The 230,686-nt window shown below is 61.8% G+C and carries 173 protein-coding genes and 1 pseudogene (2 of these 174 only partly in view); 82 read left to right on the top strand and 92 right to left on the bottom strand.

Annotation, left to right across the window (positions count from 1 at the left end; all coding sequences use genetic code 11):
- On the top strand, window positions 1-1,495 hold the 3' portion of the coding sequence (locus tag ACZ9EJ_RS01135; RefSeq protein WP_046639577.1) for a phospholipase D-like domain-containing protein. Its footprint begins 11 nt before the window's first position; only the last 1,495 of its 1,506 coding nucleotides appear in the window; its start codon lies beyond the left edge, outside the window; it ends in the stop codon at window positions 1,493-1,495.
- Here the strand turns inward: ACZ9EJ_RS01135 and ACZ9EJ_RS01130 are convergent.
- Entirely contained in the window at window positions 1,475-2,416 is a 942-nt protein-coding gene (locus ACZ9EJ_RS01130; protein ID WP_046639421.1) for a putative bifunctional lysylphosphatidylglycerol flippase/synthetase, read from the bottom strand. The two genes, ACZ9EJ_RS01135 and ACZ9EJ_RS01130, sit on opposite strands and share 21 nt — an antisense overlap.
- A gap of 65 nt (window positions 2,417-2,481) precedes the next feature.
- Here ACZ9EJ_RS01130 and ACZ9EJ_RS01125 point away from each other — a divergent pair, with 65 nt between their 5' ends.
- Window positions 2,482-3,261, top strand: a complete 780-nt coding sequence (locus ACZ9EJ_RS01125) for an endonuclease/exonuclease/phosphatase family protein (protein WP_046639420.1) — start codon at window positions 2,482-2,484, stop codon at window positions 3,259-3,261.
- A gap of 3 nt (window positions 3,262-3,264) precedes the next feature.
- Here the strand turns inward: ACZ9EJ_RS01125 and ACZ9EJ_RS01120 are convergent, their stop codons facing one another.
- On the bottom strand, window positions 3,265-3,948 hold the full coding sequence (locus tag ACZ9EJ_RS01120) for a phosphoribosyltransferase (protein WP_046628803.1): 684 nt from the start codon (window positions 3,946-3,948) through the stop codon (window positions 3,265-3,267).
- A 430-nt stretch (window positions 3,949-4,378) separates the two neighbouring features.
- On the opposite strand from ACZ9EJ_RS01120, the gene ACZ9EJ_RS01115 reads away from it, so the two are divergent.
- A complete protein-coding gene (locus ACZ9EJ_RS01115; protein ID WP_046639419.1) occupies window positions 4,379-5,797 on the top strand; it encodes a cytochrome ubiquinol oxidase subunit I in 1,419 nt (472 codons plus the stop codon).
- Window positions 5,787-6,791: a cytochrome d ubiquinol oxidase subunit II gene (gene cydB / locus ACZ9EJ_RS01110; protein ID WP_046639418.1), complete on the top strand. Its 1,005-nt coding sequence runs from the start codon at window positions 5,787-5,789 to the stop codon at window positions 6,789-6,791. The genes ACZ9EJ_RS01115 and cydB overlap by 11 nt, the downstream gene beginning before the upstream one ends.
- Window positions 6,792-6,900: 109 nt before the next feature.
- On the opposite strand, the gene ACZ9EJ_RS01105 is transcribed toward cydB, so the two are convergent.
- Window positions 6,901-7,464: a helix-turn-helix domain-containing protein gene (locus tag ACZ9EJ_RS01105; protein ID WP_370649701.1), complete on the bottom strand. Its 564-nt coding sequence runs from the start codon at window positions 7,462-7,464 to the stop codon at window positions 6,901-6,903.
- 94 nt (window positions 7,465-7,558) lie between these two features.
- Here ACZ9EJ_RS01105 and ACZ9EJ_RS01100 point away from each other — a divergent pair, with 94 nt between their 5' ends.
- From ACZ9EJ_RS01100 to ACZ9EJ_RS01080, 5 genes are all read left to right on the top strand, one after another.
- Window positions 7,559-8,920 carry an LLM class flavin-dependent oxidoreductase gene (locus ACZ9EJ_RS01100; protein ID WP_046639415.1) on the top strand — a complete coding sequence of 454 codons (1,362 nt, stop codon included), beginning with the start codon at window positions 7,559-7,561 and terminating at the stop codon, window positions 8,918-8,920.
- A 76-nt stretch (window positions 8,921-8,996) separates the two neighbouring features.
- Entirely contained in the window at window positions 8,997-10,214 is a 1,218-nt protein-coding gene (locus tag ACZ9EJ_RS01095; RefSeq protein ID WP_046639414.1) for an MFS transporter, read from the top strand.
- A gap of 110 nt (window positions 10,215-10,324) precedes the next feature.
- Window positions 10,325-10,966: a TetR family transcriptional regulator C-terminal domain-containing protein gene (locus tag ACZ9EJ_RS01090; protein ID WP_046639413.1), complete on the top strand. Its 642-nt coding sequence runs from the start codon at window positions 10,325-10,327 to the stop codon at window positions 10,964-10,966.
- 15 nt (window positions 10,967-10,981) lie between these two features.
- Window positions 10,982-12,190: a pyridoxal phosphate-dependent aminotransferase gene (locus ACZ9EJ_RS01085; protein WP_046639412.1), complete on the top strand. Its 1,209-nt coding sequence runs from the start codon at window positions 10,982-10,984 to the stop codon at window positions 12,188-12,190.
- 86 nt (window positions 12,191-12,276) lie between these two features.
- The gene (locus ACZ9EJ_RS01080) at window positions 12,277-12,510 is read left to right on the top strand and encodes a tautomerase family protein (protein WP_038590168.1); all 234 of its coding nucleotides are present in this window, start codon (window positions 12,277-12,279) and stop codon (window positions 12,508-12,510) included.
- On the opposite strand, the gene ACZ9EJ_RS01075 is transcribed toward ACZ9EJ_RS01080, so the two are convergent.
- Both ACZ9EJ_RS01075 and ACZ9EJ_RS01070 read right to left on the bottom strand, forming a co-directional pair.
- Complete coding sequence (locus ACZ9EJ_RS01075; RefSeq protein WP_046639411.1) at window positions 12,492-13,772, bottom strand: DUF763 domain-containing protein; 1,281 nt, start codon at window positions 13,770-13,772, stop codon at window positions 12,492-12,494. The two genes, ACZ9EJ_RS01080 and ACZ9EJ_RS01075, sit on opposite strands and share 19 nt — an antisense overlap.
- 27 nt (window positions 13,773-13,799) lie before the next feature.
- A complete protein-coding gene (locus ACZ9EJ_RS01070) occupies window positions 13,800-14,972 on the bottom strand; it encodes an aminotransferase (protein ID WP_046639410.1) in 1,173 nt (390 codons plus the stop codon).
- A gap of 87 nt (window positions 14,973-15,059) precedes the next feature.
- Between ACZ9EJ_RS01070 and ACZ9EJ_RS01065 the strand changes: the two genes are divergently transcribed.
- Window positions 15,060-15,722: a sulfite oxidase-like oxidoreductase gene (locus ACZ9EJ_RS01065; RefSeq protein WP_046639409.1), complete on the top strand. Its 663-nt coding sequence runs from the start codon at window positions 15,060-15,062 to the stop codon at window positions 15,720-15,722.
- 3 nt (window positions 15,723-15,725) lie between these two features.
- Here ACZ9EJ_RS01065 and ACZ9EJ_RS01060 read toward each other — a convergent pair whose 3' ends face one another.
- Window positions 15,726-16,439, bottom strand: coding sequence for an NADPH-dependent F420 reductase (locus tag ACZ9EJ_RS01060; RefSeq protein WP_255737125.1), 714 nt, complete (start codon window positions 16,437-16,439; stop codon window positions 15,726-15,728).
- Here ACZ9EJ_RS01060 and ACZ9EJ_RS01055 point away from each other — a divergent pair.
- Entirely contained in the window at window positions 16,438-17,391 is a 954-nt protein-coding gene (locus tag ACZ9EJ_RS01055) for a LysR family transcriptional regulator (RefSeq protein ID WP_046639407.1), read from the top strand. The two genes, ACZ9EJ_RS01060 and ACZ9EJ_RS01055, sit on opposite strands and share 2 nt — an antisense overlap.
- Window positions 17,392-17,424: 33 nt before the next feature.
- Here the strand turns inward: ACZ9EJ_RS01055 and ACZ9EJ_RS01050 are convergent, their stop codons facing one another.
- The 3 genes from ACZ9EJ_RS01050 to ACZ9EJ_RS01040 are packed head-to-tail and all read right to left on the bottom strand — an operon-like array spanning window position 17,425 to window position 21,166.
- The gene (locus ACZ9EJ_RS01050) at window positions 17,425-19,713 is read right to left on the bottom strand and encodes a xanthine dehydrogenase family protein molybdopterin-binding subunit (protein ID WP_046639406.1); all 2,289 of its coding nucleotides are present in this window, start codon (window positions 19,711-19,713) and stop codon (window positions 17,425-17,427) included.
- Window positions 19,710-20,693, bottom strand: a complete 984-nt coding sequence (locus ACZ9EJ_RS01045) for an FAD binding domain-containing protein (RefSeq protein ID WP_046639405.1) — start codon at window positions 20,691-20,693, stop codon at window positions 19,710-19,712. The genes ACZ9EJ_RS01050 and ACZ9EJ_RS01045 overlap by 4 nt, the downstream gene beginning before the upstream one ends.
- Entirely contained in the window at window positions 20,693-21,166 is a 474-nt protein-coding gene (locus tag ACZ9EJ_RS01040; protein ID WP_046639404.1) for a (2Fe-2S)-binding protein, read from the bottom strand. The genes ACZ9EJ_RS01045 and ACZ9EJ_RS01040 overlap by 1 nt, the downstream gene beginning before the upstream one ends.
- A gap of 238 nt (window positions 21,167-21,404) precedes the next feature.
- Between ACZ9EJ_RS01040 and ACZ9EJ_RS01035 the strand changes: the two genes are divergently transcribed.
- Window positions 21,405-21,998, top strand: a complete 594-nt coding sequence (locus tag ACZ9EJ_RS01035; RefSeq protein ID WP_046639403.1) for a TetR/AcrR family transcriptional regulator — start codon at window positions 21,405-21,407, stop codon at window positions 21,996-21,998.
- Window positions 21,999-22,383: 385 nt separating this feature from the next.
- A complete protein-coding gene (locus tag ACZ9EJ_RS01030; protein ID WP_080955676.1) occupies window positions 22,384-24,339 on the top strand; it encodes a methyl-accepting chemotaxis protein in 1,956 nt (651 codons plus the stop codon).
- Between the two features lie 21 nt (window positions 24,340-24,360).
- Here the strand turns inward: ACZ9EJ_RS01030 and ACZ9EJ_RS01025 are convergent, their stop codons facing one another.
- The 3 genes from ACZ9EJ_RS01025 to ACZ9EJ_RS01015 form a co-directional block, all read right to left on the bottom strand.
- Entirely contained in the window at window positions 24,361-25,188 is an 828-nt protein-coding gene (locus ACZ9EJ_RS01025; protein ID WP_046639402.1) for a helix-turn-helix domain-containing protein, read from the bottom strand.
- Window positions 25,185-25,550 carry a nuclear transport factor 2 family protein gene (locus tag ACZ9EJ_RS01020; protein WP_046639401.1) on the bottom strand — a complete coding sequence of 122 codons (366 nt, stop codon included), beginning with the start codon at window positions 25,548-25,550 and terminating at the stop codon, window positions 25,185-25,187. The genes ACZ9EJ_RS01025 and ACZ9EJ_RS01020 overlap by 4 nt, the downstream gene beginning before the upstream one ends.
- 90 nt (window positions 25,551-25,640) lie before the next feature.
- Entirely contained in the window at window positions 25,641-26,252 is a 612-nt protein-coding gene (locus ACZ9EJ_RS01015; RefSeq protein WP_046639400.1) for a LysE family translocator, read from the bottom strand.
- Between the two features lie 134 nt (window positions 26,253-26,386).
- Between ACZ9EJ_RS01015 and ACZ9EJ_RS01010 the strand changes: the two genes are divergently transcribed.
- Complete coding sequence (locus tag ACZ9EJ_RS01010; protein ID WP_046639399.1) at window positions 26,387-27,538, top strand: DSD1 family PLP-dependent enzyme; 1,152 nt, start codon at window positions 26,387-26,389, stop codon at window positions 27,536-27,538.
- On the opposite strand, the gene ACZ9EJ_RS01005 is transcribed toward ACZ9EJ_RS01010, so the two are convergent.
- From ACZ9EJ_RS01005 to ACZ9EJ_RS00985, 5 genes are all read right to left on the bottom strand, one after another.
- Window positions 27,535-28,335 (bottom strand): ABC transporter permease, encoded by an 801-nt coding sequence (locus tag ACZ9EJ_RS01005; protein ID WP_370649700.1) that lies wholly within the window; start codon window positions 28,333-28,335, stop codon window positions 27,535-27,537. The two genes, ACZ9EJ_RS01010 and ACZ9EJ_RS01005, sit on opposite strands and share 4 nt — an antisense overlap.
- Window positions 28,323-29,180, bottom strand: a complete 858-nt coding sequence (locus ACZ9EJ_RS01000) for an ABC transporter permease (protein ID WP_046639398.1) — start codon at window positions 29,178-29,180, stop codon at window positions 28,323-28,325. Before ACZ9EJ_RS01000 ends, ACZ9EJ_RS01005 begins: the two co-directional genes overlap by 13 nt.
- The gene (locus ACZ9EJ_RS00995) at window positions 29,177-30,220 is read right to left on the bottom strand and encodes an ABC transporter ATP-binding protein (RefSeq protein ID WP_046639397.1); all 1,044 of its coding nucleotides are present in this window, start codon (window positions 30,218-30,220) and stop codon (window positions 29,177-29,179) included. Before ACZ9EJ_RS00995 ends, ACZ9EJ_RS01000 begins: the two co-directional genes overlap by 4 nt.
- A gap of 92 nt (window positions 30,221-30,312) precedes the next feature.
- Window positions 30,313-31,350, bottom strand: a complete 1,038-nt coding sequence (locus ACZ9EJ_RS00990) for an ABC transporter substrate-binding protein (RefSeq protein WP_046639396.1) — start codon at window positions 31,348-31,350, stop codon at window positions 30,313-30,315.
- An 87-nt stretch (window positions 31,351-31,437) separates the two neighbouring features.
- Complete coding sequence (locus ACZ9EJ_RS00985; protein ID WP_046639395.1) at window positions 31,438-32,412, bottom strand: isopenicillin N synthase family dioxygenase; 975 nt, start codon at window positions 32,410-32,412, stop codon at window positions 31,438-31,440.
- Between the two features lie 115 nt (window positions 32,413-32,527).
- Here ACZ9EJ_RS00985 and ACZ9EJ_RS00980 point away from each other — a divergent pair, with 115 nt between their 5' ends.
- Genes ACZ9EJ_RS00980 through ACZ9EJ_RS00965 form a run of 4 tightly spaced genes read left to right on the top strand, consistent with a single transcriptional unit; the run spans window position 32,528 to window position 37,567 of the window.
- Window positions 32,528-33,637: a carbohydrate kinase gene (locus ACZ9EJ_RS00980; RefSeq protein WP_007758158.1), complete on the top strand. Its 1,110-nt coding sequence runs from the start codon at window positions 32,528-32,530 to the stop codon at window positions 33,635-33,637.
- Window positions 33,638-33,673: 36 nt separating this feature from the next.
- Complete coding sequence (locus tag ACZ9EJ_RS00975; RefSeq protein WP_046639394.1) at window positions 33,674-34,603, top strand: pseudouridine-5'-phosphate glycosidase; 930 nt, start codon at window positions 33,674-33,676, stop codon at window positions 34,601-34,603.
- A gap of 23 nt (window positions 34,604-34,626) precedes the next feature.
- Window positions 34,627-35,451 carry an enoyl-CoA hydratase/isomerase family protein gene (locus tag ACZ9EJ_RS00970; protein ID WP_046628755.1) on the top strand — a complete coding sequence of 275 codons (825 nt, stop codon included), beginning with the start codon at window positions 34,627-34,629 and terminating at the stop codon, window positions 35,449-35,451.
- A 10-nt stretch (window positions 35,452-35,461) separates the two neighbouring features.
- On the top strand, window positions 35,462-37,567 hold the full coding sequence (locus tag ACZ9EJ_RS00965) for an acetate--CoA ligase family protein (protein ID WP_046639393.1): 2,106 nt from the start codon (window positions 35,462-35,464) through the stop codon (window positions 37,565-37,567).
- 171 nt (window positions 37,568-37,738) lie between these two features.
- Here ACZ9EJ_RS00965 and ACZ9EJ_RS00960 read toward each other — a convergent pair whose 3' ends face one another.
- From ACZ9EJ_RS00960 to ACZ9EJ_RS00950, 3 genes are read right to left on the bottom strand one after another with little or no spacing between them, the layout of a single operon-like run.
- Entirely contained in the window at window positions 37,739-38,713 is a 975-nt protein-coding gene (locus tag ACZ9EJ_RS00960; RefSeq protein WP_046639392.1) for a nucleoside hydrolase, read from the bottom strand.
- Between the two features lie 27 nt (window positions 38,714-38,740).
- Window positions 38,741-42,217, bottom strand: a complete 3,477-nt coding sequence (locus tag ACZ9EJ_RS00955; protein ID WP_046639391.1) for an indolepyruvate ferredoxin oxidoreductase family protein — start codon at window positions 42,215-42,217, stop codon at window positions 38,741-38,743.
- Complete coding sequence (locus ACZ9EJ_RS00950; protein WP_046639390.1) at window positions 42,218-43,630, bottom strand: FAD-binding oxidoreductase; 1,413 nt, start codon at window positions 43,628-43,630, stop codon at window positions 42,218-42,220.
- Between the two features lie 202 nt (window positions 43,631-43,832).
- On the opposite strand from ACZ9EJ_RS00950, the gene ACZ9EJ_RS00945 reads away from it, so the two are divergent.
- The 4 genes from ACZ9EJ_RS00945 to ACZ9EJ_RS00930 all read left to right on the top strand — a co-directional run bounded on the left by ACZ9EJ_RS00945 (window position 43,833) and on the right by ACZ9EJ_RS00930 (window position 48,873).
- The gene (locus ACZ9EJ_RS00945) at window positions 43,833-44,591 is read left to right on the top strand and encodes a FadR/GntR family transcriptional regulator (protein WP_046639389.1); all 759 of its coding nucleotides are present in this window, start codon (window positions 43,833-43,835) and stop codon (window positions 44,589-44,591) included.
- A 49-nt stretch (window positions 44,592-44,640) separates the two neighbouring features.
- On the top strand, window positions 44,641-45,636 hold the full coding sequence (locus ACZ9EJ_RS00940; protein ID WP_046639388.1) for an MDR family oxidoreductase: 996 nt from the start codon (window positions 44,641-44,643) through the stop codon (window positions 45,634-45,636).
- A 201-nt stretch (window positions 45,637-45,837) separates the two neighbouring features.
- Complete coding sequence (locus ACZ9EJ_RS00935; RefSeq protein WP_251089643.1) at window positions 45,838-48,150, top strand: xanthine dehydrogenase family protein molybdopterin-binding subunit; 2,313 nt, start codon at window positions 45,838-45,840, stop codon at window positions 48,148-48,150.
- A 102-nt stretch (window positions 48,151-48,252) separates the two neighbouring features.
- The gene (locus tag ACZ9EJ_RS00930; protein WP_046639386.1) at window positions 48,253-48,873 is read left to right on the top strand and encodes a nucleoside triphosphate hydrolase; all 621 of its coding nucleotides are present in this window, start codon (window positions 48,253-48,255) and stop codon (window positions 48,871-48,873) included.
- Between the two features lie 23 nt (window positions 48,874-48,896).
- On the opposite strand, the gene ACZ9EJ_RS00925 is transcribed toward ACZ9EJ_RS00930, so the two are convergent.
- From ACZ9EJ_RS00925 to ACZ9EJ_RS00910, 4 genes are all read right to left on the bottom strand, one after another.
- The gene (locus tag ACZ9EJ_RS00925; protein WP_046639385.1) at window positions 48,897-49,967 is read right to left on the bottom strand and encodes an ABC transporter ATP-binding protein; all 1,071 of its coding nucleotides are present in this window, start codon (window positions 49,965-49,967) and stop codon (window positions 48,897-48,899) included.
- Window positions 49,968-49,989: 22 nt separating this feature from the next.
- A complete protein-coding gene (locus ACZ9EJ_RS00920; protein WP_046628735.1) occupies window positions 49,990-50,874 on the bottom strand; it encodes a carbohydrate ABC transporter permease in 885 nt (294 codons plus the stop codon).
- The gene (locus ACZ9EJ_RS00915; RefSeq protein WP_251089667.1) at window positions 50,867-51,799 is read right to left on the bottom strand and encodes a carbohydrate ABC transporter permease; all 933 of its coding nucleotides are present in this window, start codon (window positions 51,797-51,799) and stop codon (window positions 50,867-50,869) included. Before ACZ9EJ_RS00915 ends, ACZ9EJ_RS00920 begins: the two co-directional genes overlap by 8 nt.
- 104 nt (window positions 51,800-51,903) lie before the next feature.
- A complete protein-coding gene (locus ACZ9EJ_RS00910; protein WP_052764540.1) occupies window positions 51,904-53,199 on the bottom strand; it encodes an extracellular solute-binding protein in 1,296 nt (431 codons plus the stop codon).
- A gap of 231 nt (window positions 53,200-53,430) precedes the next feature.
- Here ACZ9EJ_RS00910 and ACZ9EJ_RS00905 point away from each other — a divergent pair, with 231 nt between their 5' ends.
- From ACZ9EJ_RS00905 to ACZ9EJ_RS00895, 3 genes are read left to right on the top strand one after another with little or no spacing between them, the layout of a single operon-like run.
- Window positions 53,431-54,630 carry an ROK family transcriptional regulator gene (locus tag ACZ9EJ_RS00905; protein ID WP_046639383.1) on the top strand — a complete coding sequence of 400 codons (1,200 nt, stop codon included), beginning with the start codon at window positions 53,431-53,433 and terminating at the stop codon, window positions 54,628-54,630.
- A gap of 47 nt (window positions 54,631-54,677) precedes the next feature.
- Window positions 54,678-55,781, top strand: coding sequence for a Gfo/Idh/MocA family protein (locus tag ACZ9EJ_RS00900; protein WP_046639382.1), 1,104 nt, complete (start codon window positions 54,678-54,680; stop codon window positions 55,779-55,781).
- An 18-nt stretch (window positions 55,782-55,799) separates the two neighbouring features.
- Window positions 55,800-56,441 carry a ThuA domain-containing protein gene (locus tag ACZ9EJ_RS00895; RefSeq protein ID WP_046628727.1) on the top strand — a complete coding sequence of 214 codons (642 nt, stop codon included), beginning with the start codon at window positions 55,800-55,802 and terminating at the stop codon, window positions 56,439-56,441.
- 190 nt (window positions 56,442-56,631) lie between these two features.
- On the opposite strand, the gene ACZ9EJ_RS00890 is transcribed toward ACZ9EJ_RS00895, so the two are convergent.
- Together ACZ9EJ_RS00890 and ACZ9EJ_RS00885 are read right to left on the bottom strand one after the other, a co-directional pair.
- Entirely contained in the window at window positions 56,632-58,623 is a 1,992-nt protein-coding gene (locus ACZ9EJ_RS00890) for an alpha-glucosidase (protein WP_046639381.1), read from the bottom strand.
- Window positions 58,624-58,645: 22 nt separating this feature from the next.
- Complete coding sequence (locus ACZ9EJ_RS00885; protein WP_046639380.1) at window positions 58,646-59,350, bottom strand: GntR family transcriptional regulator; 705 nt, start codon at window positions 59,348-59,350, stop codon at window positions 58,646-58,648.
- Window positions 59,351-59,451: 101 nt separating this feature from the next.
- Between ACZ9EJ_RS00885 and ACZ9EJ_RS00880 the strand changes: the two genes are divergently transcribed.
- The 5 genes from ACZ9EJ_RS00880 (at window position 59,452) to ACZ9EJ_RS00860 (ending at window position 63,667) form a co-directional block, all read left to right on the top strand.
- Window positions 59,452-60,609, top strand: a complete 1,158-nt coding sequence (locus ACZ9EJ_RS00880; protein WP_046639379.1) for an LLM class flavin-dependent oxidoreductase — start codon at window positions 59,452-59,454, stop codon at window positions 60,607-60,609.
- A 14-nt stretch (window positions 60,610-60,623) separates the two neighbouring features.
- Complete coding sequence (locus ACZ9EJ_RS00875; RefSeq protein WP_046639575.1) at window positions 60,624-61,511, top strand: aldo/keto reductase; 888 nt, start codon at window positions 60,624-60,626, stop codon at window positions 61,509-61,511.
- Window positions 61,508-62,044, top strand: a complete 537-nt coding sequence (gene smoA / locus ACZ9EJ_RS00870) for an NADH-dependent FMN reductase SmoA (RefSeq protein WP_251089642.1) — start codon at window positions 61,508-61,510, stop codon at window positions 62,042-62,044. Before ACZ9EJ_RS00875 ends, smoA begins: the two co-directional genes overlap by 4 nt.
- 93 nt (window positions 62,045-62,137) lie before the next feature.
- Window positions 62,138-63,307 (top strand): pyridoxal phosphate-dependent aminotransferase, encoded by a 1,170-nt coding sequence (locus tag ACZ9EJ_RS00865; RefSeq protein WP_046639378.1) that lies wholly within the window; start codon window positions 62,138-62,140, stop codon window positions 63,305-63,307.
- A gap of 30 nt (window positions 63,308-63,337) precedes the next feature.
- Window positions 63,338-63,667 (top strand): hypothetical protein, encoded by a 330-nt coding sequence (locus ACZ9EJ_RS00860; protein ID WP_046639377.1) that lies wholly within the window; start codon window positions 63,338-63,340, stop codon window positions 63,665-63,667.
- 171 nt (window positions 63,668-63,838) lie between these two features.
- Here ACZ9EJ_RS00860 and ACZ9EJ_RS00855 read toward each other — a convergent pair whose 3' ends face one another.
- The gene (locus ACZ9EJ_RS00855) at window positions 63,839-66,298 is read right to left on the bottom strand and encodes a DNA translocase FtsK (protein ID WP_052764539.1); all 2,460 of its coding nucleotides are present in this window, start codon (window positions 66,296-66,298) and stop codon (window positions 63,839-63,841) included.
- Between the two features lie 152 nt (window positions 66,299-66,450).
- Here ACZ9EJ_RS00855 and ACZ9EJ_RS00850 point away from each other — a divergent pair, with 152 nt between their 5' ends.
- From ACZ9EJ_RS00850 to cysG, 9 genes are all read left to right on the top strand, one after another.
- On the top strand, window positions 66,451-67,038 hold the full coding sequence (locus tag ACZ9EJ_RS00850; protein ID WP_046628715.1) for an ANTAR domain-containing response regulator: 588 nt from the start codon (window positions 66,451-66,453) through the stop codon (window positions 67,036-67,038).
- Window positions 67,039-67,075: 37 nt separating this feature from the next.
- The gene (locus tag ACZ9EJ_RS00845; protein WP_251089641.1) at window positions 67,076-68,353 is read left to right on the top strand and encodes a CmpA/NrtA family ABC transporter substrate-binding protein; all 1,278 of its coding nucleotides are present in this window, start codon (window positions 67,076-67,078) and stop codon (window positions 68,351-68,353) included.
- Between the two features lie 344 nt (window positions 68,354-68,697).
- A complete protein-coding gene (locus ACZ9EJ_RS00840) occupies window positions 68,698-69,996 on the top strand; it encodes a CmpA/NrtA family ABC transporter substrate-binding protein (protein WP_046639375.1) in 1,299 nt (432 codons plus the stop codon).
- 63 nt (window positions 69,997-70,059) lie between these two features.
- Complete coding sequence (gene ntrB, locus ACZ9EJ_RS00835) at window positions 70,060-70,953, top strand: nitrate ABC transporter permease (protein ID WP_046628708.1); 894 nt, start codon at window positions 70,060-70,062, stop codon at window positions 70,951-70,953.
- A gap of 10 nt (window positions 70,954-70,963) precedes the next feature.
- Window positions 70,964-71,761: an ABC transporter ATP-binding protein gene (locus ACZ9EJ_RS00830; RefSeq protein WP_046628707.1), complete on the top strand. Its 798-nt coding sequence runs from the start codon at window positions 70,964-70,966 to the stop codon at window positions 71,759-71,761.
- Window positions 71,762-71,766: 5 nt separating this feature from the next.
- On the top strand, window positions 71,767-74,217 hold the full coding sequence (nirB, locus tag ACZ9EJ_RS00825; protein WP_046639374.1) for a nitrite reductase large subunit NirB: 2,451 nt from the start codon (window positions 71,767-71,769) through the stop codon (window positions 74,215-74,217).
- A 4-nt stretch (window positions 74,218-74,221) separates the two neighbouring features.
- The gene (gene nirD / locus ACZ9EJ_RS00820) at window positions 74,222-74,560 is read left to right on the top strand and encodes a nitrite reductase small subunit NirD (protein ID WP_251089639.1); all 339 of its coding nucleotides are present in this window, start codon (window positions 74,222-74,224) and stop codon (window positions 74,558-74,560) included.
- A 233-nt stretch (window positions 74,561-74,793) separates the two neighbouring features.
- Window positions 74,794-77,460: a nitrate reductase gene (locus ACZ9EJ_RS00815; protein WP_046639373.1), complete on the top strand. Its 2,667-nt coding sequence runs from the start codon at window positions 74,794-74,796 to the stop codon at window positions 77,458-77,460.
- Entirely contained in the window at window positions 77,432-78,913 is a 1,482-nt protein-coding gene (gene cysG, locus ACZ9EJ_RS00810; protein WP_046639372.1) for a siroheme synthase CysG, read from the top strand. Before ACZ9EJ_RS00815 ends, cysG begins: the two co-directional genes overlap by 29 nt.
- 37 nt (window positions 78,914-78,950) lie before the next feature.
- Here cysG and ACZ9EJ_RS00805 read toward each other — a convergent pair whose 3' ends face one another.
- The 8 genes from ACZ9EJ_RS00805 to ACZ9EJ_RS00770 form a co-directional block, all read right to left on the bottom strand.
- Window positions 78,951-81,287, bottom strand: a complete 2,337-nt coding sequence (locus ACZ9EJ_RS00805) for a polysaccharide biosynthesis tyrosine autokinase (RefSeq protein WP_046628699.1) — start codon at window positions 81,285-81,287, stop codon at window positions 78,951-78,953.
- A 74-nt stretch (window positions 81,288-81,361) separates the two neighbouring features.
- A complete protein-coding gene (locus ACZ9EJ_RS00800; protein WP_046628697.1) occupies window positions 81,362-82,267 on the bottom strand; it encodes a UTP--glucose-1-phosphate uridylyltransferase in 906 nt (301 codons plus the stop codon).
- Window positions 82,258-83,283, bottom strand: coding sequence for a glycosyltransferase family 2 protein (locus ACZ9EJ_RS00795; RefSeq protein ID WP_046639371.1), 1,026 nt, complete (start codon window positions 83,281-83,283; stop codon window positions 82,258-82,260). The genes ACZ9EJ_RS00800 and ACZ9EJ_RS00795 overlap by 10 nt, the downstream gene beginning before the upstream one ends.
- Complete coding sequence (locus ACZ9EJ_RS00790) at window positions 83,280-84,209, bottom strand: glycosyltransferase family 2 protein (protein WP_046639370.1); 930 nt, start codon at window positions 84,207-84,209, stop codon at window positions 83,280-83,282. Before ACZ9EJ_RS00790 ends, ACZ9EJ_RS00795 begins: the two co-directional genes overlap by 4 nt.
- On the bottom strand, window positions 84,209-85,219 hold the full coding sequence (locus ACZ9EJ_RS00785) for a glycosyltransferase family 2 protein (protein ID WP_046628691.1): 1,011 nt from the start codon (window positions 85,217-85,219) through the stop codon (window positions 84,209-84,211). The genes ACZ9EJ_RS00790 and ACZ9EJ_RS00785 overlap by 1 nt, the downstream gene beginning before the upstream one ends.
- 8 nt (window positions 85,220-85,227) lie before the next feature.
- Window positions 85,228-86,436 carry a glycosyltransferase gene (locus ACZ9EJ_RS00780; protein ID WP_046639369.1) on the bottom strand — a complete coding sequence of 403 codons (1,209 nt, stop codon included), beginning with the start codon at window positions 86,434-86,436 and terminating at the stop codon, window positions 85,228-85,230.
- Window positions 86,437-86,456: 20 nt separating this feature from the next.
- Window positions 86,457-87,254, bottom strand: coding sequence for an endo-1,3-1,4-beta-glycanase ExoK (exoK, locus tag ACZ9EJ_RS00775; RefSeq protein ID WP_046639368.1), 798 nt, complete (start codon window positions 87,252-87,254; stop codon window positions 86,457-86,459).
- A gap of 3 nt (window positions 87,255-87,257) precedes the next feature.
- Window positions 87,258-88,406, bottom strand: a complete 1,149-nt coding sequence (locus ACZ9EJ_RS00770; RefSeq protein ID WP_046639367.1) for an acyltransferase family protein — start codon at window positions 88,404-88,406, stop codon at window positions 87,258-87,260.
- 836 nt (window positions 88,407-89,242) lie between these two features.
- Here ACZ9EJ_RS00770 and ACZ9EJ_RS00765 point away from each other — a divergent pair.
- On the top strand, window positions 89,243-90,211 hold the full coding sequence (locus tag ACZ9EJ_RS00765) for a glycosyltransferase family 2 protein (RefSeq protein ID WP_046639366.1): 969 nt from the start codon (window positions 89,243-89,245) through the stop codon (window positions 90,209-90,211).
- A 44-nt stretch (window positions 90,212-90,255) separates the two neighbouring features.
- Complete coding sequence (locus ACZ9EJ_RS00760) at window positions 90,256-91,200, top strand: polysaccharide pyruvyl transferase family protein (protein WP_046639365.1); 945 nt, start codon at window positions 90,256-90,258, stop codon at window positions 91,198-91,200.
- Here ACZ9EJ_RS00760 and ACZ9EJ_RS00755 read toward each other — a convergent pair.
- On the bottom strand, window positions 91,191-92,195 hold the full coding sequence (locus tag ACZ9EJ_RS00755; RefSeq protein WP_046639364.1) for a glycosyltransferase family 2 protein: 1,005 nt from the start codon (window positions 92,193-92,195) through the stop codon (window positions 91,191-91,193). The genes ACZ9EJ_RS00760 and ACZ9EJ_RS00755 overlap by 10 nt on opposite strands.
- An 87-nt stretch (window positions 92,196-92,282) precedes the next feature.
- Window positions 92,283-92,579 (bottom strand): exopolysaccharide production repressor protein, encoded by a 297-nt coding sequence (locus ACZ9EJ_RS00750; RefSeq protein ID WP_046639363.1) that lies wholly within the window; start codon window positions 92,577-92,579, stop codon window positions 92,283-92,285.
- Window positions 92,580-93,307: 728 nt separating this feature from the next.
- On the opposite strand from ACZ9EJ_RS00750, the gene ACZ9EJ_RS00745 reads away from it, so the two are divergent.
- The 3 genes from ACZ9EJ_RS00745 to ACZ9EJ_RS00735 all read left to right on the top strand — a co-directional run bounded on the left by ACZ9EJ_RS00745 (window position 93,308) and on the right by ACZ9EJ_RS00735 (window position 96,614).
- The gene (locus tag ACZ9EJ_RS00745) at window positions 93,308-93,988 is read left to right on the top strand and encodes a sugar transferase (RefSeq protein ID WP_046639362.1); all 681 of its coding nucleotides are present in this window, start codon (window positions 93,308-93,310) and stop codon (window positions 93,986-93,988) included.
- A 102-nt stretch (window positions 93,989-94,090) separates the two neighbouring features.
- Window positions 94,091-95,347, top strand: a complete 1,257-nt coding sequence (locus ACZ9EJ_RS00740) for a polysaccharide biosynthesis/export family protein (protein ID WP_046639361.1) — start codon at window positions 94,091-94,093, stop codon at window positions 95,345-95,347.
- A gap of 7 nt (window positions 95,348-95,354) precedes the next feature.
- Window positions 95,355-96,614, top strand: a complete 1,260-nt coding sequence (locus ACZ9EJ_RS00735; RefSeq protein WP_046639360.1) for an O-antigen ligase family protein — start codon at window positions 95,355-95,357, stop codon at window positions 96,612-96,614.
- Here the strand turns inward: ACZ9EJ_RS00735 and ACZ9EJ_RS00730 are convergent.
- The 3 genes from ACZ9EJ_RS00730 to ACZ9EJ_RS00720 all read right to left on the bottom strand — a co-directional run bounded on the left by ACZ9EJ_RS00730 (window position 96,604) and on the right by ACZ9EJ_RS00720 (window position 100,876).
- A complete protein-coding gene (locus ACZ9EJ_RS00730; RefSeq protein ID WP_046639359.1) occupies window positions 96,604-98,214 on the bottom strand; it encodes a GMC oxidoreductase in 1,611 nt (536 codons plus the stop codon). The genes ACZ9EJ_RS00735 and ACZ9EJ_RS00730 overlap by 11 nt on opposite strands.
- A gap of 165 nt (window positions 98,215-98,379) precedes the next feature.
- Window positions 98,380-99,441, bottom strand: a complete 1,062-nt coding sequence (locus ACZ9EJ_RS00725; protein ID WP_046639358.1) for an aldo/keto reductase — start codon at window positions 99,439-99,441, stop codon at window positions 98,380-98,382.
- Between the two features lie 280 nt (window positions 99,442-99,721).
- Complete coding sequence (locus ACZ9EJ_RS00720) at window positions 99,722-100,876, bottom strand: type 1 periplasmic-binding domain-containing protein (protein ID WP_046639357.1); 1,155 nt, start codon at window positions 100,874-100,876, stop codon at window positions 99,722-99,724.
- Between the two features lie 442 nt (window positions 100,877-101,318).
- Between ACZ9EJ_RS00720 and ACZ9EJ_RS00715 the strand changes: the two genes are divergently transcribed.
- Window positions 101,319-102,116 carry a transglutaminase-like cysteine peptidase gene (locus tag ACZ9EJ_RS00715; protein ID WP_080955672.1) on the top strand — a complete coding sequence of 266 codons (798 nt, stop codon included), beginning with the start codon at window positions 101,319-101,321 and terminating at the stop codon, window positions 102,114-102,116.
- 40 nt (window positions 102,117-102,156) lie between these two features.
- On the opposite strand, the gene ACZ9EJ_RS00710 is transcribed toward ACZ9EJ_RS00715, so the two are convergent.
- The 6 genes from ACZ9EJ_RS00710 to ACZ9EJ_RS00685 form a co-directional block, all read right to left on the bottom strand.
- Window positions 102,157-102,786: a ribbon-helix-helix domain-containing protein gene (locus ACZ9EJ_RS00710; protein ID WP_233954151.1), complete on the bottom strand. Its 630-nt coding sequence runs from the start codon at window positions 102,784-102,786 to the stop codon at window positions 102,157-102,159.
- Between the two features lie 30 nt (window positions 102,787-102,816).
- Window positions 102,817-104,109, bottom strand: coding sequence for an HlyD family type I secretion periplasmic adaptor subunit (locus tag ACZ9EJ_RS00705; protein WP_046628661.1), 1,293 nt, complete (start codon window positions 104,107-104,109; stop codon window positions 102,817-102,819).
- Window positions 104,106-106,262, bottom strand: coding sequence for a type I secretion system permease/ATPase (locus tag ACZ9EJ_RS00700; RefSeq protein WP_046628659.1), 2,157 nt, complete (start codon window positions 106,260-106,262; stop codon window positions 104,106-104,108). Before ACZ9EJ_RS00700 ends, ACZ9EJ_RS00705 begins: the two co-directional genes overlap by 4 nt.
- 18 nt (window positions 106,263-106,280) lie before the next feature.
- Window positions 106,281-107,720 (bottom strand): TolC family outer membrane protein, encoded by a 1,440-nt coding sequence (locus ACZ9EJ_RS00695; RefSeq protein WP_251089636.1) that lies wholly within the window; start codon window positions 107,718-107,720, stop codon window positions 106,281-106,283.
- A gap of 431 nt (window positions 107,721-108,151) precedes the next feature.
- Window positions 108,152-111,853 carry a putative Ig domain-containing protein gene (locus ACZ9EJ_RS00690; RefSeq protein WP_476098532.1) on the bottom strand — a complete coding sequence of 1,234 codons (3,702 nt, stop codon included), beginning with the start codon at window positions 111,851-111,853 and terminating at the stop codon, window positions 108,152-108,154.
- Between the two features lie 52 nt (window positions 111,854-111,905).
- Window positions 111,906-122,324 (bottom strand): T1SS-143 repeat domain-containing protein, encoded by a 10,419-nt coding sequence (locus ACZ9EJ_RS00685; RefSeq protein WP_476098530.1) that lies wholly within the window; start codon window positions 122,322-122,324, stop codon window positions 111,906-111,908.
- A 744-nt stretch (window positions 122,325-123,068) separates the two neighbouring features.
- On the opposite strand from ACZ9EJ_RS00685, the gene ACZ9EJ_RS00680 reads away from it, so the two are divergent.
- A complete protein-coding gene (locus tag ACZ9EJ_RS00680; protein WP_052764721.1) occupies window positions 123,069-124,181 on the top strand; it encodes a hypothetical protein in 1,113 nt (370 codons plus the stop codon).
- 401 nt (window positions 124,182-124,582) lie between these two features.
- Here ACZ9EJ_RS00680 and ACZ9EJ_RS00675 read toward each other — a convergent pair whose 3' ends face one another.
- From ACZ9EJ_RS00675 to ACZ9EJ_RS00665, 3 genes are all read right to left on the bottom strand, one after another.
- Entirely contained in the window at window positions 124,583-125,368 is a 786-nt protein-coding gene (locus tag ACZ9EJ_RS00675; RefSeq protein WP_052754039.1) for a helix-turn-helix transcriptional regulator, read from the bottom strand.
- A 428-nt stretch (window positions 125,369-125,796) separates the two neighbouring features.
- A complete protein-coding gene (locus ACZ9EJ_RS00670; protein WP_251090952.1) occupies window positions 125,797-127,260 on the bottom strand; it encodes an oligosaccharide flippase family protein in 1,464 nt (487 codons plus the stop codon).
- Window positions 127,261-127,384: 124 nt separating this feature from the next.
- Entirely contained in the window at window positions 127,385-133,933 is a 6,549-nt protein-coding gene (locus tag ACZ9EJ_RS00665; RefSeq protein WP_046642368.1) for a type I polyketide synthase, read from the bottom strand.
- A 455-nt stretch (window positions 133,934-134,388) separates the two neighbouring features.
- Between ACZ9EJ_RS00665 and ACZ9EJ_RS00660 the strand changes: the two genes are divergently transcribed.
- The 3 genes from ACZ9EJ_RS00660 to ACZ9EJ_RS00650 all read left to right on the top strand — a co-directional run bounded on the left by ACZ9EJ_RS00660 (window position 134,389) and on the right by ACZ9EJ_RS00650 (window position 141,038).
- The gene (locus ACZ9EJ_RS00660) at window positions 134,389-138,858 is read left to right on the top strand and encodes a MupA/Atu3671 family FMN-dependent luciferase-like monooxygenase (RefSeq protein WP_080955860.1); all 4,470 of its coding nucleotides are present in this window, start codon (window positions 134,389-134,391) and stop codon (window positions 138,856-138,858) included.
- A gap of 2 nt (window positions 138,859-138,860) precedes the next feature.
- A complete protein-coding gene (locus ACZ9EJ_RS00655) occupies window positions 138,861-139,511 on the top strand; it encodes a 4'-phosphopantetheinyl transferase family protein (protein WP_046628647.1) in 651 nt (216 codons plus the stop codon).
- 330 nt (window positions 139,512-139,841) lie between these two features.
- Window positions 139,842-141,038 (top strand): glycosyltransferase family 2 protein, encoded by a 1,197-nt coding sequence (locus ACZ9EJ_RS00650; RefSeq protein ID WP_046642366.1) that lies wholly within the window; start codon window positions 139,842-139,844, stop codon window positions 141,036-141,038.
- A gap of 42 nt (window positions 141,039-141,080) precedes the next feature.
- Here the strand turns inward: ACZ9EJ_RS00650 and ACZ9EJ_RS00645 are convergent, their stop codons facing one another.
- Window positions 141,081-142,670 (bottom strand): GMC oxidoreductase, encoded by a 1,590-nt coding sequence (locus tag ACZ9EJ_RS00645; protein ID WP_046642371.1) that lies wholly within the window; start codon window positions 142,668-142,670, stop codon window positions 141,081-141,083.
- A 426-nt stretch (window positions 142,671-143,096) separates the two neighbouring features.
- Between ACZ9EJ_RS00645 and ACZ9EJ_RS00640 the strand changes: the two genes are divergently transcribed.
- Window positions 143,097-144,464 (top strand): exopolysaccharide biosynthesis polyprenyl glycosylphosphotransferase, encoded by a 1,368-nt coding sequence (locus tag ACZ9EJ_RS00640; RefSeq protein ID WP_046628640.1) that lies wholly within the window; start codon window positions 143,097-143,099, stop codon window positions 144,462-144,464.
- 29 nt (window positions 144,465-144,493) lie between these two features.
- Here ACZ9EJ_RS00640 and ACZ9EJ_RS00635 read toward each other — a convergent pair whose 3' ends face one another.
- The 6 genes from ACZ9EJ_RS00635 to ACZ9EJ_RS00610 all read right to left on the bottom strand — a co-directional run bounded on the left by ACZ9EJ_RS00635 (window position 144,494) and on the right by ACZ9EJ_RS00610 (window position 150,494).
- The gene (locus tag ACZ9EJ_RS00635; protein WP_046642365.1) at window positions 144,494-145,732 is read right to left on the bottom strand and encodes a type III PLP-dependent enzyme domain-containing protein; all 1,239 of its coding nucleotides are present in this window, start codon (window positions 145,730-145,732) and stop codon (window positions 144,494-144,496) included.
- Window positions 145,732-145,887: a hypothetical protein gene (locus tag ACZ9EJ_RS00630; protein ID WP_476098525.1), complete on the bottom strand. Its 156-nt coding sequence runs from the start codon at window positions 145,885-145,887 to the stop codon at window positions 145,732-145,734. Before ACZ9EJ_RS00630 ends, ACZ9EJ_RS00635 begins: the two co-directional genes overlap by 1 nt.
- Window positions 145,888-145,962: 75 nt before the next feature.
- Window positions 145,963-147,600 carry an AMP-binding protein gene (locus tag ACZ9EJ_RS00625; protein WP_052764712.1) on the bottom strand — a complete coding sequence of 546 codons (1,638 nt, stop codon included), beginning with the start codon at window positions 147,598-147,600 and terminating at the stop codon, window positions 145,963-145,965.
- A gap of 27 nt (window positions 147,601-147,627) precedes the next feature.
- On the bottom strand, window positions 147,628-148,254 hold the full coding sequence (locus tag ACZ9EJ_RS00620; protein WP_080954032.1) for a serine acetyltransferase: 627 nt from the start codon (window positions 148,252-148,254) through the stop codon (window positions 147,628-147,630).
- Entirely contained in the window at window positions 148,251-149,297 is a 1,047-nt protein-coding gene (locus ACZ9EJ_RS00615) for a glycosyltransferase family 61 protein (RefSeq protein WP_046642369.1), read from the bottom strand. Before ACZ9EJ_RS00615 ends, ACZ9EJ_RS00620 begins: the two co-directional genes overlap by 4 nt.
- Before the next feature lie 219 nt (window positions 149,298-149,516).
- A complete protein-coding gene (locus tag ACZ9EJ_RS00610) occupies window positions 149,517-150,494 on the bottom strand; it encodes a hypothetical protein (protein ID WP_251090955.1) in 978 nt (325 codons plus the stop codon).
- 446 nt (window positions 150,495-150,940) lie between these two features.
- On the opposite strand from ACZ9EJ_RS00610, the gene ACZ9EJ_RS00605 reads away from it, so the two are divergent.
- The 4 genes from ACZ9EJ_RS00605 (at window position 150,941) to ACZ9EJ_RS00590 (ending at window position 155,591) form a co-directional block, all read left to right on the top strand.
- Window positions 150,941-152,194, top strand: coding sequence for a polysaccharide biosynthesis/export family protein (locus tag ACZ9EJ_RS00605; protein WP_046628632.1), 1,254 nt, complete (start codon window positions 150,941-150,943; stop codon window positions 152,192-152,194).
- Window positions 152,195-152,248: 54 nt separating this feature from the next.
- Entirely contained in the window at window positions 152,249-153,739 is a 1,491-nt protein-coding gene (locus tag ACZ9EJ_RS00600; RefSeq protein WP_046642363.1) for a GumC family protein, read from the top strand.
- Between the two features lie 68 nt (window positions 153,740-153,807).
- Window positions 153,808-154,602 (top strand): P-loop NTPase family protein, encoded by a 795-nt coding sequence (locus ACZ9EJ_RS00595; RefSeq protein ID WP_046642362.1) that lies wholly within the window; start codon window positions 153,808-153,810, stop codon window positions 154,600-154,602.
- Window positions 154,602-155,591: a glycosyltransferase family 2 protein gene (locus ACZ9EJ_RS00590; RefSeq protein ID WP_046642361.1), complete on the top strand. Its 990-nt coding sequence runs from the start codon at window positions 154,602-154,604 to the stop codon at window positions 155,589-155,591. The genes ACZ9EJ_RS00595 and ACZ9EJ_RS00590 overlap by 1 nt, the downstream gene beginning before the upstream one ends.
- A gap of 25 nt (window positions 155,592-155,616) precedes the next feature.
- Here ACZ9EJ_RS00590 and ACZ9EJ_RS00585 read toward each other — a convergent pair whose 3' ends face one another.
- Window positions 155,617-156,819: a glycosyltransferase gene (locus ACZ9EJ_RS00585; RefSeq protein WP_046642360.1), complete on the bottom strand. Its 1,203-nt coding sequence runs from the start codon at window positions 156,817-156,819 to the stop codon at window positions 155,617-155,619.
- A gap of 239 nt (window positions 156,820-157,058) precedes the next feature.
- Here ACZ9EJ_RS00585 and ACZ9EJ_RS00580 point away from each other — a divergent pair, with 239 nt between their 5' ends.
- On the top strand, window positions 157,059-158,072 hold the full coding sequence (locus ACZ9EJ_RS00580) for a glycosyltransferase family 2 protein (protein ID WP_251090957.1): 1,014 nt from the start codon (window positions 157,059-157,061) through the stop codon (window positions 158,070-158,072).
- Between the two features lie 41 nt (window positions 158,073-158,113).
- On the opposite strand, the gene ACZ9EJ_RS00575 is transcribed toward ACZ9EJ_RS00580, so the two are convergent.
- Window positions 158,114-159,688 carry an O-antigen ligase family protein gene (locus ACZ9EJ_RS00575; RefSeq protein ID WP_251090958.1) on the bottom strand — a complete coding sequence of 525 codons (1,575 nt, stop codon included), beginning with the start codon at window positions 159,686-159,688 and terminating at the stop codon, window positions 158,114-158,116.
- Between the two features lie 291 nt (window positions 159,689-159,979).
- Here ACZ9EJ_RS00575 and ACZ9EJ_RS00570 point away from each other — a divergent pair, with 291 nt between their 5' ends.
- The gene (locus ACZ9EJ_RS00570; RefSeq protein ID WP_255743077.1) at window positions 159,980-161,554 is read left to right on the top strand and encodes a hypothetical protein; all 1,575 of its coding nucleotides are present in this window, start codon (window positions 159,980-159,982) and stop codon (window positions 161,552-161,554) included.
- A gap of 295 nt (window positions 161,555-161,849) precedes the next feature.
- Here the strand turns inward: ACZ9EJ_RS00570 and ACZ9EJ_RS00565 are convergent, their stop codons facing one another.
- The 5 genes from ACZ9EJ_RS00565 to ACZ9EJ_RS00545 form a co-directional block, all read right to left on the bottom strand.
- Window positions 161,850-162,368, bottom strand: a complete 519-nt coding sequence (locus tag ACZ9EJ_RS00565) for a hypothetical protein (protein ID WP_251090960.1) — start codon at window positions 162,366-162,368, stop codon at window positions 161,850-161,852.
- Window positions 162,369-163,403: 1,035 nt separating this feature from the next.
- A complete protein-coding gene (locus ACZ9EJ_RS00560) occupies window positions 163,404-164,744 on the bottom strand; it encodes an HlyD family type I secretion periplasmic adaptor subunit (RefSeq protein ID WP_046628618.1) in 1,341 nt (446 codons plus the stop codon).
- A 9-nt stretch (window positions 164,745-164,753) separates the two neighbouring features.
- The gene (locus ACZ9EJ_RS00555) at window positions 164,754-166,907 is read right to left on the bottom strand and encodes a type I secretion system permease/ATPase (protein ID WP_080955885.1); all 2,154 of its coding nucleotides are present in this window, start codon (window positions 166,905-166,907) and stop codon (window positions 164,754-164,756) included.
- Between the two features lie 11 nt (window positions 166,908-166,918).
- A complete protein-coding gene (locus ACZ9EJ_RS00550; RefSeq protein WP_046642581.1) occupies window positions 166,919-168,952 on the bottom strand; it encodes a hypothetical protein in 2,034 nt (677 codons plus the stop codon).
- Window positions 168,953-169,070: 118 nt separating this feature from the next.
- Window positions 169,071-170,723 (bottom strand): hypothetical protein, encoded by a 1,653-nt coding sequence (locus ACZ9EJ_RS00545; protein ID WP_251090961.1) that lies wholly within the window; start codon window positions 170,721-170,723, stop codon window positions 169,071-169,073.
- A 760-nt stretch (window positions 170,724-171,483) separates the two neighbouring features.
- Between ACZ9EJ_RS00545 and ACZ9EJ_RS00540 the strand changes: the two genes are divergently transcribed.
- The gene (locus tag ACZ9EJ_RS00540; protein ID WP_052754191.1) at window positions 171,484-172,173 is read left to right on the top strand and encodes a response regulator transcription factor; all 690 of its coding nucleotides are present in this window, start codon (window positions 171,484-171,486) and stop codon (window positions 172,171-172,173) included.
- Window positions 172,115-172,648, top strand: a complete 534-nt coding sequence (locus ACZ9EJ_RS00535) for a hypothetical protein (RefSeq protein WP_046634828.1) — start codon at window positions 172,115-172,117, stop codon at window positions 172,646-172,648. Before ACZ9EJ_RS00540 ends, ACZ9EJ_RS00535 begins: the two co-directional genes overlap by 59 nt.
- Before the next feature lie 14 nt (window positions 172,649-172,662).
- On the opposite strand, the gene ACZ9EJ_RS00530 is transcribed toward ACZ9EJ_RS00535, so the two are convergent.
- The 3 genes from ACZ9EJ_RS00530 to ACZ9EJ_RS00520 form a co-directional block, all read right to left on the bottom strand.
- On the bottom strand, window positions 172,663-172,929 hold the full coding sequence (locus tag ACZ9EJ_RS00530; protein WP_046641643.1) for a DUF6894 family protein: 267 nt from the start codon (window positions 172,927-172,929) through the stop codon (window positions 172,663-172,665).
- Between the two features lie 216 nt (window positions 172,930-173,145).
- Window positions 173,146-173,439, bottom strand: a complete 294-nt coding sequence (locus ACZ9EJ_RS00525; protein WP_046641644.1) for a hypothetical protein — start codon at window positions 173,437-173,439, stop codon at window positions 173,146-173,148.
- A gap of 127 nt (window positions 173,440-173,566) precedes the next feature.
- Window positions 173,567-173,689: a hypothetical protein gene (locus tag ACZ9EJ_RS00520; protein WP_255743079.1), complete on the bottom strand. Its 123-nt coding sequence runs from the start codon at window positions 173,687-173,689 to the stop codon at window positions 173,567-173,569.
- Window positions 173,690-173,860: 171 nt separating this feature from the next.
- Here ACZ9EJ_RS00520 and ACZ9EJ_RS00515 point away from each other — a divergent pair, with 171 nt between their 5' ends.
- From ACZ9EJ_RS00515 to ACZ9EJ_RS00500, 4 genes and pseudogenes are all read left to right on the top strand, one after another.
- Complete coding sequence (locus tag ACZ9EJ_RS00515; protein WP_046641645.1) at window positions 173,861-174,082, top strand: hypothetical protein; 222 nt, start codon at window positions 173,861-173,863, stop codon at window positions 174,080-174,082.
- Between the two features lies 1 nt (window position 174,083).
- On the top strand, window positions 174,084-174,668 hold the full coding sequence (locus ACZ9EJ_RS00510; protein WP_046641646.1) for a cupin domain-containing protein: 585 nt from the start codon (window positions 174,084-174,086) through the stop codon (window positions 174,666-174,668).
- A 72-nt stretch (window positions 174,669-174,740) separates the two neighbouring features.
- A pseudogene (gabT, locus tag ACZ9EJ_RS00505) lies at window positions 174,741-176,049 on the top strand (4-aminobutyrate--2-oxoglutarate transaminase).
- Window positions 176,050-176,143: 94 nt separating this feature from the next.
- The gene (locus ACZ9EJ_RS00500; RefSeq protein WP_046641648.1) at window positions 176,144-177,697 is read left to right on the top strand and encodes an acetolactate synthase large subunit; all 1,554 of its coding nucleotides are present in this window, start codon (window positions 176,144-176,146) and stop codon (window positions 177,695-177,697) included.
- Between the two features lie 25 nt (window positions 177,698-177,722).
- Here the strand turns inward: ACZ9EJ_RS00500 and ACZ9EJ_RS00495 are convergent, their stop codons facing one another.
- Together ACZ9EJ_RS00495 and ACZ9EJ_RS00490 are read right to left on the bottom strand one after the other, a co-directional pair.
- Complete coding sequence (locus tag ACZ9EJ_RS00495) at window positions 177,723-179,558, bottom strand: ABC transporter ATP-binding protein (RefSeq protein WP_046641649.1); 1,836 nt, start codon at window positions 179,556-179,558, stop codon at window positions 177,723-177,725.
- 67 nt (window positions 179,559-179,625) lie between these two features.
- Entirely contained in the window at window positions 179,626-180,822 is a 1,197-nt protein-coding gene (locus ACZ9EJ_RS00490; RefSeq protein ID WP_046641650.1) for an aminotransferase class V-fold PLP-dependent enzyme, read from the bottom strand.
- A gap of 96 nt (window positions 180,823-180,918) precedes the next feature.
- Between ACZ9EJ_RS00490 and ACZ9EJ_RS00485 the strand changes: the two genes are divergently transcribed.
- Window positions 180,919-181,752 carry an IclR family transcriptional regulator gene (locus tag ACZ9EJ_RS00485; protein ID WP_046634846.1) on the top strand — a complete coding sequence of 278 codons (834 nt, stop codon included), beginning with the start codon at window positions 180,919-180,921 and terminating at the stop codon, window positions 181,750-181,752.
- Window positions 181,753-181,761: 9 nt separating this feature from the next.
- Here ACZ9EJ_RS00485 and ACZ9EJ_RS00480 read toward each other — a convergent pair whose 3' ends face one another.
- The 5 genes from ACZ9EJ_RS00480 to ACZ9EJ_RS00460 form a co-directional block, all read right to left on the bottom strand.
- Window positions 181,762-182,274, bottom strand: coding sequence for a RidA family protein (locus ACZ9EJ_RS00480; RefSeq protein ID WP_046634848.1), 513 nt, complete (start codon window positions 182,272-182,274; stop codon window positions 181,762-181,764).
- Window positions 182,275-182,292: 18 nt separating this feature from the next.
- A complete protein-coding gene (locus ACZ9EJ_RS00475; protein ID WP_046641651.1) occupies window positions 182,293-183,501 on the bottom strand; it encodes an amidohydrolase/deacetylase family metallohydrolase in 1,209 nt (402 codons plus the stop codon).
- Window positions 183,502-184,374: an ABC transporter permease gene (locus ACZ9EJ_RS00470; protein WP_046641652.1), complete on the bottom strand. Its 873-nt coding sequence runs from the start codon at window positions 184,372-184,374 to the stop codon at window positions 183,502-183,504.
- Window positions 184,374-185,315 carry an ABC transporter permease gene (locus ACZ9EJ_RS00465; protein WP_046634854.1) on the bottom strand — a complete coding sequence of 314 codons (942 nt, stop codon included), beginning with the start codon at window positions 185,313-185,315 and terminating at the stop codon, window positions 184,374-184,376. The genes ACZ9EJ_RS00470 and ACZ9EJ_RS00465 overlap by 1 nt, the downstream gene beginning before the upstream one ends.
- 237 nt (window positions 185,316-185,552) lie before the next feature.
- Window positions 185,553-187,079, bottom strand: coding sequence for an ABC transporter substrate-binding protein (locus ACZ9EJ_RS00460; protein ID WP_046641654.1), 1,527 nt, complete (start codon window positions 187,077-187,079; stop codon window positions 185,553-185,555).
- Between the two features lie 367 nt (window positions 187,080-187,446).
- On the opposite strand from ACZ9EJ_RS00460, the gene ACZ9EJ_RS00455 reads away from it, so the two are divergent.
- The 3 genes from ACZ9EJ_RS00455 (at window position 187,447) to ACZ9EJ_RS00445 (ending at window position 190,337) form a co-directional block, all read left to right on the top strand.
- Window positions 187,447-188,604: a fumarylacetoacetate hydrolase family protein gene (locus tag ACZ9EJ_RS00455; RefSeq protein ID WP_046641655.1), complete on the top strand. Its 1,158-nt coding sequence runs from the start codon at window positions 187,447-187,449 to the stop codon at window positions 188,602-188,604.
- A 104-nt stretch (window positions 188,605-188,708) separates the two neighbouring features.
- Window positions 188,709-188,954 (top strand): DUF982 domain-containing protein, encoded by a 246-nt coding sequence (locus ACZ9EJ_RS00450; RefSeq protein ID WP_046641656.1) that lies wholly within the window; start codon window positions 188,709-188,711, stop codon window positions 188,952-188,954.
- Between the two features lie 234 nt (window positions 188,955-189,188).
- Entirely contained in the window at window positions 189,189-190,337 is a 1,149-nt protein-coding gene (locus tag ACZ9EJ_RS00445) for a MalY/PatB family protein (RefSeq protein ID WP_046641657.1), read from the top strand.
- A gap of 76 nt (window positions 190,338-190,413) precedes the next feature.
- Here the strand turns inward: ACZ9EJ_RS00445 and rhaI are convergent, their stop codons facing one another.
- Window positions 190,414-191,706 carry an L-rhamnose catabolism isomerase gene (gene rhaI / locus ACZ9EJ_RS00440; protein WP_046641658.1) on the bottom strand — a complete coding sequence of 431 codons (1,293 nt, stop codon included), beginning with the start codon at window positions 191,704-191,706 and terminating at the stop codon, window positions 190,414-190,416.
- A 181-nt stretch (window positions 191,707-191,887) separates the two neighbouring features.
- Window positions 191,888-193,984, bottom strand: a complete 2,097-nt coding sequence (locus tag ACZ9EJ_RS00435) for a bifunctional rhamnulose-1-phosphate aldolase/short-chain dehydrogenase (protein ID WP_046641659.1) — start codon at window positions 193,982-193,984, stop codon at window positions 191,888-191,890.
- A 200-nt stretch (window positions 193,985-194,184) separates the two neighbouring features.
- Here ACZ9EJ_RS00435 and ACZ9EJ_RS00430 point away from each other — a divergent pair, with 200 nt between their 5' ends.
- From ACZ9EJ_RS00430 to ACZ9EJ_RS00400, 7 genes are all read left to right on the top strand, one after another.
- The gene (locus tag ACZ9EJ_RS00430) at window positions 194,185-195,003 is read left to right on the top strand and encodes a DeoR/GlpR family DNA-binding transcription regulator (protein ID WP_046634869.1); all 819 of its coding nucleotides are present in this window, start codon (window positions 194,185-194,187) and stop codon (window positions 195,001-195,003) included.
- Between the two features lie 49 nt (window positions 195,004-195,052).
- Entirely contained in the window at window positions 195,053-196,048 is a 996-nt protein-coding gene (rhaS, locus tag ACZ9EJ_RS00425; RefSeq protein ID WP_046634870.1) for a rhamnose ABC transporter substrate-binding protein, read from the top strand.
- 139 nt (window positions 196,049-196,187) lie between these two features.
- The gene (locus ACZ9EJ_RS00420; RefSeq protein WP_046641660.1) at window positions 196,188-197,732 is read left to right on the top strand and encodes a sugar ABC transporter ATP-binding protein; all 1,545 of its coding nucleotides are present in this window, start codon (window positions 196,188-196,190) and stop codon (window positions 197,730-197,732) included.
- Between the two features lie 10 nt (window positions 197,733-197,742).
- Window positions 197,743-198,732 (top strand): ABC transporter permease, encoded by a 990-nt coding sequence (locus ACZ9EJ_RS00415; protein ID WP_046641661.1) that lies wholly within the window; start codon window positions 197,743-197,745, stop codon window positions 198,730-198,732.
- Window positions 198,729-199,727, top strand: a complete 999-nt coding sequence (locus tag ACZ9EJ_RS00410; RefSeq protein ID WP_046641662.1) for an ABC transporter permease — start codon at window positions 198,729-198,731, stop codon at window positions 199,725-199,727. Before ACZ9EJ_RS00415 ends, ACZ9EJ_RS00410 begins: the two co-directional genes overlap by 4 nt.
- Window positions 199,727-200,047 (top strand): L-rhamnose mutarotase, encoded by a 321-nt coding sequence (gene rhaM, locus ACZ9EJ_RS00405; protein WP_046641663.1) that lies wholly within the window; start codon window positions 199,727-199,729, stop codon window positions 200,045-200,047. The genes ACZ9EJ_RS00410 and rhaM overlap by 1 nt, the downstream gene beginning before the upstream one ends.
- Window positions 200,044-201,417 (top strand): FGGY-family carbohydrate kinase, encoded by a 1,374-nt coding sequence (locus ACZ9EJ_RS00400; RefSeq protein ID WP_046641664.1) that lies wholly within the window; start codon window positions 200,044-200,046, stop codon window positions 201,415-201,417. Before rhaM ends, ACZ9EJ_RS00400 begins: the two co-directional genes overlap by 4 nt.
- Here ACZ9EJ_RS00400 and ACZ9EJ_RS00395 read toward each other — a convergent pair whose 3' ends face one another.
- From ACZ9EJ_RS00395 to ACZ9EJ_RS00380, 4 genes are all read right to left on the bottom strand, one after another.
- Window positions 201,418-202,188 carry a FadR/GntR family transcriptional regulator gene (locus ACZ9EJ_RS00395; RefSeq protein WP_251090971.1) on the bottom strand — a complete coding sequence of 257 codons (771 nt, stop codon included), beginning with the start codon at window positions 202,186-202,188 and terminating at the stop codon, window positions 201,418-201,420.
- Between the two features lie 17 nt (window positions 202,189-202,205).
- Complete coding sequence (locus tag ACZ9EJ_RS00390; protein WP_046641666.1) at window positions 202,206-203,597, bottom strand: FAD-binding oxidoreductase; 1,392 nt, start codon at window positions 203,595-203,597, stop codon at window positions 202,206-202,208.
- Window positions 203,598-203,812: 215 nt separating this feature from the next.
- The gene (locus tag ACZ9EJ_RS00385; protein ID WP_046641667.1) at window positions 203,813-205,387 is read right to left on the bottom strand and encodes a hydantoinase/oxoprolinase N-terminal domain-containing protein; all 1,575 of its coding nucleotides are present in this window, start codon (window positions 205,385-205,387) and stop codon (window positions 203,813-203,815) included.
- On the bottom strand, window positions 205,384-206,463 hold the full coding sequence (locus ACZ9EJ_RS00380; RefSeq protein WP_046611245.1) for a DUF917 domain-containing protein: 1,080 nt from the start codon (window positions 206,461-206,463) through the stop codon (window positions 205,384-205,386). Before ACZ9EJ_RS00380 ends, ACZ9EJ_RS00385 begins: the two co-directional genes overlap by 4 nt.
- 145 nt (window positions 206,464-206,608) lie before the next feature.
- Here ACZ9EJ_RS00380 and ACZ9EJ_RS00375 point away from each other — a divergent pair, with 145 nt between their 5' ends.
- The 7 genes from ACZ9EJ_RS00375 (at window position 206,609) to ACZ9EJ_RS00345 (ending at window position 214,921) form a co-directional block, all read left to right on the top strand.
- Window positions 206,609-207,565 (top strand): AroM family protein, encoded by a 957-nt coding sequence (locus tag ACZ9EJ_RS00375; RefSeq protein WP_080952335.1) that lies wholly within the window; start codon window positions 206,609-206,611, stop codon window positions 207,563-207,565.
- 175 nt (window positions 207,566-207,740) lie between these two features.
- Window positions 207,741-208,421 (top strand): AroM family protein, encoded by a 681-nt coding sequence (locus ACZ9EJ_RS00370; RefSeq protein ID WP_046641668.1) that lies wholly within the window; start codon window positions 207,741-207,743, stop codon window positions 208,419-208,421.
- A 33-nt stretch (window positions 208,422-208,454) separates the two neighbouring features.
- On the top strand, window positions 208,455-210,047 hold the full coding sequence (locus ACZ9EJ_RS00365; RefSeq protein ID WP_046641669.1) for an ABC transporter substrate-binding protein: 1,593 nt from the start codon (window positions 208,455-208,457) through the stop codon (window positions 210,045-210,047).
- A gap of 107 nt (window positions 210,048-210,154) precedes the next feature.
- Window positions 210,155-211,162 (top strand): ABC transporter permease, encoded by a 1,008-nt coding sequence (locus tag ACZ9EJ_RS00360; RefSeq protein ID WP_046624522.1) that lies wholly within the window; start codon window positions 210,155-210,157, stop codon window positions 211,160-211,162.
- On the top strand, window positions 211,162-212,073 hold the full coding sequence (locus ACZ9EJ_RS00355) for an ABC transporter permease (protein ID WP_046641670.1): 912 nt from the start codon (window positions 211,162-211,164) through the stop codon (window positions 212,071-212,073). Before ACZ9EJ_RS00360 ends, ACZ9EJ_RS00355 begins: the two co-directional genes overlap by 1 nt.
- The gene (locus tag ACZ9EJ_RS00350) at window positions 212,070-213,734 is read left to right on the top strand and encodes an ABC transporter ATP-binding protein (protein WP_046641671.1); all 1,665 of its coding nucleotides are present in this window, start codon (window positions 212,070-212,072) and stop codon (window positions 213,732-213,734) included. Before ACZ9EJ_RS00355 ends, ACZ9EJ_RS00350 begins: the two co-directional genes overlap by 4 nt.
- A gap of 104 nt (window positions 213,735-213,838) precedes the next feature.
- Window positions 213,839-214,921 (top strand): extracellular catalytic domain type 1 short-chain-length polyhydroxyalkanoate depolymerase, encoded by a 1,083-nt coding sequence (locus tag ACZ9EJ_RS00345; protein WP_046641672.1) that lies wholly within the window; start codon window positions 213,839-213,841, stop codon window positions 214,919-214,921.
- Between the two features lie 68 nt (window positions 214,922-214,989).
- On the opposite strand, the gene ACZ9EJ_RS00340 is transcribed toward ACZ9EJ_RS00345, so the two are convergent.
- From ACZ9EJ_RS00340 to ACZ9EJ_RS00320, 5 genes are all read right to left on the bottom strand, one after another.
- Entirely contained in the window at window positions 214,990-215,436 is a 447-nt protein-coding gene (locus tag ACZ9EJ_RS00340; protein WP_046634899.1) for a pseudoazurin, read from the bottom strand.
- A 148-nt stretch (window positions 215,437-215,584) separates the two neighbouring features.
- On the bottom strand, window positions 215,585-216,490 hold the full coding sequence (locus ACZ9EJ_RS00335; protein WP_046641673.1) for an SUMF1/EgtB/PvdO family nonheme iron enzyme: 906 nt from the start codon (window positions 216,488-216,490) through the stop codon (window positions 215,585-215,587).
- 85 nt (window positions 216,491-216,575) lie between these two features.
- On the bottom strand, window positions 216,576-217,709 hold the full coding sequence (nirK, locus tag ACZ9EJ_RS00330) for a copper-containing nitrite reductase (RefSeq protein WP_046641674.1): 1,134 nt from the start codon (window positions 217,707-217,709) through the stop codon (window positions 216,576-216,578).
- A gap of 237 nt (window positions 217,710-217,946) precedes the next feature.
- Window positions 217,947-219,026 carry a mandelate racemase/muconate lactonizing enzyme family protein gene (locus tag ACZ9EJ_RS00325; RefSeq protein WP_046641675.1) on the bottom strand — a complete coding sequence of 360 codons (1,080 nt, stop codon included), beginning with the start codon at window positions 219,024-219,026 and terminating at the stop codon, window positions 217,947-217,949.
- Between the two features lie 6 nt (window positions 219,027-219,032).
- Window positions 219,033-219,848 (bottom strand): NAD-dependent epimerase/dehydratase family protein, encoded by an 816-nt coding sequence (locus tag ACZ9EJ_RS00320; protein WP_046641676.1) that lies wholly within the window; start codon window positions 219,846-219,848, stop codon window positions 219,033-219,035.
- A gap of 263 nt (window positions 219,849-220,111) precedes the next feature.
- Between ACZ9EJ_RS00320 and ACZ9EJ_RS00315 the strand changes: the two genes are divergently transcribed.
- Window positions 220,112-221,695: an ABC transporter substrate-binding protein gene (locus tag ACZ9EJ_RS00315; RefSeq protein WP_046641715.1), complete on the top strand. Its 1,584-nt coding sequence runs from the start codon at window positions 220,112-220,114 to the stop codon at window positions 221,693-221,695.
- Window positions 221,696-221,837: 142 nt separating this feature from the next.
- On the opposite strand, the gene kdgD is transcribed toward ACZ9EJ_RS00315, so the two are convergent.
- Window positions 221,838-222,770, bottom strand: a complete 933-nt coding sequence (kdgD, locus tag ACZ9EJ_RS00310; protein ID WP_046634910.1) for a 5-dehydro-4-deoxyglucarate dehydratase — start codon at window positions 222,768-222,770, stop codon at window positions 221,838-221,840.
- A gap of 88 nt (window positions 222,771-222,858) precedes the next feature.
- Window positions 222,859-223,596, bottom strand: a complete 738-nt coding sequence (locus tag ACZ9EJ_RS00305) for a FadR/GntR family transcriptional regulator (RefSeq protein ID WP_046634912.1) — start codon at window positions 223,594-223,596, stop codon at window positions 222,859-222,861.
- A gap of 240 nt (window positions 223,597-223,836) precedes the next feature.
- On the opposite strand from ACZ9EJ_RS00305, the gene ACZ9EJ_RS00300 reads away from it, so the two are divergent.
- The gene (locus tag ACZ9EJ_RS00300) at window positions 223,837-224,985 is read left to right on the top strand and encodes a mandelate racemase family protein (RefSeq protein WP_046641677.1); all 1,149 of its coding nucleotides are present in this window, start codon (window positions 223,837-223,839) and stop codon (window positions 224,983-224,985) included.
- 1,086 nt (window positions 224,986-226,071) lie between these two features.
- Here the strand turns inward: ACZ9EJ_RS00300 and ACZ9EJ_RS00295 are convergent.
- The 6 genes in view from ACZ9EJ_RS00295 to ACZ9EJ_RS00270 are tightly spaced (at most 28 nt apart) and all read right to left on the bottom strand, a layout consistent with a single transcriptional unit that may run on beyond the window.
- Window positions 226,072-227,130 carry a dienelactone hydrolase family protein gene (locus ACZ9EJ_RS00295; protein WP_046641678.1) on the bottom strand — a complete coding sequence of 353 codons (1,059 nt, stop codon included), beginning with the start codon at window positions 227,128-227,130 and terminating at the stop codon, window positions 226,072-226,074.
- Window positions 227,127-227,861, bottom strand: a complete 735-nt coding sequence (locus tag ACZ9EJ_RS00290; protein ID WP_046641679.1) for a FadR/GntR family transcriptional regulator — start codon at window positions 227,859-227,861, stop codon at window positions 227,127-227,129. Before ACZ9EJ_RS00290 ends, ACZ9EJ_RS00295 begins: the two co-directional genes overlap by 4 nt.
- A gap of 28 nt (window positions 227,862-227,889) precedes the next feature.
- Entirely contained in the window at window positions 227,890-228,648 is a 759-nt protein-coding gene (locus ACZ9EJ_RS00285; protein WP_046634921.1) for an ABC transporter ATP-binding protein, read from the bottom strand.
- Window positions 228,645-229,502, bottom strand: coding sequence for an ABC transporter ATP-binding protein (locus ACZ9EJ_RS00280; protein WP_046634923.1), 858 nt, complete (start codon window positions 229,500-229,502; stop codon window positions 228,645-228,647). The genes ACZ9EJ_RS00285 and ACZ9EJ_RS00280 overlap by 4 nt, the downstream gene beginning before the upstream one ends.
- A 10-nt stretch (window positions 229,503-229,512) precedes the next feature.
- Window positions 229,513-230,397 (bottom strand): ABC transporter permease, encoded by an 885-nt coding sequence (locus ACZ9EJ_RS00275; RefSeq protein WP_370649752.1) that lies wholly within the window; start codon window positions 230,395-230,397, stop codon window positions 229,513-229,515.
- A gap of 22 nt (window positions 230,398-230,419) precedes the next feature.
- Window positions 230,420-230,686 carry the 3' portion of an ABC transporter permease gene (locus ACZ9EJ_RS00270; protein WP_046634926.1) on the bottom strand. Its footprint extends 750 nt past the window's final position, so the window shows 267 of its 1,017 coding nt (coding positions 751-1,017); its start codon lies beyond the right edge, outside the window; its stop codon occupies window positions 230,420-230,422.

Here is a 230,686-nt window from a genome sequence, read left to right as displayed (position 1 = left end):
AACGCAATCGATCCCGACCGGGGAAACAGCATTTCCATTCGAACCGATCATCCGGCCCGGCCGCAATGCCTGGCGCAGCGCGAAGGCGGAAAAGCTTGCGTTCCTGATCGACGGCGAGGACTATTATTCCCGGCTCGATCAGGTCCTGAGGCAAGCGGAACGTTCGGTCTTCATCATCGGCTGGGACTTCAACCCCGAGATCCTGCTCCGCCCCCGCGATCCCGATGGCGAGACACTCGGCGCCCTGCTGCGCCGGATGGTGGAGGAAAAACCTTCGCTGGAAGTCCGCATCCTGGTCTGGGGCATGGGGCCGGTTTATTCCGGCAAGAGCTTCAAGATGTTCGGCAAGATGGACTGGAACGACCATCCGCGCATCTTCCTGCATTTCGATTTCGATCATCCGCTGCGCGCTAGCCATCACCAGAAGATCGTTGCGATCGACGACAAGACGGCCTTCCTCGGCGGCATCGACCTGACCGCCCGCCGCTGGGACGACCGCAGCCACTCGATCGTCAATCCGCTGCGCCGGTCTCCGGACGGAACCGCCTACGGCCCGGTCCACGACATGCAGACAATCGTGACCGGCGATACCGCAAAGCTGATCGGCGATGTCGCCCGCCGCCGCTGGAAAAAGGCGACACGCGAGGCTCTTGCGCCGCTTGAAACACCCGGCGAAAACCCCTGGCCCGGCGACTTGGAACCGGCGTTGACCGATTGCAACACCGGCCTGGCGCTGACCGAGGCGTGGAAATGGAAGGGCCATCGCGGCCATCGCGAGGCGATCCGGTTGACCCACGACGCGCTGAAGGCCGCCAAGCGTCATCTTTATATCGAAACGCAGTATCTCGCCTCCTTCGGCGTGGCGCGCACGCTCGCCAAGCGCCTCAGAAAGGCCGACGGACCGGAGATCGTCGTGATCGTCACCCGCGAGTCCCACGGTTTCCTGGAAAAGCTGATGATGGGCAACAACCGCAACCGGCTGATCCGTCGCCTGAAGCGTGCCGATCGTTATGGCCGGCTGCGGGTTTTCTACGCCACGGCTTCGGACGGCAATGGTGGGGAGCAGGAGATCATCGTTCATTCCAAGCTGATCATCGTCGACGACCGGTTCGTAAGGGTCGGCTCTTCCAATCTCAACAACCGCTCCGAGGGGCTGGACACGGAGGCGGACCTTGCGATCGAGACTTCGGATCCGGCTGGCAGGCAGGCGATCGCCGCGCTCCGCAACGAGCTGATCGCCGAACATCTCGACGCCCAACCGGCGGAAGTTGCGCGGATCATCGCGGAAACCGGCTCAATGCTCGCGGCCATCGATCGGTTGAACGTCAAGCCGCGCGGCCTGCGGAGCTACGACGTCGATACGGACAAAGGCGAAACGGAATCTCTGGTCGGCACGGGGATCATCGATCCGAAACAGCCCTTCTGGCCGATTCCGGAAATCAAGGCGGGTATCAGGCGGCTTTTCGCCCGCCTGTCACATCACCGTCTGCTCTAGGAACTTTCCGCCCCGATGACGATAATAAGCCTCTGTGACGAGAAAGGTCGGCACACCGATCGTGAGCGGCACGAAAAAATAAAGCACGCGAAAGGCGATCAGCGCGCCGATCGACGCGGATGTCGGCAGGATCCCGAGCATGGTCGCCTCCAGCACCCCAAGCCCGCCCGGCACATGGCTGATCAGCGCGGCTATGTTGGCGGTGACGTAGGCGCTGGCCACCGTCAGGTAGCCGGCATCGGTAAAGCTCGCCAGCAGCTGCTGGATGGAAGCCGTGACGCAGGCGAAGTTCAGCGTCCCGACGACGATCTGGCCGAGCGCGAGCTGTACCGCCGGCGGTTCGAAACGCCAGTTGCGCACGACAAGCGGACGGCGCACGAAGGCGCAGATCAGCAGATAGGCGGCAGGGCCGGCCAGGCAGAGAAGACCGGCTGCCAGCCGTGCCCTTCGGTCGAGGCCGAGCAGATCCGCCGCGTCACCGGTCTGGAGCAGCAGCGCCAGCCCGGCCAGCGTTCCGAGACCGAGGCCTACAGTCACTCCGCAGAAGATGATGACCTTGGCGACGTCCTCGCCGGTCAGACCCCAGCGCGTGTAGAACCGGTAGCGCACGGCACCGCTGCTGAGCGCGGAAAGCCCGACATTGTGACCGATCGACAGAGCCGTGAAGGACGCGAGCGAGGTCTGGCGCAAGGGAAGCGGCTTGCCGGCATAGCGCACGGCAAGCGCGTCGAAGCCGCCCAGGCAGAGATAGGAAAGGATGACGAAGAAAAATGCGGTCGCGAGCCGGAAGGCGGCGATCGACCGGACCGATTCCTCGATCTCGTCGATCGTGTAGCGGCCGAGACTGCGATAGACGAGGAAGGCCGCCAGGCAGATCGCAACGCCGATCAGGAGTTTGAACAAATGGCGTCTGGCAGTCATGGTCCCTCTCGCAAACGGCTGTATAAGAATGGGAACGAAACCGGGACCAAGGTGTTCCCAGCTCCATGACTGATCAAACATCGCCAGCCGAGGCCGGCCCCTCTCCGGCCCAGTCTCTGAAGACAAGGCATCGCCTGAAAATCCTCAGCTACAATGTGCATAGCTGCATCGGTACCGACCGCCGGCTCGACCCAGCCCGGGTAGCCGAGGTCATCGCGGCCCTGGAACCGGATATCATCGGCTTGCAGGAATTGGATGTCGGCCGCAGCCGCACCGGCGGCATCGACCAGGCCCATACGATCGCCTCGCTGCTTCAGATGGAATTCCACTTCCACGCGGCGCTCAACGTCGCCGAAGAGCGCTACGGCGATGCGATCCTGACGGCCCTGCCGGCACGGATGATCAAGGGCGCGGGCCTGCCCTCGCATGGCGAGCAGCGCGGCGCGGTCTGGGTGGAGATCGACGTCGGCGAGCACAAGTTGCAGGTCTTCAACACCCATCTCGGCCTGCTGGGCGGCGACCGGATGCGCCAGATCGGCGAGATTCTCGGGACCTCCTGGATGGGGAGCCCGGAATGCCAGGGCAAGCCGAAGATCCTGATCGGCGATTTCAACGCCATTCCCATCACCAAAACCTACAAGACCGTCGCCGGTCAGATGGCCGACGCGCCGCTCCTGAGCGGGACGAAGCCCAGGGCGACCTTCCCTTCACGGTTTCCGCTTCTGAGGATCGACCACGTCTTCGTCTCCAGCGAAGTCACGCCGATCGCCTCGCAGGTCGTATCGACGCCGCTTTCCCGGCGGGCCTCCGATCATCTGCCGCTTTTGGTCACTGTCGAGCTCTGATCATCAATGGCTGAGGGTGCGGCTGAGCCGGTGAGCCTCCTTCAGAAGGCGCACCACGTCCTGGTCGGTCGTCTCCCTGAAGTCGCCGTAGTGCAGGCTGACCGCCTCCAGGCGGTCCGGAGCCGACAGGCAGACGATATCGTCCACCTCTTCCTTCAGGGATTCCAGCAATTGCCGCGGCGCGACCGGCACCGCGATCCGGATCGACGCGACGCCCATGTCTTTCAGCGCATGGATACCGGCGCGGATCGAGACGCCGTTGGCGATGCCGTCGTCGACGAGAATGACGTCGCGGCCCGTATGGTCGTGTTCGCTCGGCTCGTCCTCGCCGAAATACATTCGGTGGCGCCGTTCGATTTCGGCGAGCTGATGTTCGCGCTCAGCCGCAAGATAGCCGGGCGGTACATGGAAATGGCGCGCAGCCTCCTCGTTGACGACGATGTGCGGTTCCCGGCCATCGACGACAGCGCCGATCCCATATTCCGGATGACCGGGCGCGCCGATCTTGCGGACGATGAGAAGATCGAGCGGCAGCCCCAGACGTTGCGCCACCTCGAAGGCGACGGGAACGCCGCCACGCGGCAAGGCCAGAATCACGGCATCAGGAAGCGGCGCCGCCCGCATGGCTTCCGCCAATTGCCTTCCGGCATCTTCGCGATCGATAAAGGTTGGGCTTAGACCGGACATATCATCCTCCCGAGACGGTGCTACGGCATCTGCCGTTGCCCTTGGTTCGTTATGCCAGCCCGAAGCGGATCATATCACCGCCGGGCCACCGGACAACCTTGGGGCATGGTTTAGGTTCCATTCCCCCGCCCGGCTGTCTCGTTTCGAAGAACGAGAATGAAAACGAGAGGGGGAACAAAACTCATGATCATGGGTTCACCGCGGGTCGGACGCATGACCTCCACGCGGCCGACATTGTCACAAGTACCCTCCCCAACTAGGCGCTTCCCTCGCGGGAAGCGCCTTTTTACCATCTGCGGCGGTTCAACGCAGGGCTGCGGCATTCGGGCACGCGGCGTTCGTGCATATTGATCTCTTGACGACCTCCACCGATTGTCATCCCATCAGCAACGGACGGACTTTTGGCCGCCGCCGGAAAAGGGATAACGCCATGTTCGAGGCCTTCGACGCGACGCTGCTGGCGCGCATCCAGTTCGCCTTCACGGTTTCGTTCCACATCATTTTCCCCGCCTTTTCGATCGGGCTGGCGAGTTATCTCGCCGTGCTGGAAGGTCTTTGGCTGTGGACGAAAAAACCCGTCTACCTGGAACTGTTCGACTTCTGGAAGACGATTTTTGCGCTAGCCTTCGGCATGGGCGTCGTCTCCGGCATCGTCATGTCCTACCAGTTCGGCACCAACTGGAGTGTGTTCTCCGACAAGGTCGGCCCGATCATCGGCCCGCTGATGGGTTACGAAGTGCTGTCTGCATTCTTCCTGGAGGCGGGCTTCCTCGGCATCATGCTGTTCGGCCGCAACCGTGTCGGTCCCGGTCTGCATTTCTTTGCGACCCTGATGGTCGCGGTCGGCACCCTGATCTCGGCCACCTGGATCCTCTCCGCAAACTCCTGGATGCAGACGCCGCAGGGTTTTGCGATGAACGACAAGGGCCAGTTCATCCCTGCCGACTGGTGGGCTGTCATCTTCAACCCCTCCTTCCCCTATCGCCTCGTCCACATGGTGCTCGCCGCCTATCTGACGACCGCGCTGGTGGTCGGCGCCGTCGGCGGGCTGCATCTTCTGCGCCGCACCGCACCGCTGCGGGCCGGCACGATGTTCTCGATGGCGATGTGGATGCTGACACTGGTCGCGCCGATCCAGATCTTCGCCGGCGACCTGCACGGTCTCAACACGCTGGAGCACCAGCCGGTCAAGGTCATGGCGATGGAAGGTCACTACCAGAGCCATCCGGACGGCGCGCCGCTGATCCTCTTCGGGCTGCCGAACGAGGCGGAGCAACGGATCGACTACCCGATCGAGATCCCCAAGCTTTCGAGCCTCATCCTCAAGCACAGCCTCGATGCGCCGCTCAACGGTCTCGATACCGTGCCGCGCGAATTGCAGCCGCCGGTCCCGATCGTGTTCTGGTCCTTCCGCATCATGGTCGGCCTCGGCTTTGCCATGCTCGGCCTCGGCCTCTGGAGCCTGTACTGTCGATGGAAGGGCAGCCTCTACACGACCGAGTGGCTCCACCGCGCGGCCATGGTCATGGGACCTGCCGGTTTCGTCGCCGTGCTCGCCGGCTGGGTGACCACCGAGGTCGGCCGCCAGCCCTACACGGTCTACGGCCACCTGCTGACCGCCGATTCCGTGTCGCCGATCGCGGCGGCAGCCGTGGGCTCCTCGCTGATCGCCTTCATCATCGTCTATTTCCTCGTCTTCGGCGCCGGCACCTTCTACATCCTGCGGCTGATGTCCCGCTTGCCGCGCGACCCGAGCGACGATCTCCACGGCGGCCCGATCCGCACCGCCGGCATCACACCCGGCCCGCAAACCCCGGCACTTCAGGCAGGAGCCCGTCATGGTCATTGACCTTCCCTTCATCTGGGCGGCCATCATCGCCTTTGCGGTGCTTGCCTATGTCATCCTCGACGGCTTCGACCTCGGCGTCGGCATTCTCTTTCCGCTGTTTCCGGAAAAGCGCCATCGCGACGTGATGATGAACAGCGTCGCACCGGTCTGGGACGGCAACGAGACCTGGCTGGTGCTCGGCGGCGGCGGGTTGATGGCGGTCTTTCCGCTTGCCTACGCGACGATCCTGCCGGCACTCTACGCACCTATCATCGCCATGCTGATCGGGCTGATCTTTCGGGGCGTCGCCTTCGAATACCGCTGGCGCACAGGCCGGGCGCAATATCTCTGGAACTGGGCCTTTTGCGGCGGTTCCGTCGTGGCGGCGCTGGCGCAGGGAATCGCGCTCGGCGCGCTGGTGCAGGGCATTCCGGTCGAAAACCGCGCCTATGCCGGCGGCTGGTGGGACTGGCTGACGCCCTTTTCGATCGCCACCGGCATCGCCGTGGTGATCGGCTATGCGCTGCTCGGCTCGACCTGGCTGGTGATGAAGACGACGGGCGACCTCCGCGACAAGGCCCGCAGCCTCTCCTATATCGCCGCCCTCGCGACGCTCGCCGCGATGGGCGTCTTCAGCCTCTGGACGCCGTTCCTCGAACCGCTCTATCTGCAGCGCTGGTTCTCCTGGCCGACCGCGATCTTCAGCGTCATCGTGCCCCTGCTGGTCCTCGGCTGCTTCTGGCTTCTGCTCACGGGCCTCAAGAACAACCGCGACAGCCGGCCGTTCCTCGCAGCCCTCGGGCTTTTCGTGCTCGGTTACGCCGGCATCGGCATCAGCTTCTATCCCTATATCGTGCCCACATCCGTAACGATCTGGGACGCCGGAGCACCCGACGAGAGCCTGAGCTTTTTGCTGGTCGGCGCGCTGATCCTGGTGCCGCTGATCCTTGCGTATACGAGCTATGCTTACTGGGTGTTCCGCGGCAAGGTCGATCCGGAAGAAGGTTATCACTGATGGCCAGTGGCGAAACCTTCAGGCGTCTCGCCTGGTTCGTGGGTCTCTGGGTGGCCGGCGTCGCCACTGTCGGCACAGTTGGCATGATCATCAAATTCTGGCTCGGCGCCTAGCGCCGGGTCAGTGCCACCACATAACGCGTCGGTTCCTTGCCAGGGTTGAAGAAGACGCAATCGGCTGGCGGGCCAAGCAGAAGGCAATCGCCTTCGGTAAGATGGTGCATCACCGTCCCCTCCTGGAAATCGAGCCGGCCGGACAGGACCCAGATCTGCTGATGCTGGAAGGCAAAGGCCGAAGCCGGATAGGGCACGCGAACGCCTGACGGCAGCGACACGTCCAGAAGCTCCAATGGGGAATTCGCCGGAGAGACGGCGCGGCGGGTATAACCCGTCTCCGGATCGGTCCAGACCGGCTGTTCCCCCTGTATTGCCACACGCTCCTGCGCCCGCTCGGCAAGCGCCAGCAGAACGGAAAGCGGCAGGCCGAAGGCGCCCGAGAGACGGCCGAGCACTGTTGCCGTCGGGCTCGCCTCGCTGCGCTCGATCTTGCTGATCATCGCCTTGGAGACGCCCGAGCGCTCGGCAAGCTCGGCAAGCGACCAGCCGCGCGCTTCCCGCTCGATCTTCAGCCGCATGGCGATCGCCTGGACCGGGTCATTCTCCATCTGCTGCAAGCGGCTTGCCTTTCACCGATCGTCTTCTATAGTGGACAAACTCATCCTATAAGAGACAACCCTTGTCGGCAACAAGGAATTCGAGGGGAAGATCGTGACGCGCGAAATCCGTTTCAACGCCTTTGATATGAACTGCGTCGGCCACATCCAGCAGGGGCTCTGGGCGCATCCGCGCGACCAGTCGCACCGCTATGCGCAGCTCCGTTACTGGACGGACTATGCGAAGAGGCTGGAGGCCGGCCTGTTCGACGGCATATTCCTCGCCGACGTACTCGGCGTCAACGACGTCTTCGGCGGCAGCAACGCGGCTGCGCTGCGAGGTGCCGTTCAGGTGCCGGTGAACGACCCCATGCTGCTGGTGCCGGCCATGGCCGCCGTCACCGAACACCTGTCTTTCGGCATCACCGCTAACCTCACCTACGAACCACCTTTCGTCTTCGCCCGCCGCATGTCCACCCTCGATCACCTGACGGGCGGCCGGATCGGCTGGAACATCGTCACCGGTTACCTCGACAGCGCGGCCAAGGCGATCGGACTGGAAGGTGTCGCCGCCCATGACGACCGCTACGACCTCGCCGACGAATACATGGAGATCATGTACCGGCTTTGGGAAGGAAGCTGGGAGGACGACGCGGTGGTCTTCGACCGGGCGAACCACGTCTATGCCGACCCGGCCAAGGTCCACAAGGTCCACCACCGCGGCAAGCAATATGGCATCGAGGCGATCCATCTCTGCGAACCCTCGCCGCAGCGCACCCCGGTTCTCTACCAGGCCGGCTCCTCGACCCGCGGCCGACAGTTCGCCGCCACCCATGCCGAATGCGTCTTCGTCAACGGCCAGAAGATCGAAGGCGTCAAGGGCATCGTCGACGACATCAGAGCCCGTGCCGTCGAATACGGCCGCAACGCCGAAGACGTCAAAGTTTTCGTCGGCGCCACGATCGTCACCGGCCGCAACGAAAAGGAAGCGCGCGAAAAGTTCGAGGATTATCGCGCCTATACGAGCTCCGAGGGTGCGCTCGTGCATGCCGCCGGTTCGCTCGGCATTGACTTCGCAAAATACGATCTCGACGAGCCGATCGAGACCGGCAAGAGCTCGGCGATCGTCTCCAATGTCGAGGCGATGACCCGCACCGCCGGGCCGCAATGGACCAAGCGCAAGCTGCTCGAACAGATGGTGCTCGGCAGCCGCCAGGCGCCGATGGTCGGTTCCGCCGAACAGATCGCCGACAATCTCGTCGCCTGGATGGATCAGGCAGGCGTCGACGGCTTCAACCTGTCACGCACCGTCGTGCCGGAATGTTTTGACGATATCATCGATCTGGTGATCCCGATCCTGCAGGAACGTGGGCTGTACAAGACCGGGTATAGTCAGGGTCCCTACCGTGAAAAGCTGTTCGGGACGCCGCGCCTGCCGGAACGGCATATCGGCGCGAGGTATCGGATCGTAAGATGATTATTATAGACGCCGCAACGAGGAATACCCCCTCTGCCCGGCAGGGCAGAGGGGGTGCACCGGGGTGACGACGACAATGGATACTCCCACCGAAGGCCGCTGGCCGATGCTCGGCATCCTCTGCCTCGCCGTCGTGCTCTCCTTCTCCTGCTGGTTTTCGGCAAACGCCATCGCGCCGGAGCTGAAACGCGCCTGGTCGCTGTCCGAAAGTGCGGCCGCCTGGCTCACCAACGGCGTGCAGATCGGCTTCGTGATCGGCGCGCTGGCAGCAAGCCTGTTCAACCTGCCGGACCTCATCCGCATGAACCGGCTGATGGCGGCCTCCGCCCTGCTTGCTGCGCTCTCCAATGCCGCTTTGGCTCTGGAACCCGGCCCGGCCGGCGCCATCCTCTGCCGCATGGTCACGGGCTTCGCGCTCGCCGGCGTCTATCCGCCAGCGCTGAAACTCGTCTCCACTTGGTTCATTTCCGGTCGCGGCCTGGCACTTGCCGGCGTCATCGGCGCGATTACCGCCGGCTCGTCGCTGCCCCACCTCTTCCGCGGCATGTCGTCGGCGGTCGACTGGCGCAGTGTCGTGCTGTTTTCGAGCGGTGCCACGCTGGTCGGCGCCGTCGTTCTCCTCCTTTTCACCCGCGAAGGCCCCTACCCGTTCGGTAAGGCGCTGTTCGATCCGCGCCAGATCGGCAGGGTGCTGAAGGACCGCAACCTGCTGCTCGTCAATGGCGGTTATCTCGGCCATATGTGGGAACTCTACGCCATGTGGGCCTGGCTGCTGGCCTACCTGACCGCCGCACTCGACAAGGGCGGCACCGGCATCAGCAGCGAGGCCTCGCTGCTTACCTTCATCGCGGTTGCCTCGGGCGTGTTCGGCTGCTTCGCCGGCGGCGTGCTCTCGGACCGTTTCGGCCGCACCGCCACGACCGCGGGCCTGATGATCGTCTCCGGAACTTGCGCGCTGACCATCGGCTTCGTCTTCGACGGCCCCTTCTGGCTGCTGGCGCTGGTGGTGATCGTCTGGGGGATTTCGATCATTGGGGATTCTGCGCAATTCTCCGCCGCGGTGACCGAACTTGCCGACCGCAATTACATCGGCACGGCCCTGTCGCTGCAGATGGGCATGGGTTTCGCGCTGACCATTGTCATGATCTGGCTGATGCCGCATCTGGCCGCATTGCTCGGCGGATGGCGCTGGACGTTCTCGGTTCTGGCGGTGGGACCGATTTTCGGTGCCGCCTCGATGCTGATCCTGCGCCGCAGGCCGGAAGCCGTCCGGCTGGCCGGCGGAAGGCGCTGATCGGGCGACGACACCCGGTCGAAGGAATTTACTTGCGCGAATTATTCGAGCGTATAATAAGCCTTGACGCCGTGAGAAGAACGGCCTGCCCGTTCCTCAGGAGATGACCCGTGAACCGCCGCACCTACTACAGGGCAAGCGAGGCCGAGCGGCGCGAGGACCTGATTGCCGCGACGCTCGATTGCATTGCCGAATTCGGCATCCAGGGCGCGACGGTCCGCCAGATCGCCATGCGCGCCGGCGTCACCGGCGGGCTGATCCGGCATTATTTCAGCAGCAAGGACCAGATGCTGCAGGCAGCCTATCGCAAGGTGATGGCCGGCATGACCGAGGCGGCGGTTGCTGCCGCGATCGAGGGCGAGACGGCCCGCTCGCGCCTGCGCCGCTTCATCGTCGCCAATGTGACGCCTCCTGTGACCGACCCGCGCATGCTGTCGCTCTGGGCCGCATTCATCAGCCATATCCAGATCGACCAGAGCTTCGCAGCCATTCACCGCGAAAACTATCTGTCCTTCCTGGAGGCGTTGGAAACGCTGCTGTCCGCCTTCTTCGTCGAGGAGAAGCGAGCCCTGAGCCCGGCCCAATGCCGCACCTATGCGATCGGGGTCAACGCGCTCGTCGACGGCCTCTGGCTGGAGGGTACGCTTGCGGCCGATACGTTTGCGGAACACGAACTTGCAGAAAATGCCCTGATCTCCGTGGAAGCACTGCTGCGCCTGCAGCCCGGCGAGCTTTCGGCCGAACAACGATAAGAAAAGGAACCACCGATGCGTTATGCCTCGATCACCGACCGTCTCGCCCATCTCGGCTCCGGCCGCTGGGCACTCCATCTGACAGCCCGCCGCATGCAGGCATCGGGCGAGGACGTCATCGAACTCACCATCGGCGAGCCGGACGTCAAGCCGGACAAGGCTCTGCTCGACGAGGCGGCGCGCGCCATGTATGCCGGCCGCACCCGTTACTCCAACGGCCGCGGCGAGCCGCCGGTGCTGAAGGCGCTGGTGGAAAAGTACTCAAAACGCCGGCCTGGCGTCACGGAACGCAATTTCCTCTGCTTCCCCGGCACCCAGACCGCTCTCTACGGCGTCATGACCGGTCTCGTCGAAGCCGGCGACGGCGTGCTCGTCGGCGATCCCCTCTATGCCACCTATGAAGGCGTCATCGCCTCCACCGGCGCGCATATGATCCCCGTGCCGCTGCGTCCGGAAAAGAAATTCCACCTGCAGGCCGAGGATCTCGAACGGGCGATCACACCGGAAGCCCGCGTCCTCCTTCTCAACACGCCGCACAACCCGACCGGCGCGGTGCTGACCGCCGCCGAGATCGCCGCGATCGGTGAGATCTGCCGCAAGCATGACCTCTGGATCGTTTCGGACGAGGTCTATGAGCAGTTGATCTTCGAAGGCACGCCCTTCGCCTCCCCCTTCGATATTCCGGCGCTGGCCGAACGTACCATCGCGGTCTCGTCGATCTCGAAATCTCACGCTGCCCCAGGCTTCCGCAGTGGCTGGGCCGCCGGGCCGGAAGAATTCTGCGAACGACTGCTGCCGGTATCCGAGACCATGCTGTTCGGCGTCCAGCCCTTCATCTCCGACATGACCGCCATGGCGCTGTCGCAGCATTTCGACACGGCCGATGTGATGCGGGAAAACTATCGCCGCCGCGCCACGATCGTCGAAAAGGCCTTTGCCGGCAGCAATCTCGTCAAGCCGATGCCGCCGGAAGGGGGCATGTTTGTCCTGCTCGACGTAACCGCCACCGGCCTCAACGGCGAGGAATTCGCCTGGGAACTGCTGCGCGAGGAAAAGGTGGCCGTGATGCCCGGCACCTCCTTCGGCGACCAGGCCGCGGGCTTCCTGCGCATCTCGCTGACAGTCCCGGACGATGTGGTTGCAACCGCCATGGACCGTATCGCCGACCTCGCCGGCCGCATCGCATCCACGGTCCGTGACCGCGCGACGACCCCGATGGCGTGAGCGGAGTTCACGATTGAAATCCACGAACGAGACAGGCTATGCTCGCTTCCAGCGAATTTCAAAACTGCCCATCGGAGGAGCGCAACGTGCCCCATGTTATCGTCAAAATGATCGAGGGCCGCTCCGAAGAGCAGAAGCAGGCGTTGACGGCTGAGGTGACCAAGGCGGTCATGACCGCCCTCGGCTCTGCCGAAAGTTCCGTGTCGGTCGCAATCCAGGACTTTCCCAGGGACGCCTGGACCGACAAGGTCTACGTGCCGGATATCCAGGGGCAGCCGGAACTCGTCTACAAAAAGCCCGGTTACGATCCCTTCAAGTAATCGGCTGATCCCGGAAAATTGGCGGTCGCCTCCGCCGGCGGCTCCCAACCGAAGACGCTGCGGCCGCCCCATTCGTGCGACTGGCGGAATTCGCCGGCGACGATTTCCTTCAAGTCCGGGCCTGTCACGTACCGTTCCATCTGACGGGCCTGGTCGTCGAGCCGCTTGAGCGCCTGCATCTCCTCCTCGCGGCCGAGCCGGGCCTTGCCGACGGCGGACTTCATCACCTTGATCGTCTCGTCATAGACTTTCAGCGGCACCGGAAACGGATGCCGGTCCTTGCCGCCATGGGCGAGCGAGAACCGCGCCGGATCGGAGAACCGGCAGGGCGCGCCATGCACCACCTCGGCGACCATGGCGAGCGCCTTGACCGTCCGCGCGCCGACGCCCGGCATCAGCAGCAGGTTCTCGAAATCCTCCGGGCCGCGATCGGCAGCAGCAGCGAGCGTCCCGTGCAGCCGCCTCATGTTGACGTCTTCCTCGCGGACATCGTGATGCCCCGGCATGATCAGATGCGGCAGCATCGGCTGCGCCAGTTCCTTCACCTTACGCGCAGGCTCGATGGCGATCACCTCGCGGACGATCCGGTCCGGCCCGAGTGTCGCGAGCAGATCGAGCTGGCCTTTGCGCGAGGCCTCCGCGCGGTGGTCGGCGAGGTTGACGATCTCGCCCTGCCCGCGGCCTTCGATCGCCGCATGCGGGGAATCGACGAAGCTTTTCAGGCCCTCGGAAATCCAGTGGTATCGCCGCGCCTGGCGCTTGTCGCCGTTCATGCCCTGCTGCACCACGACCCATTTGCCGTCATCGGTGACGATGAAACCGTGCAGGTAGAGATCGAAACCGTCCTGCACCGCCGCACTATCCACCTTGGCGACCAGCCGGCTGGTCGTCGCGAGACCGCTGCCGTCGATGCCGACGCGGTTGCCGACGGCGATCAATTCGTCCGGGGTCTTGCGGGAGCTCTGACCGCGCCCACCGCAGACATGGATGCCGAGTTCGCCGGCCATCGGCGTCAGCCCGCGTTTCAGCGCGCCGAGAACGCTGGTGGTGATGCCGGAAGAATGCCAGTCCATGCCCATGACGCAGCCGAAGGACTGGAACCAGAAGGGATGCGCCAGCCGCCGCAGCAGCTCATCGCGGCCGTATTCGATGACGATCGCCTCGGTAATCACAGCGCCTAGCCTGGTCATGCGCTCGCCGAGCCACCGGGGAACCCGGCCGCCGTGAAGCGGGAGATCGGCGCTGCCTGCTCTTTGAACCATGCTCCGCTTATATACGGACGCTCAGGCTCACGATAGGGTAAAGTTCTGCAAACGTTCCCGCAACAGGCCGATCGTCGGTACGTCGGCATTGGCAAAGGCGAAGCGCAGATAATCCTGCTGGCTCTCGCCGAAATAGGCGCCTGGAATGCAGATGATGCCGGCCTGCCTGGCAAGCTTTTCCGCCACTTCCGCCGAACTCTTGCCTGGAAAAGGATGCCGCACGAAGGCGAAATAGGCGCCGATCGCATCGAGCTTCCAGTCGTTGACGGAGCGCATCACCGCCTTCAGGGCATCGGCACGACGGCCGATCTCCTGGCGGTTCTCCTCGCGCCAGTCGGCAAGCAGCGGCAGCGCCTTGGCGACGGCGGCCTGGGCCGCGCGGGGCGCGCAGATCTGCAGATTGTCCATGATCTTGGCGATCTGCTCGACCGCGACCGGCCCGGCGGTGATCGCCCCGAGCCGGTGGCCGGGGATGCAGAAGGATTTTGAAAAACTGTAGAGGCTGATCAGCGTGTCCTCCCAGCCGTCGAGGCTGAAAAGCGCATGCGGCGCCTGGTCCGCGGTCGGCAGAAAGTCGCGATAGGTCTCGTCGAGGATCAGCCAGATGCTCTTGGTCCGGCAAAGCTTGAAGATCGCTTCGAGCAGCGACGGCGGATAGATCGCTCCCGTCGGATTGTTCGGCGAGACCAGCGCCAGCGCCCGCACCTCGCCGGTGATCGCGGCTTCGAGCCCTAAGAGATCCGGCAGGAAACCGTTGGCGGCTTCGCAAGCCACGAAAGCGGTCTTGACGCCCATCATCGCCAGCGTCGTTTCGTGGTTGAAATAGAAGGGCTCGGTCATCAGCACCGTGTTGCCCGGACCAGCAACCGTCATCGCCGCGCAGACGAAAGCCTGGTTGCAGCCGGACGTGATGTGGATGTTCTTCAGCCCAATGTTTGCGCCATAAACCTCGGAGACATGCGCCGCATAGGCGGTCCGAAGCTCCGCCTCGCCCTCGATCGGGCCGTAGCCGGTAAAGGCCTTGGAGGAGCCGGCCTCGCCGAGCAGCTTCAGCATGTCCGGATGGGCCGGATAACCGGGCACCGCCTGAGAGAGGTCGATCAGCGGACCTTTGGACCCGTCATAGGCACGCCCCCAGGCGGCGACGGAGGGAACGGGCGGAGGGCTGAGCTTTTCGATAAGGGGATTGAAGGCAGGCATGATCTTCCGAGAACAGGATTTTCCGAACAGGCGATTGATTGCCTTTCTTGTTTATCAGATTATCCGGCGACGCAAGGAGAACCGGATATGGCCGACGAGATTGAGCCCGAGGATTCGAAGCTCACCATCACCAAGCGGAAATGGGCGGAACAAGGCAAGTTCCTGACCGGCCGTATCACCAGGCCGGAAACCGACCGCCTGCCGCCCGGCCAGCACCTGGTCAAGAACTGGCCGGTGCTCGATCTAGGCCAGCAGCCACAGGTCTCGACCGAGCGCTGGAAACTCGACGTGCGCGGCCTGGTCAACAACCGGAAAACCTTGGACTGGGCGGCTTTCCAGGCTTTGCCGCAGACGGAGATGCGCTCCGACATCCATTGCGTGACCACCTGGTCTCGCTACGACAACAACTGGAAGGGTGTCTCGACGCACGACTTCCTCGATCTCGTCGACCCGCAGGAGGAGGCGGTCGCCGTCATGCTGACCAGCTATGACGGCTATACCACCAACCTGCTTCTCTCGGATTTCGCCTCGCCGGACGCCATCATCGTCACGGAGTGGGAAGGCAAGCCGCTGAGCGAGGAACACGGCGGGCCGGTGCGGCTGGTGGTGCCGCACCTCTATTTCTGGAAGAGCGCCAAATGGCTCAACCGGATCGAATTCCTCGGCAAGGACCAGGCCGGCTTCTGGGAGAAGAACGGCTACCATATGCGCGGTGACCCGTGGGCCGAGGAGCGGTATTCGGACGACTGAGCGTCAGCCGAAATTGACGAGGTTCAATCCCGGCAGCGGGCCGCCCGGGAATTGCGCCAGTTTGGCCCCGACCGATAGCGGGCCGAGATCGATACCGAAGAAGCCGAGCTTGTCGATCAGGGCTGCGACCTCCGTCTTTGCCGCCGCGTCGTTACCCGAATAGAACAGCACGCGCTTGCCGCCTTCGGATGCGGGATCTGCGTCGACCAGCTTCGCGAACAGATGATTGAACGCCTTCACCACCCGGGCGCCCGGCACAAGGTCGGCGACGATCTCGCTGGAAAGGCGGCCGTTGAGTTCAGCCGGTTTGTAGAGCGGCGACTCGATCGGATTGTTCGCATCGATGACGATCCGGCCGTTCCAGGCCGGCAGGCCGGCAAGGGCAGCCGGCAATTTCGACCATGGAACCGCGATCAGCACCATGTCTGCGCTTGCTGCCTCCTCGATCGTGCCGGCGGAAATCCAGGGCGACAGTTCAGCGCTCAGTGTTTCGAGCGAGGCCGGGCCGCGGCTGTTGGCGATGGTGGCACGCACGCCGTTTCTTGCAAGAGTGCGGGCGAAGGCTGCGCCGATATTGCCGGCGCCGATGATACCGATGGTCATGTGCGATACTCCTGTGGTTTCAATGACAGGAATATCGCCTCTGGATTGGCGCTTGATTAGCCTGTAATAATGCCAATCATCTTCAAGCAATCGTTGAGAATATATCCATCGCATGGAAAGTCTCGCCAATCTCGAATCCTTCATGCGCAGCGCGGAACTCGGCAGTTTCTCGGCTGCGGCCAGGCGGCTGGCGCTGACACCCGCGGCCGTCAGCCGCAATGTCGCGATGCTCGAGAGGAACCTCGGCACCCGCCTCTTCCAGCGCAGCACGCGAAGGCTGACGTTGACGGAAGCGGGCGAGCGCTTTCTGTCGGAGATCCGGGACCACGTCGAGGCGCTGCAGGCGGCAATAGAAGGGGTTTCATCGGAAGCCGCGGAGCCGGCCGGCGTGCTGAAGGTCAGCATGAGCCCGCATTTCGGAACAGACTATATCCTGCCCCTACTGCCGGAATTCACCACTCGTTATCCGCTCATCCGACCGGAATGGACGTTCGAGAACCGCCAGGTGGACTTGATCGCGGAAGGTTATGACGCGGCGATCGGCGGTGGCTTCGAACTGGCGCCCGGCACGGTCGCCCGGGTGCTCGCGCCGGCACATATCGTTTCGGTCGCATCACCCGGTTACATGAAGGACAGACCCATCCCCGCCAATCCGGCGGATCTTGCAAACCTGGACGGCATCCAGATGCGCTCTTCCAATACCGGCCGTATCCGCCAATGGGTGATGCGCAATGCCGCCGTCGACGAGATGCCTGCGGCGCTGACGGAAAAGATCGTGCTCAACGACCCGGCGGCGATCGCCCGCGCCGCAAGCCTCGGCCTCGGCGTCGCGATGATCGCCATGCCCGATAGCCTGTCCTTTTTCGAGCGCGGCGAACTCGTCCGGTTGCTACCCGACTGGTACGCCGATATCGGGCCGATCTCGATCTATTACGCCAGCAAGACGCTGCTGCCGGCAAAGACCCGCGTCTTCGTCGACTTCGTTGTCGAGCATTTTCGCCGGGAGCGCCTGGCCGAACGTTTTGCCGGCAGCCTCGGCGCATCGAACCTGCCGAAGCGGAAATAGGCGCACACGGCCGAAACCGGGTGCGCCTAATCGTCAGATCAGTTTTTCGAGTGTGATCGGCAAATCACGCACCCGTTTGCCGGTCGCGTGGAAGACCGCGTTGGCGATTGCCGGCGCGACGCCGACGATGCCGACTTCGCCAACGCCTTTGCCGCCCAGCGCCGAGGCGCCGTAGTCGGGAATACCGACGGAGATCACCTCGATATGCGGCACGTCGGCATTGGTCGGCACGAGATAGTCGCCCATGTTGTTGTTGACCGTCCGGCCGTTGCGCTGGTCGACGAGACCTTCCTCAAGCAGCGCCTGGCCGATGCCCATGATGATGCCGCCCCGCCACTGGCTTTCGACCAGCCGCGGATTGTAGAGCCGGCCGCAATCGAAGGCCGAGACGATCCGGGACACCCGCACCGTTCCAAAATCCTCGTCCACCCGCACTTCGGCGAAATGAGCGCACCAGCTATGCATGGAATATTCGCCCATGGTCGGCCCCTGGACCTTTGCCATGCTCGTCCAGGCCTGATGTCGCTCCTGGGCGGTCGCACCATCCGGCAGCGTATTCCTGAGAATCTCGATCTCGTCGCGGCCGAGCGCCGCCATCAGCTCCGAAAGCGTGAGCGACGGCCCCTGGTCGCGAGGAACGGCAATGCGGCCGCCGCTGAAGGTCAGCGTATTGGCCCCGGTATCGCGCAGCGGCGACTTCTCGTCGTTGAGCGCCAGTCCGATCAGTTCGTCGCGGGCCGCCGTCGCCGCCTTGTGTACGGCACCGAGGATCGAGCCCGCCAGCATCGAGCCGCCGGCAATCGCCGAACCCGGCAACCGGGAATCGCCGAGATGAACCTCGACCTGGTCGACGGGAATGCCAAACACTTCGGCAGCCGTCTGGGCAAGGATCGTGTAGGTCCCCTGCCCCATGTCGATCGCACCGCTGACGACCTCGACACGGCCATTGCCGAGGATGCGGATCATCGCCTCGCTCGGCGCCTGGATGACCGGGAACGTGCCGCAGCCAATGCCCCAGCCGATAAGGGTTTTGCCATCGCGCATCGAACGTGGTTCATGGCTGCGCTTCGACCAGCCGAAGGCTTCGGCACCTTCGGTCAGCGCTTCGCGCAGCCGGCGCGTCGACCAGGGTTTTCCCGACTGGTAGTCGTGGTCGGCATAGTTTTTCAGCCGCAGTTCGAGCGGGTCCATGCCGAGCTTGTAGGCCAGTTCCTCCATCGCACTTTCGATGCCGAAGGCGCTTGGGTTCTTGCCCGGGCCGCGCAACGCACCCGGTGTGACCGTGTTGACCGGCACGACCCGATGCTGCGACGAGAAATTCTCTATCCTGTAGAGGATCGGCGTCGCGGAGCCCGTCTGCTCCGGCCAGTCCGCATAGACGGAGGTCTCGCTGGCGCCGCGGTGGACGATGGCCTGCAGGATGCCGTCTTTTGTCGCGCCGATCCTGATCCTCTGGCGCGTCGCGGCGCGACCCCCATAGTTGGTGAAATTCTGCGGTCGCGTGAGCGCAAGCTTTACCGGCCGGCCGAGTTTCCTTGCCGCGAAAGCCGCCACCGCGCCATGGGCGAGCGCCGCCCCCTTCGAACCGAACCCGCCGCCGATGAACGGTGAGACCAGGCGGACGTTTTCGTAAGGGATGCCGAACCATTCGGAATAGCTCCGCGCCATGCCATGCGACCACTGGCTCGGTTCCCAGACCGTGATCTGGTCGCCATCCCACTTCACGGTCAGCCCATGCGGTTCCATGGCGACGTGATATTCGCGCGGCGTCGAATATTCACCTTCGATCTGAACCGGTGCGGCCGCTAGTGCGGCCTCGGCATCTCCCCATCCGGAAGTGAGATTGTCCATCACCTTGCCTTCGCCGGCCGCCGCGTCATTGAAGGTCGCGACATGCGGCGCCTTCTCATAGGTGATGCAGATCAGCTTTGCCGCCTCGACCGCCTGTTCGCGGCTTTCCGCAACGACGGCGGCGATCGACTGGCCATTGTACTGAACCTGCCGCGGCAGCGGATAATAAGGCTGGTTATCCGGGCGATTGCCACCCCAGTCGGAGGCAACCAGGAGACCCATGTCGTCATCCGGCGTCAGCACCATCAGCACGCCCGGGGCAGCAAGCGCCTTTTCCGTATCGACCTTGACGACACGCCCCGATGCAACGGTGCTCTGCACGAGGATGGCATATGCAAGGCCTTCGACCGGATATTCCAGTGCATAGGTCGCGCCGCCGGTGACCTTCAGATTGCCTTCGAAACGCGTCTGGCGGCCGCCGACTGTCCCGTCGGAAGCATCGCCGTGTTTGCGGGGTTCCATGATGGTCATGCGAGACCTCCAACTTTCAGGATGGCGCGGGCGACGACGCCCGGCGCAAGTTCGATCTTGTAGCGGTTGGCGCCATGCGAAACGGCGCCCTCCATGGCAAGCCGGCTGGCCGCCTCGACGGTTTCGAGGCTGAGAACCTTGCCGACCAGCGCCTGTTCGACGTTGCGAGCCCGCCACGGCTTGGTGGCGACGCCGCCGAGAGCGACGCGGATATCGCGCACCGTCCTGCCGTCCGTTTCGAATTCCAGGCCGACGGCGGCACTCGCCGCCGCGAATTCATAGGACTGGCGGTCGCGGACTTTGAGATAGGTCGAGTTCTTCGCCGCCGCCGAAGCCGGCACGGTGATCGCGGTGATCATCTCGCCGCGCTGCAACGAGGTTTCCCGCTCCGGCGTATTGCCGGGCAGAAGGAAGAAGTCCTCGACCGATACTGTCCGCCCGCCGAGTTCGACCACCGCGTCGAAGGCAACGAGCGCGATGGCGAGGTCACCGGGATAGCTGGCGATGCAGGTGTCGCTGGTACCGAGCACGGCATGGTTACGGGTAACGCCGCCGATCGCCGAACAACCGGCGCCGGGATTGCGCTTGTGGCATGCCGGAAACACGTCCGGCGCCCGAAAATACGAACAGCGCGTCCGCTGCAGGAGGTTGCCGCCGATCGTCGCCATGTTGCGGATCTGGGCGGACGCCGCCAGCGACAGCGATTCCGAAACCGCCGGGAAAGCAGAGCGGATGCCTGCGTGATCGGCAACCTCCCCCATCTTGGCAAGCGTGCCGATCCGGGCGCCGCCGGCATCGACGGTGATTTCGCCGAGGCCTGAGAGGTGGGTGATGTCGATAACCGTTTCCGGCTCCATCACGCCGCATTTTGCGAGATCCAGCAGCGTCGTGCCGCCGGCAAGCAGCACCGAACCAGCTTGGAGCGACGCCTGGCGGGCTTCATCGGAAGACGAGGCCCGGATATAGGAAAAGTCTCTCATCACGCCATCTCCGCCGCTTCGCGCACCGCCGCGACGATGCTGTTATAGGCTCCGCACCGACAGAGATTGCCGGACATGTATTCGCGGATTTCCTCGTCGGATCCCGCATGGCCCTCGCGGATGCAGGCGACCGCCGACATGATCTGGCCGGGCGTGCAATAGCCGCACTGGAAGGCGTCATGCTCGACGAAGGCTGCCTGGACCGGGTGCAACTCGCCGTTTTCGGCGGCGATCCCCTCGATCGTGGTGATCTGCCGGCCTTCGACCTGGGCTGCGAGCGTCAGACAGGAGAGCACGCGGTTGCCGTCGACATGACAGGTGCAGGCGCCGCAATGGCCCTGGTCGCAACCCTTCTTGGTGCCGGTCAGAGCCAGATGTTCGCGCAGGGCGTCGAGCAGGGTGACGCGCGGTTCGACATCGAGGTCGTACCGCTTCCCGTTGATATCGAGCGAAAGATGGATGGTTCGTGTCATGGATCAAGCTCCTGCCATTGTCACGAGAATGAGAACTTTAAAGCCGGAGACGGGCTGGCCGACTGGCTGCGATGCCCTAGATGATGCCAGACCGAGAGAAGCACCCGCACATTTCGGCATGACATCCGTCCCCCTCTGGAATAAGAAGTGGAAGGCACTCCATATAAACGGAGGCGCCTCCGTTTAAACTAGTGGCTTACGGATTTTCGTCAAGCCCCCATTTGCCTGGAGCAGTATTTTGGCCTCGGCCGAGCCGAAGACGACATCCCTCGCATCGACCAAGCTTCGCGCTGATGCCCGCCGCAACCGCGAAAAGCTGGTCGAGGTGGCGGCCGCAGCCTTTGCGGAAAAGGGCGTCGAGACTTCGCTGGAAGATATAGCACGGCAGGCCGGCGTCGGCATCGGCACGCTTTACCGCCATTTTCCCAGCCGCGAGCATCTCGTCGAGGTGGTCTATCGCCGTGAGCTTGAGGCCCTGGCGAGCGCCGCTACCGAACTTGCCAGGCTCCATTCGCCGGACATGGCGCTCGAGGAATGGATGCGTCGCTTCGTCGGCTATATCGCCACCAAGCGCGGCATGGCCAACAGCCTGCGCATTCTCATGACCTCCAACTCCTCCCTTTTTTCCGAGGGCTCGGGCCTCATCCGTGGCGCGCTGGAAAGTCTTTTGAAGACTGCGGGCGATGAAGGATATATCCGCCGCGACATCGAAACGACCGATCTCATGCACGCTCTGTCGAGCATTTATTCCATTCCGGAATCGCCCGAATGGCGCGAGCGGGCGCATCGCCTGATCGGCCTGCTGATGGACGGCCTGCGGACCCGCAGATAACCCGTCGTATCCGTACCGTATCGGCCGGTCGGATAGGCTAGATTTCGCATGTCACTTGAACGGAATATCAAGCAATCTCCGATTGACAGGTAACCTGTTACTCAGATGATCGGGCTTCAATATTATTGTTATAAAATAAACGGATAGCCCAGACGAAATTTCGAATTTTCGCCCCGATAATTCGTCAAAAGTCATTATATACTATCAAAATTCAATCTGTCGTTAAAGAGTTTGACCCTAAGCTCCCGGCTACCGCGCGACCGCCATCCGGTGTAGCGCAGGAGCCGGTATGAGACCGGTTCTCTTCCCACACCGCCAGATATCAGATCTGCGCGTGAAAACGCGTTGCCTCATTCGAGGCTTCACCATTCCGGAGCCGAATCTCATGTCCCGTCTCTCCATTCGCAGCTCGCTCATCGCCGTCTTCGGCGCGATCGCGACGCTCGTCGCCGTTCTCGCCTGGGCGGCCATTTCCTCGCTCTCCAATGTCGCCGGAAATCTCACCACGATCTCGCAAAACTCGATGCCGAGCGTCCAGGCCTCGAAGAATATAGAGACGGCCATTCTCGGAATGACGGTCGCCTATATGGGGCATCTGACGACGACCTCGGATTTCGGCATGGACACCGCGGAAAAGCTGATCGCCCAGCAGTCCGACGCGCTCAAGGCCGCACTCCAAACCTACAGGCCGCTGATCTCCAGCGACCAGGAAAAGCAGATCATCGACCAGATCCAGGCGGGCATCGACAAATACGTCCTCAACGGCCAGAAGATGCTGGACTTCTCCCGCAAGGCCTCCGACGCCCGCGCCCGCGTCGAGATGGAAAAGATGCGGGTCACGATCCAGCCGGTCATGGAAGCCGTTACCAAGCTGGTCAAGTCGAACACGGACGAGGCGGCCCTCGAAACCGCCAAGGCGGAGTCGACCTATTCCACCGCGCTCGCCACGATGGAAAGCATCCTTGGTGTTGTCTTCCTGCTGATCGTCGGTGCCGCCGTCTACGTGCTGTCCGGTATCGCCCGACCCATCCAGCGCATCACGGCGTCGATGAGCGGCCTTGCCGCAGGCGACACCGCGACCGAAATCCCCTTTGCAGGACGCAAGGACGAAGTCGGGGCAATGGCTGGTGCCGTGGAAGTCTTCCGTCAGGCGGCGATCTCCAACAGGCAGCTTCAGGAACAGGCGGAAGAGGCCCGCGCCCAAGCCGAAGCCGACCGTATCCACCTGCAGGAAGAGGCGGAAGCCTCCGCCCAGGCCCGTCTCCAGCAAGCGACCTCAGGCCTCGCCGCCGGCCTGCGCCGCCTTGCCTCGGGAGATCTCGCTTTCCAGCTCAACGAACCCTTCGCTCCGGATTTCGAAGCGCTGCGCGAAGACCTGAACTCGGCCGTGTCCCGCCTCGGCGAAGCCCTTTCGGAAGTCGCCGGCTCCGCCCAGTCGATCGATAGCGGTTCGCGTGAAGTCAGCCAGAGCGCCGACGACCTGTCCAAGCGGACCGAACAGCAGGCAGCCTCGCTCGAAGAGACCGCAGCCGCCCTTGACGAGATCACCGCCAATGTCTCGAACTCTTCCAAGCGTGCGGACGAGGCAAAGGCGATCGCCCTGCAGGCAAATTCCAGCGCCGCCCAGTCGGGCGCCGTCGTCGCCAACGCCGTCGATGCAATGCAGCGCATCGAACAGTCGTCCAGCCAGATTTCCAACATCATCGGGGTGATCGACGAGATCGCCTTCCAGACCAACCTGCTGGCGCTGAATGCAGGCGTCGAAGCGGCCCGCGCCGGTGAAGCCGGCAAGGGTTTCGCGGTCGTCGCCCAGGAAGTCCGCGAACTCGCCCAGCGTTCGGCGAATGCGGCCAAGGAGATCAAGGATCTCATCCGCAAGTCGGGCTCCGAAGTCCAGAACGGCGTGAAGCTGGTGCGCGAGACCGGCGACGCGCTGAAGACGATCGAAAGCCACGTCGTCACCATCAACGAGCATATCAATGCGATCGCCACCGCCGCCCGCGAACAGTCGGTCGGCCTCGCAGAGGTCAACTCGGCCGTCAACCAGATGGACCAGGTGACGCAGCAGAACGCCGCGATGGTCGAGGAAACCAATGCTGCCGGCGCCAACCTTGCATCGGAAAGCACCAAGCTGCGTGATCTGCTGACCCGCTTCAAGCTCTCCGAAGGCGGCCAGCGTTCCGGCATGCAGCAGCGGCCCGCCTACGGCTCTGCTCCGGCCCCGGTTGGCCGCAATGCGGCTCCACAGGAATCGCCGGCCCGCCGCCTTGCACAGCGCGTCAGCAAGTCCTTCGGCGGTGCGGCAGTTGCAACCGCCGAATCCCAGTGGACCGATTTCTGATCTGCACGCGATACTAACTCTCTAACTGTCGCTCTTCGACGGCCCGGCCTCTGCCATCTGGCGCAGAAGCCGGGCCGTTTCGTCATTGGCGGGAAAGAAGGATTCGACCGCCAGTTCCGACAGCGTCACATCCACCGGGGTTCCGAAGACGGTCGTCGTCGAGATGAACGACAAAAGCCCCGCCTCCGTGCGCAATTCCATCGGCACGGCGATACCCGCATAGTCGTGTTTCGGCGCCGATTTCGACGCGTCTTCCCACACCGGGTAACCGGACAGTTCTTCCAGCAATCTCTGAAGAACGCGATCACCGGTCGCCGAGATCTGCTGGCGCAGCCGTTCGAGCAGGTGACTACGCCATTCCGCCAGATTGGCGATGTAAGGCGCAAGGCCCTGCGGATGCAGGCTGAGCCGCAGGACGTTGACCGGCCCTTCGATCAACGACCGGTCGGCGACATCAGCAAGCAGCGGCGCCACCGCGGCATTTGCGGCCACCAATGTCCAGTGCCGGTCGACGGCAAGCGCCGGGAACGGCTCATGGCCTTTCAATACCATATCAATCGCCCGCCGCGCCGGCTGGAGCGCCGGATCGTCGAGTTTGCGCTCGGCAAACACCGGCGCGAAACCGGCGGCGAGCAGCATCGGGTTGCGCTCGCGGAGCGGCACGTCAAGCCGCTCCGCCAAATGCAGGAGCATGTCGCGGCTCGGGGCCGACCGTCCGCTTTCGATGAAGCTCAGATGGCGTTGCGAGATATCGGCCTCGAGCGCCAGATCGAGCTGGCTCATGCGCCGGCGACGGCGCCATTCGCGCAGGAAATCACCGAGAGGGCGGGCGGGCGCAATCGTCGTCATGCGGCAGCCGGAACCTGGTCGAGGAAACCGCAGACCGACTTCAGGCGGCCGTTTTCCAGGACGGCGAAATCCGTATCCTTGATCAGCGCCTCGCCATCTTCCGGGCCAAGGCTCCAGGAGAAGCGCAGATTGTCGTCATAACCGTCGGGCGTGCCGATCAGCGTGAAACGGAAGCCCGGAAACCGCGCCTGGACGCCTTCGACCAGGCGATCGACGCCCTCATGGCCTTCGCCGCGCATCAGCGGATCGACGTAAAGCCCGTCTTCCGCCCAGGTCTCGGCGATCAGCGCCTTGCGGCGGGCGGCATCCGTTTCGTTCCAGATGGCGAGATAACGTTCGGCTTTGGTGTTCGCATCGGTCATGTCTTTTCTCCTTTGGATCGCCTGACTTGTTGCAGACAGGGCGAACATGCCGGAGCGGCTGCATCGTCTCAATTACGCGGCAGGTAATAACTATCGCGCCGAAAGCGCAAGCCGCGCGCCGAGCACCACGAAGGCGCCGGCGAAGATACGGCGCATCCAGGCGAGGATGTTCGGCCGCGAGATCACGTGGCTCCGCACCGAGGCGGCAAACAGGCCGTAGACGACGAAGATGCCGAAGGTCATCAGCATGAAGACGAGGCTGAGCTCGGTCATGCGCAGAACGGGTGCTGTCTCCTCCTGGCTGACGAACTGCGGCAGGAAGGCGAAGAAGAAAATCGACAATTTCGGGTTGAGCGCATTGGCAAGGATTGCCGAAACGATGACTTGGCCAACGGATTTCGGCGTCCGGTCCGTCTCCGCCGTCAGCGCGCCTTTTTCCTTAAGCACCTGCCAGGCCATGAACAGGAGATAGGCGACACCGAGATATTTGATGATTTCGAAGGCCAGGGCGCTGGTATGCAGCAGAGCTGCAAGGCCCGAGACTGCCGCAATCATGTGCGGCAGGATGCCGAGCGTACAGCCGAAGGCGGCGATGACGCTCGCCCGCACGCCACGCGACAGGCCCGCGGCGAGCGTGATCAGCACACCGGTACCCGGCGACGCCACGACGACGAGGGAAGTGATCAGGAATTCCGCGCTCATGAGAGATCCTTTCGAGAGGTTTTCCCATGGCTACCGAAGAACCCCACGCCGATCTTGAACGAAATTGCAGGCCGGCGATTGCCTGGAGGGACCCGGGAACCTATCGTCACGCCATCTCAGTGCGGACCCATCTCATGACCTCTTCTCCGAAAGACCTCGACATCGGCTATGACGTCCCGGCCTCTGTCGGCGACACGATTAACGACATCCAGACGCCGGCGCTGATCATCGATCTCGACGCCTTCGAGCGAAATGTCGAACGGATGAGAACTTATGCCGAGGCGGCGGGAGTGCGGCTTCGCCCGCATGCCAAGACCCACAAGTCGGCCGATGTCGCGCTTTACCAGATGCAGAACGGCGGCGCCGTCGGCATCTGCTGCCAGAAAGTGTCCGAGGCGGAAGCGCTGGTGCGCGGCGGCGTTACCGACGTGCTCGTCGCCAACGAGGTTGCCGATCCGAAAAAGATCGACCGGCTGGCGCGGCTCGCGAAAAACGCACATGTCTCCGTTTGCGTCGACGATCCGGCCGTCGTCGCCACGCTTTCCGAAGCAGCCGGCCGGCATGGCGTGACGCTCGACGTGCTGGTGGAGATCGATTGCGGCGCCCGCCGCTGCGGCGTGCTGCCCGGCGCGCCGGCCGTCGAGCTGGCAAAGATGGTCGCCGCCGCGCCGAACCTCGCCTTTGCCGGTATCCAGGCCTATCACGGCAGCGCCCAGCATATCTATGATCCGGCCGAGCGCCGTACCGCCATCGACAAGGCGATCGGCATGGCGCGGGAAACGGCCGTGCTGCTGCGCGACGCGGGACTGGAGCCGAAGATCATCACCGGCGCAGGCACCGGCACCCACAATCTCGAAGGCGCATCCGGTCTGTACAACGAGGTCCAGCCGGGCTCCTACATCTTCATGGATGCGGATTACGCCCGCGTCCGCGCGACGGAGGGTAACGGCACGGTCGGCAGCTTCGAGCGTGCGCTCTTCGTGCTGACCTCGATCATGAGCAAGCCGGCCTCCGGTCGCGCCATCTGCGATGCGGGCCTCAAGGCGCACTCGATCGACAGTGGCCTGCCGACAGTATTCGAACGCCCCGACCTCACATTCGTCAGCGCTTCGGACGAACACGGCAAGATCGAGGACCTGCAGGATACGCTGAAACTCAACGACCGCCTGGCGCTCGTGCCGGGTCACTGCGACCCGACCTGCAATCTCTACGACTGGTATGTCTGCGTTCGCAACGGCCGCGTCGAGGCGCTCTGGCCCGTCACCGCCCGCGGCAAGCTCTACTAGAACCGGTGAATACGCAGGCCGAGCACCTTTTCCGAAATGACCACCACCGCCATCGTCAGCACGATCGAGCAGGTCGAGACGGCCGCCGCTTCCGGCGTGAAATTGGTGCGCAGGTAGTCGAACAGCTGGATCGGCAGCGTCGACATGCCGACACCCTTCAGCATGAAGGAAATGGTGAAGACGTCGAACGAGATGATGAAGGCGAACAGGCAGCCGCCGATGACGCCGGGCTTGATCAGCGGCAGCATGATCCTCCGGAAGCGGGTGAAGCGTCCCGCCCCCAGGCTCTGCGCAGCAAGGCTCCAGGCAGGATCGTAGCTCTCCATCGAGGCCGAGACGTTGATGAACACGAAGGGCAGCGTGATCAGCACATGGCCGACGATCATGCCGACCAGGTTCTGCGTGCCGAGGCCGACCGAATAGACGAAGAAGAGGAGCGAGATCGCCGTCAGCACTTCCGGCAACAGCAGCGGCGCCAGCATGGCGACCCGCACCGTTTCCTTCAGCTTGCCGGCATGCGTCACATAGAACATCGCCGCCATCGTGCCGATGATCCCGGAGATCACCGTGGTCAGCGCCGCGATCCACAGCGAGGTGCGGATCGCGCGCATGAACACCTCGTTGTTGAAGAAAACGAGATACCAGCGGAACGAAAGCCCCTGCGGCGGGAAGGTGAGGAAGGCACCGGCATTGAAGGAAGCGATGACGACCACCGCGATCGGTGCCAGCAGGAAAGCGTAGATGATCAGGCAATAGACGGTGAAGAACGGTTTCGACATGCGTCTCAAGCCTTCCATTTCATGACAGTCAGCCGCCCGAAGATGACGACGAAGATCGCGCCGGTCACCGACAGCATCAGCGCCAGCGCCGAACCGAACGGCCACTGGAACGTATCGATCAGCGCATCCACCACCGTCACCGCCATGGTCTTGACCCTCAACCCACCGATCAGCGACGGCGTCACATAGGCGCTGAGCGACAGAACAAAGACGAGGATGCAGCCGGCCTGGATGCCCGGCAGCGACAGCGGCAGGGTGATGCGCCGGAACGACGTGACCTTCGACGCCCCGAGCGAACGAGCCGCCGCTTCGAGCGATGGATCGATACCCTGGATGGCGCTCATGATCGGCAGGATCATGAAGGGCAGGAAGACATGCACCAGCGCGATGATGATACCGAGCGCATTATACATCAGCGGCAGCGGCCCATCGATAAGCCCCCAGCCGGTCAGCGTGCGGTTGATGATGCCGTTATTGCCGAGCAGGATCGTCCAGCCATAGCTGCGGATGACGATGCCGACGAGCAGCGGCGAGAGCACCAGCGCGTAACCCAGAGCGCGGAAGGTCGAGGCCCCGCGCGCCAGCTGCCAGGCGACGGGATAACCAAGGATCAGGCAGAGGAAGGTCGTCAGAAAGCCGATCCACAGCGTGTTGATCACCTGTTGGACATAGAAGAAGTCCGAAAAGAACTTGCCGTAATTGCCAAGCGTGAAGCCCGGCCCATAGGGCGTGCCCTGTCCGGGCATCCGGAAACTCATGACGACGATATTGAGATAGGGCAGTACGAGGAAGACGCAGAGCAGGATCGCGGCGGGTGCGATCAGCAGCAGCGGTCCGAGCCTTTTTCTGGGCGGAACAATCATGCCGCACTTCCAAGCGGCCAGAAGCGATCGGCCGGCGCGTGCACGAGCACCTGCTCGCCGTCCGCAAACCGCGTGCGCGGAAAAGTCTGGACGTTGACGACGGCGCCGCCCGCAAGCTCCAGGCGGTAATCGACGAGACTGCCGGAATAGTAGCTGGAGAGAACCTTAGCGGACGCACCCGTCGCGCCCGAGTTGATCGGCAGCAGCTCGACCGCTTCCGGCCGCAGAGCCAGCATCAGCTCGACGCCTTCGGCAAAATCTCCACTGACCGGCACGTCGCCGAAGGCGGTCGAAACGACGCGATTGCCGACCTTGCCGCGGATGATGTTCACCTGTCCGACGAACTCGGCCACTTCCAGATTGGCCGGCCGCTCGTAAATGTCGGAGGGCGTGCCGATCTGGGCGATGCGGCCGCCGAACATCACCACCACCCGGTCGGACATGGTCATCGCCTCGGCCTGATCGTGCGTGACGTAGACCGTGGTGATGCCGACGCGGCGCTGCAGGTCGCGGATGAAGACCCGCATCTCCTCACGCAGCTTGGCGTCGAGATTGGCGAGCGGCTCGTCGAGCAGCAGGATCTTCGGTTCGATGACCAGAGCGCGGGCAAGCGCCACGCGCTGCTGCTGGCCGCCGGAGAGCTGGCGCGGATAACGCTCGGAATAACCCGTGAGCTGCACCATATCCAGCACCTTGGCGATGCGGGTGCGGATCTCGTCCTTGGGCGTTTTGCGCATCTCCAGCCCGAAGGCGAGGTTCTTTTCGACCGTCATATGCGGAAACAGCGCATAGTTCTGGAAGACCATGCCGATATCGCGCTTTTCGACCGGCACGTGCACGACGTCGCGGCCGTCGAAGCGGATCGCCCCTTGCGTCGCATCCTCGAAACCCGCGATCATCTTCAGCGTCGTCGTCTTGCCGCACCCTGACGGCCCGAGCAGCGAGATGAACTCGCCCTCGGCGATCCGGATCGAAATGCTGTCGACCGCGGGACCCTGCCCGTAGTCCTTGGTCAGCTTTTCGATGCTAACCTCTGTCATGAAATTCCACTTTCCAATTAAAGAACCTGACCCGGAAAAAGCCGATCATGGTCTGCTTTCAAAGGCAGACCATGATCGCAGGGGGGGGGAAATCACTTGATTGTCTTCGCCCAGCGTTCGGCGAGTTCGCCCTGCTTTTCGTTGACGAAGTTCCAGTCCCAGGTGAGGATCTTGTCCATGTCCGCGCCGGAAACCGGCACGTCGACCTTGAGATCGGCCGGCACGATGACCTTGGAATTGGTCGGCGAGATGAAGAACTCCTTCATCATCATCCCCTGCACTTCCGGCGACAGCAGGAAGTTGGCGTACTGGTAGGCCAGTTCCTTTTCCGGCGCGTTGGCGAGGATGTTGATGGTCTGGTCGAACATGAACATCCCTTCTTCCGGGATGATACAGTCGACCGGCAGGCCCTGGCGGCGCAGGCGGGCGATTTCGCCGAAGTCGAAGGGCGCGACGACGATTTCGCCCGAAGCAAGACCGGTCGACATGTTGAAGTCCACCTGGATCACCGAGCCGAGCTTCTGGAGTGCCGCGAAACCGGCATCGACGTCATACTGATCCTTGCCGAAGATCTTCGAAAACAGCAGCAGCTCCATCTTGCCGGCGCTGTTGGCGAAGTTGTAGAGGCCGATCTTGCCCTTGAATTCCGGGTTGTTCCAGAGATCCTTCCAGGACTTCGGCTTGGTCTTCACAAGGTCCGTGCGGTAGCCGATGCCGATCGGCGAAACGGCGCCGATCGCGCCCCAGCCGTCGGTCTTCTTGGCGAGCGGATAGAGATCGTTGTAGTTCGAGAGCTTGGTGAGATCGAGCTTCTCGAAAAAGCCCTCCTTGCGCAGACCGGACGCGAAAACCTCGTTGGTCATCACGATCGAATAGGGCGGCTTGGCGGTGCCTGCCGCCCGCAGGTTGGCGCCCCAGACTCGGCCGTTGCCGACGTCGAGCGTCACGGCCGCACCGGTCTTTTTGGTGAAGGCGGGTCCGACGGTCGAGCGCCAGTACTGTTCCCACACGCCGCCGAGCGTCGGCACGACCAGCGTTTTCGATTGAGCCCGCGCCGGAAGGCCGAAAAGGCCGGCCGCAGCGAGTGCACTCATTCCGGCAAGCGTTTGCCGCCTTGTCAAATCCATCATGTCCAGTTCCCCTTGTTGCGATCTTTGATCGATATGTGCCGGCGGTTCTCCGCTTCTGCGCACGGGTTCAGTCGAGTTAGTCGGTCATCAGCCTTTCGAAAAAGCCTGCCTGGTCTTCAGGTCGATATATTCGCCATAGGTGATAGGCTCATATTTCGCCCCGCCCTTTACGAATGGGGCCAGGCACTCGATCACCGTATCCTTGGCCGGATTGAGGAAGAACGGGATCGACTGGCGGCGAGCGGTGCCCTTGAACCCGGTCGGCGGATTGGCGACGCGGTGCGGCGTCGAGACCCATTCATCGTTCGTCCAGCGCATGAAGGCGTCGGCGATGTTGATCACGTAGGCGCCTTCGATCGACGGCGCGTCCAGCCATTCGCCGTTGCGATTGCGCACCTGCAGCCCGCCGGCCGAAGCCTCCGAACGCAGGATGGTCATGAAGCCGTAGTCCGTATGGACGCCGGCGCGCATCTGGCCCGGCAGCGGCGATTCGTCCTGCTCCGGATAATTGATGACGCGCAGCGCCGAGAGATGGTTTTCGAAAGAGGGCTCGAAATAGTCCTGATCGAGCCCGATCGCCTGGCAGAAGATGCGGCGCATATGCTTGGCAAGGATTTCCATTTCCTTGAAATAATCGCGGAATGCCTGTTCCAGACCATCCGGTCTGTCCGGCCAGGTATCGCCGGGAAGGTTCTGGCCGAAGTTGAGACTTTCCTTGTAATCGCCTGGGGTCTTGATCCCGAGCGTGGCAGCAAGCGCCTCTTCGGCAATCGGCGAAAAGGCGACGCCGCCCACGACGCCGGCACCGCGGCCCTGGGTTTTCTTCCAGTCCTGCGGGTAATCGAAGAAGGCGCGGGCGAGATTGTAGAGCCTGGACGTCACCTCGGGCGAAACGCCATGGCCGGTGACGAGAAAGAAACCGGTATCGCGGCAGGCCGTCTCGATGGTTTTGACGACGGCCGCAGCGCCTGACTCGTTGCGGATGAAGGGGCCGACATCGATCACCGGAATGCCGGAAACGGCACCATGGGATGACGCAGGATTGGCGTTCGTTAAGGACATGCCTTCCTCCATTTCACATCTGACAAACAGATGTTGACAAAAACATCTGTTGTTGTCCATATCAAAATTAACGAAGTTGCAACGTGGTTCTCGCCTCAAGGACGATCGACTGAACATGGATGACCTTGCGCCACAGGAAGCGGCCGTCCTGGCAATCATCAAGGACAACCCGTTCGCGGGTCAGCAGGAGATCGCCACCATGCTCGGGCTGGCGCGCTCGACGGTCGCCGCCCATATCGTGCAGTTGATGCAGAAGGGCTACATCCTCGGCCGCGGTTACGTGATGCCCGCCGAGACCCGCGCCGTCTGCATCGGCGGCGCCGTGCTCGACCGCAAGTACCGCGCCAAGCAGGAGTTCGTCTTCGAGACATCCAACCCGGTAGACGGTGTGCGCAGCCTTGGCGGCGTCGCCCGCAACGTCGCGGAAAACCTGGCGCTTCTCGGCACCACGACCAGTTTCGTCTCGATCGTCGGCGACGACGAAGGCGGGCGGGCGGTGCTGAAACACATGCGCGACCGCGGCATCGATGTCAGCCAGATCATCACCACCACCGAGCGCCCGACGGCGGAATATGCGGCCATCCTCGACACCAAGGGCGACCTCGTGCTCGGCATTGCCGACATGAGCATTTTCGACCTGCTGCTGCCGAACCATATCGAGCGCATCTGGCCGCATCTCGCCGCCGCAAGCTGGGTATTTTCCGACTGCAACCTGCCGGCCGAAACGCTGGCCGCGCTCATCGCCAAGCGCCAGGGCGCCCGTTTCCGGCTGGCTATCGACGCGGTCTCGACGCCCAAGGCGGCTCGGCTGCCAAGGGATCTCACCGGCGTGGACCTGCTGTTCATGAATATCGACGAGGCAAACGCGGTCCTCGGACGCAAGGCGCACGAGACGATCGACGATGCAAAGGAAGCGGCACTTGCCCTGCAGGCGGCCGGTGCGCGCGAGGCGGTCGTGACTATGGGCCCGCGCGGCATCGCGGTTGCCGGCACCGAAGGCGCCCGCACCTTCCCGGCGGTGCATGCCCGGCCGATCGACATCACGGGCGCGGGCGACGCGATGATCGCCGGCACGCTGCACCGCATCCTGCATGGCGAGGATACCTACACTGCGGCCCGCACCGGCGCGCTGCTCGGCACGCTGACCACCGAAAGCACCGCAAGCGTCCATACGGAATTGTCCGAACGCTTCCTGGAAGCCAATATGCACCGACTGGCCGGCTGAGCCTCAGTCGCCGAAAACGATCCAAGGAATACAAAAATGGCCCTCATCAAACCGAAGCTGAGCCGTGAAGTGGCCGAGGCGCTCGCATCCGGCGGCCCAGTCGTGGCGCTGGAATCGACCATCATCACCCACGGCATGCCGTACCCGGCGAACCTCGAAACCGCGCTCGGCGTCGAGGCGGTGATCCGCGAAAACGGCGCGATCCCGGCCACCATCGCCGTCGTCAATGGCGAGCTGCGCGTCGGCCTCGAACACAGCGAACTGGAAGCGCTGGCCCAGGCGAAGGGCGTCGTAAAAGCCTCCGGCCGCGACCTCGCCGTCGCCATGGTGCGCGGCCAGTCGGCCGGCACCACGGTTTCCGCCACCATGCTGATGGCCGATCTCGCCGGCATCGACATTTTCGCCACCGGCGGCGTCGGCGGCGTGCATCGCGGCGCCGAACAGACCTTCGACATCTCCGCCGACCTGACGGAGCTCGGCCGCACCAAGACCGCCGTCGTCTGCGCCGGTGTGAAGTCGATCCTCGATATCGCCAAGACGCTGGAATATCTCGAAACCCAGCGCGTGCCCGTCATCGCCTACGGCACCGACGACTTCCCGGCCTTCTTCACCCGAAAGAGCGGCTTCAAGGCCGACCACCGGCTCGATACGCCGGAAGAGATCGCCAGGGCCATGTATCTCCACCACCAGCTCGGCACCGGCGCCGGCCTGATGATCGCCAACCCGATCCCGGAAGCGGCAGCCCTGACGCCGGAATTCATCGACGGCACCATCAACGACGCCGTGCGCGAGGCGGACGAGCGCGGCATCGGCCGCAAGGAGCTGACGCCCTTCCTGCTCGCCCGCATCAACGAACTGTCCAAGGGCGAGAGCCTCAAGGCCAATATCGAGCTGGTGAAGAACAATGCGCGGCTCGCCGCGAAAATGGCCGTCGCCTACGCGGCGCTGAAGAAGGCCGGCAAATAGTTCAAGAACAAGGGGAACTGCCCATGAACCAGCAAATGAACGGCTACGAGACGATCCTTTACGAGAAGGATTTGACTGACAAGTTCGCGACGATCACCATCAATCGCCCCGACAAAATGAATGCGATGAACAAGACCGTGATCCGCGAGATCGACGCGGCTGTCGCCGCAGCCGTCGCCGATCCGGACGTCAACGCACTGGTCATCACCGGCACCGGGCGCGCCTTCTCCTCCGGTTACGACCTGCAGGGCGGCGATTTCGATGTCGACATCGATTTCTGGCGCGAGGACATGTCGGAAAACGCCGAGGCGCTGCTCAACATCTGGCGCGCCCCGATCCCGGTCATCGCCTCGGTCAACGGATACGCGCTTGCCGGCGCGCTCGAACTGATGATGTGCTGCGATCTGGCGATTGCCGCCGACAACGCCAAGTTCGGCGAACCGGAAGTGCGCCACAATTCCGGCCCGCCGGCGCTGATGATGCCCTGGCTGCTCGCCACCCGCGACGTGCGCTGGCTGATGTTCACCGGCGACATGGTGGATGCAGAGGAGGCGCTGCGCATGCACCTGATCAACAAGGTGGTGCCAGCCGACCAGCTCAAGGAAAAGACCGAGAACCTGGCTCGCAAGCTTGCCCGCATGCCGGTTCCGGCGCTCAGATACACCAAGGCCTCGATCAACAACCAGCAGATGGTCGCCGGCCTCCTGCCGTCCTTCCAGTACAATATCGAGGCGATTGCCGCTCTTCACGTTACCAGACAGGGCCGCGAGTGGATGGCGAACCTCGCCAAGATGTCGCTGAAGGAATACCTCGCCTTCCGCGACGATCCTTTTAAGGGCCTCGACTGAGGCCCCGGCCATGACGGCCAACACGCCTGAGGCGATGCAGGCCCTCATGGCGCCGCGCTCCATTGCAGTCGTCGGCGCCACCGAGCGCGCCGACGCCTCCTCCAGTTATGTGATGAAAAACCTGATGCGCTTCGGCTATCAGGGGCAGATCATTCCGGTTCATCCAAAGGCCGGGACAATCTTCGGGCTTCCCGCCTCGCACTCCCTCTCCGCATTGGAGAGCGCACCCGATGTCGCGGTGATCGGCATCGCCGCCGACAAGGTGATTGCGGCCCTCGAAGAAGCGGGAAGCACCGGCGTCAAGGCGGCGGTCGTGCTGGCCTCCGGTTTTGCCGAACTGGACGAAGCCGGCCGTGAGCGGCAGCGACAACTGGTCGAGATCGCCGAGCGCTACGGCATGGCGATCTGTGGCCCGAACTGCCTCGGCCTCTTCAATCTCGGCTCGGGCGCCGCACTCTATTCCTCCAGCCTCTCGACCAATCTCCAGAAGGGCCGCTTCGCGATCCTCTCCCATTCCGGCGCCAGCGCCATCGCGCTCGGCAATACGGGGAGATTCGGGCTGAGCCACGTCGTCTCCTCCGGCAACAGCGCCGCGACCGACATTCCCGACTACCTCGATTTCCTCGCAACCGATGATCAGACCAGCGCCGTCGGCATCGTCATCGAGGCCATCCGCGACCCGGAAAAACTGGCGGCCGCGATGGAGAAGATGCACGCGGCCAACAAGCCGGTGATCGCCCTCCGCGCCGGCCGCTCTGAGCGTGGTGCCCAGGCGACCGCCGCCCATACAGGCTCGCTCGCCGGCAGCAACGACGCCTACCGCGCCTTCTTCCGCCGGGTGGGCATCATCGAAGTGCCGGACATGGACAATTTCATGGAAACGGCGACTCTCTGCCTGAGCCTGAAACAACGGCCTGCCAAACCGGGCGTCGCAATCGTCGGCGTCTCCGGCGGCGGCGTGGCGCATGTTTCCGATATCGCCGACGAGGTTGGTCTCTCGTTACCCGATCTGCAGCCGGAAACGGCAGTCCGAGTGAAAACGCTGCTGCCACCCTTCGCCACGCCCCAGAACCCTCTCGATACGACCGGCGTCGTCTTCGCCGACGGGGGGATCTATCGCGATGTCCTGCACGCGCTCGCGGACGATCCGTCGATCGGCCTGATCGTGGCAACGCAGGATGCACCCGCTGGCCTGGACGATTTCTGCGCCTCCGAATATCTCGGCATTGCCGAAGCGGTGTCCGACTATGCCGGAATGGGCAAGGTGCCGGTCGTGTTCATGAGCAACCTCTCCTCGGGCCATCACTCCGATGTCGAGGCGAGGCTTTCAAACGTACCTGTGCTGCGCGGCACGAAAAGCGCGCTGACGGCGGTTCGCAGCCTGATCACCCAGAGCGGGGTCGTTTCCTGGCCAGACAAGGTAGCGGCGACAAAGAAAACCCTCCCCCCTGGCGCTTTGACTGAACGCGAGGCCAAGCAACTGCTCGCCGCCGAAGGACTGCCGGTCCCCAGGGAACAGCTCGTCACCAGCGCCGATGCGGCCGCCGACGCTGCAAAGCAGCTCGGCTTCCCGGTGGTCATGAAGATCGAGTCGCCGGATATCCTGCACAAGACCGAAGCGGGCGGCGTGAAGCTCGGTATTGCCTCGGAGACGGAAGCCCGCGCCGCCTTCGACGTAATCATGGCAAACGCCCGCGCCTATGCTCCCGACGCCGCACTGCGCGGCGTCTCGGTGCAGGAAATGGTGACGGGTGGCATCGAGGCACTGGTCGGCCTTGTCCGCCACGAACCCTTCGGTTTCGGCCTCGTCGTCGGCATCGGCGGCGTGCTGGTGGAATTGGTAAAGGACAGCGCCTTCGATCTCCTGCCGATCGACCTCGCCCGCGCCGACGCGATGATCGGCGAAACGAAACTGGCATCGCTGCTGGAAGGCTATCGCGGTGCGCCAAAGGCGGATCGTCAGGCGCTTGCCGAACTGCTGGTCAGGCTCTCCGAATTCGCCGCGCACTACGGCGACGATATCGAGGCCATCGATCTGAATCCGGTAGCGGTCTTGCCCGATGGCAAGGGTGTGCGCATCCTCGACGCGCTGATCATTCCTCGGAAGATGCCGTGAAATGGTATTGCGGTCTCTGTTAGAAACCGGAGGACGGCCCCACATACCCTCATTCCTGTGCTTGTCACAGGAATCCAGCAACCGCGCATCGGCGCGGTGAAAGACTTTTTTCAGCCCAAGGACTTGGGCTGGCTGGATCCCTGTGACAAGCACAGGGATGAGGGTGGAGAATCAAACCAGCCGCAGCTTTGGCGCCGCCGCCTCCGCCCGGCCGAACCATGACAACCGCTGGGTCAGCAGCGCATAAAAGCCGTCCGCATCGACATCGCGCATGAACATCGCGTTCTTCGGCCGGCCGGAAACACCCCACCAGTCGGCGACCGTCATGCCCTTGGTGAGCTCCGACTCCGTCTCGATCTCGACGTTGCAGAGCCGGCCGGAATAAAGCTCCGGCTTCAGGAGGTAGGCGATCACGTTCGGATCGTGCAGCGGCCCGCCGTCGCTGCCGTATTTGGCCACGTCGAAGCGCTCGAAATAATCAAGCCAGCCGACCACCGCATCCGAAAGCGGCGTGCCGATCGCCTGGACTGCGGCGACGCGCGCACGGGTCGTCAGCGTCTTGTGGGTGACGTCGAGCGGCATCATCACGATCGGCACGCCCGAGCCGAACACGACGGCTGCGGCCTGCGGATCGACATAGATGTTGAATTCCGCGGCCGGCGTGATGTTGCCGCCCTCGAACAGCCCGCCGCCCATCAGCACGATCTTCTTGATGCGGCTTGCGATCTCCGGAGCCCGCGTCAGCGCCTTGCCGAGATCGGTGAGCGGCCCGAGCGTGCAGACGGTCACGGTGCCGGCCGCTTCGCTCGAGAGCGTCTCGATGATGAAATCGACGCCATGCTGTTCCTGGAGCGGCATGGTCGGCTCGGGAAGAGCGGCACCGTCGAGACCGGTCGCGCCATGCACATGTTCGGCGGTGACGAGCGGTCCGGTCATCGGCTGACTGCAGCCGGCAAATACCTTAATGTCGGGGCGGCCGGCCAGTTCGCAGATCTTGCGGATGTTCTTGGTCGTCAGCGACAACGGCACGTTGCCGGCGGCGGCGACGATCCCCAGCACCTCGATTTCCGGACTGGCGAGCGCCAGAAGAATGGCCAGCGCGTCGTCCTGGCCGGGGTCGGTATCGATGATGATCTTCTCTGCCATTGGGCTCACTCTCGGATACGGAAACGGTTACGCGACATGGGTGAGCGGCTCCTTCGCCCGCCATTTCGCCAGAAGATCGGCCTTGCGCTTCTCGAAACGCTCGACGGAGGCATGTTTTACATGGCCGAAACCGCGGACCATGTCCGGCAGGCCAGCGATCTCAATGGCAAGCGCATGGTTGGAGGCATCGAGCCGGGTCGAAAGCTCGGTCACCAGATCGAAATAATCGGCGATCAGCTTCCGCTCCATCCGCCGCTCCGCGGTGCGGCCGAACGGGTCGAAGGGCGTGCCGCGCAGGAATTTCAGCTTTTCCAGCACCCCGAATGCGGGGCGGATCCAAGCGCCGAACGCGATCTTGGCGGGATGGCCGGTGCGCTGGTCGATCTTGGTAATCATCGGCGGCGCGAGGTGATGCCTGATCTTGAAATCGCCTTCGAACTGCTCGGCGAGCTTCTTTTCAAAACCCCGGTCGCGATGCAGGCGGGCGACCTCGTATTCGTCCTTGTAGGCCATCAGCTTGAAGGCGTTTTTCGCCACCGCTTCGGCAAATCCGGTCACGCCGCGCAAACGCATCTCGGCCGATTTGGCGATATCCACGAGACCGGTATAGCGCGCCGCATAGGCGGCGTTCTGGTAAGCGGTCAGGAAGCCGACACGGCGGGCGACGATCTCGTCCAGCGTCTCGGCCTTCGGTTCGCTCTTGGTAAGCCCTGCCTCACGGGTTACGGAGACCAAGTCCACGGCAGCACGACGGCCCCAACCGAAGGCGGCGCGGTTCATGGCGATGCCCGTACCGTTGAGCTCGATCGCCTTGTCGATGGCAGCGAGGCTGATCGGCACCAGCCCGCGCTGCCAGGCATGGCCGAGCAGGAACATGTTGGCGGCGATCGCATCTCCCAGAAGCGCCGTCGCCAGGTCGGTCGCGGCAACGGTCTCGACCGCATCGTCTCCGGCGGCGCGGCGCAGCGATTTCAGCGTCGCCTCCTGCCGGAAATCGATCGTCGTATCCTTCACGAAGGAAGCGGTCGGCGCAAAATGGTCGTCGATGACGGCCCGCGTCTTGTTCTTCGCAAACGAGGCAAGCGAATTCTTCTGGGCGGCGACGACGATATCGAAGCCGAGCACGAGGTCGCTCTCGCCGGGACCGACGCGTACCGCATTAATCTGCGCAGGGTCCTTCGCCAGCCGTATATGCGAAACGACAGAGCCGTTCTTCTGGGCAAGCCCGGTCTGGTCGAGGGTGACCAAAGCCAGCCCGTCGAGAAGCGCCGCCTGGGCGAGAATGGCGCTGACGGTGATGACGCCCGTGCCGCCGATGCCGGCGAGCAGCATACTGCAGGGCGTCTCGAAGGTCGCGGTGAACACGGGCAGCGGCAGATCGTCGATCTTCACCACCTTGGACTTTACCGCCGGCTTGCGGATGCTGCCGCCCTCGACGGTCACGAAGCTCGGACAGAAGCCCTTGATGCAGGATAGATCGGTATTGCAGCTCGACTGGTTGATGCGGCGCTTGCGGCCGAATTCAGTTTCCTGCGGCTCGATCGAGATGCAGTTGGAGACGGCGGAACAGTCGCCGCAGCCTTCGCAGACCAGTTCGTTGATGAAGGCCCGTTTGTCCGAGACCGGATAGGCGCCGCGCTTGCGCCGGCGGCGCTTTTCCGCGGCGCAGACCTGATCGTAGACCAGCACCGTCACACCCAGAATTTCGCGCAATTCCCGCTGGACGGCGTCAAGCTCGTCACGGTGATGGATGGACACTTCGCGCGGCAGATTGCCCTGCCAGACCTCCGGCCGCTCCGCGACCACGACGACGCGCGCCGCACCTTCCGCCAGCATCTGCCCGACAATGCCAGGCACGGTGACATCGCCATCATGCTTCTGGCCGCCGGTCATCGCGACGGCGTCGTTATAGAGGATCTTGTAGGTGGCGTTGACCTTGGCCGCGATCCCGGCGCGGATGGCGAGCAGGCCGGAATGGAAATAGGTGCCGTCGCCCATGTTGACGAAGATGTGCTTCTCGTCTGTGAAGGGCGACAGGCCGATCCAGGCACCGCCCTCGCCGCCCATCTGGGTGAAGGTCGAGGTGTTGCGGTCCTCGTTGCCGATGATCATCATGTGGCAGCCGATGCCGGTCGAGGCACGGCTTCCTTCCGGCAGGCGGGTCGAGACGCTGTGCGGACAGCCGGAGCAGAAATAGGCCTCGCGTTTCAGCGCGGTCGCTTCCACTCCGAGAGCAAGCGACATCTCCTCGACGAAACGCGCTCTCGCCTGCAGCGCCTCGTCGAGCATGCCGAGCCGCAAGAGGATGGCCTTGGCGACGGAGAGTGTGCTGATCTCGCCGATCGCCTGCAGCAGTGTTGAACCACTCTCGCCTGTCTTGCCGAACACGCGCGGACGCCGCTCAGTGGGCAGGTTGAAAAGCTGCGCCTTGATCTGGTCTTCGAGGATCGAGCGTTTTTCCTCGACCACGAGCAGTTCGTCGACACGGGTAGCGAACTCCGCGATCCCCTGCGGCTCCAGCGGCCAGACCATCCCGACCTTGTAGAGCGCGATGCCGAGCTCTGCGGCACGCGCTTCGTCGATGCCGAGCAGCGCCAGGGCGCCGAGAAGATCGAGCCAGGATTTGCCGGTCGAGACGATACCGAGCCGGGCGCGGCCGGTGGTTCCCCAGATGGGGCGGTCCAGCCGGTTGGCGCGGGCAAAAGCCTGCACGGCGAGCATCTTGCGCTCCAGCCGCAGTTCCATAGCGTGCGGCCCGTCCGGCCAGCGCAGCGACAGGCCATCCGGCGCGAAGGTCTCGTCGGGGATGACGATCTGCGGCTTGTCCGGATCGAGATCGACGGTCGCCGAACATTCGACGATCTCGGTCTGGCACTTGAAGCCGATCCACGCGCCGGAATAGCGGCTCATCGCATAACCGAGCAGGCCGTATTCGATATATTCGCCGACGCCGGCCGGCGACAGCAGCGGCACCATGGCCGAGATCAGGTTGTACTCGCTCTGGTGCGGCAGGGTGGAGGAAACCGCGCCATGATCGTCGCCGACCAGCAGCAGCACGCCGCCGTTCGGGTTGGTGCCGATCGCATTGGCGTGGCGGATCACGTCCATGCTGCGGTCGACGCCCGGCCCCTTGCCGTACCACATGCCGAACACGCCGTCGTAACGCACGCCCTGGAACATGCCGGTCTGCTGCGTGCCCCACACGGCCGTCGCCGCCATGTCCTCGTTGAGACCCGGATGGAATTTCACATGCGCCGCATCGAGAAACTTCTTCGCACGTCCCATCTCCCGGTCGAAACCGGCAAGCGGCGAACCGCGGTAGCCGGAAACGTAACCAGCGGTATTCAGGCCTCGCGCCAGATCCCGCTGGCGCTGGATCATCGGCAGGCGCACCAGCGCCTGTGTGCCCGACACCAGGATACGGCCCTTTTCCAGCGTGTAACGATCGTCAAGGCTGACCTTGCTGTCCGAAAGGTTCGTTTCCGGTGCGGTATGGATCGACATCTACGCGCGCTCCGCCTGCAGCACCGAGGCCGGCGGTTCGAAGACCCGGCCACGATTGAGAATGTAGTTCGGATCGAATGCCGTTTTCAGCCGGCGCATGGTGGCGATCTCGGCCTCGCTGCGGGCATATTTCAGATACTTCACCTTGTCGGTGCCGATGCCGTGTTCGGCGGAAACGCCACCGCCGACCGCTTCGATGCCCAAAAAGATCGCCTCGGCGACCTTTTTCTCGTGATGGCTGAACATGCAGTAATGCAGGTTGCCGTCACCCAGATGGCCGAAGAGATAGGTGCGCGCCTCCGGATCGATCTCGTCGACGGCAAGCGCAGCCTTGTCGAGGAATTCCTGCATGCGGGAAAGCGGCACGGAAATATCGAAGCCGATCATCACCCCGGTACCGAACAGATAGTCGTTGATGCCGTCGCGAATGCCCCAGAGCCCGTTGAACTCGCGCAGCGAATTGGAGAGCACCACGTCGGTCGCAAGCCCGTCTTCCAATGCGGCGGCAAGGGCCGCCTCGAACCGCTCGTTGTCCTGATCCGGCGCCTGGCCCTGGATCTCGACCATGGCATACATGCCAGCCCCTTTTTCGACCGGAGGGCGGATGCCCGTATAGTCGACCGTGCCTTCATAGACATTCGGGAAGATCGCCTCGAAGGCGGAGAGCAGGCCGGAGAGTTCCACCCGCAGCCGCGCCAGAAGCTCCTGCGCCGCCTTCAGCGACGGCAGCGCTATGAACGCATTGCGCTCGACCCGCGGCTTCGGATGCAGTTTCAGGCAGGCGCGGGTCACGATCCCGATCGTGCCCTCGGTGCCGATGAACAGCGGATTGAGGTCGTAGCCGGAATTGTCCTTCGGCAGCCCCTTGAGGGAGGACAGTATGGTCCCGTCCGCCAGCACCGCTTCCAGACCCATGACCTGCGCCCGGTACATGCCGTAGCGCAGAACCCGGATGCCGCCGGCATTGGTGGCGATATTGCCGCCGACCGTGGCCGTGCCGCGCGCGCCGATATCGACGCCGAAGAACAGGTCCGCATCGCCAGCTGCCTGCTGCACCACCTGCAGCGGCGTGCCCGCCTTGACGATCATCGTCTGGGCCGCAATGTCGATCGACTCGACGCCGTTCATCCGTTCGAGCGAGATGGAGACCTCCCCCTCGATGGGCCGGGCGGAACCGGAAAGCCCGGTGCGTCCGCCCTGCACGACAATCGGCTGGCGCAGTTCATTGGCGGCGGAAAGAATGGTGGAAACGTCTTCGGTGTTGCGCGGGCGCAGCACGGCGGCAGGTCGGGTACCCGGAGCGGTCGCATCCGCGGCATAGCCATCCGAAATCGCATCGCCGACGAGGATCGCAGCGGCGTCCAGCCGGTTTTCGAGACTGGAAACAAGGCGGTTCACGCGGTCAGAGGACAAAGGCTGCCTCCCCCGCACAAACCTGCGTCACCGCCTGCGCTCCGGCTCGGCCGAATGCGATTGCGCCCATTCTCTGGTTCCCCTTGTTTATTGGGGGCGAGGTTATTCCCATTCCCCTATTTGTCAAACCTATATTTAAAAAGCAGTAGCCTTTTTGCCTTGCCCGTGGCATCACTATGCCAGGAACCATGGGAAGGGTGACATGATCCTCAAATACGACGAGGTCGTCCGCACTGGCATCGCAAGACAGGTATCGGACAATATCCGTTCCGCGATCATGGATGGCCGGCTGAAGATCGACGAGCGCCTCCCCACCGAGGAGGAGCTCGCCCGAAGCTTCGGCATTTCCCGCCCGACCGTGCGCGAAGCCCTGAAGCGCCTCGCCGCCCAGAACCTCATTCATTCCAAACGCGGCCCGACCGGCGGCAATTTCGTCAAGCGGCCGGATCCGGAAGGTCTTTCCAAGGCAATCACCGGCGCAGCCACCCTGCTTGTCGGGATCGGCGCCTTCGACATCGAAGAGATCATCACCGCCAGGCTGGAAACAGAAGCCGTCTGCTGCCGGCTGTCTGCCGCAAACCGTTGCGAAGCCGATCTCGCCGCGATGGAAGCGGAGATCGCCGTGCAGCTTGACGAGACGATCAGCGACGAGGATTTCTGTGCTTCGGACGTCCGCTTTCACCGCGCACTGGTGGACTCGACCGGCAACGGTCCCTTGAAGCTGATGATGTACACCGTCATCGAGGCCTTCATTCCGATCACCAACATGATCGTCTTCCGGGTGCGCGAGCGCCGCCACGTCGCCTCGCTGCACCAGGAAATCGTCGATGCGGTGCGCGCCCGCGAGGATGCCAAGGCTGCCGATGCGCTCGCCCGCCTGCTCGCCTATGTGCGCGAAAGCTATTCCGCCGTGCTCGACGCGCGCGCCAAACGCGATGTGCCCTCGCAGGCCTCCGCCTAAATTCAATCACACCAGACTATCGGGCCCACCAGAATATCGGGAGAGAGACATGACCGAGACCTTCACCGCCATGGTGATCGACGCCGTCGACGGCAAGCCGAAAGGCGCCTTCAGGGAGATCTCGATCGCCGATCTTCCCGACAATGACGTGCTGGTCGAGATCGCATATTCGACGTTGAACTACAAGGACGGGCTGGCGATATCCGGCAAGGGCCGCATCGCCCGGCGCATGCCGATGATCGGCGGCATCGACCTCTCCGGCACCGTGGTCGAATCCCGCTCGCCGGAATGGAAGGCGGGCGACAAGGTCGTGCTGAACGGCTGGGGACTTTCGGAAACCGAATGGGGCGCCTTCGGCCGCTACCAGCGGGTAAAGCCGGAATGGCTGATCCGCCTGCCCGACGCCTTTTCGATGGAACAGGCGATGGCGATCGGCACGGCGGGTTATACAGCCGCACTCTGCGTCGATGCGCTGGAAAAATGGGGTTCGATCAAGCCGGGTGAAGGCGAAGTGCTGGTCACCGGTGCGGCCGGCGGCGTCGGCTCGGTGGCAATCGCGCTGCTGGCGGCGCGCGGCTACAATGTCACCGCCTCCACCGGGCGGCCGGAAACCCACGACTACCTCGCCTCGCTCGGCGCCAGCAATTTCATCGACCGCGCCGTGCTTGCCGAAAAGGGCGGCCCGCTGCAGAAGGAACGCTGGACCGGCGGCATTGACTCGGTCGGTTCGACCACACTGGTCAACGCGCTCTCCCAGACCATGCGCGGCTGCGCCATCGCCGCCTGCGGCCTCGCCGGTGGCGCCGACCTTCCGGGAACGGTGCTGCCCCACATCCTGCGCGCCGTGACCTTGATCGGCGTCGACAGCGTCATCGCCACCCGCGAACAGCGGCTGTCGGCATGGGCGCGGCTTGCCCGCGATCTCGATCCGGCCAAGCTGGCGGAGATCACAACGACCGAACCAATGTCCAACCTGCCGCAGCTTGCCGAGGATATTGTTGCCGGCAAGATCCGCGGCCGAGTGGTGATCGACGTGACGAAGTAGAAAAAGGTACTCTGCCTGGCGGCTGAAGCGATCGGACGCCAGGCAAGACTGCCCCTCCGCCCTACGCACTTCCCTAGCTTTGTACCGCATCGCCTCATGGTCACCACGTCCCCGCAGATCGATCAGGGCGGCTTTCCATTCACGGCATTGAGGCGCTAGAGATAGCTCCGGCAGAAAACCGCCTGACGTGGGAGAATGTTCTTGAGCAATGATCATACGGCCTTCACCGGTCGTCGCGAGGATGTGAGGCTTCTTACCGGCCAGGGCGCATATACAGCAGACAAGGTGCTGGATAACCAGCTCCACGCCGCATTCTTGAGAGCCGATCAACCGCACGCACGCATTGTTTCGATCGATGTCGAGGCAGCCCTCGCAGCACCGGGCGTCCATATCGTGCTGACCGGCAAGGATGCGCTTGAAGCGAGCCTGATCGCCCCCGGCCCGCTTGTTTCTTTCCCCGGTGTCGACGGGATGAAGATCAAGGCACCACAACGCTATGCTCTGTCGACCGACCGCGTCCGCTTCGTCGGTGAACCGGTCGCCGTTGTGGTCGCCGATAGCGCCGAGGCGGCTGCCGATGCGGTCGAGCTGATCGCAGTGGATTACGAAGACTTACCCGCGATCATCGATCCGGAGGCTGCGCTGGAAGACGGCGCGCCGCAGCTTTTCGACGAGGTGCCCGGCAACCTGGTTTTCCTGCATGGTTTCGGCGACAAGGCGGCGACCGATGAAGCCTTCGCCAAGGCCACCCATATCTCGACGCTGGCGGTCGAGTCGCAACGCGTCGCCGCCAATCCGCTCGAGCTCAAATCCTTCATGGCGGCATACGACGCCGGGACGGAGATATTCGACGTCTATTCCGCCAGCCAAGGCACCGGCCTTGCCGACGGCCTCGCCCGCTTCACAGGCCATCCGCCGGAAAAGGTGCGGCATCACATGGGCGATGTCGGCGGCAGTTTCGGCATCCGTGGCGCACCCTACCCGGAATATGCGGCGATCATGCTTGCCGCCAAAAAGCTCTGCCGGCCGGTCCGCTGGACCGCCAGCCGCACCGAAAGCTTCCTCGCCGATTATCACGGTCGCGCCATCCGGTTCACCGGCGAGATGGCCCTCGGCGAGGCCGGCGAATTCCTCGGCATAAGGATGAATGTCGTCTGCGATCTCGGCGCCTACCATTCGCCGGCCGGTGCCTTGATCAACGTGCTGAATCCGATGCTGACCAGCACGGGCTGCTACCGCATTCCCTCCGTCTTCGGGCTCAATCGCCTCGCCTTCACCAATACCTCGCCGATCGCCGCCTATCGTGGTGCCGGCCGCCCGGATATCAACTATTTCGTCGAGCGGCTCGTGGATCAGGCCGCCACCGATCTCGGCATGGACCGGATCGAAATTCGCCGGAAGAACCTCATCCCCGACGACGCCTACCCCTACACGACACCGACTGCGGTCTACGACAGCGGCGGCTATGTCGCGATGCTCGAAGAGGCCGTATCGGTTTCCGATTGGAAAGGTTTCGAGGCCCGCCGGAAAGAGTCCGAGAAACGCGGCAATCTGCGCGGCATCGGCATGGGCGTCTTCATCGAGCCGTCCGGTGGCGGCCATATGCCGGAGGAAACCGAGATCCGCTTCGAGGCGGACGGCACGCTGACGCTCTATACGCTTTCCGGTTCCGCGGGACAGGGGCACGAAACGGTGCTGCCGCGGCTGGTCGCCAGGCAACTCGGCATCGACGAGAACCTGATCAACCTGCGCGCCAACAGTGTCCATGCGCCCCACAGGCTCAAGGGCGCCGGCACGATGGGGTCGCGAACCATGGCCTCGCACGGCGCCTCCCTGACCATCACTTCCCGCGAAGTGGTGAAGAAAGGCCTGAAGCTCGCCGCCGAGGCGCTGGAAGCCGCGGAAACCGACATCGAATTCGATGACGGCCACTACAAGGTGGCCGGCACCAACATGTCGATCTCGCTTCTGGAACTCGCCGCCCGCAACGTCACGCCGGATGGCAACGCACTGGATACGCTCGCCTCGATCCAGCCGGAGCGAAACTTCCCCGGCGGCGTGCATGTGGCCGAAGTGGAGATCGACCCGAATACCGGCGAGACCAGGGTCACCTCCTATATAGGAGTCGACGATGCCGGCCACGTCGTCAACCACACGCTGCTCGAAGGCCAGATGCATGGCGGTCTTGCCCAGGGCGCGGGCCAGGTGTTCGGCGAACACATCGTCTACGACAAGGACAGCGGCCAGATGCTGACCGCCAGCTTCATGGATTATTTCATGCCCCGCGCCGACTTCATGCCGACGCCGCGTTTCGTCGACCTGCCGACGCCCTCGCCCACCAATGTGCTCGGCGTCAAGGGCGGCGGTGAGGCCGGCACGACCGGGGCGCTGCCGACGCTGATGAACGCCATCCTGGATGCGCTCCGGTCTGCAGGTGTTAAGGATTTCGACATGCCCGCGACGCCTTATAGGGTTTGGAACGCCCTGAAGGAGGCCAGGGAGAGCGCTCGATAAGACCTCACCGCGCGCCGCATCCATCCCTTCGTGGATTGCCTGAACGCATTGCGGGACGCTAGAAGTTCATTTCGACAAAATGAAACGCAAGGCGTCGATGCAATGACACTGGACGACATCACCGACACCGTCATCGACCGGGCTAAAAACAGCCGGCGCTTCATCGTTGCGGTCGCTGGCCCGCCGGGCGGCGGAAAATCCACGCTCGCCGACGCCCTCCACGAAGCCCTGCTGGCGCGCGGCGAATTGGCAGAAGTCCTGCCGATGGATGGCTTCCATATGGACAACGGCATCTTGGAAGCCCGCGGCCTGTTGCCCCGCAAGGGCGCGCCGCAGACTTTCGACGTGCGCGGTTTTGCGGATGTCCTGAAAGCGGTCCGGCAAGGAGACGAGGAAGTGCTGGTGCCGGTCTTCGACCGATCGCGCGAAATTGCCATCGCCTCGGCCCGCGCCATCTCCCCCGACACCCGTATCGTTCTGGCGGAAGGCAATTATCTCCTGATAGACGAAGCGCCCTGGTCGCGGCTTGCGGATATGTTCGACTTCACGATCTTCGTCGGCCCTTCGGAAGAGGTGCTGCGCGAACGGCTCAAGGCACGCTGGGTGCATTACGGGCTCGACGAGGCGGCGATCGCCTGGAAACTCGACGGCAACGACCTGCCGAACGGCCGCTACATCCTCGCACACTCGCGGCCGGCCGACATCAGGCTCGAAAGCTTCTGAGGTCTGTTGCCGGCAAGGCAGGACTAGAGGGCGACGCCGGTTTCGCGGTCGAAGACATGCACCTGTTCGGCCGGGATGTTGGCTTCGAACCGCGCGCCGTAGCGGGCGGGATATTCGCCGTCGACGATGGCGACCACCGGGTGGCCGGCGAGATCGAAGACGATGTGGGTCTGCGCGCCGGTCGGCTCGACCAGCAGGGTCTGGCCGGCAAGCGCCGTCCCGCCCGCCCCGGGGCTGAGGTGTTCCGGACGCAGCCCCACCTTGATCGCCTGGCCGCGCTTCACCTTGCGGTCCGGCGCGATGCGGATCGCGGTTCCGTCGCCGAGGCGCGCGGAGGGTTCGCCGCCATCTCCGTCCACGGTACCGTCGAGAAGGTTCATCGCCGGAGAACCGATGAAGGCGGCGACGAAGAGGTTGGCCGGCTTGCGATAAAGCTCCATCGGCGTGCCCTCCTGCTCCACCCGGCCCTGGTTGAGCACGACGATCCGGTCGGCGAGCGTCATCGCCTCGATCTGGTCGTGGGTGACGTAGATCGAGGTCGTCCCGACCTTCTGGTGCAACTGCTTGATCTCCGAGCGCATCTGCACCCGGAGTTTCGCGTCGAGGTTGGAAAGTGGCTCGTCGAACAGGAAGACGGCCGGGTTGCGGACGATCGCCCGGCCCATGGCGACGCGCTGGCGCTGGCCGCCGGAAAGCTGCGCCGGCTTGCGGTCGAGAAGCGGCATCAGGTCGAGCATGCGCGCCGCTTCGGCGACGCGTTCGGCAATCACCGGCTTCGGAGTGCCGGAAAGGCGCAGGTTGAAGCCCATGTTCTCGGCGACCGTCATGTGCGGATAAAGAGCATAGGACTGGAACACCATGGCGATGTTGCGCTCGCGCGGCGTCAACTCGTTGACGACAGCATTGTCGATGATGACGTCGCCGCCGGTGATTTCCTCAAGCCCCGCAATCATCCGCAGCAGGGTGGACTTGCCGCAGCCGGAAGGCCCTACCAGCGCGACGAACTCGCCGTCTTCGATCGCCAGCGACACCCCGTGGATGACCGGGAGCGCCCCATAGGCCTTGCGGATTTGTCTGAGTTCGACGGATGCCATGCGAGTTACTCCGGGTCGGGGCTCAGGACTTCACCGCACCGGCGGTCAGACCGGCGATGATGTGCTTCTGGGCCAGGAAGAAGGCGATGATGGTGGGCAGGATGGTGAGCGTGATGAAGGCCAGCACCAGCTGCCATTCGGTGCTGAATTCGCCCCGATAGATCATGATGCCGAGCGGCCAGGGATAGCGGCTCTCGGAGTTCAACATGATCAGCGGCACGATATAGCTGTTCCAGCTGCCGACGAAGGAGATGATGCCGACGGTGGCGATGATCGGCCGCGACAGCGGCAGCGTGATATGCCAGAAGAAGCGCATGTAGCCGCAACCGTCCACGAAGGCCGCGTCGAAGAGTTCGGACGGCAGATTGCGGAAGTAGTTGCGGAACAGCATGATGCTCATGCCCATGCCGAACGCGACCTGCGGCAGCACCACACCCCAGTATGTGTCGATCAATCCCAGATCGCGGATGCGGATGTAGAGGGGCAGGATGGCGGTCGCTGCCGGAAACATCAGCCCGATCAGGAAATAGTTGACCAGATAGTCGGCGCCGAAGAAGCGGATATGCGCGAAGCAGAAGGCGGCCATGGCGCCGAAGGTCAACGTCAGAAACACCGTCAGCAGGGCGATGATCAGCGAATTGCTCATCTGCAGCCAGTAGCGCTTGCTGACGATGATATCCGTGTAGTTGGACCACTGCCATTCCGTCGGCAGGCCGAAAGGGTTGCCGCGCAGTTCGCCCAGCGTCTTGAAGCCGCCGAGTGCCGTGCTGATGAGCGGCACCACCACGATTGCCGCCACGATGATCAGCGACACGTACATGTAGACCTGCGTGCCGGCGCGGATGCGCTGGCCGGAGGTCGGCGCGCTGGCGGCATCGATGGGCTGTGCTGTCGAGATCTCAGTCATTGCGCATGAACACCCGCTTGTAGCTGAAGGCGAGCGTCACGCAGATCACGAACAGCACCACGCCGACGGCGCTGCCGAACCCGACCTGCATACGGGTCACCCCGAAATTGTAGAGGAACGTCACCATCGTCTGCGTCGAGTTCGACGGACCGCCGCCGGTCAGCGGCATGATCATGTCGAAAAGCTGCAGCGACCCCACGACCGCAAAGAAGACGGAGAGACGCACGGTGGAACCGAGCAGCGGCAACGTCACGAGCCGGAACTTCTGGAAACCGGTCGCACCGTCGATGTCAGCCGCTTCCAGCACGCTCTTGTCGATCGCCTGCAGGCCGGCGATGAAGAGCATCATGTGAAAGCCGAAATACTTCCACACGACGACGCCCAATATCGCGTACATCGCCAGATCCCGGTCGGCCAGCCAGAAAGGCGGTTCGACGCCGATGAACTGCGAAATGCCGGCGACGAGACCGAAATCCCCGTCATAGACGAAACGCCAGATCATGCCGGCCGCGACATCCGCGAGCACGTAGGGCAGGAAGAAGATCAGCCGGAAGAACAGCGCGCCCTTGATCCGGCTGGAGATCATTGTCGCCAGCCAGAGCGCCAGCGGAACCTGCACGCAAAGCGAGGCAAGCACGATCAGGCCGTTGTTGATCAAAGCCTGGGTGAAGGCGCTGTTGCGGAAAATGAGCTGGTAGTTGCGCCAGCCCACCCACTGCGTCGGACTGCCATAGCCGTTCCAGTTGTAGAAGGAATACCAGGCGGCCTCGCCCATGGGCAGAATGACCAGCACCGTGAACAGAAGAAGCGCCGGCGGCAGGAACAGGATCAGCACCGGCCACTTGCTGTTGGCGAGCGACCGCTTGCTGCGCCGGGAGACGGCAAGCGTATTCCCGGAAGACACGGCCTTGGCAGACATAAGCATATCGCTCATCGATTTTTCGAGCCTTTCGGGCTGCAAAACGGCGTCAGGCGAAAACAGGAACCGGCGCTCCCGGGGTCAGGGCCTCGGGAGCGCCGCGACTGCGCTTACTTTCGCTCGAGAGAGTAGGCGTCCTCGATCTGTTGCGCCGCGTCAGCCGGTTTCATGCTGCCGGAGACCACTTCGACGCTGATGTCGTTGACGATCGCACCGACATTGGGGCCGAGGTCCTGGTCGAGGAAGTTCTGGTGCCAGGTTTCCTTGGCAAGAGCTTCGGCAACTTCCTTCAGCAGCGGCTTGGAGATCGCTTCGCTGGCGCCCTTGGCGACCGGCATGATCTGCGTATCCCGGGCAAGCACCTTCTGCACGTCGATGCTCGCCATGTAGCGCAGGAATTCCTCGGTTTCAGGCGGTGCGTTCTTGGTGACCGCCCATCCGTTGAGACCGCCGAAACTGTCGGTGGTCACACCGGCCCCTCCGCTGACGACGGGGAACGGGAAGCGGCCGATATTGTCGTCGGCAAGCCCCTTGCGGCTTGTCGAATTCGACGCCTGGGTCGAGGGCGTATTCTCGAAGCTCAGGATGAGCGCGGCACGGCCATCGCCGAACGTGGCAAGTGCGTCGTTCCAGGTCGCACCCAGATAGCCATTCTGGAACGGCTCGAGCTTGCCGAGCTCGGCCAGGCGCTCGCCGGCCTTGACGAAAGGCTTGCCTGCGAAGCCGTCGTTCTTGCCTGCCTTGGCATCGGCAAAGCCCTTCTGCCCGGCTTCGCGCATCGAGAGATAGCTCCAGTAGAAATGCAGGGGCCACTTGTCCCGCCCGCCGCCGGCAATGGGCGTCACGCCGGCCTGCTTCAGCGTTTTGACGGCACCGAGGAAATCGTCCCAGGTCGCGATCTTCGAGGCATCGACCCCAGCCTTCTTGAACAGTTCCTTGTTGTAATAGAAGGAAACGAGGCCGGTCCTGGCGGGCGACGCCCAGACCTTGCCGTCGAAGGTCAGGCCGTCGACGGCGGAGGCGTTGATCGACTTGCGCCATTCCCCTCCGTTCGCATCGATCGCAGCATTGATCGGCCGCAACGTGCCGGTCTCCGACTGCGCCTTGAGGACGCCGCCGCCCCAGCTATAGAAGATGCTCGGCGCGTCGTTCGATTGCAGAAGTGTCGGCAGCTTGGCCTTGAAAGCCTGGTTTTCCAGAAATTGCAGCTCGACCTTGACGCCCGGGCGCTTGGCCTCGAAATCCCTGGCAATCTGGTTCCAGACCGCTATGTTTCCCGGCACCTGCTCGACATGCATCCAGCGAATGACGCTGTCCGCTGCAGCAGAGCCGGCCGTAAACATGCCACCCGCAAGCGCAACGGCGGTCGCGGAAATCAGACGCATCCTGTGATATCTGCTGGACATTGAAGCGCTCCTCCCAAAGCTTTATTCCTGTATCCGAATTAAATAATCGGCAAGGCCAACGCTTCTGTCAATAGGGCGGCGTGAGATTGCCGGATTTTGGCAAAAATTGCGGCATTTGCTGCTTTTATCTATTGCGCACTGCCTAAAATCAGATTTAGAACAAGCCGAATTTAATTTGCACCTCGTATTAAATAGCGGTTGGGTGCAAAAGCCGACGAGTGCGCAGAAGAGATGAAAACCGCCGATCCAGAACTCATGCGTGCGATGAACCGTCTCAGCGTCCTGGACACGATCCGGCGGCGGGGCCCTATCTCCCGCGTGGAAATCTCCGAGCGCACCGAACTTTCGACGACCACCGTTTCGGCCATTACCGGCTCGCTGCTCGACGACGGGCTGATCCTGACCCGCCACGAGGGCGATATCCGCAACGAGGCGGTGCGCGGCCGGCCACGCGTCATGCTCGAGGTCAATCCGGATGCCGCCCGCGTCGTCGGCGCCAAGATCGCCGCAAGCCGCATGGTCTTCGTCGTCACCAATTTCCGCGGCGACGTGCTCTCCACGCTCACCCTGCCGATCCGCATCGACCGCCAGCCGATCGCGGTGATCGCCGATCTCGTTGAGGATGGCGTGCGCCGCTGCGTCGTCGATGCCGGCCTGTCGCTGGAGGATGTAGACAGCGTCTGCCTCGGGCTTCCGGGCGTCATCGAACACCGCACCGGACACATCCGCTCAAGCCCGATTTTTCGTGAGATCAACATCGATTTTGCGGCCGAAATGTCCACGCGCCTGTCGACGCCGACCATCGTGGAGAGTGACGCTCATGCCATCACGCTCGGTCATCACTGGTTCGGAAAGGCGCGCGATCTTGAGGATATGGTCCTGATTTCGCTCGAACAGACGCTCGGTCTTGGCGTGCTGCACGGCAACCGGCTCTTCCGCGGTGCCGGGGGCCTTAGCCACAACCTGGGAGATCTCGTGCTGGGCATGGGACCTCAGGGCATCGTCCGCCTGTCGAGCCAGGCGGGCGAGAGCGCCATCCTCGGCGAGCAGCAGACGGACGGGCGTTTTGCGGAAGCGGTGCGGCTCGGCCGCGGCATGACCCATGTCCAGGCGCTCATCCAGGCAGACGACGACCGGCTGATCAGCGCGGCCGTTCGCGCCGGCGAGGCCGTCGGGCTGACGATCGCCAACATCGTCACGCTTTTTGCGCCGCCGCGCGTCATCCTCGTCGGCTCGTCGCTGGCGCTCGGCGAACCGTTCCTGAACAGCCTGCGCGATGCCTATGCGCTCGCCATTCCGCCGTCTCTAAAGGGCGTCAGCGAACTCGTATTCGACGATTCGACGGATGATTTCTGGGCGCAGGGAGCGGCGGCCGTCGCGCTTTACGAACTTTACGAATCGCCCTGGAGTACCACCGGGCCGGCGCTCTGACGCGCGCCAAGGCGCCAGAATTCATCAGCATTCATCGGGAGGAAACAATGGATAAAGTCGGTATCGGCATCATCGGATGCGGCAATATTTCGGGTGCCTATCTGAAGGCGATGACATCCGCTTTTCCGATCCTCGATATCCGCGGCCTGGGCGATCTCAACCGCGACCTGGCCGAGGCGAAAGCTTCCGAATTCAATCTCCAGGCCCGCACGGTCGATGAGCTGCTCGCCGATCCGAAGATCGAGATCATCGTCAACCTGACGATCCCCAAGGCGCATGTCACTGTTGCCCTGCAGGCGCTCGACGCGGGCAAGCACACCTATTCGGAAAAGCCGCTCGGGATTAATTTCGCGGAAGGGAAAAAATTGGCGGAGGCCGCCAGGGCCAAGGGCCTGCGCATCGGCGCCGCTCCCGACACCTTCCTCGGCGGCGGCCACCAGACCGCCCGCGAACTGATCGACCAGGGCGTCATCGGCCTGCCCGTCGGCGGCACCGCGACCTTCATGTGCCCGGGCCATGAGCGCTGGCACCCGAACCCCGCCTTCTATTACGAGGTCGGCGGCGGCCCGATGCTCGACATGGGTCCCTATTACATCACCGATCTCGTCAACCTGCTCGGCCCGGTCTCGCAAGTTGCGGGCTTTGCGATCACGCCCCGCAAGGAGCGCATCATCACCAGCGAGCCGCGCAACGGCGAGCGCATTCCGGTACATGTGCCGACCCATGTGGCCGGCGTCATGGCGTTTGCCAACGGCGCGGTCGTGCAGATCGGCATGAGCTTCGACGTCGCCGGCCACAAGCATGTGCCGCTCGAAGTCTACGGCACCGAGGGCACTCTGATCGTGCCGGACCCGAACCGGTTCGAGGGACCCGTCGGTTATCTGAAGAAGGGCGGCCAGTTCGAGGACCAGCCCACCACCCTGCCCTATGCGGACGGCAACTACCGCTCGATCGGCGTCGCCGACCTCGCTTATGCGATCCGCTCCAACCGCCCGCACCGGGCGAACGGCGATCTGGCGCTGCATGTGCTGGAGGTCATGGAAGCTTTTCATACGGCCTCCGCCGAAGGGCGCACGATCAAGATCACCACGGCCACGGAGCGGCCCGCTCCGCTGTCGGAATCGCTCGTTGACGGCCGGCTGGCGAAATAATTCTGGAGGAAGAATAAAATGCGTGAAGCACTCATCGTATGGGGCGGCTGGAGCGGCCACGAACCGCAGGAATGCGCCGAGATCATCAAGGACATGCTGGAGGAAGACGGTTTCAAGGTCTATCTCGAACATTCCACCGAGGCCTTCGCCGACCCTTCGATCCATGATCTGAGCCTCATCGTGCCGATCATGACCATGTCGAAAATCGAGAAGGAAGAGGTGAAGAACCTCGCGGCAGCCGTTCAGAGCGGTGTCGGCATTGCCGGTTATCACGGCGGTGCGGGCGACGCCTTTCGCGAGTCGGTCGACTACCAGTTCATCATCGGCGGCCAGTGGGTCGCCCATCCCGGCAACATCATCGACTACACGGTGAATATCACCAGGCCGGACGACCCGTTAATGGCGGGGATTACCGATTTCCCCTACACGTCCGAGCAATATTACATGCATGTCGACCCCTCGAACGAGGTGCTGGCGACGACGACATTTACCGGCGCCCACGCCTACTGGATCGACGGCGTCGTCATGCCGGTGGTCTGGAAGCGGAAATACGGAGAGGGCCGCGTCTTCTATTCCTCGCTCGGCCACCAGGCGAAGGAATTCGACGTGCCGCAGATGAAGACCATTTTTCGGCGCGGAGCGAACTGGGCGGCGCGGTGAGATTGCACTGAGACGGCGCCGCATCCGATCTCCCCCCTTGAGGGGGAGATGCCCGGCAGGGCAGAGGGGGGTAACCTCTCGGCATATTCTTCTGCCAATCCGTTTGCCGCACCGTCGCTACCCCCCTCTGTCACCTTCGGTGACATCTCCCCCTCAAGGGGGGAGATTAGTGGGAGCCTGCCGCAGCGCCTCACATCCCCTTCAGCGCTGCAAACATCTCAGCAAAAGCCGCATCCGTCCGATAAAACACCGGCGGGCAACCAATCGGCGACGCCACCGTCACCTCTTCCCCGCCCGCATATTCGATGCCGCTCCACACATGCACCCAGGTCGCCCCCTCCGGCAGATAGACGCTCCGCACCTCCTGCGCCGCATGCCACACGGGCGCCACCAGCAGTTCCGAACCGTAGAGATAGGCATCCTGGATGGCGTAAGTCTTCCGGTCATGCTCATGATGCAGGAAGAGCGGCCGTTGCACCGGCAGGCCTCGCGCGGCAGCTTCCCTGGATAGCGTCTTCAGGTAAGGCGCCAGATGCACGTAGATCCGTGTCATCCGTGCGAAGTGCTCCAGCACCTCCGGATCCTGGTCGATCTGGATATTGTCGCGCGGACGGTTGCCCTCGTGGCTGCGCATGACCGGCGTGAAGGCCGCCATCTCCGCCCAGCGCATCAAGAGTTCCGGTGTGCGGACATTGCCGAACAGGCTCGTGTAGCCGCCAATATCGGAATGGTGATAGGCATTGCCGAGCAGGCCTGACGAGAGGGCAGCGCACATCACGGTGACGAGCCCGTCATGGCGCGAAAAATCGACCGACTGGTCGCCACCCCAGAGCAGCGGGCAATGTTTCTGCACGCCGGTAAAGCCGGCGCGCATGAAGAACAGCGCCTCGCCAGTCTTGCCGCGGCTGGCGATCGCCTTGGCGTTGACTTCGGCCCAGAGGGTCGGCCAGGCATTGTGCATCAGCTTGGCGTCGATGCCGTTGGCAAGCTCCACATCGATCGGCAGGTATTCGCCAAAATCGGCCATCCAGCCGGTCAGCCCGAAATCGAGCATGCGGCGGCCGATGACTTCCTCGGCGAACCAGTCCGCTGCATCCGGATTGGTGAAATCGACGACGCCGCAATCGAACTCGCCGAAATCGACGATCGCCGTGCGGCCGAGTTGATCCTTGGCGAAATAACCTGCCGCTTCCGCTTCGGGAAACAGCGAGCCATCGACGCAGAGATAGGGATTGACGTAACCGAGGAACCGGATGCCCTCGCCGTTCAACTCCGCGATGCGCTGGCGCAGATCCGGATAACGCTCGTCATTCGCCTGCCAATCCCAGAACAACCGCGATCCGAACGAGGTCTGGCGAAGGCCGACCCAGTCCTCGCACCACAGGCCGGAGACCTGCACGCCGGCACTGCGCATCTTTTCCATCCGCCCGAAGGAATTGACGCCATCCTTGAGGCCGATGATCGCGCCCTTGTAGACCCAGTCCGGCAATTCCGGCTGCCGCCCGAACCGCAATGACAACGCTTCGACCAGCTCGACGAAGCTTGGTGCGGCAAACAGCTCGATCCGTTCCGGCACCGCCCAGGCTTCGATCTCGTGAAACGTCTTGCGGCGGAAATCGAAGACGGAATAGGCGGTCGTCTCCACATGCAACGCATAACGCGCCGAGGAGACGTAAGTCGGTTGCGGGTAGTTTGTGTTGTAATAGTCGCCGCCGGCCTTGTCCTTCAGGTCTGACTTGAAGGTGATCTCGCTCGTCTTGTCGCGGCCGACGCCGGGCTCCGAGGTCCAGAGTGGAAAGCGGCGGCCCCGCATGTCGAAATAGGACATCTGCTCGCCGCCGCCCCAGACATGCTCGTCATTGTCCGCATGGATGCGGATCCAGAAGCGGTTGATCGTCTCGTCCAGCGACCGGAAATGCACGGCGGTTTCGGAGATCGTCAGCTCCAGCCGCGGCGCCCGGCCCTCCGCCTCCGAAAGGCTGATCGTGTTGCCGTCGACATTCGCATGGCGCAGCGCGCTGCGCTCGACGATATAGTCCTCGACCTCGAAATTGCCGCGGTACATGTCCATCCGCTCCTGTCCCTGGCCGACGAATAGGCATGGCGAGGCGGCGCTGTGCCGCAGGATGATGCGGCCGTTCAGCGAAATGGAAAAACCGTCTTGTGTCGTCTCGAATTTCATCTTGTCGCTACTCGATTGTTGTCTATCGCAGCCGCGATACGTATCGGGCCACGGAATGGTCGAACCATGTGCGGGAAACCTCGGCCAGGGCGCCGTCCTGTGCCTGGCTCATGCGCAGGACATGGGGGATCGGGGCGCCCGGCTTCTGGCCGAAAGCCGGCGGCGCCCAGTCGGGCACGGTGTCGAGATCGATCTTGTCTTCCGCCCGGACGATCCAGAGACCCAGCCGGGTGCGGTAGTAGAGATAAAGCGATTCCGACAGATCTTCCGGCGTGATCGCTGCCACATAGGAGCCGTCGAGCCAGATCTCCTCGAGCGCCGCGACCTTGCCCGACAGCCGGCGGATGCGGCGGATGCGATGCCCTTCCGGCGAAAAGCCGAACTTCGGCAAGTCCTTGGGCTTGTCGAGCCGCATCACGTCGAGCAATTCCGCGGTCGGCAGGCCGCCGCCCTGGATCAGTTCCAACCGGAACATCGCATAAACGCTCTTCGGATCGCTGATCGCCCGGATGTAATTGCCTGATCCCTGCACCCGCTCCAGGAGGCCGCGGTTCTGCAGTTCCGCCAGCGCCTTGCGCAACGTGCCGACGGCAATTCCGAGCTGCACCGCCATGTCGCGCTCGGGCGCCAGCTTCTCGCCGTCAACCAGCCGGCCGGCCGCGATGTCGCGAACCAGCAGTTCGGCGATTTGCAGATAGATCGGCAGGCTGCCCGGATAACTGTCCATAAGCCGTTCCCCCTCCCTGGGAATGACGCACTCAAATTGATACACTATTGATTTACACAAACGCGGATGATATTCAAGTGCCAGGAGTTGAGGAGAAGCTGATGACTGTCGTGCCCATAACATCGCCGGATCTCGATGCCGCCGAGGTATCCTGGTTCGCCGCCCTGTGCTCAGACGACTACGCCTATCTCGGCGTCCCCGACGATTCACTGAAATCGAGCTGGGAACATTGTTCCGACATCGTCAAGCGCGCCGAGACGCTCGGCTTCCGCAACATCCTGTGCCCGTCGTCCTACCAGGTCGGGCAGGACACGCTGAGCTTCGCCGCAGCCGCCTCGCAAATCACGAACAGGATCAATCTGCTGGCCGCCATCCGCTGCGGCGAGATGCAGCCGATCATGCTCGCCCGCACGGTCGCCACGCTCGACCATATGCTGAAGGGCCGGCTGACGCTCAACGTCATCAGCTCCGATTTCCCTGGCGAAGTCGCCGACAGCGCCTTCCGTTATCGCCGCAGCCACGAGGTCGTGCAGATCCTCCGCCAGGCCTGGACCCGCGACACGATCGACCACGAGGGCGAGGTCTACAATTTCAAGGGTGTCACCACCGAGCCTGCCCGCCCCTACCAGCAGAACGGCGGCCCGCTTCTCTATTTTGGCGGTTATTCGCCGGATGCGCTGGAGCTCTGCGGCGCCCAATGCGACGTCTACCTGATGTGGCCGGAAACCAGGGACCAGTTGGCCGAGCGCATGAAGGCCGTCCACGCCCGCGCCGCAGCCCATGGCCGGACGCTCGATTACGGCCTGCGTGTCCACATGATCGTTCGCGACACCGAGAAGGAGGCCCGCGACTATGCGGAACACCTCGTCTCCAGGCTGGATGACGAATACGGCCAGCTGATCCGTAGCCGCGCCCATGACAGCACCTCGCTCGGCGTCTCGCACCAGGCGAAGGCCCGCGAACTCGCCGACAAGTTCGGCTACGTGGAACCTCACCTCTGGACCGGCATCGGCCGGGCTCGCTCCGGCTGCGGCGCGGCACTTGTCGGTTCCGCCGACCAGGTGCTTTCGGAAATCGAGGCCTACCAGAAGATGGGCATCCGGGCCTTCATCTTTTCGGGCTATCCGCATCTCGACGAGGCGGAACATTTCGGTCAGAAGGTCTTGCCCGAGCTCAAGACCTGTTCGCTGCCGCATGCCTATGGTCGCGTGCCGGCCGAGACACCCGCAACGCCGCTCGGCAACGGGAGACGACACTGATGACCACTCATCACCTGGATCGCATTCAACTTTCGCCCGATCTCCAGCTCAGCCGCCTCGTTTACGGCATGTGGCGGATCGGCGATGATGCCGACACCTCGCCGAAACATGTCCAGGCGAAGATCGAAGCCTGCCTGGCGCAGGGCATCACCACCATGGACCAGGCCGACATCTATGGCGGCTACACGGCGGAAGCGATTTTCGGCGCAGCGCTGAAGGCCTCGCCTTCGCTGCGTGACAAAATCGAAATCGTCACCAAATGCGGCATAGTCGCGCCGGCCGCCCGCCATTCCGCCGTCCGCGGCAAGCATTACGATACCAGCGCCGCCCATATCAACGCGTCGGTCGAAGCCTCGCTGCGCGACATGGCGACGGACTATATCGACCTGCTGCTGATCCACCGGCCGGACCCGTTCATGGATCCGGACGAGACCGGCCCGGCGCTCGATGCGCTGGTCGTATCGGGCAAGGTGCGCGCCGTCGGCGTTTCCAATTTCCGCCCCTGGGATTTCTCCCTGCTGCAATCCTCCATGGAGGCCGAACTCGTCACCAACCAGATCGAGGTCAGCCTTGTGGCGACAAGCGCCTTTACCAATGGCGACCTCGCCTATCTGCAGGAACGCGCTATCGCGCCGATGGCCTGGTCGCCGCTCGGCGGCGGTTCGCTGTTCAGGAACGAGAGCCTGATGTCGGTGCTGGAACGGATCGCCGCGGAACAGGACGTCGAAGCCACGGCCGTCGCGGTCGCCTGGCTGCTGGCCCATCCCGCCGCAATCCTGCCGGTGCTCGGCACCAACAATCTTGCCCGTATAGCCACGATCGCCGATGCCGCGAAGGTGACGATCGATCGCCAGACCTGGTTCGAACTCTACACCGCAGCAATCGGAAAGCAGGTGCCATGATGATCACTGCCGACACCACAAGCATATCCAGCGAACAGATCTTCACCCCGGACGCATCGACCGCGCGGCATTATCGCAACGCGCTCGGGGCCTTCACGACCGGTGTGACCGTGGTGACGGCAACGACTCCGGATGGCCCGATCGGCATGACGGTCAACAGCTTCACCTCGGTGTCGCTCGATCCGCCGCTGGTACTCTGGTCGCCGGCCAAAAGCTCGTCGCGCCATGCCGCCTTCACGGCGGCAGGACATTTCGCCATCCATGTGCTCAGCGCCGACCAGGATCTGCTGAGCGCCCGGTTCACGCGCGGCGGCCTGGGATTCGAAGAGCTGTTCTGGAACCAGAACCATGAAGGCGTGCCGGTCATTCCCGGCACGCTCGCTCGCTTCGAATGCGAACTCTCCTCGATGCACGATGCCGGCGACCATACGCTGATCCTCGGCCGCGTGCTCCGCGCCGCCCACCGAGAAGGCGATCCGCTGTGTTTTTCGCGCGGCACCTTCGGCCGTTTTGCCAGCACCACCAGCCAGTAAACAACAAAATCCGGCACGGGAAATATTGACCCGCGGGCGCGGTTGGGCCAAGTCAGTTTTGCGACAAACCAGCCAGGACCGACAGGGCAATCCATGACAATCATCAGACCGGACATCAGCGCCCGCGCCGCGGCAGCGCCCCGCAGCGGCATTGGCGAAATCGTCACCTATGCCCGAGGCCGCGAAAACCTGATGCCGCTCTGGATCGGCGAAGGCGACCTGCCGACGCCCGATTTCATCACCCGCGCCGCCAGCGAAGCCCTGCTCGCCGGCGAAACCTTCTACACCTGGACACAAGGCATTCCGGCGCTGCGCGAGTCGATAGTGCGTTATTACCAGCGGCACTATGGGCGGGACCTGTCGGTCGACAATATCTATGTCACCGGTTCCGGCATGCAGTCGATCGTGCTCGCCATCCAGACGGTGGCCTCCGCCGGCAACGAGATCGTCTATCTCTCTCCCGCCTGGCCGAATGTCGTCAACGCCATCGGCGTTTCGGAAGCCAAGCCGGTCACGGTCGAACTCGGCTTTGCCGACGGCCGCTGGGTGCTCGACATCGAACGCCTCGAGGCGGCGATCACGCCGAAGACCAGCGCGATTTTTATCAACTCGCCGTCCAACCCGACCGGCTGGACCGCGACGCATGACGATCTCAAGGCGATCCTCGATCTTGCCCGCAAACATGGCCTGTGGATCATCGCCGACGAGATCTACGGCCTCTATTATTTCGAAGGCGCTCGCGCGCCGTCTTTCATGGACGTCATGGAGCAGGAAGACCGGATCATCTTCGCCAATTCCTTCTCGAAGAACTGGTGCATGACCGGCTGGCGGGTCGGCTGGATGGTGGCGCCGGCGGAAATCGGCCAGACGCTGACCAACTTGATCCAGTATTCGACCTCCGGCGTCGCCCAGTTCATGCAGAAGGGTGCGATCGCCGCCCTTGAACAGGGCGACGATTTCATCCGCACCAATATCGAACGAGCGCGGAAATCCCGCGACATCCTCTGCGACGCGCTGATCGCCACCAACCGCGTGGAAACGCTGAAGCCCGAGGGCGCCCTCTATGCCTTCCTGAAGATCGACGGCGTCACCGACAGCCGCGAGGAGGCGTTCAGGATCGTCGACAAGACCGGCGTCGGATTGGCGCCGGGAACCGCCTTCGGTCCGGGCGGACAGGGCTTCATGCGCGCCTGCTTCCTGCGCGATCCGCTGCAGGTCGAGGATGCTGCCAACCGGCTCAGCGATTATATCCGCGGCCGGTGATATCGCCGGAGCCCTGGATCCGGACGCCCCATGATCAGAATCCTACTGATCCTTGCCGTCGCTTTGACCGGTGTTGGTAGCGCCCGCGCCGAGGAGCCTGAAGTTGAAGCCTGGGCCAAGGAGAAATGCGTGCGCTACGAGCGCGCCTGGAAACGTGCCAAGGATTTTATCGGGCTTGAGGGCGTCAGCGACGACTTCATCAAGGGGAATGAGAAGTTTATCGCCGATGGCTGTTCGAGCGGTGCGGACGTCTGCCCGCACTCGCCCCAAGAGATCAAGCTCGCCAATGCCCTGACCATGGCCGCCATGAATTTCGGTACGGCGAGCAGTTTCCTGCCCTTCATCTGCCGTCAGCGGTAAGAACGTGAATATCCGGGCAGAACTTTCCACCCATCAACCCTCATTCCTGTGCTTGTCACAGGAATCCAGCAACCGCGCGTCGGCGCGGTGGAAGACTCCTCCCAGCCCAAAGACTTGGGCTGGCTGGATCCCTGTGACAAACACAGGGATGAGGAGCCTGGAGGGCACGCCTTAGTCCCCAAAATCCTCCGACGCGGTACTAGAACGCCCGCCGGCAATGATCTCGCGTTTGCCGACATGGTTGGCGGGGCCGACCAGGCCTTCCTGCTCCATGCGCTCGACCAGCGATGCCGCGCGGTTGTAACCGACCGAAAGGCGGCGCTGGATATAGGAGGTCGAGCATTTGCGGTCCTTCATGACCACTTTGACGGCCTTGTCGTAAAGCTCGTCGCTGTCGTCTCCGCCCATAGCGCTCTTGTCAAACACGGCTTCCTGGCTCGAAACGTCCTCGTCTTCCTCGTCGTCTTCGTCCTCGGTGACCGTGCCGAGATAATCCGGCCTGCCTTGGGTCTTGAGGTGGCGGACCACCAGTTCGACTTCCGCATCCGAAACGAACGGGCCGTGGACACGGGAAATCCGTCCGCCGCCGGCCATATGCAGCATGTCGCCCTGGCCGAGCAAGTGTTCGGCGCCCTGCTCGCCGAGAATGGTGCGGCTGTCGATCTTCGACGTCACCTGGAAGGAGATACGGGTCGGGAAGTTCGCCTTGATCGTGCCGGTGATGACGTCCACCGAAGGACGCTGGGTCGCCATGATCAGGTGGATACCGGCGGCGCGCGCCATCTGCGCCAGCCGCTGGATCGCACCTTCGATATCCTTGCCGGCAACCATCATCAGGTCGGCCATCTCGTCGACGATGACGACGATGTATGGCATGGGCGAAAGATCCATCTCCTGCTCTTCGTAGATGATCTCTCCGTTCTGCCGGTCGAAGCCCGCCTGGACGCTGACGGTGATCACCTCGCCCTTTTCGCGGGCACTCGCGGCGCGCTGATTGTAGCCGTCGATATTGCGGACGGCGAGGCGCGACATCTTCTTGTAGCGATCCTCCATCTCGCGGACCGCCCATTTCAGCGCCAGCACGGCCTTCTTGGGATCGGTGACGACGGGGGTCAGCAGGTGCGGAATGCCGTCATAGACGGAAAGCTCCAGCATCTTCGGATCGATCATGATCAGCCGGCATTCCTCCGGCCGCAGCCGGTAGAGGAGCGACAGGATCATCGTGTTGATAGCGACCGACTTGCCGGAACCGGTGGTGCCGGCGACGAGCAGATGCGGCATCTTTGCGAGTTCGGCGATAACCGGTTCGCCGCCGATCGTCTTGCCGAGGCAGAGCGCCAGCCGGTGCTTGGTCTCCCAATAGTCCTCGCATTCGATCAGTTCGCGGAAATACACGGTTTCGCGGGTCGCGTTCGGAAGCTCGATGCCGATCACGTTGCGGCCGGGCACCACGGCGACACGGGCCGACAGCGCCGACATCGAACGGGCGATATCGTCCGCAAGGCCGATGACGCGCGAGGATTTGACACCCGGCGCCGGCTCGAATTCGTAGAGCGTCACGACCGGACCAGGACGCACGTCGATGATCTCGCCGCGAATGCCGAAATCTTCGAGAATGCTTTCGAGCAGGCCGGCGCTCTGCTGCAGGGCGTCCGGCTGCATCGCCTGGCCGCGCTCGCCCTGCGGCTCCTGCAGGAGCGAGATCGGCGGGAACTCATATTCCGCTTCTGCCGGCCGGACGGTCCGCGGACGAAGGATTTCGGGTTGGACGGGGGCAGGTTGTTGTACGGGAGCGGGTTCGGCGGCCACGACCGGCGCAGGTGCTGGCAACGGGACCTGGGCGATAGGTGCCGGCAGGGGTTCAACGACGACCGGTGCCTTGGCTTTCACCACCCGCTGGGGAGCGACCCGGACGGGGGCCACAGGCTCAGGTCCCTTGACCGGCTCTGGTCTCGGAGACGGCGCGACCACGACGGTTCTGGCTGCGGTGCGGCGCGGCACTTCGCGATAGAGGTCGGTGACGGGCGCGCCCGGCTTTGCAACGACGACCGGCAGGATTTCCGGTTCGATCGGCAAGGGTTCGGTCTCGATGACCACGGGCCCTTCGAGCTCGAACGGCATGGCGTCCCAGAAGGCGAAATCGGAGATCGCGATATCCCGGCGGGGCACTACGATGGACGCGACCTCCTGAAACGGCTCCGGCTGTGCGACTGCGACGGCAGGCATTTCCGGCACATGGTAACGCATCGTCGCCGCAAGCTGCTGCAGGCCCGCGATCTGTTCGATCGGGGCTGAGAGCGCCTCGCCGGCGGCCTGCGAATCATCCGCGGTCGGGATCAGGAACGCTTCGGACGGGATGACTTCGATCTGCTCGGCAACTGGCGCTTCCGCCTGCTCCGCAGGAGCCTGTCCGGCATTCGTCTTGCGGGCCAGAGCGCTTTCCGGCGTGCGGGTAAACCGCACGTTCGGGGCCAGCCGGAACGCCGCCTGCCATGGCGCCTGCTCGATCGCCGACTGGTTGAGATCAGCCAGATTCTGGCGGCGAAGACCCGGCTGCGCCGGGTCGACAGCGTCGTCTTCGGCGTTGGAAAGGTCAGAACTCTGAGGATGATTATTGCGTGAGAACTGCATGACAACCAGACGAGATACGGGAAGGGCACATTCTCATAGGAAGTAGAAAATAAAGGTTAACTGGTCCTTTCCAAGCGGCGAATGATGTCATGAATTGATCGGAGTGCCGGTGACCCTTGCCAAGATTGTTGCACTGCGTCATCACTATAAGGATGCCGGCACCCGATCTCACCATTCTGGTTATCGATGAAAATGCCATCCGCGCTTCCATCATCGAGGAAGGGCTGCGGGAGGCTGGGCATAGCAATGTCACCGTCATCCACGAGGTCCAGGGCGTCGCGCGCATCATCGAAACGTTGAAGCCGGACGTTATCGTCATCGATATCGAGAACCCCAACCGCGACATGATGGAGCATCTGTTCCAATTGACCCGCACCGTCAGCCGGCCGATCGCCATGTTTGTCGACCGTTCCGATACGGCCCTGATCGAAGCGGCGATGGATGCGGGCGTCTCGGCCTATGTGGTCGACGGGCTGAAGAAGGAGCGTGTCAAGGCTATCCTCGACATGGCGGTCAGCCGCTTCAACGCCTTCAGCCGGCTCCAGCGGGAACTCGCCGAGGCGAAATCGGCGCTCGAGGAGCGCAAGGTGATCGAGCGGGCCAAGGGCATTCTGATGAAGATGCGCGGCCTCTCGGAAGAAGACGCGTTTGCGCTGCTGCGCCAGACGGCAATGAACGAAAAGAAGAAGATGTCGGACATCGCTCAAAGCGTGGTCACGGCAGCGGGCCTGTTGATGTGATGGTTCCGAGCACCGAAATGTCCGGGAGAAAGCCGGAGTGAACATGATGATGAAGACCGACCGATCCGGAAGCAACCTCTCCGCGCCCGCCCGTTCGAACGGCGAGGGGCCGAAGGTCCTGCGCGCCGGGTTCATTCCGCTGGTCGACGCTTCCGTGCTGATCGCCGCCGCCGAATTCGGCTTTGCCGCCAAAGAGGGACTGACCCTCGATCTCGTCAAGGACGTGTCCTGGGCCAATGTCCGCGACCGCCTCGCCTTCCGCCAGTTCGACATAGCCCACATGCTGTCGCCGATGCCGGTCGCCTCCATGCTCGGGCTCGGTTCCAACCCCTCGCCCACCATCACGCCGTTCTCGCTCGGCCGCGGCGGCAATGCGATCACGCTTTCGACGCGGCTTTTCGAGCGCATGCGCGAGGTCGGCGGAATATCGGAAACCGCAGGCGCCCTGGAGAATGCGAAGGCGCTCGCCAGCGTGCTCGAAGCCATGAGGGAACGCGGCGAAGCACTGCCGATGTTCGGCGTGACCTATCCCTTCTCCTCCCATAATTACGAATTCCGCTACTGGCTTGCCGCCGGCGGAATAGACCCGGACAGGGATGTGAAACTCGTCGTCGTGCCTCCGCCGATGACTTCCGATGCGCTGGCGGCCGGCGCCATCGACGGCTTCTGTGTCGGCGCGCCATGGAACATGGTCGCATCCGAACGCGGCGTCGGCCGGATTGTCGCCGCCAAGCAGGATATCTGGCCCTCGGCACCGGAAAAAGTGCTCGCCATGCGGCCGGAATGGGCGGAAAGCCATCCCGAGACCGTATCCCGTCTCATCGTCGCGCTCGATGCCGCGGCCCGCTGGTGCGACAAGTCCGAAAATCACGACGCGCTCGCCGAAGTGCTTGCGGCCCCCCGTTTCATCGCCGCGCCGGTCGATATCATCCGCCACGTGCTCTCGGGTGCGTTCAACCTGGATGCCAAGGGCAACCGCCGCGTCATTCCCGACTATTTCACCTTCCACCGCGGATTTGCCAACTATCCACGGCCAAGCCATGCACTATGGCTCTACAGCCAGATGATCCGCTGGGGTCAGATCGAATTCAGCGAACAAGGCCTGCGGGCCGCGGCTGCGGCCTATCGCCCCGATCTCTACCGGGCCGCGCTTGGCATCGGCCCGACGGAACCGGACGTCGGCATCGAAGGGGACCGAAGCGGTGACCGCTTCATGGACGGGCATGTGTTCGACCCCTCGAACATGATGGATTACGTCCGGGATTTCGCCGTCCGAAGCTCTCTCCCTGCCCATTCAGACCGTCAGGACGTCTGAAATTCCGGCAAGCGCTGCACAGCATTTGGCGCCCTCAGTTTGGCAATCGCACAAAAATATTGCAGCGCGATAGGCTGATGACAATTTAAGCCAAAACTTTCAGAAGCGAAATCTTGTTGTTTTTCAGCGATCTAGCAGGGCGCTCCAAAACTGGCACGGCCTTTGCTTATTAGAAACTGCTCCGTCAATGGCGACTGGAGCAGATAGGCGCGCAATAAGCGCTTCCAAAGACATCGACGTCGCAAGGTTTTTGCTGCCCGGAACTCCTCCCAGTTCCCAGGCGCGATCTCCGAGCGGCGTTTTTTTGTGCCTAATTCCTAAGAACCAGCAGAGGGAACCTGCGCATGACCAAGATTTTGACGAGCGGCATCACCCGCCGCAGCCTGATCAAGACCACCGCCACCGCCGCCCTCGTCGGCGCCGTCAAGACTGCATTCCCGTCCGGCGCCTTCGCAGCCGGGGCCGGCCCGGAGGTGAAGGGCATCAAGCTCGGCTACATCGCGCTCACCGACGCCGCCCCGCTGGTCATCGCCAAGGAAAAGGGTTTCTTCGACAAGCACTGCCTGCCGGAGGTAGACGTCGCCAAGCAGGCGTCCTGGGGTGCGACCCGCGACAACCTCGTGCTCGGCGGTGCCGCGAACGGCATCGACGGCGCCCATATCCTCTCGCCGCTTCCCTACCTGATGCACACCGGCAAGGTGACCCAGAACAACAAGCCGGTGCCCATGGCGCTCGTCGCCCGCCTCAATCTCGACAGCCAGGCGATCTCGGTCGCCAAGGAATATGCCGAGACCGGCGTGCAGCTCGACGCTTCCAAGCTGAAGGCCGCCTTCGAGAAGAAGAAGGCCGAGGGCAAGGAAGTGAAGGTCGCGATGACCTTCCCGGGCGGCACCCACGACCTCTGGATCCGCTACTGGCTCGCCGCCGGCGGCATCGACCCCAACAAGGACGTCTCGACCATCGTCGTACCGCCGCCGCAGATGGTGGCGAACATGAAGGTCGGCAACATGGACGTCTTCTGTGTCGGCGAGCCCTGGAACGAACAGCTCGTCAACCAGGGCATCGGCTTCACGGCAGCCACCACCGGCGAACTCTGGAAGGGCCATCCGGAAAAGGCGCTCGGTGTGCGCGCCGACTGGATCGAGAAGAACCCGAACGCCGCCAAGGCCCTGCTGATGGCGGTGATGGAAGCCCAGCAATGGTGCGAAAGCATGGACAACAAGGCGGAGATGGCCGAAATCCTCGGGCGCCGCCAGTGGTTCAACGTGCCGCCGAAGGACGTCCTCGGCCGCCTGAAGGGCGATATCAACTACGGCAACGGCCGTGTCGCCAACGGCACCGACCTCTACATGAAATTCTGGAAGGACGGCGCGTCCTATCCGTTCAAGAGCCACGACAGCTGGTTCATGGCCGAGAATGTCCGCTGGGGTAACCTCCCCGCCAATACCGACATCAAGGCGCTGGTCAACCAGGTGAACCGCGAGGACATCTGGCGCGCCGCCGCCAAGGATCTCGGGGTTGCGGCAGCCGACATTCCGGCCTCCTCCTCGCGCGGCAAGGAGACCTTCTTCGACGGCAAGGTCTTCGATCCGGAAAACCCCTCGGCCTATCTCGACAGCCTTTCCATCAAGGCGGCGTCCTGATTTCCCCACCTCCGGCGCGTGGACGCACGCGCCGGCCTTTTACCCACTCTAAGGAGCGCGCCGATGTCCGCCCTGGCAAAAAAAGAAAATGTTTCTGCAATCGCAGCCGCAAAGCCGGCAGCAACGATCGTCCCCTTTTCCGGCAAGCCCGTATCGAGGATCGATTTCAGGCAGATCGGCATGACGACATTGCGCAACGTCGTGCCGCCGGTCGTCGTGCTGGCGCTGATCCTGCTTGTCTGGCAGGTCCTCTGTTCGGCACCGGATGCCTCGCTTCCTTCGCCGTATGTGGTCTGGACGGAAGCCTATGACCTGATCGCCTATCCGTTCTTCGTCTACGGTTCGCAGGATATCGGGCTCGGCTGGCGGGTACTGGTCTCGCTGCAGCGCGTCGCCTACGGGTTTGGCCTCGCCGCCGTGACCGGCGTCATCGTCGGTGCGATCATCGGACAATCGATCTGGGCGATGCGCGGCCTCGACCCGATCTTCCAGGTGCTGCGCACCGTGCCGCCGCTCGCCTGGCTGCCGCTGTCGCTCGCAGCCTTCCAGGATTCGAGCCCCTCTGCGATCTTCGTGATCTTCATCACCTCGATCTGGCCCGTCATCATCAACACCGCCGTCGGGGTTCGCAACATCCCGCAGGATTACCGCAACGTCGCGCAGGTGCTGCGGCTGAACCAGATCGAGTTCTTCTTCAAGATCATGCTGCCGTCCGCCGCACCTTACATCTTCACGGGCCTCAGGATCGGCGTCGGCCTCTCCTGGCTGGCCATCGTCGCCGCCGAGATGCTCACCGGCGGCGTCGGTATCGGCTTCTTCATCTGGGATGCGTGGAACTCGTCGCGCCTGCCCGACATCATCGTCGCGCTCGCCTATATCGGCATTGTCGGTTTCGCCCTCGACAAGCTGGTTTCCGCGCTCGGCAAGATCATCACCCGCGGCGCTTCGGCAAACTGAGGAGCGGATCATGAACGCCTATCTCAAGCTCGACCATATCGACAAACATTTCGACCGCGGCGGCAATCGCGCCGAGGTTCTGAAGGACATCAACCTGACGATCTCCAAGGGGGAGTTCGTCTCGATCATCGGCCATTCCGGCTGCGGCAAGTCCACGCTGCTCAACCTCATTGCCGGGCTGACGCCCGTCTCGGCGGGCGCTGTGCTGCTCGAAAACCGCGAGGTCAACGCACCGGGTCCGGAACGCGCCGTCGTTTTCCAAAACCATTCGCTGCTGCCCTGGCTGACGGTCTACGAAAACGTCAACCTGGCCGTCTCCAAAGTCTTCGGCCGCACCAAGACCAAGGCGCAGCGGCATGACTGGGTCATGGAAAACCTGGACCTCGTGCAGATGGCCCATGCCAAGGACAAGCGCCCGGCGGAAATCTCCGGCGGCATGAAGCAGCGCGTGGGCATTGCCCGGGCTCTGTCCATGGAGCCGAAGATCCTGCTGCTCGACGAGCCCTTCGGCGCCCTCGACGCCTTGACGCGCGCCCATCTTCAGGACGCGGTCATGGAGATCCACAGCCGTCTCGGCAACACGATGGTGATGATCACCCACGATGTCGACGAGGCCGTGCTGCTGTCCGACCGCATCGTGATGATGACGAACGGCCCGGCCGCCAAGATCGGCGAAGTGCTCGACGTGACCATACCCCGGCCACGCAACCGCATCGAGCTCGCCTCCGACCGGACATATCTCAAGTGCCGCGAGGCGGTGCTGAAATTCCTCTACGAGCGCCACCGCTTCGTCGAAGCCGCGGAGTAAGAACCATGACAGAAAAACTCGTTATCATCGGCAATGGCATGGCACCCGGGCGCATGCTCGAACACCTGTTCGAACAGGCGCCCGGCCGCTACGACGTCACGATCTTCAACGCCGAACCGCGCGTCAACTACGACCGCATCATGCTCTCGCCGGTTCTTTCCGGCGAAAAGAGCTTCGAGCAGATCGTCATCCACGGCGACGGCTGGTACATCGACCACGGCATCACGCTCTACAAGGGCCACAAGATCGTCGCGATCGACCGTGCCGCCAAGACCGTCACCTCCGATCATGGCGTCACCGAAAGCTACGACAAGCTGGTGATCGCCACCGGCTCGGTGCCCTTCATCATCCCGGTACCGGGCAAGGATCTGCCGGGCGTCATCACCTATCGCGACCTCGACGACGTGCAGGCCATGCTGCTCGCCGCCCAGTCGCGCGAAAAGGCGATCGTCATCGGCGGCGGCCTGCTCGGTCTTGAAGCCGCCGCCGGCCTTGCCCAGCGCGGCATGGACGTGACCGTTCTGCACGTGATGCCGACGCTGATGGAGCGCCAGCTCGATCCGGCCGCCGGTTACCTGCTGCAGAAGGCCGTCGAGGAGCGCGGCATCAAGGTGATCTGCAAGGCCAATACCAAACAGATCATCGGCAATGGCAAGGTCGAGGGCGTCGAGCTCGATAACGGCACGATCATTCCCGCGACCCTGGTGGTCATGGCCGTCGGCATCCGCCCGAGCGCCGGGCTTGCCAAGGAAGCAGGCCTCGCGGTCAATCGCGGCATCGTCGTCGATGCGGGAATGCAGACGTCTGACGGCGACATTTACTCCATCGGCGAATGCGCCGAAGTGGGCGGCATGGTCTATGGCCTCGTCGCACCGCTCTACGAAATGGCCCGCGTCGCGGCATCCCATCTGGCCGGCGATACGAAGCCGGCCTTCGTGCATTCCGACACGCCGACCAAGCTCAAGGTCACCGGCATCGACCTCTATTCCCTCGGCGACTTCGCTGATGGCGACGACCGGCAGGAAATCGTGCTGCGCGATGCCACCGCCGGCATCTACAAACGCCTCGTTCTGAAGGACAACCGCATCATCGGCACGGTTCTCTACGGCGAGACCTCCGACGGCGCCTGGTTCAACGACCTGAAGAAGAAGGCGACCGATATCTCGGAGATGCGCGACACGCTGATCTTCGGCCAGGCCTACCAGGGAGGGTCCCCGCTGGACCCTATGGCGGCCGTTGCAGCCTTGCCGGATGATGCGGAAATCTGCGGCTGCAACGGCGTCTGCAAGGGCAAGATCACCTCGACCATTACCGCCAAGGGCCTGACTTCGCTCGACGACGTGCGCGCCCACACCAAGGCCTCCGCGTCCTGCGGCACCTGCACCGGCCTCGTCGAACAGCTGATGGCTCTGACGCTTGGCGATGCCTACAATCCGAAGGCCGTGCAGCCGATGTGCACCTGCACCGAGCTCGGCCACGACGACGTGCGTCGCCTGATCAAGGCGAAGGGCCTGAAGACCATCCCGGCCCTCATGCAGGAACTCGAGTGGAAGACCTCCTGCGGCTGCGCCAAATGCCGCCCGGCGCTCAACTACTACCTCGTCTGCGACTGGCCGGATGAATATGCCGACGACTACCAGTCGCGTTTCATCAACGAACGCGTCCACGCCAACATCCAGAAGGACGGTACCTATTCAGTCGTGCCGCGCATGTGGGGAGGCGTCACCAATTCGCATGAACTGCGCGCCATCGCCGACGTGATCGACAAGTTCGAAATCCCGATGGTGAAGGTGACCGGCGGCCAGCGCATCGACCTTCTTGGCATCGAGAAGGAAGACCTGCCCGCCGTGTGGGCCGATCTCGGCAAGGCCGGTTTCATCTCCGGCCAGGCTTATGCCAAGGGCCTGCGCACCGTAAAGACCTGCGTCGGCTCCGATTGGTGCCGCTTCGGCACGCAGGATTCGACCGGCCTCGGCATCCGCATCGAGAAATTCATGTGGGGTTCCTGGACGCCGGCCAAGCTGAAGATGGCCGTCTCCGGCTGTCCGCGAAACTGTGCGGAAGCGACCTGCAAGGACATCGGCGTCATCTGCGTCGATTCCGGCTTCGAGATCCACTTCGCCGGCGCCGCCGGCCTCGACATCAAGGGCACGGAAGTGCTCGGGCTGGTGAAGACCGAGGACGAGGCGCTCGAACACATCGTCGCCCTCACCCAGATGTACCGCGAACAGGGCCGTTATCTCGAGCGCATCTACAAGTGGGCTAAGCGCATCGGCCTCGACGAGATCCGCCGCCAGATCATGACCGATACGGAGAAGCGCCAGGCCTATTACGAGCGTTTTGTCTTCTCCCAGAAATTCGCCCAGGTCGATCCGTGGTCGGAGCGTGTCTCCGGCAAGGACAAACACGAGTTCCGGCCGATGGCGACGGTCGGATTCCCCCAGGCGGCGGAGTGAGGAGATGGACATGAACTGGCACCCGATCGGCGACATTTCCGATATCCCGCTGCTTGGCGCTCGCTGCGTGAAGACACCGTCGATGAAGATCGCCGTGTTCCGCACCGACGAGCACGAGGTTTACGCCATTGAAAACCGCTGCCCGCACAAGGGCGGGCCTCTGTCCGAAGGCATCGTGCACGGCACCTCGGTCACCTGCCCGCTGCACAACTGGGTGATCTCGCTGGAGACAGGCAAGGCGCTCGGGGCGGATGAAGGCGAGGTGCGCATCATCCCTATCCGGAACGAGGACGGAAAGCTGTTCATCGCGCTGGAAAACCTGATGCTGGCGGCAGCGGAGTAACGTGCTCATGTGGGCGAAGATACCCCCCTCTGGCCTGCCGGCCATCTCCCCCTCAAGGGGGAAGATCGGTTGGAGCGCGCGCGTCGCTCTCCCTTTGCTGTCGCAGGCGCCTTTCTGCGCCGATGAAGTCAGGCGAGGAGCCCGCAGCGAGTCGATCTCCCCCCTTGAGGGGGAGATGTCCGGCAGGACAGAGGGGGGTAGCCTCAGCACTCCACATCTGACGGGGCACCCCCATGCCCACTGAAACCAAAACCACCTGCCCCTATTGCGGCGTCGGCTGCGGCGTCATCGCCACAGTGGCGGACTCTGGCGCCGTAACGGTCAAGGGTGACCCCGAGCATCCGGCCAATTTCGGCCGGCTCTGCTCGAAGGGCTCGGCGCTCGCCGAAACCATCGATCTCGACGGACGCGTGCTCCTGCCCGAAATCGACGGCCGGCAGACGGATTGGGACGAGGCGCTCGATCTCGTCGCCGAAAAATTCTCGCAAACCATCGCCGAACACGGCCCGGATTCGGTCGCCTTCTACGTCTCCGGTCAATTGCTGACCGAGGATTACTACGTCGCCAACAAGCTGATGAAGGGCTTCATCGGCACGGGCAATATCGATACGAATTCAAGACTCTGCATGTCGTCGTCCGTCGCCGGCCATCGCCGCGCTTTCGGATCCGATACCGTTCCCGGCACCTACGAGGACATCGAACTCGCCGATCTGGTGATCCTGACCGGTTCCAACCTCGCCTGGTGCCATCCGGTGATCTATCAACGACTGGCGGCAGCCAAGACCGCGCGGCCGGGCATGAAGATCGTCGTCATCGATCCGCGCCGGACGATGACCTGCGACATCGCCGACCTGCATTTGGGGATTCGGCCGGACGGCGACGTGGCGCTGTTCATGGGCCTGCTCGCCCATCTGGCGCAAGGCCCGGCGATCGACCAGAACTATATCGCTGCGCATACGCAGGGGTTTGGCGAAGCCTTCACGGCCGCCGCCGCGCTCTCGTTCAGCGAACTGATGGAACGCACCGGCCTTCCCGCCATGCAGCTCCGCGAATTCTTTCGCCTGTTCGAGACGACCGAGAAGGTGGTGACCTGCTACAGCCAGGGCGTCAACCAGTCGTCGTCGGGCACGGACAAGGTCAACGCCATCATCAACTGTCACCTCGCGACCGGCCGCATCGGCCGGCCGGGCATGGGTCCTTTCTCGCTGACCGGCCAGCCAAACGCCATGGGCGGCCGCGAGGTCGGCGGCCTTGCCAACATGCTTGCCGCCCATATGGCGATCGAAAGCGCGGAAGATCGCGACCGCGTGCAGCGTTTCTGGGTCTCGCCGAGGATCGCCGAAAAGCCAGGCCTGAAGGCCGTCGACATGTTCCGCGCCGTCGCCGGCGGGCGGATCAAGGCGCTGTGGATCATGGCCACCAACCCGGTGGTTTCCATGCCGGATGCCGATGCGGTCGAGGCCGCCATCAAGGCCTGTCCTTTCGTGGTGGTCTCCGACATTCTTCGGGACACCGACACCGCCCGCCACGCGCATGTCCTGCTACCCTCGGTCGGCTGGGGTGAGAAGGACGGCACGGTCACCAATTCCGAGCGGCGCATCTCCCGCCAGCGCTGGTTTCTGTCCGCGCCCGGTGAAGCCAGGGCCGATTGGTGGCAGATGGCGGAAGTCGGCAGGCGGATGGGCTTTGCCGGTTTCGACTATCGGACGCCCGCCGATATTTTCGCCGAGCATGCGGCGCTTTCGGCCTTCGAGAATGACGGCAGCCGGGATTTCGATATCGGTGCTCATGCGGATATCGGCCTCACGGCCTATGATAGCCTGTCTCCCTTCCAATGGCCGGCACCTGCCGAAGTTACGCCCCTCTGGAGGGGTGGCGACAAGCGCTTCTTCGCCGATGGAGGTTTCTACCACCCGGATCGCAAGGCGCGTTTCATCCCCGTCCAGGCTCCAGCCACCGACCGCACCGACGAAAAATATCCGCTGACGCTGAACACCGGCCGCATCCGCGACCACTGGCACACGATGACGCGGACGGCCAAAAGTGCGAGGCTTTCCGGCCATATCGCCGAGCCCTTTGCAGAACTCCATCCGCGCGATGCAATGGAACTCGGCATTCGCGGCGCCGGCCTGGTCGAACTCGAAAGTCCCCACGGCAGCGCGATTGTCCGCGCGCTGGTCACCGAACGCCAGGCGCGGGGAAACGTCTTCGTGCCGATGCACTGGAATGACCAGTTCGCCGCAAAGGCGCGCATCGATGCGCTGGTCGCGCCCGTCACCGACCCGTTTTCCGGCCAACCGGCCTCGAAGAATGTCGCGATTGCTGCCCGGCCATTCGCCGCTTGCTTCTACGGCTTTGCCGTTTCCGCCGCGAAACCCTTGAACCCGCAGGCGGATTATTGGGCGCTCGCCAAGGCCGATGGCGGCTGGCGGATCGAGCTTGCTTTCACCGACCCGGTCGAGGACTGGGTGGCGTGGTGCCGGGCAGCATTCGGCATCGCAGCCGGGATCGAGCCGCTCGGCTATGCCGACCAGCAATCCGGCGACCTGCGCCTTGCCTTCTTCGACGGTGGCAAGCTGCTTGCTGCGCTTTTCCTTGCGAAAGAACCGGTCGCCGTCGCGCGCAACTGGGCGATCGGCCAGCTTGCCGTGGAACACACCGACCTACGCAAGCGCTTCGCCATCGTTGCCGGACGCCCCGGAGCCGACCAGCCGGATCCCGGCGCCACCGTCTGCTCCTGCTTTTCGGTCGGCGTCAACCGGATCATCGGCGCCGTGCGCGGCGGCTGTCACAGCGTCGAGGCGGTCGGGAAAGAAACCAATGCCGGCACCAATTGCGGCTCCTGCCGCGCCGAAATCAGGGGGATCATCGATGGATGTCTTGCAGCAGCCGCGGAATGAAGCATCTCCTGATCGCGGCGCCCGCATGGCGCCGCTTGCCAAGCTCCCGGTCTTCTGGGCGCTCGAAGGAAGGCCCGTCATCGTTGCCGGCGGGTCGGATGCGGCGGCCTGGAAAGCCGAACTGCTCGCCGCCTGCGGCGCTACTGTACATGTCTATGCGGATAGGCTGTCCGAGACACTCGAAAAGCTGATTGAACGCGGGGCGGAACATCCGCAGGGTCGCTTTATTCATCATCCCAAGGTGTGGGACACATCGATTTTCGAGGCGGCAGCGATCGCGATTGCTGATTGCGAGGATGAGGACGAGGCGCAGTCGTTCTTCGACGCCGCTCGCGCGGCCGGCGTGCCGATCAACGTCATCGACAAGCCCGCCTTCTGCCAGTTCCAGTTCGGTTCGATCGTCAACCGCTCGCCGGTGGTGGTATCGATCTCGACGGATGGCGCAGCGCCGATCCTCGCGCAGGCGATCCGCCGCCGTATTGAAACCCTGCTGCCGGCATCGTTGAAAAGCTGGGCGGAACTCGCCCAATCGCTCAGGGAAAAGATCAACGACCGCCTGGCCCCCGGCCCGCAGCGAAGAGCCTTCTGGGAACGCTTCGTGGACCGCGCCTTCGGCAGCGAGCCGGGATCGGGCAGCGAAGCCGCAATCCTTGCCGATGCCGGCCGCGTGGCATCCTTGGCCCAGAAGGGCCGTGTCACTCTTGTCGGCGCCGGCCCCGGCGATGCCGAACTTCTGACGCTGAAGGCGGTGCGCGCACTGCAGGCAGCCGACGTCATCCTGTTCGACGATCTCGTCTCCGACGAGGTGCTGGAACTCGCCCGCCGGGAGGCGAAACGGATGCTGGTGGGAAAACGCGGTGGCCGGGTAAGCTGCCGCCAGGAAGACATCAACGACATGCTGGTGAAGTTCGCCAAGGCGGGCAAACGCGTCGTCCGCCTGAAGTCCGGCGATCCGATGGTCTTTGGCCGCGCCGGCGAGGAGATTGACTGCCTGGAGCGCGAAGGGATCCCGGTCGATGTCGTGCCGGGCATCACTTCGGCCAGCGCCATGGCCTCGCGGCTCGGCGTGTCGCTCACCCATCGCGACCATGCGCAGGGTGTTCGCTTCGTCACCGGCCATTCGCGCAAGGGCGTGTTGCCGGACAATCTGGACTGGAAAAGCCTCGCCGACCCCCGAACCACGACCATCTATTACATGGCCGGACGCACCGCGGGCGAGATCGTCAGCAAGTTGACGGACGCGGGCATGACGCACGACATGCCGGTCGTGATCGTCAGCGCGGTGACACGGCCGAACGAGCGGCGCTGGGCGGGCCGGCTGAGCGATATGGCCGCTGCCATGGCAGAGATCGGTATCGATGAACCCGTGCTGATCGGCATCGGCCACGTATTTCGCAAGGCCGATATCGCCGGCGGCACGGCGTGGAGCGATCAGGCCGCGGCAAGCGCCTGAGAGACGAAAGGGGCGGTCGAACCGCCCCTCGCAAGATTTACCGCGGCGCCGAGGCCGAGCCTTCCTTGTAATATGAAACGTAGCTGCTGTGCAGCCGCTCCGGCGAGCCCGGATCGGCATAGCGATGCAACTCCGACATCTCAGTCTTGTTGAGGATCACGCCCACCGTCTTGGAGGCGATCTGCGGTTCGGACCGGATGATGGACTGCACCGCCTTCGCAGGGGTCACGCCCCATTCGGTGACGAAGACAAAACCGTCGACGTAAGGCTCGAAGGCCTTGGCATCGATTACCGGCAGGAGCGGCGCCAGATCGACGACGATGACGTCGAACGTATCCTTGATGCTTTCGAGGAAATGGCTCATGCCGGAAGAAGCGAGGAGTTCGCTCGTATGGGCGAGCTGCTTGCTGCGCGTCGTCATCGGCAGGATTGTCAGGCGCGACCGACGGTCGACACGCGCCGCATTGGTCCATGGCGTCTGCTGGAGCACCACTTCGACCAGTCCGACTTCCGGCTCGGAGGCCAGCATGCGGCTGAGACCCGGATTGCGCAGGTCGGCGTCGATCACCAGCGTGCGAACGCCCGTCGAGGCGATCAGCCCCGCGAAATTGGCGGCGACCATGGATTTCCCTTCGCCCGGCAGGCAAGAGACCACGCCGATCACCCGGCACTTCCGATCCTGCAGCATGATATCGCATGCAAGCTTGGCATTGCGCAGCGTTTCGGCGAACTGGGAGCGCGGCGCCTCGACCGCTACCCGCATCAACCGCCGGAACGAGATCGGGTTGCCCGGAGGTGCTCCCGCCGCTTCGGCGTCGGTCGTTGCCGGCGGCGGCGTTTCCTCCGCACTGGCGCCGCTCACCATTGGCAGGTAGCCGAGGAAGCGAAGGCCCAGTTTTTCCTGCACGTCGTCACCGGTCCGGAAGAACCGTTCGCGGAATTCCAGGAGCGTCGCCGTCGCCCCACCGATCAGCAGGCCGAGCACGACGGAAAGCGCCATGGTCAGCGTCTTGCGCGGGCTGGACGGAGCTGTCGGCAGACCGGCATCGGAGATCACGCGAGCCTTGGCGATCGGGAAGGATTGCCGCTGCGTTGCCTCTTCGAAGCGCCCGAGATAGGATTCATAGAGCGTCTTCAGCGCCGCCGCCTTCTGCTCCAGTTCGCGCAGCTGGACCATCGAGACATTCGCTTCCGAATTGCGGCCCGCGACCCGCTCGATACTGTCACGCAGAGACTTTTCACGCGAGCTTGCCACTTCGAACTCGTTGCGGAAGCTGCCGGTCAGTTGCTGCAATTCACGATAGATCTGCTGCGAAAGATCGCTCTTGTCCGCCTTGAGCGCGATTGCCTGGGGATGGTTTGCCCCGAACTGCTGGATGATGCCCTGCTCGCGGTCGGAAATGTTGATGTAACGCTTGCGAAGATCCTGGATGACCGAATTGTCGGTATCACGGGCCGAAACGACGGCATTCTGCACGGCCGCATCCGGCCCCTTGGCGATGATCGCCTGATATTGATTATAGCGCGCCGAAGCGGTGGCCGCATCGGCCTGCGCCACGATCAGCTGGCTGTTGAGATCCGAAAGCTGCTGGGTCGACAGGAGCTCGCCGCGCGGCGAAACCAGGCCGTGCTGGGTCTTGTATTGCTCGACTGCAAGAGAGGCCTGTTGCGAGCGGCTGTTGAGGTCGTTCAGGCGCTCCTGCAGCCAGAGCGAAGCCCGCTCCGTCGCATCGAAATTGGCGTTGAGCTGTTCGGTGAGATAGGATTCCGCATAGGTCCGCGTGATCATCGCGGCAAGCTGCGGATCCGGCGAACGAACGGACAATGCGATCACCGAACTGCGGCCGACACGCTCCACGGTCAGCGATTGCTGCAGGACGGCCGCCGCCTTTTCGCGCCGGCCCATCCGGATATTCTCCTCGGAAGCCGGCGGACTGCCGGGGGTCAGAAGCGCGACGACGCTGCGGATGGCGCCCTTGGCAAGATCGACCGGCGACTGCGGCGGATTGACCACCGTTTCGTTTTGGTCGAGCTTGGCCTTGTCTACCACCCTCACGGCCAATGCCTTGGATTTCAAAATCTCGACTGCGCTGGACATGCGGTTGTCGATCTGCTGGGCCGACTGGCTGTCCTGCGGGTCGTCAGCGTAACGGGAAAGGTTTTCGTCGATGAGGATCTGCGTCAGGGCGGTGTAGACCGGCTGCGCCATAACCAGATAGAGCCCGGCAAGGGCAACGGTGGCGATGAGGCAGACGACGATGACGCCCGAACGACGGATCGCAGCCGCCCAGAGCTTGTCGAGATCGATGAACGTGTCGTTATCCCGCGTTTCGCTCGGGAATATCGTTCTCGGTCGGAAGTTTACCTGATCCATAGGACCCGCTTTCTGGAGCTTTGGGGGACGGATGGCGGATTGCCGCCATCCGTCTCGTATGACTTGAATACGCGTCAGGCGGCTTTGACCCGCGTTTCGTGCGACATCATCAGTTCCTTGATGGAGGCGTAGATCTCGGCCCCCATATCCTGGCGAAGCATGGCGAAGGCGACATTCGCTTCGATAAAGCCGCGCTTGCTGCCGCAATCGAACGTGCGCCCCCGATAGGGATGCGCGTGGAACGGCTGGACCTGAGCAAGCTTGTGCATGCTGTCCGTCAGCTGAATTTCGTTGCCTGCACCGCGCTCCTGCCGGGCCAGCAATTCGAAGATTTCCGGCTGCAGAATATAACGCCCATTCAGGTAATAATTGGACGGTGCTTCGTCAGGTTTCGGTTTTTCGACCATCTCCGTCACCTCGAAACCATGCGATACGCTATGGCCTACACCCACGATACCATAGCTCGACGTCTCTTCCGGTGCACATTCCTCGACCGCAAAGACATTGCCGCCGACTTCTTCATAGAGATCCATCAGCCCGGCCATGCAGCCCTGCGGACCATAGGAAACCATGTCGGGCAGAAGCAGCGCGAAGGGCTCGTTGCCGACCAGTTCGCGGGCGCACCAGACCGCATGGCCAAGCCCGAGCGGCACCTGCTGGCGCGTATAGCTGACGGTGCCGGCGACCGGCAGCATCTTTTCGAGCTGGGTAACCTGGACCGTCTTGCCCGAGCGGGTCAGCGTCGCGACCAACTCCGGCGCGCTGTCGAAATAGTCCTCGATCGCGGTTTTGTTGCGGCTGGTCACGAAAATGATGTTCTCGATTCCCGCCTGCATGGCTTCGTCGACCGCATATTGCACGACGGGCCGATCGACGATCGTCAACATTTCCTTCGGCATGGCCTTGGTGGCCGGCAGGAACCGAGTGCCGTTGCCTGCGACGGGTATCACCGCCTTTCGAACTGGTCTTTTCATGTCCATTCCTTCGTCCTTTCTGAGGGCGCCCCCGCCCTATTGATCGGATTTTCAAGTGACGTCGGCCGTTTCACCAGTCGACGCATGCGAACGGCAATCGGCATGCGCAGAAGTCGGAGCGCACGTGGGTTTTCGATTGCCGTTTTCAGGAAGCCGCCGACGGAACCCTTCTTGATTTCGTCGACGAGCGTGAGAAATGAACTCGCTTCGAGGATGCTGCGGGTGCGCCTGCGTTGGGCGGTCGAGGCTTTCGCATCCAGCTTGTAGCGGGCGAGAAAAACACTGTCGGAGGCGAGCATCGCATCCAGATGGCTCTGCTCCAGGACGCGCGAAATCGAGTCCTGCCGCAGGTGATAGACATATCCGATCTCCGGCACGATCGCGCACCGCGCACCGCTCGCAAGCGCCGACGCAAGCAGCAGATAGTCCTCGCCGACTCGCAGCGCCTCGTCGAAGCGCAGCCCGTGCTCGACGAGAAATGCCCGTTCGAAGATCGGCTTCATGTAACCGAAGTTGAAGGTCGACTGGAAAATCACGTTCGAGCCGATGAAATCGGCAAGCGTCATCATCGACTGCCGCCTCAGCGCCTCCTTGGAGAACATCGCATGCGGCTCCCCACGGTCGAACGGGATGACGTCGAGATTGTCGACGACAATCTGCGCCTGCGCATCCTCGGCCCGCTCCAGCATGGTCAACAGCCTGACGGGATAGACCGTGTCGTCGGAATCGAGAATGGCGACCCAACGGCCCCTTGCCGCGGCAAGTCCGGCGTTTCGAGCCGCAGCCGGTCCGCCGTTCACCGCCTTGGCGATCAGCCTGACACGATGATCGGAATAACCTTCCGCGATTGTCCGCGTCCCGTCCGTGGAGCAATCGTCGACGACGATCACTTCGAGCGTCACGCCGATCTGGGCGAGCGCACTGTCGATCGCACGCGCAAGCGTCTCCTCGGCATTGTAAGCCGCAATCACAAAGCTCACGTCGGGCTGGAAATCCGGGGCCTGCATATCATGCATCGTCATGTGGCTTCGGCGGCTCCGTATTGGCGGATCTCGCGGAGGCCGAGCGTGCCCGTGACAGCTCCGGCATGCAGTGCCGCACGGAGGGCATAGCGAATACGGATGACCGGAGAGGCAATGGCTGCCGCCGTCACCGCCAGGCAGTAACCGAGCTTCAGCGCGGCAAGCGCGGTCTGCTTGATCCGGCCGAGGCCGGAATTCTTCGTCGCAAGGATGCGCCCATGCGTCTGCCCGGAACGGAACCTGCGCTTGGCGAGCCAGGAGAAGCTTGCCCGCTTTTCAGGAACCAGTTCTTCAATCACCGCGTCGGGCGCAAATTCGATCCGCCCGCCCGCATCCGTCAAGGCGGTGAAGAAATGCGTATCCTCGCCGCCGCTCTGGCCGAGCGAAAGCGCGAACCTGCGGCCCGCAACGACCGGCGAACGCATATGGAGAAGGGTATTACAGGTATAACCCGTCCTGATCTGCCCGCCGACCCAGACGGGCATGGTCGAGTGAAAATCGCCCTTGCGCATCCAGTCGGCGCTTTGGGTTCCATAGACCGCCCTCACCGGCCCGAGAACCGCATCGGCTCCGGTCAGCCTCGCCGTCGATACGAGCCCGACCAGCCATTCCGGCTCCGCCGTCTCGTCGTCGTCGATGAAGGCGAGGTAGTCCGCATCGCTTTCCGCAAGGCAGGCATTGCGGGCGATGGAGATATTCGACTTCGGGCAATGCACATAGCGGATCGGGAACGGCGAACGCTCCCGCAGACCATCCACGAGCCCGCTTGCGCTCGGGCTCGCATCGTTATCGGCAACGATCAGGCGCAGTTCAGCACCCGCCGGGACGGCAATCTCGAAGATCGAGATTAGCGTCTCGGCGAGTTCCGGGCGCCGGTAGGTGCAGATACCGATATCGATGCGGAACGGCCTTTCCTCTGCCGCCATCAAGCGATCCTCCGTCGTCGGATGCCGATCAGTTCCAACCAGAAGCCGGCCGACCAGGCGAAATGCATGATCATCGCCGAGAGCGAGGCGAGCGGGCCGTAGGGGTTGTTCTGACCCACCGCCAGCCAGAAGCCGTAGCCGATGCAGGCGGCGGCCCAGATGACCATCGGTATGGCCGCCCACCAATAGAGAAGCGCAAGCAACGCCCCGACAACGACGGGTGCCACCGCAAGCGGAATCGCCTGCCTGAGCTTCGGGATCGAGCGATGTTTGATCAGGTTCCTCGCCCGGCCGCGGCCATAGGCGAGATATTGCCGGAACAGCGCCGGAGCGCTCGAACGCGGATAATAGGTCATGTAGGTCTTAGCAGTCATCCAGATGCGGAAGGCGTCGGCGCGCAGCCGGAAATCCAGCTCGGCGTCCTCGTTATGGCTGAAGCTTTCGTCATATCCGCCGACCGCCCGGAAGGCTTCGATCCGCATCAGCGCGTGGTGGCCGTGATCGACCCATTCGCCGCCACCGCCGGCACGATGTTTCGAACCGCCGTTTCCGAGCTTGGAATTCTGCGCCACCGCGGTCGCCTTCTGGAAAGCGCCGAAACCGACCGTCTCCATGCCGACAACCACGGAATCGGCATCCATGTCGATCGCCTCCTGCAGCAGCGTGCGGCAATAGTCGTCCGGGTAGTCCCCATGCGCATCAATGCGGATGAGAAAGTCCCGGCCCTCGCCGAACCGATCGACGGCGAGGTTGATGCCGGCGCTCTGGATGCGCTTGGGATTGCCGAGCAGGACGACGTCCCGGATCTCCGGGATGAGGCTCTGGACGATCTCCGGCGTGCCGTCCTGGCTGCCGCCGTCGGCAACGACGATCAGCATGTCGAGGTCGCCGCGCTGATCATTCAGCTTGTGCAACAGCGGCGCGATCGTCGCCGCCTCGTTCAGGCACGGGATCACCAGAAGTGTCCGGATATCGGAAATCTGGGCATTGGAGTGAGAACGCGAAACCATACTCCACCTCACGATTGCACGGTTGAAACGGCCGGCAGGTCTGCCGGCGACGAAACGTTGGGATGTAAAGCCGCGAGCCGCGAGACAAGGGCGCGGCAATCCGCCGGCCCGGTCACCCACTGGCTGCGCTCCACGGCGGCAAGCCGGGAGAAAAGGTCAAGGTAGCGTGCTTCCGTCATCTCGTTGAACAGCACCTCAAGGGTCTCCGCCGTCACCTGATTACGCACCAGGCCGATGCCCCGCTTGCCGATGAAGCGGCCGGTCTCGGTGCCTGAAAGCGCGATCGGAACCGCGCCGTACAACCCGCCCTCATAGAGCCGGTTTGGCAGCAGCCAGCTGGAATTCAGCCCTTCCTCGAAAAAATCGATCGCCCAGGTGAACTGCACGTCGGCGTAGATCGCAGAGAGATCCTCGGGATTGCGGTAGGCGCCGTGGAACTCGACATGCGGGGCGGCGGCAACCTTCGCATCGAAGTCGTCGAACTCGCTGTAAGCCGGGCGGCCGCGCAACACGATCTCGACCCTCCCGTCCATACGGGCTGCGAAATCGATCAGCATGTCGAGCGACTTGCGGCAGCGGATCGCCCCGAACCACCCGATCCGCCAGGGCTTGCCCGGCTCCGGTGGACGGGGCTGGAGCGGCCCGGCAGCCAGTTCCGGCTCGAGGGCGAGCACCTTGTTTTCCAGAAGCAGAACCGGCAGGTCGAGGCCGGAACGCGGCTTGAAGAAATTTTCCACGAAGGCAGGGGAGCTGGTGATTAGCAGGCTGGCGCGGCGGCCGAAAGACAGCTGCGCCTGTCGCATCAGACGGCCCTTAATTCCCTCATCGAGCAGGAGGCGGTGAATATCGAGGCATTCGTAGACGACAGGAACCTGGCGGCTGAACATGGACGCGGCACGTCCGGCAAGCGCCAGCGTCTCCAGGTTGCGGGCGATGATGACGTCGGGCACGGCGATATCAGCCAGCGTCCGCTTCAGCCGCATGCGAGCGGCAAGAACCGCTCCAATGCGCTGCGCAAACCGACCGTCCGCCGTCTGCCCGAGTGAAACGGTGGTCACATCCCGCTCGTCGGCAAGCACGTTCGAGCCGCGCTCGAAGCCCGCGACGGTGACGGCCGCACCGCCGGCCTTCAAGGTCAGCACCCGCCGCCGTATGGCCGCGTCGGCCATGTCATGCGCGAGATAGAGAACGTTCAATGTCAAATCGTCCAACTCCATTGTCGAGCCGCCAGGGCGGTTCAGCCGAGCGTGCAGAGCACGGATTCAGGAAAGCGGCATTTCTCGCCGATCGCGGTAAAGGAGATCCGGTCGACGGTCATCGAGGTCGGCTGGGTGTAGGAGAATGCACCCATCCACTGTTTGAGCGTGTCGGTTCCCCAAAGGCTCACGAAAATCTTCTGGGGGTTTTGCGGGATCTTCGTCTTGTCCGTCACTTCGTGGACGAGCTTGCCGTTCACGAAGTAGCGGAGGCGGCTCTCCTCCCAGATAAAGGCATAGTCGTTGAAGCCCTGGTCCGCGCCGCCTGCGACCGGCACGAGCTTCTCGTTGTTGCCCTTGGCGGAAACATACTGATTGAGCTGAACCTGGCCGGTGTTCTTGCCGAGCACTTCGAAATCGATCTCGTCATGCGGCTTCTTGTCGGTGGGGCCGATATAGGTGAAGAAAGCCGAATTGAGCCCCGAGCCCGTCGCGGATTTCATGCGCACCTCGTAGGTGCCATAGCCGAAACGCGCCTTGGTCTGGATTTCCCCGCAGGCAAAGTCGCGGTCGCCGGTCTTGTCTCCGGTGAAGGTGAGCTGCAAGGCGCTGCCTTCGACCTTCACCTGCTTCTTCGACCAGGTGCAGTTCTGGTGCTTGCCGTTGTTCCAGCCGTCCGAGACGTACCAGACGGAACGATCGAGGCTGTCGAAGTTCTCCACGAAGGACTGACCCGCAGCACCCTGTTGGGCGTATGCTGCGGGGGAGAGAAGTCCGGACACCGAGGCGGCGATGATAACCGTGCAGGTTAGTTGAATCTGTCTGGCCTTGGCCGTCATGTTTCACCTATGCTGTTGCGTCATTGCGGGTTCGCCGGGATGGTTGGCCCCGGCGGGTGAGTGGGACTTGGCGGCGGCCGAAAGCTTGGCCTTGCGACCGCGGCTGCCCGTCAACACCTCGTACACACCGCGCATTCTGCGCGAGAAGAGACGGTTGCTGACATAAAGAATGAGAAAGCTGCCGACGGCAGCGGTCACGTAGAAGACGGGATAAAGCGCGTCACCTGCCACCCGGTTCCACACCATCCACATCAGGACGAGCAGCGGGTAGTGGGCGCAGAACATCCAGAAGCTCAGGCTTCCGGTGGCGGCAAGTCGCTGGCCGGCCCAGGAACGAATGACGATCGCCGACATCAGCCAGAACCCGCCGGCGCCCACAATCGAAAGCGCACTGCGCGCCATGTCGAGAGGCCAGGGGAAATCCGGGCCGGTCCAGTAGAGGCCGATGGACAGCAGCACAGCGGCGGCGAGCACCGCTGCAATACCCGGCCCCGCAAACCGGTCCGCGGCCTTGAGATCCACCCGGTTGAGCGCCAGGAAGATGCCGAGGGTGAAGCTGAACAGGATCGATTTCTTCAGGACGATGCCGAGCGTCAATGCGGGAGTGATCGCCAGCAGAAACAGCACGCCAAGCGTCGCCGCCGGAAAGCGCCCCACCGCCATGGCAAGGATCGGCGACAGAATGATGCAGACGATCAGGTCGCGCAGAAAGTAGAGCGGAATATTGATCGGCAATCCTTCCGTGGCCAATGCGTTGTCCAGGAATTCCCGTGTCGGGAGGTTCCAGAGATCGGGGAAATACCCAATACCGATGTCCATGGGTTGGATGGCGAGCACGGCCCCAAGCAGACCGAGGTTCCACAACAGGAAAGGTACCAGGACGGTCCTCGCCTTGGAGCGAAGTGTCTTGGCATAGTCGAACGTCTCCCAGCCACGCTGGAACAGCAGGTAGCCGGAAATCGCGCTGAGGCACGGCACGCCGATGCGGAACAGGCTGTCCCCGAGGAAAACCCTGAACCAATCGAACAGACCATTCAGCCCCAGGAAGGGGTTGGTCGCGGGATCGTGCGGCACGTGGACGAAGAGTATGCCGGAGATCAGCAGGATACGCATCAGATTGATACGGGAGGATATGTTTGGATCGACAGTCAAACGAGTCACCCTTTTTGGGCAGTGCCTCCCGTCACCACCGTTTCAATCAGAGCAGACTTGAGCCCGCAGTCACGCAAAAAGGATCGGGCCCAGTTTGGCGCAAAATGTGGCGGCGCAGCAAAAAAGCAACCCGCGCGGAAATACTGAGGCTCGAAGAGGCTCCCGTCTCGGCGTCCGATACGGCTTCGGGGACTTAGGGTTTTCAAGGGGTCAGGGCCCACTTCGGGGCTATTAATGCTGCATCGCAACAGCACAAAAAAATCTTTTTGCAATAGGCCGAAACGGCTAAACCTTCGTATCCATGTACCTCCCCGCCCTGAAGCGCGCACGGAATGTGGCAGAATCTAGGCAAATCTGGGACGCAATCAGGCAAAGCCGGCCTCCGGATGCGATACCCGAATCCGCGGCGGCGGGCGACGCCCAAAATTTTCTGCAAACCGGCGCTCAATCTTTAAAAAAGCGGCAATTGATGGGTCTCCCCCGGCTGCTCCACCGCTGACCGCCTCCAGATAAGGCTTCGTTAACTGCGCTGCGAAGATGCGCAGGACGGCCGGAAGATCATCGCCGAAAACAACACCGGGTGGTGCCTCGGGGGGCCGACGCGAGGTCTTCTAAGGCCCGCGGTCTTGCCAGATTGGAGCCCGTGACAAATTTCAGCCCGAATGTAACGGTCTTTGATAGCGCGCTCGGCCGAGCGCCAGTGTGATCGTCTTGGTGGGAGCCATAGGGTCAAATCCTGTTACGGGAGGTCATTCGATACGGCAGCGCACTGCCGTCAACCCGGAGCCCGACAGACGTCAGAGGCTTGTAATTCTTTGAAAAGGCAGGGGCAAAACATGGCGACGTTCACGGTTGTTATCCCATATTTCCAAAAGGAAGCCGGCATTCTTCGCCGCGCGCTGAAATCGATTTTCGATCAGACCTATCAGGACTTCGATATAGTCATTGTCGACGACGAGTCGCCCCTATCCGCGGAGATGGAGCTTCAAGGCATTGAAGATGCATGGAGATCCCGCATCCGCGTAATCCGCCAGCAGAACGGCGGGCCGGGTGCGGCACGCAATACCGGCCTCGACAACATTCCCGCTGCCACCCGTTACGCAGCACTTCTCGATTCGGACGACGTCTGGCTGCCGGATCATCTGAAGAATGCGTTTGAGAGCATGAGCCGCTTCGATGCCGAGTGCTACTGGGCCTCGATGCAGGCGAGCGACGAGTTCTACTACCACTTCGGCATGGCCGAACTCGAACAGACGGAAGGCGGTACGCGGCTTTCCGAAAACCCGCTCCTGATCGAAATGCCGGATCTCGCAAGCGTCATGCTGAAGAACTGGAGCTTCCTCCATCTTTCCTGCATGGTCATCGCCCGACCGGTCTTCGAAACGGTCCGTTTCGAGCCCTCGCTACGGCTGGCGGCCGAAGACGTGCTGTTCTTCGTCGACTGCATCCTCAAATCGAAGCGAACCCTGCTCTGCGACGAAGAGGGCGCCGCCCGCGGCATGGGCCTCAACATCTTTCACAGCATCGACAATCGGTCGCCGCAGTTCCTGCGACAGCAGTTCAACACCTGGGTGGCGCTCGATACGCTGGAGGAGCGTTTCCGTTCCCGCCCCAGCGACGTCGCCTCGATCGCATCCTACAAGAACACGGCCCGGCGGCAGGCCCTCTGGAGCCAGGCCGGACGGGTGAAACGCCGCCAGGCGCCGGACCTCGGCCTGCTCGCCCGTTGGGTGATGCGCGATCCCGCGCTGATCCGGGCGGCATTCGAACTCGGGGCCGGGAAGCTCGGCCGCAACGCACGCTAAATGCCTGTGTTTCCTTTTAATTTCATCATCCCACGGAGGCCCGCATGAAAGCGTACTACTGGGAATCGCATCACGGCAATTTCGGCGACGATCTCAATCTCTGGCTCTGGGACGCCCTGCTTCCCGGTTTTCGGGACGTCCATCCCGAGGTCCTGCTGGTCGGCGTCGGCACCGTCCTCAATCCGGTCCTGCTGCCTGCGGGCCAGAAGAAACTGGTTATCGGCAGCGGCTACGGTTATGGCACGCCGCCTGATGTCGCCGACGCGGCCGAATGGGACGTGCGGGCAGTCCGCGGCCCGATGACGGCCGCCAAACTCGGCATTTCACCCGACAAGGCGATCACCGACCCGGCGGCAATGATCGCCGACATGCCGGAATTCCAGAACCTGCCGAAAATCCACAAGAAGACCTTCATTCCCCATTGGGAATCCGCGGAATTCGGCATGTGGAACGCCGTCTGCGAGCCCGTCGGCCTCACCTATCTCGATCCGCGCGGCGAGGCGAAATCGGTCATCCGGCATATCGCCCAGTCGGAGCTGATCATCGCCGAATCCATGCATGGTGCGATCCTGGCGGATGCCTTCCGGGTGCCGTGGGTGGCCGTCAGCAGCTCCCGTTCCATCAACAATTTCAAGTGGAACGACTGGGCCGCATCGGTGGGGACGGTTTACGAACCTCGCTACGTGCCGGTCTCCACCCGCGCAGAAGCGGTGGCGAAGCGTTCGCGCTTCTGGGGCTTCAGCTTCGACGGTGAGCGACCCGCACATGAGGCGGCGCCGGAGCCGCACGGCGGCGAGGTCATTACCCGTACGCCGCCACCGCAGACTGGCCTTCGCGGCATGGCGAAGCAATTGCTTGCAGCTCCGTCCGTGCTGGCGCTCTGGCAGGCAAGCCGGGCAGAACCGCGGCTCAGCCCCGTCGAGGTTCTGGACGAGCGCAAGGAGAAATTCCGGACGATGCTGGAAGGGATACGCCGCGACTATTTCTGAACGGCGGGTATGCCGGGCAGAAGATAGCGCATGCCGGCCGGCTGCGCCTGCGGCTTGGACGACTTCGCCCGCAGGAGATCGAGCTTGTCGAGGAAGATGCCCGTCGCAACGGCCGGCAGGACCTGCGGGCGGGAGAGCAGGTGCCGGATGGCTGCACCGTTCCCCGCCTGCGATTTGATGTCGAGGAAGGCACGCAGCTCGTAGCGGTCGCGCGTATGGTCGCGATGTCGGACGATCACTGCCCTCTCCTCTTCGCCAAGCGCCGGATCTGCAAGCAGCGCGTCGTCCGCTTCGTAGAACTTGCGCAGGTCGTCAGTGTGATGCCGGCTGCTCAGCGAGTCCTGGCGCACGATGGCGCCGTAGCCGCAATGCTCGATCACCTTGTAGCGCGCGCCCTTGGCAAGCGCCCGGGCGTAGAAGTCGTAATCCTCACCGAAACGCATGTTCTCGTCGTAGCGGAGGCCGTGGGCGTCGAGGAAAGCCCGGCTCATCACCGGCTTCAGGAAACCTGTCTCACCGCGTTTGACGCCGCGCTTGGAGATGTTTCCTTCCACGAATTCGACGAGCGACATGGTCCGGGCTCGGGTCTCGAACCGTTCCGGACGGACAGGTCCGCTCGGTTCGTAGATGAAGGCGATATTGTCGGCGATGAGGTCCCACCCGTCTTCCTCCAGCATCGGCGCAAACCGGCCGGGGAAGAAGAAGTCGTCCGCATCGAGTATGCCGATCAGCGGCGCGCGCGATATGGCGATCGCATGATTGCGGGCGGCAGAGGGGCCGCGATTCTTTTCGAACGAAACAACGGTCAGCCGCCCCGACTTGTCATCGGCCCTGCGCGCGACATCGGCGGTGCCATCGGTCGAACCGTCATCGACCACCACGACCTCGCTGACACGACCCTCGTTCAAGGCGGATTGGATCGCGATTCCAATCGTTTCCGCGGCATTCTTGACCGCGATGATGACGCAGATCGTCTGAGAAGCGTTTTCCGCCATAGCCCACTCCATGTTGCATCGCGATGCAATTATGGGCTCAGGAAAATGGCCCTCGTGTGGAACTGGCAGAAAAAAGCGTGATTTCGTTCAGGTATCGCCGGCCGGGAGGTGCGAAGCGGGATCGGCACGCAGCCCGTCACGCCGGCTGCTGTCCTTTGAGCTCTTGGCAGTCGCAGCGGCATCCGAAGTTACGCCGGTATCCCGCAACTGCTTTTCACGACGGACCAGATAGAGGATGGCGACGAAATATCCCGCCTGGATCAGGACGGCACAGATCAGGGTCTGTATAAATGCCGTATAGAACGATCCGGTGATAAAGTACGCAGCCACCGCGCACACGAGCAGAGTCCCTGTCATGCTGATAAAGACGCGCGGCGCGTACATGATCCTTCCTCCCGAACATAAATGTTCCGTTTTAGGCTTTTCAGGCTCCTCTCCTGATAAAACAACCATATGAGTCTGGCGGAGAGGATTCAAGTTTTCCGATCCCGATAGTGCCAGCTATTGGTGAAACTTTCGTAAGGTCCTCGAGGTTCCCGATAAATACTGCAGGCAATGGATCGATCTTTATCTCAGTACCGCAGGCCTCACGCCTCGGTTTTGCCACATTTTCGCCCGGATTCGCTCGGGTTGGAACGAAATCCGCGGCCAGTTCTCTCAACCCCCACAAAACCCGATCAACTTTTGTTACAAAGCTCACGCGAGCCCGCCAACCATTGTTGCACCGCAGCATTGTATTGCGACGCAACAAGAATGGGCCTTTGGTCCTAGACGGAAGCTACTTTGGTCCCCATCGCCAAGAAGCTGCGCATCTTATGACTAGGCGAGCGACAGGAGAGGATGCCGGGGTAAGCTTGCGCCAAGATGCTAATATTGGCTCCATGGCCAATTTTACACGCCTTCTACAGTATTGACTGTACTTGCGGCGTATATCTCCCAAGTTGTTCCCGCCCAATCACGGGTTGGGAATCGCCCCCCACCCCCTGCCCGAGGCGGCTGGCGGAAAAGTTTGATCTTCATCAAATTGCGAACACAGACTTATTATCACATTAACGCTCAATGACGCGCCGTAATGGCACCGACTATCGCAAAACCTAAGTGGAGTTCACTCTATGAAGTCAGCGACACGTTCGGCAGGTTCGCCGTTCTCAACGTCAGACCAAGCCCGCATGACTCTCCCAACTGGGGGCTTGGCAAAACGCAGTTTCGACATCACCGCCGCAGTCCTAGCCCTCATCCTGTTCAGTCCCATCTTCCTGATGATCGCGGCCCTGGTGAAGTTTACCGACCATGGCCCTGTCTTCTATGGCCATCCCCGGATCGGCCATAACGGCCGCACCTTCAAATGCCTCAAGTTCCGCACGATGGCCGTAAATGGCGACGAAGTCCTGCGGAACCACCTGAAAGCCAACCCGCAAGCCGCGGATGAATGGCGAGCGACGCGCAAACTCAAGGTCGACCCCCGCGTGACGGTCGTCGGCACCGTGCTGCGCAAGCTCAGCCTCGACGAGCTTCCGCAGCTTCTCAACATTCTGCGGGGTGAAATGAGCGTTGTCGGCCCTCGCCCAGTGGTCGACGAGGAACTGAACCTCTACGACAACTTTGCGGCCTACTACCTGAGCACGCGCCCGGGCCTCACCGGGCTTTGGCAGATCAGCGGCCGCAATGACGTTTCCTATGACAGCCGTATCGCGTTCGATACCCACTATGTCCAGAACTGGTCGCTCATCGGTGATGTCGCCATCATCGTAAAAACGATCCCCGCCGTCTGCATGGCGCGCGGCAGTTACTGATCATCCGTTGGCTCTGCTGAAGCGTCGGCCCCTTGACGGGATCGGCGATTTTGGCGGGCTTCGAGCGCGGACCTGGTTCCGCGCCTTTTGAAGGAAAAATCCATGCAGACACAAACCGCCTCCGCGAGGGGCCTGCGTGCTTTATGTTTCCTGGCCGGTGCGATCACAGTCGCTCTGGCCAGTAGCGCGACTGCGGACGAGACCGGCTATCGCCTCGGCGTGATGGACAAGCTGCGAATCCGCGTCGCGGAGTGGCAGCCGGCCGACGGCACGATCCGCAACTGGGATGCGGTGAGCGGCGACTATACCATCGGGCCGACCGGATCACTCTCGCTTCCCTTCATCGGCGACCTCCCGGCGGCCGGCAAGACGGCGGGCGAGGTGGCGAAAACCATCGGCGAGGAGTTGCGCGGCAAGTTCGCGTTGCGCAACCTGCCGTCGGCTTCCGTGGAAATCGCCCAGTTCCGGCCGGTTTTCCTGGCCGGCGACGTACACACGCCGGGCGAATATCCCTTTACTCCCAGCCTCACCGTGCTGAAGGCCGTCAGCCTTGCCGGCGGCCTTCTCCGGTCCGATTCGGGCCAGCGCTTCGCCCGCGATTTCATCAATGCCCGCGGCGACGCCTCCGTCTACGATTCCGAGCGCAGCCGGCTTCTCGCTCGCCGTGCCCGGCTGCTTGCGGAAGTCGCCGGCGCCACCGAACTGAAAGTTCCGGCGGAACTCAAGGAGGTCGGCAACGCGGAAAAGCTGATCGCCAGCGAAGCCTCGCTGATGAAATCGCGGCGCGAACGTTACGAACTTCAGCTGAAGGCACTCAGCGACCTGCGCACGCTGCTCGAAAACGAGGTCCAGTCGCTCAGCCAGAAGAACGAGACTCAGAAGCGGCAGTTGCAGCTCGTCAGCGAGGATCGCGAAAAGATGGCGAAGCTGACCGAACAGGGGCTGGCGACATCCAGCCGCCGCATCACCGCCGAGGAAAGAGCCGCGACCATCGAAGCGAACCTCCTCGATATCGACACCTCCACCCTTCGCGCCAAGCAGGATATCAACAAGGCGAACCAGGACGAGATCAACCTGCGCAACGACTGGGAGGCCCAGCGCGCCCAGGAGCTGCAGAACACCGATGCCGAACTCGAAAAGCTCGGCCTGCAGCTCGGCACCAGCCGCGAACTGATGTCGGAAGCCGTGGCTCAGTCGGCCGAGGCGCTGAAATTCGACCCCTCGGGCAAGTCTGCCACCATCAAATACACCGTGGTGCGGGACGACGGCCAGGGGCCCAAGGAAGTTGTCGTCGGCGAAAACGACAAGCTTCTGCCCGGCGACGTCGTCAAGGTCACCGCCGAACTCCTGATGCAATGAGGATCGCATGAGGATTGCCAAATCTGCGCTGGTCGATCCGGCTCGCAACGAAGTCTACGGCGTGGCTGCGGTCGCGCTGTCCTTCTTCGTGTTCGCCTATTCGAGCCGGTTCGGGCAGATTTCGATCCTCGCTTATTACGGCGTCTGGTTCCTGCTGCTGCTCGCCGACTATCGGCGGGCTCTCGGCAACTACATCAGATATCTCTGGATATTCGGCTTTGCGCTGTTCTGCTTCATTTCCGCCTTCTGGTCGCCGGCCTTCGGCATCTCGCTGCGCACCGCGATACAATACCTGACGCATTTGGTCTGCGCGCTGATCGCCATGCGCACAATCAGCGTGCTGACTTTGACCCGCGGCGCTATCGTGGGCACGGCGATCGTGCTCCTGTTTTCCATGCTGTTCGGGACCTACCTCTACGACGCGATCGACGGCAGCTACAGTTTCGTTGGCGCGTTCTCTTCGAAGAACCAGCTCGGCTTCTATGCCTCCCTCGGCCTTCTCTTCGCAGCCTCCTATCTGCTCATCTGGCGGCAGAAAGGTCTCTGGCTGATGGCTTCGGGCGGCGTCGGCCTCCTGAGCGCCTATTGCCTTCTCGCCTCGCAGTCGGCGACTTCTGCCATCACCACAGCCGGCGTTCTGGCGCTTTGCCTCGGTTATATGCCGGTCGCGCATCTTGCCCCCAATCACCGCAAGCTGCTGGTCGCCGGACTGGTGGTGATTGCAGTGGTCGCGGTGATCGGCGCACTCCAGGTCGGCGCGGTCGATGCGGTCCTCGGCATATTCGGCAAGGACTCGACGCTGACGGGACGGACCTATCTCTGGCAGCAGGGTATCGAGGCAATACGCGAAAACCCGATTCTGGGCACCGGTTATCAGGGCTATTGGGTTCCTGGCTTCGCCGATGCCGAGAGACTGTGGGACGACTTTTTCATCACCGCCCGCAGCGGGTTCCATTTCCACAACACGTTCATCGAGGTTGCCGTCGAGACCGGCCTCGTCGGGCTCGCCCTGCTCTGCATGATCATGCTGACAAACGTCTTCGGCCATCTGAGCGCGATGCTGAGCCGCGACCGCGATCCCGGCTCGACGCTGTTATGCGCGCTGAGCATTCTGTTGCTGATCCGGGCTTTCGTGGAGGTCGACGTGCTTTTCCCTTACCAGATCGGCTCGTTCCTGATGTTCTACGCCGCCGGCCGGCTGACCCTTCGCCGGAAGTCCCCCGCATTGACCTACCCCTCCAGACCCCGGCGAACCATCATCGCCTGAGCTTTTCGGAAAGGTGTTCGGCGAGCCGGAGCGCCAGCGCCACGGCCGGCAATGTCGGGTTTGCATGGCCTCCTGTCGGGAACAGGCCGCTGCCGGCGAGATAAAGATTGCCGATGCCATGCACGCGGCAATCGGCATCGGTCACGCCATCATCAGGGTCGCCGGACATGCGGCTGAGGCCGATCTGGTGATAGCCGTCGAATGCCTGGTTCAGCACCGCCCCCCGCCGCTGGAGCGCGTCATGCAGATATTCCAGTCTTCCGAGCCCTGTTCGTCTTAGCCACGTATCGAGAATCTCATGCGATCTCAGGACTGAACTTACGTCCTGTTCGGTCACTCGATAGTCGACCACAAGACCGGCCTGCGTGCCCGCTCGGCCCTGAGGTTGCAGGTAGACCCGGCTTTCTGGATTGGGCACCTGTTCGGCATGGTAGCGAAGCAGATAGCGACCTTTTGGATTGATGAGCGTGCGCCAGGGTTCGATGCGTCGCTCCAGCATGTTGAGAGCCGATCCGAACAGATCGAATGCCGACCGGCGATCGGTGCGGATATTCCGCCAATGCTGTCGGCGATCGATGTTCTCGAGGCCCCTGGCTGTCGGCGCCAGACCTTTCGAAAGGCGGCGATAGAGACCGAACATCTTGAGGAACAGGTAGATGAGTGACAGGGCACCCGAACCATGCACGGGATCGGCAATCGAAATCGCGTCGATCCAGAAGACGCAGTTGAGGAGCTTCTCCTCCGCCTGGATCGCCGGCGTGACCTGCAGCCTGCGACGGAAGATATAGTTTTCGTCGTCGATATTGAAGGCGAAGTGGCTCGCGAGCCTGGGCTTGTCGAATTGCAGCACGGCAATGTAGCCAGTCAGATGCCCCTGGTAGAAGCGTCCGAGCGGACCGTCGGGACCGCCCAATGCTTCCGGCCGCCGCTCCCGCAACGCGAGCAGCAGGCGGGCGTTCTCGAGCCCTCCTCCCGCGAGGACGAAAGTTCTTGCCCTGATCTGGCTTTCCTGTCCGGCGCTGTAGGCCGTGAGACTTTCGACACGCGTGCCGGACGCATCGAGCGTGATGCCGGCGACGGTCGCGTTCACGAGGCGAATACGCCTGGAGGCCTTGAGCCTCTCTCCGTAAATCGGGCCGAGATCCGGAAACCGGCTCCACCGCTCCAGGGCGTTCGTGTCGATCCCATTATCCGAGACACCGAGCGGTTCAAAAGCAGGCTCGCCGGCATTGCAGTTGAGGAATGTCAGCGCTTCCGGATAGTGGCGGCGAAGCTCCTCATGGGAAATTGGCCAACCGGAAAACGGCACATGGTCCCGCACCTCGAAATCCAGTTCGTCGAAAGTGACGCACCGACCGCCCCAGAGCGCCGACGCACCACCGATGCCCGGACGGGACATCGCCATGGAAGGAGCATGATGGTCGTTGGTGAATTCGATCTCGCCTGCACCGGCACGCTCCACCGCTCCGCCCGCGCCCATTTCGAACAGGATTACGGAGAGCCCGAGTGCCTCCAGCTTCAGAGCAAGTGCCAACCCGACGGGGCCTGCGCCGACGATGCAGACATCCGTCGTTTCCGTCTCGGAATCTGCTGAAGTCATGTATGCCTTTGAGAGAAAACCCCGGATTACCCGCAGATAGAGCGGACCTCGAGAAATGGAACTGCCCATTCGGATGAGGCCCCAGGGAATTCTGGCTTTCGATATCGAGCGCTAGTCGCTGAGTTATAGAGCTCCCAAACCCAGGTTCCTGATCGCTCGTATCGGCTAGGCGACGCGTTGCGAGCGCGTGAGCGGAGTGACCGCCGCCGATCCACCTGCCGAGCGGGCGACGCGCCCCTCGACCGGGTGAGCCGGATCGGTGAAGCCCGGTGTCGACGGATGGCCGGTTGCGACCAGACGATCGACCAGCGCCTCGTCCTCCGTTTCCAACTTGACCTCCAGCGCGCGGACATAACCGTCCCAATGTTCCTCGGTGCGCGGGCCGGCAATCGCCGATGTGACAAGCTGGTTATTCAGCACCCAGGCGAGCGCAAAATCCGCAGCCGCAATCCCCTTCGCTTGTGCATGCTCCGCGATCTGCTTGGCGATCGCGATCGATTCCTCTCGAAACTCCACGTCGTGCATGCGCTTGTCCCCGCGCCCGGCGCGCGTGTCGGCGGCTGGCGCCTCTCCGACATTGTACTTGCCGGTAAGGATACCGCGCGCGAGCGGGCTGTAGGAAACCACACCGAGACCATAAGCGGCAGCAGCCGGCAACTGCTCGGCTTCGGCCGTGCGGTTGACGATGTTGTAGAGCGGCTGGCTGGCGATCGGCCTGTCGATTCCCAGCTGATCGGCGAGGTGGGATACCTCCGCGATACGCCAGCCGCGGAAATTGGAAACGCCGAAGTAGCGCAGCTTGCCGGCCTTGATCAGATCGGCGATGGCCCGCATCGGCTCATCCAGAGGCGCATCGAAAACGGAACGGTGGAAATAGAGGATGTCGATGTAATCGGTGCCCAGATTGCGCAACGAGTTCTCGACCGTCTGGAAGACCCATTTGCGCGAATGGCCGCCCTGGTTGGGTTTGTTGTTGTGGAAATTGACGAACTTCGTCGCCACGACCCAGTCGTCGCGATGAGCCTTGATGCCGCGCCCGACCACCTCCTCCGATTTGCCATCGTGGTAGACGTCGGCGGTATCGATAAAGTTGATCCCCTGGTCTCGCGCCTTGTCGATGATGCGCAAGGCCACGTCGTCCGGCGCCTGGTTGCCGAACATCATGGCCCCCAGCGTCAGCGGCGAAACCTTGAGGGCGCTGCGGCCCAGATAGCGATACTCAACCATGTAAAATCTCCCGGTCTTTCCGTTGGATAATATTCGGCTCGCAGTGTCTGGGAAATAGCGCACGCCTGAAAGGGCGCCACGCACCAAAAGACAGGAGAAGCCGAACTCCTTTTTCGTCCCGACCGGCAGATTGAGGATTTGCTCCCGGATGGAAGAAATCCGGCGGCGATACCCGTGCGTCAAAGCAGGTCAACGCCCGTGCGCCCGTCGATGCGCCACGCCGTTTAAGCTTAGCTGTCGGCTACAGGACGATCTCCACCGTCGGCGACGGCACGCATCTTTAGAAGCTGACAGCCTTCGGCTCGATGGCCACCAGCCGGCCGCCGTCGATCTTGTAAAGCCCGATCTTGCGCTCCGTCATTCCGCCCGGCGTGAAACGGAAAAGGCCCGTAACGCCTCGAAACCCCGTCTTCGTCGTCAGCGCCTCCGGTGTCAGCGCCGTTGCACCCTTGCCTCTGACGATGCCGGCGGCGACCGCGATACTGTCGTAACCCTCCGCGGCATAGACCGAGAGCGAACGCTTGTTGAAGCGGCGATATCGCTCGCCGATCAAAAGGGAGGCGTCCGGATCGGCCGCTGCGATGATGACATTGGAGGCAGCCGGATCGGCATAAAGCTCTATTGGCCAGTGGCTGGTTCCGACCACGGCCAGCTTGGCGAAAGAGGCCCTGACACCCTTGAGGATGGTTCCGACCGCCGCAGAGTCTCCCATCAATACCAGGGCACCGGCATCATCGAGCAGAGCCTTGTTGCGGGTAAGCAGATCGCCAAGCGGCGCGGCTGGATCATAACGGACCACGCCGATCAGCGCACCGCCGGCCTGGCCGACCGCGGATCTCAGGCGCTCCTCATCGACGCCGGCTATGCTGTTGGGCGTCAGGACGACAACTCTCTTATGGCCGGAGGCGATCACCGGGCGCACACCCCGCGCAACACTCGCCACCTCGTCGAACCCGAAATTGAAGACGTTCGCGCCGGCCACGGGGCTTGAGAGATTGATCAACGGCGGTCGCTGATCGGCCGGAATGGCGGCAATCGCCGCCGTCGTCGCCTGCGGCGCGTAGCTGATCAGCAGACCGGAATTGCGTGCCCTGGCAGCGGCGAGCGCCGGGGCAACGGCAGCCGCCCCCCCCGCCACGTCGATCACCTTGATCTTCATGACGCCGGCATCGTCAAGTTCGCCGATGGCAAGTGCCGCACCGTCACGTATGTCGCGCGCAGCTCCCTCATAGATGCCGTTCGGCGCCTTGGTCAGAAGCACGGTAACTTCCGTCGAGCCGCGCCCGAATGTTTCCTCAACCACGGATGGCGGCGGCTTCAGCGCCTTGTCGTCGAGAACCTTGTCGGCAACGGACGAGGACTCGCATCCGGACAGGACTGCGGCAGCCCACAAACCCAACAGCGATATGCGTATCCGACGCAGGCGCGTCGTCATTCGGAAGGCATTCTGAGTAACGTCGGCGAGATCTGAAGGATAAAAAAACGAACGTCCCTGGGGCATTTCCTGGACCACTCTGCGGCCTTCTTGGTTGTGGCAACACCATGCTATCCCAGACAAAAATCATTAACAAGCGTCCACATAGAAATATAAAATTTTATACGTTTTATCTCAAATAAATTACTTATAGATTATCTATCTTCAAAAACCAGAAATTCAGTAGCGCTTGTTAGTATCTCTCTATCAGGGGAGATAGAAAATGGCGAATAAGAAGAATATACTGAAAGTCGCAATCGCTACAGCTCTCACATTTCCATTGATTGCTTCCGCTGCAATCTCCGCTCCAAGCGCGAACCAACAGTTTCCCACAAATACTGGAACCGGCGCAGCCGTTATCGGAACTCACGTCCTGGAATATCTTCCGACGCCACTCTCCATCATGGCGTCGCTTGCGTTCCGGAATGTACAGGTTGCCGCAGCATTTCAGACATTCAGCCAGCTCGGTTCGACGATCGCCCTGCCCGCGGCAAGACCTGCGAATGTGATCGAGGCCGCGCTCAAGCCGGCCGACCTGTCTCCATCCAAGCGCGCAGAGCCGAGAGCGCCCAACGGCGCCGTGTTCGATACGGTCGCCATCCCCTTCAAGCGCCTTGCCGCCTTGAAGAAGCTCGCGCCCGCTCTCGAAGAAATGGACAACGGCACCGCGGTAAAATGCAACGGCAAGGGTTGCAGCCCGGCCTTCGCCGCCATCCAGCTCGTTGGTCTGAACACATCGCAATCGTCGATCCGCGACAAGCTCAACGCCGTCAATGCCGCGGTGAACCAATCCATTCGCTACCGCACCGACCAGGACGCCTACAAGGTTACCGACCGTTGGAGCACGCCCCGCGAAACGCTGAGCCAACAGCAGGGCGATTGCGAAGATTTCGCGATCCTCAAGATGGCGGCACTTCGCGCGGAAGGCATCGACCCCGACCAGATGTCGATCGTCGTCCTGTTCGACCAGAAGCGTCACTTCTACCACGCCGTCCTTTCGGTCGAAGCCGGCGGCAAGTTCTTCATCCTCGACAACATGCGCAACCAGGTTCTCCTGGACACGCAGCTTCCCGACTACATGCCGCTCTATTCGATCAAGGGCGGCAAGGGTTACCTGCACGGCTCCCGCCGCAAGGACCAGAACGTCGCGATGGCAACGCCGCTGGAAAAGATTGCGCCGGGCGAAGGTGTAAACTTCTGAGCTTTCTGGGCCGGGATGCGATGCGCTCCGGCCCTGGACGTCAATAACGGGAAATATAGCCGATCAGCATCGGCTTCTCGTGTGCCGGGGCAAGGGCCAGATTGATCTGCCCCTTGATGACCTGCCTGGCACAGGAAATCGTAAAACCGGTATTCAAGGTCTTGCCGCGGTTCATCTGCAGCGTATCCATTGCGTCCTCGATCTGCGTGTCGATCGAGAACTTCAGGGTCTTCATCAGCTGCGACGTATCCTCCCCCACCAACCGCTGCCGAAGCATGACCAGAAAAGGTTCGTTGAAGAACTGCAGCCGCTTTTCACGGGTCAGCACGACCGTCGGGGACGGCGATGCCTGAACCAGCGCACCGAGATTTTCGAGCGAGGAGACTTCCTCGACCGTCGCCAGCCGCCCAAGCGCCCATTTGAGGCTGAGGACGCGCAGCAGCGAGGTGAGATTGCCTCCCTCCGGCATCTGGGCCGCGGTGTACTGAACCAGGTCGCCGGTCGTTATCTTGCCTGCCGCCGACATGCGGCTAAGGCCTTCCCAATAGATTTTCTCGAGCCGGATACCACGGCGCTCGCCATTGCGCGCCACGACCGCGCGAAAACGCGGCTCGACTTCTTCCTTGTCGATGATCGGCAGCGGATCGCCCGCAGGTTCGATGCCGGACATTGAAAGCGCACCTGATTTCATTGGAGGGCTCTACCGTTCGGTAAGCGCATCGGAACGCGCCCGATTGATAGGCTTCATGAGATAGCTGAGGACTGTCTTGCGGCCCGTCATGATTTCCGCGGACGCAATCATGCCAGGAATGATCGGATAGAGCTTGCCGTTGCGTTCCAGCTCGGACTTGTTGGTCTTGACCTGGACGAGGTAGTAGGTCTCGCCCTTTTCCTTCTCGACGATACTGTCGGCCGAAACATTGGTCACTTCGCCGTCGAGCCCGCCGAAGATCGCGAAATCATAGGCCGTGATCTTGACGATGGCGGGCTGCCCGCGGCGGACGAACGCGACATCGCGCGGTGATATGCGCGCTTCGATCAGCAGCGTGTCGGCCGTCGGAACGATGCCGGCAACCACACGGCCCGGATCCACATAGGCGCCGATCGTATTGACTTCCAGGGTATTGACGATGCCATCCACCGGCGAGCGTATATCGGTGCGCTTGACGCGGTCCGAAGCGCCGCGGATCGTTTCGTCGATGACGGAGAGTTCCGCCAGGGCCTGCGCCTTGTCGGTCAGGGATTGCTGGCGAATAGCCAACGAAATTTCCCCAACCTGGAGCTTTGCTTCTTCGACGGCACCGCGAAGGCGTATCAGGCTTTCCTGGTAGACCTTGAGCTGGCCTTGCTGGTCCGTAAGCTGGCTTTCGATCGTCAGAAGCTGTGTCTGCGACACCAATCCCTTTTTGGCCAGAGGGCCGTAAAGATCGCGCTGCCGCGTCGAGGATGCAATATTCTGTTCAAGCCGATCGATATTGGCATTGGCTTCGCTGAGTTCGTTCTGCCGCTGCTTCATGCGCTCCTGAAGCACATCGAATTTGTTCTTGTAACTGGCCCTGTTGGCCTGGAACAGCCGATCTTCGTTGTCGCAGACGTTCTTGGCGACCGCCAGGACATCGGCCGGACATACGAATGGCTGGTCGTATTCGCCTTTTTCTTCCATCTGCAGGCGCGCGATCTTGGCGCCGAGCGCCCTCGCCTTGGCAACGGATTCGCCGAGCGTGGATTCGGTTGTGGTATTGTTCAGCTGAACGATCAAATCGCCCTTGCGGACAACCTGGCCGACCTGAACAGCTATGTCCTGGACGACGCCGGCTTCCGACGACTGGATGATCTGCGTCTTGGAAACGGGAATGACCTTGCCTTCGCCGCGGGCGATCTCGTCGATCTCCGCAAGCGCTGCCCAGGCGAGGAACGTCGCCATGCAGGCTGCCACCAGACCGACCAGCATGCGGGCGAAGAACGGGGGATTGTCTTGAACGCCTCTGCTCATGGCTTTGCGCCCTTGCGCTGCATCGCCTCGAGCACGGCCGCCTTCGGCCCGTCGGCAACGATGCGGCCCTTGTCGATCACCACCAGGCGGTCGCACAGTTCCAGCATGCTGAAGCGGTGCGTGGCGATCAGCAGCGTCGTGTCGCGGCTGAATGCGGTCGAGAGCTTGGCGAGGAGATGACGCTCGCTTGCAAGGTCCATGGCGCCCGACGGCTCGTCGAGGAAAACGATCTTGGGCTTGGTCAGAAGCAGGCGGGCAATCGCAAGAGCCTGTTTCTGGCCGCTGGAGAGGTTGCTGCCGCGCTCGCCGACCGGCATGTCGAAACCACGCGGATGGTTGGAAACGAACTCGTCGACGCCGGTCATGCGCGACACATGGAGCAATTCCTCGTCCGTCGCATCGGCGCGGCCGATCAGCAGGTTTTCCTTCACCGTCCCCGAGAACAGGTCGGACGATTGCCCGGCCACCGCGACCGCCGAGCGGACTTCCGACATGTGATACTGGCGGATATCGACGCCGTCGATCAGCAGGCGACCATCGGACGGCAGGAAAAGACCGTCGAGAAGGCGGCCGAGCGTCGTCTTTCCCGAGCCGATGCGGCCGATGATCCCGACCCGCTCGCCAGGAGCGACGGTCAGCGAAAGCTGATTGATGACCTTGTAGTCAGATCCCGGATACTGAAAGGAGACGTTCTGGAAGCTGAAGCCGCCCCGCTTGATCTCGCGGTTCACGAAACCCACGGTGGACGGGCGGTCCTCCGGCTGTTCCATGATCTTGTCGAGGATCTTGAGCGACGTCATCGCCTGCCTGAAGCGGGCAAGCGCCATCGCGATCTGGCCGAGCGGCGCCCCCGCACGGCCTGCCAGCATGACGGTCGCGATGATCGCGCCCATTGCCAGATGACCCTCGGAAAACTCGTAGGTGCCGGCAATCACGATCAGAACGCTGACCATCTGCTGGACAAGATTGGTGAGGTTTACGGCGTTCGAAGAGACATGCTTGATTTCCTCGCTGGTGCGGCTCGAGAGCTTCATCAGCTCCTGCCAGCGACGCAGCATGCCCGCTTCGGCGCGAAGGCTCTTGACGGTCTCGATCGTCGAGATCGTCTCGATCAGCAGCGACTGGCGCCGCGATGCCTCGTTGGTGGCGGCCGCCATGCGGTGGCCGATCTTGGCCTGGGCATGCAGCCCGATCAGCACGGACAGCACCAGCGCCACGGCCGGGATCACCACAAGCCAGCCTGAAAGCATATAGATCACGATCAGGAAGATGAACACGAACGCCGTGTCGATCAGCAGGCCGACCGTGTTGGACGTGAAGAACTCACGGACGAATTCGTACTGCGTGACGCGGTTGGCATATTCGCCCGTCGACAGCGGACGCGACGCGAGCGTCGAATTCAGCACCTTGTCGAAGATCATCTGGGAAAGACGCAAATCCGCGTTTCGTCCGGCATGATCGATGAGCGCGGCGCGGGCGGTCTTCAAGAGGAAGTCGAACGCGTAGGCAAGCGTGATGCCGATGGCGAGCACCCAGAGCGTCGGAAACGCCTTGTTGGGAAGCACGCGGTCGTAGACGTTCATCGTAAACAGCGGCGAGCCGAGCGCAATCAGGTTGATGAACAGCGCAGCCATGATGACGCGCATATAGGTGCGCCAGTAGGGAACCAGCGCCCGCAGCAACCAGTGCCGTCGCTCGATTTCTCCAGCCGCGCCGACCGAGGCATTGTCGGAGGCGTTCTGATAATAGAGCGTGAAGGCGAAACCGAAGCTCGGCTTTAACGCCACCAGCTCCTGACGCGTCAGCTTGACGGGATTTCCCGAGGCCGGAACCAGATCCGTGACGTAGTTTCCATCGTCATCGGCCTCCAGCAGCGGCAGGACGCCGCCGTTCTCGAAGACGATGATGGCGGGACAATCGAAATTGCCCTCGCGACACTCGCGTTCGCCGTGGCGGATGACTTCCAGCCCGATGCGCTGCGCCAGATGTTCGACATCGTCCAGTTCAAGAGATTCGGAAATCTCGTCCGGCAAGCCGGAAAACAGGACGATGTCTGACGTCGGGCGCCCGTAAAAGCTCGCAACAGACCTGAATGCAGTTTTAAATGTCCGAAACGGCGTCGTGTCTGCGTGGTCGAGCTTTACGTTGAGCATTTGGTCCTTGCCAATCCGTTACTGTCGGATCGGCGCCAGGAGATCCATGGGCATGCCAGCCTTTTGACGGGAGTCAACTTCGACATAGCCAGGATTCGTGACGCCACCCGGGACAGCAAACTCATTCCGGGCATACGCCTCAGCCTGACCGACGGGCTTCAGCTTCATCGACTGAAGCAGGCTGCCCGATGCGGCCAGAATCTTGTATTCGGCGAAAAGCGAAGCAAATCGTGCGGTTTCCGCAAGAATGCTGGTGTTGAAACGGGTGTTCTGGGCATCCAGCACGTCGAGAAGCGAACGCTGATTGACCTTGAACTGCTCGCGATACGAGGAAACGAGGCTGCCGTTCGTCGAGGACTGACGCGCCAGGATCGTCGACAGCTCGCCGCGGCCGCTGCGCTCGTTCCATGCGGAGCGGATGGATTCCTCAACCTCGCGATGGGCCTGCGCCAGACCGTATCGCTGCTCGCTGGCGCGACGGATCTGCTCCTGCTCGCGCGCCTGGTCGATACCACCGCGATAGAGGTTCCAGCGGGCGGTCACACCGACCTGGACGTCGTTGGTATTGCCCTGGTTGCCATCGATGTCGTTGCCGACGCGCGCGCTGCCCTGAAGATCGACCTTCGGAAGATAGTTGGCGCGCGAACCGCGAACACCGGCATCGGCCGCATCGACGTCGGCATCGGCCGCGTGAATCTGCGGGCTGTTCTTCTTGGCGATGAAGATCGCGTCGTTGAGCGTCTTCGGGATGAACTTCGCGAGCGATACCGGCACCTTGACCGGACCGATCGGCTCGCCCACCGTCTTCAGGAAGCGGATCTTCGTGAGCTCCAGCTCTTCCTGGGCTTCGCGCAACCGGGCACGTGCCGCCTCGAGGCGCTCACGGCCCTGCAGACGGTCGGCGTCGGTCAAGGCACCGCCCTGGATGCTGGCGCCGATATCGCCGAGGATCTGGTTGTGGGCAGCGACGTTCTGCTGGGCAATACCGACGATCTTGGACTGCAGGATATACTCAAGATAATCTTGGGTAACCTGAAGAGCCAGCGACTCGGACCGCTCGACGACGCGGAACGAGGCGCCGTCAACACGCGATGCCTGCTGCTCCACCTGAGAGCGGCGGCTGCCGCCATCAAACAACGTTTGAGTAATCGTCAGGCTCGCATCGGAGCCCTTGAAGTTTTCGTAGTCGCGAGACAGCGTACCAGTACTGCTGTTCGACAGTCTACGACGGCTTACACCTGCCTGCAAATCTATGGAAGGAAGGTAAAGACCCCGTGCCTGCCGCAACTCGAACTCGACCGCTTCACGGTTTTCTACCGCCTGCATGATCTGCGGGTTGGTCTTGAGAGTCTTTGCTACCGCTTCATCGAGCGTCATCGCGTTCGCAGGTGCGTTAAACACAACCCCCAAGGCTACGGTCGCCAGCAGCGTTGCTAAAATTCTTGTGCTCTTAAACAATCGGATGCCCCTCGCCGATTAAAATCCCATGTCGGCATTCATATACTGCGGCGATTTCGTTGGAAAGTATTATCATTTCTAATTCAGCGGCCCAAGCCTGCTTCCGATATTCATCGTTCTAGGGTTAATTACCAGATGGAAACCATCCATCCATTTGTTTTTTAATAAAAAATTTACAGAGCCAAGTGATTGGACACAAAAGTAGATAATCCACTCGGTTTCCCCAGGCGTATACATTTACCTCTTGTGTAGCCGCCGAGACACATGGAGAACTGCTGTTGCGGTGCGGGGATTACACGCGCTACACGCCCCCTAATTGTATAAATTTAGAACAGTCCTTCCTCGTCAAATTCTTTTGCAAGACATTACTTAAACAAGAAAAGGCGCTTGCGCGCCTTTTCTCCGGTTTCTGACTTGCAACACCCTTCGCTTTATACGTGCGAGATGTTCGCCGAGTGCTTGTCGTCGTCGAAGAGGATCTTGACGGCTTCCGTGTGATTCTGAAGCACGGCGACATCCTTCCAGCTGTCGGTGGCGACCTGGACGCTGACGGTCGTGTCGTTACCGGCAATCGTGGTGCGAACATTCGCGGCCGCCTCTTCACCGGTTGCCTGATGGCCAAGCAGAGTGTCGAGAAGCTTCGAAACATCGACAGCATCGCCTTCGCTCGACTTGTAGTCGGTGATGATGTCGGCCATGTCCAGTTCGTGCAGGGCCGAAGGATCGAGCACGAACGTATCCGCGCCGGCACCGCCGGTCATCTGCGTCAGGCCCGGCATGGCGGCGAGGATGTCGTCACCATCCGTTCCGACCAGCACGTGGTCCGGCGCATCGCTGAACAGGGTGTCGAAGCCGACCTCGACGAAGGAACCGGTCGAACCGTCGGCATAGGTGAACGTGCCTTCGGCAAACAGCGCCTGGCCGTCGATATAACCTTCCGCACTGTCGGCATCGAGCGAGATGCCGGTGATGCCGTAGTCGTTCAGGCCCTTCAGTTCCCCCTCGTCGCTGGCGCCGTTGCCGTTGGCATCCTGCCAGACCAGCAGCTTGTCGAAGCCGGTGTCGGACGCATCGATCTTGCCGTCGTGATTGACGTCAAGCGTCGAAAGCGCCGCCACACCGCCGGCATGCGCGCCGCCGGCAAAGCTCGGAGTGAAGATCTCCGAACCGTTGTCGATCTTGCCATTGCCATCGACATCATAGGCAAGGATGCCGTCGGTCTTGGTCCAGGCCACCTGATCGAGCTTGCCATCGGCATTGATGTCGAACTTCACGCCGTCATCGACGGAGGTGAAGGCGAAGCCGTTATGGTCTAGGTCGAGGATGATGGGGTCGGCTGCGCCTACAAAGTTCTCAGACGTGAGCGAACCATATCCAACGCCGACAAGCGTCATCACATGTTCAACGACCATGTTGCCTACGCTAACATTGTTATTTGACGATATACTTACGTTATATATCGCCGCATTGGCGCTAGCATTCGTACTCGAGTAAATGATGAATATGTAGTCGCCTTGGTCAACGTAATCCTGAGTGGCATTTACAATTTTCTGCTCGATATTCTTGTTATGCCCATCGTCGTCAAATTGATCCTGGCTAACAGACACTGTCAGGGACACGATCCGGACACCAGAACCGATGTTGGAATTACTCGACGCCGTCGTGAATCCACCGGAAATTGAACTTCCACTCAAAGATATGGCGATCTTGTCATGTCCGATATCGAAATTATTCACGACAACGGCCGTATTACCCTCGGGATCAAGAGAGGCGTTATTATACACAATCTTGTCGTAATTTGACATGTCAACATCCGGCCCAGAACCTGCGATCGTGACCGTAGCGCTCGCCGCAGTGATGCTGACCCCGATCGAGCCAGTCGACACCTTTGTATCCGTGTGGACCAGATGGTCGGACAGCGTAGCGCTGTCGAGGACAGTAGCCGCGACGCTGATAGCGAAGTTTCCGGCATAGTTAGCCGGCGGTGTCATCGTCAGGCCGGAGGTATTGACCCCGGCGGCGTTCTCGATAACCCAGACCCCCCCGACCAGCGCACCCTGGTTGAAGGTCGCGCCGGCCGGAAAGCCCGTCAGTTCGACCCGCGTCACCTTTTCCGACCCGTCAGTGTCGCCAAGGGCAATGTTGAGCCCGATAGCGGCCGTGCCGTCTTCGTTACCAAGACCAGAACCGGAGATCGTCGCCGCATCCGCGACAGGGCGGATGTTGAGCGTGATGGTAGCCGAAGCCGTGGCCGTGCCGTCGCTTACCGTGTAGTCGATCGTGGTGACACCGCTGGCGTTGGCGTGCGGCGTGTAGACAAGGTCCCCGTTCTGATAGAGCCAGCCGCTGCCCCCCGGCCCTGACGTGATGGTTGCGGCGGTCGGTTGCAGAGTGTCCCCATCGACATCGGTGTCGTTGGCGAGGAAATTGGTGCCGGATGTCGTGTGGTCCTCATCGACGAAAAAGATATCGTCATACGGAGTCGGCGCGTCGTTGACCGGCGTGACCGCGATGCTGAACGTGTCCGAAACATCGTTCAAACCGTCGGTTGCGGTTACCTTCACGTCGAAGCTGCCATTGTAGTTCAATGGTGCAACACCGCTGAACGTCCGGGTCGCCGCGTCGAAGTGCAGCCAGGCCGGCAGTGCCGAACCATCGCCGAGGGTGGCCGTGTAGGTCAGGGCCGAGTCGACGTCCGAGAACGTGTCTCCCGGAACCTGGAAGGAAATTGTGCCCTCCTCCGCAATGCTCTGGTCGGCAATCGCGTGGGCGAGAACGGGCGCTTCGTTGACATTGGTCAGCTGCACGCTGAAGGTTTCGGAATAGCTGCCGTTCTTGCTGTCCGTCACGAGCACCGAGAGGTCGATTGACGGGGTCGTCTCATAGTCGAGAACCGCACCCGCAGCGACAGTGATCTCGCCGGTCGAGGCATTGATCACGAACCTGCCGTCTGCCGACGTCAGCGACGTAGAGCTGTCGGCGAGGATGAAGGCATAGCTCAGCGGGTCGATGGAACCGTTCACATCGACGCCATGAACACTGCCGAGGATTGTGCCCGCAGCCGAGTTTTCCGCAACGGTAAGACCCGAAGTCGTCAGATCCGTCGGCGCCTGCTCGATCAACTGGGCTGCAGTGACCGTGCCGTCGGCAAAACGGAAGTTCTCGACGCCGGTTGCCTTGAGGACGGGGCCGCCATTCGGCAGCGAGATCGTGAACTCGCCGCTGACGGGATCCTGTGTGACCGTTACGTCCTTCCAGACGCTTTCGCCGGCCTCGTCACCGATGACAAGCACGTCGGCTCCACCGGCACCCTTGACGACCACGCTGTGGCCGGAAGTCAGCTCCGAGACGTCGAAGGTCTCATCGCCCTCTCCGCCTTCGTAAGTGATGGTCGAGGTAAGCAGCGAAGTACCCGCAAAGCTGCCGTTGACGGCAAGGGTGTCAGCGCCGCCGCCGCCCTGGACGACGATATCTTCAATCTCATTGACTTCGGCCGCCAACACGCCGTTCACGGTCAGCAGAATTTCGGCCAAACCGGCATATGGAGCCCCGGGGTGAGCGGCGTTATAGGCCGCGACGCTCCAGATCGCATACTGCTCGCTTGCCGAAGAACCGACGACGCGCAGCAGGTCACGACCGCCTGCGGGTTCGGTTCCACCGTCGATCACATCCAGGCCGTCACCGACGGACCACTGGATCGTGTCGTTGCCATCGCCGCCATTGATGGTGTCGTTACCCTTGCCGCCGATCAGCGTGTCGTCGCCGTCTTCGCCGTAGAGCTCATCGGCGCCGCCGCCGCCTTCGACGTGGTCGCTGCCCGCGCCAGCAAAGATGATGTCGTCGCCGGCATCTGCCGGGTCGGGGTTGCCATCGTCTTCGCCAAAGAGCCAGTCACCACTGGAGCCGCCGTAGATAAGGTCGTTTCCGCCCTCACCCTTGGCAGTACCGCCACCATTTCCGAGGATGAGAACGTCGTTGCCAGCACCTGCAAAGAGGCCGTCGCTGACATTGTCATCTCCGCCGATCAGCAAGTCGTTACCGGCGCCGCCAAGAAGCGCATCGGAGCCTGCGCCGCCGCGGAGCACGTTGTCGTTTCCGTCACCGGCCAGGATGTCGTCGCCGGCACCACCCACCAGATTCTCAATATCGACAAGCGTATCCGTTCCGACCGCATTGTTAGCGCCGTCACGATCGACGGCACCGTGGGGCCGGAATGGTCTCCGGCCAGCTTACGGCGTCGCCAAGGTTGGCGAGCACACCGGTTGTCAGCGATGAGTAATCTGCCGTGTCGCCGCCGACAGCCGAAGCAATGATCGCCGCGGCATCGCCCGATGCCGGGTTGGACGGACGGTTGAAGCCAACCGCACTGTTGCTGCCGCCATCGAGCAGGTCGTCGCCTTTGCCGCCAATCAGCTTATCGTTGTCGTCTCCGCCATAGATGGTATCGGCGCCAGCCGAGCCGGTGATGGTGTCGTTGCCGGCACCGCCGTCCAGGGTGAGCGCTACAGGAGGCAGCGCGACAGTATTGAGGTTGCTGGCATTGATGACGTCATTGCCGCCCTTGGCTTCGATGGTCAGCTCGGAAGTGCTGATCCCCGAAACGGACGGAATGCCGTTGCCATAGACCTGCAGGAGATTGGAGTTACCTTCGATCGTGATCGTCTCGGCACTGTCCTGGCTGCGGACCGTGATCTTGTCGGCGCCGTCGGCCTGATAGAGCACCACCGACTCGATGTTGGTGGCGTTGACATCGACAATGTTATCGCCCTCGACATCAAGGGTGAAACCGGTCGAGGTCACCGTAAGAACTGCGGATTCCGCGGTGGCGTTTCCGGAAGTGAGAAGAACGTCACTTTCGGTGCCGCCATCGATGGTGTCGACACCATCGCCGATAGCATAGTTGAAGGTATCGCCACCAATCCCGCCGTCGATCGCGTCGTCGCCAAGACCGCCAGTGATGTTGTCAATGCCGCTGCCGCCGTTGATCTGATCGTTGCCGGCGCCGCCCCATATTTCGTCGCTGCCGGCGCCACCTTCGAGGATGTCGTTGCCGCCAAGACCGGAGATCAGGTCGTTGCCATTGCCGCCGCTGATGATATCCGCCGAATTCGAGCCGCCGAGAACGTCATTGCCCTCGCCGCCTTCGATCGTGATAGGCCCGCCGTCCGCCGTGGAGCCTGCAGCCAGGAGGATGACGTCATTGCCATCGGTACCGACGATCTTCTCGACGCCGGAGAGATAACCTGGAGCCATGGTGTAATCGGCCACGAAGCCCGATTTGCCGTCCCGCTCAAGGATGATCGTGTCGCTTCCTGTACCGCCGATGACCCTGTCGCCAGTTCCGGCAAGACCCGTGATGTCGACAGCCCGAAGGCTGCCGTCACCCAGCTGAATGTCGCGGGTACCGGAACCGGTCACATCCGCGCCGAGGACGAAGGTGTCGTTGCCGGCACCGCCGTCAAGCGTATCGCCGCCCATCACGCCCTTGATGACGTTGGCACCATCATTGCCGAGGATCGCGTTTGCCTGGCCGTCGCCGATGACGTTGATCGGAGCAGCACCCTGCAGGGTGATGTTCTGGGCGCCGTTCAGGGTCAGCACGATGCCGGTGTCTTCAACACCACCGACGACCGTCAGGTTGTTCTTGGTGATCGTCGCCAGTTCATTGGTAACCGTACCGACCAGCTCGATGCGGTAGCCCGCAAGCGTGGTCGACGCGTCATTGGCCTGCTGGATGGTGTCGTAGGTGCCGATGAGATTGGTGCCGTTGAAGACACGGATCGGATCGGTCAGGTCAAGCACAACACCGTTGGCGAACTGGATCAGTTCGATGCCGAACAGGCGATCGACGTTCAGGCCAGGTCCGGTGGAGCCGCCAAATTCGACAGCGCCTGATTTGGCCAGAACTTCCCAGGTTTGGAAAGCTGCGTTCCAGGTGACTTCATAGTTGGAAGGATCACTTCCAAACATCGCCTTGTCCTGCTCGCCGGCCTTCGCATAGAGATCGTCGCCGACATTGGTCGTGCCGTTGCCGAACAGGTTGTCGGAATGCTTGCCGCCCCAGAACACGTCGTTGTCGGCGCCGCCGATCAGCGTATCGGCACCGGCACCACCCTTGAGCGTGTCCGTGCCTTCGCCACCGGTAATGACGTCATTGCCCTTGCCACCCGTAATGGTGTCGTTGCCCTTGCCGCCGTTGATGGTGACGCCGCCATTGGCCTGGTCGCTGAGGTAGTCGTCGCGCAGGGTGATGGTGTCGTTGCCATCGGTGCCGGTGATTTCTTCGACACGGGTGATGGTGGTGACGTTGCCATCAAGCAGGAAGCCCTGCGTGCCGGTGGTCAGGACGATCTTGTCGTAGTCGGCACCGCCGTCGATGCTATCCATGGTTCTGGCCAGACCGTTGACGATCTGGTCTGCGCCGAGGTTGATGATGTCGTTGCCGGCACCGCCTTCGATCGCGTCCGCACCGAGGCCGCCGGTAAAAGTGTCATTGCCGGTGCCGCCGCGGGCGACGTCATTGCCCGCACCGCCGATGAAGGTGTCGTTGCCTTCGTTGCCATCGAAGACGACGGAAACCGCGTTTGCGGCGGTAATACCGCTCGCGTCGACCACATCACCAGTGGCCGAATTGCTGCCCGTCACACGGATCGTGTTCGGCTGAACCGCGGTGCCGGCGAGGTTGCCGACATTGACCGTGATTGCGCCGCTGCCGGCAACGATGTCGATGCCTTCGATTTCGTCGGCACGGATCGTCCCGCTGTTCGAACCGTTGTAGCTGACGGCGATATCAGCGGCATTGCCGGATCCCGCATTGATTGTCGGACCACCGGAAGCCAGGCCGATGTTGAAGGTGCGAGCCTGGGTGTCGCCCTCTACACGCAGAACGTCGTAGTTCGGAGAGGTATTGGATGTTTCCGTGCCGCCGTTGATGCGGTCATTGCCATCGCCGACCTTGTAGATGAACAGGTCGTTGCCTGCCTCGCCTTCCAGCGTGTCGTCGCCACCGTTGCCGATGATGGTGTCGCTGCCGGCGCCACCGCGGATCGTGTTGGCCTGGCTGCTGCCAACGAGGATGTCGTTGCCGTCACCGCCGGTGACGTTGACGATACCATTCATCCTGTCGATACCGAGAACCTTGTCGCCAACGGCCGCAAGGTCGGTTGCCGTATCGCCGGCTACCGTCTGGCCATTCACGGTGACGGAGTTGTCGCCCAGGTTGACGAATACGCCGGAGTTCAGGTCGTCGTAGCTGATGTTGTTGCCGTTGTTGGTGACATTGCCGGCGGCATCCACACGGACGGTGAAGCTGGCATTGTCGCCGTCGCCATCGCTGTCGGTTGCCGTGTAGAGGAAGCGCAGATCCAGGTAGGCGTCGTCATTGCTGATCGGCGCGCCATGATCCAGCGGCTGATGCAGGGTGAAGGTATAGCTGCCGCTGCCGTTGTCATTGAGTGACACTTCGAACACGCGATTGGCCGCGATTGCCGGATCGCCATTGACATAGGCAACCAGGACACCTGCCAATAAGGCATAAGACAGGGTCTGCCCGCTGGATGTCAGCGTGATGGGCTGACCGGCTGCATTGGTGATGTTGGCGGCCGGAGTTGCGTTTGCGAAGGCCACCGAGCGGTTTGCGCTTCCGCTGTTGCTGTCGTCGCTCTTCCAGTCGATCCCGAGCGAAACATTGCTGACGGCCGGGCTGCCGCTGTCCTCTTCGAGGAACTGGCGCCAAGGCGTGTCGGCTTCCGGCGTGTCGTCGACGATGGTGACAGCGAACGAACCGGGCGCCGTATCGCCATCACTGTCCTTGGCAGTGAAGCCGAAGTTCAGCGTTGCGCTGGAACCATTGGCACCAAGGTGATCGATATTGTCATTGAGGATGAAAGTGTAAGAGCCGTCATCCGAGTCGGAGAGCGAGACGGTGAAAACGGTGGTAGCACCTGCCGTGGCAGTCAGCACGGTTCCATCAGGCGACAGCGTATACATGATCGCCGTGCCGTCATGGGTCAGACCCGAGTCTGCACCGTTGAGAGCGGCATTGAAGGTTACGGAGCGGTTGGCCGAACCGGAATTGTTGTCGTCGGCACCCCAGTTGATGTTGAGGTCGCCGTGCTGGACAGTCGAACCGTCGGTATCAGCAAAAATAGCGTCCAATATATTATTCGGGAGAGCATTTTCGTTGACGGTCTCGTTCTCGACAACGCCAACCGAAGGCCCACCATCGGCGACGGTTACGGTGAAGCTGCTCGATGCTTGGTCATTGTCGGAATCTTCCGCAATGAAGTTGAAGCTGAGCGTCTTGCTCGCCGCGTCGGCATTGGTGTGGTCGATATTGTCGTAGAGCTTGAACGTATACTGACCCGAACCGTTGTCATCGAGAGAAACGGTAAAGATGATCCGGGCGCCGAAACCGCTGCCGGTATAGGCAGTCAGCGTGGTTCCACCGACATCATACTTGATAATCTCGCCGTTCGACGTCAGACCCGAGGGCGCACTGTTGGCACCGAAACGGACAGAGATGTCCGGGCCGGAAATGGCATCGCGATTGTCGGCACCCCAATGGATGTCGAGGTTGCCGCGCTGGACGGTGGAGCTATCGCTGTCGGCGCTTGCTTCGTCGCCCAGAGTGTAGGGAAGATTGACTTCCGAGACGGTCTCCGCTTCCGGCGAACCGATATACGGCGCGTCGTCGTCAATGGTCACCCGAACGGTGCCGCTTGCCGGGTCGCCGTCACCATCCCGGATGGTGAAGTTGAAGTCGATGTTGATATCGTCTTCCTTGTTGCCTCCGGAAGTGGTGCTGTGATCCAGCGGCCGCTCAAGCGTGAACGTGTAAGCGCCCGTGGCAACATCCGTCACCTTGAGTGTGAAGACGACCGGGCCGGCATTGCCGGCGGTCGCCGTCAGCGTGTTGGTGCTGTTGTCCCAGGCGTAGCTGAGGCTGGTGCCGAACGACTTCAGTCCGAGGCTTGCAAGATTGCTGGTCTGGAAGACGATGTTCGTCGCTTCACCGGCAATACCATCCGTGCCGAAATTGTAGCTGAGGTTGGCGCTGGCTGTCTTGGAGTTGGAGGCGGCGTCATCCGTGTATGCAGGACCCGCACTATTGCCGCTGGAGAGGCCGTCCTCGTCGACCGTTACACCCGTCTGCGTCGGCGAAACGGTCGGCGCATCGTCCCGAACCTTGATGTCGAGAGCGGTCGATGTCGTGGCACGCGCAGTATCGCCTTCGCGATCGGAGATCGTCGTGGTGACGTAAACGCCGTTGACACTTGCGGTTTCGTTGGCATTGGCGGCATCGCCATGCTTGATCGGCTGGTACTGGGCCATCGACACAGTACCGTTGCCGTCGATCGACAGGGCGAACACGACGGTCGCACCGACCTTGCCGACGACCAGGTTACCTTCGGTGTAAAGCTTCACATCCGAACCATTGAGCGTCTGGATGCCGGAGCTTTCACCGTTGAACACACCACCGTCAGCCTTGGTCAAAGCCAGCGACTGAGAACCGGCTCCATCGGCGCCGTAGTTGTTGCCGGCCGTGGAAACCATATTCGCCTGCTGCGACCAGCCGAGAGCCGTGCCGAGGCTGGAGAATGCGCTCGGAAGTGCACCCGCCATATCGTCCGTGCCGGCGTCAGCGCCTGCGGTCTCGTCGCCCAGAAGGGCGTTGCCGGCAACGGTCACAACGCTTGCAATTGGCGCATCGTCATCGATCGTCACGGTAAAGCTGCCGCGCCCGGTCGGGTCGCCATCGGAGTCCGTCGCGCGGAAGTTGAAGGTGAGGTCGAGATTGTCTTCGGCATTCGCACCGCTGTGGTCGAGATTGCCGAGAAGATCGAACTTGTAGCTGCCGTTTGCCGCGGTCGGGTCAAGGGTAACCTTGAAGACCTGGTTTGCAGCGACAGTCGGATCGGTGCCGTCCTTGTAGGCCGTCAGGACGTAGCCGCCGTTCCAGTTGCCCGAACCATCGCGCAGGTAATCGATGCGGTAGTCGAGCGAGACACCATCCGACTTCAGGTTGGCGAAAGCAGAGCCGAGATAGCTCGAGACATTGTTGTCGCTGATCTTGCCGGTGCTGATTTCGGTCGCTTGACCGCCGACAGCGCGCACGAAATTGATCTCGCGGCCGATCGGATCGTCATCGTAATCGCGGTTGTCACCCAGATATTCCGACTTGATGTCCGCATCCGCACCCCAGCTGACACCGAGGCTCACTGCACCCGTCGTCGTCGATGCGCCGGCGAGGTCCGCATTGGTGCCCGTGGCGCCCGGATAGCTCTCGCCGGCATTGCCGCCGAACAGGCCGTCTTCGTCCACGGACGAAGCAGCAACGCTGGTGAGCGACGGAGTGTCGTCATCGATCAAAACGGAGAACGAGCCGTCGGCATCGTCGCCATCGCCATCGACCGCAGTAAAGTCGAATTCGAGCCTGATCCTGTCGCCCTGGAAACCGTCATGGTCGAGGTTGTCGATCAGCGTGAACGTGTAGGAACCGGAGCCCTGATCGGAAAGCCCGACGGTAAAGACCGCAGCACCGGCCTTGTCGGCACCGAGATTTTCCCCGTTTGCGCCGACATAATGGCCGTTTTCATAACGATAGGCGGTCAGCAGGGTGCCGTTCTGGCTGGTCTCGTAACGGATCGCATGACCATTGGAGGTCAGGCCGTTCGGAGCGGAATTGCCGTCGAACACGACATAACGGTCGCCATCCGCATTGGAATGACCACCATTGGCGACCGCGTTGCCCTGGTCGGCGCCCCAGAAGATGTTGAGCGACTTGCTCGTCGCACCGGCAGCAGTACCGATATCATCTTCGTCGACGCCGCCGCTGAAGATCGAGGAAACCACGACCGGCGTATCGTCGTCGATCGATACGGAGAAGCTCTTGGTAACCTGGTCGCCGTCAGCATCCCGCGCGATGAACTGGAAGTTCAGGTCGGTGTTGTTTTCCTCGTTGCCACGTGACTGGTCGATATTGTCGAGCAGCGTGAACGTGTACGAGCCGGAGTCGGCATCCGAAAGCGAGACTTTGAAGACCGCCGCCGACGCCTTGGCTGCAGCGTCAACGACGTTGCCGTCGGCGTCATAGTAGCTGCCGTTCTGCTGACGGTAGGCGATGAGTTCGGTGCCGTTCGCGCCGACTTCGTAAACGATCTTGAAGCCGTTCGAGGTCAGGTCCGCAGGAACCGAATTTGTGCCGAAGACAACCGAGCGATCGCCGGCAACCTGCGCGCCAACGTAACCGCCGTTGACGTTGTCGTTCGCATTATCCGCACCCCAGGAGATGTTGAGGCTGCGGGTCGTGACCGTATCCACGAGCAGCGAATCCCCGCCGCCGAAGAGCGGGCCCGGATTGCCGGCGCCGGATGCGAGCTGGGTCCAGCCGTCTTCATCGACGTCGCCACTCTGCGGAGTGCCAACCACGAGCTGGTCATCCGCGATCGTGACGGTCGCCGTCCCAACTGCCGCCTGGTCGCCGTCCGCATCCGTTCCGACGAACTTGAACGACAGGCTTGCGGAATTCGAACCTTCGGCGTGATCGAGCTCGTTGAAGATCTCGACCGTATAGGAGCCCTTCGAGGCGGTCGGATCGAGAACGATCTGGAAGACCTTGGTTTCCGTGCCCTGGATGTAGGCGGTCAGGGTCTGGCCACCGCTGACATCGCTCGTCAGCACGTAGTTCAGCGCATTGCCGCCCGAGGTCAGCGTGCCACCGGTGACGCTCAGGCCAAAGGTCGAAGCATCGGTCGTGGTGATTGCCGAAGCAATTGTACCGGCAGAATTCGCGAAGCCGACCGAGCGGCCATAGGTGTCGCCAGCGCCGCGAACGTCATCGTCAGCACCCCAGGAGATGCCGAGCGAAGCAGCATCCGTCTTGCGGATATCCGCAGACGTCGCATCGGTCGCCGAATAGGTAGAGACATCGTCTTCGTTGAGACCGGCATTGGTGCCGACAGTCCCCTGGACCGGCGTATCGTCGATCACCGATACGGTGAAGGAACCACCAACGCTATCGCCGTCGGAATCCTTCGCGATGAAGTCGAAATCGAGATTGATCTTGTTCTCGCTGCCACCGGCCGGATGATCGAGCGTCGCATTGAGAGTGAAGTCGTAGCGGCCGGCACCGAGGATGCCATCATCGCTCACGGTCACGGTAAAGACGACCGTGCCGCCTTCGAAGCTTTCGCCAGTATAACCGATCAGAGTGCGACCGTCGTCAGCGAGATGATACTTGACATCCTCGCCATTGGACTTGAGCACAACGTCGTTGCCATAGGTTGCCAAAGCACCTTCGACGATGCCGCCGAATGCAACGGAGCGATCGTTGAGACCGGCGCCGGGCGTCGGGTTATTGTTGTCGGCACCCCAGAGAATGCCGAGCGAACCGAAGGAGGACTTCTGGGTCAAGTCGACGAAGCCACCGAAGAGCTTGAAGTCGGCATCGCCCGAACCGGACGTATCTTCATTGCCGCCCGGCAGTTCTTCTTCTTCGACAGTGCTGTCGGTGGCACCGAGCCAAACCGGCGCGTCGTCAGCCACGATGATCGAGAAGCCGCCATCGACGGCATCGCCGTCGGAATCGGTCGCGGTAAAGCCGAAATTGAGGGTGAGCTGATCGACGGCTTCGCCGCCGGCACGATGGTCCAGATTGCCCAGCAGCTCGAACTTGGCGTTGCCGCCTTCGGTCGTCGGGTCGAGCGTCAGCTTGAAGACCGCATCGCCATGCGTGTTGTAGATGGTGACCGTCTCACCGCCATTGGGCAACGAGGTAACCCCATCAGGCCCAACCTGCAGCGCGTAACCATCCGATGTCAGGCCTGCGAGGGCCGATGACAACCCGCTGAAGCTCAGCGCACGGTGTGTGGTCGCGTCGGCATCGCCAACCTTCGCATCGTCAGCACCCCAGGAAATACCCAGTTCAGCGGAGCTCGTCCGAGATTCCTTGGGGAGGTCGTTGCCGAGCGGGAGATCGTCTTCATCTACGCCGTTGAGCTGGACCGGCTTCCCAACGGTCGGAATATCGTCATCGACCGTGACGGAGAAGCTGCCGGCCTGCGAATCGCCATCGGCATCCGTTGCCGTGTAGTTGAAAGTCAGCGGAAGAGCATCGCTCTCGGAAGCGTGGTCAAGCGGACCCTTCAGCTCGAACGTCGCAGTACCATGCTCAGAGGTCGGATCGAGGGTGACGGTGAACACCGCCGGACCTTCGACATTGCCCTTATATGCCGTGATGGTGACCGTACCATTGGCCGAAGCCGTCGGCGCGCCATAGACAACCGTAACGCCATCCGAAGTCAGACCCTGCGGCAGGCCGCTGTTAACGAAAGCGATTGAACGGCCGAAGGCATCGCCTTCCGATTCACCCTTCACATTGCTGTCGGCACCCCAGGAGATACCGAGATCAGCCGAACTGACGAGGCTTTCGCGCGCTTCTCCTTCGTCATTGCCGTTTGAAAGGTCATCCTCGTCCACCGAGACGAGCGTCACCGCGCCGCCGATCGACGGGCCGTCATCACCGATCTCGATCGAGAACGAACCGGTGTCGGAATCGCCGTCCTTGTCTGTGACCGTGAACGTAAAGTTCAGTCGCAGGGCGTCATCGGCACCGATCTGGCCGAGATCCGGATGGTCGAGAGGCTGCGACTGCGTGTAGGTGAAGGCGCCGGTGGTGGGATTGGTGACCGTCAGCGTGAAAACGGTGACCGTGGTCTCGCCGACGGTGATCGTGCCGGTGACCGTCAGGCCGTCAGGCGAGGTCGACACCGTGACCGGCTGACCGCCGGACGTGAGCGGCGCAGCAACACCGCTGCCGGTCCCTTCCGCCATGTCGGACGTGCTCTGGTAATTCACCGAGGAGACAATGCCGAAATCGTCACCGCCGTCGAAAGCGAGCGTGCCCGTGATCGTCTCGTTGCCGACGACGTCATCGGCTAGAACCGATTCGGAGAAGATGAACGGCGACCCCATGTCGAAGGCGTCCGGCTGATCGTCCGCCGCCGTCCGGTCGTCGAGACCTCCGCCATCGCCAAATTCCGTATCGCCGAGCAGCGAGGCGAGCTGAATGGGGTCGTTCTGGCTCCCCTGGATCGAGTCTTCGAACTCGGCGCCGGAGCTGTCTGGACGTCCGGTTGCGCTGAAGGATCCGTCCGGGCCGGCTGCGACGTTGATGCCGCTGTCTTCCAGGGCCGCGAAGAGCACCTGCTGGGGTACCTCCACCTCGCCGATCAGCATCGTCGGGATCTTGGCCGCGCCATTGACGATGACGATCTCGGTTCCGTCCGCCTGCACCAGGATCAGGTTTGCGCCGTCGACCCGGATGTCGTCGATCGATACACTCGTTGCCAGGTGAACGATGTTGTTGGCGTCCGGGGTCACTTCGGCGGCCGGGGCTGCTGGAGCAGCGGCCGGCGCATTCGGATCGGTCGGAACGCGGTTCGTCGTCGGGGTGCGGCCATCACCGGCCTGCGCCACCTGGATCTCATGTTCGATCGGAGAAGGCGTAGAAGAGGCTGCGATCTCCTCCTGGATTTCCGACGAGAAATTCTCAGTCAGATTTTCTTCCGAGATGCTCGACAGGCGCGGATCTTCAACGGACATGACTCTAACCCCCAATAAAAACTGTGCCGCAATCAACTCCGCCCCCAAATATAAAGCAAGACTTCCTTAACCTTCGCGATATAGCCGGTTATGTGTCGGGAACGGAATTATTGACAGAAGGTTAACTGCGGCGGCGGAAGGCGTATTAAAGCCACACATCTTGCCCAGGTCGGCTGCAAAACATGGTTTCCAAAGAGTTATCTGGAGCGGTTGTTACGACCGGAGACGCGCCTTCGTCGAATGACCTTACGCCTCAGGCGATCGATCCGTCCGCGAAAGGGGCCTGATTCGGTTCTCGAGCTTGCCCCGGGCTGTGACGGCTGCACGCATAACGTGGACGCCGAATAGGCCAGCCAAGCTATAACCGGAGGTTCAATAGAGCCAGAAAGCTTGATTTGCTTTTCAAAAGAGCCGGCTGGCGGCCGAAGGATCTGAAATATCCTTGCGGAACAAGAAATTACTACGGAAAGCGGGAGGCGGCCTCCATATATACTATAAAAATTTAATAAAATTTTCTCGACCTGCCACAGAACGTGGTGACCTTGGCGAACTGGTCCGGCAAGTCCTGCCCCGGCCTCCACGTCAGAACGGTCAAAGAGACGGCCACAGCGCCGATACGGGAAGGTCTACGCCTTTTGTGCATGATGCTGGACAGTATCTCCGGTGTTTATGCTCCGAGGTCGTATTTCTCTTATTTCTCTATCTGCCAAAGTCGTTTTCGCGCTCAATCAAGATGGAACTCTTATGACAGCGATACGCACCGTCATCTTGTCCTTGGCGTGGCTGCTCTCCGACGTGGCGTCGTCACAGGAAATCACGCCGGGGGAGGCCCCACGGAACTCCGCGCAGATCTTTTTCACCGGACATAGCTTGATCGATAATCCCCTGGCCAACTGGGTCGAGATGATTGCGAAAAGCCGCGGCAAAAATATTGCATGGGAGCAGCAGATCGTCATTGGATCTCCCATGAGATATCGGACGCGAGGTGAGAACGACCAGGATTTGAGCTGGGCCGGATATCGGTACGGAAAGAACCGCAATGGCGATCAGATGGATGTCGTCGAGGAATTGCGTCGTCCGCGACGCATCACGGCGGGACAACCTTACGACACCGTTGTCGCAGCAGAAAACCACAATCTGCTGAACATGATCGTATGGGAAAACGCGGTCGGCTATCTGCGCCATTTTCACGACCGCCTTCTTGACGGCAACCCGAATGGCCGAACCCTTTATGTCCACACCTGGCTTGGCGTCGATAAGGACAACCCCGCGCCCTGGATGGAACATGAGACAAACGCATCGGTCGTGTGGCAATGCGTAGCGGAGAAAGTGAAGCTGACGCTGCAGGCTGAAAAGCGCCCGGCCAATCTTTCCGTCGTGCCTGCCGGGACGGCTCTCGTGGAGCTGGTGAAAAGGACAATTGATGGGAAGGTTGTCGGCCTGACCGGAAGCACCAGGGAAAAACTCGATCGGATATTCCGCGACGAGGTCCATCTGACGGACATAGGCGTGTATTTTGTCGCGGCGGTCCACTACGCCTCAATCTATCGCCAGTCGCCCGAGGGCGCCGCAGCGCCGCCGACCGTGCCCCGGGATCTTGCGAAGGAGCTGCAGAAGATTGCATGGGCGGTCACCCGAGATTTTCTGCAGCGGGAAAGCGGGCAGCCGCCGAGCATGGCGGAATGCCGGCGAGTCATCGTTGAAAAAGTCTGCCGAAGCTTTTGGCTGCATGTCCGCGAACCGAATGAGGTCGGCGGCTGCCAGCGCTATTTTGCCGAAACTCGCCCGAACCTCGGGGGCAATCCCTTCATCTGGCCGGATCCGAATTGGAAGGCCCTGCCAAAGCCGACGCCTTAGCTCCTTTGTCCGTCCGTACATCCTGCCACGGGATGGCTGTCCGAGCTTGGTTGATCGAATCTGGTTTGCCGGGACATGAAGGGGCGATCTCACAGTCGTGGCACACCGGACCCCTTCCGGTGTCACCCGACTGTCAGATGGAAGATCAGCAGATGAACTATCGGTGTTCGGAACGTGCGCGCTGCGCCGTTCTGATGTCTTTCGCCAAGTGCAATGGCGTATGCACGATCACCGGCCCAACAACTCTATTTCAAGAGTTCTTTACGGCCGGGATACATTGCCGCGACAACGCCCCTGTCAGCGCCGACGTGGTTTTCCATGGTATCCCTTCACCCAGCTGCGAAGGCTCGACTTCGCAGCCGTGATATCTCGGGTCGGCCCGCCAGCCGACCAGCAAACTGCTAGTTAGCCGCTCCGTATGGGAAGAGGTCATTGAGTTTGTAGGCGACCTCGGTACGGTTCGTCGCTTTCAGCTTCTTCATGATATTGCGGATATGAACCTTGACGGTGCTTTCCCGCAGATTGAGCTCGTATGCGATGATCTTGTTGGCCTTGCCCTTGCGAAGGGCTTCGACCACTGCTTCCTGGCGCAACGTGAACATTCCCGAGAGTGGCCTGTGTTCCGCCGCCGACGTCGCAGCACTGACCAGGTGCCGCATCGAGAGGACGCTGCTTGCCGGAACGAAGATCCCCCCGGCAACGGCCAGGCCAATCGCTTCCACGCAGACGCCGATGCCAACGCAAGAGGGAATGAAACCTCGAGCCCCGTATTCCAACATTTTCACGACCTGCGCGAGATCGTCCGAGTCGGAGAGCACGATGATCGGCGGCGACTTGAACTCGGCCGTCAATTTCGAGATGTCAGTCGCAAGTGCGGAATCGTCCGCCTTTCGACCGCCTATATTGAACAGAACGGCCTGGACAGGCGGATAGAGATCTTTTTCTAATTTCCATTCCTCGATGGAGCCGACAGCGCAGACATCCATCTCGAGGCCACGCCCGATGAGGGCTTTGGCAAGGCATTCGCGATCAAGCGCTCTCGCGTCGATGATCACCAGGCATCCGTCATGGTTTACTCCCTCACCGCCTCGATCATCTCTTTCAGCGAGCTTCGGGATGTCATTCATAATGCGAAAGGATTCTGCCACAGCAGGAGAACGGCTGTAGCCGCTTGGTGTGGAACTCATCTTACCCCCTTACCTGAAGTCTCGGAACGATTGTCCCCTTCAGGAACCGCAACTATAAGTACGCCAACAGACTGTCTTTACACCTTTCAACCTTTTATTAAGGTCAATATACAGGAGATACGTAATTTAGTCTATGCGCAAGTAAGCAGCTAGATAAAAATATTTACGAGGGCGACAAGCTAAGTTCCAATAACGAATTGGATATCTGCTTATAGTTAACGTGCACGTCAAAATGCTCCCCATAAAGCTCGATTCCGACCCCCTCCATGAACTTTCGGACACTTGACCCGTTCCGGGCCAAAAGCGGCGTTTCGGGACATCGACCACCTCGGCGTGGAAGCAGACCGACATCCGGGCATTGCGGCGCCAGATAATCGGCAGGCCGACATATCAAAATAGCAAAGCTGGAGGTTTCTGGCAGCTTTTACCTAAAATAGCGGGCCAGCGTAGCGGAGAAGTTCAGTCGCAAGAATGCCGGCCAGAAAGCCGGCAGGCCAAGCCAACAACACACCCGCTTCATATAGGAAATTGTTGAGTCCGTGACGGTGATTGAAGTAAAAAATCGCCGGCAATACGGGCAGTCCGTAAAGTGCGGCCGCCCATACTGCACCCTCGAACCCGAACAAGTAATACCCGAGGGGCAGGCATGTAAAACTTGAGACCGCGCGAATGAAATTCAAGACGGTCTGGTTGCGCGGCTCATTGACGGCGAGATAGATCGCGGACAGGGGACCGAAGCGCATGATGAGAAGACTGAACGATAATATCTGGATAATGGGAGCAGCATCCCGGTAACGATCATCGTAGAGCGCTTCGATGATTGCCGTGCCGCTCGAATAGATCGCGCCCGCACTTCCGACGAAAGCGAGATCCAGCGGCAATCGCATTTTCCAGAACATGGAGCCGAGCTGTTCCGGGCGCTCCCTTGCAATCTTGCCCAAGGCGGGCATTGCCACGTTTGAAAATAGCCGGCCACCGGCACCTTCAAGCATCGAGATAAGATTGAAGGCCAGGCTGTAGAAGCCAAGCATGAGGGGGCTGGTCCACCCGGCGAGAAAGATACGGTCTCCATTGGCGGCGATCATCGTAAGGATCGACGACAGCATGATCCAGCGACCGAACCGAATGAGATCCCTTATCGCTGCAGCTTCCCAGTAAAGGCTGTTGCGATGACCCGGGAGCCATATGTGAGTAAGAATAGTGGTCGTTAACGCAGATAAAAGCGTCGCGGCGACGAATGACCAAATCGAGCCGGTGTACCACGCAAGCGAGATCGCGATCGCCAGGTTTACGACCTGAGACACTATCTCGATCAGGGTCACGCGCCCGAGATCGAGGTGCCGGAACGCGGCGATCAGTTTTGTGGATTGCAGCCCGGTAATCACGGTACAAAAAGACATCCCCATGATGATGGCCGGCAACGACGGGACCGTGTAGACCGATCCGGCCGGGAACAGGCCATACTCGGCTGCACGCCCGATCCCGATGGCGATCAGGACGCACGCAAACCAGATCAAGCAGCCGTGGAGGATTTGCAGCGCCCAGGCGGTATCGAGATAGGATTGGTCGTCGCCGAATTGGCTCTGTATGGCCGCAGGCCTAAGCCCGAGATCGGACAACATGGCGACCGACACCTGAATCATGGTGGCGACGGCCATGATGCCGAACATTTCCGGAATCAGCAGCCTTGTCAGCACCAGATTGCTTGCGATGCGTATGACCTGCGAGAACAGATACCCCATCATCGACCAACCTGCGGCCTGGATGATGGTCGTGCGAAAACGCCGTTTCGGCGGCGGAGCCGTCACCGGTAGAGGGTCGAGAAGCAACCGCTCGCCGGCGTGAGGGGAAGAACCCTGCTTCCAATCCGAGGGAACGATTGCGTCAGTCACAGAATACTCCTCGTTCTTTAAGACGACTTACCAGTTCAATGTCGAAGGCGCACAGGCAGCGTGCCCCGGCACGTCATGGCAATTGCGAAACAGTATTTTTCGGGATCCGGCCAACGTTCATCGACTACGCAATCTCGGCGACCCGGGCCGGCGCTCGACTTTGAACTTTGGCCTCCGTGTCGGCTATCCCATGGAGCGCAGCCGAGACCCCCGAGGCTTCAAGAACAGCACGCATGTGCTCGGAGAGGACGCGAACATACGGATCGAGCACCATGCTGTCGTGGTCTCCCGGCACTTCCGAGACCCGCAATTGCGGCACATGCCCCCCCCAGCCGTTGTCCGGCAGCAGGACATCGCGGTTCTGCTTCAGGTGACGGCCGCCGCCAAGGCTATAAAAGATATCGGGCTTGGGACGAAACAACGTGACCTTGCCGGAGTAAGACCTGACATCGTACCTGAGCAACGCTCTCCTGAACGCCATCTCTATCCGGACATTGTTGAAATGCTCAGGCGATTCGCCTTGATGCTCCAACTCGAACTTGACGCGCTGTTCCTCTTGATAGGCACGACGATCTCTCAGATACGCGCCGACAAACCTCATCTTGTGTCGGCGCATATCCTGCAACTTCATGCTGATGCGGTCGCGCAAAGCAAGCCCCGGCTGCCGCGGCATGGGGGTGTCCAGCATGATCACCTGGGAAACCTCTTCTCCGGCATCTTGAAGCTGCTGGGCCATTTCAAAGGCGGTTATGCCACCCCCCGAATAGCCGGCGAGGAGATAGGGGCCGTTGGGCTGCACCGTGCGGATTTCGGCAATGTAATCGGCCGCCATCTCTTCGAACGTCGCGTGCGGCTCGTGGTCGCCGTAAAGTCCGCGGGCCTGCAATCCATAGACCGGCCTGTCCGCGCCCATGGTCATCGCCAGATGGCGAAGGTTCAGGACATTGCCGAACATGCCGGCGCAGATGAACAGCGGGGTTGCTTTTGCATTCTTGCCGGGGTTCATCAGCACCAGATGGACCGGCTTTGCGGTCGTCGTCGGCGGGCTCGCCGCAAGCCCGGATCCTGCGGCTTCACCTCCATCCGGCAATTCCGCAGCGATGCGCTCCGCACACTGGGCTATCGTCGGCGCCTCGAACAGCGTCGATATCGGCAGATCGAGCGCATATTGCTTCTTGATCATCCGGAATAGGCGAACCGCGATCAGCGAATGCCCGCCCATGTCGAAGAAACTGTCGTGGATGCCGACCTTGGCGATGCCGAGGAGTTCCCGCCAATAACCGGCCAGCGTTTCCTCGATTAGATTGCGCGGCTCGACGAACTCGCTTTCGAGGTCCGGCCTCTCGAAATTGTCGCCGGACGGCGTCGCGGTTTCGGCGGAGGCGGCAATCCATTCGCGCAGAGTTTCGAGATCGATCGAACTGATGATCGGCTGAGGTTCGGATGTGGCGAGCGCACGTTGCAGCGCCGAAAAACCTTCTGCCGGCAGGATACCGTTGCGGACCTGGGTACCGAGCTTCAACATCGCCGGAGAAAGCGCGGCCGGCTTCGCTTTGACGGCAGCCGGGGCGTCCGCCTGGGATGCGAGACCGAGCGCAAGATCGTTCTCCAGCCTGCGCATGACGAATTTTTCGGCTTCGAAGACGATATTGCCACCGGGATCGGTGATCGTCACGTCGAAGGCCGCATAACCCTCGCCGAAATCGCTGCTGTCGGCGAGCTCGACGATACTGACGACCTCGGCCGGCAGGGGCATGTGAAGGACCGCCCGGCCATAGGTTGCCGGCGCCCAAAGCGAGCTCTCGGCGTCGTAGTCCTCGGCAAGTTCCATGGCAAAGCCGGTCGCAATGTCCAGCAGGCCGGGATGCAGCAGGACCCCTTTCGCAAGATCATCGGCAAAGATTGGGTCCAGTCTCAATTCCGCAATAGCCTTGCCGCGCCCCATGGCCATGGATCGCAGGACGGCCCAGCGAGGCCCAAACCGGATATGTTTCTCCTGAACCGCGCGAAGCGTGCTGCCGTCTCCGGCGGCCTGTGACCCGTCGCATCGAGACGCGACAGCGGCGATGTCGACCGCCGCGCGCCTCTGTTGCGCCTGCGGCTTGAGGACGGCTTCGGCGTGCTTGACGAACAGCGCATCCTCGCCATCCGCGGGGCCTGCCAGAACCATGACTCGAAAATGCTCCGCCGCCGGCTCCAACCGCACGCGTACGGCCTTCTTTTCTCCGTCGTTGAAGACAAGCGGTCTCAGGAATACGAGGTCCGCCACCTCCGCTTCGAACGGAAGTCCGTATTCCCGAGACGCCTGTGCAATCAGCTCCAGATAACCGGTACCCGGCATGACCGCCTGGCCGGAAAGCAGCCGATGTTCGTCGAGCATCCACTCGGTCTCGGGGCTGACCAGCGCCTCGAGCCAGGGCAATCCCGTCTCGTCCTCCTTCCAGTGCTGGAAGAACGGACCGGCAGCCGGCCCGGCAACCGGCTTGATCCACCCGCCGCCTTCGGACGTGCCAAGCGCCCGTGCCGCAAGACCGACTTCATTCCAAACACCCCAATGCAGCGCGACGGTGGCGCGGTCGGGGCGATGGGAACGGCTCTGCGCGAAGGCGTTGAGATAGGCGTTGGCGGCGACGTAATCGACCTGCCCTGCCCGCACCACATCGGTACTGGTGGAGGAAAACATCAGGAAGAAATCGAGTGCCACGTTTTCGAATGCCGCATCCAGCACGGTGGTACCGAGCACTTTCGGCATCAGGACCCTGTCGATGCTGTCGCGTGTCTTGGTCTGGATCAGGCCGTCATCGACCGTGCCCGCGGCATGGAAGACACCATTGATTTCCCCGAAGCGGGCAAGCGACGCCTCGACCGCCCGGCTCATCTGCTCCGAATTGCCGACATCGCCGAGTAGATAAAGAACGTCCGACCCCTTCTCCTCAAGCCTCCGGATCGCCGATATCGCCCGCCGAACGGCGCCATGGCCGTGGGTGCGATCATAGAAATCCCAGCTTTCCCGCGGCGGCAGAACCGTGCGGCCGACAAGCACTATCCGCGCCCGGAAACGGCCGGCGAGTTCGTCGGCAAGCGCCAAAGCGACGTCGCTGAGGCCGCCGGAGAAGAAGTAGACACCGCCTTCACGCAGTGTCGCCTGCTCGGACGAGACGTCTTTCAAAGGCAGCCGCTGATGAACCTGCGACCAGCGCCGCCCCTTGCGGAATGCGACGATTTCGGATCCTGGCTTGGCATGCAGATCTTCCCAGAGCTGCTCGATCATCGCCTCCGGTTCCGCGGCCTCTTTTTTCTCCACCCATCCGGTCATACGCCGGAAGGAGAACTGCTTGTCGTTCCGCTCGGCCTTGGGCGGCAGATCGATATCGATCACCCTGACGGTGGCACCAGCCATCTCCTTGGGCAGGACTAGGCTGGGACCTAGAACGGTGGCCTTTTCGGGATAGGGCAAGGGCTCACCCGAGACCTGCTGCATGCCATTGGTGATGACGGTGAAATGCATGCCGGCAGCGCCCGATGCATCCCCCAGGGCCTGGGCAAGATGCAGCATGCTGTCGAAACCGCATTCCTGGTTGCGATGGAAGAAATTCGAGCCGGGCCGGAAGGTTTCGGCCTGTGTCAGAAGCCACATATGAACGATACGCGACGGCAGGCCACCGTCACCGACAAGCCCGGCAATGAGGGCGTCATATCCGGCGCGGCCCAATTCCGGGCAGAGCATATAGTCCTCGGCGCTGCGGCGAATGAAAGCGTCGCCCAGGGACACCGTAGCGACGCGATGGCCGGCCGTCCTCAGCCCCTCGACCAGCCTCTGGCCGACCCCGGCCTCGTCGAGGAAAAAGAGCCAGGATTGCGCCTCCTTCTCAGCCCCGAGTTCGTAATCAGCGAGCGTCTGCTTCCAGGAGGGGCGATAACCCCAACGCGCGATATCGGGTTCCTTCGAAAGGACGGGTTCGGCGCTCTTGCCTCTCTCATTCGCTCCGGCGCGGTCTATGAAGAAGCGCTTGTGCTGGAACGGATAGGCCGGCAGCCGGACCCGGCGCGGCGAACGGCCCTGCCAGAGACGGTCGATATCAACATCGAGGCCAGTGGCCCATGCACGCCCGACTGCAGAGAGGAAATAAAGCCGGTCGTCGCCGGCCTCGTCGGGATGCGGCAGGCTGTTGATCACCTGGTTTGCGGGGATGGAACCCTGCGCCTTTGTCAATGACGACAGAACGCGCCCGGGGCCCACCTCGATATAGATACGTCCCGGTTCCGCCGAAAGCGCTGCCATGCCATTCGCGAAATAAACGGTCGAACGAAGGTGACCGACCCAATACATCGGATCGGTTGCCTCTTCGGCGCTCAGCGGCAGGCCCGTACGATTCGACAGGATCGGAATGGCCGGCGCCCGAAGAGCAATACCGCGCAGGAAGGCCTCGAAGGCCTTGAGAATGGGGGTGACCAGCCGCGAATGCGCGGCGATGTCGATCGGAACGCGCGTCGCGTCGATGCCCTGCCCCGCAAGAAACTCCCGGAAGAGGTCGAGATCCTCGTTGAGGCCTGACACGACGCAAAGCGATGGCGCATTGACCGAGGCGATGTCGAGCGATGACGGCAGGAGCTCGCAGAGCCGGTCGTGATCGAGCGGCACGCTCATCATGCCGCTGGGCCGAATAGTCTCGAACAGCCTGCCCCGCAGATGCACCAGGTTGACGGCATCCTTGAAGGACATCACGCCGGCAACACAGGCCGCGGCATTCTCGCCCATCGAGTGACCGATCAGCGCCTTCGGCTTTACCCCCCAGTCCATCCATAGACGAGCCAACCCGATCTCGGTGATCAGGATGGCCGGAAGTTGCAGCGAGGGGCGAAGGAATGTTTTCGCAGCCATTGCGGAGTTTTCGCCGAGCCACGCCGTGCGGATCTCGTTTGCAGCGTCGATAGGCAAATGGGAAAGCCCCTCTTCGACGATCCGCCGGAATGTCTGATCCTCCTCGTAGAGCCGCTTGGCCATGCCGACATATTGAGCACCGCCACCCGGAAACAGGAATATGGCGCCGGAATTGTTCGGCACGGGCTGATGGACGAAACCACGGCTACCGGGGTTGGCAAGGACCCCGATGGCATCCTCCCGACCACGCACGGCGACCACCATGCGGTGGTCGAAATGTTTGCGGCCATGCTTCAGCGTATAGCTGACGTCATCGAGCGAAAGGCCGGGCTGTGCGGAGATCGCCGAGCCGAGCCGCTCGGCCGCCTGGTCGATCGTCTTTCGCTGGCGGGCCGAAAGGAACAGCAGCATCGGATCGGAATCGGCACCGATCTCCGCGTTGGCCCCGGCGACGTCGGCCACGTAACGGGTCGGTGCCTGCTCGATGATAGCATGCGCATTGGTACCGCCGACGCCGAGCGAATTGACGGCCGCCCGGCGAGGACCCGGCGCATGCGGCCACTTCACCAGCTTATTGTTGACCCGGAACGGGCTTTTCTCGAACTCGATCGAGGGATTGGGGCGTTCGAAGCCGAGTGTCGGCGGAATCTCGCCCTCGTTGACGGCAAGCGTCGCCTTGATCAGACCGACGACGCCAGCTGCCGTATCGAGATGGCCGATATTGGATTTGACCGATCCCACATGGCAGAAGCCGGTCCGGTCGGTGCTCTGCCTGAAGGCCGCCGTCAGCGCCTCGATCTCGATCGGATCGCCCAGGAACGTACCGGTGCCGTGGCACTCGACATATTGAATGGTGTCGGCATCGACGCCTGCGAGCCCCTGAGCCTCCAGAACCGCCTCGGCCTGACCGCCGACGCTCGGCGCGAGATAGCCCGCCTTGTTGCCGCCGTCGTTGTTGACGGCCGTGCCCTTGATCACGGCATGGATCACATCGCCGTCGCGAAGAGCATCCGAAAGCCGGCGAAGCACGACGACCCCCACGCCGCTTCCGAAAACGGTTCCCGCCGCGCGATGATCGAAAGGCCGGCAATGCCCGTCGGGCGAAAGGATCTCGCCTTCCTGGAACGTGTAGCCGCGCCGATGCGGGAATTCGATCGTCACCCCGCCGGCAAGCGCCATGTCGCACTCGCCGGAGATCAGGCTCTGGCAGGCATAATGGACCGCGACAAGCGATGTCGAGCAGGCGGTCTGGACATTGACGCTCGGGCCGCGCAGGTCGAACGTGAACGAGGCTCGCGTCGCCAGAAAATCCTTGTCGTTGCCCGTGTGGCGCAACAGGAACATTCCCACCTGGTCGATCAGGTTGCGATTGCTGCAGACGTTGAAATAGAAATAGCTGCCCATGCCGCAGCCGGCGAAAATACCGACCGGGCCGGGCTGATTGTTGGGCGTGCGGCCGGCGTCCTCCATGGCTTCCCAGGCGCATTCCAGGAAATGGCGGTGCTGGGGATCCATGATCGCCGCCTCCTTCGGGTTCAGGCCGAAGAACTCCGCGTCGAACATTTCCATATCGGGAAGGTCGGCGCCGCGGGGAACATAGTTGGGGTGATGGAGCCGCTCGGGGTCCTCGCCTTCAGCGATCAGGTCCTCCGGCGAAAACGTCCGGACCGACTCGACGCCGTCTCGCAGGTTCTGCCAGAATTCCGAAACATTACGCGCACCCGGCACTCTCAAAGCCATGCCGACGATTGCAATATCGCTGGCACAGACCTGGTTTGACCCCTCAAGCATCGACACCGCCCCAATCCGCGGAGGCCAACCTGATGACATCACCCCAATGATGCCACGAGCCTCGTTCCGCTTCCCAGTGAAATCCACGAGCGCAAACCCGCAGCCTCAATGTGCTGCCAGCCAAGACGCAATCGCAATTACTCCTTTGGAAGCCATGATCATCCGTATGGGGGAAAGCCGGGTATGGCCTGCAATTCAGGCTTAGCCGCGATCATCCGCATGGGTGGTACGGCGCATGTTGAGTTTTATACCGCTCCCCGTTTCTATCGGAGTGCCTGGAACAGCAACAAGTGGGGACAAGCTTTATGGGCGAATTGAAGTGTGTTTTGATCGGTGGCGGTTTATTACTGGTTCAATGCGCTGAAATTCTGCGGGGGCGCGGACATAGGATCGAGGCCGTAGCGACGTCGAACGGATCGGTCAGAAACTGGGCCCAGGCCCTGGATATCCCCGTCGTGACGCAAGAAGGCGATTACGCCGCCCAGCTGACCCAATACGAATACGACTGGCTCTTCAGCGTCGCCAACCTGAAAATGGTACCTGGCCCGGTTTGGCAACATGCCCGCATCGGCGCCGCCAATTTCCATGACGGCCTGCTGCCGGACATGGCCGGCCTCAACACACCCGCCTGGGCGATCCTCGAAGGCCATGACCGGCACGGCATCACCTGGCACGAGATCACCGAAGGGATCGACGAAGGCGATATCTACGTGCAGCAGCGTTTCGAGATCAGCGCCAACGAGACGGCGCTGACGCTGAATACGAAATGTTTCGAAGCCGGGATCGCGACCTTCTCCGACATGCTCGGCGATATCGAGCGCGGCACCTTGAGCCCCCGCCGGCAGGATTTCGCAACCCGCACCTATTACGGACAGTTCAAGCGTCCTTCGGCCGCCGGTACGCTCGATTTCACCGCCTCGGCAAGCGAACTTTCGCGCCTGACGCGCGGCCTGGATTTCGGCCCCACCTACCTCAATCCCCTGGCAACGCCGAAGGTCCGTTTCGGCAACGACGTCTTCACCGTCAGGAACCTTCGCATCCTCGACGGCGAACTGAACGGGGAACCCGGTCTCGTCCTGTCGGTCGGCGCCCATGGTGTGACGATCGGCACCGCAGACATGCCGGTCCTGCTCGACGCTGCCCGAAAGGATGGTACCAGGCAGATCGCGCTCTCTTCCGTATTGCGTCCGGGCGATCAGCTGCCGCTTCCGGGTGAGACGGACAGCACCGCTCTGTCGGAAGCAGTTTCCGCTCTTGCGCCGCATGAAACCTTCTTCCGTCGTGCACTCGAAGCCGCCACCGATATCGCGCTTCCCTATATAAAAGCATCGGAAGCCGGCCAGGTGCCGGATATCCGCATCGTTCCCCTGCTTTTTGCCGGGCAACTTTCGCGGCAGCAGCGGGTCGCATTGACGGCAGCCTTCCTCGTGCGTCTTTCCGGCCAGACCACGTTCGACCTCGCCTTTACGAACGACCGGTTGGCAGATCTCGACGCCCGCCACCCCGGCTATTTTGCGAAGTCCATTCCGCTGCGGATCGACGCCGCGGGACAGGTCTCGGTCGAGGATCTGCTCGGGCACGTCGATCAGGCATTAAGGGTACTGGACCAACGCCAGGGTTATTGTCGCGATCTCGTCGACCGTTATCCTGGCCTCGCAGCGCCGGAGTTGACGGTCGGTATAGCAGACATCACCAACCTGGCGCTTGCCGATGAGATCGAGGGCTGTGCGCTGACCTTCCGGCTCGGCGAGACCAGGGCCGACCTGCTCTACGACCGGGCGCGTATCGACGAACGGCAAGCGCAGGATCTGGCGACGGCGTTTGCGATCCTGGCCTCGGCGTTCGAGGACCGCGCGACCTTGCTGCAGGACCTGCCCTTGATGTCGAATGCCGACAGGAACATGGTCCTCTTCGACTGGAACCGGACGGAACGCGAATACGATACCGTCGCCTGTATCCATCAGCTTATCGAACGGCAGGTCGACCAGACACCGGATGCCGAGGCTCTGGCATTCCACGGCCGCTCCCTTTCCTACCGCGAGATGGACGAGCGGGCGAACCGCATCGCCCAGGCGCTGGTGGCTGAGGGCGTCGGGCCGGACGTCACCGTCGGGCTTTACCTGCCGCGTTCGCTCGATCTGGTCGTCGGCGCGCTCGCGATCATGAAGGCCGGCGGCGCCTATATCCCGCTCGACCCGCATTTCCCGGCGGATCGCCTCGCATTCATGATCAAGGACAGCGGCGCCAAGCTGGTTTTGACCGAGCGACGGCTCGCGAAATCCGAGACGCTCGAAGGCAGCAATTTCCTGTGTGTCGAGGATATCCTCAGAAACCAGGCGGCAGCGGATCGTCCGGCAACCGGCGTCACTTCCAGCAATCTCGCCTATGTCATCTACACGTCCGGCTCCACCGGCCTTCCGAAGGGCGTGATGCTGGAACATCGAAACGTCGTGAATTTCTTCGCCGGCATGGACGAACGGGTGCCGCGCACAGCCGATCGTCACAATGTCTGGCTGGCCGTCACCAGCCTCTCCTTCGATATTTCGGTTCTCGAACTCTTCTGGACGCTCGCCCGCGGCTTCAAGGTCGTCATCCACTCCTCCGAAATTATCGAAGCCAAGGCGAAGGGCGCGTCTTCCGCCGGAAGAGGTACCAATCTCGATTTCGGCCTCTTCTACTGGGGCAATGACGGCGGATCGGGGCCGGACAAATACCGGCTGCTGATCGAGGGCGCGAAATTTGCCGATGCCAACGGTTTCGATTCCGTCTGGACGCCGGAGCGCCATTTTCACGCGTTCGGCGGTCCCTATCCGAACCCGGCGGTCACCGGAGCCGCAGTCGCAGCTGTGACCCGGAACCTTTCGATCCGGGCCGGCAGCTGCGTTCTGCCGCTTCATCATCCGGCGCGCGTCGCCGAGGAATGGGCGGTGATCGACAATCTCAGCAACGGGCGCGTCGCGCTTGCCTTCGCCTCCGGCTGGATGCCCGAGGATTTCGTGCTGCGTCCCGAAAACGCGCCGCCCAAGAACAAGGCGAGCCTGACCCGCGATATCGAGGTCGTCCGCAAATTGTGGCGCGGCGAGAGCGTCGATTTCGATTTCGGCGCCGGCACGGTTGCGGTCGTGACTCAGCCGCGTCCGGTCCAGAAGGAACTGCCCGTCTGGCTTACCACCGCCGGCAATCCGGAAAGCTACCGGGAAGCGGCCCGGCTTGGTGCCAACGTGCTGACCCACCTGCTTGGCCAGTCGGTCGAGGAGCTTGCGGAAAAGATCCGCATCTACCGGCAGACGCTTGCCGAGACCGGCCGCAATCCGGCCGATTATAAAGTCACATTGATGCTCCACACCCTGATGGGCAACGATCGCGACGAGGTGCGGGATCTGGCGCGCGGCCCGATGAAGGAATACCTGCGCAGCGCAGCCGCCCTCATCAAGCAATATGCCTGGGCGTTTCCGGCCTTCAAGAAGCCGCAGGGCGTCGCCCAGCCGATGGATATCGACCTCCAGTCGCTGGCGCCCGAGGAGATGGACGCTATCCTGGAATTTGCCTTCCTGCGTTATTTCGAAGACAGCGGCCTGTTCGGCACGGTCGAGGATGCGCTGGAAAGGCTGGACCAAGTCAAGGCGGCCGGCGTCGACGACATCGCATGCCTCATCGATTTCGGCCTGGCCGACAATATCGTCCTGGAAAGGCTTCCCTTGTTGGCCGAAGTCGTCAAGACGAGCAAGAATCCCGTCAGCGACGAGGTCGGCGACGGTTTTGCGGAAGAAATCCGCAAACATCGGGTTACGCATCTGCAATGCACGCCCTCGATGGCCCGCATGTTCATGATGATCGACGAGGACCGCGCCGCCTTAAGCGATGTCCGCCATCTGTTCCTCGGCGGCGAGGCGCTGCAGGGATCGCTTCTGGCAGCCTTGCGAACCGTCACCGACGCGACGATCGAAAACATGTACGGCCCGACGGAGACGACGATCTGGTCTTCGACATTCACGGCCGGCCCATCGACGGGCGTCGTTCCGATCGGCCATCCGATCGCCAATACGCAGCTCTACGTACTCGACAACGCCTGTAATCCGGTGCCGCCCGGCGATATCGGCGAGCTTTACATCGGCGGCGACGGCGTCGCCCGCGGATATCACAACCGCGAACAGCTCACGCAAGAACGCTTCCTGCCCAACCCTTTCATGGAGGGCCGGATCTATCGGACGGGCGACCTTGCCCGTTTCGACCGGAACGGCGTCCTGCATTTCCTCGGCCGCACCGATCATCAGGTGAAGATCCGCGGCCATCGCATCGAACTCGGCGAGATCGAAGCGCGGATCGGCGCATTCGCCGGCATCCGCGAGGCTGTCGTGGTGGCCCGCAAGGACAGTCCCGGCGACGTGCGCCTGGTGGCCTATATCCGCACCGACGGAACGTCCGTCTCAGAACAGGAACTTCGTACCCATATAGCCGACGCCCTGCCCGATGCGATGATACCTTCGCATTTCGTGACGATGGAAGCCTTCCCCCTGACGCCGAACGCCAAGGTGGACCGCAACAAGCTGCCCGCCCCGACGGAAAAGGTCCAGGCCCCGGCAGCAACGTTCATCGAACCGTCCAACAATCTGCAGCGGGATATCAGCGAGGTGTTCGGTCGCGCACTTGGACTTGAGAAGGTCGGCATATTCGACAACTTCTTCGCTCTCGGCGGGCATTCGTTGTTGGCGGTTCAGGTCCATCGGGAAATGAAGGCGAAGCTGGCGCCGGATCTGACGATCACCGACCTCTTCCGTTTCCCGACGGTTGCCCTCCTTGCCGACCATATCTCCGGCAAGGGCAAGGCGGATCTGCAGCTCGGCCGGGCAGCCGAGCGAGCCGCATTGCGGCGCAATGCGATGGAACGGCGCCCCACGCTGGTCCGCGTCGAGACCAAGGTCTAGCGATGCTGCTGGAAGGCATGTTCGACCCTTCCGTGTCGGTCGCCGAAGCCGACCTGCTCGGCGACGTTTCGAAACTTTATCCTGAAGAGAGAACGGCGATCGCCAATGCGGTGAAGAGCCGGCAGCAGGAGTTCACCGCCGGCCGCCTCTGCGCCAGGCAGGCCATGGACCATCTGGGCCTGCCCGGAATGGCCATACCGGTGGGATCGGACCGGGCGCCGATCTGGCCGGACGGGATCGCCGGAAGCATCAGCCATTCCGCTACCCGCTGCGTCGCCGCCATCGGCCGCCATTCGGACGGCATCAAGGCTCTTGGCCTCGATCTTGAGGAAGCGACGCCGCTTGACGACACCTATGCGCAGGAGATCTGCACCCCGCGCGAGCGACAGTGGCTCAACCGGCAGCAATGGGGCACTCGCGGACGATTGGTGAAAGCGATCTTCAGCGCCAAGGAATGCACCTACAAGTGCCAATACGGCCTGACCCGCACGATGTTCGGCTTCGAGGCCATCCGCATCGAGCTGAACCTGGCGGACGGGCATTTCGCCGCCTATTTTGAGATCGATGTCCCACCCTTCAAGACGGGCGACCGGCTGGTGGGTCAGATCAGGCTGCGCGAAGGCTATGTCGTCGCCGGCATGACCATCCGCTGAAGCCGTCGGCCGGATCCAGGCGACTATCGCCAGGAAGGACGCTTCCGGCCCGTTTCACCGTGCGGCAGACGGTCAGCAATCCGCAGCTATATTTCGCGTAACCGACTGCATTCGCTCAACGAATTGCATCGGATGACCGTATTGGGAGCAAGGATCAGACTTCAATTGATCCACCAGCCATCAAATGGGCGTAGACATGTTTGCGGTGGCTCCACCTGCCCCGAAATAGGATGAGCCCGGGCACACTCGAACGGTGTAGCGTGGTGAGCTTAGAACCCTCGGCCATCGGGCTATGATTGACCCCTTGTGACGCGTCGTCGGAGGGTAGCCATGCAACAGGACATATTGATCGCCGCGGCCTTGCTATTGTCCGTCGTCGTCCTGGTTCCGACTGTCTTTTTCGCGATTGAATGTCTCGCTGGAAGTCTCGGTGGTCGGAGCGGACCGTCACGTCCGAACGGGCGACGGCCGCAAGTCGCGATTCTTGTTCCGGCGCATAACGAAGAGCTCCAGATCACCGATACCCTGCGCAGCATCCAAAGCCAGATGCGCCACGGCGATCGGCTGATCGTCGTGGCCGACAATTGCAGTGATCTCACCGCATCGCTGGCACGTGAAGCGGGCGCGGATGTCATCGTACGGTTCGATCCGCTTCGCCGCGGTAAGGGATACGCCCTCGACGCCGGCGTCAGGTATCTCGGCCTGCTGCCGCCGGAGGTGGTCATCATTGTCGACGCCGACTGCTGGCTGGAGCCGGGCGCACTCGATAACCTCGCCATCATGGCCGCGGCAACGAACAGACCCGTGCAATCCCGCTACCTGATGTTCGCGCCGCCGGACGCAAGCATCAACCTCGCGGTTTCCGAATTCGCATTTCTTCTGAAGAACCGGATCCGGCTTCTTGGACTGGCAAAACTTGGGCTTCCTGCGCAATTGACCGGATCGGGCATGGCATTCCCTTGGGCCATCCTGCGGGACGCCGCCCTTGCGAACGGCGATCTGGTCGAAGACATGAAGCTTGGGCTGGACCTCGCGCGGATCGGCCGCGCTCCGCTTTTCTGCGATGCCGCAGCCGTCAGCAGCAGATTTCCGTATTCGAAGAAAGGCCTCGAAACGCAAGCCTCCCGATGGAACGCGGGCCGCTTCGCGCTGGCGGCACACCTTTTCTCCGCCTTGCTGGACGTCGACACATTGCGGAACAGGGCCTATCTGGCGCTCGTCGTCGATGCGCTCATACCGCCGCTGACATTGCTGGCAGCGCTTCTCCTGCTCTCGCTGTTTCCGGCAGTCTTCCTTGCAACTTCGGGAATTGCGATCGCACCACTTGCGATCTCGACCATCGCAATCCTTGCTTTCGACATCGCGCTATCGGTTGCCTGGTGGCGTCACGGCAGACGCGCGCTTCCCATGCATGCCATGGTGGACATTCCGGGATACATGTTCAGGAAATTGAGGATTTATCCGCGCCATATCCTCCAGGCCGGCGGGGCGGCCTGGATCAGAACCGATCGAAACAGGAACCACTGATGGGAGAGACCGGGGGCATTGCCCCCTTTCGGACGCTCGTGGTCACGACGCGGAATCCGAAACGACGCAGGCCTCCCGCCGTTTTGCCTTCGTCGCGGACAATTTCTGAGCAATATGCTCACCGACGCGCAGAGCGTTAGCGGCAATCGTCAGGCTTGGATTGGCCCCGCCACTGGTCGGGAAGAACGAAGCATCAACGACATAGAGATTGTTCAGGTCGTGCGTACGGTTGTTGACGTCCAGTACCGCAGTGGCGGGATCCGGACCAAAACGGCACGTTCCACAAGCGTGGCCGTAGTTGAGCTTGACTTCGGACCAAAGCATCATCATCCGATGCCGCTTGAATGCCTTCCGATATAACTTGCGGAAGACCTGCATTCTTTGCCGCAGCTCGTTATGAATTGTGTATTCGAAATAGATGCTCGCGGCATCTTCCGGATCAGGCTTCACGCGATTTTCGGGATAGGGCAGATCCTCGAGTATAGAGGTGAATATCGTTGCGTTGCCGGAGATAAGAGCGCCGATCATCGCCGGAATGCGCATGAAGGGCTTGAGCGGCTTCAGCCAGGCGGCGCCGTTCTGGTCGATCAGGGATTTCAGGAAATGAAGCACGTTATTGGCGGTCGCAGTCAGGCCCGTGGACTGGATGACGCCGAGCTTCAGGCCCTGATGTTCATAGAAATCGCGAAGGCCTATCGACTTTCCCGGCTCTGAAACACGGGTTCTGCCACGAGGCCAGACGGCGAAGAAATCGGACGCATGGAACATCAGGTTGCGCCCCACGAGATCCGACGTGTTTGCAAGGCCGTTCGGCCAGAATTCGTTGGTGGAGTTGAGGAGCAGCAAGGGTGTTGAAAGCGCGCCGGCCGCGAGCACATAGAGCTTGGCAACGATTGCCAGCTCGTTTCCATGCCTCCGGCACGACAATTGCGTCACCGCCTCGTCGTCGGCCGAGACCTTTTCCACGTTGCACTGGTCGATGACCATGGCGTTTCCGGTCGCGAGTGCCGGCTCGATGAATGCCCGCCGCGCATCCTGCTTGCAGGGTTTGTGGCAGATGGAGCCGCCGCATTGGCCGCACCCGTCGATATATCGGCAAGCCGTGTGAACCCGATAGGGATGCATCCCATTCGCTTGCGCGGAGTCGAAAAAATGCTGGTCGCATCGCGTCATGGCAGGAGGTTCGATGACCTCCGATTGTGGCTGCAGCGGATCCTGGCTCCCGCGCACATGCAGCAGACGCTCCGCCTTGCGATAAAAAGGCTCAAGGTTTTCATAGCCTATCGGCCAGACCGGCCTGCCGGACTTGTCGGCGATTTTGAAATCGCTTGGGGAAAACCGTTCGAGCGCTGCCGCATATATTAGCGTCGAACCCCCGACACCGCAGCCGAGCGCCGGAAAGAACCGGACAGGACGGGCATCCACCGAGCCGGAAATCTGCTGTGGCCACCGGCCGTTTCTCAGGCGCTGCGCTTCGTCCGGACTATCGGGGTCATCACGTTCGTCCTGCGAAAAGTGAGCCAGACCCTTTTCAATGAAAAGTACGCGGTGCCCGGCGGTTGCCAGTGCATATCCCATTGCCGCCCCGCCCATTCCGGCGCCGACAATGGCAACGTCCCATTCAAACTCCATCCACACCCCCAAACCAACACAAGGGCTGTGGCCATCAAGCCTTCAGCCGGCGAGGCTCCTTCGAACACAGAGCCCAGCACTCGATCGCCGCCAATGTCCATTTTCTCAGCGGAAACGGTAACTCCGCCTTACCAGATGAAATATAAAATAAATCCACATGCCCAATTTTAAGTCAGATTAAAATATTTACCAAAAATCTGAGCACCACTTTGACGTTATACACGTGGGATTGTACTCAATCATTCCAGCAACAAAAGTAGGTAATAGGGAGATCACTCTTAGGAGGTAGGCAGGATACATTGTGCCCACCCTCACCTTGGCTATACTCGTCCGGCTGGTAGGGGTTTTTTAACGATGATCACACCTTTTGAGCCGAACATCGGAAATGACTACATATCGTATGAGCACAAACCTCCGCAGGGAGGGTTGGAATATCATGCTATCGCCTATGTGGCCGCCGCGGTGGACTTCGTCTACCTTCTGGGAGCAACCGGTGTCGGCTTCACGGGTTATCAGTATGCCGTTTTCGGATCTGCGCCCGATCCTTCGCTTTTTATTGGCATCGGCCTCGTTCTGTCGACGATCTTCGTGCTCGCCATGCACAGCGCCCAGGCCTACAGCCCGGAGAGCATTCAGCTCCTGAGGCCACAGATCCGGCTGATCTGCATTCTTATCCCAAGCGCCCTTGCCTTCCTTCTGACGGTCATCTTCTTTCTGAAGATCGGCACGACGTTTTCGCGCGGGGCGATCTTGATGACCGCTTTCATCTCTCTGTCCGGGCTGATCTGCACTCGCCTGTTCTGGCACTGGTATCTGCCATCAGCGGCAGCTGCGGCCTCCTTCAAGATGAAGCGGGTGCTGCTGATCTGCCACGAGGAGTTTTCGGCCGAACATTGGCAGCATCAGGCCGCCGCAAGCGGCATGACCCTCGCCCAGATCATACGCCTGTCGGATGAAAATCTACTGCCCGCAAACGGCCTTCAGAGACTAAGGCAAAGCGAGACCGACAGCATAGATGAGGTATTCATCGTATGGCGGGACCCGAACGCCTCCAATCTCGAATTCTACCTCGGTGAACTCAGGCGCTCGGCGTTGCCGGTCAATGTCATCTTCGATGGCGTCGTCGGGCGATTGACCAGCGCTCCTGTCCGCAAGATCGGCAGCATGACCGCCTTTCAGACGCAGCGGCCACCGTTGAGCCTCTACGAACGCGGCACCAAGCGCGCATTCGACATCGTCTTCTCCCTGGCCGCCATCCTCTCGCTGTTTCCGTTATTGCTCGTCGTGGCAATCGCCATCAAATGTGATTCCAAAGGTCCCGTGCTGTTCAGGCAGGTTCGCAAGGGCTACGGCGGACGCTCGTTCCGTATCCTGAAATTCCGCAGCATGACCGTCATGGAAGATTCGGGCGACATTCGCCAGGCGACCAGGAAGGACCCCCGCGTCACGAAAGTCGGGGCTGTCATCCGCGCTACGAGCATCGATGAATTGCCGCAATTCTGGAACGTCCTTCGGGGCGAGATGTCGATCGTCGGCCCCCGCCCGCATGCGCTCGCCCATGACGAACTCTATGACGCCCAGATCGCCAAATACGCCTTCAGGCGGCACGTCAAACCCGGCCTGACCGGCTGGGCCCAGGTCAACAATTGCCGCGGCGAGACACCGAACATCGAGAAGATGGAAGAGCGGATATTCCACGACCTCTGGTACATCAACAACTGGTCGTTCTGGCTGGACATGAAGATCGTAGTGCGCACCGCGATCGAGGTCTGCGATTTCGGCAAGGCCTACTGATCTTTACCGCGATATTTCAGCAGGCATATTTACGAAGAGGGGAGCGCCGGAATGTGTGTCACATCGCGCATGCCGGCGGCCTCGATGAGAACCTCGCGAGGCGGTGCGTGGCTGATGAAATGGATGGGGCTTGCCGTCAGCCCGTAAGCGCCGCTGTTATGGACGGCAACAAGATCACCCTCTTCGATCCGCGGAAGCATCACACCGACAGCGAGCCGGTCGATCGACGTGCAAAGAGGCCCCACGAGGTTGACTTTCTCCGGTTCGCCCTGCCCGCCGACCTTGTGCATCGTATAGTTCCGGTGCATCACCATCCCGAAATGGCCGGAAGCCGGCAGGTGGTTGTTCATGCCGCCATCGCAGATGCCGATCCGCACGCCGCGCGATTCCTTGACCGACACGACGCGGGTCAGAAAATATCCGGCCTCGCCCACGAGATACCGCCCGAGCTCCAGCACCAGCCGGGTCTCGGCAAATTGCGGCAGCGCCTTGAAACCATCGAGATCCGCTGCGATGCCGGCAACGACCGCGGAAAGGTCGAGCGGCACGTCGCCGTCGTGATAGGGAACTCCAAGTCCTGATCCGAACACCAGCTTCTCCGGCCGAGGAATGTAAGCTTCGCAAACCTCCCGGAAAATGCCGATGAAGTTGCGATAGTTCTCGCAGATCGCCTCCGGCTTCAGGCATTGCGTGCCGGAATAGATGTGTAGCCCGACGATCTTGAGATTGGGCAGGGCCGCAATGTCCGGGATGTCCCTTGCGATATCTTCCCAGTCGATGCCGAAGGCTGAAGGCCGGCCGGCCATCTGGTCGCCGAACCCTTTGGGAACCGTGGTCGGCGCGATGCGCACCAGGACATGCTGCACACATCCAAGTTCGCCGGCGACGGCGTTTGCAAGCACCGCCTCGCGCACCGATTCCAGGATCAGTTCGCCAATGCCCCCTTCGATCGCTTCCCGGATTTCGAACTGCCTTTTTCCAGGACCTGTGAAGCTGATGCGCTCTGCCTCCCATCCAGCCGCTATCGCCGTCCTGAATTCCCCGATCGAGGAGACGTCGAGATATTCTGCCTGGCCCTTCATCAGGGAAAGCAAGGCTGGATTTGGATTGCTCTTGGCGGCGAAGCTCAATGCGAAGCGTTGCTCGAAAGCTTGCCTCAGGAGCGCTGCCCGGCCCTCGATCGCCGATGCGAGATAGACATAGGAGGGGGTTCCGAATGATGCCGCCGCACTCTGCAGCCAGACATCGAGCGCCGAAAAATGGTTCATCAGGCGCTGGCTTCGGCAAAACGGATGATCCGGGCCGGCGTATCGAAATTTTCGAGCGTCACGTCTTCGGCGCGAATGGAAAGGCCCGTGGTTTGTTCGATAAATGCCAGCAGGTTCACCATCGAAACGGAATCGAGAAGGCCTGAGGAGAACAATTCGCTCTCGCTGTCGGCATGGGCGATATTCAGGGATTCCCCGCAGATAACCGATCAACTTTCCATGGGTAAGGCTCATTGCAGGTTCTCCCGTGTTTCGGTCACTTTGACTTGAGCTGCCGGCGGAGGCGCACTTAAGGCAATTTCCCCGCCCTGCATCCATTCGCGACAAAGGCGCACGACATCCGGCCGCGCCAGCTTGCCGCTCGACGTCCGCGGCATGCTTTCCGGCCAGACATGGAACTGACGCGGCACCATGTAGGACGGCATCGCGCGCCGGCAGTAGCGCAGCAGGGCCTCCTCGTCGAACTTGCCGATCGGGGTTATCGCCACATGCACCGTTTGCCCCAGCTCCTCGTCGTCGACGCCGAAGGCGACCGCCTCCGCCACCACGCCACTGCGGCAGACGAGATCCTCGATCTCATCCGGACTGACGCGGAAGCCGCTGGTCTTGATCATCGCGTCGTTGCGGCCGATGAACCAGAGGTCGCCATCGGCATCGATCCGGACGATATCGCCGCTATAGACGACCGGTTCGTCGCCGATCAGGTGCCAGAGTTCCGGACACGGCCGGATCTTCTGCTCCGTCACCTCCGGCTTGCCCCAGTATCCCAGGCTGACGAGCGGGCCGCGATGGACAAGTTCACCCTGTTCGCCGGGATAGGCGATGCCTTCGCCATGCTTGATGACATAGACTTCGGCGCCGGGAATCGCCTGACCGATAGCTCCCATCTTGCGGGCAAACTTCTGCGGCGAGAGATAGGTCGAGCGAAAAGCCTCGGTCAGCCCGTACATCAGATAGACATCCGTATCCGGGAAGACCCGCGGTATCTGCTCCAGGATGTTGAGCGAAATCTTGCCGCCGGAATTGGTGATCCGCCGCAGCGCTGGAAACTCCACGGGATTGTCCTTCAGCAGCCGCACGATCTGGCTCCAGAGCGGCGGCACGGCGGCCACCCCGGTCACCCGATGCCGCTGCATGGCCAGGACGATTTCGGTGGCCATCGGAACCGCCTGGTGCACGACGGTACCGCCCATCAGCATCATGGTCGTCAGCTGGTTGAGGCCATAATCGAAGCTGTAGGGCAGGACGCTGAGTAACCGGTCATCCTCCCTCAGGCCGAGATAGCGCGATACGGAGCGGGCGCCGGCAACGATGTTGCGATGGGTCAGCATCACGCCCTTCGGCATGCCCGTCGAACCGGACGTGTAGATGATCATCGCAAGTTCTGTATCGAGGCGTGCAATCTCGTCGCCTGAAAGATCTTCCGGAAGATGATCCCAGACGTCGAATATGGTGTCGGCAGGCAATTTGCCTTTGACCAGAACATTGTCGACCGTGTCGGGTAGCTTGCGCGCCCCAAGAGCCTCGGCGACCCTTGCCTCGACGATCAGCAGGCGCGCACCGCAGTCGTTGGCCACGTATTCGAGCTGCTCGACGGTCCATTGCGTGTTGACGTTGACGACCACCCCACCCACCTTGGCGATGGCGAACATGGCGGTGACCTCGGCGATGCTTTTGCGCAGGTGCACGATCACCCGGTCGCCGGGCCGGATATTCCGGCTCTGCAGATAACCCGCCAGGCGATCCACGTCGGCTGCAAGCGCAGCATAACTCGCGGCCCGATGACCGTCGATGATCGCGGGCTTGCCCGGCCTGGAGCCGAGGTTGTCAGCCAGAAGCTGATAGAAGTTGGTGGTCAACGCGTTCATGGCAAACTCCTCCAGCGGATGAGTGGATCAGGGACGGACATCGGTCTTTGTCTGTTCGCTCAAAAACGGACCGAGACGGGGATAGATCTTGCCCGGCGAGCCGACGACGATCGAATCCGATGGCACGTCCGTAGAGACGGCTGTATTGGCTCCTATCCGCACCCGGTCGCCGATGCGGATATCGCCAAGAATGGTGGAGTTCACCCCGATAAAGACGTCATCGCCGATCCTGGGTGCACCGGCGCTCATGTTCGTGCCGATCGTGACATTGTGCATGATGCCGCATCGTTTTCCGATCACGGCGTCAGGGTGGATCGAAATCGATCCCTCCACGTGGATGATGTGAAAACCTTCGCCAAGCGTCACCTCCGCCGGTATCCACACCCGCGTCAGCGTCGAAACCACCATGTTGATCGCGCCGTAGATCTTCTGGAAAAACCGTTTGGCCACGTGGCTCCGGCGGCTCCCCGCCCAACGGCCAAAGCGATAGACCAGCAGCGAGATAAAGCCGGCATCGAGGATCCTCCTGCCGTGGCGCTCGTAGTCTTTCCGCACCAGTTCGCGAAACGAGGCGGGAGGCGCGTGCTGGGCCGCACTCTTATGGTCGCCCGTCGCCGCGGATTGAGGATAGAGAAACCGAAGCCGTGAAGTCATGCGAGCACCATCTCCAATGTGCGGTCGATATCACTCCATTCGACCCGGAAGTTCTCGCAGGTCCCCTCGCCGACGACGAAGGCATAGCCTTGCCCCTGGCGATCGGTCATGACCTTGAGAACTGAAACCACTCGATCTGCCGGCTGGATGACGAACAGGGCCGAATCCGGCGGCATGACCGTCAGTCCGTGGACCAGATGGCTGCCTTCCACACCGGCGACGATGCGGGCTCCGGCACAGGCGTGGATGATGTCGTCGACCGACGAGGCCAACGGATCGATGATCCGGAATCCGTATTGCTTCGCGAACCGTTCGGCGATATCGGCCTCGTTCGACAGCAGGCGGCTTTCGCCCTTGTTTCCCCGCAGGATGAAGACGCCGGGATGAACGGGAAAAGGTGGCGCCGATGCCAGAAGCTTGTCGCGGACCTGATCGGCCCGTTTCTTCTTGGCCTCGTTCTGCCCCTTGTCTCTGAAGAGGATGACCTCGTCGAAATGGACGTCGCTGACATAGATCGGCTTGAAATCGAGTTTGGTGGCATATTGCGGCTCGTGCCCCCGTGTGATCGGCCGCGTCGTTATCGGCGTTTGGTATTTCTCCGCCAGCGGATAGGTCAGGCAATCATCCGAAAGCCAGTTGCCGAACCAGCGATTGCCGACCCAGCTCTCGAACAGTGCACCGCTGGTGGAGTGCTTGGGAGGCCCATAGACAGGCATCCGGCGGCTGCGGGGCCTGAGGCTCCTCGAGCAATCCGGCGCGTAGAGAACGCCATCGATTAAATCGATATTCTTGAGCCGGTAGCCGACCGTGGCCTCCTGGGTAGTCTCGTAATTTCCCCTGAAACCCTTGACGATCTCGATGATCGGGCCGAACTGGGTGCCCTTTATGCGATCGAGATGATGTGGCAGAAACTTTGCGGGCCGAACGAAGCGCCGGCTCTGCGGGGCAATCGTCCAGCGATCGACGGCAACCGCTTCGATATCCGGGAAGGGCATCCCGGCAATCTTTCTCAGAGAATGCACGATCGGCAAAAAAGATATCAACCAACTATCCTCGCAAGGCGCAATCAGCATCGGACAACGGGAGTTTTCCTTGTGCGAAACTCCGCATCCCGACCAAGATATTCGCATGGCTGCCAATGGTTTCGCCGCTAATCTTTGGGCTATCGGGTTACTCATTTCGGCGTATCAGGCAACGCAGGGTCCTCTAGCCTCCTGAAGCGAGCTATCGGCTATTTACTGAGGGCATCCCACATTCTGCGTTCACTCCAGGCCGTTCCTGAAGCGCCAGGTAAAACGGACAATGTTCCGGATGCGTAGCAACTGCGTAACGAGATAGCTGCTCTCACCAGGGTAGGCGCGCGCCACATAGTTCACGTAGTGGGATGCGAAGGCGAGCGAGATCGGTGCCTTGCAATCACGCGGTTCATTCGCCTTGGCAGCCCGATATCGCTGCATGAAATCGACGGCAAACAGCCTGAGCGCGTCGGCCTGCCGGGCATCCAGCGCGGCTGGCGGCCGTTGCTCATGGATAGCCGCTCCGTAGATCGCCGCGAAGCTGAACGCAGCCACATAGTAGGAGCCAAGTTCCGTCAGATGAACCTCATCGGAGAAGATTGCCTTCAGGCGGTCCGCCGTATTCCGATCCTCGAATCCGCTAAAGGCTGGATCGGACGCCAGGCGTTCGACGAGCTCGGCAAGGGCAAGCGATGTTGGAATGAAGCGGATGTCGTTTTTGCGGCCAGCCGCCCCGATCTTATCGTTTACGCGGTTTACGACGCATCGCCAGACAGGCAGAGCCACCCTCTCATATTCGATCCATGGCTGTGGGTCCGCCAAAGACGAAAGGCTTATCCAAGGGGTGTAGAAGTATGTGACCCCGGCTGGATTTGCCGCGGTGAACGCCTGGTGATAGCCATGGAGATAACGGACGGTTTCGCTCCACATCAACGCATCCAGAACACGATGTTGTTCGGTTATGATGAGAACGTCGTAAGGCTCGTCGGTCAATCGGACGAAGCCGCCGACGGTTCGCTGCTGGATTGAAGAACCGGTCATGTTCTCCAGCCTCCAGGACACGGAAATCCCTTCCTGCAGGGCGATCCCCTCCAAATGATCAGGATAGGGTCGATCAGTCAGGCTGTGTCCGGACAGCAGGATATGGTCCCGGTTGCCGGCCGAAAAGGCCCGGGATGGGGTGTCAAGATCGCGCTCGGCGCCGACTGGATCAGGCTTCAACATGGCCGCGCCAAGCGCGAGCGCACCGACTGCGGACGTCGCGCAAGCCGCTGTCAAAATCCTCGAAAAACACATTCGAAATGGCCTCCGGCTTTTGTTCCCGATCTGGGCCTGATTGGCTTCGGTTTTCCGACGAAAATCCGAACCGAGGCCCTCAGCACCACGGCCTTAGACCGCGTAGGCATGGCCGCACCGCACCGCTCGTCCGCGCCACTTTTGCCCTCACGAGATACTGGTTAAAGCCGCCCGGTCGTTTCGCAAGCCGCTCCGTGCGCGATGCGCTCATCTTAAAGTCGATTAGTACTTTCAGGCTCATCCGTTAGATGGAGGATTCGGGGCCGGAAGCTTACCTCTTTGTGCTCTGTTTGCAGGTGCCGAGGGCAGCCCTAGTATAAAGCGTCTTGTCCCGTTTGGGCGGGAAGGGGTTACCGATCATTGGGGGTCTGTAGATGCGTGGGATAACGAGTCTCGCGGGGCTTCTGCTCTGCCTGACATTTGGGAACGTCGCAGCTCAGACGACCTATCGCCTGCAGCCCGGAGATACGCTGCAGGTATGGATTGCCCAGGAACCTGAGCTTACCCGCGAAGTCGTCCTTGCTCCGGATGGATGGCTGTCGTTCCCGCTCGCAGGCCATATCCAGGGCGCCGGGCTTTCCCTTTCGGAACTGGAAGCGCAACTTCTCGGGCGGCTGAAGACGTATTTCAAAGACAGCCCCAATCTCACGATCATGCTGCGCCCCAATTCCCTGAACCCGCAGCTGATCTATGTCCTCGGCGAGGTCGATAGCCCCGGCGAATACCCTTATCGGGCCAATATGACCGTCCTTCATGGCATCAGTGTCGCCGGCGGCGTTTATCGCACGGCTTTGCTGGCCGCCGATCAGGACCGGTCAGTGGTGGTAAAACGCGAAGTCGAGCACTCCCGAAAACGCCTGCAGGAACTGCGGGCACGCATCACCCGCCTGGAGGCGGAAATGCGCGGAGAAAAATCCCTCGGCACGGCCGAAGCGCTCGCCGCCGACCCGGCCCTTGCCCAGGAACAATCGCTCCTCAACGCCCGGATGGAAGCGCTCGCCATGGAGGAAAAAGCCCATGAGCAAGGCAACCAGCTCTCCGAGCGAAACAGCCTCGCGATGCAGGAGCAAGCCGATACCATGACGAAACGGATAGACCTGGCAAGGCGTCGCCTCCAGAGCATCACCGGGCTCGTCGCCAAGGGCGTGACCGAAAGCTCCCAGCAGATGGTCCAGGAAGGTACGATTGCCGAACTCGAGGGACAGATCAGCCGGATCACATCTGAAATCGCAGTCACCGAACGGGCAAAAATGGCGGAGATCGCGCGTTACGACAGCGCACGCCAGGCGCAGCGGACCCAATTGCTGGTCGAACTCAATGCAGCCCGCCGCGAACAGGAAGAGGCCGCGGCGCGACTTGCCGACAGCACGCGGATCATGACGATCTATGGCGAGAGCGCTGCCTCGAACCAGCAAAGAGAGCGGCGGGTGCTCGGCTATCAGATCGTCCGGACCGCCAACGGTGAAACACAGGAGTTCGCCGCAACCGAGATGACCCCGATCCTCCCCGGCGACCTGCTGCGCGTCGTCTACAGCGATCCCGCGAACAACCGGGATGCGGGGACGATCCAGCCATTGGCCAGGGTCGAAAGCCCTACGTCCGGGTTAACGACGAGAGCGGCTCGATAGGGGAGACTTCGTGATGACCAACGTATTTCGTACGCGAAGCAATGAGGCGACAGCATGATCAACGAACTGGGACGCAATATCCTCTATTTTATCGAGATCGTACTCGCCAAACCCTTCTATGCCATCGTGCCCGGTCTGGTTGCTCTTCTGGTGGGAGCCTACTTCATTTACGCCATGCCTCGGAGCTATTATTCCGACGCGCTGCTGCTGATGGAATTCCAGCAGATACCGACAACGCTCGTATCGCCGACTGTATCGAACGACCGTCTGCTGTTCATCGAGCAACGGGTACTCTCACGCAACAGCCTGCTGGCGCTGGCCGACAAGCATGATCTTTTTCCGAATCTGCGGGGGGCCCTGCCCAAGAACAATTTCTCCGGCGTGATACGCAACCACATCACTCTCCAGATATCGGTGACCGACGGAGCCGACCGCACCGCAAGCAATGCCTCCGTCAGGATCGGCTTTAAATATGACGATCCCGTCGTTGCTGCGAACGTGGTTTCGGACCTCGTGTCGCAGGTCATCGAAGAAAACCGGCGCATCCGCACGGCGCGGGCCTCGGAAGCGACCAAGTTCCTGACGCAGGAAGCCAATAACGTCACGCAACGTCTGCGCGAGAGGGAAAGCGCCTGGACCAGGTATCTCGAAGAAAACAAGGAGTCCCATCCCACCCGGATCCCGACCCTGCTGATCGAGCTTCAGACCAAGGAACTGGAACTCGCGACGCTCGATCGGGCGGCCATTGCGTTGAATGAGGAGATCGGGATCTATGAGGCGCAACTGCGTATTGGTCCCGGGCAGACGACAGAGATTACGCGTTTTCATGGGCAGCTCATCGAGCTCGAGCGTGATTTCGCGGTGAAGTCCGTCATTTATTCGGACACGCATCCACAGATCCGTGCCATGAAGCAGCGTCTCGAGGAGATGCGGGCCCAGGTTGCACCCGCTGCACCGCGCGGTGGATCGGCGACCATGCCGACGCCGGAACAGATCAAGACGCTTCCGCCCGAGCTCATGCTGATTGCGGAACGTATCGCAATGGCAAAGCCACGCCAGCAACAGAACCTCGAACAAAGGAATTCTCTCGTGGACCGTATCGCCCGGCTGCGGGAACTCATCTCCCACGCTCCCGAAGTTGGAGCGCAGATCGAAGCGAACGAAGCCGAGAAAGTCTCGCTGCAGCGAAACATGGACGAGATGCAGAGCAAGCTCGATGCAGCACGTCTCGGCGAGCGCCTGGAGGAAGGCGATGCCGCCCAGCAGATCGAGGTGATCGAGGAGCCAGAAGTTGCCAAGGCTGCTTCAGGACCGCGTCGACTTCATTTGGCCGCCGCGGTTTGCGCCGCAGCGGCGATGGCAGCGGCCGCGGGAATTTACGCCGGGCATCTGTTTGATCGGACCGTTCGCGGCACGTTCGACCTCAGCCACGCTCTGGCGGGAGAAACTCTGGTGGTCATTCCACATTGGAAGCCAAAGCGACGCATAGCCAAGGCGTTCCGGAATTCCGCATTCACCAACCCAAGTCCGATCGCGGGAGGGTGACATCACTCGAATCCGGCAGCACCGCCTTTAGTTGAAAATCGCACCGATGGGATAGGGCAGGGAATTTTATGGAAATCATCAAGAACATCTCAGCTCGAGGAAGGATGGCGGAAAGACTGGACGGCGCCGGTCTCGCCGAGCTGAATGCTGGTTACCTCAACGGCGCGGTCAGTGGAATCCATTCCCAGGAGGAGTGTCCGCCGTTGGACCTCTCGCCGGTCTCCCCCACCTTTCTGTATGCAAATCGCATCATCGCTTTCGACAGCGACAGTTCGATGGCACACGCCTATGACGTCCTGCGAAACCAGCTGCTGAACGAACACAAGGACCGGGACACACGGGTGATCTCGGTGACCGCCCCGACGGTCGGCTGCGGCACCACCGTAACCGCCATCAATCTGGCGCTCAGCTTTGCCCGCGTACCCGGATCAAATGTCCTGCTGGTTGACGCAAACTTCCGGAATCCCGCAGTCGGCAATGTACTCGGACTGCCGCCTCGTCCGCCATCGGAGGACCCCATCAGCGGTTGGCTGACGACCCTGGATATACGAGGCCTTCACTGCCATCTGCTGCGCACCGCCGGAGGGCCGGGCAGAACTCCCCTGCCGGCGGACCTGGCCCGCATGACGGCACAGATCGAATTTGCGCGACAGATGCTGAAGCCGACGATCGTTATCTTCGATCTGCCGCCGATGTTGAGTTCGGACGAAGTGATCCCGTTCGTCGATCTCTCCGACACAGCCGTGATCGTACTCGCCATTGGTAAGTCACGACTTCCGGAGATGGAGATCTGCCGGAGCTATCTCGGTACCGAAAAGAAGATGCAGGTGGTCCTGAACAAGACGAAGAGGCACGGCCTTTGATGGATGTCGAACATAGCCGGCAAGACGACGCCCCCCGGCTGAAACTGGTCGTCGTCATCGTCAACTACCGGACAGCCGATCTGACCATCGATTGCCTTGCCTCCTTGAGCGTTCCCGGCACGGTTCCGGATGGAACGCGGATCGTCGCCGTCGAGGGAGGGTCCGGCGACCGCTCCGCCGAACTGATTGCGGCCGCCATTGAGGAAAACGGCTGGACGAACGCCGTATGTCTCCCGCTCGAGACGAATGGCGGCTTTGCCTACGGCAACAACCGAGGCATCGAGTATGCCACGGCGAACTTCGGCCGGCCGGACTATGTCCTGCTCCTCAATCCCGATACCATCGCCCGCCCCGGCAGCATCACCCGTCTGGTGGAATTCATGGACGGCAAGCCGGATGCCGGCATTGCCGGCAGCCGTTTGGAACATCCGGACGGGCGCGGCCAGGCCTGCGCTTTCCGCTTTCCTTCGATTGTCAATGAGTTCGAGGGCGAGGCCAGGCTTGGCCCGCTCACCCGCCTGCTCGAGCGCTGGCGTATCGTCCCCGACATGCCGAAAGGGCCAAGCCGGATAGACTGGGTTTCAGGGGCCAGCCTGATGATCAGGACAGAGGTCCTCGACCAGGTCGGCGTGCTCGACGAGGGGTATTTCCTCTATTACGAGGAGGTCGACTTCTGTATCCGGGCAGCGCGCGCCGGATGGTCCTGCTGGCACGTGCCGGAAAGCCGCGTCATCCACCTTGTCGGCCAATCGACGGGCGTGACGCGACACATCAAGCCGTCCAGGCGGCCGACCTATTGGTTCGAGTCCCGGCGGCGCTACCATCTCAAGCATCACGGAGCCGTATTCTCGGTCCTTTCGGACCTTGCCTGGCTTTGCGGACACATCGCCTGGCGCATCCGCCTTCTCGCGGAAGGCAAGCCCTTGAGCGGTCCGCCGCATCTGCTGCAGGACTTCATTCGCCATTCAGGGCCATTTCGCAGGGTCTGACCGCCTTGGCAAAATACCGACCGGTCTAAACCGCCGGTCGGGCCATCAGTATTTCCAGCGCCGCCGCAGATCTGTTGATGTCATGCCGTTCGAGCGTCCGGCGCCGTCCCGCCTCGCCTTTATGAAACAACTCGACATCGCTTGCGAACAGCGCCTGCCGCATTGCGCCGGTCAGCGCCTCCAGATCACCGGCGGGAACGAGCCAGCCATTGTCCGGTTGAACGAGCTCGGGGATGCCTGCAATATAGGTCGAGATCACCGGACGCTTCAGGGCCATGCTCTCCATCAGCACAACGGGGAGGCCTTCCGCGAAACTTGGCAGGACCAGAGCCTTGGCCCGAAGGATTTCGCTGCGCACATCGTCCTGGGAGATCGTGCCGGTCAGCACGACCGTGTCGCCGAGGCCGAGCCGTTCGATTTCGTGTCCGATTTCAGCCCGCAGCGGCCCGTCACCGACAAGGACGAGCTGGAAGCGCATTCCCTCGGCCCGCAGGTTTGCCGCCGCCTGCAGCAGAAGGAGATGGCCTTTCTGTTCGGACAGCCGGGCGATGCAGACAAGACGTTGGCTGGTGCCATGCACGTCCACCTCGTCACTCAGATAGCGCTGGTCGATGCCGCAATGAACGACCTCGATCTTCCGCCAATCTGCAAGATCGGCCCAGCGCAATAACTGGCTGCGCCCATAGGAGCTGACAGCGACGACAAATGACGAAGCCCTGATCTTGTCCCCAAGCCCCAGCGTTTCGGGACGATCGAACTCCTCCGGCCCATGGACGGTGAAACTGAATTTGATGCCGCCGATCTGATGCGCCAGTGCCGCAACCGTCGCGGGGTTAGTGCCGAAATGCACATGCAGATGATCGATCTTGTCCCTGCGGCACCAATCGGCCAGGATCATCGCCTCAAGAAAATATACGAGGTGGTGCAGGTAACGTCCGCCGGACGTCCTCGCGAACCGGAACGCACCTCCCAATGCTTTCAACGAACTCCCGGGACGGGAAAGCAGCTGACGGGCGACGCTCGCCATGGCCCGTATCATCGGGGTGCGCAGGATGTGGCTCGTACGGCGAGCTTCTCCAATATCGTCGGAATCCTTCAGCGCGCCACGAAAGGGACGCACCGCATATCGTTCGACCCGATGCCCCCTCGCCTCCAGCGCCACGATTTCGCGCCGTATGAACGTGTGGCTCGGCGCCGGATACTGGTTGGTGAAATACGCAATCCGCATTCCACACACATCCCTTCATCTTTGCCGATCGCCGGCAATTCCCCTTGGAACCGGTATATCAAAAAGGGCTTCGGAGGCTCAGTGGGACAAAGAGCTTAGGGCCGCGGCATCGGCTTCCACCAAAGAGGTAAATTTACAGCCTCGATCCAAAATTCTACAAATAGAATAGAGGCTTACCAGATGGGCAGGCCGGGATCGAGACTGGCGCCGATCGCCAACCAACGGCCGGGAACAAGCACATGGACACAGATATCCTAATGCATCGCGGCTATAGCGGGATCGGGGCCGATGTCGGTATCGTGGTGATCGGACGCAACGAAGGGCAGCGTCTCATCGACTGCCTCAATTCACTCAAAAGCCATCGTGTTCGTACCGTCTATGTGGATTCGGCCTCGACCGACGGAAGCGCCGAGGCGGCGGCCGGCCTCTGCGCGGAGGTCGTACGGCTGGACATGACAATTCCCTTCACCGCGGCGCGCGCGCGCAATGCAGGTTTCGACGCCGTCATGCGGCGCTGGCCCGATACCATCTTCGTGCAGTTCCTGGACGGGGACTGCGAACTCGACACCGGATGGATAGCGACAGCCACGACCTTTCTGGTCATGCGCAAGGATGTCGCGCTTGTCTTCGGGCGACGGCGCGAACGGTATCCGGAACGCACCATCTTCAATGCCATGTGCGACCGCGAGTGGGACGGGGTGCCGGGCGAAGCTCAGGCATGCGGTGGCGATGTCCTCATCAGGGCCTCCGTCCTCAAGGATCTCGGAGGTTACTCCGGGGGGCTGATCGCAGGAGAAGAGCCGGAACTTTGCGTCCGCCTGCGCGAGAGCGGCTGGAAGATCTGGCGCCTCCCTTCCGAAATGACACGCCACGACGCGGATATAAGCCGCCTGAGCCAATGGTGGCGGAGAAGCGTGCGCTGCGGACATGCCTATGCCCAGGTGTCCCATCTCCATCGGACATCGCCATCCCGGATATGGACGAGAAATCTCCGGCGCGCAGTTTTCTGGGGCGGCTTGCTGCCGCTGGTCGCCATAGCCGGCGCGGTTATTCATCCCGCCGCCCTGGCGCTTTTGCTGCTCTATCCGCTTCAATTGCTGCGCCTGGCTCGGCGTGCGCGGCCGGCGCTCGGGAATACCCTGCTTTTCGCAAGTTTCGACGTACTGGGGAAATTCCCGGAAATGCAGGGCGTCGCGCAGTTCTACCTGAACCGGCTGATCAATCGCCGACAGCGGATCATCGAGTATAAATAGCTCAAATCGATATATGCCGAAGGTTCGCCGCTTGCGTTCACTCAGCGCATGCTCAGCACTCGCATCTTCTTTCTGCCATCGTCCTGAGAATCCCGGCGGGCCAGGCTGTGCAATCCAATGACCTTCAGACGCTTCGTGACCTGCAGTGGAAGACTTTCCCGGCTGCCGGCAAAGTTCGGAGCGAGAATTGCGGCGCCCATGGCGGAGAAAGTCCAATATATATAGGGTATAACGGACACGCTGCTGGTTGTAACAATCACCAGGAGCATCGCGACCAGGAGACCCAACACTGCTTTGTAGTTCAACGAACCCAGATCTTCTCCGAAGGACTTGATAGAAAGCTTTGCTGAAATCACGGAGAAATATAATACGAATATGAATAATCCGATCAATCCATAATATAGAGCGATCTGCAGATAAGTATTTACGATGTCGATAATGCCTTGCCCCTGTATCATGGTCTGCATCTCTGGTTCCTTCAAGAATGAATCCGAACCAAACAGCGGATAACGTTGAATGACCACGAGAGAGTTTTCGAAGAGGCTGGATCTGTAAGTTTCGCTGCTTTTGTCTGCCGATCCGACAAACGGAAGCAGGTTTATGAAACGGTCAAGAAATGGGGGATGCAGGAACAGCAGCGCAGCCACTCCGGGCAAACCTGCGAGAGCAAGCCTGAAAGACTTCTTCGGGCTGGTGATGGTCAAGAACAAGATACAGAATGCGAAACCCAGCCACGGGCCTCGTGACACGCTCGAAAGCAGCCCGAGCACCAGTATGCCGAGTGCCACATAACGCCAGTTGCCCAGCGAGACCGGGCTTCGGAGAGCCAGGAGGCAACCGGCGCCGGTCATGCAGGCGAAGCCGAATGCGATCGCTTCGATAGATGTGGTTGAAGCACGCAGGAGCCCGTCCCGAAAAAGATAGGCGGTTACTAGAAACACATCCCATTCCTGGACGACGACATAATAGACTCGCCAGCTTTTCGATATCTCCAGAACCCCGATGGCGCTCAGCGGCAGCACGCCGACGACGAAGGCGAGGAGCGCTTTGTTCATATCAAGACTGGTGCGTATCGCTCGGCTGAAGACGAAGTAAGGAAGGCAGATGTCGAGAAAATTGACGGCAAGGACTCGAAGAATGGCGTTGAAATCTCCCAACCTTACAGAGAGCAGTGAGGTATACGCCAGGAAGGCGATCACAATAACATCCAAGCCCCGCAGTTCCCGAGTGCCTTGGTCCCTCCACAACCTGAGCGCAACCGGAAGCAGAATTGTCACCGCAAGCCAACGAGGTGGGTCGAGATCAAGGATCTTGTTGAAGATGCCGGGTATGCCGCTGGGGATGGGCACGCAGGGTGCAACAAACATCAGGACTATATAAAAAAAAGCCGGCTGCTTGGAGTATCGGTGAACATAAAAGCTCACGAAAGCCATCGCGACAGCAAAGTCAAAAAAACCTCTGGATAGAAAGGTGACGACTGTCGCCAACAGCCAGCAATTTCGCCACAGGCGGAACTCGGCCAAGCCGATGATCGGCACCGCTATCTTCCCGCCGACATAAAGGACAGGGACCGTGACTATCAATACATAGGCAAGAGAACGCAGGAACTCTGGCATCTAACGTCTCTTGCCTCGCCGCAATGATCTGAGGAACGCCTGCATATCGTCTACTTTCCCCGCCACCCGCCTCTATTGAGCAGGTATCCCGCCATGCGAAATGCTACCCATTCGCTTGCAGGTCGCCACACGGTAAAAGGGATTTCCCTCTACTAACTTTGGAGGCGGCATACGACTAATGCGCACCTTGCTTGCGGGCGCCTTGTATTATCTCGTCATCGGTAGTGGACGCCTAAGTTCCGCGACAAGCACTGCACCAGATATCCGAGCAAAATACGGAGAACATCTGCCGTGAACCGCCGAACGCTCCTTCAAATGCTGGCAGGTCTTGCAGCCAGCGAACCTTTCAACGGTTTTTCGTTTGGGCAGGCCTTAGCCCAAGAGGATTATCCGAGCCGTTTGGGCGTCAACCTGAGCGCAATGCCTTATTGGGCGACCGAGCAGGTTTTCTCCGACCTTGGCTATAATGCTTCGCGCTGGCGCGTGCAGATCAAAGGCGCGCACTTCACATGGGACACGCCGTTACCGCCGATGACACCGGACGGTTACCCGTTGAACGTCCCCGAGAACTCTACGATCGAGAGTTTCCTGATTTTCTCTCCCGAACGGAGAAATCTCCCCGTGAATCTCTCGGTTTATTATGATGGCAAGGGTAAACTCGGATATCGCGACGGCGCCGAACTGGAAGTGCGTTTGCCCGGACGCGACGATGTGCGTAATCTTCGCAAGAACGCGGCTTTCACGACAATCCTGATGGAAACCGATCCCTCCGATCCGATCCGCAACATCCGTGTCTACGAACGCGGCAAAAGACCGACACAGCGATTTCGCGAGCCCTTCCTCAAGCGGTTGAAGCGCATGTCTACGCTACGCTTCATGGACTGGATGGCGACCAACAACTCAAACGTCCGCAGCTGGGATGATCGGCCGCGCGTGGGCTACTTCGGTAAATCCGATGCCGGAACGCCGCTTGAGTACATGATCGAACTGAGTAACGAGCTGCGTATCGACCCTTGGTTCAATATGCCTCACCAAGCCGATGACGATTACATCCGCCGGTTCGCACTGCAGGTGAAAGACCGCTTGGACGGAAACCTGAGGGTGAATGTGGAGTACTCCAACGAAGTATGGAATTCCAGCTTCGACCAGGCGGAGTATGCGAAGAAAAAGGGGCTTGCGCTGCGGCTTTCGAGCAACGAGTTCGAAGCCCAACTTCGCTATTACGCCCAGCGGACAACTGAAATTCTTGCCATCTGGGAAGACGTATTTGGTGAACAGGCGCAAAGGGTCGTCGGGATTTACGCTGCTCAGTCCGCAAATGATTGGACCAGTGAAACGATACTATCGTGGAAGGGCGTGCGGGCGCATGCGGACGTACTTGCCATCGCCCCCTATTTCGGCGGCGGCCTCGGTTCACCTGAGCGAGCCGAAGAGGTCTCCAGGTGGCCTCTAACCCAGTTGTTCGCCGAACTTGAACGCGAGGTATTGAACGACAATCGGAAAGCCATCGAGGCTCAGGCTTCCGTTGCCAGGAAATATGGCGTCAAGCTTTACGCCTATGAAGGCGGACAACATCTTGTCGGACATACCGGTGCAGAAAACAACGAGAGGATGACGAACCTCTTCATCGCGGCAAATCGCGATAGACGGATGGGGGATCTCTATCTCCTCCACCTGAATATCTGGCAGCGATCCGGTGGAGATGCTTATGCCCTCTATTCTTCAATGACGGAACCGAGCAAATGGGGCAGCTGGGGGCTGTTGGAAAATGAGAGCGACAGCAACCCCAAGTGGCTGGCAGTAGAGAAAATCCTCATGCGGAGGGAGCTCCACTCGGAATCCGGGTCCGTGAGCATTCAGAGATAGCAATCTCCTGCCGACAGTCTCGTGGATGGCGTATATGAGCGATCGCGCCTCGGCTTTATCGACGTCTCTCGCCAATCTTCGGCATCCGCCCAGCAACGCGGATTTGCCTGAACTGATCCCTGATTGAGAACCTGTTCATTCATCGCGGAGCCTTACGGCAACCTCCTGGGCTGGTAGAAAGGCTAAAGCGTGTCGCGCCTAACCAGATTCAGGATTCCCGATCTGGTTGAATTGTGATTGACTATGCTGATGAGAGGAGAAACCTCATGGGCAAGCCGCATCCGATTGAGCTGTGCTAGCGAGCCGGGAGCGGGAATGCCATCCCTGGGCTAGAGGGGTTGTCCTCCCACCCTGTCAGCTTCTCGATAGATTCCGGAAACTTGTAGTAAACACAATCGTTTAGCGAGTAGAAACTCAAATCATCAGCGAATTCTTGAGGCGAAAGTTCCCATTCAAAGGTATCAAGCCCATCGCCAGCGCCGTATAGCATCGCCATCAAGGACAGCTCTCGAAAAGGCCCCGGAGCGTATATGAAGCCGATGGCAACTACTTCCTTTTTAGAAAACTTGCCCTTGATCACGCGTTCGATTTCGAATTCGGCTCGCACCACCCTCGGCGCGAACTCGATGCTCGTAAGTAAGCCAGACTCGCCTATGAACAACGACTTCAACCGGGCTTCGACAACTATCTGCGCCTTCTCGCGCGTTTCAGCTCGCGGCGGACAGGGCTGCATAGCGTAGGATGGGATGATACCGCCCAAAAACACCACAAAACATGTGGCTAGCCAAAGGTTTGTCTGAACATTGCTCTTCATGGTATCGGCCTATTTACCTCTGAGAGCGGGTATCTAAAATGCCGATGTTGCTCGGCACTGATCAAAAATCAGCTCACCTCTCTCCGCTTCTGGTGCACTCTTACCACGTCCATCACAGTGGTAGCACTCGAAACCGCACGCACGACGTCAATGTGGTAGCAGAGCTTCGCTTGCCTTACGGCAACCTCCGGGGCTGGTAGAAAGACCAGGGCATCTGTCCGGCTGAGGATGGTGTGGCTCACAACGCCGGAGGATTTTCCGCCCTATTGGGAGGCCGGCGAGATGGAGAGCGAAGAAACCAGCCCGAAGGCAGATGTCATCTTCGGAAGATCGCGCTTTCATGGAAAGAAGGCATCGCGACGAAAGTATTGATCAAACAACTGGCCGGTCGCCAAGGGGGCAACCGGCCAGTCTACTACGCCGAAACCCGAGGCGTTCCTGCTCAAGTCCGCACTATAAAATAGCACAATCATAGATCGGCGATATTGCAATCTGGCCACACCTCAAGTGTAATTTTCAGAGATCTAATTTAGCCAACCGGGGACCGGAGGAATTGCCGTCCAGTTTTTAGTACTTCTCCCGAAGTCGGTCGGGTAAAACCAGAAATCAACCTGTGATTATTAAATCTTATCCTATCCACAACGAATGAGAGAACCTAATCCTTTTGATTGAGTTGATGTCTCTTGCAGATAAAGGAATAATACTTTTGCCAAACAGACTGCTGAAGGCTCGAACGGGAAAAACGGTCGAGCCTTCTCCTTTTGGCGAACCTGACATTTCCCAACGCTCATGGTGTTATGTGCCCGAGGCGTCCTGTCAGCCTCGAGTATTTCCCGTATTGAGGACGCCCTCGCTGTTTCATCGGCGAGGGTTTCTTTTGGGAAACCGGCGAGGAAAGTCCGCCTGCCGACCATGTCCGGCGCGCCGCTGGAAGCCTTGTAAAGGCGAATGGCTTCACCGGACGCGCTGCAAATGGCAGCGAGCCTACGCCTTAAGAGGTAGCCCCCTGGCATATGATCGAGCAGGCGAGGCTTATCAGCGCTCGGTGAACGCCCTCGACATGCTGTCCACAATCGGCTTGACCAGATAGCTGAAGAACGTTCTGACCGCAGTCTGGATCATGATTTCAGCCGGCATGCCGGGTTGCGGAGTAAACCCCTTGATCCGGGCGATCTCGTCGGACGAAATGTTGATGCGCGCGACATAGACGTCGTGGTTTGAAAGCCCCGCCCTGCTATCCTCCATTGCGTCCGCTGAGACATAGAACACCTCGCCCTGCAGGACCGGGGTCGTGCGCTGGTTCAATGCGATGAGGCGGACCGTTGCTTTCTGGCCGACCTTGACGCTGTCGATCTCGTTGCGAGGCACCTTTGCCTCGATGATCAACGGCACGCCGGCAGGCAGGATCTCCATGATGCCCTTGCCGCTTTCGATGACGCCCCCCGTCGTATGGTAATATGTCCGCACGACAGTACCCGACACAGGAGCAAGGATCGTCGCGCGGCGCAGAACGTCGTCGGCTTCGCGTGATTGTTCGCGCGCCGCGTCACGCTCGCCCTGGATCGATTGCAGGCGATCGAGCGCTTCCTCCCGATATGTCTCCTCGGCGCGCATGATCTCCTGCTGTCCCTTCAGGAGCTGGGCTCCGGTTTCCGATATCTCCGCCTCCAGCCGGCCGATCTGCCCTTCGGCATCGGCGATCGCCCGCTGAAGCGCTCTGACCTCGGTCGCTCGCAGTAATCCCTTGGTCAACAGAACCCGCTTGATGTCGTACTCGTCCCTGAGCAGAGCGAGCTGCCGCGACATGGCCTCGCGGTGTCGGGTGTAACCTTCGCTCCGGAACTCCAGTGCTTTCATGTTCTGCTTCAGCAGGGAGAGCTCGGTCGCCAGCTTCATGCGCTGGGCCTTGAAGTTGAGCTGTTGGGTGAGGATGATCGCGGAAACATCCGGGTCATCCCTGAAATCGTTCAGGTATGACGAAATCACCATCGAGTCGGCGCCCTCGGATTGAGCGGTAAGCCGGGCGGCCGTCGCGTCCAGCCTGACGCGTCTGAGGAAAAATTCCCGTTTCTTGGCTTGCGATGCGGTCTCATCAAGCCTGACTACCGGCTGGTTCTCGACAACCTGGTCGCCCTCGCTGACCAGCAGCTCCCTGATGATGCCGCCTTCGAAATGCTGCACGATCTTGTTGCGGCCGGTTGCGACGAAACTGCCCTGCGCAATGACCGCCGCCGCAAGCGGGGCCGTCGCAGCCCAGGTGCCGAAACCGCCGAAGGCTATGGCCGTCAGCGCCAGGCCGGTCACCGTCTGCTTCCAGACCGACCGGGGAACTTCCGAGTACCATTCGAGATCGTGTACCTTGGCAACAGCAGACATGCCCAACCCCTATTGCAACAGATGGCCGAATGAACCGGTATTGATATCGATGCCGCGGGCTTCGATGGCCTTCAGCACATCCGCCCGCATGCCGAACAGCGCAACGGTGCCGTTGACCAGCAGAAGAACCTTGTCGACGTTGCTGAGGAGGGCCGGGCGTTGCGTGATCGTCGCGACGGTTATCTTGTGTTCCTTGGCATGCTGAAGTGCATGGAGCAGTGCCGCATCACCCGCATTGTCGAGGTTGGAATTCGGCTCGTCCAACACCACCATCCTCGGATCGCCGAAGAATGCCCGGGCCAGCGCGATGCGCTGCTTCTGGCCGCCCGAAAGGGGAGAGCCATCCGCCGCTACAACGGTTTCGTATCCGTGAGGCAGGCTGGCGATCATCTCATGAACATCGGCCAGCATCGCGGCGCGGTAAATCTGCTCGTCGTCGGCATCCTGCCGCATGCGGGCGATATTGGCCTTGATCGTGCCGGGGAAGAGCTGCACGTCCTGCGGCAGGTAGCCTATGTTTTCGCCGAACTGTCGCTGGTCCCAGTTTCTCAGGTCCATCAGATCCAGGCGGACACTGCCCGATGTCGGCAGGATCGATCCGACGAGCATTTTTCCAAGAGTGGTCTTGCCGGCACCGGAATTGCCGATGATCGCCAGGGAATCTCCGGGCTGCAGGGCAAACGAGACCCCGTTGAGCACGACGCGCTTTGTTCCCTGCGGCACATAGAGGAGGCGTTCGACATCCAGGCGCCCCTCCGGCTTCGGCAGGTTCAGACGGTCGAAATTCAAGGGCGAGGATTTCAGCAGCGCCGTTATCCGGGCGTAGGCCGCGCGGGATTGGCTGTACTGGCTCCATCCCTCGATGGCCCCTTCGATCGGCGCCAGCGCGCGACCCGCAATGATGGACGCCGCAATCACCATGCCTCCGGTGATCTGCCCCTCGATCGACAGATAGGCGCCCCAGCCGAGCATCGCGATCTGCGTCAGAAGACGGCAGGCCTTCGATATGGCCGCAATGGTGATATTCCGGTCCTGGGCAATGACCTGCGACTTCAGCGAGGAGGCGGTATCCTTGCCCCACATCTGTACCGTCTCGGGGATCATGGCGAGCGCATTGATGATCTGCGAATTGCGCGACATCGATTCCAGATGAAGATTGGCCTTTATCTGCGCCGTATTGGCTTCGGCAAACGGCTCGGCCGTCAAGCGCTGGTTGATCTGGGTGAAGACAAGCAGCAGGACGGCCGTCAGGACGACGATCAGGCCGAGATGCGGATGGATAAGGAAGACCGCCACCACGAAGAGAGGGGCGATCGGCGCATCGAGGAACGAGAGCAAGGTCCTGGAGACGAGGAACGAACGAACCTGCTGAAGATCGCCGAGCACCTGGTATTCCCGGCCATTGCTTTGAAGCGAGGCGCGGGCGGCCGCGCTCAGGATCGGGGCCCCGAGCTGGGCTGCGACTTCCACCGCGGTCCGCATCAGGATGAACCGCCGAAGCGCGTCGAAGGCAGCCTGCAGGATGACGGCGCCGACGATCACGATCGTCAACATCATCAGAGTGTCAAGAGAGCGGCTGGTCAGCACCCGGTCCGATATCTGGAAAAGGTAGATCGGGATCGCAAGCACCAGGATATTGCTGGCGACGGTGAACAGCATGACGACCGCCAGATTCCGCCGCACGGCGTTGACGCCCGCGCGCAGGCTGGCCGAGAAATCGACGGGGGCGAGACGCTTGTGAAACGTCCCGTCGCCGCCGCGGCCGCCGCCGGTCGACGGCGATTTTCCGAAGGTCTTTGTTTCGGTCCGCAGGGGTCCGGTGTCGGCATCGATCGTGATCATGCCTTCCGGCGCCTTTGCCTCAGTCGCTTCGCGCACCGTGGGCTTCGGCTCGATCTCCGGTTCAATGATCCGGTCATTGGCAGGCATGGGCAGAATATCGGCTCCGGCGGAGTTTTCATTCGGCCGGATTGGGTTCTGCGATGCGTTTCTGGGTTCCAGTCTGGATATCTTTGCTGAGGGGGCTGCGCCACCGGATGACAGTTTCAGGCATTCGTCCACAGCGCGCTCCAATTTTCCATAGATGTCCTCACCGGCAAGTTGCTGACCTTCATCGTGATCTTGGGCCTGTTCCAGATCGGCCCTTTTTTGGACATCCGACATGTTTCCCCCCATTATCCGAGCACATGCTGTAGTCCGTCGTTCTGATACTGGCCGTCGGGATCTACAGGCACGCCGAAGCCGAGCTCGGTGGGATCGGCTTCCAGCATGGAATCGTCGAGAAAAGCCACCGCTTCGTTGACCAGCGCGTCGGGATCATGCGCGGCCCATTCCGGGCTGCTCGAGATCAAACCCGATTGAAAAAGCGTTTCCTGGGAGTATTGCTCGCCGCCCACATAGGTAACGCCGAGAGAATCCAGGTCGGCGATCGCCGCATTGTTGATGAGCGCATTTCCCCCGGTCGAGATCGACCATGTCGCATCAGCGTGGGGATTGAGGGTATTCAGCGCCAAGGCGATCTGGTCGCTGTCGCCGACGATGTTGGTCTGGCTGATATACTGAATGTTCAGCAGGTCACCGCTGATATAAAGAACGCGCAGTCCCGCCGTTCCCGCAAACGCCGGGTCGGTCAGAATGCCTTGGGAAATATCTCTTCCGCCGGCGGCAAAATCGTTGGCCGCATCCAGATAGGCCGAAGGCAGCGAGCTGAAGCGGTCGGCGCCGCCGATATTATAGATATGAGCCTGGTTCCAGAGCAGATTTCCGCCACTGGAGATCGTACCCTCGCCGGTCGTTCCGAAACCCGTAACCGCACCGACGACGTCGTTGTCGAACAATATGTTGGTCTGATGGATGATATTGGCATCGTACAGATTGCCGCCAATCAGGATCAGATCATAGGCCTGGCTGAGCTCGTAGATCGAGACCTGGTTGACGCTGGTATTGTCGCCAGCGATGACCCGGGTCGTGGCGCCGGATGACGACAGGATGCCGATGTCATTGTCGGACATGAAAATGTACTGTTCCAGCCAGTTGGCGATCAGCAGATCGCCATGGATCTCCGTGACCGCCCAGCTTGCGGGATAGCCACCGCCGGCGTTTGCCGGAGCATCGGCGTCCTGCAGCGGATCGACCCTCTGGAATGTCGCGATATTGAATATTTCGTCCGGGACGCCGTCGTTCGTCCAGCCGTTGATGGCCGAGGTGATCGCGTCAGTATTCTGGATGACGTTCACCTGGATGACTGCGTTGATCTCGAAGTGATTGCCAACGACCGCGGTTACCGTCGCGCCGGTCCAGATATTCTTGAGAACAGCATCATTGACGACGGTATTGTTTCCGCCGACCAACTCGACCGAGGCTTCCACCTCGACCGAGCCATCCGCATAGACGTGGACGTTGGATGGCGGAGCATCGTCCTGCGCTTCGTCTTCATCCCCTGCGTCGGCGGCATCGTCTGCTTCGTCTTCGTCTTCACCGAAGGAATGATGATCCTCCAGCTTCGGTGCCTCATCGACGAGCACGCCGTTGACGTAAATGCCTTCGATCGTGGTGGATTGATGGAAGAAAGCCTCCATCGGCCCGTCGGAATCAGCCGAAAGGGCCTCCAACTGGGCGGCGACGGTCTTGATAATCTCTATAAGGTCCGCCGAGGACTTGGGCATTTCGAGATCGCCGATGGGTGCGTCCGCAAGGACATCCCTGGCCGTCTGCAGCAGCTCGCCGTTGTCAACCGGCGTGGGGTTGAACGTCAGGCCGTGTCCTCCGACGCCGAAGCTGTCGTTGTCGGAAAGCGAGGCGGCCTGAACGATGAAGTTCGCAACCGAGCCGGGAGGCGTTATCTCCCATGTGAAGGACTTCCCGCTTGCGTAGAAAGGGTACTCGTACTTCGGCATCTCATGCTGGCCGTAGTGAGTCTTGATTTCTACCATGGGAATCGGCGGATGATCGTATCGGCCCACGAAGTGGGGATGCCAGATGGGGGTGAAACTGGCAGGCGCCTTGTAGATCACACCCGGATCGAACCCAAGCAGGTCGTAAGGCGCCTCGAAATTTGAGTGGATCACCGCTGATGTCGGGATGAATTGTTCGGGTGTGTAGAGCGAGAAGTCCTGGTAACTATCCCGCAGGCGCGCATCCTCGACGTTCGTGTGGAAGAGGCCGATGAAATGAGCGATTTCCTCGGTGATTGTGTCCATCGTCGTCATGACCGCTGCCTTTGCATTGGCATGCCTGCATCACAGGTCGTTCGGAATGAGGGACTGCGCAGGAGGTCTGCGCAGCCCACGATGTGACGTCTCTGCCTAAAGCAGGGGACTATGTGGCTCAGGCGCCATCTTCGGTGTCGTCGCCAGCCACCGTGCTGGAGAGGTTCCCGCCAACGATCGTCATATCGATCGCGTTCTGCTGCAGGTTCGCACCCATCACGATTTCCTGGTTGAAGGCGTGAGTTTCGATGATGGCGTCGGACGATGCTGAACTCGTCCCGGTCACGAAACCATCGTCACCGTTGCTCGAGCCCCAGGTACCGCCATCGCCGCCGGCTGCGCCAGAACCGGTGGAGGCCCAGCCACCCGCGCCGCCGGCTGCGCCAGCTCCGCCGAATGCCCATCCGCCGACGGCTCCGCCGCCGGTACCATCGGCCCATGCGCCACTGAGTGCCCCGCCGCCTTCGCCAGCCCCGGATGTCGCGTCACCACCGGTAGCATCACCGCTGGTTGCCGCACCGGTTGCCGCTGCGCCACCGGTACCGCCACCGCCTGCTGCGCCGTCACCGCCCAAACCGGCACCAAGACCGGCGCCGAAGCCGGCACCGAGACCGGCACCAAGGGCACCGCCGCCATCGCCGCCATTACCGGCATCCGAGGCTTCGCCGCCGTTACCACCTTCGGAGTCGCCGGCGTCGCCGCCTTCGCTATCCCCGCCGTTACCGGCGTCTTCGCCGTCGCCGCCGTCGTTTTCAACGAAGATCGGGTTGATGAAGCCGAGGCTTCCGCCGACGAGAGCTCCGGCATCGCCGCCTTCGGAATCGCCGCCGTCACCGCCTTCGTCGGCGTCGCCGCCGTCGGAGTCGCCGGCGTCGCCACCGTCGCCGGCGGTGTTGTCGCCGCCGCTATCGCCGTCACCGGCAAATGCAAGCCCTGCGCCAAGACCGAGACCCAGGCCAAGACCCAGACCGAGGCCGTCGCCGCCACGCCCGCCATCGCCGCCAGTGCCGTTGCCGCCGTCGGCATCGCCGCTGTCGGCGTCGCTGTCGCCGTCGCCGCCGTCGGCATCGCCGCCGTCGCCTTCACCGCCAATTGCAGCGCTTGCGGCAAGGCCACCGAGGCCGTCGCCGCCAAGTGCGAACCCGCCGAGCGCCGTACCGCCGTTACCGCCGTCACCGCCGTCGGCATCCGCATTGCTTCCGCCGTCACCGCCGCCACCGCCGGTATTGATCCCTTCCGAGGCGATCGCAAAACCACCTTCGGCGGTAGGATTCATCTCGAACGAGCCGTCATTGCTGACGCTGGCGCTTTCGAGCTTATCGTTGTCCTGCAGGTTGGCGACCTGGCTGATGACATTACCGACATCGTTGCCTTCGCCGGTAAGCGCTTTATTGAGCACATCGTCGATGCGGATGTTGAACATCCCGTCGATGGAACTGTCCGCCATATCGATATCGGCAAAATCGTCGTCCGACGGCAGGTACTCGTCAAGATTGACACCGACATCGACGGTGACAGTTGTCTCGTTGAGGTTTGCATTGAAATTGCCGTTGCCATTGAGGTTCAGGCTGCCGTTACCGTTCAGGTTCAGGTTGCCGTTGCCGTTGCCATTCCCGTTTCCGTTGAGGTTCGTCGAGTCGCTCGACTGGCTCTGGGTTTGGTCGCTGGCCTGCTGTTGCTGCTGTTGTTCCTGCTGCTGTTGCTGCTGTTGCTGCTCCTGGCTATCAGGATCGTCGACCAAGGTGTCGAACACGCTGCGTTTATCTACCATCACACAGTCCTCTTACTGACTGCGACAGCGTGACCGCCATTCATCTTTTTGGGGGTCTTTGCTCGTCGCGGTTGAAATGAGTCATTTACCTCTGGCGAGAAGGCGCGCGTCAACGCGACCGTTCGCCGGTCTTTCTCTCGTGATGTCTGATTTTTTTCCTCTCCCTACGTTTCCCGAGAGACTTGGAATGAGCGGCGCGTGGTTCGCATACTCACTACATTTTGCACCGACGAGCATTCTTCAGCGCTCGTTCTTCCAGTGCTTCGGGATGGGAGCACTCTGTCCCTAATGAGCAGAAGAAATAAGGTGATATTTCGATCTAGCGCAACCTGATGAATACTACGTGAGCATAGTTAGATGGGCTATATGATCTAACCAAGAAGACGTATACCAAATCTGGGCGAAACTACCCTTATGTATGCAGCAACGCATTCACAACGGGAGGAAGTGCGGCATGATCATGGTACGTTCTCCTGAAAACGACCTTGAAGGCCTCATTCTGTGGCCGATTCGATCTATTCCATAAATCCTTCGGTCTATTCCCACCATTCGGCTCTTGGTTTACCGTTCCCTAATAAGATCTTCGGAGCAGCACTTTGCGTGTACTTTCGATCAACGACGGGAGGGGGATATTTCCATGCAAATTCCGCATGGTCTTTCGCAACATGTCGGCTTGGATTTGGCAACAAACGCCTTGAAGAGAATGAATGCGATCCGAACACTCCTCTTCATCTGCTCACCTGGGACAATATCCACCGCAATGACGGCGGCTATCGAAAGTGAGTTTCCCTGGCTCAGCGTCAAGACGGTCCCCGACCTGAAACTGGCCTCGGTGGAATTCGACAATCCGGTCCAGCTCGTGCTGGCGGACGTCCGCCTTGCCTCTGCTCTCGCCGAGTACTGGCCGGAGCTCGCCAGGCATCATCCTGCTGCGACCCTGGCGCTGATGGGTACCGACGATGGCGAGATAGCCTCCGATCATCGAATGGCGAAAGAGCTTGAAATCGTCCAGGGTATCCTGCCGTTCAACGTCAATCTCGACGTCTTCCTGTCAGGCCTGCGGATCATATTGAAGGGTGGTACATATTTCCCTTCTACAGGTTACCGGGCCCCGAGAAGCGCCCCTCTCGAAGGGGAAGAGCCGGCGGATATCAAGCCGGCCTTCTATCAAGCCGGCAAACCGGCGATCGAAAAGCTGACAAAACGTGAGAACGAAATTCTTGTCAGGATGGCCATGGGCAACCAGAACAAGATCATTGCGGCAGCGCTGGGCCTATCCGAACATACCGTGAAGATTCATATCCACAACATTATTACCAAACTCGGCGTGCATAACAGGACGGAAGTCGTGGCTCTCTATTTCGAATATAGACGCAAGGATACGACCGGCAATGCAGGCGACACGAACCGCGGTCAGGACGACCGCTCCCTCTCAGGCGACAAGTACTAGGCTCCAGGACATCCTGCTTCTGATCGGGCAGCTCAACTATACCTGGACCAATACGGAAAGCCTGCTGATCCACATGATCGCAGGCCTTGCCCAGGTGGACAAGGAAACGGCGATCGTTATCTTCCTGACCTTGAATACGACCCGCGCTCGGGTCGATCTCGTGGAACGGTTGACCAAGATGCGCAAGACAGCGCCGGTCTGCCGCAAGGAAATCCTGGAGGCCACTCGTCGTCTTTCTGACGAAGCGAAGCTTCGCAACAAATACAACCACTGCATTTATTCATTTGATCCCGACAGCGGCCGCAACGTCACGCAGTCGATGCGGATCTTCGAAAGCAGGGACGAGATCAAATACGGAAAGATCGAGGAGCTCGATGCGCGCGAGATCGGCCGGATCCGCGAAAGCATCAATTCGCTCGTCGCGATCAACAGGATGTTCTGGGACATTACCGAACGTTACGGCTTCCCCACCTGAACCTCAGCAAGGCCTTACCCGAGGCCCGACACCGCCATGCCGGGCAGGAAGCCGTTGAGCGCATCGGCCAGCGTGACGATCGATATGAGATGGCCGGAATCGTCGGTGATGGAAATCGCCCGCAAAGCCAGGGCTTCACCTTGCTGAATATGCTCGACGACGATGTCTCTCATTCCGGATATGACTTCGGCCGTGGCTCTCTCGATATCGAGGAAGTCGAGGCCTTCGGTATCGGGAATAAAACCGTCTTTCAGATCGACATTCAGGAAATATCTCACCATGGAACCCAACCTCCCGGGGATAGCGTGGCGGCCACTTGAAATGCGAAATCCAACCCGCGGCAGAAGTGGCGGTGACAATCTGAACGTCTACTCCCACATCTCCCGATCTGCGCTTAGGCTCAATCAGAACATGAGTAGATATATAAATTACTCATGGTCCCGGTCAATCCGGAATTGGCGGCTTACCATAGAAATAGGGCTTTAAATCTTCGCACTTCACCGGCTCTGCGGATGACCCTTAGGCTCGATCGCATGCCTCTCCGCCAGCCAGCGCCTTGCCGCATGCATATTGATACTCGCCCAATCACGGTTCAGCTCTGAAATGAACAAGCTGTCATTCTGGATGATAGCTTCCTGAAGATATTGCTGCAATTCTGAAGCATCTCCGTCGAATTCCACTAACCATGCGCTTCCCGATAACTTGCAGGTTACAAGCGGCTGAATCCTTTTGCGCGCCCGATTGTATGATTCAACCTTCTCGAATTCCAATATAACTAGAAACACTGCCATGCATCGCACCTCCAGGCCGGAGGAAACAAATATCGGCGGGCAAAGTTCCATTGAGTTGATTCAGGAGGATCTTTGGCAAGGCCGCAGGCTTTATAACGGAAACCCCACCTTGATGTGTGGCTTTGCGCTACATCGGATCGCTCTGCGAAACCTTGAAGGTGATCTCGATGCCGGGCAGCTTCGGCAAGACCCGCACCACTTCCGGATATTTGTCCAGGTCGTGCAACGCGAGACAGCGGGGACATGGCATCTCAACGGCGCCGCAGCCGCAGCATCGGGTACCGGTATACGGTTTGGCGGGATGAGCTTCGCAAACCCAGCCCGTGTCCTTGCAGTCTCCGCACCTGAACATGAGCGAAATCCTCTCTGATCCGCAGGCTCGGAGGATAACACGCGCGTGAGTCGCGGGCAGTTGCGCCAAATGAGCTATATCCATAGGCCTATCGGCTTAGTGGCTGATGGAAGATATGGGCCGCTTTCAGGCGGAACGGCGCTCCATCGAGATTCATGGCGCTCGGTGGCGGCCATTACCGTGAGCGGCCCTGCCGTGATGACGCTGTGCGACCAGCTCGCTCAAAATATCATCCAGTTGATCACGATCCAGATCCACGGCATAACCGACCCGAACAGCCGGGACGTTTAAGATGGATGAAAAGTTCGACATCGGTGCACGCCTCAACGCCATGCGTGCGGCCGCCGGCCTTTCGCAGCGCCAGCTCGCCGAAAGGGCCGGCGTGCCGCATGCGCAGATATCGAATGTAGAAACCAACAAGGTCAGCCCGTCCGTTTCGACGCTCCGCAAGATCCTGAACGGTCTCGGCGTCGGGATGGGCGATTTCTTCGAGCCGGAACGCAGCCCGCCGAAAGGCCCGTTCTTCTCGGAAAACGAACTCGTCGACCTGACTTCGAAGGTTGCCGCATCGCCGATTGCAGGTGGTGACGGCACACTGATCTTCCGCCAGATCGGCGATGCGCGGGCGCATAACCTGCAGATCCTCCACGAGATCTACGGGCCCCATGCGGATACGGGGGAGACCCTGTTGCAGCACGCGTCCTCGGAGGGCGGCTATGTGGTCGAGGGCGAGCTGGAAGTGACGGTCGGCGGCGACGTCCGCGTCCTCAAGGCCGGCGAGGCTTACCTCTTCGACAGCCGCACGCCTCACCGATTCCGCAACCTCTCGGACCGGCAGACGATCGTCATCTCGGCATGCTCGCCGCCCTATCTCTGATTTTTCAAATCTCTCTTGCTCAAAATAATGAGCAAGACTATAGCTGAGTCATCGACCTCAGGGGATATCGTCATGACCATTTCAGCAGATCTGCAGTCCCGCCAGAAAGCCGCCGTCGCGGGCGGTGTCGGAACCCGAGGCATCTTTGCCGAAAAGGCCTTGAATGCGCAGCTCTGGGACGTCGATGGCAAGCGCTTCATCGATTTCGCCGCCGGCATCGCGGTCAACAATACCGGCCATCGGCATCCGTCCGTCATGCGCCGCCGTCGCCGAACAGGCCGAGCACTTCACCCACACCTGCTTCCATGTCGCGCCCTACGAAGGTTACGTCAGGCTCGCCGAGCGGCTGAACGCGATGGCGCCGACCGGAGCCGAAAACCGCACCATGCTGGTAACGACCGGCGCCGAGGCGGTCGAGAACGCGGTGAAGATCGCTCGCGCCCATACCGGCCGCGCCGGCGTCATCGCCTTTTCAGGCGCCTTCCACGGCCGTACCATGCTGGGCATGGCCCTGACCGGCAAGGTCATGCCCTACAAGAAGAATTTCGGTCCCTTCCCCGCCGACATCTATCATGCGCCCTTCCCCAACCCCTATCTCGGTTTCTCGATCGAGGAAGCGATTGCCGGCCTCGATCGGCTCTTTGCAGCCGACGTCGATCCGGAACGGATCGCGGCCTTCATCGTCGAACCGGTCCAGGGCGAAGGCGGCTTCAACGTCGCACCGAAGGAATTCCTCGTCCACCTTCGCGAAGTCGCCGACAAATACGGCATCGTGCTGATCGCCGACGAAATCCAGGCGGGCATGGCGCGCACCGGCAGGATGTTCGGTTTCGAGCATGCCGGCGTGAAGCCGGATATGATCACCATGGCAAAGGGCCTTGCCGGCGGCTTCCCGCTTTCGGCCGTCACCGGCAGGGCCGAGATCATGAATGCAGCCCATCCGGGTGGGCTGGGCGGCACCTATGCCGGCAATCCGCTGAGCGTCGCTGCCGCCAATGCCGTGCTCGACGTCATCGAAGATGAGAAGTTGTGCGAACGCGCCGCCGAAGTCGGCCGCCGGATCACCGAGCGGCTGACGGCAATCGCCTCCCGCCAGGGCATGGAGCATATCGGTGACGTGCGCGGCCTCGGCGCCATGGTCGCGTTCGAACTGGTCGAGGATCGCCAGTCGAAGACAGCATCGCCTGCCCTTACCAACCGCATCGTCGCAGAAGCGGAAGCCCGCGGCCTCATCCTCCTGTCTTGCGGGACACGCCTCAATGTGATCCGTTTGCTGCCGCCGCTCACCATCGAGTGGGACGTTCTGGAGGAAGGGCTCGCCATTCTCGAAGCGTCGATCGAAGCAGCGTTCTCCGACGCAACCGCTTCGGTAGCCGCTTGAGCCTTCGTCGCCGCTGACCGCGGGATCGATCCGGCCCGCGGTTTCTCTTGGTCGCGGTAGCCCTTGGGCATGCTGCAAAGATAAGGAAAAGCGCATGAACGGCGCCGATATGCTGTGTGACGTCCTTCTGGTGAACGGTGTCGATGTCTGCTTTGCCAATCCCGGAACGTCGGAAATGCATTTCGTCGCAGCGCTCGACCGCAAGCCGGCCATGCGCTGCGTGCTCGGTCTGTCGGAAGGCGTCGTCACGGGTGCTGCCGATGGTTATGCCCGCATGGCGGACAAGCCGGCCGCCACCCTACTTCACCTCGGCCCCGGCCTCGCCAATGGCCTTGCCAACCTCCACAATGCCCGCCGCGCCCGCACACCGATGCTGAACGTCGTCGGCGACCATGCCTCCTATCACCTTCAATATGACGCGCCGCTGACCAGCGACATCGAAAGCCTTGCCCGGCCGATGTCCCATTGGGTCGGACGCGCGAGCGGTGCGACGGATATCCGCCGTTGCACCGAAGAGGGTTATGCCGCCGCACTCGCCAATCGCGGCGTCTCGACCATGATCCTTCCGGCAGACGCCGCCTGGGGCGAGGTCTCGCCGGAAACGCTGACGCCCACGGCAATCCCCGCCCCGGCGGTGATCGATCCCGAAGCCCTGAAAGCCTCCGTCGCCGCGTTGCGCAGCGGCAAGCGTGTCGTCCTCATACTCGCCGGCCAGGCCCTCCGGGAAAAGCCGGTCGAGACTGCCGGGCGCATCGCAGCCGCCACCGGCGCTGCGCTTTTCTCCACATCCTCGGGCCGCAGCGCCCGCGGCGCCGGACGCGCGCTCGTCAGACCGGTGCCCTATAAAATCGATCTTGCCCTCGAAGCGCTCCAGGATTTCGAGGTCGCCATCTGCGTCGGTGGCCCACGGCCGGTCACCTTCTTTGCCTATCCCGGAAAACCGAGCACCACCCTGCCCCCCTCCTGCGAGGTCATACAGCTGGCGGAGCACGAACACGATCTTGGCCACGTGCTGGCGACGCTCGCCGATGCACTCGGGATCAAGCCGGATGCGGATTTCGTCCGCAACCGGTTCGCGCAGAACGATATTCAGGTGCCGACCGGAGCGCTGACCCCCGATGCGATCAGCTTCGCGATCGGCCGCCGGCTGCCGGAAAACGCAGTCATCATCGATGAGGGGCTGACCTCCGTCGGCCAGTATCCTGTCCTGGCACCGGGGCTACCGCCGCATGAGCACCTGCCGATCACCGGCGGCGCCATCGGCATCGGCATTCCGCTGGCGGCAGGTGCCGCGATCGGTGCGCCGGACCGCAAGGTGGTCGCGATGCAGGCCGACGGCAGCGGCATGTACACCGTGCAGGGCCTCTGGACCCAGGCGCGCGAACAGCTCGACGTCGTCACCATCGTCTTCGCCAACAGCGCCTACCGCATCCTTCAGGGCGAGATGACCAATGTCGGCGTCAACGCCTACGGCCGCAATGCTCAGCGGATGCTCGATCTCGACGCCCCAAAGCTCGATTGGTGTTCGCTCGCCAAGGGTCTCGGTGTCGAGTCCGGCCGCGCGACGACGATCGAGGAGTTCGTCAAGCTGTTCGACGGCGCGCTCAGCCGCAAGGGACCATTCCTGATCGAGGCGGTGATCGACTGATCGCTGCGGAGATTGTCCGCAGCCGTTACACCGCAACCAGATGGCCCGGTGAAACGGTCTTATAGTCGAGCGCATTCACCTTGTAGTCCACGGAGCGGATCGGGCTCTTGAGTTCGTCGCTGGCGGCGATCCGCTTTTCACGCCGGCGATCGGGATCAGGCACCGGTACGGCGGCCATCAGTTTCTTCGTGTACTCGTGCTGCGGATTGCCGAACACGGAGGCGCGCGGGCCGATTTCGACGATCTCGCCGAGATACATGACCGCCACGCGATGGCTGACCCGCTCCACCACCGCCATGTCGTGGCTGATGAACAGGAAGGCGAGGTTGAGGCTCTGCTGGAGGTCGAGCATCAGGTTGATGACCTGCGCCTTGATCGACACGTCCAGCGCCGAGACGCTTTCGTCGGCGACGATCACCTTCGGTTCGAGCGCAAGCGCCCGGGCGATGCAGATACGCTGTCGCTGGCCGCCGGAGAATTCGTGCGGGTAGCGGTTCACCATGTCGGGCGTCAGGCCAACCTTGCGCAGCATGTCGGCGACCACGTCCTTCGCCTGTTTCGCAGTCCCCATCTTGTGTTCCAGATAGGGCTCGGCGATCGCCTGGCCGATCGTCATGCGCGGATTGAGCGAGGCGAACGGATCCTGGAAGATCATCTGCACGGACTTGCGCATCTCGCGCATCTCCCGCTTGTCGAGCGCCAGGACGTCGCGACCCTCGACGACGACCGAACCGGCATCCGGCTCGATCAACCGCATGATCGCGCGGCCCGTCGTCGACTTGCCGCAGCCGCTTTCGCCGACCAGCGACAGCGTTTCGCCGGCATGCAGATCGAATGAGACGTTCTCGACCGCATGGACACGGCCGCTGACACGACCGAACAGGCCGGAATGGATGTCGAAACGCTTGGTGAGGTTCTTTACCTCCAGAATGGGCCGGTCGTTGGCCGCAACCGTATCGGCCACCTCCACCTGCACATCGGATTCCCCGGTCGCCGTGTTGACCACCGGAAAACGCAGCGGCCGCTGGTATTTCTGCATTGAGCCGAGCACCGGGACGGCGGCGAGCAGCGCCCGCGTATAGGGATGTTTGCCGCGATGGAAGATGTCGGGCGTGTCGCCCGTCTCCACCTGCTCGCCGCGATACATGACGATCGTCCGGTCGGCGACTTCGGCCACCACGCCCATGTCATGGGTGATGAACAGGACGGACGTCCCCTCCTCGTCCTGCAACATCTTGATGAGATCGAGGATCTGGCCCTGGATCGTCACGTCGAGCGCCGTCGTCGGCTCGTCGGCGATCAGCAGTTTCGGCTTGGAGGCGAGCGCCATGGCGATCATCACGCGCTGGCGCATGCCGCCCGAGAAACGGTGCGGATATTCGTCGAAGCGCGAGGCGGCCGACGGAATGCGGACCTTTTCCAGCAGCCGGATGGTCTCGGCCTTCGCTTGCGCCGCCGACATCGCCTTGTGGCAGACCAGTGCCTCGGAAATCTGGTCGCCGATGGTGAAGAGTGGATTGAGGCTCGTCATCGGCTCCTGAAAGATCATCGCCACGTCGTTGCCGCGCACCTTGCGCATCTCGTGTTCCGGAAGCGCCAGAAGATTGCGCCCGCCGAGCATGATCTTGCCCTCGATACGGCTCGTGCCTTCCTGCAACAGCCGCATGATGGAGAGCGAGGTGACGCTCTTGCCGGACCCGCTTTCGCCGACGATCGCCACGGTCTCGCCGGGAGCGACGGTGAAGGAAACGTCACGCACGACCGACTTCCACTCGCCATCCACGTTGAACGAGGTGGTCAGGTTCTCGACGGAGAGAACCGGCTGAGCGGACTGGACGGTTTGCGCTTGCGAAATAGCCATGATCGTTCCCTTCTTATTGTCGTCGGCGGTGCGTGGAGCCCCTCCCCCTTGTGGGGAGGGCTGTACCTCAGTCCGGCCAGCGCAGAGCACCGTCGAAACGGTGGCGGCTGCGCTCTTCGATCGGGGTGGCGATGATCTCGTTGGAGGCGCGCGCCTTGTCGAGCTCCTCGGTCAGACGGGCCGCAACGATAGTTTCCTGGCCCGGATGCAGGTTGCACGGGTCGAGGTAGAAGTAGTGATGCTCCACCTCGTGGTCGCGGACGATGATCGGCGGGTTACCGCGGCCGAGTGCCGCGGCCAGATCCCAGGCTGTGATATGCGCTTCCGGCGCGGAGATGATCACCCGCATACGGTCGAGCGGATTGTTGGTCGGATCCGGCTCGATCAGGGCGGTGACCCCCGGGCGACCGTCGAGCGTCCGTTTCCACAGGTTCAGATAGCCCGTCTCGCGTTCGCGGATACCCGCATGGTCACGCTTCTCCCAGGCTTCCAACGCGGCCATGACGCCGAAGACGCTTTCCTTGCCGACCTTCATGCCGCGGCCGATGCCCATGTTCTGCAGGAAGGCGCTACGCACCAGTTCTTTCTTGCCCGCGACGATGCCCGAAGTCGGGCCGCCGAGGAACTTGTGGCCGGAATAAAGGACGATATCCGCACCCTGTGCCAGGAAGAGCTTGAGGTCATATTCGGAAGCCGCGTCCACGATGACCGGCACGCCCTTCGCATGGGCGATCTCCACGAACTCGACGAGGTTGAGCAGACCGTAGTCGACCACGTGATGCGAGACGACATAGACGGCGGCAGCCGTCTTCTCGGTGATCGCATTTTCCATGTGGTAGCGATGCGTCGAGGTCGCCTGGCCGACCAGCACGACCTTGCCGCCGGCAAGCCGGATCGCCTGGTCCACCGGTGCGCCATAGCTCACCACATGGCCCATCTGCACGAGTACTTCGTTCTTGTCCGACACCGTGTCCGGCAGTTTCTCGATTGCCAGCAGGTTGTTGCCGGTAATGGCGCCCGCGACTGCGAGGCTGATGCCTGAGGAGCAGGAGGCCGTCACGAAGCCCGCTTCACCGCCGGTCAACCGGGCGATGATCGCGCTTGCCTTGCGCTGCAGATCGTTGATCTCCACGAACTGCGGCAGGATAGCTGCCATCGCCTGGATCGCTTCGGGAACGACAATCGACGCCCCGAGGCTGGTCATCGTGCCGGAAACGTTGATGACCGGGCGGAGGCCGATCTGGGTGCGGATATCATCGGACATTGTGGTTCTCCAAAGTGGCGGCCAGTGGCGAATTGCCATCGACAGCTATGCCATAATAATGTAATAGCCTCTCGAAATGACACGAGGAGCGTTGAGTTGGACGCAAAGACATCATCTGCAGACCTCTCCAGTGAGGCCGGTTCCCAGGTGGAAACGGAAGCCAAGGGCGCGCGCCGGTCGCGCGTGAGCGGTATCGACCGCGCGCTGCAGGTGATCGATTATCTCTACGAAACGGGTGCGCCGTCCGGCGCCTATGCGATCGCCAAGGCGGTCAAGGCGCCGCTGTCGACCGTTTATGTGATCATCGACGATCTGGTCGAAAAGAACATGCTCGCCCGCAATGCCGACGGTTCGATCTGGCTCGGCGCCCGCCTCTACCACTACGGCCTCGCTTATGCTCGATCGCTCGATTTCATGAGCGTCGCCACCCACGAAATGCACGATCTCTGCCGGCAGGCGGGCGAAACCGTGCAGGTCTGCGGCCGCGATGGCGATTACATGCTGGTGCTCGCCATGGCGGACGGCCCGAGCCATTACCAGGTCGCGTCCCGTGTCGGCACCCGCGTGCCGCTCAACTGGACGGCATCCGGCCGGCTTCTCGTCGGGCATCTGCCGGAGGCCGAGCGGATCGAGCTTTTCAAGCGCTGCGCCCGCACCTCGCCGACCGGCCGCGCCGAGATCGACGCCCGCACGCTGTCCGACTCGGCCGGCAAGGCCTTCGAGGAGCGGCTGTCCATCCAGGTGGCGGAGTCCGACTATGCGGTTGCCTGCATCGCCTCGCCGGTCTGCGACCGGAGCGGTGAATGCGTCGCCACCATTTCCATCGTGCTGCCGGAACAGAAAGTCGTGTCCGACGGGAACCACTATACGGAGCACGTCCGTGCTTCCGCCCAGCGGATCGAGAAGCTGATGGGTTGGCGCAACCACTGACCTACCTCCTCAGTCGTTCAGCGAGACGATCGCCTCGATCTCGACGGTGATATTGCCCGGCAGCGAGCCGAAACCGACCGCCGAACGGGCATGCTGGCCCGCATCGCCGAACACCGCAATAAAGAGGTCCGAGCAACCGTTGATGACGCTCGGATGGTCCTCGAAGTCCGGCACGGCATTGACCATGCCAAGCAGTTTCACAACCCGCTTCACCCTTGAAAGGTCGCCGAGCGCCTCGTGCATGACCGCCAGCAGGTTGATGCCCACCAGCCGCGCATGTTGATAGGCGAGATCGACGCTGACATCGGCACCCACCTTGCCGGCATGGAGATGGCCATCCGCCTCGCGTGGCCCCTGGCCGGAGAGGTAGAGCATGTTGCCTTCGCGGACATGCGTGACGAAATTGGCGATCGGCGGCGGCGGCGGCGGCAGCTTGATGCCGAGCGCGATCAGCCGATCGTAAGGTGTCTGTGCCGCGGGAGCGGCCTTTGCTGAAGACGTATTCACGTCAACTCCTGTCATGCGATTTCAAGAAACGCCTCAGCGCCACGAGTAACCGTGGCTGTGGCGGACGAGCTTGCGGGCCCGCGGGATATAGCGGCTGGCGGTGATGGCCTCCGAACCGATGACCGCGTAACGCGGCTCGAACAGCTTCTGCAGGCGCGAGACGTCGCCATTGGAATCGGTCGCTTCGAGATCGGCGTCGATGAGATCGAAGATGGTGAAATCGGCGCGTTCGCCGACCGACAGCCGGTTTTCCATGGAGAGCTTGATGACCGAAGCCGGGTGATGGGTGACCGCTTCCACCACCTTGTCGAACGGCATGCCGACCGACAGCAGCTTGGACATGGTCGTCGCCAAGTCCCAGACCGGAAAATTCATCGAATGGCCGTGCAGGTCGGTCGAGATCGAATAGGGCAGCAGGCCGCGGGCGATCGCCGCTTCCGCCACCTTGAAGGAGAACGACGCGCCGCCATGGCCGATGTCGAGGCGGATGCCCTCGCCGGCGCAGCGTTCGGCAAGATTGTAGAGGTCCTCGTCTTCCATAATGCTCGAACCGGCCTTGCCGTTGAAGCAATGGGTGACGACGTCGCCGGGGCCGAGGATTTCAAGCACCTCGTCATAGAGCGCCGGCGGCTCGCCGACATGCACCATCATCGGAACCTTGAGGATCTTGGCGATCTTCTTGCCGAGCTTCACCGGCGTGACGCCCCAGGAACCGGTGATCACATGGCTCGCCCGCACCTTGATGCCGACGATATGCTCCTTGTTTTCCGCGTAACATTCGAGGATGCGGTCGAGGTCGATATCGCGAATATCGCGCAATTCGGCGACGCGATTGCAGGCGACGAGACCGATCGAGCCGAGGTTCAGGAACGCCTTGATGCGCTCCCTGGACGGCTCGATGATATATTCGCGAAAACCGTGGAAATTGGCTTCGCCGGCAGAACCCGCGTCGACCAGCGTCGTCACGCCGCGCTCGGCGCCGCATTCGGACGGACGGATCGAGATATCGGTGCCGCCATGCCAGATATGCACATGCAGGTCGATCCAGCCGGGCGAGATGAAGGCGCCCTTGCCGTCGACCCGGAGCGCATCAGCAGGTGCTGCAAGTGACGGGCCTATGGCTGTTATTTTCCCGTCGGCACCGACGAGGATGTCAGTCGTGCCGGAGGAAGCATTCCCGCCGAAAGCCATCGGCTTCACATTGGTGAGGAGGAGCGGCTGGCCCGCTGTTTCACCGGTCATTTACAGGTCCTTTCGAAGTCTTGGATCGAGCATGTCCCGCAATCCGTCGCCGACCATCTGCAGCGACAGAACGGAAAGAATGATGGCAAAGCCCGGAAAATAGGTCATCCAGTCGGCCTGGCCGATATATTGGCGCCCGCTGGCAATCATCGTTCCCCAGGTGGGAATTTCGGGGCTGACGCCGAGGCCGAGGAAGGAAAGCCCGGCTTCGGCGAGCATGGCGCTGGCAAACAGGAACGTGCCCTGCACCAGGATCGGCGATATGAGGTTGCGCAGCACGTGCCGCGTCATGATGTGGAAGGTCGAGATACCCAGCGCCTTCGCCGCCTCCACGTAAGGCAGTTCGCGGATCACCAGAGTCGAGGCCCGGACGATGCGGGCGAGCCGCGGCGAATAGACGATCGACAAGGCGATGATCACAGTCACCAGCGATGGCCCGAGTGCGGCAACCAGCGCGATGGCAAGCAGGATGTCCGGGAATGCCATCATCGCATCGATCAGCCTGGCAATCGGGGTATCAAGCCTCTGGAAGAAGCCGGCAAGCAACCCGAGGGTCACGCCGATGATCGCCGAAAGGGTGACGACCGCCGCCCCGACCAGCAGCGACAGCCGCGCGGCATAGATGGTGCGCGAGAAGATATCGCGGCCGAACTCGTCGGTGCCGAACCAGTAGATCTCGCTCGGCGGCTTCAGCCGGTTGACGATCGACAGTTTCGAGGGCGAATAGGGCGCGATCCACGGGGCGAGAACCGCCAGCAGGACGAAGATCACGATGACGACCAGCCCGAGCGCGACCGTCTTGCGTTTCAGGAAACGGCGGAAGAACTTGGCGCCCTCGCTCGTTGCCGGCTTGGTGGTGACAATTTCCGCCATCAGTAGCGCACCCTTGGATCGACCAGCAGATAGAGCATGTCGATCGCGAAATTGATCAGGACGTAGAGGGCGGCGATGACCAGCAGCGCACCCTGGATGACGGGATAGTCACGCCGCAGCACCGCCGAGACCACCAGATTGCCGACGCCCGGCAGGCCGAACACGGTTTCGGTGACCACGGCGCCGGAAATCAGCACGGCAGCGGTCAAGCCCAGCACGGTAAGGATCGGGATCAGCGCGTTCTTCAATGCATGTTTCAACACGACCCGACGCTCGATCAGCCCTTTTGCACGGGCGGTTCGGATATAGTCGTCGCCGAGCACGTCGAGCATCGAGGCGCGGGTGAACCGCAGGATCAGCGCCGAGGAAACGAGGCCGAGCGCGAAGGCTGGCAATGTCAGGTGATACATGCGCTCGGCAAAACTCGCGCCCGGTCCGCCGTAACCGGAAACCGGAAAGATATTAAGGCGCACCGCGAAGAACTGCATGAGGATGAGACCGAGCCAGAAGCTTGGAATACTGGCAGCCAGCATCGCCACCATCGTAGCCGCCTGGTCGATGAAGGACCCGCGCCGATAGGCGGCATAGATGCCGATCGGCAGCGCGATGACGCTTGCGATCGCCAGCGAGAAGATCGTCAGGAAGAAAGTCGGTTCGGCGCGGTCGAGAAGCGCCGACGTCACCGGCATGTTGAGAAAGATCGACTGGCCGAGGTCGCCCCTCAGAAGCTGGCCGATATAGAAGACATATTGGACGCCGATCGACTGATCGAGGCCGAGGCGCGTGCGCAGTTCGGCGACGTCCTGGGCCGTGGCATCGGGACCGAGCATGACCGCGGCCGGATCGCCGGGCGTCACGCGAACGATCACGAAGACGATCGTGACGACGAGAAACATCACCACGATCATGCCGGCAAGGCGTTGAAGGATATAGCGTATCATACGGGCATGGCCCTGTTTGCTGCGTTCTGTTGAAAAAGGTACGCGGCGGCAAAAACCTCTCCCTCATTCCTGTGCTCGTCACAGGAATCCAGCGCGCCCAAGTCTTTGGGCGCAAAAGACTCATTGAGGGAATTCAAGTCACTCACGGCGCAGACGCGCCATGGCTGGATCCCTGTGGCAAGCACAGGGATGAGGGAGTGTGAGTTTGCCGCCGCGATCATTATTACCGGCCCACTGCTACTTCTTGATCGACGCGTTCCAGAAATATGGCCACGGAGCCGGATCGACGCCCTGAAGCTTGGTGGAGATGGCGGAGACTGCGTTGAAATCGCCGATCTTCATGAAAGGCGCTTCGTCATACAGGGCCTTCTGGACATTGGCCCAGAGTTCGACGCGCTTCTTCGGATCCGACTCTGCCGAGAAGGCATCCACGGCCGCCTTTCTGGCAGGCGTATCCCACCAGCCCGGCGAGCTCGGCGCCAGCGAACCGATCAGTGCCGGTTCCGGCAGGAAGGGGCTGTGGGTGATGTAGATGTCCCAGAGCGCCTTGTCGGTGCGGCGCTGGGTGAGCGTCGCCCAGTCGACCACCTGCATGTCGACCGCAAAGCCGGCAAGCTTCAGATACTCGGCGGCGACCTGCGCCATCTTGTAGTGGAATTCGTATTGGCGGCTGGTCAGGATGCGGATCGGCTTGCCGTCATAACCCGCGGCCTTCGCCGCCTTGGCAGCGCCTTCAGGGTCGGCGACGTTGTAGTTGCCCTTCACGCCGGCATCCGTGCTCCAGGTGAAGGAAGCCGGGTAGATATTACCGTCGAGCGCGTAGAAATCCTTGCTGCCGAAGGCGGCGGCCAGCATGTCTTCCATGTTGAGCGCCTGGCGGATCGCCTTGCGGACCGCGAGACTCTTGGCAGCCCCTTCTGCGGTGTTGAAGACGAAGACCGGATAACCGAACGGCTTCAGGAGCAGCGGCTGGCTGGCCTTCGAGGCCTTCAGCTTGTCGAAGGATTCGACCGGCAGCGAGTCGATATAGTCGTACTGGCCGGAAACGGCAGCTTCCACGCGGGTGTTCGGGTCCGGAACCGGCACGAAGCGGATCTCATCGAGATACTGGTGGCGTGCGCCGCCATAACCGTCACTCTCACCCGAACGCGGCTTGTAGTCCTTGAAGCGGGCGAGCTGGATATACTGGTCAGCCTTGCGCTCCTTCAGCATATAGGGGCCGGTACCGATGAAATCGGTCATCGTATCGGCCTGCTTTTCCGCCGGGATGATGATCGCGGCAGAGTTGTTGAAGGCGAGCAACGAGACGAGCGGCGCATAGGGCTGCTTAAGTTTGATCGTTACGGTTGCCGGATCTGCGGCGGAAATGGTGTCGATGAAGCCGACGGCCTGCTTGCCGCGCGAGGCGAGCTTGGTCCAGCGGGTGAGCGAGGCGACCACGTCTTCCGAGGTCATGTCGCTGCCGTCATGGAATTTGATGCCGGTGCGCAGCTTGATCGTATAGGTCTTGCCGTCGGCACTCACCTCCGGCAGGCTTTCCGCCAGAAGCGGTGTGACATCCCACTTCTTGTTGAATGTATAGAGCGTCTCGAAAATGTGCTGCGTGACGATACCAACAAGGTCGGCCGTCGAGGTCATCGGATCGAGCGTCGGCGGCTCGCCGATGGTCGCGACGTTGATGACGCCGCCCTTCTCCTGCGCCATCAGAAATGACGGCGTGGCGACGAGCGCCGTTGCAACAAGGAATGCAAGCTTCAGCTTCATGATAGTCTCCCGTTCATGTTCCACAATTATGTTATATAGACTTTTATAACAGAATATAGAACACGCCCGCCCTGTCAATGGGGAGGTAGAGACGAGCGGCGGCGACCGCTGAGAACGGGATTTGCAGCTCCAACGCCGAGAGGTTTCAGCCGAGGTGGTTTGGGAAGATCCTCGATCCGCAGTGCGACGCGCCAGCGCCCCACGAATCTCGATCTAATTCGTCGCCTAGGGCTGGACGAACGCGTCTTCGACAGCGAAAACACACAGCCTTGGCTGCGAACTGAAACCGCGCTTCGCGCCAAGCGGAAGAACAAGCCAAGATAGAGTGGCCCATTCGGCCACATCTAACGGGAGGAGATACACCAGCATGACCGACAATCTCATCGATACGTTTGCCAACGGGCTTTTTGTCGGCCGCGTCTGGAATCCTGCCGTTTCGGGGCCGAGCGTCGTCACGCTGCGTGACGGTGCCCTGGTCGATATCACCAGCAGGCAAGCGCCGACCCTCAGCGCGCTTCTGGAGCGCGCCGATGTTGCGGAATTTGTCCGAAACGCCGCTGGCCCGGTCATCGGCACGTTGGAAGACCTTGCCGGGAACAGCACGGGCAGGCCCGATCCGTCGCGTCCCCATCTGCTGGCGCCCGTCGATCTCCAGGCGATCAAGGCCTGCGGCGTGACGTTCGCGCAATCGATGATCGAGCGCGTCATCGAGGAGAAGGCCGCCGGCAATCCGGACAGGGCGGCCGCCATCCGGCAGACCGTCAGCACGATCATCGGCGGCAGCCTCAAGGACCTGAAGGCTGGCTCGCCCCAATCCGCGAAGGTCAAGGAAGCGCTGATCAGGGAGGGCATGTGGTCGCAGTATCTGGAGGTCGGGATCGGCCCGGATGCTGAAGTCTTCACCAAGGCGCCGGTGCTGGCCTCGGTGGGCTGGGGTGCGGATGTCGGCCTCCATCCCGTATCGACCTGGAACAATCCGGAGCCGGAAATCGTGCTGGCGGTCGACAGCCAGGGCGAGATCAAGGGGGCGACGCTCGGCAACGACGTCAACCTGCGCGACGTCGAGGGCCGCTCGGCGCTTCTGCTCGGCAAGGCGAAGGACAACAATGCCTCCTGCTCCATCGGGCCTTTTATCCGCCTCTTCGATGAGGGTTACGGATTGGACGATGTCCGCAATGCCGAACTCGACCTGCGTGTGACCGGGCCGGAGGGATATGTGCTCAACGGCAAGAGCTCGATGTCGCAGATCAGCCGCGACCCGCTCGATCTCGTCAAGCATACATGCGGCCAGCATCATCAGTATCCCGACGGCTTCATGCTGTTTCTCGGCACGCTGTTTGCACCGACCGAGGATCGCGACGTGCCGAACCAGGGCTTCACCCACAAGATCGGCGACATCGTCGAGATCTCCTCTCCGGGCCTCGGCACGCTGCGCAACACGGTACGCCTCTCGACCGAATGCCCTCCCTGGAGCTTCGGCATCTCGGCGCTGATGAAGAACCTCGCTGCCCGCGGCTTGCTCTAGATAGAGCAGCCTCCTTCTTTCTCGCATCGCCGACTGCCGACCCTCGCCACGGCAGTCAAATCGGTCTATGAGACCGGCATGGACGAGACGGGAAGCCGAACAGAATGAATACGCCTTGGAACAAGCCGGTCGTCATATCGATCGGCGAGCCGCTGGCCGAAACCGCGATCGAAACGACGCAGGCCGCGGCATGGGCGATGATCGAAGACTGGCCGGTGGAGGATGGCACGGCCCTCGACCGGGCGCTTGAGGCCTGCGCCGCGGTGGATGCCGGAAAACGCAAGCCGGAAGAAGCCAGGAAGGCCTTCGTCGAAGCGGCTATGGAAGCGCATATCCTGATCCGCGCCTGAGCTTCCGCCGGATCGATCCGCGTCATCCCCATTCCCGAAACAGGCCGCCGCCCCCTCGGCGGAACGCGCCCCAGGCGCCGCGCGCGCCGGTTACGCAAAGAAAGGCGTTGACAGGCGCGCGGCCGGTTGGGGACAACGGGTCTGGTTTTGCGCTTTGCCCGGTTCGCGGCAGGCGTCGAAATGAGGATGGCCGATCGATTGACCGGCAGAATGACAAAAGGGGATTTTGAGAGCATGACCGATTTCGATGCGGTGCACGAACGCCGGGGCACCGGCAGCTCGAAGTGGAGCAAGTATCCGGACGACGTGCTGCCCATGTGGGTCGCCGATATGGACTTCCCCGCGGCACCGGAGATCGTCGACGCCATCCGCAACCGGCTCGAACATCCGATGCTCGGCTACGGCGTCGCCCGCGACGAATTGCGCGCCCGGATCGTCGCCGACATGCAGGAAAAATACGGCTGGACGGTCTCGCCGGACGAGATCGTATTCCTGCCGGGCGTCGTTCCAGGTTTCAACATGGCGCTGCACGCGATGCTCGAGCCCGGCGACGGCGTGCTGGTTCAGCCGCCGGTCTATCGGCCCATCCTCGAAGCTCCGGCGGACTGGAACCTTGTCCGCCGCGAAGCGCCGCTTTTGCCGACCGCCGAAGGTCATGTGATGGACACCGACGTTCTGGCGGCGGAACTCGCGAAATCAAAGGCGCTACTCTTCTGCAACCCGCAGAACCCGACAGGCAAGGTATTCACGACGGACGAACTGAAGACGATCGCCGACCTCTGCCGTCAGAACGATACGCTGATCATCTCCGACGAAATCCATTGCGACCTCCTGTTCGACGGCCGCCGCCACGTGCCGATCGCCACGCTTTCGGAAGATGCGGCGAACCGCACGATCACCCTGATGGCCGCCAGCAAGACCTACAATATCGCCGGCCTCAAGACCGCCTTCGCGATTGTCGGCAACAAGACGATCCGCGAGAAATTCAACCAGGCGCGGCTCGGAATGGTCGACAACGCCAATATCATCGGCCTCGAGGCGACGCTCGCCGCCTTCTCGAAGGCAGGCGACTGGAAGACCCGGATGCTTGCCTATATCGAGGCCAATCGCGACTACCTGTCGGCCGAAATCGCGCGCCGCTTCCCCAAGATCAAGCTCATCAAGTCAGAGGGCACTTTCCTCGCCTGGCTCGACTGCACGGAACTCGGCCTGAAGCCGGACGCCCAGAGCTATTTCTTGGAGCACGGCAAAGTCGGTTTCAATGCCGGATCGGAATTCGGCAAAGCCTATGGCAACTTCGTCCGCGTCAATTTCGGATGCCCGCGCACGCTGCTTGAGGAAGGCCTCAGCCGCATGGAGCGCGCGATCGGTCGGAATACCTGATCCGTTCATTCGACCGGATCACGAGAATTGACCGCCGGCGGGACTCATCCGCCGGCGTCATTGCAGGTCGGAGAGATCAGATGATCCCACCGCCGCCGCTGATCGAAACCGGGCGTTCGAGCGCGACCTTTTCACGGTAGCCGCTGGTGCGATAGGCCGCGACCGGATCGATCGCTCCGCCTGCACGGCGACGGGCTTCGGCAAGGATAGGCTCCACATCGGTGCGATAGGCGCGCTTCAAGGTTTCCGACGCCATCAGCGCATCGTTGTCCTGCTGGAACCCGTCAAGCGCTGTCCGATCGACCAGCAATGCCTGGGCATAGGCGCGGCGGATCTCGTTGGCGCTGGAAATCAGGCTTTCGATCGGATCGGTGACGTTGTGCGACTGGTCGATCATATGCGCCGGGCGGAAATCCTTGATCCCGCGATGCTCGGTATCGACCAGTTCGTTGAAGACCAGGAAGAGGCGGTAGGGCTCGATCGCACCGGCATCGAGGTCGTCGTCGCCATATTTGGAATCGTTGAAGTGGAAGCCGCCGAGCTTTCCGAACTGGATCAGGCGGGCGACGATCATTTCGATATTGGTGTTCGGCGCGTGGTGCCCGAGATCGACGAGGCAGAAGGCTTTCGGTCCCAGCGTATTGGCGATCAGGTAGTTCGTGCCCCAGTCCTGCACCACCGTCGAATAGAAGGCCGGCTCGTACATCTTGTGCTCGGAAAACAGCCGCCAATCGTCCGGCAGTGCATTGTAGATCTCAGCCATGGAGGCGAGATAACGCTCGAACACCCGCGTGAAATGGCTCTGGCCCGGAAAGTTCGAGCCGTCGCCGATCCACACCGTCAGCGCCTTGGAACCGATTGCCTTGCCGATGTCGATACATTCGAGATTGTGCTCGATCGCCTGGGCGCGCGTCGCTGCGTCCGTATGGCTGAGCGAGCCGTATTTGTAGGAATGCGCCTGCCCCGGCGCATCGGAAAAGGTATTGGAGTTCATCGCATCGAAGCCGAGGCCCAGCGCATCGCCCTTGGCGCGCAACTCCTTGGCATCCGCCTTGTCCCAGGGGATATGCAGCGAAACGGTGGGCGTAGCCCGCGTCAGCTGGTGAATGACGGCGCAATCATCGAGCTTGTCGAAAATACCCCGCGGCTCGCCCTGCCCCGGAAACCGGGCGAAACGCGTGCCGCCGGTACCGACACCCCAGGACGGCACGGCGACAAAGAATTTTTCGACCTCGCTGGTGATCGTTTCGATATCGATGCCGCGCCGCGACAGGTTTTCCCCGAGCGCGTCATAATCGGATTTGAGCGCTGCTGAACGCTTACCGTTTTCGGCGGCGATCACATCCGCGGCGATTTTTAACTCGACCATTCGGTCCTCCCATCTGATCTTTGTCTCTTCTCCCCAGCGGGGAGAAGGTGGCCCGAAGGGTCGGATGAGGGGGCCTTCGCAGCAGGTCATGCCTTTCGCTTGTCGCTCAAGGCGTCGCTACGCTCCTCCCCCTCATCTGTCCTGACGGACATCTTCTCCCCACTGAGGAGAAGAGAGTACCTTACCGCGTAAAGCTCTGCGCGTTGCCGGCATCCACGTTGATGATATTGCCTGTCGACTTGGCAGACGCATCGCTGGCGAGGAAATAGATCGCCTCCGCAATATCCTCCGGGAAGACATTGAGCTTGAGCAGCGACCGCTTGCGGTAATGCTCCTCCAGGTCGTCCACCTCGATCTTGGACGAGGCCGCCCGCTGTTCGCGCCATTCGCCGTTCCAGATCTTCGAGCCGCGCAGCACAGCGTCCGGATTGACCGTATTGACGCGGATGCCGGCCTCGGCACCTTCCAGCGCCAGGCAGCGGGCGAGATGGATTTCGGCTGCCTTGGCGGTGCAATAGGCCGATGCGTTCGGCGATGAGGCAAGCCCGTTCTTGGACGCCACGAAGACGACATTGCCACCGAGCTTCTGGCGGCGGAACAACCGGAATGCCTCACGCGAAACAAGAAAATAACCGGTCGCCAGAATGTCGATATTCTTGCTCCACATGGCAAGCGTGGTTTCCTCGATCGGCGCAGAAGAAGCGATCCCGGCATTCGAGACCAGTATATCGACGCCGCCGAATTCCACGCAGGCCTCGGCAAACGCGGTGATCACCGCATGCTCGGTCGTCACGTCGAGCAGGACCCCGCGCACCGCATCCTTGCCGAAGGATTTTTCGAAATCGGCTTTGGTCGTGTCGAGCGCGCCGCCGTCGATATCGGCAAGCACCACGCAGGCACCCTCGCCCATCAGCCTGGCCGCGGTCGCCCGCCCGATGCCACCGGCGCCGCCGGTGACGAAGGCCACCTGCCCGGCAAGGCTCTTCGGCTTCGGCATGCGCTGCAGCTTGGCCTCTTCGAGCAGCCAGTATTCGATGTCGAAGGCCTCCTGCTCCGGCAGGCCCTGATATTCGGAGACCGTGGACGCCCCGCGCATCACGTTGATGGCGTTGACGTAGAATTCACCGGCAATCCGGGCGGTCGCCTTGTCACGCGCAAACGACAGCAGGCCGACGCCGGGAATCAGAAAGATGACCGGGTTCGGGTCGCGCATCGCAGGCGAATTGCCGTGTTTGCAGGTCTCGTAATAACGCGTGTAATCGGCACGATAATCTTCGAGCGCCTTGTCAAGCCCAGCAATCACCGCATCGACATCCGGCTTGGCTGGATCGAAATCGACGATCAAAGGGCGGATCTTTGTGCGCAGAAAATGGTCCGGGCAGGATGTGCCGAGCGCGCCGAGCGGCTTCAGGTGCTTGGAATTGACGAATTCCAGCACGGCGTCCTGGTCATCGAAATGGCCGAGCTTGCGCTCCACCTTGCCGATCCGGCCGCGGATTTCCGGCATCAGCTTTGCGACGATCGCCCGGCGTTCCGGCCCAGGCAGGCTCTTCGTTGCCGCACCGCCGAAGATCATCTTGCCTTCGGTCTCGCGAGCGAACCATTCGATCGCCTTGTTGATGATGTCGAGCGTCAGCTCGTAGCAGGCCTTGGCGTCGTCTGCCCAGGTGAACAGGCCGTGACTTTCCAGCACGACGCCCTTGGCATTCGGGTTAGCCTTGACGAACGCTTCGAGATCGAGCCCGAGCTGGAAACCCGGCCGCCGCCAGGGCAGCCAGCCGATCTCGGCACCGAAGATCAGCTGCGTCAGCTCCTTCGAGTTCCTGGAGGCCGCGATCGCGATGATCGCATCCGGGTGCATGTGGTCGACATGCGTGAACGGCACGAAACCGTGCAGCGGCGTATCGATCGAGGCGGCGCGCGGATTGAGGTTGAAGGTGCAGTGCGGCAGGAAGCCGACCATGCGGTCTTCGTCCTCGACGCCCTTGTAGAGCCCCTTCAGCGCTTCCAGCTTGTCCATGTAGAGGGTGGCGAAACCATCGAGCTTAATCGTGCCGACATCGCCGCCCGACCCCTTCACCCACATGACCTTCACTTTTTCGCCGGTCAGCGGATCGGTTTCCATCACCTTGGCCGAGGTATTGCCGCCGCCGTAATTGGTGATGCGCTTGTCGGCACCGAGAAGATTGGAGCGATAGAGCAGCTTGCCGGGCTCATCGAGCTTGGCAGCTTGAACATCATCCCAACGGTTTTCGAGAAGGCGGGTTTGGCCCGACATCGCTTGTCCTCCCAACGTGTTTCGGCTCACAGCGACGAGGCGGCCGCCATCTCCCTGTTGTGGGTATCGCGCATTGCCGCGCCTTCTGTCAATCACAAACGATCATAAACTTTCATTGTGCAGCGCAATAAAAGCGAATTTGAGCGTTTCTGATTGACATCATAAATTTTCCAGCAATAGTTGTCGCTCAGGAGGAGCCCATGCACGAACGTGAACGCCATCGCATCATCTTGAGCGCCATCCAGGAAAAGCCCGTCATCACGGTGCAGGATATCGCCGAATTGACCGAGGCTTCGGAAGCGACGATCCGGCGCGACATCGCTTCGCTGCACGTTCAGGGCAAGCTCCGGCGTGTCCGGGGCGGGGCGGAAGCCATGCATCCGCCGCAGATCGGCCAGCTTGCCGCCCGCTCGTTCCGGGTGTCGGAATCGGTCAATATCGACAAGAAGCGCGCAATCGCCCGCCGCGCCGTCGAACTTTGCGATGAAGGCGACAGCGTCATCATCAACGGCGGCACGACCACGTTCCAGATGGTGCATTTCATGTCGGCGCGGCGCCTGCAGGTGATGACCAATTCGTTTGCCATCGCCGAACATCTGGTCAAGCATTCGAAGAACACGGTGACGATACCGGGCGGTGCGATCTACCGCGAGCAGAGCCTGATCCTGTCGCCCTTCGACAATGACGCGATCCGCAATTTCTATGCCCGGCGCATGTTCATCGGTGCGCAGGGCGTTGGCCCGCTCGGCGTGATGGAAGCCGACGCGCTGGTGATCCAGAGCGAGCAGAAGCTCATGCACCAGGCCGAGGAACTGATCGTCATGGTGGATTCGTCGAAGTTTTCGCGCCGATCGAGCCTCATTCTCTGCCCGCTCGACCGGGTGACGACCGTCATCACCGATGACGGCGTGACCGACGACGCCGCACGGATGATCGAGGACGCCGGCGTCAAACTGATTATCGCCGGTGCCGCCGCAGCTGCGGACATCGCCAAGGAGGATTCTTCGTCGGCCGCATGAGGAGCGACCGGCGGTAGAAAGTTTGAACTATCAACTGGGAGGACCAACCATGAAACTTGCAAAGAAACTCGCCCTTGGCGTGGCACTTGCCTTCGCCGCAATGACGACGGCGGCAAGTGCCGCCGACATGAAGATCGCGCTCGTCGTGAAATCACTCGGCAACGGCTTCTTCGAGGCGGCCAACAAGGGCGCGCAGGAAGCTGCCAAGGAACTCGGCGGCGTCCAGGTCATCTATACCGGCCCGACCTCCACGACGGCCGAAGGCCAGATCGAAGTGATCAACTCGCTGATCGCTCAAGGCGTGGATGCGATTGCCATCTCCGCCAACGATCCGGATGCCGTTATTCCGGCGCTCAAGAAGGCCGCCCAGCGCGGCATCAAGGTCATTTCCTGGGATTCGGCGGTGGCCAAGGAAGGCCGCATCATGCACTTGAACCCGTCTTCCAACGACCTGATCGGTAAGATGTGCCTGACGCTCGCCAAGAACCACCTGGAAGGTGGCAAGGGCGGTTTCGCCATCCTTTCGGCCACCACCACTTCGACGAACCAGAACACCTGGATCGCCGAAATGAAGAAGCAGCTCAAGGATTTCCCCGGCCTGAACCTCGTCACGACAGTCTATGGTGACGACCTCGCCGACAAGTCCTACCGCGAAGCGCAGGGCCTCCTGAAATCGCAGCCGGACGTCAAGGTCATCGTCGCCCCGACCACTGTCGGTGTGCTCGCCGCCTCGCAGGCCGTCAAGGATGCGGGCATGATCGGCAAGGTCTACGTGACCGGCCTTGGTCTGCCGTCCGAAATGGCCGGTGCCATCAAGTCCGGCGCGACCAAGGAATTCGCCATCTGGAACCCGATCGACCTCGGTTATTCGGCCACCCAGATCGCCTACCATCTCGTCAAGGGCGATACCGACGCCAAGCCCGGTTCGGCCATCAAGGCCGGTCGCATGGGCTCGATCAAGGTGGGCGACAATGGCGAAGCCGCCATGGCCGACCCGTTCGTCTATAATGCCAAGAACATCGATGAGTTCTCCAAGATCTTCTGATCTGGAGAACTCCACTTGCCGGCAGGCGCGAGCGCCCCCTCAACCGCCTGCCGGCATCTTCTCCCCGCTGGGGAGAAGATGTTTGCCGCGCCATAGCTAAACGGCCGCGTATATCTCATGATCTGTCGGAAATGTGCTGATGAACGGCGTAACGAAAATTCAAGACCGATCGCCCCAACCGGCACCGACGACGGAAGCAATGCCGATCCTGGAAATGCGCGGCATCAGCCAGATCTTTCCGGGCGTCAAAGCCCTGGATGGGGTCAGCATCAAGCTTTATCCCGGCCAGGTGACGGCACTGATCGGCGAAAACGGCGCCGGCAAGTCGACACTCGTCAAGATCCTGACCGGCATCTACCGCCCGAACGAGGGCGAGATCCTGATCGACGGCGTACCCACCGCGTTCACGAGCGCGCAGGCAGCGATCGATGCGGGCGTCACCGCCATCCATCAGGAAACCGTGCTTTTCGACGAGTTGAGCGTCGCGGAAAACATCTTTCTCGGCCATGCGCCGCGCACCCGGTTCGGCACGATCGACTGGCGCAGGATCAATTCCGGCGCCAAGGCCCTCATGCTGCAGCTCGAAAGCGAGATCGATCCGACGATCCGCCTGCGCGACCTCTCGATCGCCCAGCGCCATCTCGTGGCAATCGCCCGGGCGCTGTCGGTCGAGGCGCGCATCGTCATCATGGACGAGCCGACGGCCGCCCTTTCCCGCAAGGAGATCGACGACCTCTTCCGCATCGTCGAAGGCCTGAAGCGGCAGGGCAAGGCGATCCTCTTCATCAGCCACAAGTTCGACGAGGTCTACGAGATCGCCGAGAATTTCGTGGTTTTTCGCGATGGCCGCGCCGTCGGCCAGGGCCGGTTGAAGCAGACGCCGCAGGACGAGATCGTCCGGCTGATGGTCGGCCGCGACGTCAAGGACGTTTTCCCCAAGGTCGAAGTCAGGATCGGCGCGCCGGTCTTCCGCGTCGAGAACTACTGCCACCCGACCGAATTCCGCGACATTTCCTTCGAGCTTCGCCGCGGTGAAATCCTCGGGCTTTATGGCCTGATCGGCGCCGGCCGCTCGGAACTCTGCCAGTCGCTGTTCGGTGTGACCCGGCCCTCCTCCGGCCGGCTGGTGCTGGAAGGCAAATCACTCGAAATCCGCTCCTCGGGCGATGCGATCCGCGCCGGCATCGTCTACGTGCCGGAGGAACGCGGCCGCCACGGCCTAGCGCTGCCCATGCCTATTTTTCAGAACATGTCGCTGCCATCGCTCGGCAAAACATCGCGCTCCGGCTTCCTGAAGGCTGCCAACGAACTGGCGCTGGCACGAAAATATGCCGAGCGGCTGGACCTGCGCGCCGCTGCCCTTTCGGTCCCGGTCGGCACGCTCTCCGGCGGCAACCAGCAGAAGGTCGTCATCGGTAAGTGGCTGGCGACGCAGCCGAAGGTGATCATTCTCGACGAGCCGACCAAGGGCATCGATATCGGCTCCAAGGCCGCAGTGCACGCCTTCATCGGCGAACTCGCCGCCGAAGGCCTGTCGATCATCATGGTCTCGTCGGAGCTTCCCGAAATCCTCGGCATGTCCGACCGGGTGATGGTGATGCGCGAAGGCCTGGCCGCCGGCATATTCGAGCGCGAGGCACTGAGCGCCGAAGCGCTGGTCCGCGCCGCGACCGGCAATCAGTGAGGAGAAAACGATGAACCGCCTCCTGAAGAACCGCGAAATCCTGCTTACCGTCATCATTGCCTTGATGATCGCCGGCTTTTCCACCCGCGCGCAGGGTTTTGCTGCTCCCGGCAATCTCGCCAATATCTTCAACGACACCTCGATCCTGATCATCCTGGCGCTTGGCCAGATGACGGTGATCCTGACCAAATCGATCGACCTCTCGGTCGCCGCCAACCTTGCCTTCACCGGCATGGCGGTCGCCATGACCAATGCCGCCTATCCCGACCTGCCGCTGGCCCTGCTCATCGTCATGGCCATCGGCATCGGCGCCTTCCTGGGTGCGATCAACGGCTACCTCGTCTGGGCGCTGCGGATCCCGCCGATCGTGGTGACGCTCGGAACGCTGACCATCTATCGCGGCATGGCCTTCGTGCTGTCGGGCGGCGGCTGGGTGAACGCCCACCAGATGGGGGCCACCTTCCTCAACGTCCCCCGAATGCCGGTGCTCGGCCTGCCGATCCTCTCCTGGATCGCTATCCTCATCGTGCTCGGCGCCTGGTTCGTGCTGACCCGCCTGCCCTTCGGCCGCGCCGCCTATGCATCCGGCGGCAACCCGACCGCGGCGATCTATGCCGGCATCGATATCGGTTGGACCAAGTTCCTTGCCTTCGTCGTATCGGGCGCGCTCGCCGGCCTTTCCGGTTATCTCTGGGTATCGCGCTACGCGGTCGCCTATGTGGATATCGCCGCCGGTTTCGAACTGGATACGGTCGCCGCCTGTGTCATCGGCGGCATCTCGATTGCCGGCGGCATCGGCTCGGTCGGCGGCGCCGTGCTCGGCGCGCTTTTCCTCGGCGTCATCAAGAACGCGCTGCCCGTCATCGGCATCTCGCCATTCGCACAGATGGCAATTTCCGGCATCGTCATCGTCCTCGCCGTCGTCTTCAACGCCCGCGCCGAACGCAAGGCGGGCCGCATCATCCTGCGCGATCGGGGTGCCAAGGAGGTATCCGCATGAGCGACGTCGTTTCCTCGAAACGGGTCATCCCCGACAGGCTCGGCAGCGGAACATCACGCCTTCTGGCAAGCTGGGAAGTGCTGCTCTTCGGCGTGGCGGTGCTGATCTTCGTCTTCAATTCGTTCGCCTCGCCTTACTTTCTGAACGCCTGGAATCTCTCCGACGCCACCTTCAATTTCACCGAAAAAGCGATGATCGCCTTTGCCATGGCGCTGCTCGTCATCGCCGGCGAGATCGATCTGTCGGTGGCCGCCATCATCGCGCTCGCCTCGACCGCCATGGGTGCGGCCGCCCAGGCCGGCATCGGCACACCGGGACTGGTAGCGATCGGCATCGGCACCGGACTTCTCTGCGGCGCCTTCAACGGCCTGCTCGTCGCCGGCCTCAGACTGCCGTCGATCGTCGTGACCATCGGCACGATGAGCCTCTTTCGCGGCATTTCCTATATCGTGCTGGGCGATCAGGCCTATGGCAAATATCCGGCAAGTTTTGCCTATTTCGGCCAGGGCTATGTGGCCTGGGTGTTCTCCTTCGAATTCGTGCTGTTCATCGTGCTCGCCATCCTTTTCGGCATCCTGCTGCACGCCACGAATTTCGGCCGGCAGGTCTATGTGATCGGCAACAACGAGTTCGCGGCACGCTTTTCCGGTATTCCGGTGGAGCGGGTAAAGTTCATTCTTTTCCTCCTGACTGGCGTGATGGCGGGCGTCGCGTCCGTCTGCCTCACCTCCCGCCTCGGCTCGACCCGCCCTTCGATCGCGCAGGGCTGGGAACTCGAAGTCGTCACCATGGTCGTGCTCGGCGGCGTCTCCATCCTCGGCGGCGCGGGTACCATCGCCGGCGTGGTCATCGCCGCTTTCGTCATGGGCCTCGTCACCTTCGGGCTGGGGCTGCTCAACGTGCCCGGCATCGTCATGTCGATCTTCGTCGGCCTGCTCCTGATCATCACCATCGCCATCCCGATCATCGCCCGCCGCATCAAGGAAATGAGCTGATGACGCTCGAAAAGCACGCCTTCAAGATGAAGCTTAATCCGGGCATGGAAGCGGAATACCGCAGGCGCCATGACGAGATCTGGCCGGAGCTTGTCGATCTCCTCCACAAGGCGGGCGCCAGCGACTATTCCATCCATCTCGACCGCGACACCAACACGCTGTTCGGTGTGCTGACACGCCCAGCGGACCACACGATGGCGAGCCTGCCGGAGCACCCGGTGATGAAGAAATGGTGGGCTTACATGGCCGACATCATGGAAACCAATCCGGACAATTCGCCGGTCCAGAGCGATCTGGTGACGGTCTTCCACCTGCCATGACCATGCCCGAAAAGATCGCCGTCCTCGATATCGGCAAGACCAATGCCAAGGTCGTCGTGCTCGACTGCACGACCGGCGAGGAGATCGCCGAAAGGCGCGCACCGAACCGGGTTCGGCCGGAGCCGCCCTATCCGCACTACGATATCGAAACGCTCTGGGCTTTCGTGCTCGAAGCCTTGTCGGCCTTTGCAAGACACCCCGGCTTCGATGCGATCTCCATCACCACCCACGGCGCATCGGCGGTACTTCTCGATGCCGAGGGCAAACTGGCCCTGCCGGTGCTCGATTACGAACACGAATATCCGGAAGAGATCCGCAGAGCCTATCAGTCGATCCGCCCGGCCTTTTCGGAAACCTTCTCGCCGCCCCTGTCCGGTGGATTGAATGTCGGCGCGCAGCTTCATTACCAGAAGACCGCGTTTCCCGAAGCCTTTGCCCGTACCCGCACCATCCTTACCTACCCGCAATATTGGGCGTTCCGGCTGACCGGCGTGGCCGCGAACGAAGTCACCTCGCTCGGCTGCCACACCGATCTCTGGCGGCCGCGCGAAGGCACCTATTCCCCGCTGGTCGCTGCGCTCGGCATCCGCGACCTGATGGCGCCGGTCCGTTCGGCCTTCGACACGCTCGGTCCGCTATTGCCGGACATCGCAACCCGGATCGGCCTCACGACGCCGATCCCGGTCCATTGCGGCATCCACGATTCCAATGCCTCGCTGCTGCCGCATCTGGTGGGACGGGAACCGCCATTCGCGGTCGTCTCCACCGGCACCTGGGTCATCAATTTCGCGGTCGGTGGCGATCTCGACCATCTCGATCCCCAGCGCGACGCACTTGCGAATGTCGACGCCTATGGCCGCGCCGTGCCCTCGAGCCGTTTCATGGGGGGCCGCGAGTTCGAGACGTTGACGGCGGAACTCGGCGCACTTTCGCCGGAAGCTGCCCTTGGAGCCATGCCGGATGTCATCGGAAAAGGCGTGATGCTCCTGCCGAACATTGCCGCCGGCTCCGGCCCCTTCCCGGGCCACGAGCGCCAATGGATCAACGACGCCAATGCCTGGACCGACCAGCGCTGGGCGGCAGCCTGCCTCTATCTCGCGCTGATGACGGAGACCTGCCTCGACCTCATCGGCGCCAAGGGGCCGGTTCTTGTCGAAGGCCCCTTCTCCGCCAATCCGGCCTATCTTCAGTCGTTGACGGCTCTGCTCGGCCGCCAGGTGGTCGCCCTCCCCGGCTCGACCGGCACCAGCCAGGGCGCAGCACTTCTGGCCGGCATTTCGCCGAACACCAAACCCGGCCGCTCCGTGCCCGCGCCATCCTGGGACGTTGCTGCCTATCGCACCGCCTGGCACGAAAGGCTGGAGCGCTGATCAGCCCGCGTTCGCCGGGCGCCGGTTGCGGCGAAGGCGTCGTCCCGTTTGCTCCTCAAGTGCATTTTCCAGAATGCCGAGCCGCCGTTCGGTGATCTCGGCGATCTGCGCCGGATCGCCGGATTCGATCGCCTGCATCATGGTCTCGACCAGTTCGAGCGACAGCGCGAGATCGGCCCGTGTATGCAGCGTCCCGCGCCGCATCGGCTCCACCCATTGCAGCAGCAGTTCCATTAGTTCCAGAACAAGGCTGTTGCGGGTCGCCTGCGCCAGCGCGAGGTCGAACCGCATCGAAGCGATGATGATCGAATTGATGTGTTCCGGGCTGCTCTTGGTCACCTCCGGCGGCGGCAACGCATCCCGGCCGAACCGGATCGCCTCCCGCATCCGGTCGAAATCTGCATCCTCGGCATATTGCGAGGCGATCTGCGCCACCCAGGGCAGGATCAGCCGGCGCACCTCGATCGCCTCGTCGATATCCCCCGGCCGCATGTCCGGCCTCGGCACGATCAGATCGAGCGGCACGATTTCGCTGCTGACGAACGTGCCGCCACCCGCCCCCGGACGGACGGTGAGGATGTTCGCCTCGACCAGCAGCTTCACCGCTTCGCGGACGGTCGGGCGGCTCACCTGCATCTGTTCGGCAATGCTGCGTTCGGAAGGAAGGCGGGAGCCGAGCCGGAAAAACCCGGTCCTGATGGCATCGGCAAGCCGGCGCGCCACCTCTTCGTTCGGAAGCAGCACTTTGACTGGCTGAAAATGTCGATTCACCGGCACCTCCTATCCGCTCAAACGGAAAGCACTTTGCCGGTATTCAGAATGTTGTTGGGATCGAGCGCGAGCTTGATACGCGCCATCAGCGCCAGTTCCTCCGGCGTGCGGGAGAGCTTCAGATAGGGCTTCTTCAGGAGGCCGATCCCGTGTTCGGCCGAAATCGTGCCGCCTTCGCGGGCAATCGAGCCGAAGACGAGTTCGGTGATCTCCTTGTGCGGCTGGTCGTTGCCGGCAGACGGAATGTTGCAGACGAGATGCAGGTTGCTGTCGCCGATATGACCGTAGCTGAGCGCGATCGCATCCGGCCAGCGGACCTTCATTGCGGCCTCGATCTCATCGACCACCCGGCCGGCGGCGCTGGTCGGCAGGCCGACGTCGAAGGCGGTCAGCGGCCCCATCAGCTTGCCGTATTCCGACACGCTTTCGCGCACCGCCCAGAGGTCCCTGGTCTCGCGCTCGGAGGACGGCAGAACCGCATCGGAAACCCAGCCGGCTTCGAGCGCATCGGACAGCACCTGCTCCAGCAGCGCCCGGTTTTCTTCGGCATTGCGCCCGCCGGTTTCGATCAGCACATAGATCCCGTGCGGCTCCTTGAAGGCGCGGCGCAGGTCGGGAAGCTTTCCCGTCATGAAGTCGTAAAAGCTCGGCCACATCACCTCGAACGAGGTCAGCGCCGATCCCATGCCCTGGCGGGCGCTCTTCAGGAGCTCCAGAAGCGACGGGAAATCCGGGCAGCCGCAGAAGGCGCTGGCAAGTTCCGCGGGCTTCGCCTGCAGCCGCAGCACGGCGCGGGTAATGACGCCGAGCGTGCCTTCCGAGCCGATGAACAGCTGCTTGAGGTCATAACCCGCATTGTTCTTCAGCATCTTGTTCAACGATTTGACGATCGTGCCGTCCGGCAGCACCACTTCGAGGCCGAGCACGTGTTCGCGCGCCATGCCGAACCGGATGACGCGATTGCCGCCGGCATTGGTGGCGAGATTGCCGCCGATGACGCAGGAATCCCGGGCTCCGAGATCGAGGCCGAAGAACAGCCCCGCCTCTTCCGCCTTCGCCTGGATGACGCTGAGCGGCGTGCCCGCCAGAACCGTCATTGTCGCCATCACCGTATCGACTTCCTCGATACCGTTCATGCGGTCGAGCGACAACGCAACGCCATTTTCGATCGGCCGCGCGCCACCGGCAAGACCGGTTAATCCGCCCTGGGGCACGACCGGCACCTTGAACTCGTTGCAAAGGCGCAGCGTTGCAGAGACCTGTTCCGTCGTGCGCGGCCGCACCAAAGCCAGCGGTACGACCGGCGAAAGGCCACCCCAATCGTTGTGGAAGCGGACAGGAATATCCTCACCGAAAAAGACATCGGGAGCGAGTTTGCGCTGGAGCGCCTGGATGAATTCATGCGTCATGAAAACGTTACCTCGGGAGGTCATCGATAAAGGTAAGCTTAACTGCCACTTTCGGTAAAATAAATATACCTACAGAATTTATCTGGGAAGAGGGCAGCGTGGACACGTCACCGCGATCGATGCCGAGATCTACAAGATGTCCGGTAGCCCAAAATAAAATCGGCGGACTGGCAACAAGCCAGCCCGCCGATTCTCCCTGGGAGGAGAGTTGGGGTTCAGCGCAAGGCCCCGGCCACGCGCTTCTGTTCGTCCTTCATGAAGGCGATGTCGCCGACGACGCGGACGCGCACCCGCCGGGAGTCACCCGGCAGATAGGCGATCGGGATATCCTCGGTGTCGAGCGTCACGATCGTATCGGCGCTGGCGCCCGCTTCGACGGCGCGGGCGCGGGCAATGCGCTCGGCCTCGGCAATCGCCTTTTCGCGCGACATGCCGGAAAACACCTGGTCGACTTCGCCGGAAACCTGCGCCATCGCAGCACCGAGCGCGTTCGCGACGCCGGCATGTTCGACGCGCAGCACTTCGCTCGCCCCTTTGAGCTTTTCCGGGATCAGGAAGGCACCACCGCCGACAGCGATCAGCTGCACGCCCTCGGCCGAAGTCTTCATCCGGTCAACGCCGTCTTCCACCATCGCCTCGACGCGTTTCAGGAGGTCGGCAACCAGCGCCTTGTCGAGATGCTTGACCCGGTCGCGGTCGCCGATCTCGACGAGGCCGGCGGCGACTGCCACGTCCGTCGTCGTCAGCGTATCGCCACCGAAGACCAGCGCCTTTTCGGTGATCCGGTAACCGACCGAACGCGGACCGATCTTGCGGGTTTCCGGATCGATGATCGTGCCGCCCCCAAGCGCCATCGGCAGCAGGTCCGGCATGCGGAAGAGCGTGCGCACGCCGCCGACTTCGACGACATTGTTCGCCTCGCGCGGAAAGCCGCCGACCAGGCAGCCGACATCCGAGGTCGTGCCGCCGACGTCGATAACCATGGCCTCCTTGAGACCGGTCAGGAACGCAGCGCCGCGCATCGAATTGGTCGGGCCGGACGCAAAGCTGTAGACCGGGTTGGCGGCGGCGACATCCGCCAGCACCACCGTGCCGTCGTTCTGGGTCAGGTAGAACGGCGCTTCAATGCCGGCCTGTTTCAGCGCATCCTTGAAAGCATCGATCGTCTTGCGGCCGAGACCCTGCAGCGCAGCGTTCAGAAGCGTGACGTTCTCACGTTCCAGAAGGCCGATGCGGCCGAGCGTATGGGACAGCGTGATGCGCGCATTCGGGATGATCGAGCGAACGATCTCCGCCGCTTCCAGCTCGCATTCCGCCGTCAGCGGCGAAAAGAGCGCCGTGATGCCGATCGAATCGACACCCGCATCGCGGATCTTCATCGCCGCGTCGCGGATTTCATCCTTTGCAAGCGGCACCAGCGGTCGGCCGTCGTATTCATGGCCGCCATGCACCATGAAGGAGAGCGGATCGACGGCATCGCGCAGCTCGTCCGGCCAGTCGACCATCGGCGGCAGCGAGGCGCCGGCCGGCATGGCGATGCGGATCGCCGCGACGCGATCGAGACGGGCACGCTCGACCACCGCATTGGTGAAATGCGTCGTGCCGATCATCACCGCATCGACCGGTGCCGAACCCGGTGCCTGCGAGGCGACCACATGGCCGATCGCATTGACCACGCCCTGCATCACGTCCGACGTGGTGGGAAACTTGATGGCCGAGAGAACCTTCTCGCCATCGATGAGCACGGCATCCGTATTGGTGCCGCCGACGTCAATTCCGATCCGCTTCATGCTGCAAACACCGATTTGAAATCCAGGTCATATCCGAAGGCGCGCGGGCCGACATGTTCGAGGCCCTTGGCGCTGGTCAACACTTCCGGGGCCGGAAGGGCCACGACAGTGACGCGCTGGCCGTACCGCACCGTCTCGGTGCCGATCGCCTCTCCCGAGACGGTATCGAGCAGGCAGATCAGGTCCGGCGTCATGGCGATCGGCTGGCCGTCGCGGAAAGCGACCGCCCATTCGTTCTGGAAGGCGAGCTCGACCTTCGAGCCGCGATCACCGTCGAGACCTTCGATCATCGCCGAGCCGCGCAGGAAGCCGCCGGTCGTGGTGCGGTCGACATCGGCGATCTTGCCCTTGAACAGCACCTTGCCACCTTCATGGGCGAGCACGGCTTCGACCGGATCCGTATGGGCGGCGCGGGCTTCGAGCACGGCGCGGCCGAGGCTGACCGCCTTGGTGACCGTGTAGAGCACGCCCCAGTCCTTGACTTCCCGGCCGGTACGCGGCGCCTTGCAGGTCGCCGCCGTCGAGCCGACTTCGGTGCAGATCTTGCGGGAAATCCGCTCCATCCACTTCCAGGAGGCAGCCTTGGCGACGATCGCCTCGTTGTCGCGGCAATCGACCAGCGTCAGCGGATACATCGGCAGGTCGCCGATCGCAAAGCTCGTCATCTGCGCTTCCGGATAGGCGCGGCCCATCGCGTCCGCATCGACGACCGGAATGTCCAGCATGGCGCCGGCGAGGAACGGCGACAGCGCATTGCCGCCGCCGATCTCGACGCTCATCACGGCGCGGAACTTGCGGCCGGTATACTCTTCCATCAGCTGCATGGCCCGGGCGAGATGCGCGGGGTCGACGAGGCGCTCCTGGCCGACCAGCGGCGCACCCATCTTGGAGACGACCGCGACGGCATCGCCGTCGTCGAGCGCCTGGGGATCGATCAGCTTGACGCGCTTGCCGTCCTTGTAGAGCTTTTTCAGGTTGAGCTGCGCCAGATAGGGGCTGCCACCGCCGCCGGTGCCGAGAATCCAGGCGCCTACGGCAAGCGGGTCGATCTCGCCCGCTTCGAAATCACGGATCATGTTTACCTCCGAAGAATGTGCTAGAACCTAGCCATGAGTGACGAAGGATGCCTATAGGGGACTGCCCCTAGAATGAGCTTGCCTTGATTTTAGGCATGCCCGGCGCCATCATGATTTGACGATCGAAAGGAACGATTCCCTGCACATGTCGAAGAGCCCATATGCGCTGGCCCCGACCTCGCCGGAAGGTGCGGAACCGCACCACCGGGTGATGTTTCTGAGCGTCGGCCAGACGCCGCGTGCCGATCTCATCGGGGACATGCTGACCAATCTCGACGTGCCGATCGAAGCGCTCGAAATCGGCGCGCTGGACGGGCTTTCCAAGGCAGAAATCGACGATCTGAAAGTGCGACCGGGCGAACAGAGCATCGTCACCCGGCTTGCCGACAATACCGATATCGTCGTGTCCAAGCCGCGGATTGCCGAGCGCATGGCAAAGATCGCCGCCGCTTTCCAGCCCAATGAATTCGATCTGGTCGTCATCCTCTCGACCGGCCTGTTTCGCGATTTCGAAAGCACCTGCCCGACAGTCAACGCCCAGCGGGCCATGGAATCCGCGGTGATTTCGCTCGCCGCGCACGGCTCTTCCGTCGGCCTCATCCAGCCGCTGCAGCAGCAGATAGCCGAACTCGATATCCCGGCGCTGGCGCCCTACAAGATCTGCGCCAGCTACGCCGCCGACGGAGACCGCAAGCTGCTGGCCGGCGCGCTCGTCGATCTCGCCGATGCGGAAATCATCGTCCTCAATTCGGTGAGTTTCACCGAGGCCGACCGGCAGATGGTGGCGAAGGCCAGCGGCAAGCCCGTCGTTCTCGCCCGCCGCATCGTCGCAAGCGCCATCCGGCTTCTCCTGCATCGTTCGCAGCCCGTGACCCTGCCGGGCGTTTCGCCGGAATTTGCCGAAAAGCTCCTGCGCCTGACGCCACGCGAGCGGCAGGTGCTGTCATTGGTGGCCGAAGGCCTGTCCAACAAGGCGATCGCCCGCCAGCTCGGCATCAGCCCGAAGACGGTCGAGATCCACCGCTCCAACGTCATGAGCAAGATGGAAGTCACCTCGTCCAATGCGCTCATCCGCATGGTTATCTCCGCCGGCCATCCCTGATCGAAAATAAGTGGCTTCGCGCAAGAAAATTGCGCCAAAAGACCTGTTTGCCTAAAAATTGGTCGCCATGAGCATGTCAGAATCATGTCGTTCTAGGGGCATTACCCTATAGTGAAGCCGCGCTTCCGAGCGTTAGGCTCCGTTCCCATAATGCCATGCAGGGAACGATGAGAGCATGCCTTCCACATCCAAGATCGCCTTCGTGACCATCGGCCAGACGCCGCGTATCGACGTCGTTCCGGAAATGATGGCGGAGATCGGCATCGGCCTGCCGGAGGGTCGCGTCGGGTTCCGTGAATTCGGCGTACTCGACGGCATGGGCCCGGCCGAGCTGGACGCGATGCGCGCCGTGGATGGCGAACATTCCTTCGCGACACGTCTCAAGAGCGGCGAGGAGATCGTCACCTCCAAGGCCCGTACCGAAGAGAAGCTCAACGTCCTCTTGAAGACGATAGACGCGCAAGGCTTCGACCTCGTCGTTCTCCTCTGCACCGGCACCACGATCGATCCGCTCGAAAACACACTGGTCGTCGAAGCCCAGCGGATCGTCGATTCGACCGTCGAGGCGCTCGCCGCCTCCTCCCGCAAGCTCGGCGTCATCCTGCCGCTCGAACGGCAGGTGAAGGATTTCGCCGATCGCCATGTCTTCAGCGGCGAGCCCAAATTCGTGGCCGCCTCGCCCTATGCCGGCGACGATATCGGCGAACGGGCGAAGACGCTCGAAGGCTGCGACCTTATAGTCATGCATTGCATGGGTTATTCCGCCGGAATGCTGGACGAGGTCCGCCGCGCCGTCGATGCCCCGGTTCTTTTGTCGCGCCGCGTCGTCGCGGGCGTCGTCCGCCAGATGATCTGACTACCGAGCCACATTAAAAACAGAGGGAACCACATGTTCGGAAAAATCCTGAAAAACGTCGCGATCGCGGGGCTGCTCGCCTCCTCGATCCTCACCGCGCCCGCCGGCGCCTTCGAGCGTACCGACAAGGGCAATGTCATCGTCTTTGGCGGCCGGCAGGCCATCCCTGTCCTCGATCCGCACATCCGCTACGACTGGTCGACACGCATGATCCAGCAGTCGGTCTACGATGCGCTGGTCAAGTACGAGGGCAACCCGGCCGAGATCAAGCCATGGCTCGCCGAGAAGTGGGAAACGAGCGCCGACGGCAAGAGCTGGACCTTCCACCTCGCCAAGAACGCCAAGTTCCACAACGGCGATCCGGTGACCGCCGAAGCCGTGCGCTACTCCTTCGAGCGCGGCCTGAAGCTCAACAAGGGCGTCGCCTGGATGCTCAAGGACTTCCTGGCGCCGGAAAACATCGTCGCCGTCGATGCCAACACCGTCCGCTTCGACCTCAGGGCGCCCTACGCACCTTTCCTGTCCTTCCTGCCCTGGTGGTTCGTCGTCAACCCGGCTGAGGTGAAGGCGCACGAGGTGGATGGCGACTACGGCCAGAAGTGGCTGACCGACCATGCCGCCGGCTCCGGTCCGTTCAAGCTCGGCCGCTGGGAACCGAACGTCCTTTATGAGATCGAAGCCAATGCTGGCTACTGGAAGGGCTGGCCGCAGGGCGAGAAGAACCGCCCGGCCGGCGTCATCTACAAGATTATCCGCGAACCGGCCGCCCAGAAGGCCGCCCTGCAGCGCGGCGAAGCCGACATTGTCGAAGGTCTGACGCCGGACGACTATATCCAGATCAAGCGTGTGCCAGGCGTGGTCATCCAGGATCACAAGGGCATGACCACTTTCGGGATCAAGTTCAACACCCAGAAGGGCCCGACCGCCGACATCAACCTGCGCAAGGCGATCGCCTATGCGCTTGACTACGATGCGCTGATCCAGATCTATAACGGCGCCGCCTCGCTCGAGACCAGCCCCCTGCCGGACGCCATGAAGGGCCATGTCGCCGTTCCGGGCATGCCGCGCAAGGATCTTGCCAAGGCCAAGGAATACCTCGCCAAATCGGCCTATCCGAACGGCGGCATCACCCTGCCTTACGTCCATGTCGCGGGCCTCGAAGAAGCCCGCCGCATCGGCCTCGTCCTGCTCGACAACCTCAAGGAACTCGGCATCACCGTCGAGGTCAAGCCGGAACAGTGGCCGAACATGGTCGCCGCCGGTTCCAAGGTCGAGACCTCGCCGGCCATGACCTCGGTCTTCACCACGCCGGTTTCGACCGACCCGGACGCCGTCGCCTACCAGTATCACAAGGCGAGCTGGGGCCAGTATTACGCGATGATGTTCTACGACAATCCGAAGGTCTCGGAGATGATCGACCAGGCCCGCGCCGCCACCAACTGGGATGACCGCGCCAAGCTTTATGCGGACATCCAGAAGCAGATCGTCGCCGACCAGCCGGAAGTCTTCGGCATGCTGCAGAACCGCCGTTGGGCGCATCGCGACTATCTGCAGGGCTTCAAGTTCAGCCCGGTCCGCTTCACCGGCGAAGTCGACCTCTACCCGATGTGGGTGAAGGCCGAATAGAAACTGGCTTGCGTCCCCTCTTGCAGCCAGCATGATGCGCATGGCCAGGCCATCCCAACCGGCCGGGCCATGCGCAGTTTTTTAGAAGATAGCCACCGGAGAAGACGATGTTGGCATTCGCCTTCCGCAAAGTGCTGACGCTGGTCGGAACCATGATCGGCATTGCGGCACTGACCTTCGTCATCACCAATGTCGCGCCGGGCGATCCGGCCCGTTTGGTCGCCGGCCCCAATGCGACCGAGGACATGGTGACGACGATCCGCACCGAATACGGTCTCGACAAGTCGCTGCCCGAGCAGTTCGTCGTCTATATGGGTGATCTCGTGACCGGCGATCTCGGCCAGTCGATCGTCACCACGAGGCCGGTGCTGGAAGAAGTGCTGCGTTATGCGCCGGCAACCCTGGAACTGGTCTTCGTCGCCATGGCGCTCGGCATCATCGTCGGCGTACCGATGGGCATGCTGTCGGCCGTCTACAAGGACGGCCCGATCGACCATGCCACCCGCATCTTCTCGATCTCGGGGGTCGCACTGCCGGCCTTCTGGTTCGGCATCATCCTGCAACTGACATTTGCGGTCGACCTCGGCTGGCTGCCGGTGTCCGGCCGGCTGCCGCTGGTCACCCGCCCGCCGGAAACGGTCACCGGCCTGCTCCTCGTCGACAGCCTGCTCGCCGGCCGGCTGGATACGTTCTGGACCTCGCTGCGGCACATCATCCTTCCGGCGATCGTGCTGTCCTTCCCCTGCCTCGCCTCGATCCTGCGCGTCAACCGCGCCGAGATGATCGAAGTGCTGCAGTCGGACTACATCGTCGCGGCACGCGCCCACGGCATCGCCTCCTTCCGCATCGTCGCCATCTACGCGCTGAAGAACGCGCTGCTGCCGACGCTTGCGATGATCGGCCTGCGTTTCGGCTGGATGCTCGGCTCCACCGTGCTCGTCGAGACCGTCTTCGACTGGCCGGGCATCGGCCTTTATGCCGTCTCGTCCGCGCTTTCATCGGATTTCAAGCCCGTCATCGGCGTCACGCTGGTGATCGGCTTCTTCTTCATCGTCGCCAACACCCTCGTCGATCTCGCCTATGCGTGGATCGATCCCCGCCTCAGGAGCGCCTGATGACGACGCCCGTGGAACTCTCCCGGCCCCTCACCTTCCGCGAACGGCATGAAAGCAAGATCCGCCAGTGGCGGCTCTATGCCCACATGTTCGGCAAGAGCTTCTCCTCCATGCTCGGCCTCGGCCTGGTCGTGATCTTCCTGTTGCTCGCAGCCTTTGGGCCATGGCTGGCGCCCTATCCGGAAGATACGGTCGGCGCCTTCAACATGGCCAACAAGCTGATGGGCCCGAGCGCCGCCCACTGGTTCGGCACCGACGAAATGGGCAGCGACATCCTTTCGCGCGTCATCATCGGCGCCCGCACCTCGCTCTGGATCGGCCTGATCATCACCGGCGTCGGCGCCATCATCGGCGTGCCGCTCGGCATCATCGCCGGGTATCGCGGCGGCTGGGTGCGTGCCGTGATCATGCGCATCACGGAACTCTTCCTCGCCGTGCCGGGCCTGGCTCTCGCGCTCGCCATCGTTGCTGCCCTCGGCCCCGGCATCACCAATTGCGTGCTCGCCTTGTCGCTCGTCTGGTGGCCGGGTTATGTGCGGCTGGTGGAGGCGAAGACACTTTCCGTCAAGGAAGAGCTGTTCGTGGAATCGGCCCGCTCGATCGGCGCCAGGACGCCCTGGATCCTCTGGCATCATATCCTGCCGAACTGCATGTCGCCGATCATCGTCAAGATGAGCATGGACATGGGCATGGCGATCCTGTCCGCCGCCAGCCTCGGTTTCATCGGGCTGGGCGCCCAGCCGCCGGCACCCGAATGGGGCGCGATGATCTCGGTCGCCCGCACCTACATGCCGGACTGGTGGTGGTACTCGCTCTTCCCGGGTGCCGCGATCTTCCTGACCGTGCTCGGCTTCAACCTTCTGGGCGATGGCCTGCGCGATATTCTCGATCCCCGGAGCCGCGACCGATGACCGGACCTCTTCTCGACATCCAGAACTACCGGCTCGACATCGGCACGTTCGACGGCCCGGTGCATGTGCTGAAGGACATCAACCTGACCGTCAACCGCGGCGATACACTCGGCATCGTCGGCGAAAGCGGCTCCGGCAAGACCGTGCTGGTGCGCTCAGTGCTCGGCATCGGACCGAAGGCCTCGAAAGTCGTCGAAGGCACCATCGCCTTCGACGGGCAGGACATCACCGCGCTCCCCGAAAAGGACTGGACGAAGATCCGCGGCATCCGCATCTCGATGATCTTCCAGGATCCGATGACCTATCTGAACCCGCTTTTCACCATCGGGCAGCAGATTTCCGACGTCATCGCCGCTCATGAAAAGGCTGCCGGCCACGGCGTTTCCTCCAAGGCCGCCCGCCGCGCCCGCACCGAGGACCTGCTCGACCAGGTCGGCCTTCCCAACCCGGCCATGTTGTTCGACCAGTATCCGCACCAGCTTTCCGGCGGCATGCGCCAGCGGGTGCTGATCGCCATGGCGCTGTCCGGAAAGCCGGACCTGCTGATCGCCGACGAGCCGACGACCGCTCTCGACGTGACGGTCCAGGCACAGGTGCTCGACCTGATCAATTCGCTGGTCGAAAAACTCAACCTCACCGTCATCATGATCAGCCACGATATCGGCGCCATCGCCACGATCGCGAAGCGCTGCGCGGTCATGTACAAGGGCGAGATCGTCGAGCAGGGCCTGACGGCGGATATCCTCAGCGCCCCCAAGCACGAATATACCAGGCGCCTGCTCGCCGCCGTGCCGGATATCGATACCGCCGCGGCGAAGGTTGCCGCCGAACCGGCGGTCGGTGCCTCCCCGAAACCCGGCGTGCTTCTGGAAGCGATCGGCCTCAGAAAGGTCTATCGCAGCCAGTCCGGCACCGAGGTGACGGCGGTCGACAGTATCAACCTCTCCGTCGCGACCGGCGAAATCTTCGGTGTGGTCGGCGAATCCGGTTCCGGCAAGTCGACGCTGGCGCGCATGCTGCTGCGGCTGATCGAGCCGACCTCCGGTGACATCATCTTTGACGGCCGGAACATTTCCGGCCTGACCGGCGAACCCCTGCGGTTGATGCGTCGGCATATGCAGTTCGTCTTCCAGAATCCCCATTCGGCGCTCAACGGCCGCCACACGATCGGCGACGCGATCGGCGAACCCCTGCGCATCCAGACGAACATGAGCCGCCGCGACATCGAAGTGCGCGTCGAGGCGCTGCTCGACATCGTCCAGCTGCCGAAGATGTTCAAATACCGCTATCCGCACGAACTCTCCGGCGGCCAGAAGCAGCGCATCTGCATCGCCCGCGCCATCGCCCTCAATCCGCGTCTGCTGATCCTCGACGAGCCGACGTCGGCGCTCGACATCTCGGTACAGGCCCAGGTGCTCGACTTCCTGCAGGAACTGCGCGCCGAACTCGACCTCACCTATGTCTTCATCTCGCACAACCTCGCCGTGATCCGCCAGATCTGCGACCGGACAATCGTGATGAAACGCGGCGTGATCGTCGAGCAGGGGGAAACCGAGCGCCTCTTCCTCTCTCCGCAGCACGAATACACCAGGGCGCTGATCGAAAGCGGACGCAAAACCTCGCGGGCGGCGAACCTTTCCGCTTCTGTCGGCTCACAATGAAACATACCCGGCGAAAAAATAATTGTGCAGTGCAGCAACGTTACCCATATAGGGAACGTTGTCGCTGATCACTGCCATCCCGGCAATGATTGCCAGGAGCCAATATGAGATCGTTGTCGGATACGCTGGAGCGGCTTGCCCGCTTGAAATCACTGGGTCGCGAGCACACCGACACACCCAGCCACCTGGAGGAACTGAGCAGTTTCGGATCCAATCCCGGAGCGCTGGCCGGCAGGGTATACGTCCCCTCCCTGCTTCCCAAAAATCCTGCCCTCGTCGTCGTTCTTCACGGATGCACCCAGACCGCCTCCGGTTATGATCACGGCGCCGGATGGTCGAAGCTCGCCGAACGCCACGGCTTCGTGGTTCTCCTGCCCGAGCAGGTGCGGGCCAACAACGGCAATCTGTGCTTCAACTGGTTCCTGCCGGGCGACACGCGCCGCGGCCAGGGCGAAGCACACTCGATCCGCCAGATGATCGACGCCGCGGTCTCCCGCCACGGGATCGACACTTCGCGCATCCATGTGAGCGGGTTGTCCGCGGGTGGCGGGATGGCCAACGTCATGCTCGCCACATATCCTGAGATATTCGCAGGCGGCGCGATCATCGCGGGCCTGCCCTACGGCGTAGCCGCCACGGTTCCCGAAGCCTTCGACCGGATGCGCGGGCACGGCCTGCCGCCACCCTCGGCGCTTCAGTCGCGGCTGAGAGCCGCTTCCACCCATCAGGGACCTTGGCCGACCATTTCGGTATGGCAGGGCACCCAGGACAATACGGTTGCAGAAGCAAATGCTCAGGCGATCATCGACCAGTGGCGGGCCGTTCACAACGTCGGCTCACGACCGGACCTGAAGGAAAAGGTCGACGGCCAGTCGAAAACCGTCTGGAAGGACGACCGCGGCCGGCCGGCGATCGAATATTACAGCATTGCCGGAATGGGCCACGGAACGCCTGTCGACCCCGCACTCGGCTACGAGAACGCTGCGCCTTACCTGCTGGATGTCGGCATATCCTCGACGCTTCATTCGGCAAAAAGCTGGGGCCTGCTTCGCGAAGGCGTCGAGCCGCTGCAGGCGAAGAGCGACGGCACCCAGCGGGCATCCGTTTCTTCTCAAAAGGCAAAAGAGCCCGAAGGTATCCAGCAGATCATCGAGAATGCGCTTCGCATGGCCGGCCTGATGCGCTGATATGGCCGGGAAAATAGGCGCGGCGGCGGCCAGGGGGAGAGGGAATGGCCGCCGCCGGGCGCTTCGGCTTAAACGCCGGAAGCAGCAATATCCGCGTCGAGACGTTCGCGAGCCTTCTTGGGCAGTTTCGCGGTCTTGATGGCTTCCAGGTTCGCAGGAGCGTTGCCGACAACGATGAGGCCGATCATGCCCATGCCGACATGCGGCGCGCATTTCACGGCATAGGCTCCCTCGACGTCGAACGTGATTTTCACGCTTTCGTTCATCTGGCCCTTGAAAGGCTTTGCGCCTTCCGGGATCAGCCCATCGATGGTTTCGGCGTTGTGAGACTTGTCGGTCGGAACGAAGGTCACGGTATCGCCCTTGGCGACCTTGAGGGAACTCGGCTCGAATACCATCGCGCCGTCCTTGCCCTTGTTGAGCATTTGCACTTGGAAATCCGCAGCCGACGCCACCGTCGCGCATACAGCCGTAGCGATTACCGCTCCGACCAGTGATGCCAAAATCTTCTTCATTTTCTTACTCCTTTTCTCAAAAGCCCTCGGCTTCGTTGGAATTCACACTAGGGCAAAAACGCCGGCGCTCTTTGACCTACGACAACCAGTTTTGAGTTTGCCGCCGCTCGTTTTTGCGTTGGTTTGAGCCCGGACGAGGCGATGACGATCACGTTGTCCAACCCACTTGCCGAAGCGTCTTCAGAAGTGGCGCATACCACCGGCCGGACTTGACCAGGCGGAAGCCCAGATTGTCCGGCGGCGTTCCGACCGCGCAGCCACCGCCTTTCGGATCGCGGACGAAGGAACTCATCGGCGAACGATGCGGACCCACGGTCACGTAGATGCCGCAAATCTCCTCGGAGGCGCGAATGGAACCGGTCACGTAGAGATGGACCCTGCGATGGCAGGTAGCCGTCCATTCCCAGATGTTGCCGCCAAAGTCGGCCAGGCCATATTCGTTTTCCCCGAAACTTCCTGTCGGCCGCGGTACCGGATCGCCTGTCGCCCGCTCGCGCGCTTCGCGCTCGTAGTCGGCGAGCCATCGCAGCGCGGGGTTCTTGCTGTCCTGGTCGAGGCCGAGAGCATCGTCCGGGAACCTCTTGCCCCCGGCCTGAGCCAGTTGTTCGTCGGTCGGCAGGGTCCAGTATTCGCCGGTCATCTCGGAGAGCCAGCGGGCATAGGCCGTGGCGTCGTCGAAGCTCACCCCGGTGGCGGGAACGTCCGGCCTCGATGCCGTCGCCTCAGAGGACTTGCAGGCGCGCGCGGCTACGCACGCCCGGTATTCCGAGACCGTGACATGATTTTTCATGATCGTAAGGCTCGATGCTGCAACCACCGTCTTCATAGGCGGATCGATGGGTGTCGTGCCTTTCAGAAACTCTCCGTCGCTCCTGTAGCGGTAGGTACGCGGAGGAACAACGACCGTTGCCGGCTCATAGACCGCGCCCTGTGGGGGCGCGGGCTTCATGAAGCCCGCCTGGTGGAAGATACCCGCTGCCAGCACGGCGATCAGCGTGATCGGAACCCCGGCATGGAGGAGCGAGAGCTTTGGCCTGTCGTATGTCCATCGCATGTTCGCCTCCCAAGGCGAAATCCAGCTTGCAGGGGATGAAGGCCGGCCGGGGCATGCACATTTCATGCACCCCGGCCTTTTCCGATCAGGTGCCGGTCGGCGCCAGGACCGATGTCATGAGGTCGTCGTTCCAGTCACCGGTAACCTTGAAATGTGCCGCCGCGCCCAGTTCGAAGGCCTCGATCAGGTTGTGGTTAACGTAGGCGTATATGCCGGGCTGCTGGAAGGTGTAGAACGCAGCGCCCGCCGCACCGCCCGGTATGAACCATGTTTCCTGGTCGATCTCCGGAGGATTGGCGAACTTGCCCGTAGCCCAGACATAGTCGCCGTGGCCGCCGATGAGGTGGGGCCGCGTGTCGCGGTTTGCCTGCGAATGGACGATCAGCACCTTCTCGCCAACCGCGGCGGTCATGGCGTCCTGACCCGTCAAGGCACCGACGGCCCCGTTGAAGACGATATGCGTCGGGGTCAGCGTCCGCATCACCTTGAGCGTGTCCTCGTAGGCCTCGCCGACACTATCGTATTTCTTGAACTTGCCGTTCTCGTCGCGCGGCACGTAGAAATCCTGCTCACCCACATAGTAGACCTTGTCGTAGGTCAGCGGTTTCCCGTTGCCGTCCTTGAGACCGTCGCGCGGGAGCACCATGATGGCACCGTTCATGCCCGAGGTAACGTGCCAAGGCACCATTCCGGGAGGTGCGCAGTGGTAGACGAAAACGCCGGCCTTGGTCGCCTTGAACCTGAGAATGGTTTTCTCGCCAGGGTTCACCACCGTCAGCGCTCCGCCGCCCAGGGCGCCGGTGGCCGAGTGGAAGTCGATATTGTGCTGGAGTTCGTTCGTGTCGGGGTTGATGAGGGTGAGCTCGACGTAGTCGTCCTGGTGGACGACCATGAGCGGACCCGGAACCGATCCGTCGAAGGTCATCGCATTGATTTCGGTGCCTTCCTTGTCGAGGACGAGCTTCTTCTCCTCGATGGTCAGCGTAAATTCGACGACCTTCGGTGGGCCATCGGCCTTCTGGGTATGGGCATGGACGAAAGGCGGCTTCAGGAGCTCGACCTTCTCGCGGCGGAGGCGCGAGAGATCGCCCGGCTTCATTTTTGCGGGGGGCGCTTCGTCCGCGTGGGCAAAGGAAGCCTGCAAGACCGGTGCGATCGCGCCGACGAAGGCTGCCCCCGCTAGGATCGAACGTCTGGTCATCTGAATCTTGTCGGTCATGGTTTCTTTCCTTCGGAACAAGGGGCGGAGTAAATCGCCGTCCTCTGGAAATAGAATTTATGTCCAGACCAGCCTCTTCTGTTTGACGTGCAACAAACAGGGCATGGGCATTTGCTTGCGCTTTCGCAAGAAAACGGAAGAATCCGGGCCGGTTACGTGGTTTTATCCTGGTCGCCTCACGACCGCTCTCTTGTGCGGCTGGAAACGGGGCGGCAGCACTGGCGAAAACGAACCCGTCTAAAGAGCGTGGCGGTGTATCGCATCCCGGTCCAAGGACATCCCCCAACCGGGCGCATCCGGAATCCGGGCCGTCCCGTCGATGAGCTTTATCTTCTCTTCGTAGAGCGGCGCGAACCATTCCACGTATTCCAGGGAATGGGCGGTCGGGACATGCGCCAGCAGCTGCAGGCTCATTTCGGGGAAAAGATGCGACGAGACCGGCAGATCGAAGCTTGCCGCCAGTGCGCCAACGCGAGCGAATTCGGTAACGCCGCCAACCCGCTGGAGATCCGGCATGAGTATGGAGGCGGCACCCGTCTCGATCATCCGCCGGAAACCGTAGCGCGTATATTCGTTTTCACCTGATGCTATCGGCATGCGCAGGGCTCTTGCCACCTTGGCCGAATCCTCCAATGCGTGGGCCGGCACCGGCTCCTCGAACCAGGCGATATCGAACGGCGCCAACGCATCGCCGAGCTTGATAGCCGCATCGGCGTCGAGCACCTGGTTGGCATCGATCATCAGACCGATATCGCCGCCGATCGCCGCACGAACGGCCTTCACGCGCGGCAGGTCCACGTCGATCCGCCCCGCAAGCCGAAGCTTCATCGCCTTGAAGCCGGCTGCGACAAACCCTTCCGCCTGCCGAACGAGAGACGGGATGTCCTGGGTCAGCCAGAGGCCGCCGCTTGCATAAGCCGGGATCGTCTCGCGGCACCGCCCCAGCATCCGCGAGATCGAAAGCCCGGCGCGCTTGGCTCTCAGGTCCCACATGGCGCCGTCGATCGCCGAAATGCCCATGATCGAGACGCCTGTGAAGCCGATGAAATTGATGCGCCGCCAGGCATCGGCCCAAAAGGCGCCGGTATCGTCCGGATCGCGCCCGATCACCGCATCCCGCAGCACATGCACCATGCTGTCGAGAAGCTTCAGCTGCTCGGGCCGGATGGTGAAGATCAGGTTCTCGCCGCGCAACCCCTCGTCGGTGACGAGATCGACCACGATACAGGAGAACTGATGAATGGTCGCCGTGGCATTGCCGAGCGGTTCCGCAAGCGGCAGGCTGACAGCGGTGGTGGTGAGATCCGTAATCTTCATGGGGCGTTACCGGTTCGCGGTGCGGGGAGGTTCGGTGTAGATGGGATCGTCGACGAAACCGCCACCCTGCCACTTGGCCTGCGATGATCCCTTGTCCGGAATGCCGGGATTGCGTTCCAGCTCCGAGCGATAGATCTCCGAACTGTCCTTCGGGACCCAGCCCAGATAGGCGGAAGCGGAATTGTCCCACCATTTCGACTGATTGTCCGAAACGCCCCAGATCGTCGGGCAACCGAGATAAGGTGCCTTGAAGACCCGTTCGGAGAGGGACGCCATGTCGTCGAAACTCAGCCAGATCGACAGCATCCGCACCGTCGTCGGCTTCGGCCAGCAGGCACCGATGCGGACGATCGCCGTCTCCTGGCCGAATTTGTGAAAATACATCTGCGCCAAACCCTCGCCGAAACATTTCGAGACGCCATAAAGACCGTCCGGCTTGGCGGGCCAATCGACCCCGATGAACTGATCCTGCCGATAGAAGCCGACCGTATGGTTGCTGCTGGCAAACAGGATGCGCGGTTTTCCGTGCCTTCGGGCCGCTTCGTAGAGATTGTGCAGGCCCCGGATATTGCTGTCGAGAATGCTGGCAAAGGTGTTTTCGGAAGGGACGCCGCCGAAATGCAGGATGCCGTCGCATCCTTCCACCATGCGCATGACGGCATCGGAATCCGCCAGGTCACAGACAAAAGGTTCCTCGTTGGACGCGACGTCGTCCAGAGGAGAGATGTCGGAAACGCGGATGACGTCCGCCAGGTGCCCCAGCCGCTGGCGCATGGCCTTGCCCATGTTGCCGGCCGCCCCCGTGATCAGAAGCCGCTTCATCCCATTCCTCCCCGACATTCTGCCTGCAATCTAGAAGGCGCCTCGAGCGCACGTCAACTCATAATATGACTTGACTTGAAGGCACAAATAGGATCCTGGAGCATTGGCCGCGCGACTCCGAGGTCAAAAGAGCGCGAGAACCACTATTTTCTCGGCCTGCCTCAGTTGACGAGGATTATCTTTTCGGTCTTCATGCAAGGCGGCAGTCATGTGATGTCATACTCACCTGGGCGCCCGGAATGGAGGAACCCCAAATGAAATGGATGAAGCATGTGGCTCTGGCCACGGCTCTGACGCTGTCTGCACCGATCGGCGCGTTCGCCGATACCCCCGCCGACCAGCTGATCGTCGGCCTCAGCATGAACAATATCCTGACCCTCGACCCGGCGGCGATTTCAGGCCGCGAGGCGACGGGTGTCATCGCCAATCTCTATGATACGCTGGTGGAGCTTGCGCCGGACAAGAAGACCGTCAATCCGGGTCTCGCCAGCGCCTGGACGGTCGCGGATGACGGCTCGATCACCTTCACGCTGAGGGATAGCGCGAAGTTCACGTCCGGCAATCCGGTCCGGGCTGAAGATGTCGTCTGGTCGATCAAGCGCAACATCAGCCTTGGCCTGGTCGGCGCGGGCGTCTGGTCGTCCTTCGGTTACAAGGCCAACAATATCGATCAACTGCTGACGGCCGACGGCAACAAGATCACCCTCAAGCCGGCCCAGCCGACCGATCCGCAGCTCACGCTCGACATCTTCGGCAAGCCGGATGCCAGCGCGGTTATCGACATGAAGACCGCGATGAGCCACGAGGCGAACGGCGACAAGGCCGCCGCCTGGTTGAAGATCAATGTCGCAGGCTCCGGCGCCTTCAGCCTGACGCGCTGGTCCTCCAACGAGATGCTCATCCTGACGCGTTTCGACGACTACTGGGGCGAAAAGCCCAAGATGAAGCGCGTGATCTTCCGGCACATGCCGGAATCCCAGACCAAGCGGCTGATGCTGGAAAAGGGCGACGTGGACGTCGCAATCGGCCTTTCGGTTCCCGATATCGCAGCACTTGGCAAGAACAAGGACGTCGAGGTGCAGAGCACGCCGAGCTCGGGCTTCTACTTCCTCGCCGTGAGCATGAAGGACGAGCGCTTCAAGAACCCGGATGTGCGCCTCGCGATCCGCCACCTGATCGACTATGACGGCATCAACAAATCGATCATGCCGAATTACGGCACCAAGCGTCTTCGACCGGTCGCCGAAGGCGTCGTCGGCAGCTTGGCCGATCCGGACTACAAGCTCGACGTCGCCAAGGCGAAGGAACTGCTCGCCAAGGCAGGCTATCCGGACGGTTTCCCGGTCAGGCTCCTGACGCTCAACGAGCCGCCGTTCACGGACACCGCCACCGCGATCCAGGCAACCCTTGCCCAGGCCGGCATCAAGGCCGAAATCGTCCAGGGCGCCGGCGACCAGGTCTATGGCCCGATGCGCGAGCGCAAGTTCGAAATGCTCGTCGGTCGCGGCGGCGGCGGCCAGGAGCCGCATCCGCATTCCAACCTGCGCGCCCTTGTCATCAACCCGAACAATGCCGACGACGCCAAGCTCAGCGGCATCATCGGCTGGCGCACGTCCTTCTTCGACCAGCAGCTGAACGACATGTCCGCCAAGGCACTGGTGGAGCGCGACCAGGCGAAGCAGAAGACAGCCTATGAAGACATCCAGAAGCGATACGAGGAACTCGTTCCTGCGCTGCAGCCGATTTCGGCGGTCATCGATAGCGTCGTCTATCGCGCCGACATCAAGGGCTATGTGAACCACTACGGCTGGACGGTCCGTCTGCGCAGCGTGTCCAAGCAGCGCTGATCAATCAAACTATCAGTCCCTCCCAGGACGAGCGCTCGCAACCTTGGTTGCGGGCGTTTTTTTATGGGCCGCGGACATGAAAAAACCGGCAGGACGGACCTGCCGGCTTATGCTCTCGGGAAAGGCTTGGAGAGGAGGACGCCTATTCGGCCGCCTGCGCCCCGGGAGCGTTGGTGCGATAGGGCTCGCAGAGCGCCTCCATCATCCTGACTTCTTCGGCGGTCAGGTCGGTCAGCGGGGCGCGAACCGGACCTGCATCGAAGCCCATCAGCCGCACGCCGGCCTTGATGGCGGAAACCGCGTAACCCTTCTGGCGGTTGCGGATCTCCATGAACGGATAGAAAAAGTCGATGAGGATCCGGTTGGTGGCGGCCGTATCGCCGGCCCGGAGCGCCTTGTAGAACGTCTGGGCCAGCCCCGGAACGAAGTTGAAGACGGCCGACGAATAGGTGGTGACGCCCGCGCCGAGATAGGCATCCGCAAAAAGCTCGGCGGTCGGCATGCCGCCGAGATAGGTCAGGCGGTCGCCCATGACAGCGGTGATCTTGCGCACCAGGCCGATATCGCCGGAACCGTCCTTGAACCCGACCAGATTGGGGCAGGCCTCGCAAAGGCGCGCCAGCGTTTCCGCCGTCAGGATCGAATTGTCGCGGTTATAAACCATCACGCCGATGCCGACAGACTGGCAGACGGTCTTGATATGCTGGTAAAGGCCTTCCTGGCTGGCATCCATCAGGTAATGCGGCAGCAGGAGAATACCGTCGGCACCGGCCTTTTCGGCGGACTTGGCGATCGAGACGGCGATGCGCGTCCCGTAACCGCAGCCGGCGACGATCGGCGTGCTGCCGGCCGAAGCCTTGGCGGCGGCGATGATGTCCGGAATTTCGGAGGGCTCCAGGGAAAAGAACTCACCCGTGCCGCCGGCGGCAAAAAGCACCGAAGCGTCGAACCCGGCGAGCCAGCCGACATGCTGCTCGTAAGCCTTGCGATTGAAGAGGCCATCCTTGCCGAACGGCGTGACGGGGAACGACAGGAGGCCGGCGCCGAGCGCATGCTTCAGTTCATTTGGATCCATAGACATGGCAGTCCCTTCCTGGTTGATTTCCAGAAGGCTACCAAGTCATATTATGACTGTCAATAGTTGTATTATCTTCAACGGCGCATCAAGGCCGCCGTATCAGCGAGCGATAACGTTGCTGGCTCCCCCTGAGATGCATGCGCATGGCGTCACGAGCGGCCGAATCATCGCCATCGGTGATTGCGCGGGCAATACGGGCATGTTCATCCTGGATCTGCGCCAGATATTCGGGCGGCGAAATCTCGGCCTCGCCCTCCTGCAGCAACGATCGCGGGATCATCTGCTTGCCGATCGCTTCCAGAAGCTCCCGGAAACGCGGATTATTGGTCGCATCCGCGATGGCCAGATGGAATGCCCGATCGCTTTCGACCGTCGCCGCACCGGCGGCGATCTGCCGCTTGATCGTCTCGAGACACTCGAAGATCAGCTCCTGCTGTGCCGGTGACGAACGGATCGCAGCGAGACCCGCAGCCTCTATCTCGATAGCAGCTCGAACTTCCAGCATTTCGATGATGGAGGAAACGCGGCTGGCATCCACGGTGCGGAAACCCGCCTGCAGCCCGCCTTGCGGCGCCAGAACGAAGACGCCGACGCCGTGGCGGACCTCGACGAGATTATCGGCCCGCAACGAAGCGATCGCCTCGCGGATGACCGTCCGGCTGACCTCGTATTGCAGCGTCAGCCCGCTCTCCGTGGGCAGCTTGTCACCGGGCTTCAACGCGCCGCTCGCGATCGCATCCCGCATCCGCCGGCCAACCGTCTCGACCAGATTGCGGCCCTTTCGCGAGGGCGCTTCCCCGGCGATGTTATCTGCCCTCTTCAATCTCTGCCCGCTCCGTCGTTTTGACATTTCAGTCACTTAGAGGGGTAAAACCCCATGGCATTGTCAAGCGCCGGCCAAGAAATTTATTGACGCCCGGCCATAGACCTATAGTATGAGATGACCTATGAGGTATGATGACGCGGCGGAGTGACGCATATTCATCGGCTTCGATCCGGCCCTTGCCGGATCCGAAATGAAATGGCGGAGGGTCGTCCCTCTGCTTCTGACAGGAGGAATTTCGTGAAGATCGTAGACGTCAATGTGCGCGTATTCTCTCATACCACGCGCCGCCACCAGGATACTGCCGGCCATGCTCATCCGGGCCCGCCGCACAAGGTCAACCTGGCGCTGCTGACCATTGTCGATGACGACGGTGCGGAAGGCTATTGCTTTGCCCCGCCGGAAGTCGTTCGCCCGCATGTGATCGACAAGTTCGTCAAGAAGGTGCTGATCGGCGAAGATCCGTTCGCCCGCGAACGGCTGTGGCAGGACCTCGCTCACTGGCAGCGCGGCAGCGCGATGCAGTTGACCGACCGGACGCTCGCGATCGTCGATTGCGCCCTGTGGGACCTTGCCGGCCGCAAGCTCAACATGCCGGTCCACAAGCTGATCGGCAGCTACCGCGAAAAGATCCCGGCCTATGGCTCGATCATGTGCGGTGACGAGCTGGAGAACGGCCTCGCAACGCCGGAAGATTACGGCCGGTTCGGCGAAAAGCTCGTCAAGCGCGGCTACAAGGGCATCAAGCTGCACACCTGGATGCCTCCGGTTTCCTGGGCACCGGACGTCAAGATGGATCTCAAGGCCTGCGCCGCGGTTCGCGAGGCGGTCGGCCCGGATATCCACCTGATGATCGACGCCTTCCACTGGTACACCCGCACGGAAGCGCTGGAACTCGGCAAGGGTCTCGAAAAGCTCGGCTTCGACTGGATCGAGGAGCCGATGGACGAGCAGAGTTCGGCTTCCTATGCCTGGCTTGCCGAAAACCTCGACATTCCGGTCCTCGGTCCGGAAAGCGCCGGCGGCAAGCATTTCAGCCGTGCCGAATGGATCACCTCGAAGGCCTGCGACATCCTGCGCACCGGCGTCCACGACGTCGGCGGCATCAGCCCGGCGATGAAGACCATGCATCTGGCCGAATCCTTCGGCATGAACTGCGAAATCCACGGCAATGGCGCCCCGAACCTGATCATCGCCGCCTGCACCAAGAATGCGAAATGGTACGAGCGCGGCCTGCTGCACCCGTTCCTCGAATATGACGACGGCTTCGAATACCTGAACGCCCTCGTCGACCCGATGGACGAGGATGGTTTCGTTCATATTTCCGACAAGCCGGGCATGGGCGAAGACATCAACTTCGACTTCATCAACGCCAATCTGGTTGGTTGAACACTTAATCTGCCTCCCAAGCAGGAAAGAGAAGCCCGGTCCCATTTTGGGGCCGGGTTTCTTGCTTTTGCAGTCGGCACAAGCGTGTCGCCCGTGATTGGATCCTCGGGTCAAGCCCGAGGATGACGACGGAGACGGTGTGCCGTGTGCCCAAAGTAAGCAGCGCAATGGGCCAAAACGGCACTTTTGGGAAAGTGAGTTCCCCACACGCTCGTCATCCTCGGGCTTGACCCGAGGATCCAATCACCGAGGATCAAAAGCTCTCGGCCAACACTCCGGCGCCCCGCGCAGTCGCCTGCCGTGGTTTTCAAAGATCGGAGAGCCCACACGAATGCGGAACCTCATTTTGTTTAATATGTGTGGCTCCGCATTCGCGTGGCCTTCGGCGTTTTCTCGGGGCTTCCGGCCCCTACAGGTGATCACCTCGCCTCGCTGCATGGCTTCATTCGCGGCTTCCTTTCGAGAAACCTTGCCACTTGCACGGCTCAACCGAACCCGGCCTGGCGGCCAGGGGGAGGCTTGATAGGGTTCGGGTTGCCCCTGACCCATGGCTTTCACCTCCCTCACCTTCCCCGCACGTTACGGGTCGAATGAGGGCGCCGGCCTCCGCCTGCCCGCGAACGTCTCGCGAAACACTCCGGCGACGGAAGCGAGGGGATTGTAGGCATGGTGGCCGGGGGTGGGGATAATGATGCGGTTAAGTCATTGGAGATGCGGGGAAGCGGCGACCCATTATCCACGGGCAGACATGGAAAGACAGCGTTGGAAGGCGTACCCGCCATACCCCCCTCTGTCCTGCCGACATCTCCCCCTCAAGGGGGGAGATCGGCCAGAAGCAAGGTCTTAGCCAGCCAGGAGCCTTGAGATCGCCGAACTCTGCTCCCTGCCAGCTTCCTGCCCTCGGAAATCAGAGAGGGACCGCTGAGCAAGCCTCCTTCGATCTCCCCCCTTGAGGGGGAGATGTCCGGCAGGACAGAGGGGGGTGCCTCACCGCATACTCGCGACCATCCAGGAATGCTCAGAGGGGACCAAGCCTCGACCAGATCCAAGCCCGCATTTCGCCAAGGGCTTGCCTTCCAGCCCACTTCACATCACCCGATCGAGCCAGTCCATCGCATGGTCCTGCTGATCGACAGGGAACGCATGCGCGGCGCCGGGCCAAAGCCGCGTTTCGAGGCAGCGTTCCGCATCCGCGGCCGCCCAGATGGCATGGAGTTGCTGCTGCGCCGCCAAGGCGGCAGGCACCGGAAAGTGCCGGTCTTCGGCGCCGCTGAAGATCAGTGCCGGTTTCGGCGCGGTGAGCCCTGCAAAATGGGGATAGTCGATCTTTCCCGCGATCGGCGGATGCAGCATGGAAAAGGCCGACTGGCCGCGAAGCTGGTTGTTGCCCGGCTGCATGAGACCCTGCAGCGTTCCCATCCAGCCGCCGGCGACACAGGCCCTTGCATCGTCCGAAAGTGCGGCCGCCTGCCAGGCGCGCGAGCCGCCCATCGAATACCCGAAGCTTGCCACACGGCTTCCATCGACGCCGGGCAGCGCGCGAAGCCATGCCACGGCCTCGAGATCTTCGAGCAGGATCACGGAAGCGTAAGAAATCCCGAACTGCATGAGATTGGCCGCCAGCGCCTGCTGCGCTTCGTAACCGTTGCCTTTCCGACTGCCCCACCCGAGCGCGTCGGCGCAAAGCACGGTGTAACCGCGCCGGGCGAGTTCATTGCCGACATGCCGGCCGCCGTAGAGTTTCGCCGCCCATCGATCCGTGTCCGCCGCAAGCTCGGAAGCCTCGCCGGTGCGGCGGATCATCTTCTCCTTGCCGATCGAGAAGAACGAGCCATGGTCGTGCAGCAGCAGCACGGCAGGCGTAACGCCGGCTGTATCGGGGCGAAGGAGATAGGCTCTCGTCGTTTCGCCGTTCGAGAAGGCAAGTTCGAGTTCTTGGCCCGTGCATCCGTCTTCAGCCCACTCCCTGACGACCGACCCGCTTGCGGACACGACCCGCTCGACCCCGAGGGCCTGCCGCACCTTGTCCCGCGTGCGCTCTTTCCAGTCCGGAAAGGCTTCCGCCGACGGTTGGAAATTCCAGTCGAACGAGAGGTTGTCGCGCAGCCTCGCTGCGAGGCTCGACATGTTCTCGCTGTCGATCATTGCTGTTGCCGCAGCCTTTCGAGCATCCGGTCCCGGCTGTCTCCCAGGTGCCTGCGCATCGCACCGCGCGCGCCTTCCACCTCACGGGCTTCGATAGCCTTGAGAATGGCACGATGTTCTTCACCGACGCGCGCGAGATGCACGGATAGGCTCGCATCGTCGACCGCATGGGTCGAAAGCCGCATGCGGGGCATGAGGGTCTCGCCGAGATAGTTGAAGATGCGAAAAAAGTGCTCGTTGTGGCTGGCGGTGGCAACGGCGCGGTGAAAATCGAAATCCGCCTGCGTGTCCCGGCTTGCGCGACGGACGGCGACATCCATGGCCTTGCAGGCGGCCGTCATAGCCTGGATATCCGCCTGGGTCCGCCGGTCGGCAGCAAGCGCTGCCGCTTCGGATTCGATGCCGATACGCAGTTCGAGCCCCTTTACCAGGTTTTCGACCAGCATCAGGTTTTCTTCGCCAAGGCGGAAAGGCGCGACACCCGCGTCCTGGCGAACGAAGACACCGATGCCATGATGGATCGAGACCAGGCCGCTCGCCCGAAGATTGGCGATCGCCTCCCGGACAACCGTCCGGCTGACGCCCAGTTCGTCGATCAGCGCCTTTTCCGTCGGAAGCTTCGACCCACGCGGATACTCCCCGAGCTTGATGCGCTCGGCGATCGTGCGAACGACCTGCGAACTCAGGGTCTCCCTGCGGCGCCAGGTCGGGGATGGGGCTTCAGCTGTCATCGGGCACTCCATGGCGCAGATGTGAAACTCAGACAGCGTGGTCGTATTCGAGGCTCGCCTGGATCAGTTCCCGGGCATAGGGATCCTTCGCCTGGCCTGTCGCCAGCACGTCTCGGCTCATCACCTCGACCACGCGACCATGCTGCATTACCGCCAGCCGCTCGCACATATGATCGATCACTGCAAGATCATGGGAAACGAAGAGATAGGTCAAATTGCGTTTTGCGCGCAGATCGGCGAGCAGATTGAGCACTTCCGCCTGCACCGAGACATCGAGCGCCGAGGTCGGCTCGTCGAGGAGCAGGATGCGCGGTTCGAGAATGAGCGCCCGCGCGATCGCCACGCGCTGGCGCTGGCCGCCGGAAAGCTCGTGCGGATAACGCGACAGGAAGGCCGGATCGAGGCCGACATCGATCAGAGCCCGCTCCATGCGTTCGACCTGGCGGTCCATGCGATGGATGCGGAGCGGCTCCTGAAGCGCCGTGCGGATCGACTGGCGCGGATGGAGCGAACCGTAGGGATCCTGGAACACCATCTGCACCGCCCGGCAATATTCGACGAAGGGCATGTCGTTGACCGACCGGCCCTCGAGCTGGATATCGCCCTCCCAGACATTCAGGAGACGGGCGATACAGCGCAGGATGGTGGATTTGCCGGAACCGGACTCGCCGACAAGCCCGAAGGATTCGCCGGCCTCGACCGAAAAGCAGACGTCGCCGAGGATGCGCTTCTTTGCCAGACTGTAGCCGAGATCGATCGAGAGATTGCGGACGTCGATGGCGGTCATGCGCGCACCTCTTTGGTCTCTGGGGAGATGGTTTGGCGGTTCAGGACCGGAAGCGGCTTGCGGCTGCCGCCGATATGCGGCTGCGCGGCAAGCAACCCTTGCGTATAGGGATGCGTGCAATTGCGCATGTCCCGGGCCGCCCGTTCCTCGACGACCTCGCCATGGCGCATCACCAGAACGCGGTCGCAGAAATTGCGCACCAGGTTGAGGTCGTGGCTGATCATGATGAGGCCGATGCCCTTGTTGGTCACCAGTTCGTTCAGGATGTTGAGGACCTGCATGCGCACCGTGACGTCGAGCGCGGAGGTCGGCTCGTCGGCGATGATGATCTGCGGCTCGGGGATCAGCATCATGGCGATCATGATGCGCTGGCCCATGCCGCCCGAGACCTCATGCGGATAAAGGCCGAACACCCGTTCCGGATCGCGGATCTTCACCGCTTCCAGCATTTCCAGCGTCTTCTGCCGGGCGACCTGCGCCGAGGCCTTGTAGTGAACACGATAGGCCTCAGCGATTTGGTCTCCGACGCGGTGCACCGGGTTGAGCGAGAATTTCGGATCCTGGAGGATCATCGAAATGCGCCGGCCGCGGATCGTCAGCATCTGTTTTTCACTGGCCGAGATAAGGTCGATGCCGCCGAAATCCATGCGGTCGGCCTCGATCTTGGCGGTCGGCAGGAGCTTCAGCAGCGCGCGGCCGATCGTCGACTTGCCGGAGCCGGATTCGCCGACGATGCCGAGCCGCTCACGGCCGAGATCGAAGGAGACGCCCTTGACGACGGTGTTGTAGGTCTTGCCGCTGCGATAGCTGACACGGAGATTTTCGACCTTCAGGAGTGCCTGGCTGTTATCCATGGGGAAAATCCTAACGCTGTTTCGGATCCAGCGCGTCGCGCAGGCCGTCGCCGAGAAGGTTGAAGGCAAGGCTGACAAGCAGGATGGCGCCGCCCGGGAAGGCGACCAGCCACCAGTTGTCCAGCATGTAGCGCCGGCCGGTGGCGATCATCGCGCCCCATTCGGGCAGCGGCGGCTGGGCGCCGAGGCCGAGGAAGCCGAGGCCGGCCGCTGTCAGGATGACGGTCGCCATCGAAAGCGTGATGCGCACCAGGACGGAGGGAAGGCACATCGGCATGATCGACTTGATGATGATGCGCAGGGATGACGCCCCCTGCATGCGCGAGGCCGAGATATAGTCGGCGCCGCGGAAGGTCAGCGTCTCGGCGCGCGCAAGGCGGGCGATCGGCGGCCAGGTGGTCAGCCCGATGGCGATAATCGCATTTTCAAGGCCGGCACCGAGCGCCGCCACGAAGGCGAGCGACAGGATGAGGCTCGGGAAGGACAGGAAGATATCGGTGATACGCATCATGATCGTGTCGTACCAGCCGCCGAAATAACCGGCAGTGGTGCCGACCAGCAGCCCGATCGGGCCGACGATGACCGAGACGATGGTGATGATCGTCAGGCTGATGCGCGTGCCGTGGATGATGCGGCTCATGATGTCACGGCCGAGCTCGTCGGTTCCAAACCAGTGCTCGGCGCTCGGCGGCTTCAGCGTGTTGCCGAGATTGATGACATTCGGATCATAGGGCGCGATCAGCGGCGCGACGATCGCAGTCAGGACCAGGATGGTGATGACGACGAGGCCGAAACCCGAGGACGGGTTGCCGAGAAGCTCGCGGATGACGGCGAGCAGTCGACGGAAGGCCGAATTTGGGTTTGAGCGGGTACCGTTCATGGCCACGTCCTGAATGTCGAGAGATTGAGCTGCCATGTCACCGCGTCCTCGGATCGAAGATCTTGTAAAGCGCGTCGGAAAGCAGGTTGAGCGCAATGAAGATGATGCCGACCAGCAGCACGCAGGTCATCACCGCGTTCATGTCGCCGATCAGCATGTTGTTGGTGATGTACTGGCCGAAGCCCGGCCACGAGAACACGGTCTCGATAAGAACGGCACCTTCCAGCAGGCTGCCATAGGCAAGCGCCACGATCGTCACCAGCTGCACCCGGATATTCGCGAACGCGTGGTGCCAGATGGTGCG

It is taken from the genome of Neorhizobium sp. USDA 3394 (genome assembly GCF_056280385.1).
The sequence above is the reverse complement of the archived record's forward strand: the minus strand, read 5'-3'. Positions and strand labels throughout refer to the sequence as shown.

Excerpts from the sequence above, each read along its gene's own strand:
- ACZ9EJ_RS00360 (WP_046624522.1), top strand. The coding sequence starts at position 210,155 with ATGTTGGCATTCGCCTTCCGCAAAGTGCTGACGCTGGTCGGAACCATG.
- ACZ9EJ_RS00285 (WP_046634921.1), bottom strand. The coding sequence starts at position 228,648 with ATGACCGCCATCGACGTCCGCAATCTCTCGATCGATCTCGGCTACAGT.
- ntrB (WP_046628708.1), top strand. The coding sequence starts at position 70,060 with ATGTCCGCCCTGGCAAAAAAAGAAAATGTTTCTGCAATCGCAGCCGCA.
- ACZ9EJ_RS00550 (WP_046642581.1), bottom strand. The coding sequence starts at position 168,952 with ATGACGACGATGGACACAATCACCGAGGAAATCGCTCATTTCATCGGC.
- ACZ9EJ_RS00745 (WP_046639362.1), top strand. The coding sequence starts at position 93,308 with ATGAAGTCAGCGACACGTTCGGCAGGTTCGCCGTTCTCAACGTCAGAC.
- ACZ9EJ_RS01055 (WP_046639407.1), top strand. The coding sequence starts at position 16,438 with ATGGAAAGTCTCGCCAATCTCGAATCCTTCATGCGCAGCGCGGAACTC.
- ACZ9EJ_RS00315 (WP_046641715.1), top strand. The coding sequence starts at position 220,112 with ATGAAGCATGTGGCTCTGGCCACGGCTCTGACGCTGTCTGCACCGATC.
- ACZ9EJ_RS01010 (WP_046639399.1), top strand. The coding sequence starts at position 26,387 with ATGACCTCTTCTCCGAAAGACCTCGACATCGGCTATGACGTCCCGGCC.
- ACZ9EJ_RS01085 (WP_046639412.1), top strand. The coding sequence starts at position 10,982 with ATGCGTTATGCCTCGATCACCGACCGTCTCGCCCATCTCGGCTCCGGC.
- ACZ9EJ_RS00480 (WP_046634848.1), bottom strand. The coding sequence starts at position 182,274 with ATGACAGGAGTTGACGTGAATACGTCTTCAGCAAAGGCCGCTCCCGCG.
- ACZ9EJ_RS00560 (WP_046628618.1), bottom strand. The coding sequence starts at position 164,744 with ATGTCTGCTGTTGCCAAGGTACACGATCTCGAATGGTACTCGGAAGTT.
- ACZ9EJ_RS00980 (WP_007758158.1), top strand. The coding sequence starts at position 32,528 with ATGGATGACCTTGCGCCACAGGAAGCGGCCGTCCTGGCAATCATCAAG.
- ACZ9EJ_RS00460 (WP_046641654.1), bottom strand. The coding sequence starts at position 187,079 with ATGAAGCTGAAGCTTGCATTCCTTGTTGCAACGGCGCTCGTCGCCACG.
- ACZ9EJ_RS00965 (WP_046639393.1), top strand. The coding sequence starts at position 35,462 with ATGACGGCCAACACGCCTGAGGCGATGCAGGCCCTCATGGCGCCGCGC.
- ACZ9EJ_RS00380 (WP_046611245.1), bottom strand. The coding sequence starts at position 206,463 with ATGATCCGTGATTTCGAAGCGGGCGAGATCGACCCGCTTGCCGTAGGC.
- ACZ9EJ_RS01070 (WP_046639410.1), bottom strand. The coding sequence starts at position 14,972 with ATGCCTGCCTTCAATCCCCTTATCGAAAAGCTCAGCCCTCCGCCCGTT.
- ACZ9EJ_RS00625 (WP_052764712.1), bottom strand. The coding sequence starts at position 147,600 with ATGAACGCGTTGACCACCAACTTCTATCAGCTTCTGGCTGACAACCTC.
- ACZ9EJ_RS00805 (WP_046628699.1), bottom strand. The coding sequence starts at position 81,287 with ATGGATCAGGTAAACTTCCGACCGAGAACGATATTCCCGAGCGAAACG.
- rhaI (WP_046641658.1), bottom strand. The coding sequence starts at position 191,706 with ATGGTCGAGTTAAAAATCGCCGCGGATGTGATCGCCGCCGAAAACGGT.
- ACZ9EJ_RS00715 (WP_080955672.1), top strand. The coding sequence starts at position 101,319 with ATGGCGTCGCTTGCGTTCCGGAATGTACAGGTTGCCGCAGCATTTCAG.
- ACZ9EJ_RS00365 (WP_046641669.1), top strand. The coding sequence starts at position 208,455 with ATGTTCGGAAAAATCCTGAAAAACGTCGCGATCGCGGGGCTGCTCGCC.
- ACZ9EJ_RS00655 (WP_046628647.1), top strand. The coding sequence starts at position 138,861 with ATGCTGCTGGAAGGCATGTTCGACCCTTCCGTGTCGGTCGCCGAAGCC.
- ACZ9EJ_RS00555 (WP_080955885.1), bottom strand. The coding sequence starts at position 166,907 with ATGTCGGATGTCCAAAAAAGGGCCGATCTGGAACAGGCCCAAGATCAC.
- ACZ9EJ_RS00465 (WP_046634854.1), bottom strand. The coding sequence starts at position 185,315 with ATGATACGCTATATCCTTCAACGCCTTGCCGGCATGATCGTGGTGATG.
- ACZ9EJ_RS00740 (WP_046639361.1), top strand. The coding sequence starts at position 94,091 with ATGCAGACACAAACCGCCTCCGCGAGGGGCCTGCGTGCTTTATGTTTC.
- ACZ9EJ_RS00960 (WP_046639392.1), bottom strand. The coding sequence starts at position 38,713 with ATGGCAGAGAAGATCATCATCGATACCGACCCCGGCCAGGACGACGCG.
- ACZ9EJ_RS00830 (WP_046628707.1), top strand. The coding sequence starts at position 70,964 with ATGAACGCCTATCTCAAGCTCGACCATATCGACAAACATTTCGACCGC.
- ACZ9EJ_RS00850 (WP_046628715.1), top strand. The coding sequence starts at position 66,451 with ATGCCGGCACCCGATCTCACCATTCTGGTTATCGATGAAAATGCCATC.
- ACZ9EJ_RS00345 (WP_046641672.1), top strand. The coding sequence starts at position 213,839 with ATGAGATCGTTGTCGGATACGCTGGAGCGGCTTGCCCGCTTGAAATCA.
- ACZ9EJ_RS00815 (WP_046639373.1), top strand. The coding sequence starts at position 74,794 with ATGCCCACTGAAACCAAAACCACCTGCCCCTATTGCGGCGTCGGCTGC.
- ACZ9EJ_RS00685 (WP_476098530.1), bottom strand. The coding sequence starts at position 122,324 with ATGTCCGTTGAAGATCCGCGCCTGTCGAGCATCTCGGAAGAAAATCTG.
- ACZ9EJ_RS00490 (WP_046641650.1), bottom strand. The coding sequence starts at position 180,822 with ATGTCCGATGATATCCGCACCCAGATCGGCCTCCGCCCGGTCATCAAC.
- ACZ9EJ_RS00865 (WP_046639378.1), top strand. The coding sequence starts at position 62,138 with ATGACAATCATCAGACCGGACATCAGCGCCCGCGCCGCGGCAGCGCCC.
- ACZ9EJ_RS00790 (WP_046639370.1), bottom strand. The coding sequence starts at position 84,209 with ATGGCGGCAGAGGAAAGGCCGTTCCGCATCGATATCGGTATCTGCACC.
- ACZ9EJ_RS00620 (WP_080954032.1), bottom strand. The coding sequence starts at position 148,254 with ATGACTTCACGGCTTCGGTTTCTCTATCCTCAATCCGCGGCGACGGGC.
- ACZ9EJ_RS00450 (WP_046641656.1), top strand. The coding sequence starts at position 188,709 with ATGAATACGCCTTGGAACAAGCCGGTCGTCATATCGATCGGCGAGCCG.
- ACZ9EJ_RS01040 (WP_046639404.1), bottom strand. The coding sequence starts at position 21,166 with ATGACACGAACCATCCATCTTTCGCTCGATATCAACGGGAAGCGGTAC.
- ACZ9EJ_RS00955 (WP_046639391.1), bottom strand. The coding sequence starts at position 42,217 with ATGTCGATCCATACCGCACCGGAAACGAACCTTTCGGACAGCAAGGTC.
- ACZ9EJ_RS01120 (WP_046628803.1), bottom strand. The coding sequence starts at position 3,948 with ATGTCCGGTCTAAGCCCAACCTTTATCGATCGCGAAGATGCCGGAAGG.
- ACZ9EJ_RS00855 (WP_052764539.1), bottom strand. The coding sequence starts at position 66,298 with ATGCAGTTCTCACGCAATAATCATCCTCAGAGTTCTGACCTTTCCAAC.
- ACZ9EJ_RS01050 (WP_046639406.1), bottom strand. The coding sequence starts at position 19,713 with ATGACCATCATGGAACCCCGCAAACACGGCGATGCTTCCGACGGGACA.
- ACZ9EJ_RS00580 (WP_251090957.1), top strand. The coding sequence starts at position 157,059 with ATGGACACAGATATCCTAATGCATCGCGGCTATAGCGGGATCGGGGCC.
- ACZ9EJ_RS00350 (WP_046641671.1), top strand. The coding sequence starts at position 212,070 with ATGACCGGACCTCTTCTCGACATCCAGAACTACCGGCTCGACATCGGC.
- ACZ9EJ_RS00445 (WP_046641657.1), top strand. The coding sequence starts at position 189,189 with ATGACCGATTTCGATGCGGTGCACGAACGCCGGGGCACCGGCAGCTCG.
- ACZ9EJ_RS00510 (WP_046641646.1), top strand. The coding sequence starts at position 174,084 with ATGGATGAAAAGTTCGACATCGGTGCACGCCTCAACGCCATGCGTGCG.
- ACZ9EJ_RS00765 (WP_046639366.1), top strand. The coding sequence starts at position 89,243 with ATGGCGACGTTCACGGTTGTTATCCCATATTTCCAAAAGGAAGCCGGC.
- ACZ9EJ_RS00860 (WP_046639377.1), top strand. The coding sequence starts at position 63,338 with ATGATCAGAATCCTACTGATCCTTGCCGTCGCTTTGACCGGTGTTGGT.
- ACZ9EJ_RS01060 (WP_255737125.1), bottom strand. The coding sequence starts at position 16,439 with ATGCGATGGATATATTCTCAACGATTGCTTGAAGATGATTGGCATTAT.
- ACZ9EJ_RS00755 (WP_046639364.1), bottom strand. The coding sequence starts at position 92,195 with ATGGCGGAAAACGCTTCTCAGACGATCTGCGTCATCATCGCGGTCAAG.
- ACZ9EJ_RS00470 (WP_046641652.1), bottom strand. The coding sequence starts at position 184,374 with ATGGCGGAAATTGTCACCACCAAGCCGGCAACGAGCGAGGGCGCCAAG.
- ACZ9EJ_RS00890 (WP_046639381.1), bottom strand. The coding sequence starts at position 58,623 with ATGAAATTCGAGACGACACAAGACGGTTTTTCCATTTCGCTGAACGGC.
- ACZ9EJ_RS00495 (WP_046641649.1), bottom strand. The coding sequence starts at position 179,558 with ATGGCTATTTCGCAAGCGCAAACCGTCCAGTCCGCTCAGCCGGTTCTC.
- ACZ9EJ_RS00420 (WP_046641660.1), top strand. The coding sequence starts at position 196,188 with ATGAACGGCGTAACGAAAATTCAAGACCGATCGCCCCAACCGGCACCG.
- ACZ9EJ_RS00415 (WP_046641661.1), top strand. The coding sequence starts at position 197,743 with ATGAACCGCCTCCTGAAGAACCGCGAAATCCTGCTTACCGTCATCATT.
- cysG (WP_046639372.1), top strand. The coding sequence starts at position 77,432 with ATGGATGTCTTGCAGCAGCCGCGGAATGAAGCATCTCCTGATCGCGGC.
- ACZ9EJ_RS00930 (WP_046639386.1), top strand. The coding sequence starts at position 48,253 with ATGACACTGGACGACATCACCGACACCGTCATCGACCGGGCTAAAAAC.
- ACZ9EJ_RS00665 (WP_046642368.1), bottom strand. The coding sequence starts at position 133,933 with ATGCTTGAGGGGTCAAACCAGGTCTGTGCCAGCGATATTGCAATCGTC.
- ACZ9EJ_RS00515 (WP_046641645.1), top strand. The coding sequence starts at position 173,861 with ATGAGCTATATCCATAGGCCTATCGGCTTAGTGGCTGATGGAAGATAT.
- ACZ9EJ_RS00650 (WP_046642366.1), top strand. The coding sequence starts at position 139,842 with ATGCAACAGGACATATTGATCGCCGCGGCCTTGCTATTGTCCGTCGTC.
- ACZ9EJ_RS00675 (WP_052754039.1), bottom strand. The coding sequence starts at position 125,368 with ATGAGTTCCACACCAAGCGGCTACAGCCGTTCTCCTGCTGTGGCAGAA.
- nirD (WP_251089639.1), top strand. The coding sequence starts at position 74,222 with ATGGACATGAACTGGCACCCGATCGGCGACATTTCCGATATCCCGCTG.
- ACZ9EJ_RS00635 (WP_046642365.1), bottom strand. The coding sequence starts at position 145,732 with ATGAACCATTTTTCGGCGCTCGATGTCTGGCTGCAGAGTGCGGCGGCA.
- ACZ9EJ_RS00325 (WP_046641675.1), bottom strand. The coding sequence starts at position 219,026 with ATGAAGATTACGGATCTCACCACCACCGCTGTCAGCCTGCCGCTTGCG.
- ACZ9EJ_RS00940 (WP_046639388.1), top strand. The coding sequence starts at position 44,641 with ATGACCGAGACCTTCACCGCCATGGTGATCGACGCCGTCGACGGCAAG.
- ACZ9EJ_RS01045 (WP_046639405.1), bottom strand. The coding sequence starts at position 20,693 with ATGAGAGACTTTTCCTATATCCGGGCCTCGTCTTCCGATGAAGCCCGC.
- ACZ9EJ_RS00705 (WP_046628661.1), bottom strand. The coding sequence starts at position 104,109 with ATGAGCAGAGGCGTTCAAGACAATCCCCCGTTCTTCGCCCGCATGCTG.
- ACZ9EJ_RS00605 (WP_046628632.1), top strand. The coding sequence starts at position 150,941 with ATGCGTGGGATAACGAGTCTCGCGGGGCTTCTGCTCTGCCTGACATTT.
- ACZ9EJ_RS00680 (WP_052764721.1), top strand. The coding sequence starts at position 123,069 with ATGACAGCGATACGCACCGTCATCTTGTCCTTGGCGTGGCTGCTCTCC.
- ACZ9EJ_RS00970 (WP_046628755.1), top strand. The coding sequence starts at position 34,627 with ATGAACCAGCAAATGAACGGCTACGAGACGATCCTTTACGAGAAGGAT.
- ACZ9EJ_RS01130 (WP_046639421.1), bottom strand. The coding sequence starts at position 2,416 with ATGACTGCCAGACGCCATTTGTTCAAACTCCTGATCGGCGTTGCGATC.
- ACZ9EJ_RS01025 (WP_046639402.1), bottom strand. The coding sequence starts at position 25,188 with ATGACGACGATTGCGCCCGCCCGCCCTCTCGGTGATTTCCTGCGCGAA.
- ACZ9EJ_RS00905 (WP_046639383.1), top strand. The coding sequence starts at position 53,431 with ATGAAAACCGCCGATCCAGAACTCATGCGTGCGATGAACCGTCTCAGC.
- ACZ9EJ_RS01125 (WP_046639420.1), top strand. The coding sequence starts at position 2,482 with ATGACTGATCAAACATCGCCAGCCGAGGCCGGCCCCTCTCCGGCCCAG.
- ACZ9EJ_RS00730 (WP_046639359.1), bottom strand. The coding sequence starts at position 98,214 with ATGACTTCAGCAGATTCCGAGACGGAAACGACGGATGTCTGCATCGTC.
- ACZ9EJ_RS00370 (WP_046641668.1), top strand. The coding sequence starts at position 207,741 with ATGCCTTCCACATCCAAGATCGCCTTCGTGACCATCGGCCAGACGCCG.
- ACZ9EJ_RS00645 (WP_046642371.1), bottom strand. The coding sequence starts at position 142,670 with ATGGAGTTTGAATGGGACGTTGCCATTGTCGGCGCCGGAATGGGCGGG.
- ACZ9EJ_RS00435 (WP_046641659.1), bottom strand. The coding sequence starts at position 193,984 with ATGTCGGGCCAAACCCGCCTTCTCGAAAACCGTTGGGATGATGTTCAA.
- ACZ9EJ_RS00700 (WP_046628659.1), bottom strand. The coding sequence starts at position 106,262 with ATGCTCAACGTAAAGCTCGACCACGCAGACACGACGCCGTTTCGGACA.
- ACZ9EJ_RS00880 (WP_046639379.1), top strand. The coding sequence starts at position 59,452 with ATGACTGTCGTGCCCATAACATCGCCGGATCTCGATGCCGCCGAGGTA.
- ACZ9EJ_RS00585 (WP_046642360.1), bottom strand. The coding sequence starts at position 156,819 with ATGCGGATTGCGTATTTCACCAACCAGTATCCGGCGCCGAGCCACACG.
- ACZ9EJ_RS01015 (WP_046639400.1), bottom strand. The coding sequence starts at position 26,252 with ATGAGCGCGGAATTCCTGATCACTTCCCTCGTCGTCGTGGCGTCGCCG.
- ACZ9EJ_RS00780 (WP_046639369.1), bottom strand. The coding sequence starts at position 86,436 with ATGGAGTTGGACGATTTGACATTGAACGTTCTCTATCTCGCGCATGAC.
- ACZ9EJ_RS00750 (WP_046639363.1), bottom strand. The coding sequence starts at position 92,579 with ATGTACGCGCCGCGCGTCTTTATCAGCATGACAGGGACTCTGCTCGTG.
- exoK (WP_046639368.1), bottom strand. The coding sequence starts at position 87,254 with ATGACGGCCAAGGCCAGACAGATTCAACTAACCTGCACGGTTATCATC.
- nirK (WP_046641674.1), bottom strand. The coding sequence starts at position 217,709 with ATGACCGACAAGATTCAGATGACCAGACGTTCGATCCTAGCGGGGGCA.
- ACZ9EJ_RS01095 (WP_046639414.1), top strand. The coding sequence starts at position 8,997 with ATGGATACTCCCACCGAAGGCCGCTGGCCGATGCTCGGCATCCTCTGC.
- ACZ9EJ_RS00795 (WP_046639371.1), bottom strand. The coding sequence starts at position 83,283 with ATGACGATGCATGATATGCAGGCCCCGGATTTCCAGCCCGACGTGAGC.
- ACZ9EJ_RS00525 (WP_046641644.1), bottom strand. The coding sequence starts at position 173,439 with ATGGCAGTGTTTCTAGTTATATTGGAATTCGAGAAGGTTGAATCATAC.
- ACZ9EJ_RS00910 (WP_052764540.1), bottom strand. The coding sequence starts at position 53,199 with ATGTCCAGCAGATATCACAGGATGCGTCTGATTTCCGCGACCGCCGTT.
- ACZ9EJ_RS00900 (WP_046639382.1), top strand. The coding sequence starts at position 54,678 with ATGGATAAAGTCGGTATCGGCATCATCGGATGCGGCAATATTTCGGGT.
- ACZ9EJ_RS00295 (WP_046641678.1), bottom strand. The coding sequence starts at position 227,130 with ATGATCGACAGCGAGAACATGTCGAGCCTCGCAGCGAGGCTGCGCGAC.
- ACZ9EJ_RS00840 (WP_046639375.1), top strand. The coding sequence starts at position 68,698 with ATGACCAAGATTTTGACGAGCGGCATCACCCGCCGCAGCCTGATCAAG.
- ACZ9EJ_RS00710 (WP_233954151.1), bottom strand. The coding sequence starts at position 102,786 with ATGTCCGGCATCGAACCTGCGGGCGATCCGCTGCCGATCATCGACAAG.
- ACZ9EJ_RS00925 (WP_046639385.1), bottom strand. The coding sequence starts at position 49,967 with ATGGCATCCGTCGAACTCAGACAAATCCGCAAGGCCTATGGGGCGCTC.
- cydB (WP_046639418.1), top strand. The coding sequence starts at position 5,787 with ATGGTCATTGACCTTCCCTTCATCTGGGCGGCCATCATCGCCTTTGCG.
- ACZ9EJ_RS00390 (WP_046641666.1), bottom strand. The coding sequence starts at position 203,597 with ATGACGCATGAATTCATCCAGGCGCTCCAGCGCAAACTCGCTCCCGAT.
- ACZ9EJ_RS00545 (WP_251090961.1), bottom strand. The coding sequence starts at position 170,723 with ATGGTAGATAAACGCAGCGTGTTCGACACCTTGGTCGACGATCCTGAT.
- ACZ9EJ_RS00725 (WP_046639358.1), bottom strand. The coding sequence starts at position 99,441 with ATGGTTGAGTATCGCTATCTGGGCCGCAGCGCCCTCAAGGTTTCGCCG.
- ACZ9EJ_RS00590 (WP_046642361.1), top strand. The coding sequence starts at position 154,602 with ATGGATGTCGAACATAGCCGGCAAGACGACGCCCCCCGGCTGAAACTG.
- ACZ9EJ_RS00290 (WP_046641679.1), bottom strand. The coding sequence starts at position 227,861 with ATGACAGCTGAAGCCCCATCCCCGACCTGGCGCCGCAGGGAGACCCTG.
- ACZ9EJ_RS00945 (WP_046639389.1), top strand. The coding sequence starts at position 43,833 with ATGATCCTCAAATACGACGAGGTCGTCCGCACTGGCATCGCAAGACAG.
- ACZ9EJ_RS00885 (WP_046639380.1), bottom strand. The coding sequence starts at position 59,350 with ATGGACAGTTATCCGGGCAGCCTGCCGATCTATCTGCAAATCGCCGAA.
- ACZ9EJ_RS00920 (WP_046628735.1), bottom strand. The coding sequence starts at position 50,874 with ATGACTGAGATCTCGACAGCACAGCCCATCGATGCCGCCAGCGCGCCG.
- smoA (WP_251089642.1), top strand. The coding sequence starts at position 61,508 with ATGATGATCACTGCCGACACCACAAGCATATCCAGCGAACAGATCTTC.
- ACZ9EJ_RS00475 (WP_046641651.1), bottom strand. The coding sequence starts at position 183,501 with ATGACCGGTGAAACAGCGGGCCAGCCGCTCCTCCTCACCAATGTGAAG.
- ACZ9EJ_RS00600 (WP_046642363.1), top strand. The coding sequence starts at position 152,249 with ATGATCAACGAACTGGGACGCAATATCCTCTATTTTATCGAGATCGTA.
- nirB (WP_046639374.1), top strand. The coding sequence starts at position 71,767 with ATGACAGAAAAACTCGTTATCATCGGCAATGGCATGGCACCCGGGCGC.
- ACZ9EJ_RS00975 (WP_046639394.1), top strand. The coding sequence starts at position 33,674 with ATGGCCCTCATCAAACCGAAGCTGAGCCGTGAAGTGGCCGAGGCGCTC.
- ACZ9EJ_RS01020 (WP_046639401.1), bottom strand. The coding sequence starts at position 25,550 with ATGACCGATGCGAACACCAAAGCCGAACGTTATCTCGCCATCTGGAAC.
- ACZ9EJ_RS00610 (WP_251090955.1), bottom strand. The coding sequence starts at position 150,494 with ATGTTGAAGCCTGATCCAGTCGGCGCCGAGCGCGATCTTGACACCCCA.
- ACZ9EJ_RS00565 (WP_251090960.1), bottom strand. The coding sequence starts at position 162,368 with ATGAAGAGCAATGTTCAGACAAACCTTTGGCTAGCCACATGTTTTGTG.
- ACZ9EJ_RS01005 (WP_370649700.1), bottom strand. The coding sequence starts at position 28,335 with ATGGAAGGCTTGAGACGCATGTCGAAACCGTTCTTCACCGTCTATTGC.
- ACZ9EJ_RS00385 (WP_046641667.1), bottom strand. The coding sequence starts at position 205,387 with ATGAAGCGGATCGGAATTGACGTCGGCGGCACCAATACGGATGCCGTG.
- ACZ9EJ_RS00500 (WP_046641648.1), top strand. The coding sequence starts at position 176,144 with ATGAACGGCGCCGATATGCTGTGTGACGTCCTTCTGGTGAACGGTGTC.
- ACZ9EJ_RS00800 (WP_046628697.1), bottom strand. The coding sequence starts at position 82,267 with ATGGACATGAAAAGACCAGTTCGAAAGGCGGTGATACCCGTCGCAGGC.
- rhaM (WP_046641663.1), top strand. The coding sequence starts at position 199,727 with ATGACGCTCGAAAAGCACGCCTTCAAGATGAAGCTTAATCCGGGCATG.
- ACZ9EJ_RS00735 (WP_046639360.1), top strand. The coding sequence starts at position 95,355 with ATGAGGATTGCCAAATCTGCGCTGGTCGATCCGGCTCGCAACGAAGTC.
- ACZ9EJ_RS00595 (WP_046642362.1), top strand. The coding sequence starts at position 153,808 with ATGGAAATCATCAAGAACATCTCAGCTCGAGGAAGGATGGCGGAAAGA.
- kdgD (WP_046634910.1), bottom strand. The coding sequence starts at position 222,770 with ATGGATCCAAATGAACTGAAGCATGCGCTCGGCGCCGGCCTCCTGTCG.
- ACZ9EJ_RS00280 (WP_046634923.1), bottom strand. The coding sequence starts at position 229,502 with ATGGATAACAGCCAGGCACTCCTGAAGGTCGAAAATCTCCGTGTCAGC.
- ACZ9EJ_RS00990 (WP_046639396.1), bottom strand. The coding sequence starts at position 31,350 with ATGATGGATTTGACAAGGCGGCAAACGCTTGCCGGAATGAGTGCACTC.
- ACZ9EJ_RS00320 (WP_046641676.1), bottom strand. The coding sequence starts at position 219,848 with ATGAAGCGGCTTCTGATCACGGGGGCGGCCGGCAACATGGGCAAGGCC.
- ACZ9EJ_RS00995 (WP_046639397.1), bottom strand. The coding sequence starts at position 30,220 with ATGACAGAGGTTAGCATCGAAAAGCTGACCAAGGACTACGGGCAGGGT.
- ACZ9EJ_RS00540 (WP_052754191.1), top strand. The coding sequence starts at position 171,484 with ATGACGGCGGCTATCGAAAGTGAGTTTCCCTGGCTCAGCGTCAAGACG.
- ACZ9EJ_RS00785 (WP_046628691.1), bottom strand. The coding sequence starts at position 85,219 with ATGGTTTCGCGTTCTCACTCCAATGCCCAGATTTCCGATATCCGGACA.
- ACZ9EJ_RS00530 (WP_046641643.1), bottom strand. The coding sequence starts at position 172,929 with ATGGTGAGATATTTCCTGAATGTCGATCTGAAAGACGGTTTTATTCCC.
- ACZ9EJ_RS00895 (WP_046628727.1), top strand. The coding sequence starts at position 55,800 with ATGCGTGAAGCACTCATCGTATGGGGCGGCTGGAGCGGCCACGAACCG.
- ACZ9EJ_RS00985 (WP_046639395.1), bottom strand. The coding sequence starts at position 32,412 with ATGTCCTTAACGAACGCCAATCCTGCGTCATCCCATGGTGCCGTTTCC.
- ACZ9EJ_RS00720 (WP_046639357.1), bottom strand. The coding sequence starts at position 100,876 with ATGACGACGCGCCTGCGTCGGATACGCATATCGCTGTTGGGTTTGTGG.
- ACZ9EJ_RS01115 (WP_046639419.1), top strand. The coding sequence starts at position 4,379 with ATGTTCGAGGCCTTCGACGCGACGCTGCTGGCGCGCATCCAGTTCGCC.
- ACZ9EJ_RS00520 (WP_255743079.1), bottom strand. The coding sequence starts at position 173,689 with ATGCCATGTCCCCGCTGTCTCGCGTTGCACGACCTGGACAAATATCCG.
- ACZ9EJ_RS00575 (WP_251090958.1), bottom strand. The coding sequence starts at position 159,688 with ATGCCAGAGTTCCTGCGTTCTCTTGCCTATGTATTGATAGTCACGGTC.
- ACZ9EJ_RS00355 (WP_046641670.1), top strand. The coding sequence starts at position 211,162 with ATGACGACGCCCGTGGAACTCTCCCGGCCCCTCACCTTCCGCGAACGG.
- ACZ9EJ_RS00760 (WP_046639365.1), top strand. The coding sequence starts at position 90,256 with ATGAAAGCGTACTACTGGGAATCGCATCACGGCAATTTCGGCGACGAT.
- ACZ9EJ_RS01075 (WP_046639411.1), bottom strand. The coding sequence starts at position 13,772 with ATGGTTCAAAGAGCAGGCAGCGCCGATCTCCCGCTTCACGGCGGCCGG.
- rhaS (WP_046634870.1), top strand. The coding sequence starts at position 195,053 with ATGAAACTTGCAAAGAAACTCGCCCTTGGCGTGGCACTTGCCTTCGCC.
- ACZ9EJ_RS01065 (WP_046639409.1), top strand. The coding sequence starts at position 15,060 with ATGGCCGACGAGATTGAGCCCGAGGATTCGAAGCTCACCATCACCAAG.
- ACZ9EJ_RS00340 (WP_046634899.1), bottom strand. The coding sequence starts at position 215,436 with ATGAAGAAGATTTTGGCATCACTGGTCGGAGCGGTAATCGCTACGGCT.
- ACZ9EJ_RS00375 (WP_080952335.1), top strand. The coding sequence starts at position 206,609 with ATGTCGAAGAGCCCATATGCGCTGGCCCCGACCTCGCCGGAAGGTGCG.
- ACZ9EJ_RS00430 (WP_046634869.1), top strand. The coding sequence starts at position 194,185 with ATGCACGAACGTGAACGCCATCGCATCATCTTGAGCGCCATCCAGGAA.
- ACZ9EJ_RS00335 (WP_046641673.1), bottom strand. The coding sequence starts at position 216,490 with ATGCGATGGACATACGACAGGCCAAAGCTCTCGCTCCTCCATGCCGGG.
- ACZ9EJ_RS01000 (WP_046639398.1), bottom strand. The coding sequence starts at position 29,180 with ATGATTGTTCCGCCCAGAAAAAGGCTCGGACCGCTGCTGCTGATCGCA.
- ACZ9EJ_RS00400 (WP_046641664.1), top strand. The coding sequence starts at position 200,044 with ATGACCATGCCCGAAAAGATCGCCGTCCTCGATATCGGCAAGACCAAT.
- ACZ9EJ_RS00915 (WP_251089667.1), bottom strand. The coding sequence starts at position 51,799 with ATGCTTATGTCTGCCAAGGCCGTGTCTTCCGGGAATACGCTTGCCGTC.
- ACZ9EJ_RS00410 (WP_046641662.1), top strand. The coding sequence starts at position 198,729 with ATGAGCGACGTCGTTTCCTCGAAACGGGTCATCCCCGACAGGCTCGGC.
- ACZ9EJ_RS01030 (WP_080955676.1), top strand. The coding sequence starts at position 22,384 with ATGTCCCGTCTCTCCATTCGCAGCTCGCTCATCGCCGTCTTCGGCGCG.
- ACZ9EJ_RS00455 (WP_046641655.1), top strand. The coding sequence starts at position 187,447 with ATGACCGACAATCTCATCGATACGTTTGCCAACGGGCTTTTTGTCGGC.
- ACZ9EJ_RS00535 (WP_046634828.1), top strand. The coding sequence starts at position 172,115 with ATGCAGGCGACACGAACCGCGGTCAGGACGACCGCTCCCTCTCAGGCG.